This is a genomic window from Brenneria roseae subsp. americana (genome assembly GCF_003115815.1).
Classification (GTDB): Bacteria; Pseudomonadota; Gammaproteobacteria; order Enterobacterales; family Enterobacteriaceae; genus Brenneria; species Brenneria roseae.
In genome coordinates, this window is sequence record NZ_QDKJ01000005.1 from 114,762 (window position 1) to 323,743 (window position 208,982).

187 protein-coding genes, 2 tRNA genes, 1 other RNA gene, 3 pseudogenes and 1 CRISPR repeat array (1 of these 194 only partly in view) are annotated in these 208,982 nt (G+C 52.1%); of the genes and pseudogenes, 110 read left to right on the plus strand and 83 right to left on the minus strand.

Features of this window, described 5'->3' with window-relative positions; translation table 11 throughout:
* The 4 genes from metC to B4923_RS07995 form a co-directional block, all read right to left on the minus strand.
* Positions 1 to 802, minus strand: partial view of a cystathionine beta-lyase gene (metC, locus tag B4923_RS07980; RefSeq protein WP_109053825.1) — the 5' portion only. The gene continues 392 nt to the left of window position 1, outside the view; only the first 802 of its 1,194 coding nucleotides appear in the window; its start codon is at positions 800 to 802; its stop codon lies beyond the left edge, outside the window.
* Between the two features lie 311 nt (positions 803 to 1,113).
* Complete coding sequence (locus B4923_RS07985) at positions 1,114 to 2,406, minus strand: TRAP transporter large permease (RefSeq protein ID WP_109053826.1); 1,293 nt, start codon at positions 2,404 to 2,406, stop codon at positions 1,114 to 1,116.
* 15 nt (positions 2,407 to 2,421) lie between these two features.
* A complete protein-coding gene (locus tag B4923_RS07990) occupies positions 2,422 to 2,928 on the minus strand; it encodes a TRAP transporter small permease (protein WP_109053827.1) in 507 nt (168 codons plus the stop codon).
* A gap of 194 nt (positions 2,929 to 3,122) precedes the next feature.
* Positions 3,123 to 4,100, minus strand: a complete 978-nt coding sequence (locus tag B4923_RS07995; RefSeq protein ID WP_109053828.1) for a TRAP transporter substrate-binding protein — start codon at positions 4,098 to 4,100, stop codon at positions 3,123 to 3,125.
* A gap of 1,088 nt (positions 4,101 to 5,188) precedes the next feature.
* Here B4923_RS07995 and exbB point away from each other — a divergent pair.
* Together exbB and exbD are read left to right on the plus strand one after the other, a co-directional pair.
* The gene (gene exbB, locus B4923_RS08000) at positions 5,189 to 5,935 is read left to right on the plus strand and encodes a tol-pal system-associated acyl-CoA thioesterase (RefSeq protein ID WP_109053992.1); all 747 of its coding nucleotides are present in this window, start codon (positions 5,189 to 5,191) and stop codon (positions 5,933 to 5,935) included.
* Positions 5,936 to 5,938: 3 nt separating this feature from the next.
* Complete coding sequence (gene exbD / locus B4923_RS08005; RefSeq protein ID WP_109053829.1) at positions 5,939 to 6,361, plus strand: TonB system transport protein ExbD; 423 nt, start codon at positions 5,939 to 5,941, stop codon at positions 6,359 to 6,361.
* A 38-nt stretch (positions 6,362 to 6,399) separates the two neighbouring features.
* On the opposite strand, the gene B4923_RS08010 is transcribed toward exbD, so the two are convergent.
* The 5 genes from B4923_RS08010 to B4923_RS08030 all read right to left on the minus strand — a co-directional run bounded on the left by B4923_RS08010 (position 6,400) and on the right by B4923_RS08030 (position 12,991).
* Entirely contained in the window at positions 6,400 to 7,419 is a 1,020-nt protein-coding gene (locus B4923_RS08010) for a substrate-binding domain-containing protein (RefSeq protein ID WP_109053993.1), read from the minus strand.
* Positions 7,420 to 7,450: 31 nt separating this feature from the next.
* Entirely contained in the window at positions 7,451 to 8,860 is a 1,410-nt protein-coding gene (locus B4923_RS08015) for a glycoside hydrolase family 32 protein (RefSeq protein ID WP_109053830.1), read from the minus strand.
* Positions 8,860 to 10,230, minus strand: a complete 1,371-nt coding sequence (locus B4923_RS08020) for a sucrose-specific PTS transporter subunit IIBC (protein ID WP_109053831.1) — start codon at positions 10,228 to 10,230, stop codon at positions 8,860 to 8,862. The genes B4923_RS08015 and B4923_RS08020 overlap by 1 nt, the downstream gene beginning before the upstream one ends.
* A gap of 81 nt (positions 10,231 to 10,311) precedes the next feature.
* The gene (locus B4923_RS08025) at positions 10,312 to 11,871 is read right to left on the minus strand and encodes a carbohydrate porin (RefSeq protein ID WP_109053832.1); all 1,560 of its coding nucleotides are present in this window, start codon (positions 11,869 to 11,871) and stop codon (positions 10,312 to 10,314) included.
* Between the two features lie 184 nt (positions 11,872 to 12,055).
* The gene (locus B4923_RS08030) at positions 12,056 to 12,991 is read right to left on the minus strand and encodes an aminoimidazole riboside kinase (RefSeq protein WP_109053833.1); all 936 of its coding nucleotides are present in this window, start codon (positions 12,989 to 12,991) and stop codon (positions 12,056 to 12,058) included.
* Between the two features lie 265 nt (positions 12,992 to 13,256).
* On the opposite strand from B4923_RS08030, the gene B4923_RS20875 reads away from it, so the two are divergent.
* The 11 genes and pseudogenes from B4923_RS20875 (at position 13,257) to B4923_RS20775 (ending at position 23,911) form a co-directional block, all read left to right on the plus strand.
* Positions 13,257 to 13,403 carry a hypothetical protein gene (locus B4923_RS20875; RefSeq protein ID WP_170116033.1) on the plus strand — a complete coding sequence of 49 codons (147 nt, stop codon included), beginning with the start codon at positions 13,257 to 13,259 and terminating at the stop codon, positions 13,401 to 13,403.
* Positions 13,387 to 14,097, plus strand: a complete 711-nt coding sequence (locus tag B4923_RS08035) for a polymer-forming cytoskeletal protein (protein ID WP_245929509.1) — start codon at positions 13,387 to 13,389, stop codon at positions 14,095 to 14,097. The genes B4923_RS20875 and B4923_RS08035 overlap by 17 nt, the downstream gene beginning before the upstream one ends.
* A 38-nt stretch (positions 14,098 to 14,135) precedes the next feature.
* Positions 14,136 to 16,856, plus strand: a pseudogene (cas3, locus tag B4923_RS08040) (CRISPR-associated helicase Cas3').
* Positions 16,857 to 16,975: 119 nt separating this feature from the next.
* Positions 16,976 to 18,496, plus strand: a complete 1,521-nt coding sequence (gene casA, locus B4923_RS08045) for a type I-E CRISPR-associated protein Cse1/CasA (protein WP_109053834.1) — start codon at positions 16,976 to 16,978, stop codon at positions 18,494 to 18,496.
* Between the two features lie 16 nt (positions 18,497 to 18,512).
* The gene (gene casB, locus B4923_RS08050) at positions 18,513 to 19,148 is read left to right on the plus strand and encodes a type I-E CRISPR-associated protein Cse2/CasB (RefSeq protein ID WP_109053835.1); all 636 of its coding nucleotides are present in this window, start codon (positions 18,513 to 18,515) and stop codon (positions 19,146 to 19,148) included.
* 3 nt (positions 19,149 to 19,151) lie between these two features.
* Positions 19,152 to 20,213: a type I-E CRISPR-associated protein Cas7/Cse4/CasC gene (cas7e, locus tag B4923_RS08055; protein WP_109053836.1), complete on the plus strand. Its 1,062-nt coding sequence runs from the start codon at positions 19,152 to 19,154 to the stop codon at positions 20,211 to 20,213.
* A 9-nt stretch (positions 20,214 to 20,222) separates the two neighbouring features.
* A complete protein-coding gene (gene cas5e / locus B4923_RS08060; protein ID WP_109053837.1) occupies positions 20,223 to 20,957 on the plus strand; it encodes a type I-E CRISPR-associated protein Cas5/CasD in 735 nt (244 codons plus the stop codon).
* Complete coding sequence (cas6e, locus tag B4923_RS08065; RefSeq protein ID WP_109053838.1) at positions 20,957 to 21,607, plus strand: type I-E CRISPR-associated protein Cas6/Cse3/CasE; 651 nt, start codon at positions 20,957 to 20,959, stop codon at positions 21,605 to 21,607. The genes cas5e and cas6e overlap by 1 nt, the downstream gene beginning before the upstream one ends.
* A 27-nt stretch (positions 21,608 to 21,634) precedes the next feature.
* Positions 21,635 to 22,552 carry a type I-E CRISPR-associated endonuclease Cas1e gene (gene cas1e / locus B4923_RS08070; RefSeq protein ID WP_109053839.1) on the plus strand — a complete coding sequence of 306 codons (918 nt, stop codon included), beginning with the start codon at positions 21,635 to 21,637 and terminating at the stop codon, positions 22,550 to 22,552.
* Position 22,553: 1 nt separating this feature from the next.
* Positions 22,554 to 22,847: a type I-E CRISPR-associated endoribonuclease Cas2e gene (cas2e, locus tag B4923_RS08075; RefSeq protein ID WP_109053840.1), complete on the plus strand. Its 294-nt coding sequence runs from the start codon at positions 22,554 to 22,556 to the stop codon at positions 22,845 to 22,847.
* A gap of 84 nt (positions 22,848 to 22,931) precedes the next feature.
* Positions 22,932 to 23,631: a CRISPR direct-repeat array (repeat unit 29 nt; unit sequence GTGTTCCCCGCGCCCGCGGGGATAAACCG).
* An 88-nt stretch (positions 23,632 to 23,719) separates the two neighbouring features.
* Positions 23,720 to 23,911 (plus strand): hypothetical protein, encoded by a 192-nt coding sequence (locus B4923_RS20775; protein WP_146187253.1) that lies wholly within the window; start codon positions 23,720 to 23,722, stop codon positions 23,909 to 23,911.
* A gap of 16 nt (positions 23,912 to 23,927) precedes the next feature.
* Here the strand turns inward: B4923_RS20775 and B4923_RS08080 are convergent, their stop codons facing one another.
* Complete coding sequence (locus tag B4923_RS08080; protein WP_146187254.1) at positions 23,928 to 24,605, minus strand: hypothetical protein; 678 nt, start codon at positions 24,603 to 24,605, stop codon at positions 23,928 to 23,930.
* Positions 24,606 to 24,977: 372 nt separating this feature from the next.
* Here B4923_RS08080 and B4923_RS08090 point away from each other — a divergent pair, with 372 nt between their 5' ends.
* Complete coding sequence (locus B4923_RS08090; RefSeq protein ID WP_109053843.1) at positions 24,978 to 27,221, plus strand: YgiQ family radical SAM protein; 2,244 nt, start codon at positions 24,978 to 24,980, stop codon at positions 27,219 to 27,221.
* Here the strand turns inward: B4923_RS08090 and B4923_RS08095 are convergent.
* Complete coding sequence (locus B4923_RS08095; RefSeq protein ID WP_109053844.1) at positions 27,218 to 28,573, minus strand: pyridoxal phosphate-dependent decarboxylase family protein; 1,356 nt, start codon at positions 28,571 to 28,573, stop codon at positions 27,218 to 27,220. The genes B4923_RS08090 and B4923_RS08095 overlap by 4 nt on opposite strands.
* Positions 28,574 to 28,586: 13 nt before the next feature.
* Positions 28,587 to 29,839, minus strand: a pseudogene (locus B4923_RS08100) (MFS transporter).
* A 148-nt stretch (positions 29,840 to 29,987) separates the two neighbouring features.
* Between B4923_RS08100 and B4923_RS08105 the strand changes: the two are divergent.
* From B4923_RS08105 to B4923_RS08115, 3 genes are read left to right on the plus strand one after another with little or no spacing between them, the layout of a single operon-like run.
* Positions 29,988 to 30,434 (plus strand): winged helix-turn-helix transcriptional regulator, encoded by a 447-nt coding sequence (locus tag B4923_RS08105; protein ID WP_109053845.1) that lies wholly within the window; start codon positions 29,988 to 29,990, stop codon positions 30,432 to 30,434.
* A 10-nt stretch (positions 30,435 to 30,444) separates the two neighbouring features.
* Positions 30,445 to 30,900, plus strand: a complete 456-nt coding sequence (locus tag B4923_RS08110; protein WP_109053846.1) for a YhbP family protein — start codon at positions 30,445 to 30,447, stop codon at positions 30,898 to 30,900.
* Positions 30,901 to 30,939: 39 nt separating this feature from the next.
* Positions 30,940 to 31,593, plus strand: coding sequence for a Rossmann-fold NAD(P)-binding domain-containing protein (locus B4923_RS08115; protein WP_109053847.1), 654 nt, complete (start codon positions 30,940 to 30,942; stop codon positions 31,591 to 31,593).
* Positions 31,594 to 31,647: 54 nt separating this feature from the next.
* On the opposite strand, the gene nrdG is transcribed toward B4923_RS08115, so the two are convergent.
* Together nrdG and nrdD are read right to left on the minus strand one after the other, a co-directional pair.
* Positions 31,648 to 32,112: an anaerobic ribonucleoside-triphosphate reductase-activating protein gene (gene nrdG, locus B4923_RS08120; protein WP_109053848.1), complete on the minus strand. Its 465-nt coding sequence runs from the start codon at positions 32,110 to 32,112 to the stop codon at positions 31,648 to 31,650.
* Positions 32,113 to 32,166: 54 nt separating this feature from the next.
* Positions 32,167 to 34,305, minus strand: a complete 2,139-nt coding sequence (gene nrdD / locus B4923_RS08125) for an anaerobic ribonucleoside-triphosphate reductase (protein WP_109053849.1) — start codon at positions 34,303 to 34,305, stop codon at positions 32,167 to 32,169.
* Between the two features lie 538 nt (positions 34,306 to 34,843).
* Here nrdD and B4923_RS08130 point away from each other — a divergent pair.
* The 4 genes from B4923_RS08130 to B4923_RS08145 all read left to right on the plus strand — a co-directional run bounded on the left by B4923_RS08130 (position 34,844) and on the right by B4923_RS08145 (position 39,853).
* Positions 34,844 to 36,388: an ABC transporter substrate-binding protein gene (locus tag B4923_RS08130; RefSeq protein WP_109053850.1), complete on the plus strand. Its 1,545-nt coding sequence runs from the start codon at positions 34,844 to 34,846 to the stop codon at positions 36,386 to 36,388.
* A gap of 14 nt (positions 36,389 to 36,402) precedes the next feature.
* On the plus strand, positions 36,403 to 37,389 hold the full coding sequence (locus B4923_RS08135; protein ID WP_109053995.1) for an ABC transporter permease: 987 nt from the start codon (positions 36,403 to 36,405) through the stop codon (positions 37,387 to 37,389).
* 63 nt (positions 37,390 to 37,452) lie between these two features.
* Positions 37,453 to 38,274, plus strand: coding sequence for an ABC transporter permease (locus B4923_RS08140; RefSeq protein WP_109053851.1), 822 nt, complete (start codon positions 37,453 to 37,455; stop codon positions 38,272 to 38,274).
* Entirely contained in the window at positions 38,267 to 39,853 is a 1,587-nt protein-coding gene (locus B4923_RS08145; protein WP_109053852.1) for an ABC transporter ATP-binding protein, read from the plus strand. Before B4923_RS08140 ends, B4923_RS08145 begins: the two co-directional genes overlap by 8 nt.
* Before the next feature lie 22 nt (positions 39,854 to 39,875).
* On the opposite strand, the gene B4923_RS08150 is transcribed toward B4923_RS08145, so the two are convergent.
* The 7 genes from B4923_RS08150 to pyrB all read right to left on the minus strand — a co-directional run bounded on the left by B4923_RS08150 (position 39,876) and on the right by pyrB (position 46,083).
* Positions 39,876 to 40,613 (minus strand): proteasome-type protease, encoded by a 738-nt coding sequence (locus B4923_RS08150; protein ID WP_109053853.1) that lies wholly within the window; start codon positions 40,611 to 40,613, stop codon positions 39,876 to 39,878.
* A gap of 22 nt (positions 40,614 to 40,635) precedes the next feature.
* Entirely contained in the window at positions 40,636 to 41,460 is an 825-nt protein-coding gene (locus B4923_RS08155) for a transglutaminase family protein (protein WP_109053854.1), read from the minus strand.
* Positions 41,457 to 42,386 carry an alpha-E domain-containing protein gene (locus B4923_RS08160; protein ID WP_109053855.1) on the minus strand — a complete coding sequence of 310 codons (930 nt, stop codon included), beginning with the start codon at positions 42,384 to 42,386 and terminating at the stop codon, positions 41,457 to 41,459. Before B4923_RS08160 ends, B4923_RS08155 begins: the two co-directional genes overlap by 4 nt.
* Complete coding sequence (locus B4923_RS08165; protein WP_109053856.1) at positions 42,380 to 43,819, minus strand: circularly permuted type 2 ATP-grasp protein; 1,440 nt, start codon at positions 43,817 to 43,819, stop codon at positions 42,380 to 42,382. Before B4923_RS08165 ends, B4923_RS08160 begins: the two co-directional genes overlap by 7 nt.
* 311 nt (positions 43,820 to 44,130) lie before the next feature.
* The gene (gene ridA / locus B4923_RS08170; RefSeq protein WP_109053857.1) at positions 44,131 to 44,517 is read right to left on the minus strand and encodes a 2-iminobutanoate/2-iminopropanoate deaminase; all 387 of its coding nucleotides are present in this window, start codon (positions 44,515 to 44,517) and stop codon (positions 44,131 to 44,133) included.
* A gap of 148 nt (positions 44,518 to 44,665) precedes the next feature.
* Entirely contained in the window at positions 44,666 to 45,130 is a 465-nt protein-coding gene (gene pyrI, locus B4923_RS08175) for an aspartate carbamoyltransferase regulatory subunit (RefSeq protein ID WP_109053858.1), read from the minus strand.
* Between the two features lie 17 nt (positions 45,131 to 45,147).
* Positions 45,148 to 46,083 (minus strand): aspartate carbamoyltransferase, encoded by a 936-nt coding sequence (gene pyrB / locus B4923_RS08180; protein WP_109053859.1) that lies wholly within the window; start codon positions 46,081 to 46,083, stop codon positions 45,148 to 45,150.
* A gap of 431 nt (positions 46,084 to 46,514) precedes the next feature.
* Here pyrB and B4923_RS08185 point away from each other — a divergent pair, with 431 nt between their 5' ends.
* On the plus strand, positions 46,515 to 46,982 hold the full coding sequence (locus tag B4923_RS08185; RefSeq protein WP_109053860.1) for a NanQ anomerase/TabA/YiaL family protein: 468 nt from the start codon (positions 46,515 to 46,517) through the stop codon (positions 46,980 to 46,982).
* 59 nt (positions 46,983 to 47,041) lie between these two features.
* Here the strand turns inward: B4923_RS08185 and argF are convergent, their stop codons facing one another.
* Positions 47,042 to 48,049, minus strand: coding sequence for an ornithine carbamoyltransferase (gene argF / locus B4923_RS08190; protein ID WP_109053861.1), 1,008 nt, complete (start codon positions 48,047 to 48,049; stop codon positions 47,042 to 47,044).
* Complete coding sequence (gene argL / locus B4923_RS21305; RefSeq protein ID WP_425428605.1) at positions 48,033 to 48,119, minus strand: putative translational regulatory protein ArgL; 87 nt, start codon at positions 48,117 to 48,119, stop codon at positions 48,033 to 48,035. The genes argF and argL overlap by 17 nt, the downstream gene beginning before the upstream one ends.
* A 92-nt stretch (positions 48,120 to 48,211) precedes the next feature.
* Between argL and rraB the strand changes: the two genes are divergently transcribed.
* Positions 48,212 to 48,637, plus strand: coding sequence for a ribonuclease E inhibitor RraB (gene rraB / locus B4923_RS08195; RefSeq protein WP_109053862.1), 426 nt, complete (start codon positions 48,212 to 48,214; stop codon positions 48,635 to 48,637).
* Between the two features lie 78 nt (positions 48,638 to 48,715).
* Here the strand turns inward: rraB and B4923_RS08200 are convergent, their stop codons facing one another.
* Positions 48,716 to 49,219 (minus strand): GNAT family N-acetyltransferase, encoded by a 504-nt coding sequence (locus B4923_RS08200; protein ID WP_109053996.1) that lies wholly within the window; start codon positions 49,217 to 49,219, stop codon positions 48,716 to 48,718.
* Positions 49,220 to 49,448: 229 nt separating this feature from the next.
* Between B4923_RS08200 and B4923_RS08205 the strand changes: the two genes are divergently transcribed.
* Together B4923_RS08205 and B4923_RS08210 are read left to right on the plus strand one after the other, a co-directional pair.
* The gene (locus B4923_RS08205) at positions 49,449 to 50,630 is read left to right on the plus strand and encodes a YjgN family protein (RefSeq protein WP_109053863.1); all 1,182 of its coding nucleotides are present in this window, start codon (positions 49,449 to 49,451) and stop codon (positions 50,628 to 50,630) included.
* 9 nt (positions 50,631 to 50,639) lie between these two features.
* Complete coding sequence (locus tag B4923_RS08210) at positions 50,640 to 51,674, plus strand: M48 family metallopeptidase (protein WP_109053864.1); 1,035 nt, start codon at positions 50,640 to 50,642, stop codon at positions 51,672 to 51,674.
* A gap of 58 nt (positions 51,675 to 51,732) precedes the next feature.
* Here B4923_RS08210 and B4923_RS08215 read toward each other — a convergent pair whose 3' ends face one another.
* The 4 genes from B4923_RS08215 to pepA all read right to left on the minus strand — a co-directional run bounded on the left by B4923_RS08215 (position 51,733) and on the right by pepA (position 57,493).
* Positions 51,733 to 52,383, minus strand: a complete 651-nt coding sequence (locus tag B4923_RS08215; RefSeq protein ID WP_109053865.1) for a DUF421 domain-containing protein — start codon at positions 52,381 to 52,383, stop codon at positions 51,733 to 51,735.
* Positions 52,384 to 52,576: 193 nt separating this feature from the next.
* Positions 52,577 to 55,432: a valine--tRNA ligase gene (locus tag B4923_RS08220; RefSeq protein ID WP_109053866.1), complete on the minus strand. Its 2,856-nt coding sequence runs from the start codon at positions 55,430 to 55,432 to the stop codon at positions 52,577 to 52,579.
* A 12-nt stretch (positions 55,433 to 55,444) separates the two neighbouring features.
* The gene (locus B4923_RS08225) at positions 55,445 to 55,894 is read right to left on the minus strand and encodes a DNA polymerase III subunit chi (protein ID WP_109053867.1); all 450 of its coding nucleotides are present in this window, start codon (positions 55,892 to 55,894) and stop codon (positions 55,445 to 55,447) included.
* Between the two features lie 87 nt (positions 55,895 to 55,981).
* Positions 55,982 to 57,493, minus strand: coding sequence for a leucyl aminopeptidase (gene pepA, locus B4923_RS08230; protein ID WP_109053868.1), 1,512 nt, complete (start codon positions 57,491 to 57,493; stop codon positions 55,982 to 55,984).
* A 282-nt stretch (positions 57,494 to 57,775) separates the two neighbouring features.
* Here pepA and lptF point away from each other — a divergent pair, with 282 nt between their 5' ends.
* From lptF to B4923_RS08250, 4 genes are all read left to right on the plus strand, one after another.
* Positions 57,776 to 58,891, plus strand: a complete 1,116-nt coding sequence (gene lptF, locus B4923_RS08235; RefSeq protein WP_109053869.1) for an LPS export ABC transporter permease LptF — start codon at positions 57,776 to 57,778, stop codon at positions 58,889 to 58,891.
* On the plus strand, positions 58,891 to 59,961 hold the full coding sequence (lptG, locus tag B4923_RS08240) for an LPS export ABC transporter permease LptG (protein ID WP_109053870.1): 1,071 nt from the start codon (positions 58,891 to 58,893) through the stop codon (positions 59,959 to 59,961). The genes lptF and lptG overlap by 1 nt, the downstream gene beginning before the upstream one ends.
* 241 nt (positions 59,962 to 60,202) lie before the next feature.
* A tRNA-Leu gene (locus tag B4923_RS08245) sits at positions 60,203 to 60,287 on the plus strand.
* Positions 60,288 to 60,818: 531 nt separating this feature from the next.
* The gene (locus tag B4923_RS08250) at positions 60,819 to 64,091 is read left to right on the plus strand and encodes a DEAD/DEAH box helicase (RefSeq protein ID WP_109053871.1); all 3,273 of its coding nucleotides are present in this window, start codon (positions 60,819 to 60,821) and stop codon (positions 64,089 to 64,091) included.
* Positions 64,092 to 64,371: 280 nt separating this feature from the next.
* On the opposite strand, the gene B4923_RS08255 is transcribed toward B4923_RS08250, so the two are convergent.
* Positions 64,372 to 65,019, minus strand: coding sequence for a TetR/AcrR family transcriptional regulator (locus B4923_RS08255; protein WP_109053872.1), 648 nt, complete (start codon positions 65,017 to 65,019; stop codon positions 64,372 to 64,374).
* Positions 65,020 to 65,230: 211 nt separating this feature from the next.
* Here B4923_RS08255 and B4923_RS08260 point away from each other — a divergent pair, with 211 nt between their 5' ends.
* The 4 genes from B4923_RS08260 (at position 65,231) to B4923_RS08275 (ending at position 70,620) form a co-directional block, all read left to right on the plus strand.
* Entirely contained in the window at positions 65,231 to 66,013 is a 783-nt protein-coding gene (locus B4923_RS08260; RefSeq protein ID WP_109053873.1) for a 3-ketoacyl-ACP reductase, read from the plus strand.
* Positions 66,014 to 66,021: 8 nt separating this feature from the next.
* The gene (locus B4923_RS08265; RefSeq protein WP_109053874.1) at positions 66,022 to 66,867 is read left to right on the plus strand and encodes a sugar phosphate isomerase/epimerase family protein; all 846 of its coding nucleotides are present in this window, start codon (positions 66,022 to 66,024) and stop codon (positions 66,865 to 66,867) included.
* A gap of 107 nt (positions 66,868 to 66,974) precedes the next feature.
* Positions 66,975 to 69,050, plus strand: a complete 2,076-nt coding sequence (locus B4923_RS08270; RefSeq protein ID WP_109053875.1) for an FAD-dependent oxidoreductase — start codon at positions 66,975 to 66,977, stop codon at positions 69,048 to 69,050.
* A 172-nt stretch (positions 69,051 to 69,222) separates the two neighbouring features.
* Complete coding sequence (locus tag B4923_RS08275; RefSeq protein ID WP_109053876.1) at positions 69,223 to 70,620, plus strand: MFS transporter; 1,398 nt, start codon at positions 69,223 to 69,225, stop codon at positions 70,618 to 70,620.
* A gap of 189 nt (positions 70,621 to 70,809) precedes the next feature.
* Here B4923_RS08275 and B4923_RS08280 read toward each other — a convergent pair whose 3' ends face one another.
* From B4923_RS08280 to B4923_RS08295, 4 genes are all read right to left on the minus strand, one after another.
* The gene (locus B4923_RS08280) at positions 70,810 to 72,111 is read right to left on the minus strand and encodes an anaerobic C4-dicarboxylate transporter (RefSeq protein WP_109053877.1); all 1,302 of its coding nucleotides are present in this window, start codon (positions 72,109 to 72,111) and stop codon (positions 70,810 to 70,812) included.
* Positions 72,112 to 72,337: 226 nt separating this feature from the next.
* Positions 72,338 to 73,777: an aspartate ammonia-lyase gene (gene aspA, locus B4923_RS08285; RefSeq protein WP_109053878.1), complete on the minus strand. Its 1,440-nt coding sequence runs from the start codon at positions 73,775 to 73,777 to the stop codon at positions 72,338 to 72,340.
* Between the two features lie 246 nt (positions 73,778 to 74,023).
* On the minus strand, positions 74,024 to 75,019 hold the full coding sequence (locus B4923_RS08290) for a LysR family transcriptional regulator (protein ID WP_109053879.1): 996 nt from the start codon (positions 75,017 to 75,019) through the stop codon (positions 74,024 to 74,026).
* Positions 75,020 to 75,608: 589 nt separating this feature from the next.
* Positions 75,609 to 76,379, minus strand: coding sequence for an HNH endonuclease (locus B4923_RS08295; protein WP_109053880.1), 771 nt, complete (start codon positions 76,377 to 76,379; stop codon positions 75,609 to 75,611).
* A gap of 160 nt (positions 76,380 to 76,539) precedes the next feature.
* On the opposite strand from B4923_RS08295, the gene B4923_RS08300 reads away from it, so the two are divergent.
* The 3 genes from B4923_RS08300 to B4923_RS20880 all read left to right on the plus strand — a co-directional run bounded on the left by B4923_RS08300 (position 76,540) and on the right by B4923_RS20880 (position 78,224).
* Positions 76,540 to 77,640, plus strand: coding sequence for a DUF1615 domain-containing protein (locus tag B4923_RS08300; RefSeq protein ID WP_109053881.1), 1,101 nt, complete (start codon positions 76,540 to 76,542; stop codon positions 77,638 to 77,640).
* A gap of 163 nt (positions 77,641 to 77,803) precedes the next feature.
* Positions 77,804 to 78,052 carry a helix-turn-helix domain-containing protein gene (locus tag B4923_RS08305; protein ID WP_109053882.1) on the plus strand — a complete coding sequence of 83 codons (249 nt, stop codon included), beginning with the start codon at positions 77,804 to 77,806 and terminating at the stop codon, positions 78,050 to 78,052.
* A gap of 28 nt (positions 78,053 to 78,080) precedes the next feature.
* A complete protein-coding gene (locus tag B4923_RS20880) occupies positions 78,081 to 78,224 on the plus strand; it encodes a hypothetical protein (protein WP_170116034.1) in 144 nt (47 codons plus the stop codon).
* A gap of 23 nt (positions 78,225 to 78,247) precedes the next feature.
* Here B4923_RS20880 and mgtA read toward each other — a convergent pair whose 3' ends face one another.
* Positions 78,248 to 80,962 (minus strand): magnesium-translocating P-type ATPase, encoded by a 2,715-nt coding sequence (mgtA, locus tag B4923_RS08310; protein WP_109053883.1) that lies wholly within the window; start codon positions 80,960 to 80,962, stop codon positions 78,248 to 78,250.
* A gap of 670 nt (positions 80,963 to 81,632) precedes the next feature.
* Between mgtA and nikA the strand changes: the two genes are divergently transcribed.
* From nikA to B4923_RS08340, 6 genes are all read left to right on the plus strand, one after another.
* Positions 81,633 to 83,252: a nickel ABC transporter substrate-binding protein gene (gene nikA, locus B4923_RS08315; protein WP_245929510.1), complete on the plus strand. Its 1,620-nt coding sequence runs from the start codon at positions 81,633 to 81,635 to the stop codon at positions 83,250 to 83,252.
* A 200-nt stretch (positions 83,253 to 83,452) separates the two neighbouring features.
* Positions 83,453 to 84,385, plus strand: a complete 933-nt coding sequence (gene opp1B, locus B4923_RS08320) for a nickel/cobalt ABC transporter permease (protein WP_109053884.1) — start codon at positions 83,453 to 83,455, stop codon at positions 84,383 to 84,385.
* A 1-nt stretch (position 84,386) separates the two neighbouring features.
* Positions 84,387 to 85,214, plus strand: a complete 828-nt coding sequence (gene opp1C / locus B4923_RS08325; protein WP_109053885.1) for a nickel/cobalt ABC transporter permease — start codon at positions 84,387 to 84,389, stop codon at positions 85,212 to 85,214.
* Positions 85,214 to 86,074, plus strand: a complete 861-nt coding sequence (locus B4923_RS08330; RefSeq protein WP_109053886.1) for an ABC transporter ATP-binding protein — start codon at positions 85,214 to 85,216, stop codon at positions 86,072 to 86,074. The genes opp1C and B4923_RS08330 overlap by 1 nt, the downstream gene beginning before the upstream one ends.
* Positions 86,037 to 86,834, plus strand: coding sequence for an ABC transporter ATP-binding protein (locus B4923_RS08335; protein ID WP_245929511.1), 798 nt, complete (start codon positions 86,037 to 86,039; stop codon positions 86,832 to 86,834). Before B4923_RS08330 ends, B4923_RS08335 begins: the two co-directional genes overlap by 38 nt.
* A gap of 265 nt (positions 86,835 to 87,099) precedes the next feature.
* Positions 87,100 to 88,656 (plus strand): methyl-accepting chemotaxis protein, encoded by a 1,557-nt coding sequence (locus B4923_RS08340; protein ID WP_109053888.1) that lies wholly within the window; start codon positions 87,100 to 87,102, stop codon positions 88,654 to 88,656.
* An 81-nt stretch (positions 88,657 to 88,737) separates the two neighbouring features.
* Here B4923_RS08340 and rhaM read toward each other — a convergent pair whose 3' ends face one another.
* The 4 genes from rhaM to rhaB form a co-directional block, all read right to left on the minus strand.
* The gene (rhaM, locus tag B4923_RS08345) at positions 88,738 to 89,052 is read right to left on the minus strand and encodes an L-rhamnose mutarotase (RefSeq protein WP_109053889.1); all 315 of its coding nucleotides are present in this window, start codon (positions 89,050 to 89,052) and stop codon (positions 88,738 to 88,740) included.
* 73 nt (positions 89,053 to 89,125) lie between these two features.
* Entirely contained in the window at positions 89,126 to 89,950 is an 825-nt protein-coding gene (gene rhaD / locus B4923_RS08350) for a rhamnulose-1-phosphate aldolase (RefSeq protein ID WP_109053890.1), read from the minus strand.
* A gap of 4 nt (positions 89,951 to 89,954) precedes the next feature.
* A complete protein-coding gene (locus B4923_RS08355) occupies positions 89,955 to 91,217 on the minus strand; it encodes an L-rhamnose isomerase (protein ID WP_109053891.1) in 1,263 nt (420 codons plus the stop codon).
* A complete protein-coding gene (rhaB, locus tag B4923_RS08360) occupies positions 91,214 to 92,689 on the minus strand; it encodes a rhamnulokinase (protein ID WP_109053892.1) in 1,476 nt (491 codons plus the stop codon). Before rhaB ends, B4923_RS08355 begins: the two co-directional genes overlap by 4 nt.
* Positions 92,690 to 93,136: 447 nt before the next feature.
* On the opposite strand from rhaB, the gene rhaS reads away from it, so the two are divergent.
* Together rhaS and B4923_RS08370 are read left to right on the plus strand one after the other, a co-directional pair.
* The gene (rhaS, locus tag B4923_RS08365; protein WP_109053893.1) at positions 93,137 to 93,973 is read left to right on the plus strand and encodes an HTH-type transcriptional activator RhaS; all 837 of its coding nucleotides are present in this window, start codon (positions 93,137 to 93,139) and stop codon (positions 93,971 to 93,973) included.
* Between the two features lie 21 nt (positions 93,974 to 93,994).
* Positions 93,995 to 94,849 (plus strand): helix-turn-helix domain-containing protein, encoded by an 855-nt coding sequence (locus tag B4923_RS08370; protein WP_109053894.1) that lies wholly within the window; start codon positions 93,995 to 93,997, stop codon positions 94,847 to 94,849.
* A 6-nt stretch (positions 94,850 to 94,855) separates the two neighbouring features.
* Here the strand turns inward: B4923_RS08370 and B4923_RS08375 are convergent, their stop codons facing one another.
* From B4923_RS08375 to B4923_RS08395, 5 genes are all read right to left on the minus strand, one after another.
* Positions 94,856 to 96,520, minus strand: a complete 1,665-nt coding sequence (locus B4923_RS08375; RefSeq protein ID WP_109053895.1) for a dipeptide ABC transporter ATP-binding protein — start codon at positions 96,518 to 96,520, stop codon at positions 94,856 to 94,858.
* Positions 96,517 to 97,380, minus strand: a complete 864-nt coding sequence (locus tag B4923_RS08380; RefSeq protein ID WP_109053896.1) for an ABC transporter permease — start codon at positions 97,378 to 97,380, stop codon at positions 96,517 to 96,519. Before B4923_RS08380 ends, B4923_RS08375 begins: the two co-directional genes overlap by 4 nt.
* The gene (locus B4923_RS08385) at positions 97,370 to 98,332 is read right to left on the minus strand and encodes an ABC transporter permease (protein WP_109053897.1); all 963 of its coding nucleotides are present in this window, start codon (positions 98,330 to 98,332) and stop codon (positions 97,370 to 97,372) included. Before B4923_RS08385 ends, B4923_RS08380 begins: the two co-directional genes overlap by 11 nt.
* A complete protein-coding gene (locus tag B4923_RS08390; protein WP_425428599.1) occupies positions 98,310 to 99,698 on the minus strand; it encodes an ABC transporter substrate-binding protein in 1,389 nt (462 codons plus the stop codon). The genes B4923_RS08385 and B4923_RS08390 overlap by 23 nt, the downstream gene beginning before the upstream one ends.
* Before the next feature lie 392 nt (positions 99,699 to 100,090).
* Positions 100,091 to 100,633, minus strand: a complete 543-nt coding sequence (locus B4923_RS08395; RefSeq protein WP_109053898.1) for a YagU family protein — start codon at positions 100,631 to 100,633, stop codon at positions 100,091 to 100,093.
* An 849-nt stretch (positions 100,634 to 101,482) separates the two neighbouring features.
* Between B4923_RS08395 and B4923_RS08400 the strand changes: the two genes are divergently transcribed.
* The gene (locus B4923_RS08400) at positions 101,483 to 102,520 is read left to right on the plus strand and encodes an NADP-dependent oxidoreductase (protein WP_109053899.1); all 1,038 of its coding nucleotides are present in this window, start codon (positions 101,483 to 101,485) and stop codon (positions 102,518 to 102,520) included.
* Positions 102,521 to 102,567: 47 nt separating this feature from the next.
* Here the strand turns inward: B4923_RS08400 and ubiI are convergent, their stop codons facing one another.
* From ubiI to B4923_RS08420, 4 genes are all read right to left on the minus strand, one after another.
* A complete protein-coding gene (gene ubiI / locus B4923_RS08405) occupies positions 102,568 to 103,779 on the minus strand; it encodes an FAD-dependent 2-octaprenylphenol hydroxylase (RefSeq protein ID WP_109053900.1) in 1,212 nt (403 codons plus the stop codon).
* A 38-nt stretch (positions 103,780 to 103,817) separates the two neighbouring features.
* Positions 103,818 to 104,996 carry a 2-octaprenyl-6-methoxyphenyl hydroxylase gene (ubiH, locus tag B4923_RS08410; protein WP_109053901.1) on the minus strand — a complete coding sequence of 393 codons (1,179 nt, stop codon included), beginning with the start codon at positions 104,994 to 104,996 and terminating at the stop codon, positions 103,818 to 103,820.
* A 55-nt stretch (positions 104,997 to 105,051) separates the two neighbouring features.
* The gene (gene pepP, locus B4923_RS08415; RefSeq protein WP_109053902.1) at positions 105,052 to 106,371 is read right to left on the minus strand and encodes a Xaa-Pro aminopeptidase; all 1,320 of its coding nucleotides are present in this window, start codon (positions 106,369 to 106,371) and stop codon (positions 105,052 to 105,054) included.
* A 61-nt stretch (positions 106,372 to 106,432) separates the two neighbouring features.
* Positions 106,433 to 107,017: a YecA/YgfB family protein gene (locus B4923_RS08420; RefSeq protein ID WP_109053903.1), complete on the minus strand. Its 585-nt coding sequence runs from the start codon at positions 107,015 to 107,017 to the stop codon at positions 106,433 to 106,435.
* Positions 107,018 to 107,205: 188 nt separating this feature from the next.
* On the opposite strand from B4923_RS08420, the gene zapA reads away from it, so the two are divergent.
* From zapA to B4923_RS08435, 3 genes are all read left to right on the plus strand, one after another.
* Positions 107,206 to 107,535, plus strand: coding sequence for a cell division protein ZapA (zapA, locus tag B4923_RS08425; RefSeq protein ID WP_109053904.1), 330 nt, complete (start codon positions 107,206 to 107,208; stop codon positions 107,533 to 107,535).
* A gap of 74 nt (positions 107,536 to 107,609) precedes the next feature.
* Positions 107,610 to 107,793: non-coding RNA, 6S RNA (gene ssrS / locus B4923_RS08430), on the plus strand.
* 44 nt (positions 107,794 to 107,837) lie between these two features.
* Positions 107,838 to 108,452: a 5-formyltetrahydrofolate cyclo-ligase gene (locus B4923_RS08435; RefSeq protein ID WP_109053905.1), complete on the plus strand. Its 615-nt coding sequence runs from the start codon at positions 107,838 to 107,840 to the stop codon at positions 108,450 to 108,452.
* Here the strand turns inward: B4923_RS08435 and nadR are convergent.
* The 3 genes from nadR to serB form a co-directional block, all read right to left on the minus strand.
* Positions 108,424 to 109,680 (minus strand): multifunctional transcriptional regulator/nicotinamide-nucleotide adenylyltransferase/ribosylnicotinamide kinase NadR, encoded by a 1,257-nt coding sequence (gene nadR / locus B4923_RS08440; RefSeq protein WP_109053906.1) that lies wholly within the window; start codon positions 109,678 to 109,680, stop codon positions 108,424 to 108,426. The two genes, B4923_RS08435 and nadR, sit on opposite strands and share 29 nt — an antisense overlap.
* Before the next feature lie 111 nt (positions 109,681 to 109,791).
* Positions 109,792 to 111,177 carry a DNA repair protein RadA gene (gene radA, locus B4923_RS08445; protein ID WP_109053907.1) on the minus strand — a complete coding sequence of 462 codons (1,386 nt, stop codon included), beginning with the start codon at positions 111,175 to 111,177 and terminating at the stop codon, positions 109,792 to 109,794.
* Between the two features lie 19 nt (positions 111,178 to 111,196).
* Positions 111,197 to 112,174 (minus strand): phosphoserine phosphatase, encoded by a 978-nt coding sequence (gene serB / locus B4923_RS08450; protein WP_109053908.1) that lies wholly within the window; start codon positions 112,172 to 112,174, stop codon positions 111,197 to 111,199.
* A 175-nt stretch (positions 112,175 to 112,349) separates the two neighbouring features.
* Between serB and B4923_RS08455 the strand changes: the two genes are divergently transcribed.
* The 6 genes from B4923_RS08455 to B4923_RS08480 all read left to right on the plus strand — a co-directional run bounded on the left by B4923_RS08455 (position 112,350) and on the right by B4923_RS08480 (position 125,290).
* Complete coding sequence (locus tag B4923_RS08455) at positions 112,350 to 113,030, plus strand: YtjB family periplasmic protein (RefSeq protein WP_109053909.1); 681 nt, start codon at positions 112,350 to 112,352, stop codon at positions 113,028 to 113,030.
* An 83-nt stretch (positions 113,031 to 113,113) separates the two neighbouring features.
* On the plus strand, positions 113,114 to 113,926 hold the full coding sequence (locus B4923_RS08460) for an ABC transporter ATP-binding protein (protein WP_109053910.1): 813 nt from the start codon (positions 113,114 to 113,116) through the stop codon (positions 113,924 to 113,926).
* Positions 113,927 to 114,222: 296 nt separating this feature from the next.
* The gene (locus B4923_RS08465) at positions 114,223 to 116,367 is read left to right on the plus strand and encodes a TonB-dependent siderophore receptor (RefSeq protein WP_109053998.1); all 2,145 of its coding nucleotides are present in this window, start codon (positions 114,223 to 114,225) and stop codon (positions 116,365 to 116,367) included.
* Between the two features lie 154 nt (positions 116,368 to 116,521).
* On the plus strand, positions 116,522 to 117,868 hold the full coding sequence (fes, locus tag B4923_RS08470) for an enterochelin esterase (protein WP_109053911.1): 1,347 nt from the start codon (positions 116,522 to 116,524) through the stop codon (positions 117,866 to 117,868).
* A 1-nt stretch (position 117,869) separates the two neighbouring features.
* Positions 117,870 to 118,094 carry an MbtH family protein gene (locus tag B4923_RS08475; protein ID WP_211313930.1) on the plus strand — a complete coding sequence of 75 codons (225 nt, stop codon included), beginning with the start codon at positions 117,870 to 117,872 and terminating at the stop codon, positions 118,092 to 118,094.
* A 26-nt stretch (positions 118,095 to 118,120) separates the two neighbouring features.
* Positions 118,121 to 125,290, plus strand: coding sequence for a non-ribosomal peptide synthetase (locus tag B4923_RS08480; protein WP_109053912.1), 7,170 nt, complete (start codon positions 118,121 to 118,123; stop codon positions 125,288 to 125,290).
* Between the two features lie 90 nt (positions 125,291 to 125,380).
* On the opposite strand, the gene fepG is transcribed toward B4923_RS08480, so the two are convergent.
* The gene (gene fepG / locus B4923_RS08485; protein WP_109053913.1) at positions 125,381 to 126,382 is read right to left on the minus strand and encodes an iron-enterobactin ABC transporter permease; all 1,002 of its coding nucleotides are present in this window, start codon (positions 126,380 to 126,382) and stop codon (positions 125,381 to 125,383) included.
* Positions 126,379 to 127,443, minus strand: a complete 1,065-nt coding sequence (fepD, locus tag B4923_RS08490) for a Fe(3+)-siderophore ABC transporter permease (protein ID WP_109054000.1) — start codon at positions 127,441 to 127,443, stop codon at positions 126,379 to 126,381. Before fepD ends, fepG begins: the two co-directional genes overlap by 4 nt.
* A 136-nt stretch (positions 127,444 to 127,579) precedes the next feature.
* Between fepD and entS the strand changes: the two genes are divergently transcribed.
* Positions 127,580 to 128,836 (plus strand): enterobactin transporter EntS, encoded by a 1,257-nt coding sequence (entS, locus tag B4923_RS08495; protein ID WP_109053914.1) that lies wholly within the window; start codon positions 127,580 to 127,582, stop codon positions 128,834 to 128,836.
* Here the strand turns inward: entS and fepB are convergent.
* Complete coding sequence (gene fepB, locus B4923_RS08500) at positions 128,833 to 129,846, minus strand: Fe2+-enterobactin ABC transporter substrate-binding protein (protein ID WP_109053915.1); 1,014 nt, start codon at positions 129,844 to 129,846, stop codon at positions 128,833 to 128,835. The genes entS and fepB overlap by 4 nt on opposite strands.
* 177 nt (positions 129,847 to 130,023) lie before the next feature.
* Between fepB and B4923_RS08505 the strand changes: the two genes are divergently transcribed.
* The 11 genes from B4923_RS08505 to B4923_RS08555 all read left to right on the plus strand — a co-directional run bounded on the left by B4923_RS08505 (position 130,024) and on the right by B4923_RS08555 (position 141,525).
* The gene (locus B4923_RS08505; protein WP_425428606.1) at positions 130,024 to 131,214 is read left to right on the plus strand and encodes an isochorismate synthase; all 1,191 of its coding nucleotides are present in this window, start codon (positions 130,024 to 130,026) and stop codon (positions 131,212 to 131,214) included.
* On the plus strand, positions 131,211 to 132,836 hold the full coding sequence (locus B4923_RS08510) for a (2,3-dihydroxybenzoyl)adenylate synthase (protein ID WP_109053917.1): 1,626 nt from the start codon (positions 131,211 to 131,213) through the stop codon (positions 132,834 to 132,836). The genes B4923_RS08505 and B4923_RS08510 overlap by 4 nt, the downstream gene beginning before the upstream one ends.
* A complete protein-coding gene (locus B4923_RS08515) occupies positions 132,833 to 133,711 on the plus strand; it encodes an isochorismatase (protein WP_109053918.1) in 879 nt (292 codons plus the stop codon). The genes B4923_RS08510 and B4923_RS08515 overlap by 4 nt, the downstream gene beginning before the upstream one ends.
* Complete coding sequence (gene dhbA, locus B4923_RS08520; protein WP_109053919.1) at positions 133,708 to 134,466, plus strand: 2,3-dihydro-2,3-dihydroxybenzoate dehydrogenase; 759 nt, start codon at positions 133,708 to 133,710, stop codon at positions 134,464 to 134,466. The genes B4923_RS08515 and dhbA overlap by 4 nt, the downstream gene beginning before the upstream one ends.
* A 187-nt stretch (positions 134,467 to 134,653) precedes the next feature.
* Positions 134,654 to 136,243 carry a peptide chain release factor 3 gene (gene prfC / locus B4923_RS08525; RefSeq protein WP_109053920.1) on the plus strand — a complete coding sequence of 530 codons (1,590 nt, stop codon included), beginning with the start codon at positions 134,654 to 134,656 and terminating at the stop codon, positions 136,241 to 136,243.
* Between the two features lie 496 nt (positions 136,244 to 136,739).
* Positions 136,740 to 137,351, plus strand: a complete 612-nt coding sequence (gene osmY / locus B4923_RS08530) for a molecular chaperone OsmY (protein WP_109053921.1) — start codon at positions 136,740 to 136,742, stop codon at positions 137,349 to 137,351.
* A 145-nt stretch (positions 137,352 to 137,496) separates the two neighbouring features.
* Entirely contained in the window at positions 137,497 to 137,658 is a 162-nt protein-coding gene (locus B4923_RS08535; RefSeq protein WP_109053922.1) for a DUF1328 domain-containing protein, read from the plus strand.
* A 395-nt stretch (positions 137,659 to 138,053) separates the two neighbouring features.
* Positions 138,054 to 138,242: a CsbD family protein gene (locus B4923_RS08540; protein WP_109053923.1), complete on the plus strand. Its 189-nt coding sequence runs from the start codon at positions 138,054 to 138,056 to the stop codon at positions 138,240 to 138,242.
* A gap of 18 nt (positions 138,243 to 138,260) precedes the next feature.
* Positions 138,261 to 139,073 (plus strand): TatD family hydrolase, encoded by an 813-nt coding sequence (locus B4923_RS08545; protein WP_211313933.1) that lies wholly within the window; start codon positions 138,261 to 138,263, stop codon positions 139,071 to 139,073.
* A 352-nt stretch (positions 139,074 to 139,425) separates the two neighbouring features.
* A complete protein-coding gene (locus B4923_RS08550) occupies positions 139,426 to 140,703 on the plus strand; it encodes a NupC/NupG family nucleoside CNT transporter (RefSeq protein ID WP_109053924.1) in 1,278 nt (425 codons plus the stop codon).
* A 105-nt stretch (positions 140,704 to 140,808) separates the two neighbouring features.
* Positions 140,809 to 141,525, plus strand: coding sequence for a 4'-phosphopantetheinyl transferase family protein (locus B4923_RS08555; protein ID WP_109053925.1), 717 nt, complete (start codon positions 140,809 to 140,811; stop codon positions 141,523 to 141,525).
* A 110-nt stretch (positions 141,526 to 141,635) separates the two neighbouring features.
* Here the strand turns inward: B4923_RS08555 and B4923_RS08560 are convergent, their stop codons facing one another.
* On the minus strand, positions 141,636 to 142,334 hold the full coding sequence (locus B4923_RS08560) for a LexA family transcriptional regulator (RefSeq protein ID WP_109053926.1): 699 nt from the start codon (positions 142,332 to 142,334) through the stop codon (positions 141,636 to 141,638).
* A gap of 290 nt (positions 142,335 to 142,624) precedes the next feature.
* Between B4923_RS08560 and B4923_RS08565 the strand changes: the two genes are divergently transcribed.
* The 4 genes from B4923_RS08565 (at position 142,625) to B4923_RS08580 (ending at position 146,611) form a co-directional block, all read left to right on the plus strand.
* A complete protein-coding gene (locus B4923_RS08565) occupies positions 142,625 to 143,311 on the plus strand; it encodes an antitermination protein Q (protein ID WP_109053927.1) in 687 nt (228 codons plus the stop codon).
* 242 nt (positions 143,312 to 143,553) lie between these two features.
* Complete coding sequence (locus tag B4923_RS08570; RefSeq protein WP_109053928.1) at positions 143,554 to 143,892, plus strand: phage holin, lambda family; 339 nt, start codon at positions 143,554 to 143,556, stop codon at positions 143,890 to 143,892.
* A gap of 270 nt (positions 143,893 to 144,162) precedes the next feature.
* Positions 144,163 to 145,446 carry a glycoside hydrolase family 68 protein gene (locus tag B4923_RS08575; RefSeq protein ID WP_109054002.1) on the plus strand — a complete coding sequence of 428 codons (1,284 nt, stop codon included), beginning with the start codon at positions 144,163 to 144,165 and terminating at the stop codon, positions 145,444 to 145,446.
* 886 nt (positions 145,447 to 146,332) lie between these two features.
* Positions 146,333 to 146,611 carry a hypothetical protein gene (locus B4923_RS08580; RefSeq protein ID WP_109053929.1) on the plus strand — a complete coding sequence of 93 codons (279 nt, stop codon included), beginning with the start codon at positions 146,333 to 146,335 and terminating at the stop codon, positions 146,609 to 146,611.
* Positions 146,612 to 146,804: 193 nt separating this feature from the next.
* Here the strand turns inward: B4923_RS08580 and B4923_RS20885 are convergent, their stop codons facing one another.
* The gene (locus tag B4923_RS20885) at positions 146,805 to 146,945 is read right to left on the minus strand and encodes a hypothetical protein (RefSeq protein ID WP_170116035.1); all 141 of its coding nucleotides are present in this window, start codon (positions 146,943 to 146,945) and stop codon (positions 146,805 to 146,807) included.
* A gap of 177 nt (positions 146,946 to 147,122) precedes the next feature.
* Here B4923_RS20885 and B4923_RS08585 point away from each other — a divergent pair, with 177 nt between their 5' ends.
* A complete protein-coding gene (locus tag B4923_RS08585) occupies positions 147,123 to 148,265 on the plus strand; it encodes a Fic family protein (RefSeq protein WP_109053930.1) in 1,143 nt (380 codons plus the stop codon).
* A gap of 254 nt (positions 148,266 to 148,519) precedes the next feature.
* Here the strand turns inward: B4923_RS08585 and B4923_RS08590 are convergent, their stop codons facing one another.
* From B4923_RS08590 to B4923_RS08610, 5 genes are all read right to left on the minus strand, one after another.
* The gene (locus B4923_RS08590; RefSeq protein ID WP_109053931.1) at positions 148,520 to 149,194 is read right to left on the minus strand and encodes a hypothetical protein; all 675 of its coding nucleotides are present in this window, start codon (positions 149,192 to 149,194) and stop codon (positions 148,520 to 148,522) included.
* A gap of 280 nt (positions 149,195 to 149,474) precedes the next feature.
* Positions 149,475 to 150,773, minus strand: a complete 1,299-nt coding sequence (locus tag B4923_RS08595) for a DUF3644 domain-containing protein (protein WP_109053932.1) — start codon at positions 150,771 to 150,773, stop codon at positions 149,475 to 149,477.
* A gap of 103 nt (positions 150,774 to 150,876) precedes the next feature.
* Positions 150,877 to 151,464 (minus strand): hypothetical protein, encoded by a 588-nt coding sequence (locus B4923_RS08600; RefSeq protein WP_109053933.1) that lies wholly within the window; start codon positions 151,462 to 151,464, stop codon positions 150,877 to 150,879.
* Positions 151,465 to 151,519: 55 nt separating this feature from the next.
* Positions 151,520 to 151,780, minus strand: coding sequence for a helix-turn-helix domain-containing protein (locus tag B4923_RS08605; protein WP_033570618.1), 261 nt, complete (start codon positions 151,778 to 151,780; stop codon positions 151,520 to 151,522).
* Positions 151,781 to 151,883: 103 nt separating this feature from the next.
* Positions 151,884 to 152,144 (minus strand): helix-turn-helix domain-containing protein, encoded by a 261-nt coding sequence (locus B4923_RS08610; protein ID WP_109053934.1) that lies wholly within the window; start codon positions 152,142 to 152,144, stop codon positions 151,884 to 151,886.
* 120 nt (positions 152,145 to 152,264) lie between these two features.
* Between B4923_RS08610 and B4923_RS08615 the strand changes: the two genes are divergently transcribed.
* Complete coding sequence (locus B4923_RS08615; RefSeq protein ID WP_010301503.1) at positions 152,265 to 152,486, plus strand: helix-turn-helix domain-containing protein; 222 nt, start codon at positions 152,265 to 152,267, stop codon at positions 152,484 to 152,486.
* A gap of 893 nt (positions 152,487 to 153,379) precedes the next feature.
* On the opposite strand, the gene B4923_RS08625 is transcribed toward B4923_RS08615, so the two are convergent.
* From B4923_RS08625 to aspA (B4923_RS08655), 7 genes are all read right to left on the minus strand, one after another.
* Positions 153,380 to 154,639, minus strand: a complete 1,260-nt coding sequence (locus B4923_RS08625) for a tyrosine-type recombinase/integrase (protein ID WP_109053935.1) — start codon at positions 154,637 to 154,639, stop codon at positions 153,380 to 153,382.
* Positions 154,640 to 154,803: 164 nt separating this feature from the next.
* A tRNA-Phe gene (locus B4923_RS08630) sits at positions 154,804 to 154,879 on the minus strand.
* Positions 154,880 to 155,006: 127 nt separating this feature from the next.
* Entirely contained in the window at positions 155,007 to 155,582 is a 576-nt protein-coding gene (locus B4923_RS08635; protein ID WP_109053936.1) for a transcriptional regulator, read from the minus strand.
* 43 nt (positions 155,583 to 155,625) lie between these two features.
* Positions 155,626 to 157,344, minus strand: coding sequence for a protein-disulfide reductase DsbD (locus B4923_RS08640; RefSeq protein ID WP_109053937.1), 1,719 nt, complete (start codon positions 157,342 to 157,344; stop codon positions 155,626 to 155,628).
* Entirely contained in the window at positions 157,320 to 157,652 is a 333-nt protein-coding gene (cutA, locus tag B4923_RS08645; protein WP_109053938.1) for a divalent cation tolerance protein CutA, read from the minus strand. Before cutA ends, B4923_RS08640 begins: the two co-directional genes overlap by 25 nt.
* 132 nt (positions 157,653 to 157,784) lie before the next feature.
* On the minus strand, positions 157,785 to 159,086 hold the full coding sequence (locus tag B4923_RS08650; RefSeq protein WP_109053939.1) for an anaerobic C4-dicarboxylate transporter: 1,302 nt from the start codon (positions 159,084 to 159,086) through the stop codon (positions 157,785 to 157,787).
* Positions 159,087 to 159,210: 124 nt separating this feature from the next.
* Positions 159,211 to 160,650, minus strand: coding sequence for an aspartate ammonia-lyase (gene aspA / locus B4923_RS08655; RefSeq protein WP_109053940.1), 1,440 nt, complete (start codon positions 160,648 to 160,650; stop codon positions 159,211 to 159,213).
* A 402-nt stretch (positions 160,651 to 161,052) separates the two neighbouring features.
* Between aspA (B4923_RS08655) and B4923_RS08660 the strand changes: the two genes are divergently transcribed.
* From B4923_RS08660 to ubiA, 5 genes are all read left to right on the plus strand, one after another.
* Positions 161,053 to 161,523, plus strand: coding sequence for an FxsA family protein (locus B4923_RS08660; RefSeq protein ID WP_109053941.1), 471 nt, complete (start codon positions 161,053 to 161,055; stop codon positions 161,521 to 161,523).
* 220 nt (positions 161,524 to 161,743) lie between these two features.
* Complete coding sequence (locus tag B4923_RS08665; RefSeq protein ID WP_048636335.1) at positions 161,744 to 162,037, plus strand: co-chaperone GroES; 294 nt, start codon at positions 161,744 to 161,746, stop codon at positions 162,035 to 162,037.
* Positions 162,038 to 162,083: 46 nt separating this feature from the next.
* Positions 162,084 to 163,736, plus strand: coding sequence for a chaperonin GroEL (gene groL / locus B4923_RS08670; RefSeq protein WP_109053942.1), 1,653 nt, complete (start codon positions 162,084 to 162,086; stop codon positions 163,734 to 163,736).
* 413 nt (positions 163,737 to 164,149) lie between these two features.
* Positions 164,150 to 164,671 (plus strand): chorismate lyase, encoded by a 522-nt coding sequence (ubiC, locus tag B4923_RS08675; protein ID WP_109053943.1) that lies wholly within the window; start codon positions 164,150 to 164,152, stop codon positions 164,669 to 164,671.
* Between the two features lie 15 nt (positions 164,672 to 164,686).
* A complete protein-coding gene (gene ubiA, locus B4923_RS08680; RefSeq protein WP_425428602.1) occupies positions 164,687 to 165,559 on the plus strand; it encodes a 4-hydroxybenzoate octaprenyltransferase in 873 nt (290 codons plus the stop codon).
* Between the two features lie 78 nt (positions 165,560 to 165,637).
* Here ubiA and plsB read toward each other — a convergent pair whose 3' ends face one another.
* On the minus strand, positions 165,638 to 168,109 hold the full coding sequence (plsB, locus tag B4923_RS08685; RefSeq protein ID WP_109053944.1) for a glycerol-3-phosphate 1-O-acyltransferase PlsB: 2,472 nt from the start codon (positions 168,107 to 168,109) through the stop codon (positions 165,638 to 165,640).
* 140 nt (positions 168,110 to 168,249) lie between these two features.
* Here plsB and B4923_RS08690 point away from each other — a divergent pair, with 140 nt between their 5' ends.
* The 3 genes from B4923_RS08690 (at position 168,250) to B4923_RS08700 (ending at position 169,960) form a co-directional block, all read left to right on the plus strand.
* Entirely contained in the window at positions 168,250 to 168,615 is a 366-nt protein-coding gene (locus B4923_RS08690) for a diacylglycerol kinase (protein WP_109053945.1), read from the plus strand.
* Between the two features lie 109 nt (positions 168,616 to 168,724).
* Positions 168,725 to 169,333, plus strand: a complete 609-nt coding sequence (gene lexA, locus B4923_RS08695) for a transcriptional repressor LexA (RefSeq protein ID WP_109053946.1) — start codon at positions 168,725 to 168,727, stop codon at positions 169,331 to 169,333.
* 417 nt (positions 169,334 to 169,750) lie between these two features.
* Complete coding sequence (locus B4923_RS08700) at positions 169,751 to 169,960, plus strand: CsbD family protein (RefSeq protein WP_109053947.1); 210 nt, start codon at positions 169,751 to 169,753, stop codon at positions 169,958 to 169,960.
* A gap of 150 nt (positions 169,961 to 170,110) precedes the next feature.
* Here the strand turns inward: B4923_RS08700 and zur are convergent, their stop codons facing one another.
* Together zur and B4923_RS08710 are read right to left on the minus strand one after the other, a co-directional pair.
* Positions 170,111 to 170,620 (minus strand): zinc uptake transcriptional repressor Zur, encoded by a 510-nt coding sequence (gene zur, locus B4923_RS08705; RefSeq protein ID WP_109053948.1) that lies wholly within the window; start codon positions 170,618 to 170,620, stop codon positions 170,111 to 170,113.
* A 113-nt stretch (positions 170,621 to 170,733) separates the two neighbouring features.
* Complete coding sequence (locus B4923_RS08710; RefSeq protein WP_109053949.1) at positions 170,734 to 171,432, minus strand: pirin family protein; 699 nt, start codon at positions 171,430 to 171,432, stop codon at positions 170,734 to 170,736.
* Positions 171,433 to 171,542: 110 nt separating this feature from the next.
* On the opposite strand from B4923_RS08710, the gene B4923_RS08715 reads away from it, so the two are divergent.
* Positions 171,543 to 172,439 carry a LysR family transcriptional regulator gene (locus B4923_RS08715; protein ID WP_109053950.1) on the plus strand — a complete coding sequence of 299 codons (897 nt, stop codon included), beginning with the start codon at positions 171,543 to 171,545 and terminating at the stop codon, positions 172,437 to 172,439.
* 92 nt (positions 172,440 to 172,531) lie between these two features.
* Here the strand turns inward: B4923_RS08715 and B4923_RS08720 are convergent, their stop codons facing one another.
* The 9 genes from B4923_RS08720 to exuR form a co-directional block, all read right to left on the minus strand.
* Positions 172,532 to 173,521 carry a glutathione S-transferase family protein gene (locus B4923_RS08720; RefSeq protein ID WP_109053951.1) on the minus strand — a complete coding sequence of 330 codons (990 nt, stop codon included), beginning with the start codon at positions 173,519 to 173,521 and terminating at the stop codon, positions 172,532 to 172,534.
* Between the two features lie 101 nt (positions 173,522 to 173,622).
* Positions 173,623 to 174,018, minus strand: a complete 396-nt coding sequence (locus B4923_RS08725) for a DoxX family protein (RefSeq protein WP_109054004.1) — start codon at positions 174,016 to 174,018, stop codon at positions 173,623 to 173,625.
* Between the two features lie 306 nt (positions 174,019 to 174,324).
* Positions 174,325 to 174,609 (minus strand): YqjK-like family protein, encoded by a 285-nt coding sequence (locus B4923_RS08730; RefSeq protein WP_109053952.1) that lies wholly within the window; start codon positions 174,607 to 174,609, stop codon positions 174,325 to 174,327.
* On the minus strand, positions 174,606 to 175,001 hold the full coding sequence (locus B4923_RS08735) for a phage holin family protein (protein ID WP_109053953.1): 396 nt from the start codon (positions 174,999 to 175,001) through the stop codon (positions 174,606 to 174,608). Before B4923_RS08735 ends, B4923_RS08730 begins: the two co-directional genes overlap by 4 nt.
* Before the next feature lie 12 nt (positions 175,002 to 175,013).
* Positions 175,014 to 175,319 (minus strand): ElaB/YgaM/YqjD family protein, encoded by a 306-nt coding sequence (locus B4923_RS08740; RefSeq protein ID WP_109053954.1) that lies wholly within the window; start codon positions 175,317 to 175,319, stop codon positions 175,014 to 175,016.
* A 187-nt stretch (positions 175,320 to 175,506) separates the two neighbouring features.
* Positions 175,507 to 175,884: a DUF1090 domain-containing protein gene (locus tag B4923_RS08745; RefSeq protein ID WP_342752513.1), complete on the minus strand. Its 378-nt coding sequence runs from the start codon at positions 175,882 to 175,884 to the stop codon at positions 175,507 to 175,509.
* Between the two features lie 4 nt (positions 175,885 to 175,888).
* A complete protein-coding gene (mzrA, locus tag B4923_RS08750; RefSeq protein WP_109054005.1) occupies positions 175,889 to 176,215 on the minus strand; it encodes an EnvZ/OmpR regulon moderator MzrA in 327 nt (108 codons plus the stop codon).
* A gap of 122 nt (positions 176,216 to 176,337) precedes the next feature.
* Complete coding sequence (locus B4923_RS08755) at positions 176,338 to 177,012, minus strand: DedA family protein (protein WP_109053956.1); 675 nt, start codon at positions 177,010 to 177,012, stop codon at positions 176,338 to 176,340.
* Positions 177,013 to 177,630: 618 nt separating this feature from the next.
* The gene (gene exuR, locus B4923_RS08765) at positions 177,631 to 178,407 is read right to left on the minus strand and encodes a transcriptional regulator ExuR (protein WP_109053958.1); all 777 of its coding nucleotides are present in this window, start codon (positions 178,405 to 178,407) and stop codon (positions 177,631 to 177,633) included.
* 492 nt (positions 178,408 to 178,899) lie between these two features.
* On the opposite strand from exuR, the gene uxaC reads away from it, so the two are divergent.
* The 4 genes from uxaC (at position 178,900) to B4923_RS08785 (ending at position 184,024) form a co-directional block, all read left to right on the plus strand.
* Entirely contained in the window at positions 178,900 to 180,309 is a 1,410-nt protein-coding gene (gene uxaC / locus B4923_RS08770; RefSeq protein WP_109053959.1) for a glucuronate isomerase, read from the plus strand.
* 120 nt (positions 180,310 to 180,429) lie between these two features.
* Positions 180,430 to 181,881 carry a tagaturonate reductase gene (locus B4923_RS08775; protein ID WP_109053960.1) on the plus strand — a complete coding sequence of 484 codons (1,452 nt, stop codon included), beginning with the start codon at positions 180,430 to 180,432 and terminating at the stop codon, positions 181,879 to 181,881.
* Positions 181,882 to 181,899: 18 nt separating this feature from the next.
* Positions 181,900 to 183,390, plus strand: a complete 1,491-nt coding sequence (locus tag B4923_RS08780; protein WP_109053961.1) for a UxaA family hydrolase — start codon at positions 181,900 to 181,902, stop codon at positions 183,388 to 183,390.
* Positions 183,391 to 183,481: 91 nt separating this feature from the next.
* On the plus strand, positions 183,482 to 184,024 hold the full coding sequence (locus B4923_RS08785; protein ID WP_109053962.1) for a YgjV family protein: 543 nt from the start codon (positions 183,482 to 183,484) through the stop codon (positions 184,022 to 184,024).
* Between the two features lie 104 nt (positions 184,025 to 184,128).
* Here the strand turns inward: B4923_RS08785 and sstT are convergent, their stop codons facing one another.
* The 3 genes from sstT to B4923_RS08800 all read right to left on the minus strand — a co-directional run bounded on the left by sstT (position 184,129) and on the right by B4923_RS08800 (position 187,896).
* Positions 184,129 to 185,376: a serine/threonine transporter SstT gene (gene sstT, locus B4923_RS08790; protein ID WP_109053963.1), complete on the minus strand. Its 1,248-nt coding sequence runs from the start codon at positions 185,374 to 185,376 to the stop codon at positions 184,129 to 184,131.
* A gap of 312 nt (positions 185,377 to 185,688) precedes the next feature.
* Positions 185,689 to 186,642 (minus strand): TerC family protein, encoded by a 954-nt coding sequence (locus tag B4923_RS08795; protein WP_109054006.1) that lies wholly within the window; start codon positions 186,640 to 186,642, stop codon positions 185,689 to 185,691.
* A gap of 255 nt (positions 186,643 to 186,897) precedes the next feature.
* On the minus strand, positions 186,898 to 187,896 hold the full coding sequence (locus B4923_RS08800) for a Gfo/Idh/MocA family protein (protein WP_109053964.1): 999 nt from the start codon (positions 187,894 to 187,896) through the stop codon (positions 186,898 to 186,900).
* 181 nt (positions 187,897 to 188,077) lie between these two features.
* Here B4923_RS08800 and rlmG point away from each other — a divergent pair, with 181 nt between their 5' ends.
* Positions 188,078 to 189,217: a 23S rRNA (guanine(1835)-N(2))-methyltransferase RlmG gene (gene rlmG / locus B4923_RS08805; RefSeq protein WP_109053965.1), complete on the plus strand. Its 1,140-nt coding sequence runs from the start codon at positions 188,078 to 188,080 to the stop codon at positions 189,215 to 189,217.
* Between the two features lies 1 nt (position 189,218).
* On the opposite strand, the gene B4923_RS08810 is transcribed toward rlmG, so the two are convergent.
* A complete protein-coding gene (locus B4923_RS08810; protein ID WP_109053966.1) occupies positions 189,219 to 191,222 on the minus strand; it encodes an NADPH-dependent 2,4-dienoyl-CoA reductase in 2,004 nt (667 codons plus the stop codon).
* Positions 191,223 to 191,443: 221 nt separating this feature from the next.
* On the opposite strand from B4923_RS08810, the gene B4923_RS08815 reads away from it, so the two are divergent.
* From B4923_RS08815 to B4923_RS08925, 24 genes and pseudogenes are all read left to right on the plus strand, one after another.
* On the plus strand, positions 191,444 to 191,740 hold the full coding sequence (locus tag B4923_RS08815) for a hypothetical protein (protein ID WP_109053967.1): 297 nt from the start codon (positions 191,444 to 191,446) through the stop codon (positions 191,738 to 191,740).
* 229 nt (positions 191,741 to 191,969) lie between these two features.
* Positions 191,970 to 192,458 (plus strand): ATP-independent periplasmic protein-refolding chaperone Spy, encoded by a 489-nt coding sequence (spy, locus tag B4923_RS08820; RefSeq protein ID WP_109053968.1) that lies wholly within the window; start codon positions 191,970 to 191,972, stop codon positions 192,456 to 192,458.
* 245 nt (positions 192,459 to 192,703) lie between these two features.
* On the plus strand, positions 192,704 to 193,066 hold the full coding sequence (copM, locus tag B4923_RS08825) for a CopM family metallochaperone (protein WP_109053969.1): 363 nt from the start codon (positions 192,704 to 192,706) through the stop codon (positions 193,064 to 193,066).
* A 381-nt stretch (positions 193,067 to 193,447) separates the two neighbouring features.
* Positions 193,448 to 194,875 carry an integrase family protein gene (locus B4923_RS08830; protein WP_109053970.1) on the plus strand — a complete coding sequence of 476 codons (1,428 nt, stop codon included), beginning with the start codon at positions 193,448 to 193,450 and terminating at the stop codon, positions 194,873 to 194,875.
* Positions 194,872 to 195,507: a hypothetical protein gene (locus tag B4923_RS08835; RefSeq protein WP_109053971.1), complete on the plus strand. Its 636-nt coding sequence runs from the start codon at positions 194,872 to 194,874 to the stop codon at positions 195,505 to 195,507. The genes B4923_RS08830 and B4923_RS08835 overlap by 4 nt, the downstream gene beginning before the upstream one ends.
* Before the next feature lie 113 nt (positions 195,508 to 195,620).
* Entirely contained in the window at positions 195,621 to 195,821 is a 201-nt protein-coding gene (locus tag B4923_RS08840) for a helix-turn-helix domain-containing protein (RefSeq protein WP_109053972.1), read from the plus strand.
* A gap of 8 nt (positions 195,822 to 195,829) precedes the next feature.
* Positions 195,830 to 196,276 carry a hypothetical protein gene (locus tag B4923_RS08845; RefSeq protein WP_109053973.1) on the plus strand — a complete coding sequence of 149 codons (447 nt, stop codon included), beginning with the start codon at positions 195,830 to 195,832 and terminating at the stop codon, positions 196,274 to 196,276.
* A 12-nt stretch (positions 196,277 to 196,288) separates the two neighbouring features.
* A complete protein-coding gene (locus tag B4923_RS08850) occupies positions 196,289 to 196,894 on the plus strand; it encodes a BRO-N domain-containing protein (protein WP_109053974.1) in 606 nt (201 codons plus the stop codon).
* 79 nt (positions 196,895 to 196,973) lie between these two features.
* A pseudogene (locus B4923_RS08855) lies at positions 196,974 to 197,231 on the plus strand (ash family protein); the annotation flags it as partial.
* Positions 197,232 to 197,257: 26 nt separating this feature from the next.
* Entirely contained in the window at positions 197,258 to 197,458 is a 201-nt protein-coding gene (locus tag B4923_RS21075; RefSeq protein WP_205558028.1) for a host cell division inhibitor Icd-like protein, read from the plus strand.
* Entirely contained in the window at positions 197,448 to 197,636 is a 189-nt protein-coding gene (locus B4923_RS08860) for a hypothetical protein (RefSeq protein WP_109054007.1), read from the plus strand. The genes B4923_RS21075 and B4923_RS08860 overlap by 11 nt, the downstream gene beginning before the upstream one ends.
* On the plus strand, positions 197,629 to 197,835 hold the full coding sequence (locus B4923_RS08865; RefSeq protein WP_109053975.1) for a hypothetical protein: 207 nt from the start codon (positions 197,629 to 197,631) through the stop codon (positions 197,833 to 197,835). Before B4923_RS08860 ends, B4923_RS08865 begins: the two co-directional genes overlap by 8 nt.
* A complete protein-coding gene (locus B4923_RS08870) occupies positions 197,828 to 198,031 on the plus strand; it encodes a hypothetical protein (RefSeq protein WP_109053976.1) in 204 nt (67 codons plus the stop codon). Before B4923_RS08865 ends, B4923_RS08870 begins: the two co-directional genes overlap by 8 nt.
* Positions 198,028 to 198,660 carry a hypothetical protein gene (locus B4923_RS08875; protein WP_109053977.1) on the plus strand — a complete coding sequence of 211 codons (633 nt, stop codon included), beginning with the start codon at positions 198,028 to 198,030 and terminating at the stop codon, positions 198,658 to 198,660. Before B4923_RS08870 ends, B4923_RS08875 begins: the two co-directional genes overlap by 4 nt.
* A 10-nt stretch (positions 198,661 to 198,670) precedes the next feature.
* On the plus strand, positions 198,671 to 201,364 hold the full coding sequence (locus B4923_RS08880; protein ID WP_109053978.1) for a TOPRIM and DUF927 domain-containing protein: 2,694 nt from the start codon (positions 198,671 to 198,673) through the stop codon (positions 201,362 to 201,364).
* Positions 201,365 to 201,533: 169 nt separating this feature from the next.
* Positions 201,534 to 201,971 (plus strand): single-stranded DNA-binding protein, encoded by a 438-nt coding sequence (locus B4923_RS08885; RefSeq protein ID WP_109053979.1) that lies wholly within the window; start codon positions 201,534 to 201,536, stop codon positions 201,969 to 201,971.
* Positions 201,972 to 201,979: 8 nt separating this feature from the next.
* Positions 201,980 to 202,435, plus strand: coding sequence for a ProQ/FINO family protein (locus B4923_RS08890; protein ID WP_109053980.1), 456 nt, complete (start codon positions 201,980 to 201,982; stop codon positions 202,433 to 202,435).
* A complete protein-coding gene (locus B4923_RS08895) occupies positions 202,426 to 203,409 on the plus strand; it encodes a helix-turn-helix domain-containing protein (protein ID WP_109053981.1) in 984 nt (327 codons plus the stop codon). The genes B4923_RS08890 and B4923_RS08895 overlap by 10 nt, the downstream gene beginning before the upstream one ends.
* A gap of 159 nt (positions 203,410 to 203,568) precedes the next feature.
* Complete coding sequence (locus B4923_RS08900) at positions 203,569 to 203,748, plus strand: hypothetical protein (protein WP_109053982.1); 180 nt, start codon at positions 203,569 to 203,571, stop codon at positions 203,746 to 203,748.
* Positions 203,741 to 205,441 (plus strand): lytic transglycosylase domain-containing protein, encoded by a 1,701-nt coding sequence (locus B4923_RS08905; RefSeq protein WP_109053983.1) that lies wholly within the window; start codon positions 203,741 to 203,743, stop codon positions 205,439 to 205,441. Before B4923_RS08900 ends, B4923_RS08905 begins: the two co-directional genes overlap by 8 nt.
* Complete coding sequence (locus B4923_RS08910) at positions 205,428 to 206,339, plus strand: phage protein (RefSeq protein WP_109053984.1); 912 nt, start codon at positions 205,428 to 205,430, stop codon at positions 206,337 to 206,339. Before B4923_RS08905 ends, B4923_RS08910 begins: the two co-directional genes overlap by 14 nt.
* Positions 206,330 to 206,995, plus strand: coding sequence for a Gp138 family membrane-puncturing spike protein (locus B4923_RS08915; RefSeq protein ID WP_245929513.1), 666 nt, complete (start codon positions 206,330 to 206,332; stop codon positions 206,993 to 206,995). The genes B4923_RS08910 and B4923_RS08915 overlap by 10 nt, the downstream gene beginning before the upstream one ends.
* A 72-nt stretch (positions 206,996 to 207,067) precedes the next feature.
* The gene (locus B4923_RS08920; RefSeq protein ID WP_109053985.1) at positions 207,068 to 207,586 is read left to right on the plus strand and encodes a MerR family transcriptional regulator; all 519 of its coding nucleotides are present in this window, start codon (positions 207,068 to 207,070) and stop codon (positions 207,584 to 207,586) included.
* Positions 207,587 to 208,182: 596 nt separating this feature from the next.
* Positions 208,183 to 208,941 (plus strand): hypothetical protein, encoded by a 759-nt coding sequence (locus B4923_RS08925; protein WP_109053986.1) that lies wholly within the window; start codon positions 208,183 to 208,185, stop codon positions 208,939 to 208,941.
* The last annotated feature ends 41 nt before the right edge of the window (positions 208,942 to 208,982 follow it).

The window sequence follows — 208,982 nt, forward strand, 5'->3', positions numbered from 1 at the left end:
CCTGATGCTGTTTCAAACGAACGCCCAGAGTACGCAGGCCGCGGCCGGCAACGTAGGCGGTGTCGGCATCAACCATTTGCCCCATCAGGTAGGAGTGTTCGCGCAACTGCTCCAGACAGCGTGCGTTGGAAACGGCGGTGCCCAACATGGCATCGGAATGGCCCACAATGTACTTGGTGCCGGACTGCACTGAGATATCAATACCAAATTCCAACGCCTTGAACAGGATACCCGCAGCCCAGGTATTATCCATAATGATGACGATTTCCGGGTTGATACGGCGCACCGCCTGCACAATCGCTGGGACATCATGCACTTCCATGGTGATGGAACCCGGTGATTCCAGAAACACCACCTTGGTATTTTCCTGAATGAGTTCGCTGATACCTGCCCCGATCAAGGGATCGAAATAGGTGGTGCCAATATTCATCTTACTGAGAACGGTATTGCAGAAGCTTTGGGTCGGCTCGTAGGCGGAACCGGTTACCAGCACATGATCGCCTGTCGAAACGAAAGAAAGGATGGCATTGGCGATCGCTGCCGCGCCGCAGGGATAAAGTACGCAGCCGGCGCCGCCTTCCAGCTCAGCCATGGCTTCCTGAAAGGAAAAATGGGTCAGCGTACCGCGGCGGCCATAAAAAAGCGCGCCTTTTGCCCGGTTGATGGTGGCGTGTTTTTTATCCTGAACGGTATCAAACACCAGGGAGGAAGCGCGTTGGATAATCGGGTTTACGGAACCTTGCGTGAATTTTTTACTGCGTCCTGCGGCGACCAGTACCGTTGCCGTTTTTTTGCTTGTCATAACCAATATCACCTTTTCTCTGTTCAGGTCTCGCCGGGTTATTCAAAACGCCTGTATGACCGTGTGTTAGCGGGAGTCTCTCTGCAATAGGAGGCTTTCTACGTTATCACGCCTTGAGCGGCGCGTGGGCGCGCTTTTCTATATGAAAGGAAAAAATGGCAAGAGTGACTGTTATTACGCCGTGGGAAGGGGCTTCCTGCTGTGCGAAGATGAAAGTCTTTCAAGTATCCATGCGGTGAAGGCAAAAACGAGCGATGAAAAAAGCCCGCAGTAAAAAGCGGGCTTGATGCGTTGAGTCGGAATGGCGTTTATCAGCCGGTATGTACGCCAAACAGTTTGGGAAGCCAGAGAGAAATCGCCGGGATATAGGTCACCAGCATCAGTACGAAGAACAGCCCGCAATAAAACGGCAGCATGGCTTTTACCACCTGTTCGATTTTCTGTTTACTAACCGCGCTGGCCACAAACAGAACAGAGCCGACAGGCGGCGTGATCAGCCCGATCCCCAGGTTAACCAGCATGATCATGCCGAAGTGTACCGGATCAATGCCCAGAGAAATGGCGACCGGCAGCAGCACGGGGGTCAGGATTAAAATCAGCGGCGCCATATCCATCAGCGTACCGATCAGCAGCAGCATGATGTTAATCCACATCAGGATAACGTACTTGTTATCGGAGATGGAGGTGAAAAAATCCGTAATGCGGCTTGGCAACTGCATATAGGTCATGATCGCCCCAAACGCGGCGGCAAAACCAATCAGGATCATCACAATCGTCACCGTTTTCACGGTGCGATACATCAGCTTAGGCAGTTCGGACCATTTGTAATCCTTGTAGATAAACATGGTGACGAAAAACGACCACAGACAGGCGATGGCTGCGGACTCTGTTGCGGTAAAAATACCGGAAAGAATCCCACCCATAATGATGACAACGGTCATCAATCCCCAGAGCGTATCAACGAAGATTTTCAGCGCCTGGCGAAAGGGAACCCGCTCACCTTTGGGATAGCCGCGTTTGTGTGCGAATCCCACGCACATGATCATCATGGTCAGGCTGAGCAGCAGACCTGGCACGATCCCGGCAATAAACAGCGAGGCGATGGAAACCGTACCGCCGGTTGCCAGTGAGTAAATTACCGAGTTATGGCTTGGCGGCGTCAGGATCGCCTGAACGGAACCGCTGGCGGTGACGGCCGCGGCAAAATCGCGTGGGTAGCCCTTTTTTTCCATTTCAGGAATCATCACCGAACCGATCGAGGCGGTATCCGCGACAGAGGAGCCCGATATGGCGCCGAAAAAGGTGGAGGCGACAATGTTAACCAGCGACAGACCGCCACGAATGAAACCGACAAAGATATAGGCGAAGTTGACCAGACGGCGGGCGATACCGCCTTCAGCCATAATTGCGCCGGCCAGAATGAAGAAGGGAATCGCCAGCAGTGAAAACTTGTTCACGCCGTTGGTAATCTGGATCATGACCGCTTCAAGTGGCAAATCGATCCAAAGCGCGCCAACGATGGCGCTGAGCCCGACGGCGTAAGCGACGGGGACGCCGACCGCTAACAATATGGCCATTGCGGCAACTAAAATAAATGCATCCATGGTATTGGCTCCGAATTAAGAACTGCCAAGCATCACCACAGGGCGTTTATCCTGCGGGCCAAAACATATTCTTTCGATGATGAAGAGCAAGGTAATCAGCGATCCGATTGGCAGTGGTAAATAGCTTTCGCCTGCCGTCAATAAAGGAAACTCTGCAACGGGCTGATCCCATAGCTCCATACACAGCGTGGCGCTGTAGTAAAGAATGAACAGGCTGATCACCAGCATCAGAATATTGGCCAGATGTGAACAGATTTTCTTCCCTGCATCAGGAAGGCGATCGGTAAGCATGCTAACGGCAATATGTGAACAGGAACGATAGCTGACGGCTGCGCCGATAAAAGTAAAGGTCACCATGCAGATAATCGATATCGGTTCCGGCCAGGATAATGCGGCATTCAATGCATAGCGTGCGAATATGCCGATGGGAATGATAAGCGTCATGATTAATAACGCCAGACCTGAAATCCACATGGCAATAAAATAGAGAATATCCATGGTTGAAATATAAGTGCGTGCCATATTTTCACCTGTATACCATCAATGATGACGGGTAAATAAGCCCTGCTGTTTTACCCGTATATACCCGATATCGTTCAAGTTCAGCCGTGATATCCGTCCTCATCCACCCCGGCTGTTTAATGTTTTATACGGCCGGGGTGTCATTTTGGTTACTGTCTTTAGCTTTATGACGTCTATTGGGTATAGCGAATTTATTATTGTACGTCGGCGACGGCTTTAATCAGATCTTGATATTTGGCACCAAATTGATCGCGCACGGATTGAGTCGCTTTGAAATAGTAGTCATTATCTATTTCATGGAACTGAACGCCGCCGGCTTTCATTTTATCCAGCGATTGTTGAGTGTATTCATTCCAGAGTACCCGCTGTTCCTGCTGGGCTTCTTTGGCGAATTTCAGAATAAGATCCTGATCTTCTTTAGAAAGTTTATCCCATTTTGTTTTTGAGTAGAGGAATACTTCCGGAATAATAAAGTGTCTGCTCCAGGTAAAGTTTTTGGCAACCGGCATATAGTTATGTGCAATATAGGTTGGTGGATTATTCTCCGTGCCATCAATAACGCCGGTTTGCATACCGCTGAAAACTTCGCTGGTGCCCATTGCAATAGCGTTGGCGCCCATTGCTTTTAACGTCGCGAGTGCAACCTGACTGGTCTGTACGCGAATCTTCATGCCTTTAAGATCTTCCGGTTTGGCGACGGGCTGTTTGGTGATCAGATTACGGGTACCGGCATCCATCCAACCCAGAAACACCAGCTTGGATCTGCTGTTATTGGTAATTTTATCGCCAATTTCCTGTCCGATTTGTCCATCAAGCACTTTGTGCATATGGTCTTCATCGCGGAAGACATAGGGGAGGGTAAAGACTTCGATTTCAGGCAATATGGCGGCAACCGGTGTCATGGAAACACGAATAATATCAATGGCACCTAATTGCGCCTGCTCAATCATTTGTTTTTCATCACCAAGAACACCGCCGGGAAAGGTTTTGATTTCCAGTCGGCCATTGGTGGCGGCTTTCAGTTTCTCCCCCATCTTTTGTACTGCAACGACATTTGGATAACCTTCAGGGTGAACATCAGAGGCTTTAATTTGTTGCGCTTGAATGGCTTGAGTCATAAATAATGCCGCAGAACTCAGGCAAAGGCTTATCAATGTTTTCGACAGCTTCATTGAGTTATCTCCAGAGGTGATGGGTAAGGTAGAGTAAATTTATTCAAATGGTCTATTTAATAAGAATTAAGCCCATTAACGGGCTGGGGCCAGTTGTGAGAGCGGGGGCGGTGTTCCTTATCTGTTTTATTGTCCTGATGAAGTTCCCTTGAATTCTCAAGAGTAAGCTAACCTATTATACAACTTTGGAGAATGACCCATATCACAAAAGCCATATGTGATATGAAATGCTGTTTTATATGAGGGATTTTTCGAATCAGAAGACATGATGTGATGTAATTTGATGTTTTTATTTATTTTAATATTGAACAATATTTCCATTCCTGTCGGGCAACTTCCGGGGCTGCGGCAGAAAATGGTGTGATAACTTAATGTCGATCACATAACGGAAAACATTAATTCTTATCGTATCGCCGGCTATCGCTTGCGGAGTGCTGTCACCGACAGCGCGTTGATTCGCCGGTCGGGAAGGCGTGAAGGCCATAGCCATGCATGCCCAACTTGCAATAAGCGAGACACGGAATAAAAAGTATCGGTTGTTATTCCTTTATGTAAGTGGGCAAATCATTTTTATACCATATTTGCATTTTCTGCCTGTCACGACGCCATCCGCACAAAGTGCAGCGACAAAAAACGCCTGACAGAGTGTAAATAATAATGAGAACGACTATCAATTAACTCAGGGTCTGATATTATTTCAGGCTGATTTCTTGCGTCATGATACCCGTCATCTTTCGAGTCGCAGGTGTGTTGGTGCCAAGGTACAAGTATTGAATTAACGGTGGAGGCACAGCGTGAATACGGCTGTCAGTAACATTACTCAACAGGTGTCATCAGCCTGGCAAAAAAAACGTGGCGCATTCAGCGCATTTTCCCGTAGCGTACTGATTATTCTGCTGTTTAGCGCAGGGCTAAGCGGACATGTGTTTGCGGCTCCCGCGACAGCGCCGATTTCTGGCGATAATTCAGGCGCGACCGCCGCTCAGCCCACTCCTCCGCCTGAGGCTGAGGCGCCGACACTGGATACCGCAACGCCGGCTCCTGCGACGCCGGATGTATTGGCTCCAGCTTCTCCGCTTTCTCTTCCTATGAGCGCAGATCCGGACGCGAACAATCTTATGAGAACGGATTTATCGGTCTGGGGAATGTATCAACACGCTGATGTCGTCGTGAAGTCGGTCATGATCGGTCTGTTGCTGGCTTCCGTCGTCACCTGGGCGATTTTCTTCAGCAAAACCGTTGAGCTAATGGGAGCCAGGCGTCGCCTGCGCCGTGAATATCAGGCCCTGGAACAGGCCAGAACGCTGGATGACGCGTCAGAAACGGCGGAAACTTTCAACGCCGGCAGTGTAGCGCAGCTGCTTCTGGGTGATGCGCAGAATGAGCTGGAGCTGTCAGCGCGTTCTGACGACAACAGCGGTATTAAAGAACGTACCGCGTTCCGTCTGGAACGTCGCGTTGCGGCGACCGGGCGCCATATGGGACGTGGAAACGGCTATCTGGCGACGGTTGGCGCTGTGGCGCCGTTTGTCGGGTTGTTCGGCACCGTATGGGGCATCATGAATAGCTTCATTGGTATCGCACAGACACAGACCACCAATCTGGCCGTTGTGGCGCCGGGTATTGCGGAAGCCTTGCTGGCGACCGCCATTGGTTTGGTGGCGGCGATCCCTGCCGTTGTGATTTATAACGTGTTTGCCCGCTGGATTGCAGGCTATAAAGCGCAGGTAGGGGATGTTGCCGCGCAGGTGCTGTTGCTGTTGAGCCGCGATCTGGATGTTGCAGCCAGCAACGACAACCGGGCGTCATCGGCGCATAAACTGCGGGTGGGATAAGTCATGGCCATGCATTTGAACGACGATGTGAGTGACAATGGCGAGATGCATGATATCAACGTAACGCCGTTCATTGACGTCATGCTGGTTTTGCTGATCATCTTTATGGTGGCGGCCCCGCTGGCAACGGTGGATATTCGTGTAGATCTGCCCGCATCTTCTGCCGCGCCTCAGCCGCGTCCGGAAAAACCGGTTTATCTGACGGTGAAAGCGGACAAGCAGATTTATGTGGGCGACGATGCGATTAATGAGCAGTCACTGGCTCAGGTTCTTGACGCCGAAACCGGCGCCAATAAAGAAACGACTATCTTCTTTCAGGCAGACAAAAGCGTGGATTATGAAACCATGATGAGTGTCATGGATGCGCTACGTAAGGCCGGTTATCTCAAAGTCGGGTTAGTTGGCGCGGAGTCCGCCGCCAAATAGCCACATGTGAGAAGATGATATTCACGGCGGCTCCTGATTTACTGACGTGAATCAGGATGCCGCCAGTGTATACGGGTCGGTATATAGCGTTTGTCCTCGTCCAGCGGCTGCTGGTCAATCAAACGCGTAATCATTTCAAAGCTGTTTCTCGCCAGCGTTTCACAATCCTGCGCAATGGTGTCAATCTTTAGCGGTAAACAGTCAAACAGATAGTGATCGTCAAAGCTGCACAGACGGATATCGCTTTCCATCAGGTTGTGTTGATTCAGATAACGCAGTACCCCTTCCAGCAAACCGCAGGCGGCGACAAACAGCGCTTTGGGCGGGCGACCCAGCGTTGCGCACAGCTGTGCGAACATTTCATAGCCGGAGCTGGGATGGTAGCTGCCGTGAATAATCCATTCTGGCCGGCATTCCAGACCTGCACGCTGCAATCCTAACTGAAACCCTGCCAGACGGTCGCGGGTCGGGGAAATGCGGGATTGACCGCCAATGAAATAGAACTCTTCCCGATGCTGACGAGCGATGCGTTCCACCAGCTCTGCCGTTGATTCCACGGCTTCGGAAATCACCAGCGGTAATGTGGAGTCGCCAATTACCCGGTCGAATTGCACCACCGGCAATTGTTGATTGATTTTCTGGTATTCGGTATCGCTGAGCATGCTGGAAGCAACGATCAAACCATCAACCTGACGCTGTATCAGGCTGTTGACGGCCATCATTTCCTGGCTGGCATTTTCATCCGTACAGGCGATCAACAACTGTAATCCCGCTTCACGGCACAACATCTCCAGCTCGCGCGAGATAACCGCGAAGCCGTAGTTGGTCATTTCCGGCACCACCAGCCCCAGCGTATTACTGCGGGAAGAGCGCAGTGAGCGGGCATGAATACTGGGTTGATAGCGCTGCTCGTGGGCAACGGCCAGAATGCGATCGCGGGTTTCATCAGAAACGCGAAACTCTTTGCTGCGGCCATTCAGTACCAGACTGGCGGTGGATTTTGATACACCGGCCAGTGTGGCGATGTCACTGATTGTTACGCGTTTAGTTTGTTTCACCACGGAGTCTGCTGTCAGAAAAAAGGTGCGGTCATTCTATCACGCATGACGCCAACAGCCAGTGTTGCAGCGTCAGTCTTCCCGGTCCGCTGAAGGAAAGCGTCGCATCGCGATCCGGGAAATAGCGGGCAGAAATCACCGCGGCTCCTTCATTGATAAAAATTTCGACGCTGGAACGATCGCACAGGATCTGCAACTGATTAAGTTCCCCGCGCCAGTAGCGGTGTTCGGGCTCTCCTGTCCGCAGGTTACGGCGGCTTAAGGTCAGCCGTTCACCATCCCAGCAAAGCACCAGCAGAGAAGCGAAATTCAGCTGGAACTCTCCCTGTACCGTCATCAAAATCTCTGCGCTGTGGATGGGAAGGGAAGGCGCATAATCGGCAGTGCCGCGCCAGGCGCAATGCTGGGTACGCAACTGTTGCAGTTCTCGCACTGGCTGTTGATACAGCGCGTCGCCACGGAGCGTCAGCTCGCGTGGACAGGTCATGGTATGGATCCAGCCATGCGCGATCGTGGGTTCAAAAAATTCGTTTTCGTCGGGAATCGCCATCCAGGCAAACATCAAGCGTCGGCCATCTTCGCTTGCGGTAGTTTGCGGGGCATAAAATTCAAAGCCAAGATCCAGTTCGTGAAAACCCTGGTGTTGGTAATGGCCGTGCTGATAATCCAGAGCGCCAACGAAGTAACCTGACTGAAAGGTATTCAGATAACGTTCTTCTTCTGGCGGAAGCCCTTGTGGACAGCAAATGAGGATTTCCCGTCCGTCGAGAGAGAATAAATCCGGGCATTCCCACATGTAGCCAAAATCGCCGAGCCCACCGAGCCGGGAACCCGCGATTTCGGCTACTTGTTCCCAGCCGAGCAGATCGTTGGAGCGATACAGCAGTACTTTCCCTTGTAACGCCTTATCCTGCGTGCCTAACACCATGTACCAACTATCGTCGTGCTTCCAGACTTTCGGGTCGCGGACGTGGCCGGTATAGCCTTCGGGCAGCGTAAGTACCGGCCCCAGCTTGTCGTATTCGCCGTTGCTGTTTTCCCGGGCGATACACTGGAAAGCGGTACGCGAACCGTCTTCATACTTGACGTTGCCGGTATAAATCAGCGTGATCGCATCGTTATCCACTACGGCAGAGCCGGAATAGCAACCGTGAGTTTCGTAGCTTTCACTGGGAACCAGCGCGACAGGCTCGTGTTTCCAATGCACCAAATCAACGGAACTCCAGTGCCCCCAGAATTTGGCTCCGTGGGCACAGGCTAAAGGATTCCACTGATAAAACAGATGGTAACGCCCGTTGTGATGAATAAATCCATTTGGATCGTTAAGTAGCCCCACGTTCGGTGACAGATGCCAGGCCGGACGATAGGGATCATCATGAGTCTGGTTATGACCCGACATCAGGGCATGCGCCATGCGCTTTAATAAGTGGACTTCCTTCATTATTCGCTATCCGTTTTATATTTCAGCAGCAGTGAGATGATAAATGCCGCGCCAAAGGCGATCAGCATACCAATCAGATAGCTGAGCATAGAACCCGCTTGTACAATAGCCAGACCGGGAAAGCCCGTCAGCCCAACGGCCGTCATGTTGACATGATTGAAGACGACCCAGGCTCCGCCCAGTGCGCCGCCGGCCAGGGCCGCCAGAAACGGTTTGACGAATCGCAGATTGATACCAAATATCGCCGCCTCGGTGATGCCAAGCAGGGCGGAAAATGCCGAGGGAATGGCAATCGCCTTGATCTTCACATCTTTGGTTTTGAAATAGACGGCCAGACACGCGCCGCCTTGCGCCACGTTCGCCATGGCCCAAATCGGCAGCAGGAAATTCACGCCGATACCCGGATTTCCCAGCAAACCGGCTTCAATCGCATGGAAACTGTGGTGAACGCCGGTGATGACGATTGCGGAATAGAGTCCGCCAAACAGCAATCCGGCCAGCCATCCGGCGTGGGTGATCAGCGTGCTCAGGACGAAGGAAATACCATCGCCCAGCATACGGCCAGCCGGGCCGATGATCAGTAAGGCAATAAAGCCGGAAATGACCACGGTCAGGAATGGGGTGACAATGATATCTAACGCATCCGGTACGACTTTACGCAGCCGTTTTTCCACCAGGCTCATGAACCAGACGGCCAGCAGCACCGGGAATACGGTTCCCTGATAGCCCACCATGGCGATATCCAGACCGAACAGGCTCATGGTCTGGAACCCGCTGGCTACGCCCCAGGCGTTAGTCAGCGCTGGATGGGTAAGGATCCCGCCCAGCGTGGCGCCGAGATAGGGGTTTCCGCCAAATTCCCGTGCGGCGGTAAAGCCGATAAGGATGGGCAGGATGATAAAGGCGGCGGAGCTGAACATGTCCAGCATGATGAAAATCGCACTGTCGGCATCGGCCCAGCCGTAGGTTTTGATCAAGCCGAGCAGACCCATCAGCAGACCGGATGCCACGATAGCCGGAATGATGGGAACAAAGATGTTTGACAGCAGACGAGCCAGACGTTGCAGCGGGTTTAGTTTTTGTGCGGCTAATGAGGCTGCCTCAGACTTGCTGGATTCGCTGATGCCGGCGGCTTTGATGAATTCGGCATAAACTTTATTTACCAGTCCGGTGCCGAAAATGATCTGAATCTGCCCCGCGTTGTGGAAACAGCCTTTGACTCCTTCGACATTTTCAATCGCTTTTTTGTCGGCGAGACTATCATCGGTCAGTACCAGACGCAGACGGGTGGCGCAGTGGGCGGCACTGGCGATATTTTCTTTCCCGCCCAATAACGGAATGAGCGCTGTCGCTGTGGCGTTAATGTCCATTTTATTCCTCTTTTATCATTTGGATACGAGGTATCCTCAGCGCCGGCCATCGGTTGCGACGACCGGCGGTTGTGCTATCTGTTAGAACCAGGTTTCCATCTGGACGCCAAAGTTCCATTCGCCGCCGGCTTTAAATCCGGTGGAGCCAAAGGTGTCCTCACTGGAATAATTATCCAGTCGTTTATCCCAGTCCATGTAGGTTGCAAACAGACGTAATTCCGGGCGACTGAAGAAATTGCCGATATCACCCACTTTGAAGGTCGGCGCGAACGTGAGCTTATAGAAACCGCCGCTGACTTTATTGAGGCTCTGGTAGCCACGTGGATCGAGATCCATGTATTGATAGCTGCCTTCATAGGCCAGTGCAAAGTTTTCGGTGATTTCCTGAATCAGGCGCGCATTAAACGTCACCCATTCGTAGCTGTCGCCGCTGACGTAACGATCTTTACTGGTCTGGGCCAGAATAGAGGGCGCGAAGCTCCAGTTTTTGCTGATCGACGTCGTGCCGTAGGTGGCCAGACGCCAAGTGTTGGCATTATTGGTCAGGTTGCCATCCGAACCGACGTTTTTAACCTCTGCGCCCAGACCGTGACCGTAGAGGATCGCCGTTTTGGCGGTACCTTCACGTAACCCGTAGAAGCTGTCGCCGTGGTAAGCGACCATGGCGTGATAGCCTTTGTCGCCAGCATAGGGGTTACTGATCCAGGTGGAATAATCCTGATCGGTTTCCGCTCTTGCTATGTCACTGGCTCTCGCCGCATCAATATCGTTGTTTTTCGCTTTTAATCCGCTCAGCATAAATTGGAACGGCCCGGCATAGTTATTGGCGGTAAAGACGTAGTTTTTGATGTCGTTATCCAGTGCCGTGATTTCACCCAGACTACGGCCATAGAGGGAAAAGTTGCTTTTGAAGCTGTCCGTCCACTTCACGTCGTAGATCCCGCCGCCGGTCCCAGCCAGGAAAATCACATCGCTATCCAGCCAGTGGATATCGAAATTGTCACGGTCAAAGCGTTTACCCGCCCACAGCGTGGTGTCTTTCAGCGCCCCGGTGAAGGTGGGTAGTGAACCGAGTTCGACAAACGCTTCACGCACGTTGAGATCGCTGGTGCCTGCTGTCCAGTCGTTATAGCTGCGCTGGCCGTCCGCCATCATCACCTTGAACCGGGTAGTCGCGCCGTTGTCCAGTTTCTGTTTGTGCTCCAGTTTGATTTCGACATAGGTATCGTCTTCGTTGCCCAGTCGACCAACGTGGCCACCCGTTTGACCCGCGGGTGACATTCCCGGTCCAATGTCGGTTTTGGAACTGGTTGCCGAATCATTGATGGATAAGCCTGAACGAGCATAGCCGTGGAATTCGAAACCATCGGCAAATGATTTCTGGCTGGCCAGCTCGGTGGTGCGTTGTTCAACCTGCTGGGTTTTCTGTTCGGTTTGCTCTGTTCGGGTCGCGAGTTGCTGCGTTTTCTTCTCTGCCGCATCCGCACGGGCCTCGGCGGCGGATGCTCTGGCTTCGGCCTGTTGCAGTCGTTGTTCAAGAGCATTCAGGCGCGCCTCAACGCTGTCTGAACTGGCTGCGGAAACATACAAAGGAGACGAGAGTAATAACCCTATCGTTACGGCAAGATGATTTAGTTTCATGTTGAGTTCTCTTCTTGGGGGAGCTTTATTATGTGTCAGTGTTAGGTTTGCTAAATTGCTAAACCGGTTTTTCATGAAAATTAAAGTGAGAGAATCGGGTTAGCAAGGAATTTCACCAACCCGATTCTGTAACTGTGATCCTGACTGCAAATACAGGCCAATTGACCTTATTAAATGAGGCGGGCTAGTGGTTGGTGAGCGGTGTGGACTTAAGCTGTTGCGCAAACGGCAAGGCGGTCATGGCACCTTTTGCCGTGGTAGCAAGCGCGCCGCACAGTTGTGCCTGTTCGATCACGCTTTCCCATGAGCTTTGATGCGATAAATCGTTATATTCGGCGAGACCTTGCAGCAGTCCGGCAACAAAGGCGTCACCCGCACCGGTGGTGTCAACCGGGATGACATGAGGCGCGGCGAAGTGCCGCAATTTTTGGCGATCGTGCAGCCATACGCCTTCTCCGCCCAGCGTGACCAGTAGTAATTGGATGGGGAAGCGTTGCATCAACTGTGCGATGCCCTGTTCGGGATCGTTTGTGGCGGTGAGAAAACTCAGCTCTTCACGAGATAATTTCACTACATCGGCCAGCGACAACGCCTGGGAAAGCGTGTCCTGCAAGGCTTGTGTACTGTTCCACAAATCCTCGCGGATATTGGGATCGAAACTCACCCATCCCTGTGCGGATTTGATGCGTCGCATTGCCTCGAAAGCGGTACTGCGTGAGGGTTCCTGCGATAGGGCGATCGAACACAGATGCAACCATTCGCCTTGTCTGAAAGTGGGCAAATCTTCCGTTTGCAGGAACAGGTCGGCGCTCGGGCGTACCATGAACGTGAATGAACGCTCGCCAAAAGGATCCAGACTGACGACCACCGTCGAGGTGCGATGGCGGTTATCCCGAATCATTCGATGCGTGTCGACGCCTTCCCGGTGCAGCACTTCCTGTAGGAAATGACCAAAAACATCGTCGCCTACGCGGCCAATAAAAGCGCTGCTGCCTCCCAGTCTGGCAATGCCGACGGCAACGTTGGCAGGTGCTCCCCCTGGACATTTGAGATAACGCTCTGAACCTTCCGGGATGAGATCGATCACGGCATCGCCCATCACCCAAATTTTGTGTGCCATAAATTTACTCTTATCAAAGATGCTAAGCCTGATTGCTAAAATAGAAGAATCGGTTTAGCTAATCAACTTCATTCACGGAAGATGTTTGCGAGCGCACAGGAAATATATTTTTAGTGCATGACACAGGATGAAAATTTTTGCGAGCCAGCCCCATCATTGGTGACGTCAGGCTAAATTAAAAAGTGCTTTATCCGATACCTATAGAACGGTACTTGGTTAGAGTACTCTGTGACAGGATTTATGGCGCAAAGGAGAAGGGATAGATATGAGCCAAACCACCTCTTTCTGGGTTCGAAATGAATTCAGCATCATCACCGATCTTCCGCAACCGATCCGTATCGTCACCCCGCTGAGTAATCCGAGAAAACTCAAACTGTGGCAGTTGTCTGGGCGATATGATAACCGTGCGTAATTACAATCTGCTATGGGCCCTGTGGGCAGTCTGGGCATTATTGGTTGTCGTCTGGTTTATCGATATCTATCTGGATTTACCCACGCTGGATTACGGGCAGCTACTGGCTGCTATTCTGGGTGCCGGTATAGTTGTGCTGATGGTGTTTTTTTATAACCTTAAAAGGAGTAACCCGATGTTTTCATTTGATAAAAGAAAAAATAGCGTAGAAGAGCCGCAAGAGAGTAGTGAAATAAGCAACCCGCCGGAGTTGGTTAATTCAGTAAGCCCTGTGCGCGTTAAGAAAGATACGTTTATCGCCCAGGGGACGCAGCTGACGGGCAAGGTAGCGGCAGATGGCAATATTACCGTCGAAGGCCATATCGAAGGCGATGTGCAGTGTGAAAACACCATCCGGGTGGAGCACATTGGCAAGGTTAAAGGTGAAATGAAATCGCAGCAGATTGTGATCAATGGTTATGTGGAAGGACGTATTTATGCCCACACAATAACCATACTGGCGCAGGGAAAAATGGTCGGCGATATTTTTTCTGATGAACTGTCGATTGAAAAAGGCGGTATCTTTTTGGGGCAGTCAAATCAGTTGAAACAGGGACAGCACAGTCAGGAAGCGCTTGCTTACGCAGAAAAAGCGGACGACCTGATAGAAGGCGGGAATATCATGGCGCTGGTGGAGAATAATCCGTCAGCGTAAATTAATTGGGTGGGAATATCGTGACGGGGTGAATGCAGATGGCGAATGAAGACGTAGCCGATCAGCGTTATTTTCGTTATTGGGGAAAAGCCCGTAAATCGCCGGATAAGCTGGGCGGGGATGATTATCATCTGCTGCCTTACCATTGCCTTGATGTGGCCGCCTGCGGATATTTTTTATTAAAGAAAAATTATTTCTAGGCTGACAATATATTATCCGAACTTGAATTAGATAATGAAAACGGGGCACAGTGGTTTGCTTATTTTCTGGCGTGGCATGATATTGGAAAATTCGCCCGTGGATTTCAACGGAAATATAGTAATCCCGACTCGCCGTTAGTACAAAACGCAGGACAGGTCGATTCCGCCCGACATGATTCATTAGGTTTCTGGCTGTGGGAATATCGTGACGATATTCCGTCGATATTTCCTTTCGGCGATATATCTGGTTCCGTTCAGAAAACGCTGGATATCTGGCTGAACATCATGACCGGGCACCACGGCAAGCCTCCGGAACCGGGATGCAAGGGAAAATTGGCTTTTCACGCCGATGATTATCTGGCGATTAAGGATTATCTGTGCGATCTAACTTCCGTTTTTCCCGATCTTTCTTCCTTGCCCGCCTGTTTTGCCGACCGATGCTGGCAGGCAACGCTGAAACAACGGAGTTGGGCGCTTGCCGGGCTGACCGTTCTGGCTGACTGGCTGGGATCGCGTCAGCAGGATTTTCACTATTGCAGCGAGCCAATACCACTGAGCGATTACTGGCAGCGCTATGCGTTACCGACGGCGGAAAAAGTCGTCTCATGTTTACCGCGCACGCCGGCACTTTCGTCTTTTCAACATATCCAGCAGCTATTTCCGTTTATCCAGCAACCGACGCCGTTGCAACAGCAGGCGCTGGAGGCCGATATTTCCACCGACGGGCCGCAGCTTTTTATTCTGGAAGATGTCACCGGCGCGGGTAAAACGGAAGCTGCGATGATCTTGGCGCATCGGCTGATGACGCAGCAAAAAGGCGGGGGCATTTATGTCGGTTTGCCGACGATGGCGACGGCCAATGCCATGTATCAGCGGTTATCCGCGGCATACCGGGCACTCTATCGGCCTGATCACTCTCCGTCCCTGATCTTGGCGCACGGCGCGCGCCATATGTCGCATGCCTTCACGCAATCGCTGTGGGAGGGTGAAAGTCAGGGACAGACGCAGTACGACAACGGAGAGAATACCGCCAGCAAAGACTGCAATATCTGGTTTGCTGATTCGCGTAAGAAAGCGCTGCTGGCGGATGTCGGGGTGGGAACGCTCGATCAGGCATTGATGGCGGTGATGCCGTTCCGCCATCAGTCGCTGCGTGTGCTGGGATTACAGCACAAGATCCTCATTCTGGACGAAATCCATGCCTATGATGCCTACATGAGCAAGCTGATCGAACATTTACTCGGTTTCCATGCCCGGCAAGGAGGTAGCGCGATTGTGCTGACGGCAACCTTGCCGTTCAGCCTGCGTGAAAGGTTGACGCGGGCCTTTGCGCAGGGCTTGGCATATGAAACGGGATGGCAACCCGATCCTGATGCGCGTTATCCGTGGTTTACCCAGCTTAACCGGCAGGGATTGCGGGAAAATGCGCTGGAAACTCGACAGGAAGTGAAGCGTGAAGTCACCATCGGCTGGCTGACCGCCAGAGAACAAGGCATTGCGATTATCAAGGCGGCGATAGCGGCTGGACAATCTATATGCTGGATCAGAAACAGCGTGGATGACGCCATTGCGGTCTATCGCCAGCTTGTGGCAGAAGGCGTGGCGCAGGATGACATGTTGTTGTTCCATAGCCGTTTCGCCTTTTGCGATCGTTTGTCGATTGAAGAGCAGGCGCTGAGCTGGTTTGGTAAAGACAGCACGCCCGCACAGCGTTCGGGCAAAGTGCTGATTGCCACGCAGGTGGTTGAACAGTCGCTGGATATTGATGTGGATAACATGATTAGCGATTTAGCGCCGATTGATTTACTGATCCAACGAGTCGGGCGTTTACAGCGGCATATTCGCCGTCTTGATGGCCGCCGGAAAACGGCGCAGGACGAAGCGCCGCTGACCGATGAGCGCCCTGCTGCCGTGCTGCATGTCCTGGCGCCGGAATGGCAGCCTGAAGCCGACGCCGACTGGCTGGGCGGCGAACTGCGCAACAGCGGCTATGTGTATCCCGACCATGCGGCATTGTGGCGTACGCAGGCGATCCTGCGTGAACGCGGGGCGATCAGAATGCCGGAAGACGCCCGGCGCTTGATTAACAGCGTTTATGAAGAGCAGATTGCGGTGCCCGCCGCGTTGGAGGCGATCGCCAACATTGTGCTGGGGAAACAGTATAGTCAGCGGTCGATAGCCGGACAGTCATCGCTGGCGTTAGTGCATGGCTACTGCGCCAAATCCAGCGATTCGGGTTGGAGTGACGCCGTGGAAATTTCCATTCGGCTGGGGGACGCGACGCTGGATATTTATCTGGCACGCGTATCGGATGAAGAAGGCCATCTGCCGTTGCCTTACGCTTCGCCGGAAGAGTTTGCGTGGGAAAAAAGTCGTTTACAGGTACGGGAAAGCTGGTGGCAGAAACATAAAAAGTCATTGCCCGTGCTGGAAGGCGAAGCGCTGGAGCAGTTTCGCCAGCAGTTGCATCGGCCGCACGCTGAGGTGCTACTGTTGAGCAACGTGGAAAGTCACGCTTTTTACAGCAAAACGATGGGGTTGAGTATTCAGGATACGTGATATACCAACGGGTAAGGACAATTGCTAACAGAAAGATAACCGCAGGCAAGGGGAGCGTTTTTCTGGTAGCAGACTTTGCGAGCGATGCCGCATCCGTGCGACATACTCAGGAGGAATTGATGTTTTCATTGATTGAAACACAATGGTTGCCCGCCGTGCATGCGGATGGCCGGATTGACAAGATTTCCCCACAGCAACTCGCCGACAACGACATTATCGATCTAGCCTGGCCGCGCGCCGATTTTCAGGGAGCGGCCTATCAACTGCTTATTGGTTTGTTACAGACCGCTTATTCCCCCGCCGATGACGATGCGTGGGAAGCGATTTGGGAGGACGGCCTTGGTGCCGGCTGGCCGCAGGCGTTGGCTTCATTAGCGCCCGCAATGCGGTTTGGCGCGCAGAAACCCGCGTTTATGCAGGATTTCGACACGCTTGACAGCGAGGCGGCGTCGATATCCGGTTTACTGATCGAGGCACCCGGCGGTAATACGCTCAAATTGAATAAAGATCACTTTATCAAGCGCGGCACGGTAAAGGCCGTGTGTCCGCACTGCGCGGCAATGGCGCTGTTCACGCTGCAAACCAACGCCCCGTCAGGCGGGCAGGGGCACCGCACCGGCATGCGCGGCGGCGGGCCAATCACCACGCTGCTGATGCCGGAAGACGCCCATCTGCCGCTGTGGAAAAAACTCTGGATGAACGTCGTCACGCGGGAAGTGATCCCAGCCGGCGCCGTTGATGCGTCGGTTTTCCCCTGGCTGGCCGCCACGCCAACCAGCGATGGCGCGCATCCGCCAGTGACGCCGGAAAACGCGCATCTGTTACAGGCCTACTGGGGGATGCCGCGCCGCATCGAACTGGATTTCACTACCGTGCAACAGGGTGAGTGCGATCTGTGCGGAACAGTATCGACGTCTCTGTTCATGCACTATCGCAGCAAAAATTACGGTATTCAGTATGACTGCTGGCGGCATCCGTTGACGCCCTATCGGCGGGCGCTGAAAGATGACGCGGCGCCGTTTTTGTCGGTCAAAGGCCAGCCGGGCGGGCTGGCGTACCGCGACTGGCTCGGTCTTATCGTCAAAAGCGAGGACAAGCATAACCGAATGTTCCCGGCCACGGCGGTGCGACAAAATGCGCAACGGCGGCCGCTGCGCAAAGCCGGATTATGGTGCTTTGGTTATGACATGGACAATATGAAAGCGCGTTGCTGGTATGAGCATCGCGTCCCGCTGTTGCACGATAGTCTGCGTGAATATAAGGATTACCTGGAACTGGCGGTCGATCTGGCGCGGGACAGCGTAGGGTTGCTGCGGCAGTCGATTAAGGAAGCCTGGTTTTCGCGCCCGAAAGACGTCAAAGGGGATTTTAGCGCTATTGATCTCGCCTTCTGGCAGGAAACCCAACCGGGATTTGTCCGTTTTTGTCAGGCGCTGGGGCAGAACGTCAGCCCGGCTGCTGCACTCAAGACATGGCGGCGTTTGCTGTATCACTATTTGCTCTCCACCTACGACGCCCGCGTATTCACTAATCCGGATGAACACCGCGATCTGGCGGCCGTGGCCGCTACGCGTAAAAAAATGACCGCGTTTTTCGATAAGCAAAAAGCGGCACAGCTCATTACTCAGATGCAGGGATAAACGTAGGAGGCATTTTATGGCGAACACGGCCGATCTTCTGGTGATCAACAGCGATGAGGCAGACAGGATTAACCGCTGGTTTGATGGCCTACAACACCGTCGTAACCCGACGTATAACGGTCGCGCGCGGCGGGCTGAATTACGCCGGGCTAACGCGCCCTATGGCGTGCTGACCTGCGCCGGGTATCACGATCTGGCGGCATCGTTGAGCCAGCGATTGACCAGCGAAACGCGCATTATGGCGCTGTCCATTTTTGTTTCCGTCGCGGTTCATACGGCAAGAAACACCTTACCAAAAGATAAAAAAAGTTTTGCCGCGCAGCTCGGCGAGAAAATCAAAGGCAGCGACCGCGCTTACCTGTCTCCACTGCGTTTTGAACGTCTGCAACGAGCGGCGACGCCGGATGAGTTATATCGCCAGCTTTTTCGCGCCGTAAAAATACGCGGTGAAGACGGCGTGAACCTGCCGTCGCTGGCGGACGGCATTTTCCTGTGGGCGGATGAATGGCAGGCGCGCCGTAAAAATCTCATGCCGGATATTCATCCGCTGCGACGCAATGCGGTGCGCTGGGCGTGTGAATATGCGCAAGCTTCGCAGGATTCAGGCACAGAAGGCCAGACGAACACAGCCGAACCATCAGATAAGGAATAACCGATGACTACTTTTATTCAGCTCCATTTTTTAACCGCTTATCCGTCCTCCAACCTGAATCGTGACGATGCGGGCCGGCCGAAAACCGCGATTGTCGGCGGCGTTGAGCGCCTGCGTATTTCCTCGCAGAGCCTGAAACGCGCATGGCGTACGTCCGAGATATTCGAAGAAGCGCTCGATGGACACATTGGCACCCGGAGTCGCCGGCTGGGGCGCGAGGTATACGTCAAGCTCACGGCGGCGGGCCTGAATAAAAAACTGGCGGATAAAGCGGCACTGAGCATTGCCGCCCAGTTTGGCAAGCTGAAAAAAGAAGAGAAGGGCAGCGAAGACAAACTGGAGAAATATGACATTGAGCAGTTGGTGCATCTCAGCGTACAGGAAAAAGAACGGATCGACCAACTGATTGCCCGTCTGGCGGCCGAATCGCGTGAACCCAACGGCGATGAACTGGCGTTGCTGCGCAACGATACGACCAGCGTGGATATCGCGCTGTTTGGCCGGATGTTGGCCTCCAGTCCCGCATTTAATGTTGAAGCCGCCTGTCAGGTGGCGCATGCGCTGGGCGTCAGCGCGGTGACGATCGAAGATGATTTTTTTACCGCAGTGGATGACCTGAATACGGCGGAAGACAGCGGTTCGGCGCATATGGGTGAACAGGGCTTTGCCTCATCGCTGTTTTACCACTACCTCTGCATTAATCGCGATCTGTTACTGGAAAACCTGAATAACGATGAGGCGCTGATGGAACGCACATTGCGTGCCCTGGCGGAAACAGCGCTGACCGTTCCGCCGGGCGGTAAGCAGAACAGCTTCGCCAGCCGGGCGTATGCCTCCTATGCGTTAGCGGAAAAAGGCACGGCGCAGCCGCGTACGCTGTCCGTGGCGTTCTTTAAACCCGTTCGCAGTGAGGATCAGGTGCAGGACGCCATTGAGCTGCTGCGTAAGCAAAAGACCAGGTTTGATCGCGTTTATGCGTCGGAACAGGGCAGCCAGTCTTATGAACTGGACGTGGAAGCGGAAAACGGAACGCTGAAGGGATTGCTGGATTTTATCAGCCGGTAGGAGAACAACATGGACAACTATCTGGTTTTCCAGATCTACGCTCCGCTGGTGTCGTGGGGGGAAGCGGCGGTCGGCGAGGTGCGCCATACCGCGACGGTGCCCAGCCGGTCGGCGCTGTTGGGGATGCTGGCGGCGGCGCTGGGAATTCGACGTGACGATCATATCGCGTTGCACACTTTCAACCAACATTACCATGTGGCGGTGCGTCCATTGTCGGGGCGCGATACCTGGCTGAACGACTATCACACGGTACAGATGCCAAAGGAAAACCGCAAAGTACCACGCTATACCCGACGTGATGAACTGCGTCCCGAGGCCGGACAGTCGCTGGAAACCATGTTGACCTCACGCGAATACCGCTGCGACGCTTATTATCACATCGCGATTAGCGAAACACCGGGCGCGCCCTATTCGTTAGGCGCACTGCGCGAGGCGCTGCTGTCGCCGGTGTTTACGCTCTATTTCGGGCGTAAAAGCTGTCCGCCCGCGCTGCCGCTTGCGCCACACCTGTTTTCCGGCTCGCTGGCAGAGGTTTGGCGGCAGGCCAGCCGGGAGCCGGCGCTCAACGATCCGGCGCTGATAACCATTAATCACGCGGACGGATTGTGCTACTGGGAGCAGGAAAGCGATACCGGGCTGAGGTTATCGCATCAGGTATCGCGTAACGATCAGCCTGCCGACCGTCGGCGCTGGCAGTTCACGTACCGCGTACAATACGCCGGCGACTGGAAAGGAGAGAAATAATGTATTTTTCCAGAATAACGCTACGGCTTTCCGCCTTATCGCGCGTCATGGCGGAGAAGCGGCAGAATGCCGGCGGCTATGCCAGCCACCAGTGGCTCTGGCAGCTTTTCCCCGATCAACCGCAGCGCCAGTTTCTATTTAGAGAGGATGTGCGTGAAGCGGAAAGCGTGTTTTTCCTACTTTCCAGCCAGCCGCCGCAGGCTGAGCATAATCTGTTTCAGATAGAAACCAAACCTTATCAGCCGCAGTGGCGTAACGGCATGGCGCTGGTATTTTCGCTACGGGCCAACCCGGTAGTAACGCGTGACGGCAAGCGCAGCGACGTGCTGATGGATGCCCGACAGCAGGGAAAAGCCACCGGACTGCATGGTGTGGAACTCTGGCGGCACCAGCAGCAGCGCGCGTTCGACTGGTTACGGCGCCAGGGCGAAAAACGCGGTTTCTCCGTTGAGTCGCCATGTAGGGTGGATGGATATCAACGCCATCGTTTCAATAAGCCCGGTCAGTCCGCCGCGATTATGTTCAACAGCGTTGACTATGACGGATTGTTGCATATCACGGACGCCGAACGGTTTGCCGAGACGGTCCGGCAAGGGCTGGGAAAAAGTAAAGCGTTAGGATGCGGATTACTGTTACTGAAACGAGCGTAGCACAGGTTAGGACAAGGAGAGTTGGTCATGTATGTTCCCTTGAATCCGATTCCGCTGAAAGATCGCGTCTCATTGATTTTTCTGCAATACGGACAGATCGACGTCATTGATGGCGCGTTTGTGCTGGTGGATAAAACCGGTGTTCGCACACACATTCCCATCGGTTCGGTCGCTTGCATCATGCTGGAGCCGGGAACGCGGGTTTCTCATGCGGCAGTGCGACTGGCCGCGACGGTGGGAACGCTGCTCGTCTGGGTTGGCGAGGCGGGGGTGCGGCTGTACGCCTCCGGACAGCCCGGCGGCGCGCGGTCGGATAAGTTGCTCTATCAGGCCAAATTGGCGCTGGATGAGGAATTGCGCCTGAAAGTGGTGCGGAAGATGTTCGAACTGCGCTTTGGCGAACCGGCGCCAAGCCGACGCTCGGTCGATCAATTACGAGGTATTGAAGGTGCCAGAGTCCGGCAAACGTACACGTTATTGGCGCAGCAGTATGGCGTAAAGTGGAATGGGCGGCGTTATGATCCGAAGGATTGGGCGCGGGGCGACAAAGTTAATCAGTGCATTAGCGCCGCTACTGCCTGCTTGTACGGTATCACGGAAGCGGCGGTGCTGGCGGCGGGGTATGCCCCCGCTATCGGGTTTGTCCACAGCGGTAAACCGTTATCTTTTGTTTATGACATTGCCGATATCATCAAGTTTGACGGTGTGGTTCCCAAAGCCTTTGAAATTGCGGCGCGTAATCCAGCCGAGCCAGATCGTGAAGTGCGTCTCGCCTGCCGCGATATTTTCCGCAGCCAGAAAACGCTTGGCAGACTTATCCCTCTTATAGAAGACGTGCTTGCTGCCGGAGGTATCAACCCGCCGCTGCCGCCTGAAGATGCACAACCGCCAGCTATTCCTGAGCCCAAAACGCTTGGTGATATTGGACATCGGGGGCATCGCTGAAATGAGTATGTTAGTGGTTGTGGCAGAGAATGCACCGCCTCGCCTACGTGGGCGTTTGGCTATTTGGCTGTTGGAGGTGAGAGCGGGCGTCTATGTCGGCGATACGTCGCAGCGCATCAGGGAAATGATTTGGCAGCAAATTGTTGAGTTGGCTGAACAGGGAAACGTGGTGATGGCATGGGCAACGAACACCGAGTCCGGTTTTGAATTTCAAACCTGGGGAGAAAATCGGCGTATGCCGGTAGACCTAGACGGACTGCGGTTGGTCTCATTCTATCCATCTGAAAATCAATAAGTTACAGCTCTTTAAAAATAGGGGAAATTTGGTGAATTTTACTCTTTAAAATAAACCTTTATAAAACAATACACTACACTTAGTGTGTTCCCCGCGCCCGCGGGGATAAACCGTATATTTTGATAAATTTGAATGGGAACAAAGTGTGTTCCCCGCGCCCGCGGGGATAAACCGCCGAGGTTTCCGTTCCACTAATTCCTCATGGTGTGTTCCCCGCGCCCGCGGGGATAAACCGAGATTAGTATTCACTGAATAAAAATATTTCATGTGTTCCCCGCGCCCGCGGGGATAAACCGGCGTCTAAACAGATCCTGGACGATTTCGCACAGTGTTCCCCGCGCCCGCGGGGATAAACCGCTATCAAACCACTGGAAGGCGTATATCGGTGAGTGTTCCCCGCGCCCGCGGGGATAAACCGATATTTATCATTGATTTTCTGCATTTCAATGTGTGTTCCCCGCGCCCGCGGGGATAAACCGCGGACCAAAAGTCGCGTTAATGCCCCAGAACAGTGTTCCCCGCGCCCGCGGGGATAAACCGAGATCATGAACTACCGGGATGATACGTGGGAAGTGTTCCCCGCGCCCGCGGGGATAAACCGTTTCCATTCAGGGGAAATAACGGTTTTATTACGTGTTCCCCGCGCCCGCAGGGATAAACCGGCCGATATCGGTGATGTTCGATGCAGTCATATGTGTTCCCCGCGCCCGCGGGGATAAACCGAGCATTGGCTGACAGCACAGCAGCTCGGGGTAGTGTTCCCCGCGCCAGCGGGGATAAACCGTTGCCGATGACCTGGCCGGCTTTGGCGCGTTTGTATTCCCCGTGTCAACGGGGATAAAAATCGATTCCCGACTGGCAGTACCGGATTGATGCGAGCGGGTTCCCTGTATCCGTTGCCGAATCCGGCGTTGTGGCATGCTTTTATTGCGCTTGCGCTGGTCGTGAATTTTAGCCGTTTGGTTATGAATCTGAATCATGGCCGCATTCAACAATATGCCTGGGAAAGCGGTTGGCAAAACGCCAGCGAGGTATTTTGCCGAGTCTGGCGGCGTCTGGAATGAACGCGTAGTAGAGGGGCTATGCTTCGATTATGGTGTGGTACTCAACCCCGGCATCAGGGCACAGGGTCTGAAGCAGGTCGAGCAGGTGATCAAGCCCGGCTTCCATAACGACATGCTCGATGCCGGGAACGCCGTCAATGAAGAAAAGTACGTCACGGGTAGTGTCGGTAATGCGCGACTTGTCGTCCTGGCCGTAGATAATGCTCAGGATGATGCCATCCCGGTCTTTGAGGCAGATGTCATTGCGCTTCGGCTGAACATCACGGTCGCCGGCCGCCAAATAGTGCTCGTTACCCTGCGACACATCAATGGTCAGCGGCAATGTCAGATGTTGCAGGTCATGGCCGGCAATCAACAGTGACGTGGTGAGCTCGGCCAATAACAGCGCCTGTATGAGTCCCGGAGCGTCAGGCAGACTTTTCCCGTTCAGCGCTGATTCGATTTGCGGGAGAACGTGATAGGTTTTCTTGAACTTTTTATAATAGCGCACGTAGGCGGCAAGGGTATTGTCGGCATCGACCAGCGCTTTTCTGTCCCTATTGCCATGCGTCTGCCGGAGTTTCGTCAGTTCACTGTCCGCCCGCTCCCGAAAACGCTGTAATCCCCCGGCGCTTTCCTGATATCCCCGCAGCGCCAGAACGCCAAAAGGTGTGCGGCGGTATCGCTCTGTCATACCTGCTGTGATTGAAATCATCGTTTTTCCTTGTACCGGCAGCGGCATTAACGCTGCTGAGCCGCCGCCCTGAGTCCCGGAGTAATGAATATCATGCCAATCAGCTTTCCCTGCCGGCGAACGAACCACGCTAAACTAGCGCGTTGCCTTCTCTTGAGAACGATAAATGGTTGAGAAGCGCGGTTTAGTGGGGAGCATCACTGAAGTAATGAGTGCTTCCGCATAGTTAAGAGCAGTTCCGGGGCGAAAGTCTTGATCCGTCGCATATCCGCGTGACTCTGGCCAGCAGTTTTATTTTTGTCCACGTATAATTCCGCTCTCTGTCCCCTGGTTAATAAACTATCAAAGATTAACCGGGTTGACCTAACCCCATTTTTGACAACGAAGAATGCCATGCCAATCAGCCTGATCCAGCCCGAACGTACACTGTTCTCATACCCGCGCTATTGGGCCGAGTGTTACGGTACCGCCCCCTTTTTTCCGATGTCGCGGGAGGAAATGGATGAACTGGGGTGGGACAGTTGTGATGTGATAGTGGTGACCGGGGATGCGTATGTTGATCATCCGAGTTTTGGCATGGCGATTATCGGTCGAATGCTGGAGGCTCAGGGATTTCGCGTAGGTATTATCTCGCAGCCTGACTGGACGTCGAAAAACGATTTTATGCGTCTCGGTAAGCCCAATCTGTTTTTTGGCGTCACCGCCGGAAATATGGATTCGATGATCAACCGTTACACGGCGGATCGCAAATTACGTCATGACGATGCCTATACGCCCGACAATATCGGTGGGAAAAGGCCGGATCGCGCAACGCTGGTGTATAGCCAGCGCTGCAAGGAGGCTTATAACGACGTGCCGGTGATTCTGGGCGGTATTGAAGCCAGCCTGCGGCGTATCGCGCATTATGACTACTGGTCTGACACCGTGCGGCGCTCGGTGCTGGTGGATGCCAAGGCGGACATGCTGGTCTATGGTAATGGTGAACGCCCGTTGGTGGAGGTCGCGCATCGGTTGGCGGCGGGTGAAGCGATAAGCGATATTCAGGATGTGCGCAATACCGCCGTGATGCGTAAAACCGCGTTGATTGGCTGGAGTGGGGTTGACTCAACGCGACTCGACAAGCCCGGTCGCATTGAACCGATTATGAATCCTTACGGTGAAGATTTACCCTGCGTCGAAGGGGAACTCCCTGTACAGGATTCGGCTCAGCCAATCACCGTACGAGCAGCGAAGCCTAAGCCGTGGGAAAAAACCTACGTTCTCTTGCCATCATTTGAAAAAGTGAAAGGCGATAAAGTGATGTACGCCCATGCGTCGCGGATATTGCACCACGAAACCAATCCGGGGTGCGCCAGAGCATTGATGCAAAAGCATGGCGACCGTTACGTCTGGATTAATCCGCCGGCGATCCCTCTCTCGACTGAAGAGATGGATGCGGTGTTTGCCCTGCCGTTTCAGCGTGTCCCGCATCCTTCTTACGGTAATGCCGTCATTCCCGCCTACGATATGATCCGTTTTTCGATCAACATCATGCGCGGGTGTTATGGCGGCTGTTCCTTCTGTTCGATCACTGAGCATGAAGGGCGGATCATCCAGAGCCGATCGGAAGCGTCGATTGTTAAAGAGATCGAAGAGATCCGCGATCGCGTACCGGGATTTACCGGTGTTATTTCCGATTTGGGCGGCCCGACGGCAAATATGTATATGCTGCGCTGCCAGTCGCCGCGCGCCGAACAGACCTGTCGGCGGGCGTCCTGTCTTTACCCCGAAATCTGTTCGCACATGGATACCAACCATGAGCCGACCATTAAGCTTTATCGGCGCACCCGCAGCCTGAAAGGTATCAAAAAAATCCTCATCGCTTCCGGTGTCCGTTACGATCTGGCGGTGGAAGATCCGCGTTATATCAAGGAACTGGCCGAGCATCATGTGGGCGGATATCTTAAGATCGCGCCGGAACACACCGAAGCGGGGCCGCTGTCGAAAATGATGAAGCCCGGCATGGGCAGCTATCATCGCTTCAAACAGCTTTTTGACACCTATTCAAAACAGGCGGGAAAACAGCAGTATCTGATCCCTTACTTTATCTCCGCGCATCCGGGAACCCGGGATGAAGATATGGTCAATCTGGCGCTCTGGTTGAAAGAAAACCGTTTCCGATTGGATCAGGTACAAAACTTTTATCCTTCCCCGCTGGCGAATGCCACCACCATGTATTACAGCGGTAAGAATCCGCTGAGCAAAGTGGATTACAAGAGTGAAGATGTGGTGGTGCCTCGGGGCGAACGCCAGCGTCGCCTGCATAAAGCGCTGCTGCGCTATCACGATCCGGCGAACTGGCCGCTGATCCGCGACGCTCTGATCGCAATGGGGATGAAACGGCTGATTGGCAACCGGCCTGACTGCCTGATCCCGGCAGAAACGCCGGGGGAACGCGCCGCGCCGCGCGGTGGTTCAGGCACAAAAGGCGGCTTACCCAGTCGTCCTGCATTGACCCGTTTTACTGCGCCGCCGCTATCCCCTAAGTCATCAGCGAAAAAAGCCGTATCAGGCCGTCAGACGGTGGCTAAAAATGGCAAAGCGGGTAAAAAATCGGGCCAGACAAGATGCGTTATTCAAGGGAAAAAATCGTCTTAAGATCGTTTGATCTGTTCCCTGATCTTTACCAGCAACGCCACCAGCGCCCGCGCATCCTCATCCTGCGTGCGCCAGGACGACACGCTGATACGCAATGCCGTACGTCCCTGCCAGACTGTCGCGCCAAACCAGGCTTTGCCCGAGGCCTGAAGCGCTTCACGTATGGCGGTGGTCTGGCTGTCGGTCGCTCCGCGTACCAGTACCTGATTGAGCATTACCCGGTTTAGCACTTCAAAGTTTGCCGCACGCAGACCGTCGGCAATCAGACGCGCCTGTCGGCAGTGCCGTTCTACCATTTCAGCGATGCCGTCGCGTCCCAGCGTACGTAGGGCCGCCCATACCGGAATACCGCGCGGGCGGCGGGAAAATTCCAGCGTCAGGTTCTTTTGTGCATCCTGAGCGGCGCTGGAATAGGCGGCATCGCTGTTCATCGCTTCCGCCAGTAAGCCGGGCTCGCGGCAAATCGCCATTGCGCAATCATAAGGAGTGTTTAGCCATTTGTGGGCATCGGTAGTCCAGCTATCCGCCAATTCAATCCCTGCCGTCAGCGCCGCATGAGCTGACGCCCGCGCCCACAGGCCAAAGGCGCCATCGACATGTACCCAGGCGCCTGCGGCTTTCGCGGCGGGAATGATGTTTGCGAAGTCGTCGAACTCGCCGGTATTCACTTCTCCCGCCTGTAAACAGAGAATGGTGAGATCATCCAGCGGCGGCAGTTGTGCAATATCAACCTGCCCGTATTGATTGATCGGGGCGACGATAAGATGACGCAGCCCGAAGCCAAGCACACGCAGCGCTTTTTTTACCGTGATATGGGCCAGCTCGGAAATCACGACCTTGATTTGCGGTGCGCCGCTGAGCCCATCGTTATCAAAATCCCACTTTTGTTTAGCCAGTATCGCGCGACGAGCCGCGGCCAGGCAGGTAAGCGTACAGGCGGTGGCGCTGGTGCCGAAACCAACTGCGCTTGTTGAAGGGAGGTTCAGAGCATCCAGCACCCAGCGTCCGGCGAGCCGTTCCAGCGTGGCGGAGACGGGGGAGTTATCAAACGTTGAGGCGCATTGATCCCAGGCAATCATCAATCGTTCGGCTGCGGCGGCGACAGGCAGAGAAGCGCCGATGACGAAGCCGAAATAGTGTGGGCCATTGGATGATGAGGTGGCAGGAGACCCGGCTTCATCCAGTAATTGCAGCGTATCCTGCGCGGGTAGTCCCTGCCGAGGGAGCGCCTCGTCAAAACGAGACAGCGCCGCCAGCGCTTCCGCCTGCGGGAAAACTTGCCGCTGTCCATTTCCTGCGGTGTAACGTCTGCCGCGCTCATCGGCGTCGGCCAGTAAGGTCAGTTCGTCCATCGTGTTCCCCTTATCATGGTTGGCGAGCCACCGACATCCGCAGAGTCAGCGTCCAGAACAATAATGCCAGCAGGCTGACGCCCGCCCCAAGCAGACATACGCCAGACCAGCCCGCATGAGCGTAAGCGTGAGTGGTCATCATTGCGCCAAGCCCGCTGCCGACGCTGTAAAACAGCATATAGCAACCCACCAGACGGCTGTGAGCGTCAGGATGCGTCTTGAAAATCATACTTTGGTTAGTGACGTGAATCGCCTGGGCTCCGAGGTCCAGCGCGATGATGCCGATCGCCAACGCATACAACGAATAGCTGGTTAGCCATAGTGGCAACCACGCAGCCAGCAGCAATAGCAGAGCGCCTCCGCTGACCCACTGTTCGCGGCCGTTGTCCGCCAGCGAGCCCGCTTTTACCGCAGCCAATGCGCCTAATACTCCGACCAGACCAAATGCGCCAATGGCCGTATGAGAAAAGGCGTAGGGGCTGTGCTCAGTGGTAAAACCAACGCGCTCCAGAAAATACTCAAGGCGGCAAACATCAGTAATGCGATAGTGCCGCGAATTTGCAATATTCGCTCATCGCGCAGTAAGGTCAGCATGGACAGCAGCAATGTAGGGTAAGATGGTTGGGATGCGGCGGGTTGCTGATGGGGTAATGTGCGCCACAGCAGGATGCCGAGCAGCAGCATCAGCAGAGCGGAAAAACCGTACACGCTGCGCCACCCTGCCAAATCGGCAATGACTCCGGACAACACTCTGGCCAGCAATAGCCCGACCACGACGCCACCCTGTGCCGCGCCGACAATACGTCCGCGCTCCTGTGGCGCAGCGGCCGTCGCCGCGTAGGCGATCAGTCCTTGAGTCATGGCGGTGCCAAGCATGCCAACCATTAGCATGCCCGCCAGCAGGCCGGATGTCGAAGTCGAGATGCTGACGAAAAGAAGCGCCAACGTCAGCGCGATGAGTTGAACCAGCATCAGGGGGCGCCGATTGATGAGATCGCCCAACGGCACCAGCAGCAGTAATGACAGCGCACAGCCAATCTGCGTGGCGGTTATGACGCCGCCGATCGCTGCGGTGCCAATGCCGAAATCTGCTGACAGCGCATCCAGCAGCGGCTGGGCATAGTAAACATTCGCCACGCTCAGACCGCTGGCGCAGGCCAACAATAAGACGATCGGACGCGGCAACGCTCCGGCCGTCACCGGCGGGGGCGAAAGGGATGAGGTGTCGGATGCGGCAGACACCGTGATACGGTTTTCTGTTGTCATCATGCTATCTTGAATAAGATTGGTTTCAAAATGAAACTGATTGAAGCATAGCGATAGCAGTTTTAAAATGCAACCAAAATGGCGATATCAATATCGGGTCCGCTGATTGACGCTGGACCTGATGATGCAGAATCGGGATGAGATACCCATGGTGAAACGTAAGAGTATGAAAGAGGATGCCTGTCCGGTAGCACGTTCGCTGGATGTTATTGGCGATCGCTGGTCATTGCTGATCATTCGTGACGCTTTCGACGATCGCCGCCGTTTCAGCGATTTTCAGCGAAGTTTGCGCATTGCCCGCAATATACTGACCGATCGTCTGCGTATGCTGGTGGAAGAGGATATTTTGACCGTTCAACCTGCCTCGGATGGTTCGGCCTATCAGGAGTATGTACTGACGCCGAAAGGGGAACAGCTTTTTCCGCTGGTGGTTGCATTGCGCCAGTGGGGAGAACGGCATCTTTTTTCCCCCGGTGAGCCCCATTCCCAACTGCTGGACAGAGAAACCGGCAGGCCTCTGCAAGCCATGTCGCCCCACTCTGCGCAAGGGCGTTTATTGACCGCGCAGGATACGTTTGTACAGAAACTTGATTGAAGGAGCCGGCATGTCAGAAGAACCCAGGGGGACAGCGCTCGCGCTTGATGCTATTTCCCGTTATCTGAAGAAGCTGCACGTGCTCACCTTATGCGTGGGCGATAATTCGGATTTATGGTGTGCGAGTTGCTTCTATACTTATGACCAACAGCAGGTAGCCTTTTACCTGATGACGGAGTTACACACTCGTCATGGTGAACTGATGCGACGGCAACCGCGGGTTGCCGGGACGGTCAGCGGCCAGCCGAAAAGCGTCATGCTGATAAAGGGGGTTCAGTTTCAGGCGCACGCCGAGCTATTGCAAGGGGAGGATGAACAACAGGCAAGAGCGCATTATTACTCCCGTTTTCCCGTCGCCCGATCCGTCAAGGCGCCCGTGTGGCGCTTACAATTAACCGAACTGAAAATGACGGACAACACGTTGGGTTTTGGGAAGAAACGCCATTGGCAACGAACTGAGCAATGACGTCATGATGTTAAAAGATAGATAACCAGAGGAAAATGTATGAGCCGGGTATTGCTATTAGGTGCGACGGGGCTGGTAGGCAATGAACTGTTGCAGCTTTTAAAAGTCAATCACCGGGTTGAAACGATTTACGCGCCTACTCGTAAACCGTTGCCTCCTTCTGAAAAATTGGTGAATCCACACAACGTCGATCTTTCTGTGGCGCTTTCCCAGTTGATTTCCCCCATTGATATCGCTTTTTGTTGCCTCGGGTCCACGATCAAAACGGCGGGAAGCAAAAAAGCTTTTCGCTATGTGGATTACACGCTGGTGGTGGAAGGCGCAAAAGTGGCATTGGCGCTGGGAGCAAAACATCTGTTGGTTGTCAGCGCACTCAGCGCCAATGCGGCCTCGCCTTTCTTCTATTCCCGGGTGAAGGGAGAAACGGAGGAATCCTTACGTCAGCAGGGCTGGCAGCACCTGACGCTGGCGCAACCGTCGATGTTGCTGGGCGAAAGAAAAGACCGCCGTCTGCTGGAAAGTCTGGCTGCGCCGCTGTTTCGGTTGTTTCCGGCCAGGTGGCGCGCCATTGAAGGGAAGATCGTGGCTCAGGCGCTATTGAATCAGGCATTCTCTCCCGAGCCTAAAGCGCGTGTCACGGTGCTGGAGTCCGATCAGCTGCGTGCGCTGGGCGAGCAGAAATCACTGCAATAATAAGGCCGGTTGCTGGCAGCTGAGCACCGGGTAGAACAAGGGGGCGGAGCGGCGTCAGCGCAGGTGATGAATCACCTGATTGCTGCTGCCCCGCCAGATTAACGAAGGGTCTTTCAGATCCTGCACGAATTTGCCGTCAACCAGTACATTGATCAAATCCACCACCTGTTGCTGTTCCGCCGTCAGTTCCGCCAGCACGTAGCCCGTCCACACCCAGATATCTTTACCGGGGCACTCCGCGCGTATCCGTTTAACCAGTTTCAGGATCTCGGGAACATTTTGCGGGTGGAGCGGATCGCCGCCGGACAGGGAAATACCCTGCCGGGGGATCTCGGTGTCTTGCAGGTCGGCGATAATCCGGTCCTGAATTGCCTGGGTAAACGGCTGGCCGGAATTAATCCGCCAGGTGCTTTTGTTGTAACACCCGGGGCATTGGTGCACGCACCCGGCGACAAACAGAGTGCAGCGCGTACCGGGTCCGTTGACCACATCAACCGGGTAGTACTGGTGATAATTCATGTCGATAAAGCCATTTGATAAAGGTGAGGCCGCGCTCCCTGCGGCCTGAGATAATCACCCCAGTTGACCGTTAGCCAGGTGCTTGATCCGGCGTTTGACTTCTTCCTGCTTACCGGCGTTGAACGGGCGGGCATCCGGGCTGCCGAGGTAACCGCAAACGCGACGGGTGACAGAGACGCGGGATGAGTCATGATTTCCGCATTTCGGGCAGGTGAAGCCTTTGCTGGTACATTCGAATTCGCCGGTGAAGCCACATTCGTAGCACTCATCTATCGGCGTGTTGGTGCCGTAGTACGGTACGCGGGTATAGCTGTAATCCCAGACGTCTTCCAGCGCTTTCAGGTTATGTTGCAGGTTCGGATATTCGCCATAGCAAATGAATCCGCCGGTCGCCAGCGGCGGATAGGGCGCTTCAAAGTCGATCTTCTGGTAAGGATTGACCTTTTTCTCTACGTCCAGATGGAAACTGTTGGTGTAGTAACCTTTGTCGGTAACGCCCGGCACCACGCCGAATTCGGCCGTATCCAGACGGCAGAAACGGTCGCACAGGTTTTCGCTTGGCGTGCTGTATAGGCTGAAGCCGTAGCCGGTTTCCGCTTTCCACCGATCGGTGGCGGCTTTCAGATGAGCAACAATCGCCACGGCTTTCGCCCGCAGGGTTTCATTGTCGAAGACGTGGGCTTCGTTGCCAAACAGGGCGTTGATGGTTTCATGAATCCCGATGTAGCCCAGAGAAATGGAGGCGCGACCATTTTTGAAAATATCCGCCACACTGTCGTCCGCCTTCAGGCGCACACCGCAGGCGCCTTCCATATAAAGAATCGGCGCTACGCGCGCTTTCACATTTTCCAGTCTGGCGATGCGTGTCATCAGCGCTTTTTTCGCCAGCGCCAGACGCTGGTCTAGCAACGTCCAGAAGCGGACTTCGTCGCCGTTGGCTTCCAGCGCTATACGCGGCAGATTGAGGCTGATTACGCCCAGATTGTTGCGGCCGTCGTGAATTTGCTGACCATTCTCTTCATATACGCCGAGGAAGCTGCGGCAGCCCATCGGGGTTTTAAACGATCCGGTGACGTTGACGACCTGATCGTAGTTCAGGATATCGGGGTACATGCGCTTGCTGGCGCATTCCAGCGCCAGTTGCTTGATGTCGTAATTCGGATCGCCGGCCTTGTGGTTAAGGCCATCACGGATAGCAAAGACCAGCTTGGGGAAAACCGCCGTTTTGTGGTTTTTGCCCAGCCCGGCAATACGGTTACGCAGGATGGATTCCTGAATCAGACGAGATTCCCAACTGGTGCCCAGACCAAAGCCGAAGGTGACAAATGGCGTCTGGCCGTTGGCGGTGTGCAGCGTATTGACTTCATATTCCAGCGATTGGAAGGCGTCATAACACTCTTTTTCTGTGCGGGTCCGGGCATAGTCGTCGGCATTGGGGATCTGCCATTCGTCAGCAATTGCCTTATGTTTGGCATGGCTGGCGGTGACGAACGGCGCCAGAATCTCATCGATGCGGTTAATCGTGGTGCCGCCATAAATATGGCTGGCAACCTGAGCGATGATTTGCGCGGTCACCGCGGTGGCCGTTGAAATCGATTTCGGCGGCTCGATTTCCGCATTCCCCATTTTGAATCCCTTGGTCAACATACCGTCGAGATCGATCAGCATACAGTTGAACATCGGGAAGAAAGGCGAGTAGTCGAGATCGTGATAGTGAATCTCGCCGCGTTCATGAGCCAATACGACGTCACGCGGCAGAATATATTGTTTGGCGTAATGTTTGGCGACAATCCCGGCCAGCAGATCGCGCTGCGTCGGAATTACTTTACTGTCTTTGTTGGCGTTTTCGTTTAGCAGCGCCACGTTGCTTTGTTCAACCAGACCACGGATTTCCTGATTGAGACGTCCCTGACGCTCACGAGCCACATCACGGTCATGACGATATTCAATATAGGTACGGGCCAACTGTTTGTAGCTGCCGGACATGAGCAGGTTTTCGACTGCATTCTGAATTTCGTGAATATCGACACGCGATTTATCCTGCATTTGTTGAGCGACCGCACAGGCCACGGTTGCGCAGTAATCTGCATCATTAACACCGGCCGCATGCGCCGCGCGTTCAACCGCCTCTTTGATACGGACTTCATCAAAAGGCACCTGGCAACCGTCCCGTTTAATCACTACTGGTTTCACGTTTTCTTCCTCTGTCAATGTTATCCACAGGCAAAAACCGCAGCAGGCAAGGGCTGCGCTGGCTGTGGATGATATTGTGGATAAACACTACATATGGGTGATGTTTATAGGATAGACACTATATATTGAATTTGGTGCGCAGATATCATCATTTTATTGATGTAGAGCAAAGAAAATAGCATGTAGAAGACAATTCATACTTGAACAAAATGTAACCATAAAAGCAGAGCTGCCAGCAAAGGCTTGGTATACGCGGTGTTGCAATGGATTGCCGGTATTTAGCTATCAAGGCATCTAGACATCCAGAAGTGCTTTCAGTAATGTGTTCATAATTTTTTATTAATGCATCAGCGTAGTGACTATGGCGGAAAGCGTTCTGATTCCGGACAGAGGGTGAGACGTGAACGGGGCGCGCAGACGCGTCTTTTCGTCCGTCAGCGTGGTCACGCGGCGATGAAATCGTCATAAATGTATTTTTGATAACGATAATAACCATATCACTCCACGAAAGATGGAATAACGAAGGGAATATAACATCATGAATCGCCGTCATTTTATTAAGGGTGCCTGTGCTGTTTCCGTTGCCGCCGCGACAGCGGGCTGGCCGCTGGGTTATGCCTGGGGGGCACAAGCCGATGAGACGCCGAAAAAAGGCGGGCATCTGATTGTGGGGGTGGATAACGCTTCCAGTACCGACCGTCTGGACCCTGCGTTCTGGTTTGAAACCTACATGTATTTTGTCGGTTCCCAACTGTTCAATAATTTGGTGGAACTGGATGAACAAGGGGAGCTCATCCCATCGCTGGCTGAATCCTGGGACAGCTCGGAAGGCGGTCGCCTCTGGATTTTAAAAATTCGTTCCGGCGTCCAGTTCCACGATGGTCGTCCGTTGACGGCGAAAGATGTGGTTTACTCGCTTAATCACCATCGTGGCGAAACATCCAGCTCGGCGGTAAAAGGCTATCTGGACCCGGTCACGTCGCTGGAAGCGACGGGAGCGCTTGAAGTGACCATTCGCCTTAGCGAGCCGAACGTCGAATTTATTGCATTGCTGGGTGATGTGCATTTCGCCATTACGCCGGAAAATGAATCCTTTGATAAAGGGATCGGCACCGGCGCCTTTATTTTGGAAAGCTTCCAGCCGGGTGTGCGTACGCGGGTGAAACGTAATCCGAATCACTGGAACAGCGAACGCGGACATGTCGATTCGGTGGAAACGCTGGCGATGAACGATTCAACCGCACGCGTGGCGGCGCTGGTCAGTGGCTCCGCGCATATTATCAACCGCGTAAACCCGCGCATTGTCAGCCGCATTGAAAATATGCCGAATCTGCAACTGCTGCGTTCACGCGATGCGTTTATTTTCACGTTCCCCGGTCTGGGTAACGTCGCGCCTTTCACGTCGCAGGATGGGCGTCTGGCGTTGAAGTACGCCATCGATCGTCAGCAAATTGTCGATACCGTGTTGGGCGGTTACGCCAGCGTGGCGAACGACAACCCCATTTTCCCGTCGAATCGCTATTTCGCCAAAGACATTCCACAGCGTCCTTACGATCCGGAAAAAGCCAAATACCACTGGCAGAAAGCCGGATTCAGCGGTCCGCTGGTGTTGTCCGTCGCCGATGCCGGTTTCCCCGGCGCGGTGGATGCGGGTCAGCTCTATCAGGCATCAGCCCAGCGTGCCGGTATTCCGCTCACGGTGGAGCGTGTGCCGGACGATGCTTTCTGGGATAATGTCTGGATGAAGCAACCGTTTGTTTCTTCCAACTGGTCAATGCGCCCGACGGCTGATGCGCTGCTGTCGCTGGTATTTACCAGCAAAGCGCCGTGGAATGAGTCTTTCTGGCATGAACCTGCGTTTGACCAACTGGTGGAGTCGGCGCGTGGCGAACAGAATGAAGATAAACGGCGTCAAATCTACCACGATATCCAACTGATGTTGGTGGAACAGGGCAGCGAGATTATCCCGTTGTATGCTGATGCGCTGGATGCGTGCAGCACCAGGGTCAGAGGACTGAACGCGGTCCCTGGTTTCCCGCTGAGTGGCAACCGTGCTGCGGAGAAAGTGTGGCTGGCAAGCTGAATACAGGTAACCTGATGTCAGGTAATGGCGGGTTTTTTAGCGATCGTTTTCCACTGCTGGCGATGATTTTACGTCGCCTTGTGGTGGGTGTTCTGATGGTTGTCGTGGTGTCGGTGCTGATTTTTGCCGGCATTCAGCTGTTGCCGGGGAATCCGGCGACGGCCATTCTGGGGCAATCCGCCACGCCGGAAGCGGTGAAGGCGCTGAACCTGCAATTGGGACTCGATCAAAGCGCGCTATCTCGTTATCTCTCCTGGTTGGGCGGGGTATTGCGGGGGGATTTCGGGCAGAGCTTTACCAGCCGCCAGGATATCGCCCCCGTGCTACTCTCGCGCCTTGAAAATACGCTGTTTCTGGCAGGTGTCACCGCTGCGGTGGCGGTGCCGCTCGCCTTGTTGATGGGGTTTCTTTCCGTGCGCTATCAGGGAAGTTGGCTCGATCGGTTATTAAACCTGTTTACCCGTACGGCGGTGGCGTTGCCGGAGTTCTTCTCTGGTTATCTCCTGATCCTGATTTTCTCTATCACGCTGTTCTGGCTGCCCAGCAACAGCAGCGTGAGTGCAGGCATGCCGTTATCATCGCGGTTGACCGCGATAGCCTTGCCCTGCGTCACGCTGGTACTGGCGGTGTTGGGTCATATGAGTAATATGACCCGCGCGGCGCTCATCAGCGCGCAGAGCGCTGCCTATGTTGATACCGCCTTGCTGAAAGGCATCTCGCCTTCTGGTATTTTACTTCGCCATGTGCTGCCGAATGCCTGGGGGCCGATTATCAACGTCATCGTCCTGAATCTGGCTTATCTGATGGTCGGCGTGGTCATTGTAGAAAACGTCTTCGTTTATGCCGGACTGGGACAGTATATGGTCGATAGCATCAGCAAACGCGATATGCCGGTGATCCAGGGATGTGCGCTGGTGCTGGCGGCGATTTATATCTTGCTGAATCTCCTTGCGGATGTGGTCGCGCTGATCGCGAATCCTCGTTTGCGTCATGCTCGTTGATTCCTGGGGCGGCGTAAGCCATGTGGGAGAATGCAATATGTTAAGAGAAATGGATTCTACCGAATGCCTGCGATAAAACCTTCCGCGCTGCTCGGCCTGTCAGGGCTGAGCGTTTTTATTTTGGTGGCGTTGCTGGCGCCGTGGATTGCCCCGTATCCGGCTGAACAGGTGATCGGCGGCGCCTGGCTGGGGCCGATGGATAACGCCCTGCTGGGTACGGACAATCTGGGCAGAGATCTGTTTTCACGGTTGATCTGGGGAACGCGAACCTCGCTGGCGGTCACTGCTATGGCGGCGCTGCTGGCTTTTTTGCTTGGCACGCTGCTGGGATTTCTGGCGGGCGTGTGTGGCGGTTGGGTGGATCAGTTGGTTTCTCGTGTGAACGATGTGCTGATGGCGATCCCGACATTGATTCTGGCGCTGGTGGTGCTGGCGATGCTGCCGAAGAGTACGCTGACCATTATTCTGGTGCTGGGGGTGCTTGAGGCCACGCGGGTATTGCGTGTGGCCCGTGCGCTGGCGGTGGACATCGCCGCGCAGGAATTTATTGAAGTCGCACGGATGCGCGGCGAATCCATGCGCTGGATCCTGTGGCGGGAAATTTTACCTAACGCATTGACCACGCTGGCGGCGGAGTTCGCCATGCGGTTTATTTTCATTCTGCTGTTTCTTTCCGCACTGTCATTTCTTGGCATGGGGATCCAACCACCGACGGCAGACTGGGGGGGACTGGCGCGCGACAATAAAGACGGCATCCTGTTTGGCGTCTGGGCGGCGCTGGTGCCGGGGGCGGCGATCGCCCTGCTGGCGATTTCGCTGAATGCGGTGGCCGACTGGCTGCTGAGCCGCAACGAACGCAACTGGCAGGGAGGCCGACATGGGTGATTTATTGCGCGTTGAGCAGCTTTGCGTTGTGGCGGGCGACCAGACGCTGGTGCAGGACATCTCCTTCAGTCTGAAAAAAGGTGAAGTGCTGGGGTTGATTGGCGAATCCGGCGCCGGGAAATCGACCATCGGGCAGGCTATTCTCGGCCATTGTCGTCATGGCATGCGTATTCAGCACGGCAATATCTGGTTGCAGAATACCAATCTGGCCGCGCTTACGGCGCGGCAGTTGCGAAAAATCCGCGGTATGCGCATCGCCTACGTGGCGCAATCTGCCAGTGCGGCGTTTAATCCGGCGCAAACCATCGGCGAACAGGTGATTGAGGCCGCCGTGCGTCATCATGTGTTGTCCCGCAAGCAGGCGATTGAACGGGCGCTGACGCTGTTCGGTCTGCTTTCTCTGCCGGAACCCGCGGCGTTTTTCAAACGCTACCCGCATCAGGTATCCGGCGGACAGCTTCAACGAGCAATGATTGCCATGGCGATGTGCGCCGGGCCTGAGCTGATTATCTTTGATGAACCGACGACGGCGCTGGATGTCACCACGCAGTTGGGCGTACTGAAAGCCATTGACGACATTATTCGTTTAACCGGCGTCGCCGCGCTTTATATCAGTCACGATCTGGCCGTGGTTGCTCAGCTCAGCAACCGAATCATGGTGTTGCGCAACGGCCGTCAGGTTGAAACCGGAGAAACGGCGCAACTGCTGGCTCAGCCGAAAGAAGACTATACCCGCCAACTGTTGCAGGTAAGAGGCGAGCACCGGCAGCCTCTGCCGCCGCCGGATGCTACCCTGCTGGATATCCGCACGGTCAGTGTTCATTATGAGCGTCAGCGCGTACTGGCGTCGGTGTCCCTGCAACTTGGCCGCGGACGGACGCTGGCGGTCATTGGTGAGTCCGGCTCGGGAAAATCGACGTTGGGGCGCGCGGTCTGTGGGCTGATCTCTCCGGCAAGCGGTGACGTTTTGCTAAATGGCGAGCGCCTGCCAGCCCGATTGGCGAAGCGTACCCGTCAGCATTTGCAATCAATACAAATGATCCATCAGCATCCTGATACCGCGTTGAATCCACGTTTGACGGTAGGGATGCAGATTGAACGCACCATCGCCTGTCTGACGGATTTACCTGCCGTGCAGCGGCGTATACGCGTGCGTGATTTGCTGCATCAGGTTGGGTTGCCGGCGACGGTTGCCGAACGCTACCCGGCATCGCTTTCCGGCGGTCAAAAGCAGCGCGTTTGCATCGCCCGGGCACTGGCGGCCTCACCGGCGGTGATTGTCTGTGATGAACCGACATCTGCGCTGGATCCGCTGGTGGCGCGGGATGTACTGGCGCTATTGGCGCAGATTCAGCAGGAAACCGGCGTCTCTTATCTGTTTATCACCCACGATCTCCACGTTGTCCGGGAAATCGCGGACAACGTGGCGGTATTGAAAAACGGGCAGATTATTCGTCAGGGAGCGGTGGACGAAGCGCTATCGCCGCCGCTGGATGATTATACCCAACGGTTGTTGGATGCCGTACCGGAAATGCGCTGCGGCTGGCTGCGGGAAGTAATGGACGCCGCTGACGTATAGTCTTCCGGTGGTCGTGAAGCGGCTATTTTTGTCTCTCAGGGAAGGGAGGAAGCTGACGGAATGTGTTCAGCAATCCTTCCGCCCACGCCCTGCGGATGGTGGCAAAATAGTGGTTGTTCTCGGTGATTCGCTGTTGTTCGCTGACGTCAAAACTGTTATTGCGATAAATCATGACGTCCAGCGGCAGCCCGACGGACAAATTGCTGCGCAGGGTGGAATCGATGGAGATTAATGCGCAACACATAGCCTGTTCCAGCGGCGTATCCATACTCAGCACCCGATCGATAATCGGTTTACCGTACTTGCTTTCGCCGATTTGGAAATAAGGCGTATCGCGGGTGGCCTCGATGAAGTTGCCTTCGGGGTAAATATGGAATAATCGCGGTTCTTCATCGCCAATCTGGCCGCCCAGCAGCAGATTACAGCCGAAGTTGGTATTGCTGCCGCTCTGCTGGGACTGGCTATCGCGATAAATCACTTCACGCACGGTTTCTCCCAGCAGCGTGGCGGCGTCATACAGGGAACTGACCTGCATCAGGTTGGGCGTGTGCTGTGCCTCAATGCGGGCGGTGAGCAGGCTGATGATACTCTGCGTGGTGGCCAGATTACCTGCGCACTGAATCACCAGAACTCGTTCGCCTTCATGATGAAAAACATGAAGTTTTTTGAACGTTGCAATGTGATCGACACCGGCGTTGGTGCGGGAATCTGAAGCAAATACCAAACCGTCGGACAGACGCATGGCCACACAGTACGTCATAGATACCTTCTCGTTAAAAAATTTACTGTTGCTGCTGTACCTGTTGCTGTTGTTCAAACAAGCGTACTTCAGCCTCTGAAAACATCTCTTCACACCCGCCGCCAAGCCGTGTCCCGCGTACCGGACAGGCATCCAGATAATCCATGCCCACCGCTAGCCACAGGTGCTGATGGAGCTCCCGGGTGTTATTGGTAATATCAAATCCCTGCCAGCGACCGTCCAGCCAGACTTCGGCCCAGGCGTGCATCGCCACGTGCTGGGTATCCTGACTATACACATAGCCGCTTACATAGCGGGCTGGGATATGCAGGCTGCGACAGCAGGCCAGAAAGACGTGGGTGTGATCCTGACAGACGCCTTTCTGCATGGCAAACGCGACGGCGGCGGTATCCTGAACCTGCGTCGCGCCGGGAGTATACGGCATTTTCAACTGTAATTCCGCCATCAGCGTATTCAGGCTTTCTTCCGGTGCGTCGGGCCGATAATAGCGCATCGCAAACTCACGAATGCTGCTGTCGGCCTCGGTCAGCGGCGTGGTTCGCAGAAACACCAACGGTGACAAAGGATCAGTCTCATTACTGTGATAAACCTCTTCTGCGTTATCGGCGATTTCTACCACGCCTTGAGCGTGAATCGTGATGTCGTGATGCGGAATATCGAGGGTCAGCACGTGCAGGATATTACCGTAGGCGTCGGTGGTGGCAACGGCCGAGGCGGGCAGCGTCAGTTTCCATTCCCGAATCTGCTGGCGGGCCGAGTTCTGCGGCGTCAGGCGCAGGTACTGGGTGCTGAATTTCACTTCCTCATCATAGTGATAATGCGTCAGGTGATTGATGGTGAGTTTCATAGCGCCTCCAGATAGGTATGACGGATGCTGTCAGCCAGTTCATTGATTTTGCCGATAAAATTATTGAGATAAAGGTGCAGATCGTCGGCCAGAATGTCATCCAGCGTGCTGAAGCGCAGCTCGACGTGCAGCAGGTGGGCGAGACGATGGGGAACCTTGGCCCGCTGGCTACCGATGGCTTCCAGTTGCTGTACCAGATCGCCCACACAGGCGTGCAGCGAACGCGGAACATCCTCGCGTAATACCAGCAGTTCGGTCACGGTTTCACGGCTCATCGGTTGGCGATAGATGCTGTGGTAAGCTTCCCGCGCACTGACCGATCGCAACAGCGTATCCAGCCGATAATATTCTCGCACCGGATCGGGATCGCTATTCAACTGCTGGTCTTTCACGTTGAGCAACTGCGCGGTGGCGTAAGCTCGCTCTATCAACGTGCCGAGACGAATAAAGCACTGCGCATCGTTACGCAGCAGCGTACCGAACATGGCGCCCCGAAACAGATGAGAACGCTCTTTCACCCAGTCAAAGAACGCATCAATGCCAATTTTATCGACCCCTTGATGGCGCAGGTTGCGGATATCAATCCGGGTGGTGTTAATGCACTCCCAGACTTCGGAGGACAGACTGCCGCGCACGGCATGGGCGTTGTTCCACGCCATCTCGATGCAGTTGTAAATGCTGCTCGGATTCTGGCTGTCCAAGGCAAAGAAGTTCAGCAGGTTATTCATCGAAAAACGAACGTAACGCTGCTGAAACAGCTCGTGGGTGTAGGTCAGGTTCAGCGGCAGCGCCAGATCGTTCTGCTGCTGACTGTGGCGCGGCATCATGGAGAGTTTATAGGTTACATCCAGAACGCGGGCGAGACTTTCCGCCCGTTCCAGATAACGGGCCATCCAATAGAGTTCACTGGCTGTGCGGCTTAGCATGATTCATCCTCCTCCATGACCCAGGTGTCTTTCGTACCGCCGCCTTGCGACGAGTTGACCACCAGTGAACCTTCCGTGAGCGCCACGCGGGTCAGACCGCCCGGCACCAGACGGATCTCCTCGCCAAACAGCGCGAACGGGCGCAAATCAATGTGGCGGGGAGCCAAACCATCTTCGACAAAGGTGGGGCAGGTGGAGAGCGCCAGCGTTTCCTGCCCGATGTAATTATGCGGGTTTGCCAGCAGGCGCTGCCGGAAGTCGTCTATTTCCTGACGCGAGGCCCTCGGGCCGACCAGCATGCCGTAGCCGCCCGCGCCGTGGACTTCTTTCACCACCATACTGGCCAGATTGTCGAGCACGTAGCTCAATTCTTTGGGATCGCGGCACTGCCAGGTCGGAATATTGCCCAGAATCGGTTCTTCGGACAGGTAGAAGCGGATCATATCCGGCACATAGGGATAGATAGACTTATCGTCCGCCACCCCGGTGCCAATGGCATTGGCCAGTACCACTCCACCCGTGCGATAGACCGACAACAGGCCCGGCACGCCGAGCATCGAATCGGCGCGGAACGCCAGCGGATCGAGGAAGGCATCATCCACGCGGCGATAAATGACGTCCACCTGACAAGGGCCTTCCGTGGTGCGCATATAGACCGCGCCTTCCTTGACGAACAGGTCGGCGCTTTCCACCAGTTCGACCCCCATTTGCTGAGCCAGAAAGCTGTGTTCGAAATACGCACTGTTAAAGCGCCCCGGCGTCATCACCACAACGGTAGGATCATCGACGGGCGTGCTTTCACGCAGCGTTTGCAGCAGGTAGCTGGGGTAGCGTTCGACGGGGGCGATATGCTGTCTGGCAAACAGATCCGGGTAGAGCCGCATCATCATTTTGCGGTTTTCCAACATGTAAGAGACGCCGGAAGGGGTCCTCAGGTTGTCTTCCAGTACGTAATAATTGCCGTCGTTGTTACGCACCATATCGATGCCGGTGATATGGGCGTAGATATTGTTGTGCAGATTGACTCCCTGCATACAGGGCTGGTACTGATCGTTTGCCAGCACCTGCTCGCTGGGAATAATGCCTGCTTTGAGAATATGTTGTTGATGGTAGATATCGTACAGAAACGCGTTCAGCGCCTGTACCCGCTGACGGATGCCGCGATCGAGCTGTTGCCATTCATGGGCCGGAATAATGCGCGGCACGCTGTCGAAAGGAATTAAACGCTCGGTTCCTCCTTCTTCACCATAAACGTTAAAGGTTATCCCAACCCGATGAAACAACAGCTCGGCCTGTTCCTTTTTCTGACGGATTGCCTGCTGATCGGTCTGTTGTAACCATTGCCAATAGGAGTTGTAGTGCTGACGTTGTTTGCCTTCCACCGAGATCATCTCGTCGTAGTAAGGCGCAGTCGGAAGTTTCATTTTTATCATTGTCATCCCCAGGCATCACGCTTGATAGCGATAATAGGACAATGCATAAAATGCGCCATTTTGACAAAGTACGCGTCTGTCATTGTTTAGCGAAAAATTTTGCACACTGATGGGGCGTTTGGTGAATGGCTATGCACCATAGCCATTCATGTCAGGGACGATGCGGTGAGATAGAACGAAAAAATTACCGGGAAAAATTTTTTAACGTCACCCGGCGACGGCCCGCAGGGTGACGGGCAGGGACGGGATCGCCCGTCAAAAAAGACGCTGCCAAATGGTGCGTCTTTGGGGAGAATGATCAATAACGGGGCTTAGCGACGAACGGCAATCGCTTCAATCTCGATTTTGACGTCTTTCGGCAAACGAGCGACTTCAACACAAGAACGAGCCGGGAACGGCGCTTCGTGTTCGGTGAAGAAGGCTTCATAAGCGGTATTGACGAGAGTAAAGTCGTGCAGATCTTTAACGAACACGGTGGTTTTGACGATGTCGGAAACTTTCAGACCCGCGGCTTCCACAATGGCCTGAACGTTTTCCAGGGACTGACGCGTCTGAGCCGTAATATTGTCGGCAACCAGACCGCTTTTCGGATTTACCGGAATCTGTCCGGATGTGATGATCATGCTACCGAGATCGACACCTTGTACATAAGGGCCAATAGCGGTTGGAGCGTGTTCAGTGCTGATAGTGCGTGACATGGTATCTCCTGATTAGGGCGTAAAAGGAACGCTGAGAACCTACCGGGATAGGCTCTGACGCTGCCCATTATTCAAAAAAGCCCTGCATCAGGCAATGTCCGTGAGCAGGGCAATGAAAGAAAGTCGTCAGCCGCTACGCTGGTAATGCTTAGCGGTCCTGCAATACAGCCTGACGTTCGAACTCTTTCTCGCAGTATTTACACTTCAGATGTACTTCGCCTTCCCGTTGTTTGACGCTGAACGAGGACGACACCGGCTCGCTACGGCTGATGCAGTTGCTGTTGGGACAGGTGAGTACGTCGTCAATGTGTTCCGGCAGCGTCGGCACCAGTTTGCGAACCACATCATAGTTATCAATCTGGTTGACGGTGGCCTGCGGCGCATACATCGCCAGTTGATTTGCCTGCTGTTCAGTCAGAAAGATATTTTCAATTTTAATCAGATCTTTACGACCCAGTTGGTTCGACGGCAGATTCAAACCGATAGTAATGCGCTGGTCAGTGGCCGTCAGCTTGAACAGCGTCAGCAGCTTAAAGCCGACTTGAGCGGGAATGTGGTCGATTACCGTGCCACGTTTGATGGCTTCTACCTGTAGTTTATTATCGTGAGTCATGGCTATTCCTCTTTCTCTCACAAAACCAGTTCACTATTCAGTACCAGCGCCAGCAGAGCCTGACGTGCATAAATACCATTACCTGCCTGCTGGAAGTAGTAGGCGTAGGGCGTCGAATCCACATCGCGGGTGATTTCGTCCACGCGCGGCAGGGGATGCAGCACCTTCAGATTTGAGCGGGCATTTTGCAGGTCGGCGGCCCGCAGAACGAACTGAGACTTGATATTGATGTATTCGGATGGGTCCAGGCGCTCTTTCTGCACGCGGGTCATATACAGAATATCCAGCTCGTCCACCACGTCTTCGATGCTGTTATGCAGGCTGTAAGATATGTTTTTCTCTTCCAGCATGGTCAGGATGTAGTCCGGCATGGCCAGCGCGTCCGGCGCGATAAAGTAGAAACGGTTGCCATCGAATTTCGCCAGCGCCTGCGTCAGCGAATGTACCGTACGGCCGTATTTCAGGTCGCCGACCATGGCGATATTGATATTGTTCAGACGGCCCTGCGTTTCCTGAATGGTGAACAGGTCGAGCAGCGTTTGCGTTGGATGCTGGTTGGCGCCGTCGCCGGCATTCAGGACGGGAATGCCGCCGGAGAATTTGGCCGCCAGGCGGGAAGCCCCTTCCTGTGGGTGACGCATGACGATGGCGTCAACGTACTGACTGATGACTGAAATGGTGTCGGCCAATGTCTCGCCTTTTTTGCCCAGCGAAGTGTTATTGCTGTCGGCAAACCCGACCACGGAGGCGCCCAGACGATGCATTGCCGTTTCAAAGGATAACCGTGTTCGGGTAGATGCCTCAAAAAAACAGCTGGCAATCACTTTGTGCTTTAACAATTCTGGCTGAGGCTTGGCTTTCAGACTGGCGGCAACCTGTAGTGCCAGCTCCAAATCCTCTCGACTGAGATCGTTAATCGAAATGATATGTTTTTGATAAAGCGGATTGACCATTGTTGTTTTTCTCCTAACGGTTAGTCCGGTAAACACTGGACTGGTAGACAGGCAAAAAAAAGCCCCTCAATTGAGGGGCTTTTTTAAACGATCGGTTGAGCAACGGAAAGGAAAACGCTGGCTGGCTGCCGGATGGCAGTCGTGGCTGGTAACCAGCATCAGCAGCGGCGATTTTATTTATGCAGCAGTGCATGACCCCTCCCGGCAAATTGTCGGAAATTATACGCGCCGAGGACGCTAATTCAAGCGAAAAACGTGATTTTTTACGCATGGCAATCGGTTGCGAAATGAATATTCCCGGCATTAAAAATGAATAGTGAAACTCAGTTCACTTTTTCGGGCCAAGGCGCTGGCGGGCATCACATTTGGGGAGTATAAAGTTCTCAGCTATAACTTTATAAAACAAGGGTTCATTTTAAAACGGGGAATATATGATCACTGGCAATATCCATCACCTTGAACTGGTTCCTTACCTGCCTGCCAAACTGCGCGATGCCATCGAATATGTTAAACAACACATCACGGCGGACACCCCGTTGGGCAAGCATGACATTGACGGTAATAATGAATTCGTTCTGATTTCCAACGACAGCACTGACCTGCTGGAAAAACGCCGCGCCGAGTATCACGCCAAATATCTGGATATCCAGATTGTACTCTCCGGTGTGGAGGGCATGACGTTCAGCAATCGGCCTGCGGGCGAACCGGATACCGACTGGCTGGCGGATAAAGACATCGCCTTTTTACCATTCGGCGAACAGGAAAAGCAGTTTGTGTTGCAGGAAGGGGATTTCGTGGTATTTTTCCCCGGCGAAGTACACAAACCGCTGTGTGCAGTGGGTGAACCTGCGCACGTGCGCAAAGCCGTAGTGAAGATTGACGCCTCATTGGTGCGTTGATCAGGCTGCTTTGCTCCGCGTCCTCCCCCGATCGGCGGGGGGACGCGAGGACTGGCGTTCTAATCCTGACTTAACGTTGCCACCATTACCGCTTTAATGGTGTGCATGCGGTTTTCCGCTTGATCGAACACGATACTGTGTGCGGATTCAAAGACCTCGTCCGTCACTTCCATCCCGCCGTGCAGACCGTATTGCTCCGCCATTTGCTTGCCAAGCGTCGTTTGGTCATCATGAAATGCAGGCAGGCAGTGCAGGAATTTCACCTGTGGATTGCCCGTCGCGGCAATCATTGCCATGTTTACCTGATAAGATTTCAGCAGCGTAATACGTTCCTGCCAGGTTTCTTTCGGCTCACCCATGGAAACCCATACGTCGGTGTAAATGAAATCAACGCCGGCGACACCAGCGGCAGTATCTTCTGTCAACGTAATCGTGCCGCCGGTCTGTTTGGCCGCCGCCTGGCATTCGGCAACCAGCCCTGCTTCCGGCCAACAGGCTTTGGGTGCGACCAGACGCAAATCCAGCCCGGTCAGCGCCGCCGCTTCCAGCATGGTGTTGCCCATGTTGTTGCGCGCATCGCCCACATAAGCCAGTTTTAATTGCGATAGTGGTTTGCCGGGCAGGTGTTCCTGCATGGTCAGCAGATCCGCCAGTAACTGAGTCGGGTGGAATTCATTCGTCAGTCCGTTCCAGACGGGAACGCCGGAATATTGCGCCAGTGTTTCAACAATTTGCTGGCCGTGGCCGCGGTACTGAATACCGTCGTAGATTCTTCCCAGTACGCGGGCCGTATCCTTGATCGATTCTTTATGGCCGATCTGGCTGCCGGCCGGGCTTAGATAGGTCACCTGTGCGCCCTGATCGTATGCAGCAACTTCGAAAGAGCAACGGGTTCGGGTCGAATCTTTTTCGAAGATGAGTGCGATGTTTTTGCCTTGCAGGTGGCGGGTTTCATTGCCGCTTTTTTTATCGGCTTTCAGTTTGGTTGACAGGGCTAAAAGATTGGCGATTTCTACGGGGGTAAAATCCATTAATCTTAAAAAATTGCGTTTATAAAACGATTTCATGACGTACATCTCCATGCGGCTCAACACCAGTGGTTGAATTAAAATTCACTTTATATGTGTAATTATTCAATTTCAAGTGCTGATATCAAACTTTATAGTGGAGACCGTTGCAACGCTGTGGGACAATGACGAAATATTACGTCGATTAATGAGGACTGAGGCATGGCAAACCGCGAATTGCTGGAAGAACAACGTGAAGAGACACGCCTGATCATCGAAGAACTGCTGGAAGATGGCAGCGATCCCGATGCGCTTTATACCATTGAGCATCATTTTTCCGCGGAGAAGTTTGACGTGCTGGAAAAAGTCGCCGTGGAAGCGTTCAAGTTGGGCTATGAAGTAACGGATGCGGAAGAACTGGAAGTCGAAGACGGTGTTTTGCTGATGTGCTGTGATGCGATCAGCGAAGTGGCGTTGAACGCCGAATTGATCGACGCACAGGTGGAACAACTGTTGTCGCTGGCTGAACGTCATGGTGTGAACTACGACGGCTGGGGCACGTACTTTGAAGATCCTGATGGCGAAGACGGCGAGGATGGAGAAGACGAAGATTTTTATGACGAGGACGATGACGGAAAGCGTCATTAAGTTTTAAAACCTGCCTCGTTCAAGGCCGCAGATGTGAAAGCATCTGCGGTTTTTTACTTTTCCGTTCAGGGTCTTCGGTTACAGCGTCTTCAACATGGTCACTTCACAGTCGGTATGACCGGTATTGCCCATGGAATGCGGGATATGCTCGAATCCAAGCGATTGATAGAGCCGGATGGCGCTGGTCAAATGTCCGGTGGTTTCCAGATAGCAGCGGCGAAAACCACGCAGACGGGCAAATTCCAGCGCCTGCAAAGCAAGCTGTCTTGCCAGCCCTCTGCCGCGTACGACGGGTAAAAAATACATCTTTTGTAATTCGCACACGTCATCATCGCTCGCTATCAGCGGAGCGATACCGCCGCCGCCAACCACTTTGCCGTCATATTCCACGATCCAATAGGCGCTGTCTGGCTGACTGTACAGTGCGAACAGATTATCCAGATTCGGATCGGACACCGTGTAGCCTTTGTCCGCTGTCAAACCGAATTCAGCCGACACGCAGCGGATAACGTGGGCGATGGCAGCGTTGTCTTGTGCTGTAATCGGGCGTACCCGAAGGCTGACGGGAATTGCGGTTGTCATCATGCTCGCTCTGTCCTGCATCTCAACAGTTCCTGGATAGATGCAGAGTGTAATACCATTTAACCCCATTTTAATGCAATAACCGATTTTGGTTACTGTATTTTTATTTTTGTCAGCGGTGATTGTCGTGCGTGGCAGGCCGTGATTTAATAAACCGCTATTTTTACATGCTAAATGACCCTTAACGAATAAGGGTTTATGATTTACTTCTTTTAGGATGAAAGGATTTATGGATATCAATACTTCGGAAAATAAAACACTTCACCAAGTAAAATTTCATGGCAAAGGTGGGGAGTATTTCTCTATTTGGTTAGTAAATGCGTTATTAACAGCGATTACTTTAGGGATATATTCTGCCTGGGCGACCGTACGCCGCCGTCGTTATTTCTATGGGAATACGGAAATTAATGGCGACCGTTTTGACTACCATGCGCAACCCATGCAGATTCTTAAAGGCCGCCTGCTGGTAATTGGCGGCATTATTATATTTTACGTGCTGTTGGCGCTGTCACCGATTATGGGAACGCTGGTGTTAATCGCTTTTATGGGGTTGGTGCCATGGATCATTATCCGCAGCTGGCGCTATAACGCCATTATGTCAAGCTACCGTGGTGTGCGTTTTAATTATCACTGCAAAACCGGCAAGGCATATTGGGTATTGTTGTTTTTCCCGATCATTTTGGTATTAGGACTCTATCTCACGCTGCTGGCGATTGGAATGCTGGCTGGGCTGACAAATAGTCCGATGTTTACCGGTTTGTTGGCCATTGCCATTTTTATTCCAGGGTTTGCCGCTGTTAACGGCATGATTGCGATGATGCAGAGCGATCTGTATATCAATAATATGTTCTTCGGAAAGGTGGCGTTCAAAGCCGATCTGAATAAAGCGCCCTTTATTAAATTTTCTCTGATTAGCCTGCTAATCTTTATTCCTTTCCTGATCGCGGGATTGTCACTCATCAGTTCATTCATTCTCACCATGTTCCAGGCGGGAATGATGGGAGAAAGAACGGACGAGATGGTTGGTATGATGTTGCTGAGCAACATGTTTAATCTGATTATGATGTTTATTGTGATGGGCTTTGGGATGCTGGTTTCCAGCAGCTACCTGGTCGTCGCCCAGCGAAACTATCTGTTTAATCAGACGGTGTTAAACGGTGATATCAAATTACGTTCCACCATGCAGACCCTGTCGTACACGGGGTTACTGATAACGAACAGTTTGATCACCGTATTTTCATTGGGATTGGCTGCGCCGGTTGCCGAAGTCCGTCACGCGCGTTATATAGCGAATTCGACGGCTATCGAAGGCGATCTGTCTCTGCTGAATGTACAGGCGCATCAGGATAGCGCAAACACGGCAGTGGCAGAGGAGGCGGTCAATGCGCTCGATCTGAATATTGGCATCTAAGGCCACATCATGATCATTGAGGGGCATTACCAGTACCCTGGACAGGCAGCCCGTGAGGCTGCCTGTCTCGATTTAAGCGATAACGGTTCACTGCTGGTCTTGAAAACGCAGAAAGCGACCGTCACCCACTCATTGGAGCAGGTCGCGGTGTCCGATGCATTGGGTTCTATTCCTTTGACGCTTTCGTTTTCAGACGGTGGACGTTTCGTGCCCGATAATGATCCGGCTTTTCGCGAATGGTACGAAAAACGCCGTCCGGCTGGACTGGTACATCGGCTGGAGCGTTATAAACGCGGGGTGGCATTGACTCTGCTGGTCACGATTCTGGTTGCGTTCAGCTATGTTTATGTCGTACTGCCCTGGGCCAGCTCGGCCATTGCGTTACGCATCCCGACCATCGTCGAGCTGCAACTCGGCAAACATACGCGAACGTTACTGCAACATAGTGATTTCAAACCTTCCGCATTACCGCCGGCCCGTCAGCAGGAAATGCAGCGGCTATTCCTGCAAGTGATGCCGCCGGAAATGCGCGACGAGAGAACGCCGCTGCGTCTTGAACTGATGTCCGCCCCGATCGGCCCCAATGCATTCATGCTGGTAGATGGTTCGCTGATTATCAGCGATGATCTGGCCAAACTGGCAAAAGACGACGATGAGCTGGCCGCCGTGATGCTGCATGAGATGGGACATCATGCCCATCGACACCCGATGCGGATGCTGGTGCGTTCTTCGCTGGTGTCATTGACGTTTATGTGGATGACGGGGGATGTCAGCGGGATTGGCGATACGCTGCTGCAATCGGCTGCATTCATGAATGAACTACAGTTTTCACGGGGTATGGAGCGGGAAGCGGATGCCTGGGCGATAGCGGAAATGCAGCGTCAGGGACGATCGCTTCAAGCGATGCAGGCGATGTATCAGGCATTGATGAACCATGCGCACCACGATAATGAATCACTGGAACTGCCCGGCTGGCTGAGCACGCATCCCAACATGCAGGAACGGCTGGATGCCATCAACGCACAAAACGCCGAGTCACAATAATTCATGTCGGTGGCGCTAAACCACCGACCTGTTGACTCAGCGAGTTGCCATTCTTGAGTTATTTCACTACCGAACCATCTTTTAAGATAAACATCAGATTTCCCCGCCAGAACTCGGCCAGAAAAATGTTTTCCAGTTCAATGCCATGTCGTGATATCTCAGTGGAAAGCCAGTCTTCGTCTTTTTCTATTTCACCCAGTTCGTATTTTCTGGGTTTACCGTCTTTAACGACGATCACGGATGGCATATCCATGTCCTCGCAGACAACGGTTAGCTGTCCGTTTGGCTCAATCTGGGCGTAATTGATTTTTTGAAAAGAGTAGATGCCCTGTGTATGAAGTTGTGAGGCGACGTTGATAATATCGATTTTATTTCTTTTCTTCAGAATATTGTCCATCAGAAAATGCCCTTTCTTGATGATTGGAATAGGATCACCAATGCTGACGGAGCGAAAAAAATAAATATGTTTGCTGACGGCATTGAGCAGCGAGATTAAGCCAACGCCAATAAATAGTACGATAATGTATTGATAGAGCGGGATGCTGTCGCTATAGATAACGCCACCAATTACGCCGCCCAGTACAAAGTTGCCAATAAAGTCTACAGGCGTCATTTGCGACAGTTGAGTTTTACCTGAAAAATTTAAATGAGCGATAACAATAATAAATCCTATTATGAATTTTAATAATACAAATCCGTAGTACTCCATTTTATTCTCCCTTACTCACTTGCTTACCTTTCATACTGTAGGTTTGTCTACTGCGGTATAGTGAATATAGCAATATTGAACGAGATGAGTCGGCGATCTTCATGATTTACCTGAAAATGAGATTGAAACCAGATGGACAAAGCCCCGACGTTATCGTCAGGGCTTGTTTACAAGGATAAAAAGGGGACGCGAGTTATAGTGCGGCGATAACCGATTGCTGTTCCAGCAGTTTCGCTTTGGCGACGGCATAGCCATCCAGTTTTTCGCGCTCTTTGGCGACAACCGCTTCAGGTGCGCGAGCAACGAAACCTTCGTTGGATAGTTTGCTCTCGATACGACCGATTTCAACTTCGATTTTGGCGACTTCTTTAGCCAAACGATCCAGCTCAGCGGCTTTATCGATCAACCCCGCCATCGGAATCAGCAGTTCTGCGCCTTCGATCAGTTTGGTCACAGAAACCGGGCCTTTATCACCCGCGGGCAGCAGCGTAATGCTTTCCAGACGCGCCAGCGTTTGAATAAAGCTGCGGTTTTCGTCTACCCGGCGTTGGGCGTCGGCACTGGCATTGCGCAGCAATACATCCAGCGGTTTACTCGGCGCAATATTCATTTCCGCCCGGATATTACGCACGGCAATAATCGCTTGCTTGATCCATTCCAGATCGTTCAGCGCCAGCGTATCTTCCTGTGCGTCGTTAAATGCCGGGAAAGGCTGCAACATAATCGTGTCGCCGGCAATCTCTTTCAGCACTTTCACCCGCTGCCAGATGGTTTCGGTGATGAACGGAATGATCGGATGAGCCAGACGCAGCAATGCTTCCAGCACGTTCACCAGCGTGTTGCGCGTACCGCGCAGTTCCGCTTCCGTTCCGCCGTTCATCACCGGCTTCGCCAGCTCCAGATACCAGTCGCAGAACTGGTTCCAGGTGAACTCGTACAGGATATTGGCGGCGATATCAAAGCGGTAGCTGTCCAGCGCTTCACGGTAGGCTTTTACGGTGCGGTTAAATTCCGTCAGGATCCAGCGGTCGGCCAGCGACAGCACCTTCTCTCCGCCATTGAAGCCGCAATCCTGATCTTCGGTATTCATCAACACAAAACGGCTGGCGTTCCACAGCTTGTTGCAGAAGTTGCGGTAACCTTCCAGACGTTTCATATCCCAGTTGATATCGCGTCCGGTGGAGGCCAGCGCGGCCAGCGTAAAGCGCAGCGCGTCCGTTCCGTGCGGCTCGATACCGTTCGGGAACTGTTTCTCGGTACGCTTGCGGATTTTTTCCGCCAACTGCGGTTGCATCATGTTGCCGGTACGTTTTTCCAGCAATGCTTCCAGCGAAATACCGTCCACCATGTCCAACGGGTCAATCACGTTCCCTTTGGATTTCGACATTTTCTGGCCTTCTTCGTCACGAATCAGGCCAGTCATATACACGGTATGGAACGGCACCTGTGGCTTGCCGTTTTCATCTTTGATGAAGTGCATGGTCAGCATGATCATACGGGCAATCCAGAAGAAAATAATGTCGAAGCCGCTGACCATCACGCTGCTGGGATGGAAGGCTTTCAGCTCCGGCGTCTGTTCCGGCCAGCCCAGTGTAGAGAAGGTCCACAGTCCGGAAGAGAACCAGGTATCCAGCACGTCTTCGTCCTGATTTAAGGCGATATCGTCAGACAGATTGTTTTCACGACGAACTTCTGCCTCATCGCGGCCAACGTATACTTTGCCTTGCGCATCGTACCAGGCCGGAATACGGTGACCCCACCACAGCTGACGGGAAATACACCAGTCCTGAATGTCGCGCATCCAACTGAAGTACATGTTTTCGTACTGCTTAGGCACAAACTGGATTTCACCCTGCTCGACGGCTTCAACCGCAACGTTGGCCAGTGGCGCGGTGCGGACATACCACTGGTCGGTCAGCATGGGTTCAATCACCACGCCACCGCGATCGCCGTAAGGAACAGTCAGGTCGTGCGCTTTGATTTCTTCCAGCAGGCCGAGTTGATCAAAGGCCGCAACGATGGCCTTACGCGCAGCAAAACGTTCCAGACCACGGAGGGATTCAGGAATAGCGCTGCTGTAGGCGGTACTGGCTTCGCCATTGGTATCGAACACTTCGGCTTCCTGGCGGATATCGCCATCAAACGTCAGAATGTTGATCATCGGAAGCTGGTGACGTTTGCCGACCTCGTAGTCGTTGAAATCGTGGGCCGGCGTGATCTTCACGCAGCCGGTGCCTTTTTCCATATCGGCGTGTTCGTCACCGACGATCTTGATGCGGCGGCCCACCAGCGGCAGGATCACTTCTTTACCGATAAGGCTCTGGTAACGCGGATCTTCCGGGTTGACCGCGACACCGGTATCGCCCAGCATGGTTTCCGGACGTGTGGTGGCAACCACCAGATAATCTTTGCCTTCAGCGGTTTTGACGCCGTCGGCCAGCGGATAACGCAGGTGCCACATGGAGCCTTTAACGTCACGGTTTTCGACTTCCAGATCGGAAATCGCGGTGCGCAGTTTCGGATCCCAGTTCACCAGGCGTTTGCCGCGATAAATCAGATCTTCTTTATAAAGACGAACGAATACCTCTTTCACCGCATTGGACAAACCTTCGTCCATGGTGAAACGTTCACGTTCCCAATCGACGGAGTTACCCAGACGGCGCATCTGGCGGGTGATCGTGCCGCCAGACTCGGCTTTCCACTGCCAGATTTTATCGATAAACGCGTCACGGCCGTAATCATGGCGCGTTTTACCTTCTTCGGCCGCGATCTTGCGCTCAACCACCATCTGGGTGGCGATACCCGCATGGTCGGTGCCCGCCTGCCATAGCGTATTTTTACCCTGCATACGCTGATAGCGGATCAGCGTATCCATAATGGTTTGCTGGAAAGCATGGCCCATATGCAAGCTGCCGGTGACGTTGGGCGGCGGGATCATGATACTGAAGCTTTCTTTACTCGTATCGCCGTTCGGCTTGAAATAGCCTTGTTCTTCCCAGCGCTCGTAGAGCGGCTGCTCGATATCTTGCGGGTTATATTTCGTTTCCATTATGCTCAAAATTCAGTGAGTTGGCGGCTTAGCCGTAGTCAATTGAAAGCCGACGCTGCGATAGGCTTTATAGCGGTCGCGCGCCAACTGTTTCAGGGATTCTTCGTAAGGGACAAAGTCTATCACTTCATGGAAAGCGGTGGCAAAATCTGCGAAGTGAGGCAGCAGGCTGATTAGCAGATCCCGCGGGGCATTTCCGCGTCGCTCCGGCCACGCCAGTTCGACGGGCGCCCCCTGACGCGGCCCTTCTCCCGCCAGATTGTGCGGAACAAAGCTGTGGGGATCGCGTTGCCACAACGCTTCATCCAATCGCATGGCCTGCTGCTCATTTTCACAGGCAATCAATACTCGCTTTCCCGCGCGCCAACGTTCCGCCGCCAGTGTGCACGCCAGCACCTCGAAGGCGCGGAGATCGCCGCTTTTACTGTCGTGTTCAAGAAGATAGAACGTTGCGTTTTTCATTATCTACACTATTGATAAAGGCCGGAAAGTCCGGCCCGGTATTGCTGATTGAGTCAGGCGCAGATGGTGGCGCCTGACAGACTGCCGTCATTCTACGTCGTTCAGTCCGGCGCGGTTAAGCAGGAATTGCGACAGCAGCGCCACCGGACGACCGGTGGCGCCTTTGGCCTTGCCTGAGCGCCATGCCGTTCCGGCGATGTCCAGATGCGCCCAGCTGTACTTGCGCGTGAAGCGTGACAGGAAGCAGCCGGCGGTAATCGCCCCGCCGGGACGACCGCCGATGTTTGCCATATCGGCAAAATTGGATTCCAACTGCTCCTGGAACTCATCGGTTAGCGGCAAACGCCAGGCGCGGTCGCCCGATTGCTCGGACGCGCCCAGCAACTCATGCGCCAGTGGGTTGTGGTTCGCCATCAGGCCCGTGATGTGATGACCAAGGGCAATCACACAGGCACCGGTCAGCGTCGCAACGTCAATGACGACATCCGGCTCATAGCGCTCAACGTAGGTCAGGGCGTCACACAGCACCAGACGGCCTTCCGCGTCGGTATTCAGCACTTCGACGGTCTGACCTGACATGGTGGTCAGCACGTCGCCCGGACGATAAGAACGCCCGTCGACCATATTTTCACAACCGGCCAGCACGCCGATGATATTTAGCGGCAGCGCCAGTTCGGCGGCCATGCGCATTACCCCGTAAACGGTGGCGGCACCGCACATGTCATATTTCATTTCGTCCATGCTGTCGGCAGGTTTGATGGAGACGCCGCCGGAATCGAACGTCAGGCCTTTGCCGACCAGCACAATCGGGCGGCTATCCGCAGACGGATCGCCTTTGTATTCGATGACGGACATCAGTGATTCATTCTGCGAGCCCTGGCCGACAGCCAGATAAGCGTTCATGCCCAGCTCTTTCATCTGCTGCTCGCCAATGACGCGGGTGGTGATGTTCTGGCTGTAAGTATCCGCCAGTTGACGAGCCTGCGACGCCAGATAAGCGGCATTACAGATATTTGGCGGCATGTTGCCGAGGTCTTTGGCGGCTTTAATGCCGGCGGCAATCGCCAGACCGTGTTGAATAGCCCGCTCGCCGCTGGTCAGTTCACGGCGCGTCGGCACGTTGAATACCATTTTACGCAACGGACGGCGCAGCTCGATTTTGTTGCTCTTGAGCTGGTCAAAGGTGTAGAGCGACTCTTTGGCGGTTTCGACGGCCTGACGCACTTTCCAATAGGTGTTACGGCCTTTGACGTGCAGTTCAGTAAGAAAACAGACCGCTTCCATCGAACCCGTTTCATTCAGCGCGTTGATGGTTTTCTGAATGACCTGTTTGTACTGACGCTCATCAAGCTCGCGCTCTTTGCCACAGCCAATCAGCAAAATACGCTCTGAAAGAATGTTGGGTACATGGTGCAATAGCAATGATTGCCCCACTTTGCCTTCCAGTTCACCGCGGCGAAGCAACGCGCTGATATAGCCGTCGCTGATTTTATCGAGCTGTTCGGCAATTGGGGACAGGCGACGCGGTTCAAACACGCCGACGACAATGCATGCACTGCGTTGTTTTTCCGGGCTACCGCTTTTTACGCTGAACTCCATGTACTCTCCTGAATCTTAAAGACAAAGGCGGGATCAACGGCTAGAATGTGACACTCCGTAATATTTTCCCGCCGTTGCGTTAACATAACCTGTGTTAATCTTAACGACGTAACGAATCTGTTTTGGTGACTATAAGCAGGTTCTGATACAACAGCTCAAACGCAGTATGTTGTAATACAGTTTTAGCTACGAAGGTTGCCACAAATGAGTATAAATGGCGAGTTAGCGAAGAAACTATCGACTTTCCTGCAAAAAGACAAGTTTTCACAGGCGTAATTAAGCGTGATCATCATTCGATATCTGGTAAGGGAAACATTTAAAAGCCAAGTGGCCATCCTTTTCATTCTGTTACTGATTTTCTTTTGTCAGAAATTAGTGCGGATACTGGGCGCCGCGGTTGATGGCGAAATCCCGACAAATTTGGTTATCTCTCTGCTGGGACTGGGTGTGCCAGAGATGGTGCAGCTTATTCTGCCATTAAGCCTGTTTCTTGGATTATTGATGTCGCTTGGCCGCCTGTATGCAGAAAGCGAGATTACGGTCATGCATGCCTGTGGGCTGGGTAAAAGCGTGCTGTTAAAAGCGGCGCTGGTACTGGCGGTGCTGACGGCGGTGATGGCTACCATCAATGTGCTGTGGCTTAGCCCGTGGTCTTCCCGGCATCAGGAAGTGGTACTGGCGGAAGCGAAAGCCAATCCCGGCATGGCTGCGTTGGTCGAAGGACAGTTTAAGTCCGCGCAGGGCGGTAATGCAGTGCTGTTTGTCGGTAATGTAAAAGGTCAGGAGTTTGAACACGTCTTTCTGGCGCAGCTGCGGACGAGTGGCAATGCCCGTCCTTCCGTTGTGGTGGCCGATCGTGGTCATATCACGCAGAATAGCGAAGGCTCTCAGGTGGTGACGCTGGATAACGGCTCCCGCTATGAAGGAACGGCATTACTGCGTGATTTTCGTATTACCGACTTCACCAACTATCAGGCGGTGATCGGTCATCAAACGGTCACGCTGAACAACAAAGACGTACAGCAAATGGATATGCAGACCTTGTGGCATTCAAGCGAGAATGATGCACGGGCCGAATTTCACTGGCGATTGACGCTGATTGTTTCGGTGCTCATCATGGCGCTCATGGTGGTGCCGCTCAGTGCGGTCAATCCACGGCAAGGACGGGTACTCAGTATGCTGCCGGCCATGCTGCTCTACCTGATTTTCTTCCTGCTGCAAAGTTCGCTGCGTTCCAATGCGAGTAAAGGGAAAATCGATCCCATGTTCTGGGTCTGGCTGACCAATCTGATGTATTTCGGTATCGCGGTGGTTCTCAACCTCTGGGACAGCATTCCAATGCGCAAAGCGCGTTCTCGTTTTAAAGCTCGTTCTTTTAAAACACAAGGGGCGGCCTGATGTTTGGTGTATTAGACCGCTATATCGGCAGAACCATTTTCAATACCATCATGACGACGCTGTTCCTGCTGGTATCGCTATCCGGCATTATCAAGTTTGTCGACCAGCTGCGCAGGGTTGGGCAGGGAAGTTATTCGGCGTTGGGGGCCGGACTTTATACTTTGCTCAGCGTGCCAAAAGATATCGAAATCTTCTTTCCGATGGCCGCGCTGCTCGGCGCCTTGCTGGGTTTGGGGACGCTGGCAACCCGCAGTGAGTTGGTTGTGATGCAGGCTTCAGGCTTCACCCGATTGCAGATTGCCGGAGCCGTAATGAAAACCGCGATTCCGCTGGTGTTGCTCACCATGGCGATTGGCGAGTGGGTTTCCCCTCAGGGTGAACAGATGGCGCGCAACTACCGTTCTCAGATGATCTCGGGTGGTTCGATGATCTCCACACAAGGCGGGCTGTGGGCAAAAGATGGCAATGATTTTATCTATATTGAACGGGTCGTCGGCGACGGTGAACTTTCCGGCGTCAATATTTATCATTTCGACCAGCAAAACAAACTGTTGTCTGTACGCTATGCGGCATCGGCGACCTTCGATAACGGCGTCTGGAAACTGTCACAGGTTGATGAATCCGACCTGAGCGACGGCAAGCAGATTGGTGGAAGCCAGACGCTTAGCGGGGAATGGAAAACCAACCTGACGCCAGACAAACTGGGCGTGGTGGCGCTGGAGCCTGATTCGCTCTCGATTCGCGGACTGCACGATTACGCCAACTACCTGAAACAGAGCGGCCAGGAAGCGAGTCGTTACCAGCTCAACATGTGGAGCAAGATCTTTTCACCGGTCTCCGTTGCCGTAATGATGCTGATGGCGGTTTCCTTCATCTTTGGACCGTTGCGTAGCGTATCCGCTGGTGCGCGTATCGTAATTGGTATCAGCTTTGGTTTCTTGTTCTATCTGCTTAATGAAATCTTCCGGCCGCTGAGCCTGGTATATGGCATTCCTCCGATTCTGGGGGCTATCTTGCCCAGCGCAGTGTTCCTGATTATCAGCGTGTCGTTGCTATTGAAACGTCGCTAGCCTTGCCTTAAATCTTGTAAAAAGGCGTTGCCGGGAAACCGCAACGCCTTTTTTATGCCGAGAGGTAACCAAAGATTAGGGGTTAGCAGTCGCGGGGCTAATGCGCATTGGCCCTCTAAAATGATGTTAACACCTTGCCAAAGATGATTTTTTCAGCACTTAACCCGACGCAGGGCGGAATAGAGTTGCGCACCAGTCGGCAAACGGTATAATGCACCCGTTTTCCGCATACTACTTCAGTGCCGAAGTGGCGAAATCGGTAGACGCAGTTGATTCAAAATCAACCGCCGCAAGGTGTGCCGGTTCGAGTCCGGCCTTCGGCACCATCGTATGAAAATCAAGTCACCTTAGGGTGGCTTTTTTTGTGTCCATAATCGTCCAATAACGTCCATATCTACCTGTTAAATAACATTTTTAATCCTATTTTATTCCTCCCGGTGTCGTCTGTTTTATCCACACTAATCTTTTCCCGTCTAGTGACAGACATTGTAGCGCGTGCCGCCAAACCTCGCGGAAGGGTCTACAAACTCGCGGATGCGAATGCTCTGTACCTTTCTAACGGCTCAAACGCTGGTATCTGAAGGCAAGAAAGCCGAATTGCTTTCGCTATCTGCTGATCTCACTGGTGAAAGCCAAAGAGAAACGTGATGAGGTGCGGTTGTTGTTAGCTGATGGCATCAATCCGGCGCAAAGATGCGAGCTGAACATCTGGTACCTTTGACATCATGTGTATCCACGTTAATAACTGTTTTTTAAAGAAGCGCGTTAGCAACTTTAGCGGTCATTGAATACTCGCCATGCTAAGGAGTAGTATGTTTTTAGTTACTGAATTTACTACATAAGGACATTGGCATCTCATGGACGATAACAAGAACAACAGTCTCTCAACCATTCAGGCACTTAAAATTCTCGATTATTGGCACAAGATTGAATTTTTCGAGTCCACTGATATTAAAAGTCTGGAGGATAACGCTGATGGCGTTCTGAGACTGACAGTGGAGGCACTGCAAGTTCCTTCAGCGCTTCCCTGGATCGATCCCCAACAGATCAGGCTGGCGGGAAGAGATTATTTTCCCTCAAAGAAATATCACTATGAGCTTTTTTTTGGCATTTTCGATCGCAAGGAAATATTTACCCGCGCAAAACAAACCTGGCCTGATATTGCAGATGTTAAGGATGAACAACTTCAGGATGAAGGTCGGACTTGTTCGGTAAAATGTCTCGTCGATCAGGATGGATATATTGATGGCGAAAGTTTTGAGTTCTCTACCGTCACATGGGCGCTAGGACAATTGGAAACTGGCGGATTGCAGGACATCAGTCTGGAGTCTTACCAAATTGCGACCGGGAAGTTACAAAAGCGCTTTCAGGAAATTATTGCGGTAGCTAACAATCTAAAAAAAGAGCATGGATTACCGCCCGTCCTGACGACTTACGAAATTATTGAATTTTTGAAGGCAATGGCAGAATGGACGCATTTCAGCCCGGAAGTTCCGGCGCCAGCGCTTTTTATTAAGCTAAAAGAGATCAGAACGAAAAAAAACGCTCCCTGTAAGGATCAGCAACAGCAAACGTTTTATCCGGACAGGCTTTCTGAACTCTCTCGCCTTTCTCAAATATCGGTTAACCCGGCTCTCACCGAAGTATCTGTATCTTCGCCAGATACCGCGGGCGAAATCACTATTCTGAACAGCTTTTACCTTCGCGATATTGAAAAAGCGATTAACGGGATAAAAGAAAGAGGGCTGCTCGCTGATTCTCCATTGGGACGTTACCTTATCGGCAGCAGGGATAGAAAACCGGACCTGTTGACGCCGGATGGCCGTTCGCTGCTGCTGGATAAACTGAGGTTAAGTCAATTGCCTGCCGGGCGCTGGCCGTCTGATTCTGCGCACAATATGAGTCTGATGCAGCAGTTCGCGATTAACACACTTGAGCAAGAACTGGCCCTGTCAGGGCTTTACTCGGTCAATGGCCCACCCGGTACGGGTAAGACCACGATGTTGCGGGATCTGGTTGCCAGCAATTTGGTTAAACGAGCATCCATTCTGGCAAGCCTTGGGCGTGCTTCTGAGGCATTCGGGGAAACCATCTGTCTGACGTTGGCTGGCAAACATTTCACTATTCCCTGTCTGTCCCCCCGGCTCGCGGGTTATGAAATGGTGGTGGCATCCAGTAATAACGCGGCGGTGGAGAATATTTCTCGGGAATTGCCCCAGCAAAAAAGTCTGGGCAAAGTCTGGCGGCAGATTGGTTACCTGAAACCTGTTGCGCAAAAGCTGGCGGCACAAACTCGTATTTTCGAGCTCCATGAGCAGAAAAACGATAAGTCATATGAAATCAAACCATTAACCGCCGACACGGATTGTTGGGGACTGATTGCCGCGGCGCTGGGAAAACAGGAGAACCGTGAAATATTTGGACAGCGTGTTTTCTATTTGAAGTCGGAAAAAGGCGTTGCTTCGGCACCTGCCGATGGTTATCGCACCCTGGTAGAGTCGATTAAGCAATTACCTGATAACGCATTCGCAGAAGCGAAGAACGCTTTCAATACAGCGCAGGAAGGATTCCAGGGCATTCTTTATGAGCTGAAACAGCTGGAAGCGTTGCGGGATCAGCAGGAGGCTTGCCAACAACAAAAGTTAAAAGTGGAGAAATGTCGTACTCGCCTGCTTAGGCTGAACGCGTGGCTGGCAAAACTTCGAGCCCGCAGAATGGCATGGTGGACGTTGCAGGTCGGGGCCTGGTGTCGTGAAAGGGCGATTATCGGCGGTCTGGAACGGAGGCGTGTCGCTGTTGACGCCAGTTATCAACTTGAAAAAAACCGGTTCGAGCAATTAGCTAATGCCTTGAGAGAGGAACAGCAGCGGTGTGCCTTGCTTGAAGAAAAATACTCCGATGCGGTTTTTGCCACGTCGGAGACGGATATCGAAGCGCCGGCATTCCAGCGCACCACTTTCGGCCATTGTCAGGCGCTGAATGAAGCTCGTAGCCTTCTGACTGTCAAAGCCCTTGAGCTGCATCAGGCATGGTTGGCGGCGGCCTACAAAGAGAACAATCTTCATCAGGCATTCTATATATTAATGCAAGCGATCAATGGTGGCATTCAACATAAACAGGCGTGCATGGTGCTATGGCGGCTGTTGTTTATGATCGTGCCTGTTGTCTCATCAACCTTTGCCTCCGTGGCGCGCCAGTTCAGCTCTTTCGGAGAAGGTGATATCGGTTGGCTGTTTATTGATGAAGCAGGGCAGGCAACGCCGCAGCAGGCCGTAGGCGCGCTTTGGAGAGCGAAACGGGCCGTTGTCGTTGGCGATCCGTTGCAGATTGAACCCGTATTTACCATCCCACCGGCGTTTGTTGAAGCCATCGCCCGACGAGAGTTCGGTGAGGCATGGCGGGACTGGTCTCCCACGGTGCAGTCAGTGCAAAATCTGGCAGATCGGGTAAACCCATACGGGACAATGCAGATATCGAAAGAGAGCTGGCTTGGCAGCCCGCTGCGTGTGCATCGCCGCTGTGATGAGCCGATGTTCAGCATCGCCAATGTGATTGCATACAACAATAAGATGCTGCATGGACGGGATGATCTCTGGCCGCAGGATGATTTCCTCTGGGGAGATAGTTGCTGGTTTGATGTGTGTGGTGAAGTCGATGGTAAGCACTTTGTCCCTGAACAGGGGCGGTATGTGCTTTCTATGCTGCGGGCGTGGCTGGAACAGTCTCCAACATTGCCTGACGTCTACATTATCTCTCCGTTTAAGCGGGTGAAAAACCGGCTGGAAATGTATCTGCGCAAGGAGTTGCGTGGCGTCAACGGCAGTGGTGCGTGGATCAACGAACGTGTCGGCACCGTACATACGTTTCAGGGTAAAGAAGAGAAAAACGTGATTATTGTGTTGGGCCTGTCAGAGGAAAACCGCGGCGCAGCAAAATGGGCGTCTGCGAAACCTAATCTGTTGAATGTCGCGGTTACACGTGCACAGAAACGTGTTTATATTGTCGGCAGTAAGAATATCTGGTCGGGGTGTCAGTATTTTAATGTTGCGCATGAGAAGCTGGAAGCGCGGCAGAAATCAGCGCAGAGCATGAATGCTAAGGAAAGCGCCGGCAAATTAATACCGAACTGATTACATTCACAGAACTGAGTATTTGCCGAAGAGGAAACTGACGGTGCCGTGGTACATTTAACCTGACGCAAAATTCTGTACGCTCATTTCAAATGATGACTGGTATTATTGATTATATTGAATCAATTTATAATCAATAATACAGTCACTACAAACTGGAAAATGCTTTATCTGTTGAATATGATCAAGAGCGGGTACGTGATTCTCCAGTTCCTGCTGTTCGCTGCCGTTTTCATTTTGAGTTAAAATAAAGCCGGATGAGGTTATTATTATGTTGAACTCATTTTTTAGAACGAGGACAAATCCAGCAGGCTATTGTATCTTTCATAACATCTAATCTTTCTTTTAACGTGTTTTCATTCATGAGATCTTTTTTATAAATAATGGATAGCGTGGATTGATTGATCAGATAAAAGAAACCAAGGGCGGATATGTTGATATTGAGCTGCATGGCATCAATATCAGGTCGGATAGTCCCTTCTTTTATTCCTTTATCAATAATGCGTTGCGAAAGACTTAGCCATGGTTGGTTAATTTGAACCGCAGTCGGCGAGCTTGCCATATGGCGTGCCTTCATCTGGTTTTCACTGTTTAGTAAACAAATAAACTCAGGATGTTTCAGATAATAATTCCAGGTAAACTCAACTAACGCCAAAATGGCCTGATCGGCAGGAAGATTATCTAGTTTTAGTTCTGACTCATGTGTTCTAATTTGTTGGTAAGCCAGTTCGAGCGTACGTGTAAATAGTTCATCTTTATTGACGAAATAGTAATAGATTAGCTGTTTGTTAACATTGGCTCTTTGAGCTATTTGATCCACTCTGGCGCCGTCAAACCCTTTTTCTGCAAATTCGCTTGTCGCAGCATCCAATATAAGTGTCTGTGTTAAAACAGGGTCGTTTTTGCGTTTAATATTGCTTTTTGTCATATAGATTCTCAAAATCAACTAGTTAGTAAAATCCATTGTATATGTAACAGTATCAGGCCATCAATGCAAACGGCGGGTTTTTATTGTGTGATGTTAATCACAGATAACCAACCGTTTGGTTGAAAGTGAAAAATCAGGAGAATATATTCAATTTCAGGCTGGATAAGATGATTTAACATTTATTATTCATATACGAACAAAGGAAACGAAAATGAGTTCTAAACCAGTAGCAATTATCACAGGCGCGGCCAGAGGCATTGGTAAAGGTTGTGCTATGGCATTGGCAAAAGCCGGTTTTAATCTTCTGATAAATGACAGAACAGATGATGAAAGTGTTGAAAAGTTAAAACAAGCACAAAAAGAATTTCAGGAGTTAGGGGCGGAAGTTGAATGTTTTCATGCGGATATATCCGATCTCTCTCTTCATGAAACAATGCTGGATACCGCAGAAAACAAGTGGGGAAGAATGGATTGTCTGGTGAATAATGCAGGCATTTCCGTACAAAAAAGGGGAGACCTACTGGATGTCACTCCAGAAAGTTTCGACCAAAATTTACTGGTAAATACAAGAGCGCCTTTCTTTTTAACTCAGGCATTTAGCAAGCGGCTGATGAAGAATCCGGATGCTCAGGAAAATCATCGGTCAATCATATTTATTACTTCAATTAATGCTGTGATGTTAGCCATGAACCGTGGGGAATATACCGTTGCCAAGACAGCGTCATCAGCAACGGTTAAGCTATTTGCCATGCGCCTGAGTCAATTAGGTATTGGCGTATATGAAATTAGACCGGGCCTTATTAAAACGGATATGACTATCCCCGCTACACAATATTATGATGAATTAATTGCGAAAGGGCTCGTTCCTCAGGGACGTTGGGGATATCCGGAAGATATTGCATCAACGGTGAGAGCTATGGCTGAAGGGAAATTAGTGTATACCTGTGGTGTTCCTGTCGCTATTGACGGTGGCCTTAGCATGCCGCGTTTTTAGGGGGAGTAATGAGAAGTATATCGCAGCGCCCGGATTTATACTGTATTAATACGGCGACACTTGGATTTAAAACATCACTTTCAGAAATTATTGATGAATGTGCTAAAAGGGGTATTGCCGCTATTAGCCCGTGGAGAAAAGAACTTGAGGAAAGCCGTCCCCAGGATATTTTGAGGAAGCTTAAAGATTGTAATATGTCTATCTCTGGTTTATGCCGTAGCACATATTATACCGCTCCCAATCAAACGGAGAGAGAGGCTGCTATTAATGACAATCGCAAGGCTTTAGATTTGGCGGCAGAATTGGAATGTTCTTGTTATGTGCAGGTTGTCGGCGGTCTTTCGGGCTATTCAAAAGATTTAGAAGATGCACGATCGCAGGTTAAAAAAGGAATTCAACAGCTATTAGAACATTCCCGTCAGGTTGGTGTTCGTATTGCGTTGGAACCGCTTCATCCGATGACTACAGCCGATCGTTCTTGCCTGAGCTCTTTACGTCAGGCGTTGGATTGGTGTGATGAACTCGATCCGGATGGTTATTATGGATTAGGGGTTGCCGTTGACGTTTATCATGTATGGTGGGATCCCGATTTATATAGCCAAATTAAACGGGCAGGAAAACGTATCCTTGCTTTTCATGCATCGGACTGGTTAGTTCCCACTACGGACTTAGTGAACGATCGTGGCATGCCTGGTGATGGGGTAATCGATATTCCTTTAATCCGAAGTTGGGTAGAAGAAGCGGGATTTAATGGTCTAATTGAGTTAGAGATTTTTTCTCATAATAATTGGTGGAATAAGAAAATAGCATCCACACTGGATGTCAGTATCGAACGTATGTCTAAATTTTGTTAAGTATGAAAAATGCATTGTTTTAATTATTTTTTAAATATAATCATTTTTATACAAATCCATTAACAATCGATTTGGAAATATATTTGTTAGCATGTAAGGGGCACCAGATGAGTGGAGTGAGCAAGGAGATTTTAGATAATTTAACTCATGTTAAACTGCCAAAAGGATTTATTGCGCCAGAAGAAAATGATATAGAAAACATCAATAACATGTCTATCCCGGTATATAAATATGATGCCGTGGTTGTTGGTACTGGCGCGGCTGGGTTGCGGGCGGCGGTGGAGCTGAAACGCAGAAATGTTAATGTACTGCTTGCAACATCTGGTCTTTATAAAGGCACGTCAGCATGTTCTGGCTCTGATAAGCAAACCTTATTTACCGCGTCAACATCAAAAAATGGCGACAACTTTTTCAAACTTGCTGAAGATTTAAGTTCAGGCGGCGGAATGGACAAAGATGTCGCCTATGTTGAATCTGTCGGCTCCATTAATACCATCGCAGGGCTTCAATTTCTGGGGTTAAATCTCCCGGAAGATAAGTATGGTTCTATATTACGTTATCAGACCGATCACGATGAGGCGGGAAGGGCGACAAGCTGCGGCCCGAGGACATCGAGATTGATGGTAAAAGTATTATTGGAAGAAGTGAAGCGTCTTGGTATTCCCATTTTAGAAAATACCACAGCATTAAAGTTATTAAAAAATACAGATAAGGAGGGTAAGGAGTCCTGTTCGGGCCTTATTGTAAGTATCAATTTGCCTCATTATCATAATGAGCTAAAGTTAGGCATAATCTCTTCTCCCCATATTGTGTTAGCGACTGGCGGACCAGGAAGTATGTACCGGGATAGTGTTTATCCCAGAGGATGTTACGGCTCATTAGGTCTGGCTTTAGAAGCTGGAATAACACTGACTAATATTATTGAAAGTCAGTTCGGGATTAGTACGGCAAGTACCACGTTCCCCTGGAATTTATCAGGGACATATGTACAGGTTATCCCTTATATTTATTCCCTTGATTCGGATGGGAATGAAATAAATTTCCTTGCTGATTATTATCGAACAACGCAAGAGTTGGTCTCAAATGTTTTTAGAAAAGGATATCAATGGCCTTTCCATTCAACCCGCACTTTGGAATATGGTTCGAGTTTAATTGATATGGCTATTGCCGATGAAACCAGAAAAGGACACCGGGTGTACATGGATTTTAATCGCAATCCAGAACCCGTCCCTGGCGACATTCCCTTTTCTTTAGAAAATCTTGACAAGGATGTAAAAGAATATCTTAGTAATAATCAATGCGATCAGGCGCTACCGATTCAAAGATTAAAGCATATGAATCCTCTGTCCATTGAACTGTATAGAATGCACGGACACGACATTACAACGACGCCTCTGGAGTTTTCGGTAAATAATCAACATATGAATGGCGGGATTGATGTTGATATTTGGGGAGAAAGCAGTTTAAAAGGTTGTTTTGCTGTCGGCGAGGTTGCCGGCACCCACGGGGTTACCAGACCTGGGGGCGCGGCTTTAAATTCGGGACAGGTGTTTGGTGTTCGGGTTGCGCAAAAAATATCACATGACCTGATATCAGATTCTCAACAGATTAATTTATCCAATGCATCGGTGTCTGCTGCAATTGATGAAATCGTTTCTTATATTAAGGGGTGTTTGTCTTCTGCAAAACTGTCTATACACGAGATAAAAGCGCAAATCAGGAACCGGATGTCTGACAAAGCGGGTTTTATTGTGTCGACTAAAGACGTTCAGGATGAGTTATCTTTATCGTTAAAACTTTTTTCAGATATCAGCTCACATGGCATAAAAGTTGATAGTGAAACGCAGCTTGCAAATGTTATTTTATGGAAACATTTCTCGCTCACTTCCGCTGCGGTATTAAGCATGTTGAATGAGTATATTTCATCCGGCGGTGGAAGTCGGGGAGCCCGCATCATTCTGGATGAACAGGGAGATGCGATACCCTCTGATCGTCATGGCGTTATTGATAAATGGCGTTTTAGAAGTGAGAGAAAACAAGATAGAGAGAAAAAATATCTTATTAAATGGACAGGGAAGGAATTTTATAATCAAACGCGATTAGTAAATAATTCTGTAAATTTAGATGATATTTTCTTTGAGAAAAACTGGCCTGATTTTTTGATGGGGAAAATTTATTTATAATTATTTTGTTTATTAACAAGTTATATCCATCATCTTCCAAGTTGCAGGGGCGTTGGCCGTACTCGTTTATCTCAATCACTAACCTGGGTAAGTGATTCGGGGTTCTCTCGTTTTTCGCCTTCCTGCAACTTGAAATCTATTAGGTATATATCTTTTAATTTGAGGGGAAAAAATGAAAATTTCTGATGAAGCGAGTCTTCGGGAATATCTCGAGTCTCAGCCGTTAAAAAAATTCCATGTTGTATTAACTTTAATCTGTTTATTGATTTTAACATTAGACGGATTTGATATGACGATCATGGGGTTTGTTGCGCCATCACTGATGGATGAGTGGAAAGTTAGCCATGACGTGCTTGGCGTCGCAATGAGCGCGGGGTTAATGGGGCTTGCCTGCGGTGCTTTAATGGGCGGAACCATAGCCGATCGTTTTGGAAGAAAGAATGTCATATTTTTTGCTGTATTAGTTTTTGGCTTACTGTCAATCGCCTCTGCTTATTCTCCCAACATAGAAATATTGATTATCCTGAGATTTTTGACTGGGCTCGGGCTGGGTGCGGCACAACCTAATGTGGCAACACTGATTGCGGAATATGCGCCGGTAAAATATAAATCAACGCTGATTTGTATCATTTATTGTGGCATAACATTGGGAAGCGCTCTGGTCGGTTTTGTTGCAAAAGAAATTATTCCAATATTTGGATGGGAAGGCGTTTTCATCGTTGGTGGATTATTGCCTATCTTATCACTAATTCTTATCGTTTTTTATCTTCCTGAGTCTATTCTATATCTTTTAGAAAATAATAAAAGAATAGACTATGTCTATAAAGTAATGAAAAAGGTTACCGGCGGCCATGATGATGGCGTAGAATTAGACACGATTAAGATAAATAAATCTCATTCTGTGTCGGCGCCGAAATTTACCCTGTTAGAAATATTGAAGAAGCCATACTTACTCTGTACTCTTAGCCTGTGGCTGGGGTTATTTATGAATTTAATGTGTGTTAACTTCTTAAGTAACTGGATGCCCTTATTAATCAGAGAAAGTGGATTCACATTGACTGATGCCGCTTTAATCGGCGCAATAGTTCAGGTGGGGGGAACATTAGGTAATATTTCTATTGGTTTGATTATGGACCGATGGGGTTATCATCGGACAATGTTCCTGGGAATGTCCGGCGGTGTCGTCTTCTCACTGTTATTGACTCAATTTCATTATGATCTGACAATTATTGGTTTCCTGGCATTCTTCCTGGGGATTACAGTAAACTCGGTTAATACCGGCTGGACATCATTATCATCGAGTTATTACCCAACCAAAATACGCGCTACGGGAACCAGTACAATGACTGCTGTTGGTCGTACGGGGGCAATTCTTGGGGCCTTTATCGGCGGATTGATATTATCGACAGGTATCCAGGCTATTAATATGTTTTATTTTCTTGCCATTCCGATCTTTATTTGTGCGCTGGCGGTGCTTATCAATAAAAAAATCATTGGAAACGCTAAACAAGAGACTATGCTAAAAACGAATCAGGAATCTGATATGATAAAAGTATCAAAGACGCAATAACAGCTGAAGTTTTCATAGAACCGTATGCTATGACAAAGATACGGTTTTATAAAATATGTTATTTCTGTTTTTAAATAGCTTTTCTGGTGTCGGTGTCTGACAACTTATTCTGCGGGCATGAAAAAAGCCAGTATTCCTGGCTTTTTTCATATGACTTATTTAGTGATTCAGGTGTTCGTCTTTAGTGATTTACAGCAGAATATTACCAAGAATAAACCCGAATATTACTGACAGCGTAATAGTCAGCACGCCCGGTATCAGGAACGAGTGGTTGAACACATATTTCCCGATGCGGGTTGAACCTGTGTCATCCATTTCCACGGCGGCCAGCAAGGTCGGATAGGTCGGCAAGACGAACAGGGCGGATACCGCCGCGAAGGATGCCACCGCCGTCACGGGAGAAACGCCGAGCATCAGCGCCGCAGGCATCAATGCCTTGGCTGTCGCAGCCTGTGAATAGAGCAGCATGGCGGCAAAGAACAGGACGATAGCCAGCATCCACGGGTAGCTTTGCAGGAGCGAGCCTGCTGTTTCCTGAATATCGGTAATATGCGCTTTGACGAAAGTATCACCCAACCAGGCAACCCCCATCACACAGACGCACGCGCTCATCCCTGATTTGAATGTACTGGCTGCGATCACTTTCCCTGTATCGATTTTACAGGTAACGCAGATCAGCGTTGCAATCGTCAGCATAAACACCACGATCGCTTCATTGCGCGGTAAAACCGGGTCAGCAATCAATTTGACAGTATCGCTGATCGCGGTGGCATAAAACATGACGGCAATGATACCGAGCAAAAACAGCAGTACGGAAAGTTTTGCTCCGGGTTTTATTTCGTACGCATTTGTATTGCGTAAAGCAACTTCACCTTTTTTCAAACGTTCCTGATAAATTTCATCATCTTTCAGTTCTTTACCCAGGAAATTGGTGATGATGGCGGTCAGCAATACGGCAGCCAGCGTAGTAGGGATACAAATCCCCAGCAACATCAGATAGCTAACGCCGTGCGGTTCCAGAATACCGGCGACAAACACGACGGCGGCAGAAATCGGCGACGCGGTAATCGCTACCTGAGAGGCCACGACGGCAATCGACAGCGGACGCGAAGGTCTTATTCCCTGTTCCTTGGCCACTTCCGCAATGACCGGCAGCGTAGAGAAGGCGGTGTGCCCCGTACCGGCCAACAGCGTCATGAAATAGGTAACGAGAGGAGCGAGGAAGGTGACGTATTTAGGATGACGGCGGAGCAGTTTTTCCGCCAGACTGACAAGATAATCCATGCCGCCCGCCACTTGCATGGCGGCGATAGCGGCGATAACCGCCATGATGATTTCGATAACATCAAAAGGGATCGCGCCCGGATTTATATGGAATCCCAGAGTAAGAATCAAGACTCCCAGACCACCGGCAAAGCCAATACCGATACCGCCAAGCCGCGCCCCCAGATAGATGGCGAACAGCACGATAATGAGTTCCAGGACCAGCATACAATGCTCCTTAAAACAATTTGATATACCCCCGTCCTTCATATTGCAGAGACATTGACTGGCGATTTGCTTCCTTTCCATGTTTCACCCCTTTGGGGCTGCCTTCCCGTCTTTTGATATCAGTTGGGTATAAATATCGTTTTGATTTTTATGATTTTTTATTTTTTTAATGAAGGCACAGGATACGGATACCCTGTGCCTGGCCGTTGTTATTCAGAGAAGGTGATTAAACGGATTCTTTTTCGTCGGTATAGCGTTTTGCTTTATAGGCCGGATGCATCAGATTCTGGATAGAGAAGATGTCGTCCAGCTGCGCTTCGGTGAGCAGACCGCGCTCCAGTACCACTTCACGCACGCTCTTGCCGGTTTCGGCGCAGATTTTCCCGACGATATCGCCATTATGGTGACCGATGAACGGGTTCAGGTAGGTCACGATACCGATGGAGTTAAAGACGTACGCTTCGCACACGTCTTTATTGGCGGTAATGCCATCGACGCATTTTTCCAGCAGGTTGTAACAGGCATTAGACAGAATCTGGATGGACTCAAACATGGCTTGCCCGATAACCGGTTCCATGACGTTTAACTGTAACTGGCCTGCTTCGGCAGCCATCGTCACGCAGGTGTCATTACCGATAACCTTGAAACAAACCTGATTCACCACTTCCGGCACCACCGGGTTAACCTTCGCCGGCATGATGGACGATCCTGCCTGTAGCTCCGGCAGGTTGATTTCGTTCAGGCCGGTACGCGGGCCGGAAGAAAGCAGGCGCAGGTCGTTACAGATCTTGGATAGCTTCACAGCCAGACGCTTGAGAGCACTGTGCACCATCACATAGGCGCCGCAGTCGGACGTCGCTTCGATCAGATCCTCCGCGGGGACACAGGGTAAGCCGCTGACTTTCGCCAGATACTGTACGGCCAGATGCTGATATTCATCAGGGGTGTTCAGACGAGTACCGATCGCGGTTGCCCCCAGATTCACTTCCAACAGCAGTTCCGCGGTACGCAGCAGGTTTTTGTTTTCTTCTTTCAGCAGGATGTTGAAGGCATGGAACTCCTGACCCAGAGTCATCGGAACCGCGTCCTGCAACTGGGTACGGCCCATTTTCAGGATAGATTCAAACTCTTTGGCTTTACGCTCAAACCCCTGGCTCAGTTGAGTCGTTGCATCCACCAGTTTCAGGATTGAACTGTACACCGCCAGGCGAAAGCCGGTCGGATAGGCATCGTTGGTGGATTGACATTTGTTCAGATGGTCGTTCGGGTTGAGATATTGATATTCGCCTTTTTGATGACCCATCAGCTCCAGACCAATATTCGCCAGCACCTCGTTGGTGTTCATATTAACCGACGTGCCCGCGCCCCCTTGATAAACATCGATGGGAAACTGATCCAGGCATTTGCCATTATTCAGCACTTCATCACAGGCCTGGATAATCGTATCGGCAATTTTACGTGGGATGGTCTGCAATTCCCGGTTTGCTAATGCCGCCGCTTTTTTCACCATGACCATGGCGCGTACAAATTCCGGAATATCGCTAATCGTATTCTCGCTAATATAAAAGTTTTCGATAGCCCGAAGTGTATGAATACCATAATACGCATTAGCAGGGACTTCACGTGTACCTAGCAGATCTTCTTCTATACGAATGTTATTTGACATATTCATTATTCCTTTCTCTTGCTCGATGGCATTTGATGGTATTTAAAATATTGGGCTGTTAGTTGACGCTATTCAGAAAAACGGCCCACTTATTAATAAGACGATATCTGGCTATCACGATTTTTATTCAATCATGATTGAATGATTATTTTTTAGGGATGATAAATCCCGGATAAATACGTCATCGCGTATTTATCTATTTACATCGGCGGCGAATCCGCAATAACGGAAAACGTTATAGGTTCGCTATTCCGTGTTATCTGAATTAATAGAAACCAGTTTTTCTATTCCTCGATTAAGATTCTCCAGTTTTGGAATAAAGACGGTTTTGATTATTTCATGTGTCACATCGCAGGCTTCGTCAAAGAAAGCGCTATATTCATCACGATGTCCGACAATATAAAGTGAACGTTTAATATTCAATTGTTCTGGCATATGTGTCAGAACCTGCCGGGAATAGGTTTCTGATTGTAGGAAACTGATGGGGCTGGTAACGCCCCAGCCGATTCCTGCCGCGACCATAGACGTTAAGGTATCCGCATTATCAAACTCGAGCATGTTGGGGACACGAATATCTATTCTGCGCAGATAGCGTTCAATCTGCATGCCGATCTGTGAGTTGCGGTTGAACCTGACCAGCGGTAACGCGGCGGACAGTTCGCGAATATCTTCAATTGTCTTGATGCGTTTGCGGTATTCCGGCGGCGTGATAATGAAGTAACCTTCGGAAAACAGGCGGTAGCGCACCACGCTATCGGTATCGATCAACGGATCGCTGGTAACGATGAGATCCAGTTCGCGCCGCATCAGCGCTTCGCCCTGCTGTGGGCTTAATCCCGTGCGAATCAACAACTGTGATGAGCTTTTCAACAGGCGTTTCGTGAATACTGAGCCACAGGTGATGGCAAAAGAGTCGACCAGACCGATCCGCAGATCGGGTTTTATGCCGCGTCCTGCTTCCAGAACCTGCGCTTTCAGGTTCGCGATCTCTTCGGTAAGCACTTCTCCCCGGTTTTTTAACGCAATGCCATAAGGCGTCAATACAAAAGGGCGTCTCGCCCGATTGACCAACATGACGCCGAAATCGTCTTCCAACAGCCTGATCGTTTGCGAAACCGCCGACGGCGTCAGGCCCAGCCGCGCCGCTGCTGCGGTCATGCTTCCTGCCTCAGCCATCGTCACAAAAACGTGGACTGCATACATGTCGATCGATTTATTGGCGGACATTGTTCGTTTAACCATGTGTTATTGCCTGCGATGCAAGGGTACATGCTTATTGAAGCACTGGGATAGACGGTAGTTTACCTCATATTATCCTGCCGGCAGACGTTGTAACTGATGCAAGCTTAGTGAGCACAACTCGGAAAAAATACGGGGCGCGTCACTGATTAATTTTTTCTTATAACTAGGTGTAGTTAATCTGAATGTAGCGGGTACGGAAAGCAGCATGGTGCACGGTGAAAATATTAACAATAGATTAACTTAATGATTATTAATAAGATTGGTGCTATTCCTGCTGTTTATTTCGCGCTGGTTTTTGCAACCGATGTTTTCTGTCGGTAGCGGTCGCTCGTTGTTGTACGACTTATTTAATGCAATACATGGGCATATTGTTGTGAACACGAGTGAAGAATAAGAGAGAAATAATGAATATCAGGTGAGGTAGCGTATCATTTTGTGTTGGCGGATCTCTTTACCGGGATGCGTTAATCTTTAATTACGGTATTTACGTTTGAGCAACATGGTTAGCAATTTGACTGTCTCGATCCTATCGCGATGGGTTTGTCATCAATCTCATTTCCCCATTTTTCAAGCCGTGTCATTATCTCCCTCATCCTCTCCCCAGAAAAATATGCTCACGGTGATAGGCCATCTGTGACATATCAGGCGGGTATTGATCGGGGAGGCGTATCGGTTGGCCTTCGTATTGGACGAAGTTGAGTTCGCTGATGGTGCTTTTCAGCTTTTTGATTCTGGGAGAAAGCAGCATTTCCAGATAATCGTTAAAGGTAATCAGTCCCATATCAAAAGCTTTATCGTGCAGGTTGGACAAACAGAGCCCGTTGCTGGGATTTAAACGGTGTTCCGCTGCCGTTTTCCACGGGCGAATATGGCTGGCTACCAGTAACGCGGGTTCTTCCAGACCTGTGACGCAGCAGCGTTCGCCGTAGGCGCTGAGAACGCGCTTGCGAAACAGCTGCTGGCCGATACGCGTTTTGACCTGCGCGATCCTCTCGCCGCCCCGATAGTCTTCTTCGACATCGCTGGCCTGCAATGATATGGGGCGGTTTACGTCAATACGCGCCATCGCCTGCTGACATTGCAGCTCAAACCGAGTGGGGTCGTTGTCCATCTCTTGCCACAATTCACGGTCCGCTTTGGATACGCCGCGCAGGCCGGTTCGGCCGGAATCAGTAATAAACGGATCGAGGCTGGCGATATTAACCAGCTTCATGGCGAGTGCCGAGGGCGTGCGGTTAATCAACGCCGCATAGTGAATAATATCAGGATTGCGCGAGTGCAACTTGCCGAACGGTAATTGGCTGTAGAGCGTGAAGGCGATCAGCAGTTGGTCCCGTGTCCAGTGATTGGTGGCTGCCATGCGTTTTCCGTCAGGTAGTTAGCGTGTTCGGTTAGCGATATCGCTAACTATGCCAGGTAAGACGATAAAATGCATGCAGACTTCCAGATCGTCAGACTGGACCATCCTCTTCGGCTGAGATAACGTCTTGGCTGCCTGTATAAGAATAATCAGAGGTAAGATGCCACATTATCGTATCCCCCTTTTTCGACCACTGTGTCTGGTTGTCCTGCTGTTGTTGGCCGGCTGTTCCAGCAAAATCCCGCCGACGCCAGCGCCGCGTCCGGCGGATGTCAAAGCCCGGCTTATGCAACTGTTGCCTGCCAGTGTCAGCGATCGTCAGGGATGGGCAACCGATATTGCCGCCGCCTTTACCGCGCAGGGTATCGAGCCCAGCAATGAGAATTTATGTTCGGTCCGGGCGGTGACGGAACAGGAATCCACGTTCAATGCCAATCCGCAGGTGCCGGGCTTATCGAAAATCGCCTGGCAAGAGATTGACCGTCGTGCCGAGCAAGTACATGTGCCCGCCTTTCTGGTGCGCACCGCGCTGTTGATTAAATCCCCCGACGGCAAGAGCTACAGTGAACGGCTGGACAAGGTGCGCAGCGAAAAAGAACTGAGCGCCATTTTTGATGATTTCATTGATATGGTGCCGATGGGGCAGAAACTGTTTGGCCGCTTGAATCCGGTGCGTACCGGCGGGCCGATGCAGGTGAGCATTGCCTTCGCCGAGGCTAACGCCAAAGGCTATCCGTACACGGTAGATGGCACCATTCGCCGTGAAGTATTCACCCGCCGCGGCGGAATGTACTTCGGCATTATGCATTTACTGGGCTATCCCGCGAATTACACGCAGTCCCTCTATCGGTTTGCCGATTTTAATGCCGGCTGGTATGCCAGCCGCAATGCGGCATTCCAGCGTGCGGTCAGTCGATTGAGCGGTATTTCGTTGGCGCTGGATGGCGATTTGATCAATTACGGTTCCAATAAACCGGGTTCGACGGAACTGGCCGTGCGTTCGCTGGGTAAACGTCTGGATATGAGCGATTCAGCGATCCGGCGCGCGCTGGAAAAAGGCAACAGTCTGGGTTTTGAAAAAACCGGGTTGTATGAACGGATCTATGCGTTAGCCGATAAATCGGCGGGGGGCAGGGCTCCCCGTGAAGTTTTGCCGGGCATTACGCTGGAAAGCCCGAAGATCACCCGTAAATTAACGACGGCGTGGTTCGCCAAACGGGTTGATGAGCGTCGCCAGCGCTGTATGACCAGGGTGAAATAATCAGCGTCGAGGTCATGAGTCCGCCATGGTTTTTGCTGAGGCATTGGCAGGGTATATTTATCCTCCATAGCGGATAAATAATGGATATCCCCTACAAGGGATATTTCTTGATTTATCCTTTATAGGGGATATTATTAATTTTATCCCTTCAGGAGGATAAAAAATGAAGATCACCTCTGCCAGTATGTTGGCCCATGCCATGCGTGATGAACGTAAAAAGCGCAAACTGAATCAAAGCCACGTTGCTGAGAGCATGGGCATGAAGCAATCCACCGTGTCTGATTTCGAGAATCACCCGGAGGGGACCCGGCTTGAAACCTTGTTCAAGCTGCTGGCGGCATTGGATCTGGAACTTCACCTTGCCGAACGGGGGAGCCAGCAACCGAGTCAGGGATGGAGTAAGGAGTGGTAAACGATGAATATCCTTACTGTTGCGCTTAATGGCATTGCCGTCGGCGCGCGCCAGTTCTCTCTCGTTGCCGGTCATTGCGGAAGTTGAAACGCGGCTTCCTGATGATTTTCCGGAACGTATCCGTGCCGCTATTTTTGCCGGGCTGCGCTCACAGGCTGCCCGGCTGCCCTGACTACGCCCGCCGTGCGACGGTGGTCAGAACCACTGGCCGAAGCGGCGGATATACGCGCGTTTTACCAGTTGGGCCACGGTGCAGTAGCCAATCAGCGTGGCGGCCAGCCACGGGAAGTATTCCCACGGTAAAGGCTGCAAGCCGACCAACGGACCCAGCGGTGAAAACGGCAAATAAATTCCCAATGCCATCACCAGTCCGGTCATCAGCATCACGGGCAGGGCCGCGGTGCTCTGGATGAAAGGAATTTTCTGGGTACGCAGCATGTGTACGACCAGCGTTTGCGATAACAGCCCTTCAATAAACCAGCCCGACTGGAACAGCGCCTGATGTTCAACGCTGTTGGCGGCAAACACAAACCACATCAGCGCATAGGTGGTGATGTCGAAAATGGAAGACGTTGGCCCAATCCACAGCATGAAACGGCCAATGTTCCTGGCATCCCATTTGCGCGGCTTACGTAAAAACTCTTTATCCATTTTGTCCCACGGCAGGGAAAGCTGTGAGATGTCGTACATCAGGTTCTGAATCAGCAGGTGGATCGCCAGCATGGGCAGGAAAGGGATGAACGCACTGGCGACCAGTACCGAAAACACGTTGCCAAAATTCGAACTGGCCGTCATGTTCAGGTACTTGATGATGTTGCCGAATGTCTCACGCCCTTTGATAATGCCTTCTTCCAGCACCATCAGGTTTTTTTCCAGCAGAATGATATCCGCCGATTCTTTGGCAATATCGGTGCCGGTATCCACGGAAATACCGATGTCGGCATCACGCAGCGCCGGGGCGTCGTTGATGCCATCACCGAGAAAGCCAACCGTATGGTTGTTGCCCTGCAACGCTTTCAGTACGCGGGATTTCTGTAGTGGCGTCAGCCGGGAAAAGATGGTGTGCCGTTCCGCCGCCGCGGCCAGTTGCCGATCGCTCAGCATATCGATTTCATTGCCGATCAGCGGTTCTCCAGCTTCCAGTCCGACATCACGGCAGATTTTACGGGTGATGATCGGGTTGTCCCCGGTCAACACTTTGACCGTGACGCCATTTTCATGCAGCGCGCGAATGGCCGCCGCGGCACTTTCCTTCGGTGGATCGAGAAAGGTTAGCAGGCCATGGATCACCAGATCTCGCTCATCATCCGCGCTGATCGGCAGCTGACAACCGGCGGGTCCCAACTCGCGTACGCCAATCATCAGCACGCGGAATCCCTGCTGGTTGTAATTTTCCGCCAGCGTTTGCAACGTGGTTCGGCGGGCCTCATCCAACGCGAACAACTGTCCGTTTTCATTGACGTGTGTCGCAATGGCCAGCATCTCTTCCACCGCGCCTTTACAAATCAGGCGCGGGTGATTGTGTTCGTCTGCAACCACGATAGACAGGCGGCGGCGGACAAAATCAAACGGCAGTTCATCGATTTTGCGATAGCGGCTGAGTCCGGCGGTCTCCGGTTTGTCGCGACCGAAATGGATAATGGCTTTATCCATCAGATTTTTCATGCCGCTCTGGTGATAGCTGTTGAGCCAGGCGAGCTGTAGCACCGTTTCATCATTCTGACCGTTGGTATTGAGATGATGCTCGAGGATGATGCGATCCTGCGTCAGGGTGCCGGTTTTATCGGTGCAGAGTACGTCCATGGCGCCGAAATTCTGAATCGCGTTCAGCCGTTTCACCACCACTTTACGCCGCGCCATGGCAATCGCGCCCTTGGCCAGATTGGAGGAAACAATCATCGGCAGCATTTCCGGCGTTAACCCCACGGCAACGGCCAACGCAAACAGGCTGGCTTCCATCCAGTCGCCTTTGGTAAAGCCGTTAATCAGCAGCACGACGGGTACCATCACCACCATAAAGCGGATCAGCAGCCAGCTCACGCTGTTTACGCCGCGATCGAACGCCGTCTGGGCGCGCGTACCGACGATTGATTTTGCCAGCGATCCAAAATAGGTCTGGTTGCCTGTCGCCACGACGACAGCGGTTGCCGTGCCGCTGGAGACATTGGTTCCCATCAGACAAATGCCGGATAATGACAGCAGATCGCTTTCACTGCCTTGCGGCGCCTGAGCGCCTTTGGCGCTGATGTTGCTCAGCACGTCATATTTCTCTATCGGCAGCGATTCGCCGGTCAGAACAGCCTGACTGACGAACAAATCCCGAGACTCAATCAAACGGACATCGGCTGGCACCATATCACCCGCGGACAGGTAGAGAATATCGCCGGGCACCAGTGCCTGAAGCGGAATTTCCTGACGAACGGGCGCGGTGTTATAGCTGGAACGGCGCAGGACGGTAGCCGTGGTGCGTACCAGCGATTTCAGCGCTTCGGCGGCTTTGTTGGTGCGGAATTCCTGCCAGAAACGCAGCAGGCCGCTCAGGCTGACCATCACGACGATGATCAGCACGCCGGTGAGTGAGGTCTCTTCGTGCTGGCGGGCGGGCAGCCAGTAATCGGTGATAAAACTGATCGCCGCCAGCGCCATCAGCACATAAATAAACGGATTATTAAAGGCGGCGATCAGCTGTACCAACGCATGAGGCGCTTTCTCATGGGCGACCCGGTTTTCACCATAAACCTGCTGACGATCGGCGACGTCTTCATCGGTCAACCCATGTAAATGGGTGTTCAGGTTAGCCAGTGTCTGATCGAGGCTGTTCTGCGCTTCCTGAGCAATAACGAACTTGAGGGCCTCTTTTTTACGTTCATGTGCAGCGTGTTGTTCATGTTGGTTAATCATGTCGGTCATGATGTTTTCTCCCTTTTTGCCATCCGTAAGGCATGGCGATCCCGCCCCGCAATTTAAGGCGGGATAAACAGATAGAATTGAGATGGACGGTATGGCGGAAGAGAGGACGGTGGACGGGCAAAACCGAATCCTTTCCCTATTCCGCGTTAACGGTTAACGTGCGCGGCCCGGAGGGAATAAAGCGTGGCTATTTAAAAAAATGATAACTGTACGCATGGTCATTTCTCTATCGTGGACGATGCCGCGAAAATGATGTTATTTACATGGGTATGCAACAGTTCGGAAAAAACAGAAGTGATGCTGCCCGCCGTTATCGGCAAGCAACGCATCAAATGAAAGATAACGTTAGCTTGCCAGTGGTGAATGGTTAAAACGCTGACTGTCCAATATTGCTATCCCCACTAGAAAAGATGGCTGAACTATAGCCATGTCGTATTTACCTGTAAACCCGGTTTCCTAAACCTAATCTCAACGCGTGCGTATTTCTATGGCGAGTCGCGGGAGAAGCGATGCGGTGCGCAAACAAATAAAATTTTTTGTTTTCTCTGCGCTAGGTCATGGTTTCATAAACGATAATAATTCTCATCTAAAATCTTGTTTGTTAAAATAGCAACCGACTTCAGGTCATGTTTTCTACATCACTGTGCTTTTTGGTAAATGGAATATTACTATGGCTATATTAAATAGAACCGCTGAATTACAGGAAATGGCGCCGCGCCGGACAAAAAAAACCAACTCCCTCCTTACCGCTCTGCTGCTTTGCCTCTCCCCGTTATTGACCGATCCTGCGATGGCGCAACCGCCTGAGTCGCTGACGTTTGCCAACTTCCGCGACACGCGCGATCTGAATCCGCATATCTATTCGGGTGAGATCTGGGCGCAGAATATGCTGTACGAATCGCTGGTGAAAGTAACGCCGCTGGGGATTGAACCCTGGCTGGCGGAAAAGTGGGAAGCCTCCGCTGACGGCAAGGTGTACACCTTTACGCTACGCGACGGGGTGAAATTCAGTGATGGCGTGCCGTTTAACGCCGATGCGGCGAAACAGAACATTGATGCCGTACTGGCAAACCGTGAACGTCACGGCTGGCTGGAAATGGTGCGCATCATCGAGAAGGTGGAAGCGCTGAACGAGCATCAGTTACGCTTTACCCTGAAAGAGCCCTATTACCCTTTCCTGATTGAGCTGGCGGTCACCAGGCCGATGCGCTTTATTTCTCCGGCGGCAATGAAAGAAGGGGGAACGAAGCAGGGGGTAAGCGCCTACATCGGTACCGGCCCGTACGTGATGAGTGAGCATAAAACGGATGAGTACGCGGTATTTACGCTCAACCCGCACTACTGGGGCGAAAAACCCAAACTGGAACGCGTGGTGATGAAGGTGATACCGGATAATCAGACGCGTTTGCTGGCGTTGCAGAAAGGCGAAATCGAGCTGATTTACGGCAAAAACATGATTGATGCCGATTCCTTTGCGCAACTGAATAAGGATAAGAAGTTCACAACACAGCTTTCCGAGCCGGTATCGACCCGCATGTTGCTGATCAATACCACGTCGGAAAATTTGCAGGACGTTCGCGTTCGGCAGGCGTTACAGCATGCGGTGAATAAAATCGATATAGCGGAAGGTATTTTCAACGGTAGTGAAGTCCCGGCGGATACGCTGCTGGCTAAAAATGTGCCGTACAGCAATGTTGATCTGAAGCCTTATGCGTACGATCTGGATCAGGCGGCAAAACTGCTGGACGCGGCGGGTTGGGTACGGAAAGACGGCCAGGAGTGGCGTCAAAAAGACGGAAAGCCCCTCTCCATCGGCATTTATTATGATAGCAACACCGCCTCACAGAAGGTGATCGCCGAATATTTGCAGAATGAACTGGCCGGACTGGGGATTGAACTCAGGCTGAATGGCGAAGAAGAGCAGGCATACCGCGATCGGCAAAAAGCGGGCAAATTCGACATCGTATTCAATATCTCCTGGGGCACGCCTTACGATCCTCAATCCTTCTTGTCGGGGATGAAATTGCCGGTTTACGGCGATTACGCCGCGCAGCAAGGGTTGGCGGAGAAAAAACAGATCGATGACAGTATTTCACATGCACTGATTACCACGGACGAAAAAGAGCGGCAGGAATTATACCGCTATGTCCTGACTACGTTACATAATGAAGCGGTCTATATCCCGCTGACCTATGAACGCAATCGGGCGGTCTATGTGAAGAGCCTGAAAGGCGTGGATTTTAACCCGTCACAGTTTGAGATCCCGTTTGATCGCATGTATCGCGAGTAATGCATTGCCGTTCGTCAGGCAATCAGGATGCCGGTGGCGTTAGCCCGGACGGTTGACAAATATAGCCTCTTATCATGTTGTCCGGATTAGGCGTTGGTAAGGGGCTATCGTCCACTCTGGTTATCGCTGAAGCGTGTGCTTTGTTATCCGTTCCATGCTTTCCGCGTCGCGGATGGATCTGCGAAATTACAGGTTGTTATGTGAAAAAATATCTCTGCCGACGTCTGTTGCTGACGATACCGATTCTGATTGGTATCTCATTCCTTTCTTTTTTGCTGCTGAATCTGGTGCCTGCCGATCCGGCGGAAGTCGCCCTTCGGGTCAATGAGATCATCCCCACCCCGGAATCTGTCGCCGCCATGCGGCAACAGCTGGGACTGGATCGCCCCTTTCTGGTGCGCTATGTCTACTGGCTGTTCGATGCCATGCGTCTGGATTTTGGCTACTCGTATATAAACAACCGGCTGGTTCTGGATGAAATTTCCCGCTGTTTGCCAGCCACGCTGGCACTGGCCGGACTGGCTCTGGTGATGATCCTGTGTATCAGCATCCCGCTGGGCGTGTTAAGCGCGGTGTATAAGGACAGCCTGTTCGATCGCCTGATCCGTACACTGGTCTTTCTGGGAACCGCCATGCCCAGCTACTGGCTTGGTTTACTGCTTATCTGGTGGTTTGCGCTGGCGTGGGACTGGCTGCCGACCAGCGGCAGCGGTACGTTCGCGCATATCATTCTGCCTGCCGTGACGCTGTCGATGGTCTATATCTCCATCTATATCCGATTGATTCGTAATAACATGCTGGAAAATATGCAGCAGTATTATGTCTATTACGCCCGCGCCCGGGGGTTGACGGAGAAAAGCATTATTGTGCGCCATGTGCTGAAGAATTCGTTGCACAGCAGCATTACCGCACTGGGCATGAGTATTCCTCAGTTACTGGCCGGAACGGTGATTATCGAGAACATCTTTGCCTGGCCGGGCGTAGGGCGGCTCTGCATTTCGGCGATTTTCAGTCGTGACTATCCGGTGATTCAGGCTTATATCCTGATGATGGCGGTGCTGTTTGTGTTCTGTAATCTGCTGGTGGATATCATTCAGCGCTGGATGGACCCGGCTTTGCGGCAAGAGGGATAATATGCTGTTTTCGCAAAAACTGTTGCGCGATAAGGTCGCATTGCTTTGCCTGCTGGTGCTTATTGTGGTGGTTGCCGTCGGCATCCTCGCCCCGTGGCTGGCGCCCAACGATCCGAACAAAATTAATATCGCCCGTAAATACGCCGATTTCAGTGCCCGATTCCCGCTGGGTTCTGATCATCTTGGCCGCTGTGTGCTGTCGCGCCTGATGTTCGGCGTGAGAACCACGCTGTTTCTGGCGCTACTGACGATGGCCGCCACGATTATGATTGGCTGCCTGTTTGGCTTCCTGTCCGGCTATTTTCGCGGTCGGCTGGACGAAATCATGATGCGCTGTTGTGATGTCATGCTGTCTTTTCCCAGCCAGATTATGATTCTGGCGATTGTCGGGATTTTGGGCGTGGGCATCGTGAACGTGATCCTGGCGAATATTCTGGTGAAGTGGGCGTGGTATACCCGCATGATCCGCAGCATTGTGATCAGACACAGTCAGAAAAATTACATCCTGTTTTCACGCGCCAGCGGTACGCCGCTGTGGTTTATTTTGCGGCGTCATTTGCTGCCGAATACGCTGTCCGAGATCGTTGTGCTGGCAACGCTGGACACCGGCTGGGTCATTCTGAATATTTCCGCGTTGTCATTTCTCGGCCTTGGGGTGCAGGCTCCCACGGCAGAGTGGGGAACCATGTTAAGCGAGGCGCAGAAAGTGATGATGAGCCATCCGACGCAAATGCTGGCGCCGGGGCTGGCTATTCTGGTGGTGGTGGCCGCCTTCAATTTGCTGGGTGACTGTCTGCGCGATGCGCTGGACCCACGGGAGTCTCACTGATGAGCGATTTATTACGCGTTGAGCAGTTGCAGGTTGTGCTGAAAGCCGGGGGACAGACGTTGCTGAACGATATCGCCTTTTCGCTGCCTCGCCACGCCTGCCTTGGCGTGGTCGGCGAAAGCGGCAGCGGAAAAAGCCTGACCTGTCGTGCGTTGATGGGGCTGCTGGGCGAGTCGTTTACCTGTACGGGACAAGCCTGGTTGAACGGGACGGATTTGCTGGTGCAAACGCCGGAGGCGATGCGGCGGCTGCGCGGGAAAACGATCGGCATGATTCTGCAACACCCGATGAATGCGTTCGACCCGTTGCAATCGGTCGGCAAGCAGATGGTGGAAACGTTTGGCGCCCATCTGACGTTGAATCGCCGCGAAGCGCGCGAACGGGCGCTGGAGATGATGCAACTGGTCCGGCTGCGGGACGTGACGGCATTGTTTGATAAATACCCCAGTCAGATCAGCGGCGGCATGCTACAGCGCATCATGATCGCGATTGCGCTGGCGCTGGAGCCGCAGCTGTTGATTGCCGATGAGCCGACCACCGCGCTGGATTCGGTTACCCAACATGACATCATGCAGGAGTTCCGCGCTATCCGCGAGCGCCTGGGCACCACGATGATTTTTATTTCTCACGATTTTGGCGTGGTGAACCGCATCGCCGATCGCGTGCTGGTGATACATCAGGGACGTGCGGTTGAACAGGGTGATGTGCGGCAGGTGCTGTGCCACCCCCGGCACGAACATACGCGCTATCTGGTGGCATCCCGTCAGGCATTGCAGCGACGTTATCAGGCGCTGGTGGGCGCCCCGGCGGATGAGCGTGACGATGAATACCGCGAGGTGGCGTATGGACGTGTTGGTTGACGTCGAACGGGTGAGCCATGGCTATCGCGCTGAGCATGGCGGAAAGTGGTTGCCGGTGCTGCATGATGTTTCGTTCAGCGTGCGTAAGGGCGAGTGTCTGGGCATTATCGGCGAGAGCGGCAGTGGGAAAAGTACGCTGGGGCGTATTCTGCTGGGGCTGGAAGCGCCGAAAAGCGGGCAGATCCATCTGGCGGGACAGCCGCTCTATACGCCGCTGCGTTTCTGGCAGCGCAGGCGGGAAAAGCAGACGCGAGTCAGCGCGGTATTTCAGGACTATACGTCATCCGCCAATCCTTCAATGAATGTGTTGAATATTGTTGCAGAACCGCTGTGGGCGCGGGGAGCGACGCCGCGTCAGGAAGTTCGGCAGCAGGTGGCGGCGTTACTGGATCAGGTCGGTTTGACGGCGGATCTGGGCGAGCGTTTCCCGCACCAGTTGAGCGGCGGGCAGATGCAACGCGTCTGTATCGCCAGAGCGATCGCCAGCCAGCCGCAGTTTATCGTGCTGGATGAAGCGGTCAGCGCACTGGATGTGTCCGTACAGGTGCAGGTGCTGGATTTGCTGGCAGAACTGCGTGAGCGTCTGGGGTTGACCTATCTGTTTATCAGCCACGATTTAGGCGCGGTCGCCTACCTGTGTCAGCGGGTGATATTTTTGCAAGCAGGCCGCGTGATTGAGCAGGTGGATGAGATGTCTTTACTGGGGCGCGTTGAGCATCCCTACGCTCAGCAACTGTTGCAGTCGGTGATGACGTTTTAAGCGCGCTGACCGATGTGCGGATAAAAAATCGCGTACTTTCGCGAAAAAATAAACGTTGCCTTAACCAATATTTTCTGGTGTTTGGCGATTGGTTCGCTATTTTTCAGACGTTAATTCTATTTTTCGTATAAAAAACGGAAATATCTTTGACATGAATGCTACCTGCCAGCGGATGCTATAAGCGCACAAAATATAGCTTATAGCGTGAATGTCGTGTAATTTCAAAATAAGAATTATCCTAATCATTGTCAGGGAAATGAATACGATGAAATTAAGAACAAGAATAATGTTGCTGTGCGGCACTACGCTGTTGGGACTGCTTATTCTCGCCGCGGTGGCGCTAAACACGCTGTATAAATCAATGATGCACGAGCGAACCAGCCAGCTTTCTACGCTGGTGGAACTCGCCCATGCCGCGGCGCAGAAATCCTACGATCTTGAAAAATCAGGCCAGTTATCGCGCGAAGAGGCAGAAAATGAAGCCAAACGCGCCATCGGCAGCTTCCATCTGAACGATCGCTATTTCTTCGTGCGGGGATTCACCAACGACGTCAACTATGTGCATCCCAACCCTAAACGGGTCGGGATCGTCGATGCGAAAGGCGGCAAAGAGGCCGGAGAGCGTTATCGCGCCGCGTTGCAGGATCATACCATCGGTACGGTGATCGCCAAGGGAACGCGTCCGGGAACTACGGACGAGGTTGAGAAGCTGTATGCCATCGTCAAATTCGAGCCCTGGGACTGGATCATCGGCTATGGCGATTATATTGACGATATCCAGCAGGCGTTCTGGCGCGATGCGATTATTCTGCTGTCCATCAGCGTCGTGTTGTTGCTGATTATTTCAGTGCTGGCATGGAACATGTTGCGCACGCTGCTGCGGCAGCTGGGAGGGGAACCGCAGTACGCGGTCGATGTGGTGAAACAAATCGCGGATGGTAATCTGGTGGTGGATGTGCAGACGCGTCCCGGTGACGATACCAGCATATTGTTTGCCATCCGCGCGATGCGCGATAACCTCTCGCAGCTGGTTAGCCAGGTGCGGGAAAGTACCCATTCGATCGCCTCGGCGTCGGCGCAGATCGCTTCTGGCAATGAAGATCTGTCGTCCCGCACCGAGTCTCAGGCCAGCGCGCTGGAACAGACGGCTTCCGCGATGGAAGAATTGACCTCGACCGTTCAGCAGAACGCCGAAAATGCGCGACATGCCAATGAATTGGCAATGTCAGCCTCGGATGTCGCGGTGCGGGGCGGCACGGTCGTCAAGCAGGTGGTGGATACCATGAATTCTATTGATGTGTCCTCACGCAAAATCGTGGATATCACCGGGGTCATCAACAGTATTGCGTTTCAAACCAACATCCTGGCGTTGAACGCCGCGGTGGAAGCGGCTCGCGCCGGTGAACAGGGGAGAGGTTTCGCCGTGGTGGCGAGCGAAGTCCGCACTCTGGCGCAGCGTTCCGCTTCCGCAGCCAAGGAGATCAAAAACCTTATCGACGATTCGGTATCTAAAGTCGGTGAGGGCACCGAATTCGTGAAGCGCGCCGGAGAGACCATGAGCGAGATTGTTGAAAGCGTACAGCGCGTGACGACCATGGTGGGGGAAATCAGCGTGGCGAGCCGAGAACAGAGTTCGGGGATTGAGCAGGTGAATCTGGCGGTATCCCAGATGGATCAGAGCACCGAACAGAATGCGGCGCTGGTGCAGGAGGCGCTGGCCGCGGCGAAATCGTTGAGCGATCAGGCGCAGGATCTGTCGCATACGGTCGATCAGTTTCGCGTAAGCGAATCTGCCGGGTATCTGTCCGTCGCGGTACGATAGGGCATATCGGTTTACCGCCGGGAGTTTTCCCGGCGTAGCATGACGGGCGGTTCAATAATTAGCCTTTTTTCAACCTCGGTGTCAGTCCAGATAGAAAACCGGTTGCAGCTCGTCGCTGACCGGGCTGTTGTCCGGATTGGCCGGCATGACGTCCGTCATATGCTGCCACCAGCGCTGACAGACTTCCGTTTGCGCCACGGCGTTCCACCGTTCTTCGGATTCAATTTCGACATACCCAAACAGCAAATTGCGTTGTTTATCCAGAAAAATACTGTAGTGATGAGCGCCGTGCGCTTTCAGCACCTCGGCCAGTTCCGGCCAGATGGGATGATGCCGATGTTCATATTCGGCGTGACACTCAGGAAAAACGGACATCACAAAGGCTTTACGCAGCATGGTGGTTCTCCCGATCGGGCGCCACAGGCGAAAATCCTGTGACGCCTTTTAACAAAAGGGTGAAAGTGAGAGGCTATACGCGCAGCGCCGCTTCCATCGGCGTGACGCCAAAGCGTTGGCCCAGGGCGATCAGCTCTTCGGTCGAGATGGTTTGTTTCTTACCGCCCATCGATCTGACTTTCACCATCACTTCTGCGGATTTCTCCGCGGTGTCGATCAGGCCGAAAGCCTCATCGAGCGTTGGGCCGCTGCCGAAAATGCCGTGGAACGGCCAGAGCACCAGCGAATGACGCTGCATCTGATCTGACGTTGCCGTGCCGATGGCATCGGTTCCCGGCACCATCCACGGAACGATGCCGACGCCATCCGGGAACACCACCAGGCATTCGGTACTGCCCTCCCAGAGTTCGCGGGTGAACGCCGCGGTATCCAGTTCCAGTACGTAGCTGAGCGCGATCAGGTTGGTGGCATGGCAGTGCATGATGACCCGGTCGCGTCCGTTCGTCACGCCCATCCGCACAATGTGTGACTGAAAGTGCGAGGCCAACTCTGAAGTCGGCAGGCCGCCGTTGGTTAACCCCCAGAATATGCGATAGCCTTTGCCGTCATGATCCACCTGCAACAACACCAGCGAGTCGGCCGGGTCCAGCTGTACGTTACGGAAAAACTTGCCGGAACCGGTGACGATAAACCAGCATCCTGCCAGTTCGGGCATGGCCTGACTTAACGCCTCATGGCGAGGTTGCGGGTAGAAATCGCTTTCATAGGGTGTAACATCCTCCGCCGTCAGCCGCAGGCTGACATTGCCGCCGTTACGCTCGTCCCAGCCTTTGAGCCACATATCGCTGGTGGCTTTAATCATTCCCTGTACGAACCAGGAAGAAAGAATCGCTTGCATAGTCTTACCCTTGACGTTGAGTGAGGATGGTTTGTTCATACTGGCGCACATGTTGCAGCCATTCGCTGCCCGGCATGACGTCATGACGCTGGCAGTAGTGTTCCCAGACCGCCTGCCACGGCAGGGATTTTTGTTCTTCCAGCAGGGCCAGACGCGCGGTGTAGTCTCCCTGCTGTTCGTATTGGCGCAGCGTATCGGTGGGTTCCAGCAGCGCACGCAGCAGCGCTTTCTTCATGTTGCGGGTGCCGATAACCCAGGCGGCGATGCGGTTGATGGAGGCATCAAAGAAATCGAGTCCGATATGTACGCGGTTTAACAGTTTGTGACGCACAATTTCGTGGGCAATGGCCTGCGTTTCATCATCCAGCAGTACGACGTGATCGCTGTCCCAGCGTACCGGGCGGCTAACGTGCAGTAGCAGCCGCGGCACATACAGAATGGCGCTGGAGATCTTGTCGGAAATGACTTCGGTTGGATGGAAATGGCCGGCATCCAGACACAGCGCCGTTCCGCGGCTGGAGGCATAGCCCAGATAGAATTCGTTGGAGCCCACGGTAAAACTTTCCGCGCCCAGCCCGAATAGCTTACTTTCTACCGCATCAATGTGGTGTGACGGGTCGAGCGGTTCCGCAATGACTTCATCCAGCGCGCTGAGCAGGCGCTGGCGGAATGCCAGACGATCGACCGTCAGGTCTTTCATGCCGTCCGGTACCCAGATATTCATGACGGATGGCGTACCCAGCTCACGACCGAAATAGGCGGAGATACGGCGGCTGGCCTGACAGTGTTCAATCCAGAACCGGCGGATCTTGTCATCCGGATGAGAAAGGGTGAAACCATCGCTGCTCAGCGGATGAGAGAAACAGGTGGGGTTAAAATCCAATCCCAGCTGATGACGTTTGGCCCAGTCTACCCAGTTGCTGAAATGCTCCGGTGCGATTTCGTTGCGGGCGACGGGGTGCGCGGATTCCAGATAAATGGCGTGCAGATTCAATCGTTTTGGCCCCGGGATCAGCGTAAATGCCTGCTCAAGATCGGCGCGCAGCTCATCGGCGGTGCGCGCTTTGCCGGGATAGTTGCCCGTGGCCTGAATGCCGCCGGTCAATGCGCCACCGGTATTCTCAAATCCGGCCACGTCATCACCTTGCCAGCAGTGCATGGAAACAGGGATTTGATCCAACTGTTCCAGCACCGCGTCTACATCAATATTCATACTGGCGTAACGATCCTTCGCCAGCTGCCAGGCGGTTTCAAGCGCGTTATTCATACAGTGGTTTCCTCTTTTTTAGCATGGCAAAGGGCCTCGAAGCGGCGCCAGTGCCTGGCGAAATCAATATCCGCACGCGGGGTATAGCGGTGCAGGGGGAAGTTATGGGTTAACAGACGACGAAATTCAGTCAGGTCGGAAACGGCATTGAGCGCCATCAATTGACAGCCGATATTACCGAGCGTGGATGCCTCCACGGGACCAGCCAATACGGGAAGCTGACACATATCGGCGCACAGCTGGTTGAGCAGTTCGTTCTGGCAGCCGCCGCCGACAATGTGCAACTGGCGCAGCGGGGTTTGCCGCAGTTCACCCAGCTCCTGAACGACCTGACGGTAAAGCATGGCGAGGCTGTCAAAGATGCAGCGGGCCAGTTCGGCGTCGCTCTGTGGCACCGGTTGCTGATGTTCGGCGCAAAATTCGCGGATCGCTTTACACATGGACGGCGGGTTAATAAAGCGTTCGTCATTGGGGTTAATCAGGCTGACACAGGCCGGCAGGCGTGACGTTTCCTGAATCAGCTCATTCAGATTCTGGATCTGCCGTTCCTGACAGACCCGTTGCAGCAGCCATAGCCCCATAATGTTTTTCAATACGCGGTATGTGCCGTTAATCCCGCCTTCATTGGTGACATTGGCGGTCAGTGCCTGCGCGCTGTTGTACGGGGTGTCGCTTTCGATGCCGATTAATGACCAGGTGCCGGAACTGAGATAGGCGCTATCTTTGTCATGCAGGGGCGTAGCCACGATGGCGCTGGCAGTATCATGGGTCGCGACGGCCAGCACGGGAATTTGCCGTCCACTGGGTGCAGACCATTCGCCAACGCGGTGACCGGGTTGTACCGGCTGACTCAGCAAACGTTTGGGGAATCCCAGATAGTTCAGCAGCGATGCATCCCAGGTTTTATCCGCCAGATTGAGTAACTGTGTCGTACTGGCGTTGGTGTATTCACAGGTAATGGCGCCCGTCAGGCGATAGTGGAAATAATCCGGGATCATCAACAGATGTTCAGCCTGTTGCAGGTATTCTGGATGCCGATCGCACAATGCCTTGAGCTGGTACAGGGTGTTGAAGGGCAGAAATTGAATGCCGGTTCGTTGATAAATGTTTTCACGCCCCAGCGCGTCGATCACCAGCGGCATCACTCCATCAGTACGATGATCGCGGTAAGCGTAGGGCAGGCCGACAAGTTCACCCGCTTTATCCAGCAGCACATAGTCCACCCCCCAGCTATCAATACCGATGCTGTCAGGGTAAATTCCCATGCTGTCTATCTGATGCAACCCGGTGAGAATCGCGTGTTCCAGCGCTTGCAGGTCCCACACATGGTGGTTATCCCGGGACACCAGATGATTGCTAAAGCGGTGGACTTCTTTCAGCGCCAGATGCTGTGTCGTTGTCTGTAGCGTCGCCAGCATGACCCGGCCGCTGGAAGCGCCAAGATCGACCGCCACGATATTCTTCACCGCCATAGCCATTCCTCTTTACCTGTTTGATGCTGTGCAGTGTAAGGATTCGTTGGCGTAGCGACCTTCCGGTGAGTGCCATGTGACATCGGCGACTGGCAAAATAGTCAAGCTGACTGTGAAATGGTTCACAGTTGGGAGGATTCATCGGGTGCTTTACGGCATTTGTACGAGGTGGTGACGTGTAAAAAAACGCCGTCTGCGACGGCCCGCAGGGATGGTTCGCCATAAAAAGCGGGTGTGATCCTATCCACACTTCAGTGAATTGGTCGCAGGATCTTGAAAAAATGACACCACAATGCCATCGCAGACGACGGTATTTGAAGGTCATTCCACGCGCTTATGGCTACCATGCTATCCAGACCCTCATTTCCCCGGCGGGCAGCGTGTGGTGTATTGCGCACCTGACCGCCGCGATAACCGCTCCGCGAGCGGGTTAAGTGGAGAATCAAAATGACGTTGCTTCGTGGTGATGACTTTTTTGCTTCACGGGCGGTGACGGTGGCAGTGGAGCCCCGTACGCCGCAGGTGGCGTTTCCCGAACACTATCACGATTTCTGGGAGATCGTGCTGGTGGAGCAGGGCGCTGGCGTACATGTCTTTAACGATCAGCCTTATGCCCTGAGCAGTGGTACGGTGTTTTTCGTGCGTGATAACGATCGGCACCTGTTTGAAAACGTGGAAGGATTATGCCTGACCAACGTGCTGTATCGTTCGCCGCGTGGCTTTCGCTTTCTCTCTGATATTGCGACCTTTTTGCCCTACGGCCCGAATGGTGAATGGCAAGGGCAATGGCAGGTTAACACGGCGGGGATGCAGCAGTTAAAGCAAAGCCTCGGTCATCTGGCCGATCTGGCGCAAAGCGCGACGCCGGAAGATATCGCCGCCAGCGAAAGCCTGTTTTTACAAATACTGGTGCTGCTGCGTCAACGGTGTTTCCAGACGCAGGGCAGCGACTGTCAGCGTCAGGGCATACAGGCCCTGCTGGGCTGGTTACAGAACAACTACAGTGAAGAGATCAACTGGGGGGCGTTGGCCGAACAGTTCTCGTTACCGCTGAGAACGCTGCATCGTCAGTTGAAACAACATACCGGTATGACACCACAACGTTATCTGAATCGGTTAAGATTACTGGAGGCGCGTCGGCGGTTGCAGCAAAGTGATGATTCGATCACCACCATTGCGCATGCCTGTGGATTCAGCGACAGTAATCATTTCTCGACGCAATTCCGCAAGGCATTTTCCCTGGCTCCTAAATCGTTACGCCATCAGGCGTGTTATGAGGAATAGTTAACGGCAGGCGGGTGGGGGATGGTGACAAATCGACGTGGTTTGAAGTTACAGACTGAAGACTATTTCCTTACCGACAAAAATAGTGTGATGGTTGCTGAACGGCATCCGCAGCCCGTGTTTCCTCTGCATCATCATGATTTCGATGAGCTGGTCATCGTCTGGCGCGGAAATGGTCTGCATCTCTGGAATGATGTGCCCTATCGCATCACGCGCGGCGATATGTTTTATGTCTCTGCCAGCGATCGGCACAGCTACGAGTCTGTGCACGATCTGGCGCTGGATAACATTATCTATATCCGCGAGCGGTTGACGTTATCGGCGGACTGGTCGGCATTATTGCCCGGAGGCGATGAGCCGCAGAGTGAGCGCTACTGGTGTCTGGGTTCTCAGGGGATGGACACCATTCGAGATAAGGTCGATGCGCTGTCGCAGGAGTGTATGAAATCGGATGCGTTGTCGCTGCAATTGAGTGAGGTTTTGTTATTGCAGATTGCCCTGCTGGCGATGCGCTACCGTCACTTGCCGAACAATCCGCAGCTGGCTGATGCTCACCAGTTGGATTTACTGATGAATGCCCTGCGCGCCAGTATCGCCACCCCTTTTCGTTTTGACGCTTTCTGCGAACAGAATGGGGTCAGCGTGCGCGGTTTGCGGGCGCGCTTTAAAGAACAGACCGGGATGAGCGTACCACAATATCTGCGTCAGTTGCGGTTGTGCAAAGCGATGGAACTTCTGCGCTATAACCAGCACACCATCGGCGAAGTGGCCGCCCAGTGCGGCTTTGACGACAGCAACTATTTTTCCGTGGTCTTCCATCAGGCATTTGGCGTCTCGCCCAGCACCTATCGGCAGCGTTTTCAGCAGGTTGACTGAGCGCCTTTATTTTACCACCGTCGAGAGCAGCAGCTGCGTATAGGGATGTTGTGGCTGACTGAAGATTTGCTCCACCGGGCCGGTTTCTACGATTTCCCCTTCTTTCATCACCGCAATTCGGTGGCTCATATGCTGAACCACGCCCAAATCATGGGAAATGAACAGCATGGTCAGCCGCAGTTGACGCTGCAACGCGACCAGCAGATCCAGCACCTGTGCCTGCGTGGTGACATCCAGCGCGGAAACGGGTTCGTCACAGATGATAATGTCAGGCTCAGAGGCCAGCGCCTGGGCAATCGAGATGCGCTGACGCTGACCGCCGGATAGCGTATGCGGACGGCGCGACAGCAGGTCTGGCGTCAGGCCGACTTGTTCCAGCAGGGTCAAAATGCGCTGCTGCTGTTGCGCCGCGCTGAGATCGCGGCGCAGACGCAATGGCTGGCGGAGAATTTGCTCAATGGTAAACTGCGGATCAAATGAACCCAGCGGATCCTGCGTGATGGTCTGAATCCGGGCGCGTAGTGGACGACGTTCACGTTCTTCGAGTGCGCTCCAGGGATGCTCGGCCAGCCATACCGCGCCGCTGTCGGGTTTTTGCAAGGCAAGAATGACTTTTCCCAACGTCGTTTTACCAGAGCCTGATTCACCCACGATGCCAAGCGTTTCGCCGCGCCTGACCTGAAGGGAAACCTGATTGACCGCGTTCATTGCGCTGCCGTCGGGACGGGTAAACGCAACGGAAACCCGATCGACCTGTAGCGCAATATCGTCGGTGGCGGTGGAGGCAATCAATGACGCGGTATGGGTGTTGAGTGGGTTCTCGCCGGACAGCCAGTTGCCGCGTGTGGCAGCGGTGGGAATGGCGGCCAGCAGACGCCGGGTATAGGGATGTTCGGGGGCGTTCAGCACTTGGCGGGCGCTACCGCTTTCCACCAGACGGCCTTTTTGCATCACGATAACGCGATCCGCCACCTCCGCCACCACTCCCAGATCGTGAGTGATCAGCAGTACCCCGTGCCCTGCCTGCGCCAGTTCGGTAAACACCTTCAGTACCTGTTTTTGCACCGTGGCGTCCAGCGCGGTGGTGGGCTCATCGGCAATCAGCAGACGTGGGCCAGCAGCCAGTGCCGAGGCAATCAGGACTCGCTGGCGCAACCCGCCGGATAGCTCATGCGGATATTGGGCGGCACGATTGGCCGGATCGGGAATGCCCGCCTGTTGCAGCAGTGCCGCCACGCGGTCAGGAACCTGAGTGCGCGGGAGTAGCTGATGAGTAAGAATCGGCTCCGCCACTTCCTGACCGATTTTGCGTAACGGATCGAGAGAGACCAGCGCGTCCTGTAAAATAAAACCGATTTCCCTGCCGCGAATGTGCCGCCAGTCGCGATAGGTCAGAAAACGGAGATCGCAGTGACTGCCATCGTGGCGCGTCAGCGAGATGGCATTGGCCGTGACGTTCGCCCGTTCTCCGGCCAAACCAACCAGCGCGCGCGCCGTCACCGACTTGCCCGAGCCTGATTCACCGACCAGCGCCAGAATCTCACCGGCATTGACCTGAAAAGAAAGGTTTTTTACCGACTCAATCGGTCCCTGTTCACTGGGAAAGCTGACGCTTAATCCTTCCACATTCAGCAGCGACGAGTGGGTTGCGTGGGACACTTGCTGCGTCATGAGGCGTTGCCTTTTGCCAGAATGGTTTGTAAACGCCGCCCCAGCAACGTAATTGAAATAACGGAGAGGGCGACGACGGTAGCCGGAAACAGACTGATCCACGGCGCGATATCGAGAAAATTACGTCCATCGGCCAGCAGCGCTCCCCACTCCGCGATGGGCGGTACGACGCCCAATCCGAGAAAGCTCAGCGCGGAGGCCGACAGGATGGCGTGTCCAACGCCGATAGTGGCGACGATCAGCAGCGGACGCAGCGTGTTGGGGATAATATGCCGCACGATGATGTACAGCGGGTGCTCACCCAGCGCGATGGCATGGGTCACATAGCCGGAAAGCCTGACCTGTAAGACCTGTGAACGCACCAACCGGGCATAGCTGGCGATCCCCGCCAGCCCGACGGCAAGCAAGGTATTTTCCGGGCCGCGTCCCAATACGGCAATGACCAGCAGCGCCAGCAGCAGATCGGGAAAGGCCAGCATGATATCCAGCAGACGCACCAGTATCTGACGTATCGGCGCCGGCGCCAGCACGGAAAGCGTGCCGAATAGCACGCCTCCGAGACAGGCAATCAGCATGGCGCCTGCGCCAATACTCAGCGATAGCGAGGTGCCGTGGATCACCCGGGCATAGATATCGCGTCCCAGCGTATCGGTACCGAACCAGTGCTCGCCGCTCGGCGGTTGCAGGATCGCGCCAAGATCCATTTCATCAATCGTGCGGCTGGTAAACAGGGACGGAAAAAAGACGGCCAGCACCAGCAGGAAGACGATCGCTGCGGGTAACAGCGTCGAGGCGGCCAGCCAGGGATTTCGATAGCCAGAACGCGGGGCGCGGGGAAGTATCATAGGTTCACTGCTCATGGGCGTTCGCCTTCTTGCGCAAACGGGGATCGACAATCAGATACAAAGCATCCACCAACAGGTTGATCACCACAAACAGCAGAGCCGACAGCATGACGACGCCGAGCACCAGTGGCATATCGCGGGTTTCTATCGCGTGCAGTGTGATTTGTCCAATACCGGCGCGGCCAAAGACCGTTTCAGTTAACACGGAACCGGCCAGCACGCCGGCCAGCAGCGTCCCGGTCAGCGTTGACGCCGCCAGCGCGGCATGGCGCAGACCGTGGCGAATCCGCAGTATCGTTTCGCTGACGCCGCGGGTACGTACCGTCAGAGCGAACGGCTGGGATAAGGCTTCCTCCAGCCCGTCGCGCAGTACCTGACTGAGCAGCGCGGCTATCGGCAGGCTGAGGGTAATGATGGGCAGCACCAGTGAGATAGGGCCGTCATTGCCGGTGACGGGAAACCACTGTAGTTGAAAACTGAATATGCTCAGCAGAACAATCCCGATCCAGTACACCGGCGTGCTGAGCAGCGTCAACTCCAGCCAGGAGATCAGCCGCCGCAGCCGGTGGTAGCGCCCGGCGGTGATGAGCGCGCTGGATATGGCCAGCACCAGCGCCAGCGTCAGTCCGCCGAGCGCCAGCGGCAGCGTTTCGCGCATGGCATCGGCAATGACTGACAGCACCGGCTGCCGATACTGGTAGCTGATGCCGAAATCCCCCTGCAATGCCTGAGCACAATAACGCAGATACTGCATCCACAGCGGTTGATCGAGGCCGAATTGCCGGGTCAGTACGGCGCGGTAAGCGTCGTCAACCACGTTGTCGCCGCCGCTGAGAATGGCGATAGGATCGCCGGGGATGAGTTTGACGGCAATAAACGTCAACGTGGCTGCGCCCCAGAGCACAGCCAGAATGGTTAACAGACGTTTAGCGTATCCCGCCAGATTAACGTTTAATCCAGACATCATAGAAATTCGGTTTAGCGTTGGTCGCCCAGCTTATGCCCTGCACCTGTTTCGACAAACCAAGCTGATAAGCCGGAATATAGACGGGGAGGACATAGGCCTGATCGATAATTTCATGCTGAATATCGGTATACAGCTGTTTACGTTCGGCATCGCTGGCGCCTACCGCCTTTCTCAACTTCTCATCCAGCACGCTGATCCGCGTGAAGTTGTTGCCGTTGGGCGGAGCATAGGCGGAATCGAACACCGTGCGCAGGATATCCGGTTCGGCGCGGACGAAGAAGTTGGACGCTATATCGTATTCATTGCCGTTGGTGCGGCTGGTAAACCCGCCTGCATCCGTTGGATCGAGCTTCAGATCAATCCCGGCCTGTTTGACCTGATACTGAATCGCCTGGAACAACGTGACGTCAGCGGCTTCCACGTTCGTTGTGGCGTAGACAAAAGTCACGGTCAGACGCTTACCGTCTTTGGTCCGGTAGCCTTCGCCGTCCTTATTGTTCCAGCCTGCGGTGTCCAGTAGCTGATTGGCTTTTTGCAGATCAAATCCCCAGTGGGACTTCACCGTGGGGTCGTAATAAAGGGTGGCCGGACCGACGACGTTATCCGCCGCTTTCAGCGTGCCGAAATAGGACACTTTCACCGCCGTCGCGGTATCCGCGGCGCTCTGGAACGCCTGACGAACCTTGACGTCCTGGAACGGTCCTTTGGTGGTGTTGAAGTACAACACGCGGTTGACGCCAGGGTTTTCATAGGTGAGCACATCCAGACGCGGATTCTTTTTCACCGAGGGATAATTAGCGGGTGGCACGGCGTCAATGGCCTGAACCTGGTTGCTGGTCAGCGCGCCCAGCCTGACGGAGGCCTCCGGCAGATATTTAAAGGTAATCCCGTCCAGATAAGCCGGACCGGTATGTTTCGCGTAACCGGGCCCCCAGTTGTAATCTGCGCGTTTGCTCAGTCTGCTGCCGCTGCCTTTGACAAAGGAATCCAGAATAAATGGCCCGGAACCGACCACGGTGTTGCTGGTATTCGGCGTGTTTTTCAGATAGGTCGGCGACTGGATGCCGAGATAAGGCAGGCTCAACCCTTGTAACAACGGTGCAAACGATGAGGAATAGTGAATCACGACCGTGTACGCATCGGGCGTGGTGATGGCGTCGATCGGCCCTAACAGCGATTTGGCGTAGCTGGAGGTGGTTTTCGGATCGAGAATGCGTTCAAGATTGAATTTTACCGCTTCGGCATCCAGTTTGGTGCCGTCGCTGAAGGTGACGTCCTTGCGCAGATGGAAGGTATAGGACGTATTGTCGTCGTTGATTTCCCAGCGTTCCGCCAGCCACCGGTTTTTCCGTGTTTTCCGCGCCATGCGCAAGTGGATTCAGTGTAAAAAGCAGCGAGAGTAATCCGACAGTCAGTAATTCAGGCCGTGATAACGGCCGTGCGGGTGATTTTTTTTCCATTCTCTGATTCCTTAGAGGGCGGCGGGGTTGTCCTGTCAATATCGTTGCCACTGTAGTGAGCAGAGAGGAGGGTGTAAAAGTATAAAAAGTTATTTTTAATGCCAGAAAATATATAAAAACATCATCGGTCAATGACAGAGAGGAGGGAAAAGAGATATCCGCCGTACCGTCGGAGGGCTAACGTAGATAACGTCATATCGAATGAGGGGGAAACACAGCCTGAAAAAAAGGGAAGAGGTGTCCCTCATTCCCTGTTTCTATGTGTCACACAAGGCTTCGTGCGATCGTCTGGCGTTATTTAGCGGGTCGCTTCCGAAAGGGGCACTTCCGCATCTGGCGCATGAGTAATGCGGTTGCGCAAGTCACGGCGGGCAATTTCAACCAGCCAGAAGCAGAACATGTGTCCGAAAAGCTCGGAGAAGTGCTCTGCAAACGGTTGATCCCACGGAGCTGGCACGGTGCCAAACAGCGGAAGCAGGATAATGTGGAAGACGACATGGAGAACCAGACCGTAAAATGCCCCCTGCCAGAGTTTGATTTTGGGGTAAAACTCGGCCACCACGCAGTACAGTACGGCAAAGGTAATGGAAAAACCAAAGTGCATGATAAAGCTCATGATAGGTCTTGGGTTGCCATTAAATAAATACGTAATATGGGACATTTCAAACGACATGCCCAGCTGTTGCAGTAATTCTTGCGGCGGATTGGTGAGGTCGCGGGCTGGAGTTCGGGGCGGGAATGGAATTTCCCAGCCAAACTTGGCGAGCGCACAAATAATACCGGCAATTATCCCAACTAATATTGCTATCTGGATTTTTTCCTTCGTCGTACGTAACTGCATGTTATTTTCTCCTAAATAAACCCATCACCTTTCATGATGCTGAATCGTTGGTTTTCTGCGCATGTTTCCCTGTCGAAACGACATTCAGTTATCAACTTTCAGGATCCTGAAATCAGTCAGGTATAGAACATTCCAATTTTTGAGGAATAAAATTCGGCATTATGCTAATGCGCGAATAAAAGGTACCTCTATGGCGAATACAAGGCTTACATAAAATATGTACTCAGTCGCACCAACAGACAAGCCGCGGATGTGACAGGGAATTGACAGCTTGGTTACGAAAAAAATATCGAAAAATAATCATTAACCAATCAGGTTAAACCTTGATTCGAAAAGGATGATACACCCATTGGTCATCACAATCGATTTTTATATTGAGGGCTCTCCCTTCATCTTTCAGATTACAGGCTGTTGACTACGTTAACATTGCCCCGGAGGTTTATTTTAGTCAGCAACGGAGGGTTCATGCATTGCTGTTTTCTATAACTGGAAATTTATTGGATATACCCTGTTAACGTTAGGGTAAATATCGTGATATCAGTTGGCGTTGTAATCGTTATTAAATATTTCCAATTGTATATTTATGTAAATTCACTTTTTAAGTGAAGCGATGAATCGCTATTTTTTAATATGATAACTGAAGAAAACAATTATTAAGCTAATAGAATTAAATTGATGTCACCATTATCTTTCAGGTCGCCGACGTATTGGCCGTGATATTTCTTGGCCATTGCCGAATCCGATTGGGCTCTGACGCTATTGTCGCACGGAGAGCGGCTTCATCTGCCTGCCCATGAACTATGATGATATTCTGAATAGTAGTCGAGGCAGCCCTAAAAGGAGAATTTTATGTCACAGACCGATCGGTACAATCGTCGCATCGTGTTAGCGCAGCGTCCGCACGGTGCGCCTACGCAAGATAATTTCCGTCTGGAGCAGCAGGCTATTCCCGAGGTTAAGGAAGGCGGCGTGCTGCTGCGCTCGGTGTTTCTTTCTCTTGATCCTTATATGCGTGGTCGCATGAGCGATGCGCCATCTTATGCCAAACCGGTGGAGCTGGATGAGGTGATGGTCGGAACGACCGTCAGCAGAGTCGTGGAGTCAAAACACCCGGATTATCAGGTTGGTGACTGGGTCCTGGCCTATAGCGGCTGGCAGGATTATGCCGTTTCCGACGGCAAGGGGTTAAAAAATCTGGGGCAATCCCCGTCTAATCCGTCCTATGCGTTGGGGGTTCTGGGTATGCCTGGGTTCACCGCCTATATGGGACTGATGGATATCGGGCAGCCTAAAGCGGGTGAAACGCTGGTGGTGGCGGCGGCAACGGGGCCGGTAGGCGCCACGGTCGGGCAGATTGGCAAACTGAAGGGGTGTCATGTCGTTGGCGTCGCGGGGGGCGCGGAGAAATGCCGCCATGCGGTCGAGGTCCTGGGATTTGATATCTGCCTCGATCATCACGCGACGGATTTTGCTGAGCAGTTGCAGCAAGCCTGCCCGAAAGGGATTGATATTTATTTTGAAAACGTCGGTGGAAAGGTATTCGATGCGGTATTGCCGTTATTGAATACGTCCGCGCGTATTCCGGTCTGTGGACTGATCTCCAACTACAATGCGACTGGATTACCCGATGGCCCCGACCGTCTGCCATTGTTGACCGGGACCATTTTGAAAAAGCGCATTCGGATGCAGGGATTCATCATTTTTGATGATTACGGCCATCGTTTTGATGAGTTCCAGCAGGCGGTTTCCCCGTGGGTGGCAGAAGGGAAAATCAAATATCGGGAACATCTTGTCGATGGTCTGGAAAACGCGCCGGAGGCGTTTATCGGCCTGTTGCAAGGACACAATTTTGGCAAGCTGCTGGTGAGAGTCGGGGATGATTCGTAACGCTCAGCTCTCGCCGCATGTGCGGCGAACTCATATTGAGTGACGGCTTACTTACCGTCACTCAGCCACGCCGGCAAATCATGCAACCCCATTGCCTGACGCACCAGCGTCGGTTTAATGCCGGGCAGCTTGTCCGCCAGCATCAGGCCCACATCGCGCAGCAGCTTTTTGGCCGGATTGTCGCCATCGAACAGTTCGCGGAACCCTTGCATGCTGGCGAGCATGACGGCGGCGCGGTGTTTGCGCTTGCGTTCATAGCGTCTGAGATACAGATGCTGGCCGATGTCTTTGCCCTGCGTCTGAAGCCGTTTCAGTTCCGCAATCAGGTCCGCCACGTCCATAAAGCCAAGATTCACGCCCTGACCGGCCAGAGGATGAATGGTGTGAGCCGCGTCGCCGACCAGCACCAGACGGTGCGCCGCGAAACTGCGGGCATAACGTCCCATCAGGGGGAACGTTTGCCGTTCACTTTCGAGCTTGCATAATCCCAGACGCATATCGAAGGCTATCGACAACTGCTGGTTAAACTCGTCTTCAGGTAATGCCTGCACGGCCTGAGCCTGTTGCGGCGAGAGCGACCAGACAATCGAACTGAGATGCGGATCGCTCAGCGGCAAAAACGCCAGAATGCCGTCGCCGTGAAACACCTGACGCGCTACGGCGTGGTGCGGGGATTCGGTGCGAATGCTGGCGACCAGCGCGTGATGGCCGTAATCCCAGAAGGTCAGCGGAATATCTGCGTGCTGGCGTAGCCAGGAGTGTGCGCCGTCAGCGCCGACAACCAGACGCGCGGTCAGCATGCTGTCATCCTGCAACGTGATAAAGGCTTCGTTTTCGCCCCAGGCGACCTGTTTCAACACCGCCGGCGCCAGCAGCGTAATGTCGCCGGATTGACTGGCCTTCTGCCACAGCGTCTGCTGAATGACCGGATTTTCGATAATATGGCCGAGGTGTGAAAAACCGAACTCTTCGCCGTTGAAGCTGATGTGACCAAAGCTGTCTTTATCCCAGACTTCCATGGCGTTATAGGGACTGACGCGTTGTGCAACGAGGCTTTCCCAGACGCCAAGATGACGAAGCAGGCTCTCGCTGGCCGCGTTGATGGCGGAGACACGCAATGCATGCGCGTTTTCGGGCGATCGTACTTCAACCGGCTGTTTTTCAAGGATGGCAATGCGCAGGCCGCTGCCTTGCAAACCGCAGGCGAGCGCCAGACCAACCATGCCGCCACCGGCAATAACCACGTCGAATGATTGCATACACGTATTTTCCTGTTATGTCCTGCCGGAGAACGTGATTAACGCTCAACCCAGCCAAGTGTGCGGCGGGCCAGCGCATCACGCATCAACGGCAGATTATTCATGGCCATGAGCCCCAGATTACGGCCAATTTCCAATGCGGTATAGCGGTTGGCAAACAGCCTGACCAGTCCGTCGGTAATCGCCACTGTCGTTTGCTGATCGGGTTGGCGACGCTGCTGGTAGCGGCTGAGTACGCGGTAATGGCCCGGGTCCAGATGATGTTGCATGGCTTCAACCACGGTTTCCGCCAGCGACATCACATCCCGCAGGCCCAGATTAAATCCTTGCCCGGCGATCGGATGCAATGTCTGAGCCGCATTGCCCACCAGCGCCAGCCGATGGCCGATATGCTGGCTGGCGGTCAGTAATCGTAAAGGATAGCTGTGGCGTTCTCCGATGTGGGCGATCGCGCCCAGACGCCAGCCAAACGCCCGCTGTAACTGCTGACGGAATTCGTCTTCACGCCAGTTATCAACCAGCGTCTGCTGGCTGCGGGCATGACACCAGACCAGCGAACTGCGGCCATTGCTCATGGGTAACATCGCCAACGGTCCGTGTGGCGTAAAGCGCTCAAACGCACGGCCTTGATGCGCCTCGGCCGTCGTCACGTTGGCGATAACGGCGATTTGATCATAGTCCCGCTGTTGCCACTGCACACCGCAGGCTTCAGCCAGCATCGAGTGGGAGCCGTCGGCCGCCACCATCAGCTGTCCGGCCAGTACCGTACCGTTATCCAGCGTCAGCGTCGCCTCGCTTTGCGTACGGGCAACGGCGACGACTTTTGCCGGACAATGCAGACGCACGCCGGGCACCTGTTTCAACAAGGAGAACAGCCGCTGTCCCGCTTCGTGCAGTTCGACAACGTGGCCCAGCGCCGGCACGTGATAGTCCGAGGCTTTCAGGTTAACAAAGCAGGCATGTCCGCGATCGCTGACGTGAATGTCGGTTATCGCGGTAGCGCAGCCCGCCAGCGTCTGCCAGATGCCGATGGTTTCCAGTTGCTGGCTGGTGCCTTCCGACAGGGCAATCGCTCTGGCATCAAATCCCGGGTGCTGCCGTTCGAGCGGAGATTTTGCTTCGATCAGATCAACGGGAACTTTCCCTTGTGAAAGCGTGGATATTGCCAGCGCCAGTGTTGCGCCCGCCATGCCTCCGCCGACAATCATTACCGTCATGTTTTTATCCCGATGCTCAGAGCCTGTTGGGATAGGCTCGTATTTCTGGCGACTGCTATGCAGAAGGCTCTTGTGCCATGAGCGCTTCAATTTCGTCGGCGTCTTTCACCACGCTGGACGTCAGGTTTTCGTTGCCGGTCTCGGTGATCAGGATGTCATCTTCAATACGAACCCCGATTCCCCGATATTGCTGAGGCACTTTGGCATTCGGCGCGATATACAGGCCGGGTTCCACCGTTAGCACCATGCCGGGTTCGAGCGGGCGGCCGCGATCGGTGGAACCGTAATCACCGACATCGTGTACGTCCAGCCCCAGCCAGTGGCTGAGCCCGTGCATAAAGAACTGACGGTGCGCCTGTTCGGCGATTAACACATCGACCTCACCTTTCAGGATACCCAGCTTGACCAGCCCGCTCACCATAATGCGCACCACTTCATCATTGACGTCCCGGATGCTGCGGCCGGGGGCGAACAGCTCCAGCGCCTTGAGTTGCGAGCGCAGCACAATGTCGTAAATCGCGCGTTGCGGTTCGGTAAACTTGCCGTTGACCGGGAAGGTGCGGGTAATATCCCCGGCATAGCTGCGGTATTCGCATCCGGCGTCGATCAGCACCAAATCGCCATCGCGCATTTGAGATTCGTTTTCGGTGTAGTGCAGGATGCAGGCGTTGTCGCCGCTGCCGACAATGGTGTTGTAAGAGGGGTAGCGTGCGCCGTGGCGGGTAAATTCATGATGAATTTCGCCCTCAAGCTGGTATTCAAACATGCCGGGACGGCATTGCTGCATGGCGCGTGCGTGGGCCAGCGCGGTGATTTCACCCGCGCGGCGCATCACGTCAATTTCCGCCTGTGATTTGAACAGCCGCATTTCATGTACCCACGGACGCCAGTCGGTGATTGTCGGCGGGGCGACAAAGCCCTTGCGGGCGCCGCTGCGCAACGTTTCCAATGCGGAAAAGAGCAGTTTGTCGGCGTAGTCGTATTGCCCCTGCGCGTGATAAATCACATCCAGACCGTTGAGCAGCAGGTGCAGCTGTGCGTCAATTTCATTAAACGGCAGCGCCCGATCGACGCCCAGTTTGGCGGGAGCGGCTTCCTGGCCCAGACGACGGCCAAACCAGATTTCAGCCGTCAGATCGCGCACGCGATTGAATAACACGCTATGGTGATGTTTTTCGTCGCTTTTAACCAACAACAGCGCTGCTTCCGGCTCGTTAAATCCGGTGAAATACCAAAAATCGCTGTTCTGACGATAAGGATAATCACTGTCTGCATTGCGCGCCGTCTCGGGCGCCGCAAAAAAGATTGCGGCGCTGGCCGGCGCCATTTTCTCCAGCAGTGTCTGACGACGACGAAGGAACTCTTGTGGGTTCATCACCTGCTCCTGAAAAATATTCCGTACAGCTCTGCGCTACCGGTTCCGGTATTGCAGCGGATTAATGCAGCGTCGGTTTTTTCTGCTCCGGCGCAACAATCTGTGGGCTGGTAAATTCGTTATGACACAAAATGGCCGATACCCGAACATATTCAATCACTTCTTCAAGTGATTGTTCCAGTTCTTCCTGATCTTCATCTTCGTCATAGCCCAGTTGAGCGATGTTGCGTAAATCGTTAATCGCTTCTTTCAACTCACCATCGGCTTTGTTCAGGCGGGGTTGAACCACGCCCAATCCCAGCAAAAAATGGTTTACCCAGCCGGCCAGCGCATCGGCCCGGTCGAATACCGTGACCGATTCGTTGTTCTCGTCAGGCAGGAACAGCTGGAACATGAAACCTTCATCTTCGAGCGTTTCACGCGTTACCTGATACAGATGCTGGAGCGGCTGAGACAGCGTTTGCGGAAAGGCCATCCCTTCGTTTGTCAGTTCAAAAACCAACGTTCGCCAGCTGTCATCATGGTTGCCGCCACACAGCATACCGCTGATGAGGCCATGCATTTCCGCGGCGGTCAGGGCGATTTGCTGCTGGTGGAGCAATTGGTCAAGGGCTTCGTAGCCTGGAAACGTATTCTCTATAGACATGTGGATTCGTCATCGTTGGCAGGATTAGTTCGTGTTATGCTACCACCAAGCCCGGTGGGGATACCAGAAAGGGCTTGTATCTTATATTCGGGATATATATAGTGACGCCCGCTTTAACTGGCCCGATGTCAGGCAGCGCAGGATTTATTCCATGCGGGCGCGAAAACGAAACAAGGCAGGAAGGTGGCATGTCTGCACAACCCGTAGATATTCAGATTTTTGGCCGTTCGTTAAGAGTCAATTGTCCGCCAGAACAACAGGATGCGTTGAATCAGGCTGCGGAAGATCTTAACCAGCGGTTGCAAGATCTTAAAGTTCGCACTAGAGTCACAAACACCGAGCAACTGGTGTTTATCGCCGCGCTTAACGTGTGCCATGAACTGGCGCAGGAACGGGGTAAAACCCGTGATTACGCGGCCAATATGGAACAGCGTATCCGTATGCTGCAACAGACCATCGAACAGGCGCTGTTGGAGCAGGGACGTATTACGGAACGTCAGGGACCACAGTTTGAATAACATCGACTTTTGACAAAAGTCAGGTGTTTTTACGCGATAAGACGTGATAAGGTCTTTACCGAGTAACGGATAAAATTTCTCTGAGATGTTTGTCAGCGGGTCAGTCCCCTGAGCCGATATTTCAAACCAACAGAATGTAATGCTCCGTGGTTGGTGAGCATGCTCGGTTCGCCCGAGAAGCCTTAAGACTGCGACATTATGTTCACCTTGAACCAAGGGTTCAAGGGTTACAGCCTGCGGCGGCATCTCGGAGATTCCCTTTCTTTCACGTATAATCATTGCGGCCATCATTTCGTTTCCGTATGCAGCCTACACCATCATCCATACCGCCACTCTCTTCTGCTCAGCGTCGTCAGCAAATCCGTCAGGATGTGCGCCAGCGTCGTCGTCAGCTCACCGCTGCACAGCAGGCCCACTTTGCTGAACAGGCGGTGGATCAGGTTTGTCTTCATCCCAAAATACAGCAGGCGGACAATATCGCGGCGTTTCTTTCCTTCGATGGTGAACTGAATACGCAGCCGCTGATTCAACAGCTGTGGCTACAGGGGAAGCAGGTTTATCTGCCGGTCTTACACCCATTCAGCGCCGGGAATTTGCTGTTCCTGCGCTATGCACCGGATACCGAGCTGGTCTTAAACCGCCTGAAAATTCTGGAACCTAGTCTGGACGTACGCCAGGTCTTGCCGCTGCCACAGTTGGATGTGCTGCTGACGCCGCTGGTGGCGTTTGACAGTCAGGGACAGCGGCTGGGAATGGGCGGCGGTTTTTATGACCGCACGTTACAGAACTGGTCGCAGCAGGGGCCTTATCCGATAGGTCTGGCCCATGATTGTCAGCAGGTTGAGCGTTTGCCGACCGAGCATTGGGATATCCCGCTGCCGGAAATTATTACCCCTTCCCGCCGCTGGCAGTGGTGAGATCGTGCCCCAGCATTTGCTGCACCAGCTCCACACAACGCAGAAAACGCGTGTCATAGTCTGATTCTTTAACGTGCACATACTGAATATTGTTCTCTGCCAGCATGGTTTTCAGCAGATTCTGGAATTCCTGACGCGCAGACGAACTGCCCAGGCTGCGTAGTCCATCGGCAACCCAGGGCGTATTGTTTTCCAGCAGGATGACCAGATCGAAGCGATATTCGTCCACCAGCGCCTGAACAAACGGGTGTTCACGCCCCTCATACTTTTTACAGAATGCCTGTGTGGTGACGAAATCGGTATCGATAAAAGCCACTTTATTGGCGTACTTAACGGCAAAATCGATATATTGCGCCTGACCTAATGCGATTTTATCGTAGTCAGAATATTGCAGCGCCATTTCATCACCGCCCAGGTGGGAAAACACGTAATCACGGCCATATTCCCAGGCGCTGGTGGTGTTAAAGATATTGGCCAGCTTGTTCACCAGCGTAGATTTCCCGCTGGATTCCCCGCCCAGAATCGCCACCGTGCGCACGAAGAACGGTTTGACTTCCGTGGGAATATATTCCCAGTAGCGGAAAGGATCGTGGCGGATTTGCGAGCCGCTGATACTCATGAATGAGCGCTGCGGATCAATCAGGATCGTTTCTATACCCAGATGTTTACGGTATTGCGGCGCGTCCTGTTCTTCACTGGTATAAACGAAATTAGGCTCAATGCTTTTTCCCTGCATAAAAGCCTGAATGCCCTTGCTCCATACGTCCCAGCCGTGCGGATACGGCTCCATCCCTTGTTCATTAAACGCATGGATACGAATATTTTTCTGATATTTAAAGGTTTGCAACAGCCAGCGCAGGCGATCGCTGACGGTCGGCTGCTGTGACATGGAGCTGTTTTCAAACAGCAGGCGGTCGCGCGGTTCGTCATAACCCAGAATGACATGCAGCTCATCCACCTGGCTGCACGCTCGCTGGATCAGATAAATATGGCCGGTATGCAGGGGATAAAATTTGCCGAAGACGACGCCAATCTTCTTTTCATGCCGGGGAAATTCCAGACCGAGAAAGCGGTGCAGCGCTTCCAGTTTCTGGGCGCTGGGGCTTTTGATCTTGGCATTGAGCAACTGGCTGAGGTAGCCCTTGGTCATATCCGTCGCATCGGCGACCTGTTGTAGGGTACATCCCTTTTGCCGGATGGCGGATTTTAAATACTCAAATGGCGACATAGTCCGACACTCCTGTTTAGTGTACTAAACAAGATAACACAGCGTGCCGGATGAATCGCTGTCTGTGTCATTTTTTATGATGGGCCGTTGAAAATCGCTTCCGGCGATTTTTTACAGGTCGTTGAGAATATCCAGTGCGTCGGCCAGCTTCTTGACGCCGAAAACCTGCATGTTGGATAGGGGCTTTTTCGGCATATTGGCGTGGGGGACAATCGCGCGCTTGAAACCGTGCTTGGCGGCTTCCGCAATGCGTTCCTGACCGCTGGGTACCGGACGGATTTCACCCGCCAGTCCGACTTCGCCAAACACCACCAGATCCTGCGGCAGTGGACGATCGCGCAGGCTGGAAACCAGTGACAGCAGCAGCGCCAGATCGGCGCTGGTTTCCGTCACTTTAACGCCGCCTACGACGTTGACGAACACATCCTGATCCGACATCTGCAAACCGCCATGACGATGCAGAACAGCCAGCAGGATCGCCAGACGGTTCTGTTCCAGCCCGACCGCGACTCGGCGAGGGTTCGCCATCATTGACTGATCCACCAGCGCCTGAATTTCCACCAGCAGCGGACGCGTGCCTTCCCAGACCACCATCACCGAACTGCCGGAGGTGATTTCATCACCGCGGCTGAGGAAAATCGCCGAAGGATTGCTGATTTCACGCAGACCCTGTTCGGTCATGGCGAACACGCCCAGTTCATTGACGGCGCCGAAGCGGTTTTTATGGCTGCGCAGAGTACGAAAACGTGAATCGGCGTCGCCGTCCAGCAGTACCGAACAATCGATACAGTGTTCCAGCACTTTCGGCCCCGCCAGCGAGCCGTCTTTGGTGACGTGACCGACCATGATAATGGCAACGCCGCGGGTTTTGGCAAAGCGGGTCAGGTAGGCGGCGGTTTCACGCACCTGTGCAACACTGCCGGGGGAGGATTGAATATCGGCCAGATGCATGACCTGAATAGAGTCAATCACCATTAACTTTGGTTGTTCCTGCTCGGCAATCAGGCAAATCTGTTCGATGCTGGTTTCGGACAGCATATTCAGGTTATGGGCGGGCAACCCGAGGCGATGAGCCCGCATTGCCACCTGCTGCAACGATTCTTCCCCGGTGACGTACAGGGTTTTCATCTGTTCGGACAATTTGCACAGCGTTTGCAATAGCAGGGTACTTTTCCCCGCCCCCGGGTTACCGCCGATCAGAATCGCGCTGCCTGGCACGACCCCGCCGCCCAGCACCCGGTCAAATTCCTGAAAGCCGGTAGAAAAACGGGGCAGGGCCTCAAGGCTGATTTCCGAGAGTTTTTGTACCCGGCTGACGCCGGCGCTTTCACCGGCATAGCCGGTCAAGCGATCGGATCGTGAAGAGGAGGCAACCGCGGCCAGACGGACTTCGGTAATGGTATTCCAGGCGTGACAGGCACTGCACTGCCCCTGCCAGCGTGGATAGTCTGCCCCACATTCATTACATACAAAGGCGCGTTTGACGGCTTTTGCCACGGGTTACCTCTGAATCTGATTAACGTTCTTCGTGTCTCATGCTGCCGCTGAGAATACAGAGTACTCCAGTCAGGTCAGCATTCCGGATCGTCACCGCGGACTGCTCGTTGACTTTGGGTTTGGCGTGATAGGCAATACCCAGACCGGAAGCCTTGATCATCAGCAGATCGTTGGCGCCATCGCCGATGGCAACCGTCTGCTGCGGGGGGATCTCCAGTTTTTCCGCCAGCTCACGCAGCGTGTTGGCTTTGTATTTCGCATCGATAATCGGGCCGATGACTTCGCCGGTCAGTTTACCATCTTTCATCCCCATTTCATTGGCGACGGCGGCAACCAGACCCAGCTCTTCACGCAGATAATCGGCGAAATAGGTAAACCCGCCCGAGGCAATGGCCACATGCCAGCCAGCTTCCTGAAGTTGGCTGACCATGTTGGTCAGTCCCGGCATCAGCGGCAGGTTTTTACGTACTTCGCGCAGAATATTGGCATCGGCGCCTTTTAAGGTTCCCACGCGCTGACGCAGACTGGCGGAGAAATCCAGCTCCCCGCGCATCGCCCGCTCGGTGACTTCGGCAACCAATTCGCCCGTTCCCGCCAGTTTGGCGATTTCGTCAATGCATTCAATCTGAATCGCGGTGGAATCCATATCCATCACCAGCAGGCCGGGGGCGCGCAGGGTGGGGGCGTTGCGCATCGGCGATACGTCCATGCCCAGTTCGTGCGCCAGCTTGGTGGCTCTCGCCGTCAGCGATCCCGCCAGACGGACCACCTGATAATCTCCCACGATCCAGGCGCTGACAATGACCATCGCCGCGCCCAGTTTGCGTTGATAGCGGGAAATCAAATTCTTGTCGAGTACGTCGCTGTATAGCAGCCAGCCGGTGTCCCCGGCGCGATAATCGAGCGGCATCACTTCATCACCGCTCAGTGATAGCGGCAGTCCCGGCCAACAGTTAATCTCATTCGGGAGATCACGATAGGTCAGACTATTCGACATGGGGCAAATCCTCTACTGGCGGTAATTACGTGGCATTGGATGGGGCAGCTATTTGGGTGCGCTTCCTGATTCAGGGGCGCGATCACAAACATATCCATCGGAAAACAGGGCAACAAGCTATCCTATCGTCGGCGCTTCTGGCAACATAAAGTATCCAAATCGCGTAAGGATTATCATGGTTCGGGCCCGGGTAAAATTCCGCCTACATCGCACAGCCATTGTGCTGATTTGCTTAGCTCTGCTGGTGATACTGATGCAGGGCGCTTCCTATTTCAGTTTAAGCCACCAAATGGCCCGTTCGGAACAGGTTGAGGATTTGGCGCGTACTTTGACTCGGCAGGTGGCTTACAGCATCGCACCGCTAATGGATAGTACGGATGATAACAGCCAAAAGATTAACAATATACTTCAGCAGCTTACTGAACACAGCCGGATTCTGGATGCCGGTATTTATCAGCAGGATGGTTCGCTGGTCGCCAAAGCGGGAGAGCAGGTTCAACTGCGGGATCGACTGGCGCTGGACGGCAATCGGGTCGGCAGCTATTTCAATCATCAGCTGGTGCAACCCATCGAGGGAAAAGATGGGCCGATAGGGTTCCTGCGCGTTACCCTTGATACGCACGTTTTGGCGACAGAGGCCAAACAGGTGGATAACACCACGAATATTCTGCGCTTAATGATATTACTGTCGCTGGCGATCGGCATCATTTTGACCCGAACGCTGTTGCAGAACCGTCGCACCCGTTGGCAGCAGTCGCCTTATTTACTTACGGCCAGTACGCCGGTTAAAGAAGAAGATGACGGCGTGGAGAACGACGCCGGCGCGGATAACGAAGAGCAAAAAAAAGCTAATTAACACTCTTTTTTCAATCGCTTACCGTTAAGCCCGCAGGCGCGGCTCACTTATCTGATGTCCATTTTGGGAGGAACCATCCGGTTATGTTTGGTACGTTGAACGCCATCAACCTTACGCTTGCATACGATAAAAAAATTATCGCCGAAGCGCTGAACGTCACGATCCCGGATAATCAATTCAGTGTGATTATCGGTCCAAATGCCTGTGGCAAATCCACTTTGCTACGGGCGCTGTGCCGGTTGTTGAAACCACTGGCGGGAGAAGTGTTGCTGGATGGTAAAAACATTCACCAACTCCCCACTAAAGCGCTGGCCCGGAAAATCGGTCTGTTGCCGCAGCATGCCATCGTGCCGGATAACATCACGGTGGCTGATCTGGTGGCGCGTGGACGCTATCCTCACCAAAGTCTGCTGCGACAGTGGAGTGCGGCGGATCAGGAAGCAGTGGAGCAGGCGATGATTGCCACCGATGTCAGTGCGTTGTCGGAACGCAGCGTGGATGAACTGTCCGGCGGACAGCGGCAGCGCGTATGGATAGCCATGGTGTTGGCACAACAGACACAGTTGTTGCTGCTGGATGAACCCACAACCTGGCTGGATATGGCTCATCAGATTGATCTGCTCGATCTGTTTTGCGATCTTCACCAACAACATGGTCGCACGCTGGTGGCGGTGCTACATGACCTGAATCAGGCCTGTCGTTATGCCGATCATCTGATCGTCATGCAAGCCGGAAAGATTAAGGCGCAAGGAAAACCAGCCGAGATCGTCAGCGCCGAACTGATCAGACAGGTGTTCGGCATGCCCTGCGTGATTATTCAAGACCCGGTATCTCACACGCCACTGATTGTGCCGTGCGGACGCTATCATCCGGTTCCGCATGTGACGACACCCTAACCGTCGCTTTTCAGCGCCAACCGCGACGTTCCAGAGACGCCGCGCCGAACCTGCTCGTTTATTAAGCGATAAGCCGGATATTTCATATAGCTACCTATGCGGATGCATTAAAAACCAAAGGTGTGAAATTAACACAAACGCTAATGATAATAAATATCATTAGCGTTTTGTATTTTTATTGTGCTAAGGTTTTTTCGGCAGTAAAACAGGGTTACATGGGATGATGTTAACATTGTTGCGCAAGGGTTAATTATATGAAAATAAAACATAAAAAATGTTTTTGCGCCTCCATGCATATGGGATTACTTCTGACAGTAATACATCCAGTGCAAAGTGTGGCGGCTGCTGATACACAACACAACACAACACAACGCAATGACACCATCACGGTGGTTGCCGGAACAGAAAATGAATCACCCACCGCGCCGCTGAAGGGAATGGTGGCAACCACCAGTCAGGCGGGCAGTAAAACCGCCACGCCATTGATAAAAACGCCGCAATCTATTTCAGTCGTTACCCGCGACCAGATGGATGCGCAGGATGTATCCTCCGTTCCGCAGGCATTGCGCTACACCGCCGGGGTGGTAGCGGAATACCGGGGCAGTTCCAACCGTTACGATGAGGTGTTTATTCGTGGGCTTTCCTATGTGCCACGATTTTTGGATGGTTTGAGCTTTGGCGCTTCGGCTGGATCGCAAACCGGCGTGATCGACCCCTGGTTGCTGGAGCGGGTGGAAGTGGTCAAAGGCCCGGCATCCGTACTTTACGGTCAGGTGAATCCTGGTGGCTTGGTCAGTATGACCAGCAAACGTCCGACAGCCACCCCGATACATAAAATTCAATTGAAAGGCGGCAATAATGATCTTGCGCAGGGCGCATTTGACTTTGGCGGCGCGTTGAATGATGACAACACCCTGCTGTATCGACTCAACGGTCTGGCGCGTACCCAGCATAATCAGGTCGATGATTATAAGGAAACTCGTTACGCCATTGCTCCGTCGCTGACCTGGTATCCCAATATCGATACCCGCTTTACGTTGCTGACCAGTTTCCAGAAAGATCCTGATGCCGGCTACCGTAATTTCCTGCCGTCGGTGGGTACGGTGTTCGGCACCGAGCGGGGCTATATTCCCTTTGACTTTAATGTCAGTGATCCGTCCTTTAATCTGTCAAAGCGCGAGCAAGCCGCCATTGGTTATGAATTCGAACATAATTTCAATGAAATATTTACCTTCAGGCAGAATGCGCGCTATGCCAATATCAGTCAAAAATACAAATACTTTGTCTATACGAACTCCGCCAGCACCTATGTGTTGAACAGACGCGCCCAGCGAGAGGAGCGCGATACCGATGAGTTTGCGCTGGATAATCAGTTACAGGCTCAGTTTGCTACCGGTATAGTGGATCATGTGGTATTGACCGGGCTGGATTACCGGTGGAACAAGGATCGGCAGAAACTGTGGCGGGGCAGTAGTACGAGTTACCAAATCGATTGGTCCTCTCCTGTCTATGGCGTACCGGTTGATGAGAGTTCGCTAATCAAGAGTACGGATCAGCGACAGACGTTGGATCAGCTTGGCGTCTATGTACAGGATCAGATGGAATGGAACAATTGGAATCTACTGCTTTCGGGACGCTATGACTGGACCGAAGTGCGAACCGACGATTATCTCGACAGCAGTCAGGTACAGCAAAACGATAGTAAGTTCACCGGCCGTGCGGCGTTGCTGTATGCCTTCGATAATGGCGTTTCGCCGTATGTGAGCTATAGCACCTCTTTTGAACCCAACCTGCAAACCAATCGTGCGCCGGGAACGCCGCCTTTTTCGCCAACCACAGGCAAACAGGTTGAAGTCGGGATTAAATACCAGCCGCCGGGCTGGAACACCTTAATGAGTCTGTCGCTTTACGATCTGCGCCAGCAAAACGTTTCTACCTATAACAGCAGCCTGGGATGGTTTGAACCGGTCGGTGAAATTCGCAACCAGGGGCTGGAAGTGGAAGTGCATTCGGCATTGACCGAATCAATCAATCTCATCGCCTCCTACAGCTATATCGATTCTGAAACCACCAAAACCACCGTGGCTGGCACGCAGGGTAAAACGCCGGCGCGCATTCCTTCTCATATGGCTTCATTGTGGGGGGAGTACAATTTCCATTCCGGCGTGGCGAATGGTCTCGGTGTCGGTCTGGGCGCCAGATATATCGGCACCAGTTATGGTAATGCTCAGAATACCTTTAAAGTTCCGTCTGTCGATTTATACGATGCGAAAGTCAGCTATGAACTGGGTAGCCTGACGCCATCGCTGAAAGGCGTGTCGGCGCAAGTCAATCTTAATAATATGTTTGATAAAAAATATGTCGCCACCTGTGCTTCCGCCACCGCCTGCTTCTATGGCATTGGGCGGACGGTCACTGCGACAATCAATTATGAGTGGTAGCGTCTCTCATCACTGAGTAAACCGTGGCGCTCGATGCGGATCGCCACGGTGGTCAACTCTCTTTTACATCGGTGTTCCGGGTTATTACATCCAGCATGCGGAGCTACCGGACAGAGCACGGTTAAATAGGCTCACAGCAGAGGAAAGTATTCCTATGAATCACTATGCTGAGCAACCGCCGATTCAATTGATGCTGCGTCGACATGATGCCGGCAGTGAGGAATGGTGGCGTGAATTGAGCGCGGGGGATATTCCTCGGTTAGAAAAACTTGCCACGGGCGATTACCGGGCTACCTTCTTTTGGCGTGATCCGCAGGGCAGCGAGCAGATATCCGACACTCGCTATGTCTGGATAGATGTCAATTGCGTGACAGACCATCACAAAATGTCGCCGGAGTCGATGGCGCGATTGCAAGGCACCGATGTCTGGCACTGGAGCACTATTCTGGCAGGGGACTGGCGAGGCGGTTATTCTTTTATACCCGCTACCGACCATCAGCGTTTTAATCCGCCCGCAGGGGATATCCGCACCCAGCGTCTGGCACAAAGAAAATGGTGGTGTGAAACGTTAAGCCGGGCGACGCACGATCCGCTTAATCGGCGCAGTTTCTGGCACGGCAGCCGAGGGCAGTCCTTGTCCGGGTTGCATTTACCTGATGCGCCGCCGCAACCGGCCTGGCGCGATTTTGATCTTGGCCTCCGCTGCCAGCCTGCTCCGGCACGTTTACAGTCCTATTGCTGGCACAGTCAGCGCCTTAACAACCGCCGTACCGTCTGGATTTTCAGTACCGGAGAGACGCAGCCCGCTAAGCGACCATTGGCGATCCTGCTGGACGGCCAGTTCTGGGCATCAGGCATGCCCGTATGGTCGGCGTTGATGAAGCAGACGCAGTCCGGGCAATTACCGCAAGCGGTTTATCTGCTGATCGATGTGATAGATAGCGCGCATCGCAGCAGCGAATTGGCCTGTAATGATCAATTCTGGTTGGCGGTTCAGGAGGAATTATTGCCGCAGATCGCGGGTATTTGCGCTTATCAGGACGATGCTGCCACCACCGTGGTCGCCGGACAAAGCTATGGCGGATTGGCGGCGCTATTCGCCGGGCTGCACTGGCCGCAACGTTTCGGCTGTGTGCTGAGTCAGTCCGGCTCCTTCTGGTGGCCGCGTCAGGATCTGATACAGGCCACCGAAGCGGCGGACGGTGAATGCCAGTTAATTGAGCGCATTAAACAAGGTCTGGGTAGTTACGGAAGACTGAAAATTTTTATGGAAGCCGGCGTGCGCGAGACGTTGATCCATCGGGTTAATCAACGCTTATTCAATGTATTGCGCCATACCCACCATACCCTATGTTACCGGGAGTTTAATGGCGGTCACGATGCCTTGTGCTGGCGGGGCGGACTGATTGACGGCCTGACGGCGCTGTGGTCATCCGATTTCCCGATGATCCAGACGCACTCCCCCGCGGGGAAGGCCACCTCTATCAGACAGGAGCCATAACATGGAACAGCAAATGCAAAATCCGTTCGATGATGAACGTTATCTCTTTCTGGTGCTAATTAATGACGAGGAGCAGTACAGCTTATGGCCGGATTTCAAGGGAACGCCTCCGGGGTGGCGAACGGTAATAGGCCCTTTGCCGCGTGCGGAGTGCGTCGCGTGGTTGGAAACCAACTGGACTGATATGCGGCCAGCTAGTCTGCGTAATGCGCAAAATGCTTCATAACCCCACCAGCCAGGAGATTTTAGTCCATGACCGATACATCCCTCTCCCCTGATACCAGCACCTCGTTGCAGGTGTTGCCGTTGGTGGCCGCCCAGCCGGGCATTTGGTTTGCCGATCAACTTTCGCCCTGGTCGAATACTTTCGCGGTGGCCCATTATGTAGAAATCAGGGGTGAATTGAAGCCGGACCTCATGCTTGAGGCGATCCGTCAAGGATTGATGGAAGCTGATACTGTCAGAGCGCGTTTTGAAGAACGTGATGGTGAGGTGGTTCAGATCCTGCCGGGAGCAGAGGACGACAGTAATTTACCCCGCCCCGAATTCATTGATCTTAGCCATGAGGCAGATGCGCCTACTGCGGCGCTCGCAATAATGCGTGAAGATTTGTCAGGCAATCTGCGAGCTGGCGGCGAAGCGATTCTGTACCGCCATATCCTGTTCCGCCTCAGTACTGCCCCGGCGCGTTGGTTCTGGTATCAGCGTTATCATCATCTAATGGTCGATGGTTTCAGTTTTACCGCCCTGACCCGCAGAATTGCCCATATCTACCACGCTCGCTGTGATGGCCGAACCGCCGGCCCGTCGCCGTTTACGCCTTTTTCCGCCGTCGTGCGGGAGTATCTTGACGAGTCGCATACCGCTACCTGCACGCGCGACAGGCTGTTTTGGTTGGACAAATGTCAACAATTGCCGCCGCCTGTCAGTCTCGCGGCGCGGCCAATGTCTGATAGTCATCCCTCGCCGCATATCTTACGTCATTCGCTGCGCCTGGATGCCGATGATTTTACGCGGCTGACGGTTCCCTCGCTGACAACGCGATTAAGCGCCACGGAAATCGGATTGGCGCTGATCGCGGTCTGGGTAGGGCGTCTGAGCGGCAGAATGGCCTACACTGCGGGGTTTACCTTTATGCGCCGTATGGGATCGCAGGCATTAAATGCCATCGGCCCGGTGGTGAATGTCCTGCCCGTGCCGATTCATGCCGATCCCGACGCGACATTACATGATGTGGCGCGTACCGTGGCTGCGGAGCTTAAGGCGATACGGCGTCATCAGGCCTATGATGGCGAGCAACTCTTGCGCGATCTTGGCCGCATCGGTGAAAGCCAGGGATTGATGGGGCCAACCTTTAATATCAAATTATTCGATTATCAACTTGAGTTCCACGGTGCTAAGGCCATGACGCACCAATTAGCGTCGGGGCCGGTCAGCGATCTTGAGATCGATCTTTATATTGATGAGTCCGGCGCGCTGAGCGTGGAACTATTGGCAAACCAGGCACGTTACCAGCCGGAACAGTTGGCGCATTATGCCGCCTGTTTGCCGCTGTTGCTTCGTCAGTTCGCCAGCAATGTCTCGCTGCCGATCGGGGAGGCCGGTCTGCTGGATGAAACGGCGCTAGACAAGCTGTCTCACTGGAGCGATGGCGGCGCAGCCCAGCGCATTGAGCACGAAACCACGGTGCTGGATGCTTTTATGCGGCAATGCGCGCAGCAGCCTGAAGCCGTCGCGTTGCGCTGGAAAGATGAGAGCATCAGCTATCTAGAGTTGCGTCAACGGGCATCCCAGTTGGCGCGTCTGTTGCTTGATGGAACGCCTCAATCGCCGGTGGCTATTCTGCTGCCGCGCGGGCCTGACTGCGTGGTGGCGATGCTGGCTGTGATGATGGCCGGTCAGGTGATCATGGTATTGGATGCGGACTCTCCGCCGGAGCGACTGGCGATGATGATTGGCGAGAGTCAGCCTGATCGGTTGATTACTCTTGAAGCGTTACGTCCGCGCTTTGCCGCTTTTACGTCGATACCCGCTGTGTGTCTGGACAGCGTGTGTCTGACGACATTCAGCGATCTGCCGCCGGACGATGCTGAGCGTGGGTTCCCGCTCCTCAGCGAGCATCTGGCTTACATTATCTATACGTCAGGTTCCACCGGACGGCCAAAAGGGGTGATGAACACCCATGGCGCGTTGCTCAATCTGCTAAATGTCCACCGGGCCGGCGCATTTTCCTCGGCGGCGAGGATATTGTCAGACAAAGGGGAGCGCCGACGGTTACATACCGGACACAGTGCCGCCTGGGTATTTGACGCCAGTTGGGATCCGCTGTTGGGGATGATGGATGGTCAGATAATGGATCTGTTTGATGACGATACTCGCCGTGATGCGCTGGCGCTGGTAACGGCCATCCAACGCCAGCGCACCGACATTATTGAAGTGACGCCGTTGATGCTGACGCAACTGCTGGCCACCGGTTTACTGACATCGGACAAGCATCGGCCATTGATGATCCTGCTGGGCGGCGAGGCGGTATCCTCTGCGCTCTGGCAGCAGTTGAAGCAGTATCCACAGGTGGCGGCGCGCAATTATTACGGCCCGACGGAATGTACGGTTGACAGTGTGATTGGCGATCCGGCGGACTCGTTGGAGTCTGTTATTGGCCGTCCGGTGCCAGGCATGTGCGTCTGGGTTCTGGATGGCCGATTGCAGCCGCTGCCGATAGGGGCGGTCGGCGAACTCTATCTGGGCGGAGCAGGGCTGGCGCGCGGTTATCTTGGCAAAGCGGGATTGACTGCCTCCCGGTTCATCGCTTCGCCATTCGGCAAGGGCGAGCGGCTTTACCGCACCGGGGATCTGGTTCGCTGGCGCGCTGACGGCCAGCTTGATTTCGTTGGCCGCATCGACGATCAGGTTAAGGTTCGTGGTTATCGAATCGAACTGGGCGAGGTGGAAAACGCGCTATCGGCATTATCGGAGGTGGAAAGCTCAGCGATAGTGGTTCGTGAAACGGAAGGCCGTAATCAACTGGTGGCATATTGCGCGGTGAAGGCGGCGTTGGCAGAGGAACCTGAGTGGATCAGCGAACGACTTTATGCCCGACTGCGAGAACGTATTCCAGAATACATGCTACCCAGTCAACTTGTGGTGCTGCCGCAGTTGCCGGTCAACAGCAGCGGGAAAATCGATCGTCGCGCGTTGCCGCAGCCTAAAGCGAAACTATTACAACCGCAACAGCCGCAAAATGCCCGTGAGCGACTGTTGTGCGATGCCATCGCCACAGTATTGCGTCTTGAGGCTTTTGGCGCGGATGACGATTTCTTTCTGCAAGGCGGCGACAGTATTTCAGCCATGATGCTGGCCAACAATCTAAGACAGGCGGGTTACCAGTTGTCAGCAAGGGATATTTTTTCCCTGCGTACACCGCTGGCGATGGCGCCCGTCATGACCGTCTGGCAGGATGGCGATAATTCTTCGACATTGCCGCTGCTGGCGGATGATAAGGCGCTGATGGCGCACGTCAACGCTAAATACGGCCCCGTCCATTGGGTATTACCGACCTTGCCGTTACAGCAGGGATTATTGTTCCATGCCCAACTGCGAGACGGAACCGGCAATTACAATGCATTAAGCCGCTTTGATTTCGAAGGCGCGCTGACGGTCTCGCGCATAAAGGCGGCGCTGAACAGCATGATGCAACGTCATCCGCAGCTTAACGCCTGTTTTGATAACACGCTGTGTGACGCGCCATTGCAAGTTTTGCCCCGGCGGTCAATGGGACGCAGTTGGCCATGGCGTCAGTACGATCTGAGCGGTATGAGCGCACAGGAACAGCAGCAGAGCCTGCAACGTATCGAACAAGAGGAACTGGCGTGTGATTTGCTGATTGACGGAAGCGATGCTCCGTTGGTGCGTGCCGTGCTGGTGCAATTATCCTCCCGGCGGTCAACACTGCTGATTGTCGCTCATCATCTGGTGGCTGATGGTTGGTCTTCAGCCATTATGTTGCGTGAACTACTATTTGTGCTTGGCGACATGGCGGCCTCTCTGCCGACGCCGCAGGCGGATTATCCCACGGTGATAACCCGATTGGCGGCGCGGAACAAAGACGCCGCGCAATCCGCCTGGCGCGAGTCGCTGACGGACGTGACGCCTTGCGTGCTGTTCGGTGATGTTCCGTCAACGCAAGAAACCATGCATCGTCTGCCGATAACGTTGACGCCCGAATTGCAACACGGTCTGGAATCATTGCGGCTGAAGTGGGGGCTGACCCTGAACACGCTGTTGCAGGGCGTGTGGGCGACACTGCTGAGCGCTATCAGCGGGCGTGATGATATCGTGTTCGGCACGCCGGTATCCGGGCGTTTTACCGGACCGGCAGGCACTGGCGATCATATTGGTTTATTCAGTAATACCGTACCGGTTCGGATTCGGTTGCAGCCCCAGCGCGCCTTGTTGGAACAGTTGGCGCAAATACAACCAGGGCAAGTCGATTTGCTGGCTCATGACAATTTGGGGCTAGGCGAGATCCAACAACTGGCGGGAGGCGAAGCGCTGTTTGATACCTTGCTGGTGGTGGAGAACTACCCGGATGAAAGCGAGTTACTCAATCGTCCTTTCGGCGAGGTACGTTGCACCAGTGTATGTAATCACGGATATACGCATTACCCGTTGACGCTGATGGCTGTTCCCGGCGATATATTATCGCTGCACCTGGAATACCGCCCAGGTCAGGTGGATGCCGAGGCGGTGGCGTTGCGCCTGCAACTGCTGCTTCAACAACTGGTCGTCACACCGGAGCGGCCTCTGGCCGCGCTGTCGCTGCTGAGCGAGTCAGAGCAAGGACTCGTGCGACGCGCCAATCAAACTGAGCATGAGGTCAGGCCGGATACCCTGAGCGGACTGTTGGCGCGCCAGGCGTCCCGCTCGCCGCAAGCCGTTGCGTTGGTGGATGAAACTCAATCTTTGAGCTATGCCGAGGTGCGCGAACAGGTAATGCTGCTCGCGCAGCATCTGGCTGCGGCGGGCGTTATTCCCGGGGACACCGTGGCGGTAGCATTGCCGCGTTCGGTATTTCTGTCGCTGGCGTTAATGGCAGTGGTTGAAGTTGGGGCGGCATATCTTCCGCTGGATACCGGCTATCCTGATGAGCGCCTGCAACTGATGCTCGATGATGCGCAACCTCGGTTGATCATCACCGATCCCTCGCAACGCGAACGCTTCGATGGTGCGGGGCCTATTTTTTCTTATGATAGCCGACTGGCGGTTAATCACGATCTCCCTGCGTGCCGTCAGACGCCTTCCCCCCATCATCCCGCCTACATTATCTACACCTCTGGTTCCACCAGTCGGCCAAAAGGCGTGGTGATTGCGCATAACGCCATCGTCAATCGGTTGTTGTGGATGCAACATCAGTATCCGCTGGGCGCAGATGACGTGGTGTTGCAAAAAACGCCGTGTAGTTTCGATGTATCGGTATGGGAATTTTTCTGGCCGTTGATGGTCGGGGCCTCGTTGGTAATGGCGCCGCCGGAAGCGCACCGCGACCCGTCGGCGTTGATGGCGTTGACGAAAAAGCACCGCGTCACCACCATGCATTTCGTTCCCTCAATGCTGGCTGCTTTTGTTGACGCGCTGGACGACGAAAAAGCCGTGCGCAATTGCGCAACCCTGCGACGGGTTTTCTGTAGCGGTGAAGCGCTTTCAACCGAACTCTCCCGCTCCTGGGAAAGGGTGACCGGCATACCGTTGTATAATCTTTACGGCCCGACCGAAGCGGCGGTCGATGTCAGTTGGCATAATGCTTGCGGTCAGGCGCTGGCGGCGGTGACTGGCGTCAGCGTACCTATTGGCCGCCCGGTATGGAATACCGGGCTGAGAATCCTGGATCCCTGGTTGCGGCCAGTACCGCCGGGCATCGCTGGCGAACTTTACCTCACCGGGGAACAACTGGCGCAGGGCTATCTGCATCGGCGCGAACTGACCGCCAGTCGTTTTGTTGCGGATCCAGAGACAGTTGGAAAACGCATGTACTGTACTGGCGATGTGGCGCGTTGGCTGCCGGACGGCGTGGTGGAATATCTCGGTCGCCGTGACGACCAGTTGAAAATACGTGGACAGCGCATTGAGCCGGGTGAAATTGAATCTGCGTTGCTTGCACTGCCGGGCGTCCATCAGTCCGCGGTGCAGGCATGTGTATTGGGTCGGAGCGGGTCCAGGGCCGGGGCGGATGCTCGCCAGTTGATCGGTTATGTCGTACCCGAACCTTCGGCACAACTGGATGGCGAGGCCCTGCGCGTTGCGCTGACCTCGCGTTTGCCGGCACATATGGTGCCGGTCGCGGTGGTGATACTTCCCTCTCTGCCCCTTAGCGCCAACGGCAAGCTTGATCGCAAGGCGTTGCCTTTACCAGAGGAGAGCGGTCAGCGAGGACGTCTGCCCCGTCCGGGGCTGGAAACGCAACTGGCCGGACTATTTTCCCGTTTGCTGGAGCGGGACAATGTGAATGCCACCGATGACTTTTTCGCGTTGGGCGGTCATTCCCTACTGGCGATGCGGCTGGCTGCGGAACTGCGACGCGCGCTGGATAAACCCGTTTCCGTCGGACAACTGATGGTTGCGTCTACCGTGGAAAAACTGGCGCAGTTGCTTGACGGCGAACGTGCCGACGAAGAAATGCGGCGTGCCGGATTCGATCAGGTTTTGCCGCTGCGAACCGGGGAAGGGAACCCGCTGTTCTGCATTCATCCCGCTTCCGGGTTTGCCTGGCAGTTTAGCGTGTTCCCTCGTTATCTGGCGTCGCGTTGGCCGGTTATCGGCTTGCAGTCGCCGCGTCCTGATGGACCTATTGCCCGCTGCGCCACGATGGATGAAGTCTGTGAACACCATCTGGTCAATCTGCGACGGGTGCAACCGCACGGCCCCTATCATCTGATGGGTTATTCACTTGGCGGCACCGTCGCTCAGGGGATCGCCGGGCGCTTACAGGCGCAGGGAGAAACGGTGGCTTTTCTCGGTCTGTTGGATACTTATCCCCCGGAAACTCAGGATTGGACCGCATCCATGGACGAAAAAGCCAGACAGGAGGTGGACAATGAGCGCGACTTGTTTATGGCCGCTGCGGAGGAGACGGTGGATATCGCCCTTCAACAGCAAAAGCGGGATATGTTTGATGATATTGAGGCCAATTACGCTGACTCGGTGCGTTTGTTGTCGCAGACCCGTACCGCTCGCTATCAAGGGGAGGCGACGTTGTTTATCGCTAAAGGTTCTCTTCCTGAAGGTATGGATGTACAGGCGGCCTGGGCGCCGTATGTGGATCGATTACAGGTATTTGAACTGGATTGTTGCCATATTGATATTATCTCGCCAGCTTCGCTGGCTAAGTTGGGGCCGCTGATCGACAAGGTACTGTCCAGATTGTAAATTGCCTGGCTATTTGTCGGGTGGCGCAAGGCGCGTCGCCCGACACAGACTATCTGCCGGAATAAGGTTGCATGAGTTTTGTCGGGAGCCTCAGCGGGATTCCCGTGTCAGCAACACCAGCAGATAGAGACCGCCAATACAAACCGTTACGACGCCGACCGGCAACTGATTAGGTGAAAATAATCGCTGCGCCAGAAAATCGGCCGCCAATAATAAAAAGGCGCCGGTTAACGCGGCCGCCGGCAAGGAGGGGATATCAGCGCCGCTTAAGCGGCGAGCAATCTGCGGCGCGCACAAGGATATAAAAGAGATAGGCCCGGCGGCGGCCGTCGCTGAGGCCGTCAGCGCAACGCCGATGACCATCAACAGCAACCGCGAGCGCTCTACCGGTACGCCCAGCGCCCTGGCGGTATCATCACCCATTTCCATTAGCGTCATTCGTCGCGTCAGCAATAACGACAAGATAAAGGCAATGGCAATAAAAAGCAGAGCGGGAAGCGCCTTACTCCAGGTAATGCCATTAAGCGAGCCTGCGCCCCACAGCGCGGCTGACATAGCTGATTCCAGCGACGCTGAGATAATAAGCCAGGTATTTATGGCATAGAGTAACGCGCTGATGGCAATGCCGATGATAATCAGCCTAAAGCCCTGAATTCCCTGATGCCAGGTCAACAGCCACACCAGCGCCGAGGAGAGAATGCCGCCGGCCAGAGCGCCGCCCGCAATACTGAATTCGTTGCCGTTAAACAGAATAATCGACATTATCGCCCCGGTATATGCACCCGAGTTAAACCCGATAATGTCTGGGCTGCCAAGTGAATTGCGCAGCAGTGACTGAAAAATAGCCCCACTGACGCCAAGCGCCGCGCCGAGGATCAACGCCATTACCACGCGAGGCAAACGCCACTGGGTCACAATGGTGACGATGTTGGCGGGCGCGTCGCCCCATAACGCCCGCAGCACCAGATCTATGCTGAGCGGCATTGCGCCTGAAATCAGTGCGAGTACCGCCAGCATCAAGCAAAGCATCACCATGATGCCGCAATATCCGCGCCGCCGCAGAGCGCTTTGAGTCAGGCCGTGCCGCATCATCCGCTTTTGCCTCCATGTCGGCGTACCAGAGCAATTAATACCGGGGAGCCGATAAAGGCGGTGACAATGGAAACGCGTAATTCTCCGGGTACAATAACCCGTCCGATCATATCGGAAATCAACAACAGACAGGGCGTCAGGAGCAGTATCCAGGGCAGTATTTTTTTCTGATCCGGCCCGACCAGACGACGGGCGATATGCGGTACCATCAGACCGATAAACGCGATAGGGCCTACTGCGGCAGTGGCTGAGCCGCATAATAACGTGATGGCGATCAGACCGAGTATCTGGATCGTGGTTGTTCGTGTGCCTAACGCCTGTGCGATATCGTTTCCCATGTCCAGAACATTAAGGGCGCGAGCCAGCAATAACGCCAGCGTCAGCCCTGCCAACACCGGCGCCGCGATCACTTTTATAATGTGCATGCTGCGGATATCCAGAGTACCGGCTTCCCAGAAACGAACATGGTCATAGACCAGTGGGTCGAGCAGAGAGATGCCGGAGGTCATACCTGCCAGCACTGCGCCGAGCGCGACTCCTGCCAACGTTAAACGAACGGGACTGGGTTTTCCGCGCGTCTGGAACGCGATTAGCCACACTCCCAGGCTGGATAGTAATGCGCCGCCAAAGGCGAACCACAGATACTGTTCGGGCAGCGTGGCGCCAAAAAAAGCGATACCGATGACCACCGCGAAACTGGCGCCGGCATTAATGCCTAAAATGCCGGGGTCGGCCAATGGGTTGCGTGTCAGTGCCTGGATAAGCGCCCCGGATACGCCGAGCGCGGCGCCTGCCAGCAATCCGGCCAGCGTGCGCGGTAAACGGGCATCAAGGATAATCGTGCCGTCGGGATGGGAATTATCACCGCTCAATATGTTGATGATGTCGGTAAAGGGAATATTTTTGGCGCCGACGAATAAACTGAGCAGACAGCACAACATCAATAGCAGACTGACGATAGATAAACCGTAGCGCGAATTGCCCGCTATCGTTCCCTTTAAAGAGGCGCGGATCCGGTCTGCGTTATCCCTCTGCGGAAAATGAGTCTTATTGGAATGCATATGCAAATGATTATAATTATCAATATAATTTGATATTGATAATATTAACATGTCTTCATCAGGAACAAAACGCTGGGGTCGATGTCGTTAATTTTTCATTGACGCAATCGGAATGTACAACCGCCGGGGAAAAGCTATGGACAGACCTTCCATTTTGCTTAATTTCAGTTTGCTAAAAAATAACCGTGATTTTCGGGCGCTGTTTTGCGCGCGTTTTATCTCAGTGCTGGCGTTGGGGATGTTGACTGTGGCGGTGCCGGTGCAGATCCAGCAAATGACCGGTTCGACCCTTCAGATCGGGCTGGCGGTGGTGCTGGCTGGCGGCGGTATGTTTATCGGCCTGTTGCTGGGCGGCGTGATGGCGGATCGATATAATCGTCGTCATCTTATCCTGTTCGCCCGCGGCACCTGCGGTGTGGGATTCGCCGGTTTATTCCTGAATACGCTGGCGCCGGAACCTTCGCTACTCCTGCTATGGCTGCTTGCTATATGGGATGGCTTTTTCGGCGCGGTTGGGATGACGGCATTGATGGCCGCGACGCCGGCGCTGGTTGGGCGGGAAAACCTTGGTTCGGCAGGAGCCATCAGTATGCTGACAGTACGATTCGGCGCGGTGGTGTCTCCGGCCATTGCGGGGATGACTATCGCCTGGGGCGATGTGGGATGGAATTACGCGTTAGCCGCCGCCGGAACCTGGTTAACGCTGATCCCGCTAATACGTCTGCCTTCGATGCCCCCTCCGCCGCAGCCCAAGGAGCATCCAGGCCGCGCACTGCTGGCGGGAATGATTTTTTTAAAACAGAATCGGGTTATCGGCGCCGTTGTGTTGATGGGAATGCTGATCAGCCTGACCAGCGCCGTTCGGGTGTTGTTTCCGGCACTGGCTGTCCGCTGGCAGATTGATGCGTTGCATCTGGGCGTGATGTATTCGGCAATACCGTTGGGCGCGGCGTTGGGGGCTTTTACCAGCGGGCGGGTAGCTCAAACTCCGCGGCCCGGTAGATTAATGATCTTCACCGCGGTGGCGGGATTTTTAATCCTCAGTCTGTTCAGTTTGATGCCGTATTTTGTGTTATCGCTGTGCTGTCTGGCAATTTATGGTTATCTCAGCGCGATCAATTCGTTGTTGCAGTTCACTCTGGTGCAAAGTTTGACGCCAAATGCATTGTTGGGTCGTGTTAACGGGCTATGGACAGCGCAGGCCGTAACGGGAGATGCATTTGGCGCTTTGTTGCTTGGCGTCATGGGGACGCAATTGTCGCTACAAACCTCCGGTTTGTTGTTCGGTCTGAGCGCAGCCCTGGCTGGCATCACGCTGGCTACCTTGTCCGGGTCATTGCGGCGGCTTGAACATCCCACTCCGTCGCAACGGGCATCATCGGCGGGTGGTTAATGCGCGGCAAAATACTTTTCCAGCCGATCTAACATATTACTGGCGCTGTAATAGTCCAGACGAAAGGTATCGTTACCCATGGCGTAAACCTGTTTGTTTCTGACTGCCGGTAAATGGGCAACGAACGGGTTGGCGAGCAGTTGCCCGACGCTCTCCTCTTCCGTGGAAAACAGCAGATAGGTGTTACCGTTCAGCCCGTCGGCCAACTTCTCGCCGGATAATTGCACCAGATCCTTGCGCTTGCCCATACTGTAGTTGCCACGCACCTCGTCAGGTATCGCCGCAAGTTCGAAACCCAACTGTTGCAACAACTGGCCTTGCGCAGAGTCGGCGGTCCATAAATTGGCGCCTTTGCCGTCTTCCCGCCAGACAAAGGCGCTGACAGGTTGCGGAGGTAAATTCAAACGTTGCTTCACGGCGTTCAACTGGTTATCGAATTTCGCGATCACCGCCTCAGCCTGCTCTTCGTGTCCGGTCGCATAGCCCAACTGAAGAGCCAATTCCTGCCAGCTTTTATCATCATAATTGATCACCAATACCGGCGCGATAGCGCTAAGCTGCTGACGCAGCGTCAGGGCGGAGTCGCCTCCCGTGGCGGCGACCACAATCAGGTCCGGCGCTTCATTGGCGATCGCTTCGGCATTGGGTTTGGTTTCATAGATTTTTTTTACTTTACGCTCAAGGGCGATAGCGCTCCACTGTCGCAGGAATCCCTGACTATCCGAAATACGGCTGCCTGGGCTGGTGGCGGAACTGGCAATGACCGGCGCGTCAATCGCCAACAAGGTGCCGGTGACGGTGACGCTGGTGGAAACAATACGCTGCGGCTGTTCCTTAAGCGTGACGGTGCTGTCAAGGGTCTGAATCTGCCGCGGCCAGCCTTTGGATGTTATGTTGCCCTGTTCCGCCGCCACGCCGCTGTCGGTTTGTCCGTCGCAGGCGCTCAGTATCAATGCGAACAAGGGCAGCAACACACCGCGCCATGCCGGTAAATAAAATGCCGTTCTCATCACTTAAACCTCATTATCTATTAAACATAAAATGCGGGAACGTGAAGCGAGCTTTCCTATATTGACAATTATTGACAATGCAGAAACATCGTTCTAAGTTGTTACTTAAATTAATAATGATAATGGTTATCAAAATCATTATCATTCTTATAATATGGGAGGTTGCGAGTGTACCGTTTGATTAGGGACAATTTTACGCAAGAGGAGAGGGGCGTTTGGAAGCCAGATTCAGGATTCTTTTTCAGTTCGCTCTCCCGCAGCCTGTATACACAGGGTTGCTTTATGTCACTGGCGACCCCCGCCAGAGATGGCTTTAATACTTCTGGCGAATTTCAGCGAACCCTGCAACAAGCATTTGCGCGTGCCAGAGCGGAAGGTATTGCCGAACCTGTACTTGTCGGCGCCATCCCCTTTGATACCTCGCGTCCTTCGGCGCTGTTTATTCCCCAGCAAAGTCACTGGTTTTGCCGCGACGATTTTACCATGCCATCGCTCAATGATTGTCCTCCATTGGCGGATATTGTTACAACCCAACCACGGCCAGACAAGGATGTTTTTATCGATTTAGTGAGTCAGGCTGTGAATGCGACGCGAGAGGACAACATCACCAAAGTCGTGCTATCCCGCCTGCTGGATATCGAACTCAGCGCGCCGGTCGATCATCGGGTGCTGTTAGCGCGCTTGCTCGCTCGTGAACCTGACGCCTATCACTTTTATGTTCCGCTGGATGATGGCGCGTTGCTGGGCGCCAGTCCTGAGTTGTTGTTACGTAAGTCGGGCCGCCAGTTATATTCCAAACCGCTGGCAGGATCCGCCGCTCGGGCTATCGATTCGCAAGCGGATCGGCGCGTGGGGCAACAATTGCTGGATTCGGTAAAAGATAGTTATGAGCATCAGGTGGTGATTAACGAGATGCGCCGGGTACTGACGCCTTGCTGTCGCCAATTGCATGTACCTGAAACGCCGGAACTGCTTTCTACCGCCACATTGTGGCATTTGGCGAGCGCCATCAGCGGTGAAGCGGTTGCTGAAACTGACAGCGCATTGTCGTTGGCCTGTTTGCTTCATCCTACGCCGGCATTATGCGGTTACCCGACCGATACGGCTCGGCAACTCATCGCCAGCCTTGAACCCTTCGAACGCGGATTATTCGGCGGCATTGTCGGCTGGAGCGACGCGCAGGGCAACGGCGAATGGGTGGTGACGATTCGTTGCGGCGAGGTGCGTGGAAATAGCGTAACGCTGTTCGCCGGTGCCGGCATCGTGCCGGATTCTCAGCCGCTTTGCGAATGGAATGAAACCGGCGTGAAGCTGAGCACCATGCTGCGCGCCTTTGGCATGACGAATGATCAGGAGTGTGTCGCATGATCGTTGAGTTCAATCGCTGGCCTGCCGAGCAGGAGCAGCGCTACCGCGCATGCGGCTATTGGATCGATCGTCCGTTGTGCGACATTTTCCTGCGGCATAAAGACAGTGACGCGCTGGCGTTGATCGACGGCGAACGTCACTTCAGTTATCGCGAGTTAAACCAAAGCGTTAATCGGCTGGCTGGGGCGCTGGCGCGACAGGGTGTGCGACGCGGACAAACGGCTCTGGTGCAGCTAGGCAACATCGCCGAGTTTTACCTGACCTATTTCGCGTTGCTGCGTATTGGGGTGCTGCCGGTAAATGCCTTATTCAATCATCAGCGCAGTGAACTGAGCGCTTATGTGGAACAGATAACGCCAGCGCTGCTGATTGTCGATCGCAGTCATAATCTGTTTCATGACGACGCGTTCATTGATGAGTTACGGCGCATCAGCCCTGATTTACAGCATGTAATCCTGCGCGGTGAGGAAAATCCTGAATACGATTTGCAACAACTGCTACAGCAAACGGACAGCGATGACGCATGCTCGCCGACGCCGCCGGATGAGGTCGCTTTTTTCCAACTCTCCGGCGGCAGTACCGGCACGCCGAAGCTGATCCCGCGTACGCACAATGATTATTACTACAGCATCCGCGCCAGCGTGGATATCTGTCGTTTTGATGCGAATACCCGCTATCTGTGCGCTTTACCCGCCGCGCATAATTATCCGTTAAGTTCTCCGGGCGCGCTGGGGGTATTTTACGCGGGGGGAACGGTGGTGATGGCGACCGATCCCAGCGCCACCCACTGTTTTCCGTTGATCGAACGGCATCAGGTGAATGTGACTGCGCTGGTTCCGCCTGCGGTAACGCTATGGCTGGAAGCAGTTGCTCTGGCGGGACAACGTCATGCATTGCGGAGCCTGAAGCTTTTGCAGGTTGGCGGCGCACGGCTGAATGAAGCGTTGGCGCGACGCATTCCCCGCGAACTGGGGTGCCAGCTACAGCAGGTTTTCGGCATGGCGGAAGGGCTGGTGAACTACACCCGGCTGGACGACGACGATGAGCGTATTTTCACCACCCAGGGGTGCCCCATCAGCGTGGATGACGAAGTCTGGGTGGCCGATGCCGCCGGCAACCCCCAACCGCACGGACAGGCTGGGCGCCTGATGACCCGCGGCCCCTACACCTTTCGTGGCTATTACCGCAGTCCGCAGCATAACCGGCAGGTATTTGATGAACAGGGCTTCTACTGCTCCGGCGATGTGGTGATCCAGCGCGAGGACGGCTACCTGCAGGTGGTGGGGCGGGAGAAAGATCAGATTAATCGCGGCGGCGAAAAGATTGCCGCCGAGGAGATTGAAAACCTGCTTTTACGTCATCCGCTGGTGATCAACGCCGCGCTGGTGGCGATCCCCGACCCGCTGATGGGGGAAAAAAGCTGCGCTTTCGTCGTTTGCCGGGAAGCGATCAAATCCGTGGCGCTGCGCCGCCATCTGCGCGAGCAGGGCATTGCCGATTACAAATTGCCGGATCGTTTTGCCAGTCTGCCGGCGTTACCGGAAACGCCGGTGGGTAAAGTTGATAAACAGCGTTTACGCGAGATGGCGCAGCAGCTTATCCCGCAGGAGAGTCATCCATGAGTATTCCCAAACTGAATAGCTACCCTCTGCCGTCGGCGGAGGCGTTGCCCGATAACAAGGTGAGCTGGCCGCTGGAAACGGCGCGGGCGGCGTTGCTGATCCATGATATGCAGCACTACTTTCTTAATTTCTGGGGGGAGAACAGCCCGCTGATCTCCCGGCTTATCGACAATATTGCGCGCCTGAAAAACTTTTGCCGTCAGCGCGGCATTCCGGTGTTCTACACCGCCCAGCCGAATAATCAGAGCGCCGCCGACCGGGCGTTGTTGAACGATATGTGGGGGCCGGGGCTGAATAACTATCCCGAACAGCAGAAAATCACCGACGCCTTGACGCCGGAGGACGCGGACACCGTGCTGGTGAAATGGCGCTATAGCGCTTTTGTGCGCACCGACCTGGAACAACAGCTGCGCGACGCTAGCCGCGATCAGCTGATTATCTGCGGCGTTTATGCCCATATCGGCTGCCTCACCACGGCGAACGACGCGTTTATGCGCGATATCAAACCCTTTATGGTGGCGGACGCGCTGGCCGATTTCTCCCTGGAGGAGCATATGATGGCCCTGCGCTATAGCGCCGGCCGCTGCGCCCGGGTGGTCACCACCGACCAACTGGTAGCGGATGAGTCCGCCGCGCGAGGGTACGGTAAGTCCCGTCTGCGGGCGGAGCTGTTGCCGCTTCTCAATGATGACTGCGGCGAGGTGGACGATGACGAAAACCTGCTGGATTACGGGCTGGATTCCGTGCGCATCATGTCGCTGGCGGCCCGCTGGCGTCAGCAGGGCCACGATGTGGATTTCGTGGCCCTGGTAAAAGCCCCGACCGTCAACCACTGGCTGGCGTTGTTGTCGCAGCCGCAGCGGGAGGAAGCATGAGCGCCCGGTTTGATTTCAGCGGCAAACAGATATGGGTTACCGGTGCCGGTCGCGGCATCGGCTATGAAACGGCGTGCCGCTTCGCAGAGGCGGGGGCTGCGGTGGTGGGGTTTGATCTGGCATTCCCGGATACGGCATTGCCTTTTACCCCCTGCCTGCTGGATATTCGCGATGCCGCCGCTGTGGCCGGTCGCTGCGCCGCGCTGCTGTCGCAAACGCCGCGGCTGGATGTGCTGGTCAACGGCGCCGGCGTTCTGCGTATGGGCGCGACGGAAAAGCTCACTCAGCAGGACTGGCAGGATTGTCTGGCGGTCAACGCGGGCGGCGTATTCAATCTGTTGCAGGCGGCGATCCCGCAGTTTCAGCGCCAGCGCGGCGGGGCCATTGTGACGGTGGCGTCCAACGCCGCGCACGTTCCCCGCGTAGGCATGGCCGCCTACTGCGCGTCCAAGGCGGCGGTGCGCAGCCTATGTCTGACCGCGGGGCTTGAACTGGCGCCGTACGGCGTGCGCTGTAACCTGATCTCGCCGGGCTCGACGGACACCCCCATGCTGCGCGGCATGTGGGCGTCGCCGGCGGGGGAGCAGTCCACCATCGACGGTTTTCCCGACCAGTTCAAACTGGGCATTCCGCTGGGGAAAATCGCCCGTCCGCAGGATATCGCCGACGCCATTTTGTTTATGGCGTCCGATGTCGCCGGTCATATCACGCTACAGGATATCGTTATTGACGGCGGCGCCACGCTGGGCGCCTAACCCGACGCCGACGCGCATTGCGCGCGGGGCGCGATTTCCGCCGCTTGCAGTCACCGATTGTGTCTCGCCGTTAAATCAGGGAAAATAGCCGGCTTACGATTTAATTCCCGCTTCGCCTGACGCTGACATCGGTGTGTTGTTGACTTGATGCTGACGCCGGGTGGCTAACAGAAGAAACCTGAAAATCATGTCTCCAAGTGAATACGCCCGCGAAGTCTCAAAAAGAAGAACTTTCGCCATCATATCCCACCCCGACGCCGGTAAAACGACCATTACGGAAAAGGTATTGCTGTTCGGACAGGCAATCCAGACGGCTGGTACGGTAAAAGGGCGTGGTTCAAGTCAACATGCAAAATCCGACTGGATGGAGATGGAGAAGCAGCGTGGTATCTCTATTACCACCTCGGTGATGCAGTTCCCCTATCACGAATGTCTGATTAACCTGCTGGATACTCCGGGACACGAAGATTTCTCTGAAGATACCTACCGCACGCTGACGGCAGTGGACTGCTGTTTGATGGTTATTGATGCGGCCAAAGGGGTTGAAGACCGGACGCGTAAACTGATGGAAGTGACGCGTCTGCGCGATACGCCGATCCTGACGTTCATGAACAAACTGGACCGCGATATCCGCGATCCGATGGAAGTGCTGGATGAGGTGGAAGGCGAACTGAAAATCGCCTGTGCGCCCATCACCTGGCCGATTGGCTGCGGTAAGCTGTTCAAAGGGGTTTATCACCTTTATAAAGATGAAACCTACCTTTATCAGAGTGGTAAAGGGCACACGATTCAGGAAGTTCGTATTGTTAAAGGCCTGGATAACCCGGAGCTGGACGTTGCCGTCGGTGAAGAGCTGGCAATGCAGCTGCGCGAAGAGCTTGAGCTGGTGAAAGGTGCGTCTCACGAGTTTGAACTGGATGCGTTTCTGTCTGGCGACCTGACGCCGGTATTCTTTGGTACGGCGCTGGGTAACTTCGGTGTTGATCATATGCTGGATGGGCTGGTTGCCTGGGCGCCAGCGCCGATGCCGCGTAAAACCGATACGCGTGAAGTGGTCGCGGCCGAAGAGAAATTCACCGGTTTCGTCTTTAAAATTCAGGCCAACATGGATCCGAAGCACCGCGACCGCGTGGCGTTTATGCGCGTGGTTTCCGGCAAGTATGAGAAAGGGATGAAGCTGCGTCAGGTGCGTACCGGCAAGGATGTGGTGATTTCCGATGCGCTGACCTTTATGGCGGGTGATCGCTCTCACGTCGAGGAAGCCTGGCCCGGCGACATTATTGGTTTGCACAACCACGGTACGATCCAAATCGGGGATACGTTTACTCAGGGTGAAGACATGAAATTCACCGGTATTCCGAACTTCGCGCCTGAACTGTTCCGCCGTATCCGCCTGCGCGATCCGTTGAAACAGAAACAATTGCTGAAAGGGCTGGTGCAGCTTTCTGAAGAGGGCGCGGTTCAGGTTTTCCGGCCGCTGACCAATAACGACCTGATCGTGGGCGCCGTTGGTGTGTTGCAGTTTGATGTTGTTGTCGCGCGATTGAAGACGGAATATAACGTGGAAGCTATCTACGAGTCCGTTAATGTATCCACCGCTCGCTGGGTCGAATGCCGCGATGTGAAGAAGTTGGAGGAGTTCAAACGTAAGAATGAACAGCATCTGGCATTAGACGGCGGCGATAATCTGACCTATGTGGCGCCGACGCTGGTAAACCTGAATCTGACGCGCGAACGTTATCCTGAGGTAGAGTTCCATAAGACACGCGAGCATTAATTGGCGCTGTTTAAATAAACCGTCTCGTATTCTCTTGTTTTGAAATTCTGTTTTGAAATTCGGTTAAGCGAATCGATACGCTTTTACAGCGCATTGGTTCGCATATTTTTATTGTATATCAATAAATTATACCTTATCGTCTCAAAAGCCGCGTTGTTCTGCACGTCACAGACAAATCTGAATTCCTGCCTGTTTCGCCCCTTTCCTTCCAATCCGCCGGTGATTTTTCATTTAGTGGTCTATAGTTAACAACGTATTGAGTGTTTTAGTTTGTTTAACTATTAACGCGATTACGGGTGGTTTGTTATTTTAACTTATTTATTTTTTATGAAATAAATATCTAGTTATTGCGTTGTTTTTGCGACGTTATCAAACGCTTCATGGCGCTGATTTCAGACCTGAATCACCTGCGTAATTATCCTGCGTTAATGCGGCCCGATGTGCAGCGTTTTGGCATAAACGGGCGTAATAGAGAAAAACATAAAGGAAGAAATCGATGAGAAAAACCAAACTTACACAATCGCTGATCGCTGTCGTTCTGGGGTCAATGTTGGTCGGTGGCACTGCTCTGGCTGAAGAGACCGCGGGACAGAAAATACAACGTATTGCTGATACTACTGGTGAGAAAGTCGATAGTTCCGCGAATAAAGCTTCAGGCTACATGAGCGACAGTGCAACAACAGCAAAAGTAAAAAGCGCCTTACTGGAAGATAAAGCCATTACCAGCGGCGACATTTCTGTTGAGACCACCCATGGGGTGGTAACGCTAAGCGGTTTTGTCGGCAGTCAGGAGACAGCGTCCCGTGCCGTGAGCATCGCCGCCGGGACCGAGGGAGTTACGTCCGTCAGTGACAAACTACAGGTTAAAGACACCGCATCGCAATCGGTTGGTGCTTATGCGGGTGATGCCATGACCACCAGTACCATCAAGGCTAAACTACTGGCTGATGATATTGTTCCTTCACGTAAAGTGGCAGTGGAAACGCAGGACGGCGTTGTCTTGCTGAGTGGCGACGTGGACAACCAGGCACAGTCTGCGCGAGCTGAAAGTATCGCCAAGTCTGTTGACGGTGTTAAAAGCGTAAAAAACAGTTTAACCGTCAAATAATCCCATTTTTTACAGCGGGTACCGTTTAACGGTGGCCTGCCACCATCAACACAACATGGCACTACCACGCTGGATACGCAATCTGGATGCATTACTCGCGTTAGGATGACCGTCATGATTGTTAATTTTCTGGTAAGGAGAGCGTATGTTTCATTGGGGTATTATCTTTTTAGTTATTGCATTGATCGCTGCCGCCTTGGGTTTTGGTGGTCTGGCGGGAACCGCAGCAGGTGCGGCTAAGATTGTCTTTGTTGTCGGGATTATCGTGTTCCTGGTGAGCCTGTTTACCAACCGCAAACGGCCTTAGGCTTTTCATCTTGCCTTTCCGCTTTACATACTCTGACGGGGCAATACCCGTCACGCTTTTATTCCGCTAGCAAAACAGGTACGTGAGGCTTGTAACGCCTCATCGGGCCTGCCCCTTTTGGGGTCGTGTCGAACAGCATTCAAATTCTACTTCCGGCAGATTCCTATCGCTCCCAAACGTCTGGTTGGTGCCTTTCTGCATCTTGAAAAAACGCCGGGAGTGTTTTTTAACAACGCATGGCGTTGGCTCTCGTGGACGGGCAGGCGCGCGTTATAAATCTATTGGATAATCGCGGCATTTTCTGAAAGACAGAACTGCCATGCCGCTGTAACATAAAACTATCACACTGTTCGTGGTGGTTTGCTGAATCTCGATCTTTTATCAGGAGGACTATGATGAATAGCGATATCGTTGTAGGCAAATGGAAACAGTGGAAAGGGAACTTCTGGACGCTGTGGGCTGAATGGTTTGACAGTGATTGCGCCTGGCTGGAAGGAAATAATGGTTATCTATCCGGCGTGGTGCAAGAGGGTTACGGAAAGGACAATGAACAGGTATCCTCAGAGGAGAGAGTACTACACTGAGGATAAAGACGCGTGTCGATGCTACCTTCTGTCGGAAGCCCTGTGCTTGCGACTCGCACCCCTTTTATCGATACCCATTGCCATTTCGATTTTCCGTTGTTTTACGACAACTGTTTGGTCAGCCTTCAATTGGCTGCCGCAGCAGGTGTTGAACGTATTATTATTCCTGCCGTGGCGTCTCGCCACTTTGAACGTGTACTGACTCTGGCGCGTTCGCATTCCCCTCTTTATTCCGCTCTTGGGTTGCACCCGTTATATATTTCCCGGCATGCCGACGCCGATCTGACACAGTTAGCAGCGAACTTGCAGCAGAAACCGGAGAAGCTGGTGGCGGTGGGGGAAATAGGGTTGGATCTTTATATGCAGGAACCGCAGTTTGAGCGCCAATGTATGATGCTTGAGGCGCAGCTGAAACTGGCGAAACAGTACGATCTCCCGGTCATCCTCCATTCGCGCCGTACCCACGATCGGCTGGCGCAACTGTTACGCCGCGTTGATGTGCCGCGTACTGGCGTCGTCCACGGATTTGCCGGTAGCCTGGAACAGGCTCAGGCGTTTATCCGGCTGGGCTATTTTATTGGCGTTGGCGGAACGATTACCTATTCCAGAGCCAATAAAACACGTCAGGCGATTGCTCGTCTCCCTCTCGATCGCTTGCTGCTGGAAACTGACGCGCCGGATATGCCGGTCAGTGGTTATCAGGGCCAACCTAATCGCCCCGAACGGGTCATCGACGTATTCCGGTCTCTCTGCCAGTTACGGCCAGAGCCCGCTGAGGAACTGGCGGCGGCGATCTATCAAAATACACTCCGGCTCTTTGATCTCAGATGAAAACGCGCTCGCGTTTTGCCTCGGCAGATGCGTGACTTAGTGCGATCTTTGTGTAGAAATTCGCGAATCAGCCATCGTTTTTTCATATAATTACAATAAAAATGTGATGCATGTCGCTTTTTTGTGTTTTGGCTTATTCGATGTTGTATGTATTTATGACATAAGTTGGCTGCTGCCCGGAGCCCGTCTCTATAACCAGCTCAACCGATAGTTTCTGGTTTCCTGCCTTGTCGGGCGATCGACGTCCTGCTGCGACCATGAATCGTTGTTATCAAAACGGTTGTTATCAAATGTTAAGAATGATCGTTTTCAAGAAATGATCGTTATCACAACGTACTAAAGGGAATGACACATGCAACTCATCATGAGTCTTATTGGCATGATTGTATTGATATTGTTTGCGGTTATGCTTTCCAGTAATCGTAAGGCGATCAGATTACGTACCGTATTGGGTGCTTTCATTATTCAGATTGGTATTGGGGCGTTGGTGCTGTATGTGCCATTGGGACGCCGGGTTTTAGGTGGTATGACGGAAGGCGTGGCCAATATCATTTCATATGGTAATCAGGGCGTTTCCTTTATGTTCGGTGGCCTGACTTCCGACAAGATGTTTGAAGTCTTTGGTGGCGGCGGCTTTGTTTTTGCGCTTCGTGTGCTGCCTATCATTGTTTTCTTCTCGTCACTTATTGCCGTGCTCTACTACATGGGCATTATGCAATGGGTCATTCGCTTGCTTGGCGGGGGATTACAGAAACTGCTGGGTACATCGCGCACGGAATCGCTTTCCGCCACTGCGAATATTTTCGTGGGGCAGACGGAAGCACCGCTGGTGGTCCGTCCGTATATCGCCAATATGACACAGTCCGAATTGTTTGCCGTGATGTGTGGCGGGCTGGCTTCCATTGCAGGTTCGGTTATGGCCGGCTATGCCCAGATGGGCGTGCCGCTGGAGTATCTGATTGCCGCCTCCTTTATGGCCGCTCCCGGTGGTTTGCTGTTTGCCAAGCTGATGGTGCCTGAAACGGAAAACACCCATGACCGTGATGAAATTAGCGGATTTGTCGATCCGGAAGACAAACCGGCCAACGTGATTGATGCCGCGGCCAGCGGTGCGGCTTCCGGCATGCAGCTGGCGCTGAATGTGGGCGCTATGCTGCTGGCATTTATCGCGCTGATTGCTTTGCTTAATGGTATTCTCGGCGGGGTCGGTGGTTGGTTTAACTATCCTCAGTTGTCGATGGAGCTGATTTTAGGCTGGCTTTTCTCGCCGGTGGCGTTTTTGATAGGCGTTCCCTGGGATGAGGCAACCATCGCCGGATCGTTTATTGGTCAAAAGCTGATCGTCAATGAGTTCGTTGCCTACATGAATTTTAGCGAGTACCTGAAAGCTGACGATGCTGTCGCCGCCGCTGGTTTGCAGGTGTTGTCCGATCATACCAAGGCGATTATCTCGTTCGCACTTTGTGGATTTGCTAACCTGTCATCGATAGCTATCCTTATTGGAGGACTGGGCAGTATGGCGCCGAATCGGCGTCAGGATATTGCCCGGTTTGGTTTGAAAGCAGTGACCGCGGGGACGCTTTCCAACCTGATGAGCGCCAGCATCGCAGGGTTCTTTTTAGCGTTGTAATGGTTCTTGATTGAGTGATGATGGGCGGGGAGTCGCCCATCATTCATTGAAGGTTGAGGTGCTGGATTGCCCTGAGTGTGATTTCCCCTTCAAGAGTAACGTGACATGCTTTCTGCTTTTATTGATGATGTTGAATGGATAACTTTCCCACAGGCAATGGATGGCGTCATATACCCCGGTATTGTTGCTCGCTGTCATTTTCGTTTGTCTGCTTATTCCGATGCCTTGTTTTCTCAAGCCGGTATCCCTTTTTCAGAGGCGCTTGAGCGTTCTGTACCCAAACGTCGCGCCGAGTATCTGGCTGGACGGTGTTTGGCCAGACAGGTCCTGTGTGAACTGGGGTATGCGAATTTCGTCCTGAATAGCGGTGACGATCGTTCTCCGCAGTGGCCTGAGAATATTACCGGCTCTTTGAGCCACCATGCGGAAAGCGTCTTGTGTGCTGCGCATATCCGAAGTGATGCGCTCTCCTGCGTCGGGGTGGATATTGAGGCCTATATGTCCGAGGCGCGGGCGCAATCTCTTTGGCCGGGCATTGTTGATGAAGAAGAATATCAATGGCTTCACGAACGGGAGGAAGCATTCCGCTGTCTGTTGACGCTGAGTTTTTCTGCCAAAGAGAGCCTGTTCAAGGCGCTGTACCCACAGGTCAAACGCTACTTTGATTTTCTTGATGCCAGGATGGTGGCATTAGACTGCGCCAAACAGACTTTTGAACTGGAATTGCTGGCCGATCTGACGCCGCAGTTTTGCGCCGGTCGTCGGTTCAAAGGGGGCTATCTGCTCAGATCGCATGATGTCACCACGTTTCTGTATTGTTGAAAAATTCATCGGCTTTTTTACGCTACTGGCTATCCGCATTGGACTGTCGATGAGGATTTACAACCGTTCGGCGACGCCACTCGGCCAGCGTTTCTTTATGGCCGCGTGGCTTATACCAGCGCGGATACCCACCATACGCGCCCAATCACGGCCAGATCACCGTTGATGATTTGTTCTTTGGTGACAATCTCATCGCCATACGTCGGGTTGTAAGATCGCACAATGATACTGCCGTCAGGACGTTTGATGAGTGCTTTGACGCGCTGCAATTCTCCCATGCGAATGGCGTACATTTTGCCGTCCCGGATTTGGCGATCCGATAGATTGACGGCAACTTTATCGCCATCCGACAGTTTGGGTTCCATGCTATCGCCCATCACCGTCACAACCCGGGTATCTTCAACCCGAATGCCCAGTCGTCGCAGAGTGTGAGCGCGAAAAGGCAGGGCATAGACTTCATCTTCATCAATATCATACGCGCCGCCGCCAGCGGATAGCCGGACGCCCAGTAACGATACTTCCACAAATTCGTCGTCATCGTTATCGGTACTTTCCCATTCGGTCACATGCAGGCGGGAAGCCTTGAAATTACTGCTTCCCGGTTTCGGCTGACCAACACCATTAAGCAACCAGTCCAGTGAATAACCGGTTTTTTCATTGATGGCCTGTGCGGATTCGCGGCTCAGCGTGCCGCGTTTCAACCAGTTATTCACCGTCTGCGGCGAGGTGCCAATCATTTCCGCCAAATCCTTTTGCTTCATTTTTTCTTCGCGCATCAGGTAGCGCAGGCGTTCGCTAAGCTCAGTCATTTTCACCAACTTAAAAAAATAAACACTATGTTGATTTATTCGTTGTATTGTTGATTTTCGTTGTCTATAGTCTGCTTTATGGAGGATAAAATCAACAAAAAAATGACCTGATCTTTGACGCAATGACAGTAGCGTTACCTAAGCAGAATCGTTGCCTGCGCCGGTTCTGGCGGTGCGTATCCGGGAGTACGGTAAACCTGGCTGGATGTGGCAATGCGGTTGGGCTTATTCCCAGCGTTCGGGTCGCTTATCGGAGATAACAATGTTAGGTGGTATAGGAGGTTCCCATAATGAATATTGAACATGCGCTTAGCCTGTGCGGCCCCAAATCGGCCTCGGCAATGTTTACCTGCCGAGAAGCCATACCGTCGTATGGCTACCGGCCGAGTGGTGGCGACAGACCCGTTAGCCGGGTCGCGTCAACGCCTGTGGCGAAGAACCGCGACAGCGATATTCTGCTGGCGTTGGGGATGGTGCAAGCGCGCGAGGCGTTGGGCCTGAGTCTGATTCTGGCCCGTTACGACAAGGATCCTAAAGAACGGAACAGGGCGATAGAAGGCATTGCCCGGTTTGCGCTCAAGCGGGCGCCGGCTTTGGTGGGGAAAGCGGCGGGCCGTCAGAAGGCACATTGCATGGTCTTGCTGGCAAAAATGGCGGTTGAGCAATATTGCAGAACTGCGGACGATCCGCTGTATCGTTGCCGCTGTGGCGGCAGAGGAAAGATTACCGACCTGATGGCGTCAAAAGCCAGTGGGAAAACGATAGAAAAAATTTGTCCCCGATGTAGTGGTTCTGGATTGAAACCACCGACGTCGGCGGCAGTGTATAAAGTAATAAAAACGCTGGTGCCTGATTTAACCCAGCGGACATGGTCGCGGAATTGGAAGGTATTTTATGACTCTCTGGTCGCGCATTGTCATCAGGAGGTTGGTGCGGCGGAACAGTTATTTTCAGTGATCACTTCATCGTCACGATAACATATAAAAATAAGATCAATTTTTTTAAATTAAGGCTTGCATTCGTGTCTGAAAATGGTTAAATTTATTCCCATGATGGAGATGTATTGATTCGGTTCTCTCTGATGGAGAACAACAAAAACCTGCCGATGGCAGGTTTTTTTATTTAAGCCCCGAAATTTTTTCGGGGCTTTTTTTATGGCTTAAATAACGTCTTGGATAAGACTTGTCTTATTTTATTACTCGCTTTTCGGAAGGTAAGTATGCAAATGAATATCTTCAGCTGGGCAGGCGCTTATGAATTAATACAGTCCTGGTGGCGCGGAGATGTCCCCACCGGTGGCGTATTATTGGCTGTTTTCATCGCGATACTCCGTGTTGCATACACCGGTGGCAGTTGGCAGAGGATGTTGCTGGAAGCCGCGCTGTGTGGGGCGTTGACGCTGACTGCGGTTGCATCGCTTGAGTATTACTCCTTGCCAAAAACGCTGACGCCCGCGTTGGGAGGAATAATTGGCTTTATCGGCGTAAAACAGATTCGTTACGGTATATTGAGGTTTATTAACGGCCGTGATGAAAATGATAAGAAAATAAATAAATGATTTTAAAGGCGTCTGGCGCCTTTTTTATTGTGAATTTATATCGTCTTTAACCTGTTTATTAAGGAGGTCATGCAAGAGATAGCGTCGTGAAATATCGTTTATTGCAGTTTTATGTTGTTCGCTATTCTGCGGATTGCATCTGTTTGTTTTATTTTTAAATCCGGTGTTGCGTCTGTTTTTTATAAACGTAATGCCTCCCAACAGCCCGCAGCTGAGCAAATATCATTATTTGTTCGGGCGGGTTTTATTTTTTATAGAGCGAGAAATATTATGAATACTATTAATCAAGGTAAAAAAACTTCCCTTAAATCTGCTCAGCCGAATAAACCCACGATTTGGTCGCGTGCTGATGCGTTAAAGGTCAACGAAAATGACCCGACCACCACTCAGCCGCTGGTCCGTGGTGATTTTCCGGTCATGAGCGATGAGGTATTTATCTGGGATACCATGCCGTTACGCGATATGGACGGTAATATCGCCTCGGTTAACGGCTGGTCCGTGATTTTCACCCTGACCGCCGATCGCAACCCAACCGATCCCGAATACCTGGACGAAGAGGGTAATTATGACATTACCCGCGACTGGAACGATCGCCATGGACGGGCAAAAATGTACTTCTGGTTCTCCCGTACCGGTAAAGACTGGATCATGGGCGGACGCGTAATGGAAGAGGGGGTTTCGCCCACCACGCGTGAATGGGCGGGAACGCCGATCCTGTTGAACGAGCGTGGCGACGTGGATCTTTACTACACGGCGGTGACGCCGGGTGCGACCATCGTAAAAGTACGTGGACGCGTGGTGACCACAGAAAATGGCGTGGAAATGGTGGGATTCAAGAAAGTCAAATCGCTGTTCGAGGCGGACGGGAAAATGTATCAGACCGAAAGCCAGAACCCGTACTGGGCCTTCCGCGATCCGTGCCCGTTCCGCGATCCGAAAAGCGGCCAGCTGTATATGCTGTTTGAAGGTAATGTTGCCGGTGTGCGTGGTACGCACGTCGTCGGCCCGGATGAGCTGGGCGATGTTCCGCCGGGTTATGAAGACGCTGGTAACTCGCGTTTCCAGACCGGTTGCGTCGGTATTGCCATTTGCCGGGATGAGGATGGCGACGACTGGGAATTGCTGCCGCCGCTGGTGACGGCGGTTGGTGTCAACGATCAAACCGAGCGTCCGCACTTTGTTTTCCAGGATGGGAAATATTATCTATTCACTATCAGTCATAAATATACCTATGGCGACGGGCTGACCGGGCCTGACGGCGTGTACGGTTTTGTAAGTGAGGATCTGTTCGGACCGTATGTGCCGCTGAATGGTTCCGGTCTGGTGCTGGGTAACCCGCCTTCTCAGCCTTACCAGACTTATTCGCACTACGTCATGCCTAACGGTCTGGTGACCTCTTTCATTGATTCCGTTCCTACGGGCGAAGAAACCTATCGCATCGGTGGTACGGAAGCCCCGACGGTGCAGATCAAACTGAAAGGCGTACAGACCTTCGTGCTTGAAGAGTATGACTACGGTTATATTCCTCCCATGATTGATGTTGAAGTGAAGTAATCACCATTTGGGGCGGTTGACGCCGCCCCAGTCTAATCACCCGTACTGGCTGCTATGCACCGTGCGTTCAACGGTGTGAGTCGTTCCAGAAGTGGTTCAATCCGAGAGGGAGCCGCAACATGACAGTCTCAACATAATGAGCTCGTGAATTCCAGGTGCGTCACCTATATAATGAGCGTATGGAAATTAACCTTCCCGGCTTCATTCCTGCACAGCTTTCTTCACTAAAATCCGCAATAAAAATAGAGCGTTTCCTTTTCATTCATCTCCTGCCGACCGCCAGTGGCGGAAAAACCAATTCCACCCAATAGAGCATTCTCCGCACCGATAGCCCTGCTTCTTATTGATATTTATTTATGAGTCAATTCGATAATTGAAAGACGTCATTAAAATGAATAAATGAATTCTTCCACCTAATGACATTGAGCCGTTGGTATCGTTCTGGGCTGGGGCCAAGACTGGCATCGGGTGGTATCTGGTCTCCATTGGACTCTACTCCAGCAGGTATTGTTGACCATATAAAATATCCCTCAAGCTGTTGGTTAATCATTACAAATGAAAGTGGAAACCTCGCCGGGGGATTGTTTAATCCTCCTTACATTGATGGTTATGATTGCACCGTTTTCTATCGCTAGATAGGATCAGGCCTGGCGGCGCCCAGGGTTTACTTACTGATGAGGTGTAATATGCTGGTTTCTGATGTTAGTGGGATAAATACAATTTCACCTGAATTCACGAAAAAAGATAGCAGTAATACTATTTTATTTAGTGAGATTTTAAAAGAACAGAAAATAAAATAGAAAGTGAAGTTAAGTCATTAAGCGATGATAATAATTTTAATCCGAAATATTCCACGGGAGTATTTGCATCCGGTCAGTCCTATGTGATGTATAATACAGATGAATGCCTGACGGAAAATGATAAAGCTTTCCTTAAGACAATGGGATATCCAACTGATAATTTCAGCGATATAAATCAGCTTGCACGTTTGATTGCAATGGATCGTGTGGACGGGTATTTAAAAGGACCGATTACAAAGGAATATCTTTTCGGAGATAAAAGTCAAGGTATCCCAGGTCTTGCCGACAGATTCAGCGATGAAACCGAACAACGTCGAATCTCAGATTTATGTTCGTCGCTGGTGAAGTCGCTGGATAATGCCTGATAAGCCGGGAGCGTTTTTGCATGGCGCGTAAGCGCCAGCCCCAGCGGGGCGAGCCTTATGGATGAGGCGAGTAATCGAACGCAGTTCGATGGAGAGTACGTATCCCGGAAAGCAAAAAACCAGCCGTTAGACTGGTTTCTTTGAATTAGTGGTGCCGGACTCGGGATCATGCTCACGATTAACTTACTGTTAATTATCTATTTTGTTGATTTTTATTGTAAACAGCGCCCCCACGAAAGCCCCCATAAAAAATCGCTTTGTTTTTGTGATGGTTGTCACGATGAATCGGTGTTTTAGCAGTTAACGGCGCTAAAAACGTGGTTTCATCTCCCATGCTGGCAATGGCCTGTTCCTCTCTGCATTGAACATCTTTCAAACGTAGACTTGATATGTCGGATTCGTTATTTTTGAGATAATCATAAAAAGTCTTATTTATAATTTATGGATTATATTAGTATTTTTGCTATTATTTTGAGATGTCGTCATGCTCCATTTGAGATAACTACGTATCATGGCTCAATTTAATCACTTTGAACTCTCGCTCCTGAACCCCAGTTTTGACTCCCCTTTGGTCGATGCGCTGACGGAACTGGAGATCCTTCGGCATCTGAGGTTGGAAACGGATGTTCACCCTATTCTGTTTGCGCAGTTGAAAGCCGTTTTCCACATGCTGGAGAGTCTTGGCTCTGCAAGGATTGAAGGAAACCACACGACGCTTGCCGACTATGTTGAAAGCAAAGTTGAAGGAACACAGAGTTCAACGGATCAGCTCAAAGAAATCAACAATATTGAAGCTGCGATGGAATTCATCGACGGGCATCTAAATAATGGTGATGAGATAACGGAATATTTTATCCGCGAGCTACATAGTCTGGCAGTTGTCGGGTTGCAACAGGAAGGTGACAGAACGCCCGGTGCCTATCGACAACATAACGTCAGCATCGCTCAGTCTAACCATTTACCGCCGGATTACATCCGTGTTTCTGATTATATGGCAGAGCTGACCGCCTTTATTAACCGTGCTGATAAACCAAAATATGACCTGATGAAGATTGCGTTGGTGCATCACCGTTTTGGCTGGATACACCCATTCGGCAACGGTAATGGCAGAACGGTCAGGCTGCTGACCTATGCGTTATTGATCAAGTATGGTTTTAATGTTCAAGCAGGTGGCCGGGTTCTTAATCCGACAGCGGTATTTTGTAACGATCGCGAGCGTTATTACGCCATGCTGTCGTTAGCGGATAAAGGAACTGAGCAGGGCTTAGAAGAATGGTGTTTATATGTACTTTCGGGAATTTCATCTGAGTTGAAGAAAGTCGATCAACTGACAAATCATGCTTTTTTGAGTATAAAAATACTGTATCCGGCGATCGACTTTTCATCTGAAAGAGGGCTGATAAACCCGCTGGAATCTAAAGTACTGAAACGCGCTGTCGAGCTAGGGACGATAAAAGCGGGTGACCTCCGTACTGCTTTACCTGACCTGAAACCAGCGCAGGTGACTTATCAGCTTGGTAAGCTGATTGAGCGGGGGCTGCTTCAGCCAGTAGAAGAAGGGGCGCGTACCTATACGGCGAAGTTTTCTAACTCGTATCTGATTCGTGGGGTGATTAAGGTTCTGCGGGAAGAAGGGTTTATTCCTGATTTGTAAAATAAAAATCAATTGTAGAATAATTACTCTAAGGTATATTACATATATAGATTTGTGATATGCCACATAGTAACAAAGTGATATATCACAATTTCTCATTTTTTAATGTGTATTAGGTCCGACTTGAAATAGCAGTGTTCTCCGTATTATAACCTTACTAAAGATTGATAATCTGCAACGAGCGAAGTGTGGATTTAGCAGTGTAGTATTTTAATAAATGGGAATATGTTAAATAAGTAAATTCATTCGTCTTTTCATGCGCTTAGATCAAGCCAGACGTGTTTGTTATCATTACTTTTTAACTTAATGTCGGGATTTTTTAAAATTAGATCATCTAAGCCACTTTCAATATTAATGATGTAAGGGGTTGTCTCAATAACAGAGCATTCACCAAAGACAAAACGATATTCTCTTTGGTAAGAGTACTCAAGGGATTTACAAGTATTTCCCCATAAAGAACTATCTCCAGTATATTTAACTTCAGAAGATGAAAACGGTAATTTACTATGTTTTTTTAATCGATCAAGCAACTCCTTTAAATTTAGCGGAGGAATAAATGCATAATGCCCTCCGAATTGATATTTCATTTTTTCTATATCTTGGATTAGCTGGCTTAGTGAGTTTTCATCTTTAGGTAACCTTAATGTAAACCAACAGTGCATCCATGCATCTCTTTGTTGAGCATTATGCACGGTAACTCCATGTACGTCTGTCAATTCTATATCATTGATTTTTAATTTAATATCATCGTCGCCCCTTGATTTTCTATAGGAGAAGGAGCAACTCTCAAATTTATCAGACACACCTTCTTGTTTAGCTAATCTGTAAACTTCGGGAGGTATACAATAAAAACATCCTTCTATTAATTTTTCTAAAAAATCCTCGTTTCTAAAAAACTTTATTAATCCTAAAAATTGATTTTCTTTCATTTCACTATATCCTTATCACAATGAAAATCATTCTTTAAAGTTATATTTTTATATGTAATAACCAAATTCATGGAATATATAAATAATGTGAGAACACAGAAATAATTTATGTAATATACCGTAACAGCATAATGATCTATTAGAATATATAGATCAAAAACTATTGACCTGCCCCTCATAGATCAACGCCATCTTTTTTTGAGGATAGCGTTACATCGACTAGTTGGAGTCACAGATAAAATATTCTCCAGCACACTTCTGATATTTATCTTAATGTTTTTTATTTTCTTCTATTATATGATTCTTTTGTCTTCGCCAGATATCCTTCATGTTCCATGATCTTTTTTATAAATATTTCAATTAAATCAATGGAGTAGTAATGATATTCTGGATTTTCATTTTTATGATGATATTTATTATTACTATTTTTCCATGAGTTTTTGCATATAACCGCATCGAAACAATTTCTATTTATTACATACCTACCTTCTCTATTTTTCGAAGTAAGACATTTTGACAACTTATCTTCACTATATCTGGAATGCAATCTATCATTGATTTCTTTTATAGCATTTTTTTGCAGAAATGGATGCGTTTGAGAGCGATCAACAGCTTGTTTGATAACAAGTGCTTTCTTTAGCCCCTCCATACCTTCTTCTGCTTTAGCAAGAATGATGGAATTCCCATCCTCTGAGTCTTTCACGAAGACAAGTTTTACATTTAGGGGAATTGCGAATTCAATATCATCATTATTTTCCATAACATTATATAAAGATGATGTTAAGTTAAGTATGTCATCAGCAATATTTCCATATGTTGATTTCATCATTGCAACTGGAGGGGATTTAAATTCTCCAACTAATGAAATCATCCCCACATGGGAGTTTTTTAAAAATGATATCTCAGTAAATTCTTCAAAATGAGAGGTGAAATTTAAAACGCCTGACTGAAATATTCTCGATATAATACCTTGAACTTCTGGCATTAACAAATGAACAGCTTGATCCCTGAAATAAGCTATTTGCTCAATGTTCTTTCTGACTTTTGATTCGACAGGATAAATCCTGTCCAAACATTCTCTTAAAGAAATTGTTTCTTTAATTCTTTTTTTGTTGGTTTGTTTAAAGATTGTTTTTTCGCCATCCTTCTCAATTATTTTTGCTTTGAGAAATTGTTCCCATGCTGTACAAAAACACATAACAAACGCATCCATTTTATTTTCTAATGATGGTCTGTTATATAACTCTAATGCTAATATCATATTATCTCTTGACTTTTTCAATAACGCCTTTGCTAACTTTGATTTGCAGTTATGTCCTAAAGCTATTATATGTTTACTCTGAGATAATTGTTTGGCAAACTCTATCAGAGAAATACTTAGTGTATTTGAAGACTCAAATGAACTATTCCCGCTTTCACTGATAAATTCAGAAAGTTGACCTTTTCCATAATAAGTTTTAAATGTTGCTGGCTTCCAGCCTGTAGCTCTTAGAATATCAAACTCATCAAATATCTTATGGTTTTTTTCTGCATCTTGTAAAAAAATATAAAGTGCAGAAATGCTCTTGTTAATTTTCATACTATAATGCCTTATCTTGAATTTATTATTTTTGAATAAATATATTTTCCAATTATTATAATTACCTGAAATTTTATTTATGTTGTTTTTTATTTGTCAATAATTATCTTTCTCGAAAATATGTTATTAGTTTTTTAAAACTAAACCCAATACCAGATATATTAGGTTCTAGTATTATTGAATCTACGATTGCAGAACCAACTCCTTTTTTTATTTCTTTTGCTATTGCAAAGTCAGAAAGATCTTTTTCTGACTCAATATCTGAAAATATTCTTCCAATGAGAGATATAACTTCAGTCGTGTTTGTGCAAAACTTTTTTATAGGAATTAATACTAGTTTAAGGCCACCTGAATTGGATTCTTTATATAATCCCTTGTTCTTGTTATATCCGTAATTGTTTTCCTTGAAATAGGATGGGTGAGCATTGGTTATTAAAATAGCTGGGAGAATATTATCTCCTTTTTCATTATTTATCTGATGCCATGAAAACACTTCATTTTCAAAATGAGAAAGTTCGGTTCCTTTTATCACAATAGCCCTATTTTTTGCAGCTATGCTTGCCATCTTATCAAAATTCTCATTTATAGCTTTTGCTAATGGTTCATGCCATCCGTAATCGAGCAAATATATTAGATAATCTCTGTTTTCACTTTTAGGGATATTATTAAGTGAGTGAACATAAAGCCCCATGTTTTCCCTCCAAATATATCATCTGTGCACACTATGATTTCTATATTTAAATATATTAAAGGTTATTTGACCATTGATTATGTGCTTTCAGTACAACTTCCGCAAAATCATCATCAACCGTATAAAAATAACACTCTGGCACATTAAGCACCTTAGCAAACGCGCACATCATCTCAAATGTTGGACGATGTATACCGCTTTCATATTGGGATATGCGTGAGCGTGCAGTGGCTTCTTCAATGCCAGCCAGTACGCCTAGCTTTTCTTGAGTGAGATTGGCTTGTAAACGAGCTGTTTTAAGGCGAATGGGCAACATGATGGCACCATCAATAAGGATATTGATAGCATGTTTAGCACTACTTTACATGTAGGTTGCTTAGACTTCCTGAACAATAGAGGAGGGGATTTATTTGCATTCGTTAAGAATGACTCTGATGTTTAAGGTAAAGCTCCAGAACCATATCAGCAAAATCATCGTTAACGGTGTAAAAGTAGCATTCCGGCACATTAAGTACCTTTGCAAATGCGCACATCATTTCAAATGTTGGACGATGTATCCCACCTTCATATTGAGACACTCGGGAACGCGCAGTTTCTTCCTCAATGCCAGCAAGAACTCCCAATTTTTCCTGAGTTAGATTAGCCCGTAGTCGGGCGGCTTTGAGACGAGTAGGCAGCATTCATTACACCATCAATGATCATACATTGACTTAGTGTTTAGCATTACTTAACATCGTAGTTGTTTAGACTATCTGAACAAATGATGTTTAATGTGAGGCCACAAAATAAGGATCATGGAGATGATTGATAAGGATTGGCACCCGGCAGATATCATCGCCGGGTTAAGAAAGAAGGGAACAACACTGGCAGCCGTTTCCCGAGAAGCGGGGTTAGCGTCTTCCACGCTGGCAAACGCGTTAACAAAACACTGGCCGAAAGGGGAAAAGCTGATTGCGGAAGCGCTGGGGGTTTCACCTGCGGAAATCTGGCCTTCCCGTTACCGCAAATCAGAAGATCGTTAAAGTAAAACAGGATCTCCCGAACCGTTATCGAACTAGATCGGTAACGGTTCGGGAGAAGGCAAGCGAAGCGCGACAGTTTACTTTTGTTGTTCGCCCCATGCTCTCACCCCATGACTTCGCCCCATGGTATGGCGCGAATGTATGCGGCGGGCGCGTGGGGCGAATGCGGTGGCAGCAATGCAGTAATGTACCGGAAAATACATTTCCCAGCACAAAACGGCGTGCGCCAGTTCATGCGGGCTGGACGCCCTTATTACCTGGCACATGGGGGTAATGTCGCGGCTGGACGCCACGCCAAAACCCCCAAGTTCAACGGCGGCACACCGTCGCGCGCTACGCGCGACCAACCCCTTTAAGACGCGCGTTTTAGCCTGTTATTTCTCTTTCTCGCAAGCTCGGTGCGAAATAACGGGAAACGCTGCTTTAAATGGGTTGGTCGCGCCTCGCTACCGGCTTTTGGCCGGAGACTTAGCTGCGACGGTGTGCGGGGCAAGCCCCCCAAATAAACCGACGCGTGGGCGCGTCTTTTTGCTCGCTGGGGCGGCAAAATTTATTCGGCTCCCCCCGGCCTGCTCGGTTTCCCTTGGGGGAAACGCTCGCGGGTGGGTTCGGGCGACGCAAATTAGCCATTTCTGCGAAATGGAATTTACTCGCCTTACGCCACTTTTTAATTTCTGCTTTTCGCATCCATTAAAAAGCCATACAAGCGCGGCCTGTCATATCGTTTGTCCCTGTAAACACGGGTAATTGCGATGGTGAAAAATCCGCTGTTGTATCAGGGATGTTCGGTGCTCGCTCTGCTGCGCTCCGCCTCAGCCCTGATGCAACAGCGGCGTAGAGAAACAAGATAAGCCTCCTCTGTTCGATCAGAAGTGGCTTATTCCAAGTCTGGCTCAGGCAACCTTAATCGACTTCTCAAAGCGATAAGCCGGGATGAACTGATGCAGGCAGGCATCGAGATAATCTGACCACCATTGCATCATCTGCGTACGTTCGTCGAGGTGTTCCGCTTTGTGAATATAGGCGGCACGAACGTGATTGCGCTCCTGATGGCTCATCTGCCGCTCCACGGCATCTTTTGACCAGCGACCTGATTCAATCAACGCGCTACATGCTATCGTGCGAAAGCCGTGTCCGCAGATATCCACCTGTGTGTCATAGCCCATCGTGCGCAGTGCCTTGTTGATGGTGTTCTCACTCATTGGCTTACGGGCATCGTGATCGCCGGGGAAAAGTAAATCCCCGTTGCCGGACAACAGTTTTAGCTGTTTCAGCACCGTTACCGCCTGTTTTGACAGCGGTACAAGATGCGGTGTTTTCATTTTTGCGCCACGCTCTGAGTGGCGCACGCCAGCTATGGGCTCCCGCTGTGCGGGAAGTGTCCACATGGCGTTATCCAGATCGATCTCTACCCAACGGGCAAAACGCAATTCACTGGAGCGGATAAAGATCAGCAAATTAAGCTGTACCGCCAGTCGGGTTAATACTCTGCCTGAATAACCTTCGATTCTTTCCAGCAGTTCCGGCAGTTTTTCCAGCGGCAGGGAAGGGTAATGGTTTTTCGGCGGTGGGGTGATAGCGCCACAGAGATCATTGGCCGGATTGCTGGCAATCAGTCCTTCCTGTACGGCGTAACGCATGATGACTGTCGTGCGTTGCTGTATCCGTGCAGCCGTTTCCAGACAACCCTTTTTCTCAGCTACCCGCATCGGGATCAGCAGGTTGGCGGTTTTCAGGTCGGTGACAAGGACATTGCCGATGAGCGGGAAAACGTGCAGTTCCAGTGAACGCAGGACTTTGGCGGCGTGTGCCTCACTCCAGCGTATGTTCGCGGCCACCCACTGACGAGCAATGGCTTCAAAGGTATTGCCGTTTTTCTTCGCCTGCTTGTCCTGCTGTTTCTTCACACCGGGATCGTCCCCTGCGCTGAGAATAGTCCGGGCTTCTTCACGTAGTTTACGGGCCGTTGCCAGCGTGACGGTAGGGTAAGCGCCAAACGCCAGCTTCTTCTCCTTGCCGCCGAAGCGGTACTTAAGATGCCAGAGCTTGGAACCGTTAGGTTTAATCAGCAGGTACAGACCCTGCGCGTCGCTGAGTTTGTAAGGTTTATCGAGCGGCTTGGCGTTGCGGATGGCGGTATCAGTCAGAGGCATGGTGGGGGCTCCGTAGTTTATCGAACCGACAGGCCCCCAATTAAGCCCCCAAAAACTACGGATGTCAAAAAATCTGGTAGTACCTATTGGTACTACCAGATTCTTATCAACTTACTGATTTTTCAACGTTCCCGGACGCATAAGGACATCCTGAAACTAAATAATGGTGCCCGGACTCGGAATCGAACCAAGGACACGAGGATTTTCAATCCTCTGCTCTACCGACTGAGCTATCCGGGCAACGGGGCGCATTAAACCGTATTGGCCGCGTGTCGTCAACGGGTTTATCAGCGAAAGCGCACAAAACCCTGCTGACTGCTGCCTTTTCAGCCAAAGTATCAGTATACGCCCGATGTTGTGCCTGACATCAGGTTAATGCACCGTTCTTACGGCATAACGCAAAACGTAAAACATCCTCCGCCAACCGTTGGGCGGTGGCAATACTGGAAGACTGATGTTTGACCAACAGGTTGCTCAGGCACCCTTCCAGAATCAATTCCATCTGCTGTGCCACCATTTCTGGATCGTCGGTTTCCAGCGCTTCAAGCAAGTCGCGGGTGTAGCGATAGGATTCCTGCTTTTGCTGCTCGGCAATCTGATGAATAGGATGATTAATGTCCGGAAAAAAACTGCAGGCTGCAATAAACAGGCAGCCGGGATAACGCTGTTTGGCTACCGCTTCATGCAGCACCTGATAGCGAGCGAGCAGTTTTTGTTTAATGCTTTTGGTGTCATCCAGTAATAGCTGGCGCCGCCAGATGTCTACCTGTTGACTATGATAGCGCAGGCTATCGTAAAGCAGCGCTTCGCGGTTTGGCCAGAATGGTTGCAATTCCTCTACCGGAACATCCAGTTTTTTCGCCAGCATGTCTAATGTCGTCATGGCGAAACCTTGCTGCTCTAGCAGAGTGAGTGCATGTTCAAGAACATCTTCCCGTTGCATTGGATCTCCTCCAGAAGAGCGATTAACAGATAAGAAGTGTCGTTTAAGGAACAAATTTCTGCAAATGCGTCTGAAATTTCTCCGCATCCATAAACCCGGTTACGCGTGAGCCAGGGATCTCTTTTCCCTGCGCGTCAAAAAACAGAATGGTCGGCAATCCCAATATCTGCAATCTTTTCAGCATGGCATTCTGCTCTGCCCGATTGGCCGTCACATCTGCCTGCAATAATGTTATGCGGGACAGGCGTCCCTGTACCTGACGGTCAGTAAAGGTATATTTTTCAAATTCCTTACAGGCGACACACCAGTCAGCGTAAAGATCGAGCATGACGGGTTGATGACTTTTCGCCAGTGCGCCATTCAACTCAGTCATGGTGGCGACGGGGGTAAACGTTAGCGCGGATGCATTCTGTTTTTGCGGTGCATCAACAGGGGAAAATGCCCAATCCTGTAGTGGTTTTGCCGCGATCAGCGCACCCGCCAGCAGCAATAGCTGAATGACGCGCATACTTCCTTTATGGCTGCGCAGGCTCAGGATAAAAGCCCAACCCAAGAACGCGACGCCAAGCAGGCTCCACAGCCTGATACCCCAGTTCTCACCCAGTATACGTTCGAGTAAAAAGACAGGCAGGGCGAGGATGATGAACCCAAAACCCTCTTTGACATGCTGCATCCACGGTCCGCTGCGCGGCAACAGTCGATTGCCGAACAAGGTCACCAGAATCAAGGGTAACCCCATGCCTAACGCATACAGGTAAAGCGAAGCTCCACCTGCTAACAGGTCACCACTCTGGGCGATATAGAGCAGGATCGCGCTGAGTGGTGCCGTAGTGCAGGGCGAGCAGATTAACCCGGCCAGTGCGCCCATGCTGAATACGCCCGTCAGCGATCCCCCCTGCCGGCGATTACTCCACTCTGCCAGCCGCGTTTGCAGGGAGGAGGGCAGTTGCAATGTGTACAGGCCGAACATGGAAAGCGCCAGCGCAACGAACATGACCGACAGGCCGATCAGCACAAACGGGTGTTGGAGCGCGGCCTGAAAACGTAATCCCGCCGCCGCCACGATCAATCCAAGTAAAGTATAGGTTAACGCCATCCCCTGAACGTAAGTCATGGCGAGCAGAAAAGTCCGGCGCAGCGTCAGTTGCGTCTTTCTACCGAGAACCAGACTCGATATCAGCGGATACATCGGTAGCACGCAGGGCGTAAATGCAACGCCAATACCAATTAACAGCGCCCACCAGGGAGAGAACGGTAACGGTGTTTCCGATGGCGGCTGATGGGAGGACGTGTTGTCGTCAGAGGCGGGTAAAATCTGGCTTATCGGGATCGTTCGCGTTTCTGGTGGGTAGCAGAAGCCCGCGTCGGCACATCCCTGATAGGTCACTTGAACAGTCGCGGCGCTATCCGCCTGAACAAGCGGAATATTCAGCGCCAGCGGTTGCCTGAAGATAAATACTTCACCGAAAAACTCGTCCCGGTGGCTTAGGCCTGCCGGAATATCGAACGGACCGATAACGGCTCCGTTTCCTTCAACTTTAATCTGCTGCCGGTATAGATAGTAACCCGGTTGTATTTCCCAGCGAACGGTTAGCTGGTTTTCACGTTGCTGAAAATCAAACGCGAAAGCCCGATCAACCGGTAGAAACTGTGAATCCTGGCCGTTGCCAAACAGCTTTTGGCCAAATGGCGTGGCTACAGCGGTATGGGGGCTGAAGGTGGTCCATAACAGGAAAATCAGCGTAAAGATGCGTTGAGCCATGTCAGATAATCGCTATCGCCCCCCACTACCGGTAACACCAGCAGTTCAGGCGTTTCATAAGGGTGGTGGTGTTTCAGATGAGCCAGCAACGCCTGCTGATGTGAGATGTCGCTTTTGATCAGCATCTGTACTTCAGTTTGCTGCTCAAGCCGGCCTTCCCAATAGTAAAGCGATTGGGCTCCAGGCAAAAGTGTCACACAGGCCGCAAGCTGCATTTCCAGTAACAGCTTGGCAAGCCGTTGTGCGCAAGATTCGTCAGGCGCGGTACACAGTATGACGACGACATCGCAAACAGGGCGGTCAGACATCGAATCCTCAGTGTCAGATGAACAAAATCTCGAACGTACAGAGGGACACTATACCTTGCTTTGCGGCGAGAGGGGAATGATACGGACCGACCCGGTTGGTCGGTCCGTAACGGGTTTCCACGGAGACAATGCTTACAGCAGAATGTTGCCGAGGAGAAAACCGAAGATGACTGACAGTGTGATCGCCAGAACGCCGGGGATCAGGAATGAATGGTTAAACACAAATTTGCCAATACGGGTTGACCCCGTGTCATCCATTTCTACCGCAGCCAACAGCGTCGGATAGGTTGGCAGGACGAACAATGCGGAAACGGCAGCAAATGAGGCCACCGCCGTCACGGGAGAAACGCCAAGCAGCAGTGCCGCTGGCATCAGGGCTTTCGCTGTGGCGGCCTGAGAGTAAAGCAGGGTCGCGGCAAAAAACAAGACGACAGCGAGCATCCACGGGTAGCTTTGCAATAACGCGCCTGCGGTATCCTGAATATCGGCGATGTGCGCTTTAACGAACGTATCCCCCAGCCAGGCGACGCCCATGACGCAGATACAGGCGCTCATACCGGATTTAAACGTACTGGCAGAGAGAATCCGTGCGGTGTCTAGTTTGCAACTGATGCAGATTAGCGTGGCGATTGTCAGCATAAAGACCACAATGGCTTCATTACGCGGCAGCACCGGGTTTTGAATGAGCCCGACGGTGTCGCTGATGGCGGTGGCATACAATACAACAGCAACGATACCAGTCAGAAACAGCATAACTGAGCGTTTGGCTCCTGGTTTGATTTCCAGTTTGCTGTTGCCGCGCAGCAGCGTTTCACCTTTTCTCAGCCGTTCCTGATAAACATCGTCATTTTTCAAGTCTTTTCCCAGGAAGTTGGTCACAATGGCGGTGAGTAACACGGCTGTCAGCGTGGTGGGAATACAGATCCCCAGCAACATCAGGTAGCTGACGCCATGGGGTTCGAGAATACCGGCCACGAACACAACGGCAGCAGAAATCGGGGAGGCAGTGATCGCAATTTGCGAGGCCACCACGGCGATTGACAGCGGTCGGGAGGGGCGAATACCTTGTTCTTTCGCGACTTCGGCAATTACGGGCAGCGTAGAGAAGGCGGTGTGTCCCGTACCGGCCAGCAGCGTCATGAAATAGGTGACCAGCGGGGCGAGAAAGGTGACGTATTTAGGCTGCCGGCGCAGTAGTTTCTCCGCCAGACTAACCAGATAATCCATCCCTCCTGCTACCTGCATGGCGGCAATGGCGGCAATAACCGCCATGATGATCTCAATGACATCAAAGGGGATGACGCCAGGCTTTATCTGAAATCCCAGCGTCAGAACCAGCACGCCCAGGCCACCGGCAAAGCCAATGCCGATGCCTCCCAGTCGTGCACCCAGATAAATGGCGAGCAGAACGATCATTAATTCCAGGACAAGCATGACAATGCTCCTTCTTATTATTAAAAAATAAGGTATCAGTTTTTCTTATGTCTAAGCGCGGCATAAAATAAAGGCACGCTGTTCTTTGGGAACGGGCGTGCCTGATATGAATTAGACCGCGGGCTTAGGGAAGCTCGTTCTCGTCGGTATAACGTTTGGCTTTGTATGCCGGATACATCAGGTTCTGAATGGAGAAAATATCGTCCAGTTCAGCTTCCGTCAGCAAGCCACGCTCCAGTACCACGTCACGTACGCTCTTACCGGTTTCCGCACAGATTCTGCCGACGATATCGCCGTTGTGGTGGCCGATAAACGGGTTCAGATAGGTGACGATACCGATAGAGTTAAAGACGTAGGCCTCACACACTTCTTTGTTCGCCGTGATGCCGTTAACGCATTTTTCCAGCAGGTTGTAGCACGCGTTGGTCAGGATATGAGTGGACTCGAACATGGCCTGGCCGATGACCGGTTCCATCACGTTCAACTGTAGCTGTCCTGCCTCTGCCGCCATGGTGACGCAGGTGTCATTACCGATGACTTTAAAGCACACCTGATTCACCACCTCCGGCACAACCGGATTGACCTTGGCTGGCATGATTGAAGAACCCGCCTGCAGCTCCGGCAGGTTGATTTCGTTCAGGCCGGCACGCGGTCCGGAAGAGAGCAGACGCAGGTCATTACAGATCTTCGATAATTTCACCGCCAGACGTTTCAGCGAGGAGTGCACCATCACATAAGCGCCGCAGTCCGACGTTGCTTCAATCAGATCTTCCGCCGGAACGCAAGGCAGACCGCTGACCTCCGCTAACCGCTGTACCGCCAGTTGCTGATAGCCGTCCGGCGTATTCAGCCGGGTGCCGATGGCGGTTGCGCCCAGATTGACTTCCAGCAGTAGTTCAGCGGTACGCAGCAGGTTTTTGTTTTCTTCTTTCAACAGCACGTTGAAAGCATGGAACTCCTGACCCAGCGTCATGGGAACGGCATCCTGCAACTGGGTACGGCCCATTTTCAACACGAGTTCAAATTCTTTGGCTTTGCGCTCAAATCCATTGCCCAGCTGTGTCAGTGCATCGATCAACTTCAGGATTGATGCGTATACCGCGATACGGAACCCCGTGGGGTAGGCATCGTTGGTAGACTGACATTTGTTCAGATGGTCGTTCGGGTTCAGATACTGATATTCACCTTTTGAGTGCCCCATCAGTTCCAGACCGATATTGGCTAATACTTCGTTGGTGTTCATGTTTACCGAGGTTCCCGCGCCGCCCTGATAAACATCAATCGGAAATTGATCCATACATTTGCCGTTGTTCAGGACTTCATCACAGGCCTGGATGATGACATCGGCAATTTTACGGGGGATGGTTTGCAGTTCTTTGTTCGCCAGCGCCGCGGCCTTCTTGACCATGACCATGCCGCGCACAAATTCAGGAATATCGCTTATCTTGTTGTTGCTGATATAGAAATTTTCGACAGCCCGGAGGGTATGAATACCATAATAAGCGTCGGAGGGAACTTCCCGGGTACCTAACAGGTCTTCTTCAATACGAATATTATCTGACATGAGAGCCTTCTCTTGTTCTGCTGCTGACTGGAACGGGTGTGAACTGATTATATTACCACGGGCAACAGCGACAGAATGTTTAACCATAACTGAATCTGTTTTCCGTGAGGATATTCTGTTTGAAAAACAAAAAATAGTAGTCTGGATCACTATCTTATCGTTCCATAACGGACAGATAAATGAACTGTGATAATCATCACGCGTGACTATCTTAGAACAACAAATCGTACTGTCGTAGCTTGAAAATGCGCAACTGCGCTACCATTTCAGTAAATTATCACGTGTCGTCGCGTGGTCCTCAGTCGGGTATTTTATTAACGTATTGGGTTTAAATAACATATTGAATTTTTATCGCTGAGTCTGTTTCCAACAGAATGCGCTTTCAACACACAGGAGGACCGGGTGCGCTGGTTACCGTTATTATTAATCTTTCTTTTTGCCTACATAGAGATCTCGCTGTTCATTCAGGTGGCAGAGGTGTTCGGTGTCGCGATAACGCTGCTGCTGGTGGTGTTTACTTCTTGTGTCGGCGTATCGTTGGTGCGTAATCAGGGAATGAAAACCATTATTCAAATGCAGCAGAAAATGGCGGCGGGAGAGAGCCCGGCTGCGGAAATGGTGAAAAGTGTTTCACTGGTATTGGCGGGGTTTCTGCTGTTGATTCCGGGATTTTTTACCGATTTTCTCGGGCTGTTGCTGTTATTGCCGCCGGTACAAAAACGTCTGACGTTAAAGCTGATGCCTCATCTGCACATTTGGCGTTCCGGTCCCGGTTCGGCCTCCTCCGGTGGGAATACCTTTGAAGGCGAATATCAGCGTAAAGATGACGGTAGCGGAAATATTGAGCACCGGGATGAACGGGACGATCGTTGACAGCGAGATCGGCTGAATATTATACAAGGATTATCTAATTGATAATCCTTGTTTTTTATTATCGTGTGTATAAAAAAAGAGGCTTAACGCAAAAAAAATGTATTTCCTCCCTTGAAGGGATTGGAAACGTCCCCATTTAGAACACCACAAGGTCGGATATGATTGCATGTCCGGCGTTCATCCTAAAACTGATATGGACTTTCTCAAAGGAGAGCTATCAATGAAAATTCGTCCATTGCATGACCGCGTGATCGTCAAGCGCAAAGAAGTTGAGTCCAAATCTGCTGGCGGTATCGTTCTGACCGGCTCCGCTGCAGGTAAGTCTACCCGTGGTGAAGTTCTGGCCATCGGCCATGGCCGCATCCTGGAAAACGGCGAAGTGAAGCCGCTGGATGTGAAAGTAGGCGATATCGTTATTTTCAATGATGGCTATGGCGTGAAGGCAGAGAAGATCGATAACGAAGAAGTTCTGATCATGTCTGAAAGCGACATTCTGGCAATTGTTGAAGCGTAATTGCGCGTAATCATTTGAACTGAACGAATTTAAGGGAAATACACCAATGGCAGCTAAAGACGTAAAATTCGGTAATGACGCCCGCGTAAAAATGCTGCGCGGCGTGAATGTACTGGCTGATGCAGTGAAGGTTACCCTGGGCCCGAAAGGCCGTAACGTAGTATTGGATAAATCCTTCGGTGCCCCCACGATTACTAAAGACGGTGTTTCTGTTGCACGTGAAATCGAGCTGGAAGACAAATTCGAGAACATGGGCGCGCAGATGGTAAAAGAAGTTGCCTCTAAAGCGAACGATGCTGCGGGCGACGGTACCACAACGGCAACGGTACTGGCTCAGTCCATCATCACTGAAGGTCTGAAAGCCGTTGCTGCGGGCATGAACCCGATGGATTTAAAGCGCGGTATCGATAAAGCGGTTATCGCCGCTGTTGAAGAATTGAAAAAACAATCCGTACCTTGCTCTGATTTCAAAGCCATCGCACAGGTTGGCACCATCTCTGCAAACTCCGACGAGACCGTGGGTAAACTGATTGCAGAAGCCATGGAAAAAGTAGGCAAAGAAGGCGTTATCACCGTTGAAGAAGGCACCGGCCTGCAAGACGAACTGGACGTTGTTGAAGGTATGCAGTTCGATCGCGGCTACCTGTCCCCTTACTTCATCAACAAGCCGGAAACCGGTTCTGTTGAACTGGAAAGCCCGTTCATCCTGCTGGCTGACAAAAAGATCTCCAACATTCGCGAAATGCTGCCAGTGCTGGAAGCCGTTGCTAAAGCCGGTAAACCACTGCTGATCATTGCAGAAGACGTTGAAGGCGAAGCACTGGCTACGCTGGTGGTGAACACCATGCGCGGCATCGTGAAAGTGGCTGCGGTTAAAGCGCCGGGCTTCGGCGACCGCCGTAAAGCCATGTTGCAGGATATCGCTACCCTGACGGCAGGTACGGTGATTTCTGAAGAAATCGGTCTGGAACTGGAAAAAGCGACGCTGGAAGATCTGGGTCAGGCCAAACGCGTTGTTATCAATAAAGACACCACCATCATCATTGATGGCGTGGGTGACGAAGGCGCAATCCAGGGGCGTGTTACCCAGATTCGTCAGCAGATCGAAGATGCGACTTCAGACTACGATAAAGAAAAACTGCAGGAGCGTGTGGCTAAACTGGCTGGCGGTGTAGCCGTTATCAAAGTTGGCGCAGCGACTGAAGTTGAAATGAAAGAGAAGAAAGCACGCGTTGAAGATGCCCTGCACGCAACCCGCGCAGCGGTAGAAGAAGGCGTGGTTGCGGGTGGCGGTGTTGCACTGATTCGTGCCGCTTCCTCTATCTCTGCTTCTGGTCTGAAAGGTGATAACGAAGATCAGAACGTCGGCATCAAAGTTGCGCTGCGCGCAATGGAAGCACCGCTGCGTCAGATCGTGGTTAATGCCGGTGAAGAAGCCTCCGTTATCGCCAACACCGTGAAAGCGGGTGAAGGTAACTACGGTTACAACGCTGCAACTGAAGAATACGGCAACATGCTGGACTACGGTATCCTGGATCCGACCAAGGTGACCCGTTCTGCTCTGCAGTACGCGGCGTCTATCGCTGGTCTGATGATCACCACCGAATGTATGGTTACCGAACTGCCGAAAGATGATAAGGCGGATTTAGGTGCCGCAGGTGGTATGGGCGGCATGGGTGGAATGGGCGGTATGATGTAATAAGGTGTCGTTGTCATCGGGCACCGCGTTCCGATGACAATCTGATCCCTGATTACTTTCGTTTGCATCCACGCTTTGCAAAAAAGCACTATCTCAGGCTATGCCGGATAGTGCTTTTTTTATGGCTGCCGTCTTTTACTTTCAGGCCGTTGCTTTGCAATGTTGGAGACGCGCCAGGCGTTTTTTTATGCCTGAGCGTTTCTTTTCCGCTTTATCTGCACGTTGTCCTGCCTTACGTGTTATGACGTGACTTTCCCTTTGAAATCAGTAAGTCTTCCCGGTGCGAAAAGATTGCCGAAATCGTGTTTCATCCGTGATCAATCGGTTCATTACATGTCATAGAGAGGCCATTCTGCGCTACAATATGAGACGTTTATTTTATTTACGAAACAGCCCAAGGCGGAGTGGGGACAATGTCTGATGATGCGCCGGCTCTTCTGCGCGCCATTGAGTGGTGTACTGAGCCATCTCCGGTTCTGCCCGGATATATTGCGAGCTGGTTGATGGAAACGGGCTCAATGACGCAGCGGCTCGAGACGTATTGCACCCAACTGACGGTTGAACTCTGCAATGAACGTTTTGTCATTTCTTCAGAACTGTGCGATGAGCGGGAACATTTGCCGGCCAGTGAGCGTTATTGGCTGCGTGAGGTCGTGCTTTATGGCGATGAACGGCCATGGCTGTTTGGCCGTACACTGATCCCTCTGCAAACGTTGGAAGGGGCCGGCTCGGGCTTGAAAGCGATCGGTGATGAGCCGTTGGGTCGTTATCTGTTTCAGCAAGAGACGCTGACGCGTGATTATATTCATACCGGATGCTGTGCCGGTTTGTGGGCGCGGCGTTCGCGTTTGTGTCTTTCTGGCAGTCCGTTTCTGCTGACTGAACTGTTTCTGCCAGAAGCACCGCTTTATTTTACGGATAGCTGTGAAGGCTAGCCGGCAATTGAGGAGATGAGTCCGTTGGAAAGAAGTATAACGGCGGGAAAATGGCTGGCTTACTGTCGTTTGATGCGTATTGATAAGCCGATTGGTTCCCTGCTGCTGCTGTGGCCAACGCTATGGGCCTTATGGATGGCAGGTCGCGGCATACCTGAACCCTGGGTCCTGTTTGTTTTCGTCGCCGGGGTTTTTTTAATGCGTGCAGCAGGCTGCGTTATCAATGATTATGCCGATCGTCATTTTGACGGCCATGTGAAACGTACCGCTTCGCGTCCTCTGCCCAGCGGCATGGTCAGTGAACAGGCGGCAAAAGTTCTGTTTGTGATGCTGGTTCTGCTGGCGTTCAGTCTGGTGCTGACGTTGAATCGGATGACCATCTGGCTTTCCGTTGCCGGATTGGCGTTGGCCTGGGTATATCCATTTATGAAACGCGTCAGCCATTTACCGCAGTTTGTTCTGGGAGCGGCGTTTGGTTGGTCAATTCCGATGGCCTATGCCGCAGTCAGTGAAACGCTGCCGTTAACCTGCTGGCTGATGTTTCTGGCTTATATCTGCTGGACGGTTGCTTATGATACGCAATATGCGATGGTTGATCGGGATGATGATCTCAAGATCGGTATCAAATCCACAGCGATCCTGTTTGGCCGTTTTGATACGTTGATCATTGGTTTACTGCAATTGGGCACTTTGTTACTGATGGCGGCGCTGGGCTACCTTACATCGCTGGGCCCTGTCTTTTATGCCTCGCTACTGGTGGCCACCGGGCTGTTTGTTTATCAGCAACGCTTGATCGCCGGGCGGGAACGTGATGCCTGTTTCAAGGCCTTTAAAAACAATAATTATGTCGGTATGGCGTTGTTTGCCGGTGTGATATTGGGTTTGTAACGCGGGATGTTGCTGATAGATGTTGCTGATAAAACGGCGGCGATATACTTCGCCGCCGTTTTTGTCTGGCGTAAGGTGTTATTCCTGTGAATGGTTTTCCACTGCCGGCAGTGTGTCATTTTCCGTTTCCGCCGGTGAACTGGCGCTTTCAATCGTCAACCTGACTTCCGGGGTGATTAAATCGGCCAGAATATTGTAGATTGTCAAAATATCACCCTGAGCCGCTTCAAGGCTGTCGGTGATGTAGCCTTCACTGCGCAACGTCGCAACCAGCGTTGAGAAAACGGCCTTATCGAAGAATTCAGGCGCGTTGATGCCGTGCAACACGGACAGGCGTTGTGCCATGTTGCGGCTCTCTTTCTCCAGCGTTCCGCGATTGATCTCAGGATTCGCTCCCAGCAGTGACAACGTGATGGCATAGCGTTGCAGCGTTTCACGTACACCGGCCGCTAAAAGTTGCAGCGTGCGGATACGGGCCGGATTGATGAGCAAGTCGCCTTCTTTGCTGCACAACAACTGCTGACGGGTTAACTCGGCTACCAGTGTGGATATCACTTCCGGTAGCTGCTCCTTTGAATAATGCAGAAACAGTTCGGCCTTCAGCAGCGGATAAATCAGCGTCACCTGACGAACCACTTCAGCGAGCGTAATGCGGCGGTGATGAATCGCCATGCTGGCAATGAGCGACGGCAATATCAGCAGGTGCTGAATGTTATTGCGGTAATACGTCATCAACACGGCCTGTTCCCGCGGCAGAATAATAATGTCGCCGATACTGTCTTTCTCGACTTCAAATTTATCCATGCCCAGCGCGTGTTCCAGTAGCTCCTCCGCCGCCTTTTTCGGTGCGGTGATGTCTTTATGGTAAGGAACGTTACGCAGCAGTTGCAGATAACAATCCAGCTGTTCCTGCATTTGTTCTCTGGTCAGAGATCGCTGACGCGAAGCCAGCAAAGCCGTTGAGCAGAGATTCATGGCATTTGCCGCAGCGGAATTGTTGATGCGTACCATGATATCCGTAGCGATATCCTGCACGGTCGGTGTCAGCCAGCTCGGGCGCTGTGCTTCAATCGGGTCAATGGCGTCACGCCACTGCGGTACATGTTGATTCAGGTAGGTGGTTAACGGCAGCGGTTCGCCGAAGTTCACGTAACCTTGTCCGAGATTGCGTAATTTACGCAAGCCGCGAACCATCTGCATAAAGCCTTCTTTCTCTTTTGTTGCGCCGCGCAGTTCTTTCGCGTAGGTGCCGACCTCCATGACGTGCTCATAGCCGACATAGATAGGCACCAGCGTAATGGGGCGCGTACCGCCGCGCAACATGGCCTGAATAGTCATGGCCAGCGTACCGGTCTTTGGCTCCAGCAGGCGCCCTGTACGTGAACGGCCACCTTCAACAAAATATTCGACCGAGTAACCCCGGGCAAAAAGCTCGCCCAGATATTCACGGAAAATGGTGGAATACAGTTTATTGCCTTTGAAGGTACGGCGAATAAAGAACGCGCCTAAGCGACGGAAAATCGGGCCGGCGGGCCAGAAGTTCAGGTTAATGCCCGCCGCGATATGCGGGGGCACCAGCCCCTGATGATAGAGCACATAGGACAGCAGTAAATAGTCCATGTGGCTACGGTGACAGGGGACATAGACGATTTCATGTCCATCCTGTGCCAGTTGGCGTACGCGCTCGGCGTTGTGGACGTTGATGCCCTGATAGAGGCGGTTCCACGTCCAGCTTAATACACGATCCGACAGACGAACCGCTTCATAAGAGAAGTCGGCGGCAATTTCCTCCATCAGGGCAATCGCGTTTTGCTGTGCTTTCTCATGGGAGATTTTTTTGCTGCGCGCTTCGTCATCTACGGCCTTTTTGATCGCCTTGGAATCAAGCAGCTTATTAAACAGCTCCTGACGTACCGGCAGACGCGGCCCTACCGCCGCCAATCGCTGACGGGAGAAGTGCATGCGGGCGACCCGCGCCAGCTTGTGGGCGATGGTTTTGTCAGTACCGTGCTCGGTTGCCATGTAACGTAATGACACCGGGCTGGAAAAACGGACAAAGCTGTCGCGGCCCAGCCACAGTACGGCAAAGAATTTCTCGATACCGTTCAGCAACCGCAAATGCGGGGTAGCCTGATTTTGTCCTTCACGGCCGGGCGAACGACCAAACATGACGGAAACCGGCACCATTTGCACATCCAGATCGGGATTGGCGCGGTGCAAATCCAGATAGTCGTGAAACAGTTTTACCGATTTCTGTTTTGGAACGTAGTATCGGAAAAGACGGGGACCGTCATTGATAAAGACATGACTGGGCAGTTCCACTCCGCCAATGTCCACGGGCAGCAGGGGATCAGGCAAACCAAGCGTCTGACATTTTGTCCGCAGTGTCATTAAATCTGCCTGAGAATTGTAAGGCAACACATAGAGGATAGGGCGTGACGGGTCTAAACCCAGCTCAGTCACGGGATCTATGGGTATGACTTTACTTTTCACTAACAGCCCGAGTGGGAAACTCAATAATTTATAGTAAATTTTACGCCAACCTGACATAACAACTTGAAGCCTCTTGTTAGCAATGCGTCGCAAGGATACCAGAAACTGCGCTGGAGATCTGTGGTTATGAGACAACGGTTAAGTGTTAAAATGCGGGCGATCTCTTATAAGCTATTTTTATAAAAAACGGAGGATAAATGAATAAAGCAACGGGAATGACCCGGATTATCAAAGCAACCGGCTATTCCCTTAAGGGACTGAAACAGGCATGGCGGCACGAAGCGGCTTTTCGTCAGGAAACGGTGCTGACGATCGTCGGGGTGGTTATCGCCTGTCTGCTGCCCGTCACGCTGGTCGAGACGCTGTTGCTTATCGGAGCGGTCGTGTTGATCATGCTTTTTGAACTGGTGAACAGTGCGATTGAAGCCGTCGTGGATCGCGTGGGCACTGAGCATCATGAATTATCCGGCCGGGCGAAGGACATCGGATCGGCTGCCGTTTTTGTGGCTATTCTGCTCGCGGCTGTCGTCTGGGGCAGTATTCTGTGGCGGCATTTTGCATGAAGGTTGGCAGAAATTAATAAAAAACCGAGGTTTACTCACATCCCGGTTCCCAATTGGGTATGACCTGTATATACTCACAGCAAGACTGTATAAACAACCAGGGGGCGGAATGAAAGTATTAACAGCCAGACAGCAACAGGTTTATGACCTGATCCGCGATCATATTGCGCAGACCGGTATGCCGCCTACGCGTGCAGAAATTGCCCAACAACTGGGATTTCGTTCGCCTAATGCCGCTGAAGAGCATTTGAAAGCATTAGCGCGCAAGGGGGTGATTGAAATCGTATCTGGCGCATCTCGTGGTATTCGGTTGCTGATGGAAGAAGAGGCTGGCATTCCGTTGATTGGCCGTGTTGCTGCGGGTGAGCCGCTTCTGGCGCAAGAGCATATTGAATGTCATTATCAGGTCGATCCCGGCATGTTCAAACCCAGAGCGGATTTCTTACTGCGGGTAAACGGCATGTCGATGAAAGATATCGGTATTATGGATGGTGATCTGCTGGCCGTACATAAAACGCAGGATGTGCATAACGGTCAGGTCGTCGTTGCCCGTATTGAAGATGAGGTGACGGTAAAACGACTAAAAAAACAAGGGAATACGGTTCAGTTGCTGGCTGAAAACGAAGAGTTTTCTCCTATCGTCGTCGATCTGCGCGAGCAGAGTTTCTCTATCGAAGGTCTGGCCGTTGGCGTAATTCGTAACGGTGACTGGAGCTGACTTTAGGCACCCTACGCCAGGCGATAGGTTTGCCGTCCCGACATTGATTCATGCATCGCCCCGTTCCGGGGCGATGTTGTTTATCCCCTCATTCATCACTCCTTGATACCTTGCCTGCCGACGCGGTGCTCCGATCTTTTTGGGTTATACCGTTGATATATTTATTTACATTTGATGGGAGTAAATAAATATATGCGTTACTTCCTGTTTTTATGTGGTTTTTAAATTATTTCATCATTATAAAAATCATTTATTCAGACTTAGGGTCTGGTTTACATAAAATAACCAGAATTATTTACTATAATTATTTTCAAGATAAGCATTTTTATCTTATTTGATGATGAATGCTGAAATTAACGATATGGGTATAAGTAACTATTTACTTATGCCATTTTAACCTAAGTTATGGAGATTACTATGAATAAGGACCAAACCAGCGGTAACTGGAAACAGCTTAAAGGTAAAGCGAAAGAACAGTGGGGTAAACTGACTGACGATGATTTGAAGATTATCGAAGGTAAACGTGACCAATTGGTTGGCAAGATCCAGGAACGCTATGGTTACGAGCAGGAAGCTGCCGAGAAAGAAGTAAAAGACTGGGAAAGTCGTAACAAATACTTCTGGTAAGGAAAACCATCATCCCTGGCGGCATGGCAATCTTGCTGGCTGAGTCAGGATAAACTGGCATAACAAGGAACGATACCGCGGGTCTACGCGGATGCGCCAGATACACAGGGAGGTGTCTGCTGAATTAGCCCTTGCGAGTAATCGTGAGGGCTAACGCTTTTTGATCGGTATGCTGTGGTCGTGATCGCAATGATCCGTTTGTTTACATGTCGCGACTTCCTGACAGCTTTCACATAGCCCATGCGCTTCAATCACGCTGTGGCGCAAAGTAAAACCCGCCTGTTGCGCCAAATTACGGAGTGTTTCTTCCACCCCTTCAGTCTGACGTTCGGTAACCTGACTGCATCGGTCGCAGATAAAGAGTGCGGAGGTGTGACTATGATCCTCAATATGGTGACAGAGCACGTAGCTGTTGTTTGACTCGACCCGATGAATAAAACCCTGCTCCAGTAAGAAATCAAGAGCACGATAAACTGTCGGCGGTTTAGCCTGCGGTTCTGATATCCGTAAGAGATCGAGCAGATCGTAGGCGCTGATGGCACCAGACTGTTGCGCCATCAGACGTAACACTTCCAGTCGCTGTGGCGTCAGACGAACGCCGCGCTGCTGACAAATCTGTTCAGCCTGGGCAAGTAATTTGTCCTGTGTGGTTGAATCCATTGCCATATCACCCTGACGGATAGAGAAACGAAGTGCATATCTTATCACGGCTGGAGAAAAACACCGAGCCAGTGACGCCGGCTTATCAGGTGCGTTAGCGAAGACGGCGTGTGTCAGGCAACCAGGTCGATTAACAAGGCCCGCAGTGATGTTTCAGCCGTTAGAGTCAACGCCGATTCATGTTGGATAAACGCACCGTCACCACAGTGCAGCACCTGGGGGCCTGACTGTTCATGGATGCTCATGGAGCCATGAATCAACTGCAAATAAGCCCGATTGCCTTGCAGCATAATGGTCTGTTGCTCATTTTCTTGCCATTCCAGATGATGGATCCACACTTGTTGGCGGAGTTGCAAACTGCCTTGCTCGCCCTCTGGTGAGGCCAATAAACGATGGCCGGTTTTGTTCAGCGATAAGCGCTGTAGCGCATCGTTTTCTCGCGTTGGGCAAGCATCCAGCCACAGTTGCATGCGCGTCAGCGGCTTACAACTGCTGGCATTGTGCTCGCTATAGCTGATATGCGGCTGAGTCGCGAGCAGTAAAACCTCCCCCTCTTTGGCATAGATATGATGGCCGTTACTGTCGCGGTATTCCGCTTCTCCCTGGAGGACGATATTTAAAATGTCCACGGGCGGATAAGTGCGCGGCTGGAAGGAAGCGCCTGGTGTCAGCACTTCCTGATTTAGCACGCGCAGCGATGCATAGCCCAGTAATTGAGGGTCGAAGTAGTGGCCGAATGAGAAAGTATAACGTGCTTGCAACCAGCCATAGTCAGCTTGACCGCATTGCTCCGCCGCTCTTCTTATGATCATGGTGATTGCCCTGACTATTTATTTCTTAAACAAATAGTAATTGTGTGGACGCTGGATTGTTAGCTAGTTAATCTGGTCGGTATATTCAAAATTCCTGAATGAGTACGAAAATGGCTAAAGAACGGGCATTGACGCTGGAAGCCTTGAGGGTCATGGACGCGATTGATCGTCGGGGAAGCTTTGCCGCAGCGGCGGATGAGTTAGGGCGAGTGCCTTCTGCGCTGAGCTACACCATGCAAAAGCTGGAGGAAGAGTTGGATGTGGTGCTGTTTGACCGTTCCGGACACCGCACCAAATTCACGAACGTTGGCCGTATGTTGCTGGAGCGTGGACGTATTCTGCTGGAAGCGGCGGACAAGCTTACGACGGATGCGGAAGCGTTGGCCCGCGGTTGGGAAACTCACCTGACGATTGTGACCGAGGCATTGATCCCCAGTCAGCGGCTTTTTCCATTGCTCGATAAGTTATCCCTGAAGGCCAATACCCAGGTTTCCATCCTGACTGAAGTGTTAGCCGGGGCGTGGGAGCGTCTGGAACAAGGACGAGCAGATATTGTTATTGCGCCGGATATGCATTTCCGCGCGTCTTCCGAAATCAATACACGCAAACTCTATACGCTGAAGAGTGTCTATGTGGCCAGCCCGGACCATCCTATTCATCAGGAGCCGGAACCGCTATCGGATGTCACCCGGATAAAATACCGTGGGATTGCTGTTGCCGATACCGCGCGTGAACGTCCGGTGTTAACGGTACAGTTATTGGATAAACAGCAGCGCCTGACGTTGAGCTCTCTGGACGATAAACGCCGCGCTTTGCTGGCAGGATTGGGGGTGGCGACGATGCCTTATCCCATGGTGGCCCAGGATATTGCCGCAGGTCGGTTACGTGTCGTTAGCCCCGAATACTCAATGGAGAGCCAGATCATCATGGCCTGGCGACGAGATAGTATGGGCGAAGCGAAATCCTGGTGTTTGCGGGAAATTCCCAAATTGCTCAATCAGGCTTGAGACTCTGCCGACGGCGGACAACTTCAGGACTTGGCCATCAATATCCTCTTCCCGGTAAAGGGGAGAGCCGAAGAACCTGACATCAACCAGAGTTAACCGGCAAACTCTCTGTCGCGCCCGTGGGGGCTGTTCAGATCCTGTTCCGGGCCCAGTGAAATCACGCCGTGTGGATTGATCGTGACGTGACTCCGGTAATAATGGTGGCGGATATGCGCCATGTTCACCGTATCAGCGATGCCAGGCATCTGATAGATGTCACGTAAAAAACCAAACAGATTCGGGTAATCGCTTAAGCGGTATTTATCGCACTTAAAATGGGTGTGATAGACCGGATCAAAACGTATCAGCGTTGTCCATAGCCGCAGGTCTGCCTCGGTCAACTGCGAACCCGTCAGATAACGTTGTTGCGCAAGGATGGATTCCAGCCGGGATAAGGCGGCAAAAACTTCCGAGGCTGCTTCGTCATACGCAGACTGACTAGTGGCAAAACCGGCCTTATAGACGCCGTTATTCACTTTGTCATAGATCCAGCCGTTCAATTCATCAATCTGCGGGCGCAGCGCGGCCGGGTAATAATCACCCGCTTTGGCGCCCGCTTGATCGAATGCGCTGTTGAACATGCGGATAATATCGGCGGATTCGTTACTGACGATGGTGTGCTGCTCCGTGTCCCACAACACGGGCACAGTGACCCGGCCACTGTAATCAGATTTGGCATGGAGATAGAGTTGATAGAGAAACTCGTGCTGATAAAGGGAGTCCCCCGTCGCATCTGGAAAATCGACATCAAAGGTCCAGCCGTGATCCAGCATCAGGGGATGAACCACAGAAACGGGAATCTGCGTTTCCAATCCTTTTAATTGGCGCATTAATAAAGTGCGGTGTGCCCAGGGGCAGGCCAGCGAAACGTAGAGGTGATAACGGCCTGATGCCGCCTGAAAACCGCCATGACCGGTGATGCCAGGCTGACCGTCAGGGGTGACCCAATTGCGAAAATGTGATTCCGAACGTTTGAAATGTCCGCCGGTAGATTTTGTTTCGTACCAGGTATTGTGCCATACGCCGTCAATCAGTTGCCCCATAAATCCTCCGCAAATTGAAGAATGGCAAAACGACGACACGTTTTGCGTTTGTCGTCGTTTATCTGGATATTAAGTGTAGTACAGGCGGAACACGCCTTGCCTTACCACTTTTTATTCAGAATACGGTCGATGCTGAATGCGCCCGGACCCGTTACCGCCAGCAGAATATAGCCACCTGCGATAGTCAGGTTTTTCATGAACATCAGTTGATTCACGCCTTCAGCGAAGTTGGTATGGAAAATCAGCGCCGTCAGGATCGTAAAGCCCGCAGTGAACAGCGCCACGGTGCGAGTCAGCAGACCAAACAGAACGGCCAGACCGCCGCCCAGTTCCAACAGAATGGTCAACGGCAGCAGGAAGGTTGGAACCCCCATCGCCTGCATATACTGTTGGGTGCCAGCATAGGCATCGCCCAGTTTTCCATATCCTGCCGAGATGAACAGAATCGGCATTAAAATACGGGCGATCAGCAGCGCGGTACTTTCTAAATTTTTCATCATGTCTCCAATCAATTTTTACAAGGCTTACTTACCTGTGATGTTCTGGTGACTGGCTGGCTGCAAACAAACATCCGCCCGGTCATCAACTTATGGACAGATGGTATAGTGGCGCGGTATGGCGCACCAGCGAGTATAATTGTTGGTTTTTTTCAGAAAAATTGATGTTCTTTTAAAAGGGATAATCTTGGCTGCCAACGAGGGGAGATTGCCATCGCCATAGCAAATTTTTTGACCAGAAAAGAGACAAACACAGAACGCCATACTCAGGCGGCAGCGTATTGTCAGGTTGAAAAAAGAGAGGGATCAGCGTTGAGGAAAGGTTTTACGGAGAAGCCGCAAGGTGCCCCAGAGACCCAAAGCCCGTCTGCCCCAACGAATCAATCGGCTTGGGTGACGAGCGCCATAAAGCGCGATGAGGCCGGAGCCCACAATCCAGTATCTGCGCCACTGCATCAGGCTGTGCCAGTAGCGATCGTAATGCGCGGTTGAATCCAGCCACTCATTCTTTCCTGCGGATAGATCCAGCCGCTGTTGCTGTATTGCGCGCAGCAGTTGTGCTTTTTCCCTGTTGCGCTGTTGCTGACTCATTTTGATTCGTCCTCCAGCAAGGCGCGGTCTGTTTCCAGCTCTTTGCGGGTGGCTTTAAGCAGTGTGGATTTGCGTACTTTTACCAATGTCCAGATCCCGATAATCAGCGCCAATCCCAGCAGCGTGGCGGTAATACACCCGAGAGCGAACAGGCGATCCTGGGGATCAATTCCCAAAATAATTAACGCAATTAACGTCATTAGGCCAAACGTGGCGAAAAGCAGCGTCAGCCCGGCCATCATCAATAATTGAATCAGATTGGTTTTTTCTTCTTCCAACTCAATGACGGCCAAACGAACCCGCGTTTCCACCATGCTGACCAGGATGGAAATAATACGTTGCGCAGACGCTATGGCCCCGCTTGCGGGGCCTTGTCGTTGTTTATCAGTCATAATTCAGATTAATTAACGGCGGGAGAGTAGAACACCGAGCACAACACCGATTGCTGCACCAATACCAACGCCTGTCCACGGATTTTCACGGACGTAATCGTCTGCGCATCCCACCGCTTCACGAGTCTGGCTGGCAATGCGCTCACCGGTATCGCTCAGGCGGGAACGGGTTTCTTTCAGGGCCGTTTCTGCTTTGCTACGCAGTTTATCCAATTCTGCTTTGGATTTATCGCTGGAGGTGCTTAATACTTCTTCAAGTGTGTCCGCCAGCGATTTTAATTCAGCGCGTAAAAATTCAGAATTTTGATCTTTAGCCATATTAAATAACCCTTAATGTTGTAATCCAGAGATTTAACTATAGCTGAAGTTTTGATTTATGCCTGTAAATCGAAGCACGGATAATTCTGATAACGTACTGTAAATTTTAGTAATTTATATTTAGGCTATAAATTAGACAATAATGATACCGAAGGGAAATTATATGTTCAGACGAAAACGGTAAATACTAATTCTCTTCTAACTCGCGTAATTCTTGTTCTGCTTCAGCCAGTTTCTTCTCCCGCACCAGGACTTTTTCGGCGTCGCCTTTTTGCCTGCTTTCGCTCAGCTCTTGCTTTCGCTCAGCCACTTTCTGTCGTTGCTCGGCGATTTTTTCCCGGCGCTCGGCGGCCAATCCTTCATCGGTACAGTGAGCCTTCACCTCCGCTAATGCTCTTTGCAACCCAGCGATTCGCGGGGCGTTTTCATATTGGCGTGCATGGTCGATCTGACGCTGGATTTCCTGCTCTTTTTGCAGGCAGCCTCCGGGGATGCTTTCCGCATTAGCCAGCGATATTCCAAAGGTTCCACATAATAAGGCGATGCCTAATACACGTATTTTCAAATCGTTACCCCAGTTTGGATTGTATCTGCGTAAGTTTTTGCTGCCAGAATGGTGTGGGTTTAGCCACTTGCAGCGTGGTGATGTTAACCTTGGATAATGACAGACGCAACACATCCCTGGCGGCGATGCTCTGCTCAGGAGAGGCGAGCCGGATAATCAGACTATCCTGCGCGGTCGTAATGCTTTTTATGGCAATGCCGCGTTCATTGAGTCGTTGATAAATATAAAATCCGTCCGGCAGCGCAGCTCCCTGATAAAGCGGCTTGATGTGCAGCATTGCATCGTTCTGATAGCGGTGCGGCGACTGGGTGATCGCGAGAATCGGTAGCATGACCAAGAGCAGCAGGCGCCATATTTTTTTATGGCGATGACCGCCGCCCTTCGGGCCGTCACTGCGTGACGTTGAAAAATGCTCCTGCGTTTTTTTATGATATAACCACCTGATCGACACAGTTAATTTCCTTTTTCTGCATTAGCGGTTCGTTTTTTACGCCAAAGCACAAATAACGAACCAAAGAGGCCGATAAACAGCAGAGCCAACGGCAGCATCATCAGGAAAAACATCAACTCGTCTTCGTATTTCAGGAATACGGGGGTTTTTCCCAAAGCAAAACCCAGTGAAACCAGAATCAATACCCATAGCAACGCACTCACCCAATTAAAGAACTGGAAACGCGCGTTGTTCAGACCCGATAAGCCGGCGATAGTTGGTAACAGTGTACGCACAAATGCCAGAAAGCGCCCGATCAACAAGGCGGAAAGGCCATGGCGATGGAAAAGCTGGTGCGCACGTTGATGATAGTGTGCCGGTAAGTGTGATAACCAACTTTGTACTATTCGTGTATTACCCAGCCATTTCCCCTGAATATAGCTGATCCAACACCCCAGACTGGCGGCAGTCGTCAACAATACGATGGTAAAGGGGAAGTTCATGGTGCCTTTGGCAACCAGCACACCAACCAGAATGAGCAGGCTATCTCCGGGTAAGAAGGCGGCGGGTAAGAGGCCGTTTTCTAAAAAGAGAATTAAAAACAGCAATATGTAGATAGTCCAGACCAGTTTGGGATCGGCTAAGATATCGAAATCCTGATGCCAGAGCGCGTGCAATAATTCTTTAATAATATCCATCCGGTATCCTAATACTGCTGCATTTCATTAAATCCGGCTCTATGAAAAGAGTCCGGTCATGATAAGGGTGACTGTGGTTCACCAGGCGGTCCGTTTCAACACGTTGTTATGGTTATGATACCCGTTATCTTTCACGTTGCAGGTGTGTTGGTTGCGTTACTCGGCCTCCTCCCTGGACCGCTCGCCCTTTCGGGCCGTGTTCAAATCACTGACTTGAAACTCACCGGTTTTTCCACTTGCCCCTTCCTGCAACCCGAAATCTATGTGGGTATGGATGCTCTCTGGTTCTGCGCCGCACCGATGATGATATTGAGTCTCTGGGCCGATTCCTTCCTGTGTCCGCGTCATCCGAACCGTGGGCGCGACCATCCAATGATGAATTGTCTGCCGTTAACGTATTTTGCACTCGAAGTCACGAATTAAGCGTAAGAAAAGCGCTCTAACTGTAACAAAATAGGTGTGGCTGAGACAGAAAAATATCACAGCAAGCAGGTGGATTTAAGGCGGTTTAGAAGGGATCATTGATATTTCTGCCATATTTTACACTCACTGACAGAAACCGACGCTTTTTGACTTTTTGCCCCCAATAAGGCGCCGGGGGCAATAGCGGGAAAAACGCTAGGATTTATTGGTATTTATCTGCTCCAGATGAACCACCGGGTTTTCGGAAAACATGTAGCGATCCACATTAAATTCAAAGTCATCCGTGGTGGCTCTGAACAGCATTTGCTTCGTATTTTCCAAATGTTGCCACATGGCCAGTTTGGCGGCATAAGGATCTTTGCGAATCAGCGCCTTGAGGATCTCATCGTGTTCTTCGTACCAGCTTTCGATTGATTTATCATCGATATGTTCGTGCAGCTTACGCCAGTATGGGTTGTGGATGCGCTGGCTCCACATTTTTTCAACGATGGTCGCCATCGCTGAGTTTTGCGTGGCGAGGGCCACCTGCACATGGAACTTCAGATCCCATTGCGAGTCGCGGAAGCGATCTTCCTGCCGGGCATGCTCCTGAATTTCCATCAAGAGCACAATATCTTGCCGGGTAACCTGGGTTGCCGCGAATTCAGCGATATTGCTTTCGATCAGTTGGCGGGCCTGAAGCAGTTCAAACGGGCCGGCGGTGACAAATTCAACGTCGCCATTATTGGGTAGCAGATTTTTCTGCTGGTTGGAAATGACATGAATACCCGACCCTTTACGAACCTCAACGTACCCTTCGACTTCCAGCATGATGATCGCTTCACGCACGACGGTGCGGCTGACATTCCATTCTTCAGAAATGTAGCGTTCTGCCGGCAATTTCTCGCCGACCTGATAAATACCGCTTTCGATACGCTGCTTTAATTCTGCGGCTAGCTGCCGGTATAAACGTCGTGGTTCTGTGAATTCCATAATGCCTGCTCTTAGATAGATGACGGTCCATGTGCGACGTCAGGGCCTGAAGTACTATCTTGTTAATTTTTGAGGAATGATTTGTTATACCACTTAATATTAACTGCAACTCATGCCGTTGTCACAGTTATCACCATCATCTTTTAAATTGCGGGTGAGTCGGCTGGCTTGTTTGTACTTCGCAGGAAAAACCACTCTATTTGTAAGAGAGAGATGGAATGCATTGCTTGATGTCGCGTTACAATAATTTGTCATACATCTTTGGATTGAGTGATACCAAAAAACCATCTTTTTAGGTGAAAATAAGCAAGTTTTTCCACAAAAACGCCTCTATTGGAGAGTTAATGGCAAAAATGCTGCAATGTTGTACCGTCTGTTAGATTTTTGCGATCATGGCCTCACTAATGCTGTGAGATATAGAACATAATTGGTGTGATATCTTTAAACGATCAACCAACGTGGTGTACAAGAAGCACGGAAAGGAAGAAAAACATGCCCCAGTTTCTTAATGAAGATTTTCTGTTAGATAGTGAATTTGCCCGTCGGCTGTATCATGAGTATGCCGTCGACCAGCCAATATTCGACTACCATTGCCATTTACCACCGGAACAGATTGCGGAAAATTATCGTTTCAAAAACTTGTATGATATCTGGTTGAAAGGCGATCACTATAAGTGGCGTGCAATGCGTACCAATGGTGTGCCTGAGCGTTTGTGTACGGGCGATGCCAGTGATAGGGAAAAATTCGAGGCATGGGCGGCAACGGTTCCTCACACTATCGGTAATCCGCTGTATCACTGGACTCACCTGGAATTGCGCCGCCCGTTCGGGATCGCTGGCACGCTGCTGTCGCCGTCAACGGCAAAAGATATTTGGGATCGCTGTAACGCGATGCTGGAGCGTGATGATTTCACTGCGCGCGGCATTATGCAGCAGATGAACGTGAAAATGGTGGGAACCACGGACGATCCGATTGACGATCTGCGCCATCACAAAACCATCGCGCAGGATGGGGATTTCCACATCAAAGTGCTGCCGAGCTGGCGCCCGGACAAGGCGTTCAATATTGAGCAGGCAACCTTCAACGATTACATGGCGAAGCTGGGCGAAGTGTCTGACACCGACATTCTCCGTTTCAGCGATCTGCAAGCCGCACTGACCAAACGGCTGGATCATTTCGCGGCCCACGGCTGTAAAGTCTCCGATCACGCGCTGGATGTGGTGCTTTTCGCCGAAGCGGACGAAGCCACTCTGGATAGTATTCTGGCTCGTCGACTGGCCGGGGAAGCGCTGAATGAACATGAAGTCGCCCAGTTTAAAACCGCTGTTCTGGTATGGCTGGGGGCGGAATATGCACGTCGCGGTTGGGTTCAGCAGTATCACATTGGTGCGCTGCGCAACAACAACCTGCGCCAGTTCAAACTGCTGGGGCCGGATGTCGGTTTTGATTCTATCAACGATCGTCCGCTGGCACAGGAGCTTTCGCGCCTGCTCAGCAAACAGAATGAAGAAAATCTGCTGCCGAAAACCATCCTTTATTGCCTGAATCCGCGCGATAACGAAGTCATCGCCACCATGACCGGCAACTTCCAGGGTGAAGGCATGCCGGGCAAGATGCAGTTCGGTTCCGGCTGGTGGTTCAACGATCAGAAAGACGGCATGCAGCGTCAGATGACCCAGCTGGCGCAGCTTGGTCTGCTGAGCCGCTTCGTCGGTATGCTGACTGACAGCCGCAGTTTCCTGTCCTACACCCGTCATGAGTATTTCCGCCGTATCCTGTGCCAGATGATTGGTCGCTGGGTGGAGGATGGCGAAGCGCCAGCCGATCTTCCGTTGCTGGGCGAAATGGTTAAAAACATCAGTTTTGATAATGCCAAAAACTATTTTGCCATTGAGCTGTAATACCGTTGGTGGGCCTCGTGTGGAGGCTCGCCGTTTAATGAGTTTTGGGCAAGGATGAAGGTGGTTTGAAATCAGCCGTGCCTGGAATGCGAGTGATCTCTGTCCTGAGGTAGCCTGTTAATGCAAACGTTAAATCGTCGTAATTTTCCCGGTCGTCAGCATCCGGATCGTGTCATTCAGTTTGGTGAAGGTAATTTTCTACGCGCTTTCGTCGACTGGCAGTTGGATTTGTTGAATGAGCATACCGATTTGGATGCCGGTATTGTTGTCGTTCGTCCAATCGATACGGATTTCCCGCCAGCGCTTGATACTCAGGACGGCCTGTATACCACTATTATCCGTGGCTTGAACGAACAGGGCGAAGCGGTACGCGAACCACGCCTGATTCGCTCCGTAAACCGCGAAATCAACGTCTATCGCCAGTTTGATGACTATCTGGCTTTGGCTCACGATCCGAACATCCGCTTTGTTTTTTCCAACACCACGGAAGCGGGGATCAGCTACAGCGCCGACGATAGCTTTAGCGATGCGCCTCCGACCAGCTTCCCGGCTAAGCTGACCCGTTTGCTGTATGAGCGTTTCCGTCATTTTGACGGCGCCGCGGACAAAGGCTGGGTACTGCTGCCTTGTGAACTGATTGACTATAACGGTGTTGCGCTGAAAGAACTGGTACTGCGTTATGCAAACCAGTGGGAACTGGCGCCCGCGTTTGTTACCTGGCTGAATGAGAGCAATACGTTCTGTTCAACGCTGGTGGACCGTATTGTCACGGGTTACCCGCGTGCAGAAGTCAATGAGCTACAGCAGGAACTGGGCTATCAGGATACCTTTCTGGATACCGCCGAATACTTCTATCTGTTTGTGATTCAGGGACCACAGTGGCTGGAAGAAGAATTACGCCTGAACAAGCTGAATCTGAATGTTCGCATCGTTGACGACATCAAGCCGTATAAAGAACGCAAAGTCGCTATTCTGAACGGCGCGCACACCGCACTGGTGCCGGTCGCGTTTCTGGCTGGTCTGGATACCGTTGGCGAATCGATGAATGATGCGCAGATTAGTCAATTTGTGGAAAAAACCATCGCGGAAGAGATCGTCCCGGTGCTTGACTTGCCTCATGATGAGCTGATGTCCTTTGCCCAGGCGGTGTTAAGCCGTTTCCGTAACCCCTTCATACAACATCAACTGCTGTCTATCGCGTTGAATGGCATGACCAAATTCCGTACCCGTATTTTGCCGCAACTGCTGGCTTATCGCGAACGTCAGGGTGAGCTGCCGCCGCGTCTGACATTCGCGCTTGCGGCACTGATTACGTTCTATCGTGGTGAGCGCAACGGCGAAAGCTATCCGTTGCAGGATGATGCGCATTGGCTGGAACGTTATTCCGCACTTTGGCGTGGAGTGAAAGACAACACCGTTAGTTTGAGTGAACTGGTGACTGTCGTATTAAGCGATGCCGGGCACTGGGAGCAGGATTTGACACAGGTTCCAGGACTGGCAGCGCAGGTAACACAACAGGTGCAAACGATCGTTGAGCGCGGTATGCGATCAGCGGTGGAAGATTATTGCTAACAGCAAAAAGGCGTATCCATGCAAAGCATCATAAAAATCCATTCTTTGGATAATGTGGCTGTCGCTCTGCGCGATTTGGAACAAGGTGAAACGGTGGCGGTGGAAGGGCATTCGGTCACTCTGCGGCAACCTGTGGTTCGCGGGCATAAGTTCGCGCTGGAAACCATTGCCCCAAGGGAGATGATAACCAAATACGGCCTGCCGATTGGTCATGCTCTGGTTTCGATTGCACCCGGTGAACATATTCATTCACAGAATGCCAAAACGAACCTGAGCGATCTGGATGAATATCAGTATCAGCCGGCGTTTATCGATCTGCCGCGGCAAATGCAGGATCGGCAGGTGCAGATTTACCGCCGCAAGAACGGCGATGTCGGTATTCGTAATGAACTGTGGATCCTGCCGACGGTCGGTTGTGTTAACGGTATTGCCCGTCAAATCCAGCAGCGTTTCCTGAAAGAAACGCAGGATGCGCAGGATATTGACGGTGTCTATCTGTTCAGCCACCCGTTCGGCTGTTCTCAACTGGGACAGGATCACGAGAACACGCGAACCATGTTGCAAAACATGGTCCGTCATCCGAATGCGGGTGCGGTACTGGTCATCGGTCTGGGATGCGAGAATAATCAGGTTGACGCCTTCCGCACTACGCTAGGTGAATATGATGCTGAGCGGGTCACCTTTATGATTTGCCAGCAGCAGGATGATGAAGTGGAAGCGGGTCTGGAACGACTGCACGCACTTTATCAGGCGATGCGTCATGACAAACGCGTACCCGGTAAACTCAGTGAACTGAAATTCGGTCTGGAATGCGGCGGGTCGGATGGTTTGTCTGGTATTACCGCCAACCCGCTGCTGGGGCGTTTCTCGGATTATCTGATCGCCAATGGCGGCACAACCGTTCTGACTGAAGTCCCGGAAATGTTTGGTGCTGAACGCATTCTGATGAGCCGCTGCCATGATGAAGTCACGTTTGAAAAAACGGTGCACATGGTCAATGATTTCAAACAGTATTTCATCGCCCACGATCAGCCGATTTATGAAAACCCGTCACCGGGTAACAAAGCGGGGGGGATTACGACATTGGAAGAGAAGTCTCTCGGTTGTACGCAAAAAGCCGGACAGAGCAAGGTGATGGATGTTCTGAAATATGGTGAGCGCTTACATACTCCCGGTCTTAACCTGCTTAGTGCGCCGGGTAATGATGCGGTTGCAACCAGTGCATTGGCGGGGGCGGGTTGCCATATGGTATTGTTTAGTACCGGGCGCGGCACGCCTTACGGCGGCTTCGTTCCAACCGTCAAGCTGGCGACCAACAGTGAACTGGCGAACAAAAAGCCGCACTGGATAGATTTTGACGCAGGCCGCCTGATTCACGGCATGCCGATGGATGAGTTGCTGGCGCAATTTATCGATCTGATTGTCGAGATTGCCGATGGGAAGCGGGCTAAGAATGAAATCAATGATTTCCGCGAGCTGGCGATATTTAAAAGCGGTGTGACATTGTAAAGCGACGATATTCTATTTAAAATAAAACGGCGTTTCATTTATTGACGCCGTTTTTCTTTTTTCCGCAGTAATTTTTTCAGAGGCAGGGATCATGACATCTTATTGGTTTGCCCAGTCTGTAGGCGTGTTTGCCTTTCTGGTCGGCATCACCATGTTTTTTAATCGTGACGATAAGAAATTCAAACTACAGCTTTCGGCTTACAGCGCCGTTATCGGGTTACACTTTTTTCTGATGGGCGCGAATGCGGCGGGAGCCAGTGCGGTACTCAATTCGGCCCGTACGTTGATCTCGCTAAAGACGCATAACATTGCCGTGATGTTTGTGTTCATTGCCCTGACGCTGGTGTTTGGCCTCTCCAACCTGAAACATGCCATGGAACTGTTGCCGATATTGGGTACGGTCGCCAGTACCTGGGCGTTGTTCCGTACTTCTGGTTTAACCACGCGCTGCGTCATGTGGTGCGCAACCGCCTGTTGGGTTGTGCACAATATCTGGCTGGGCTCGATAGGGGGGTCACTGATTGAAGGCAGTTTCCTGCTGATGAATGGTTTTAACATCATCCGTTTCCGGCGAATGCTGAAACGCGGTATCGATCCGTTCAAGATTGAGAAGAAAGAAACCGGAAAAGTTTGATAGTCTGTGGAACAAAAAACGTTTTTGTCATTCCCGCGAGGAAGCCTCTCCTCTCAGGTTACCGGTTAAAGCAAGTCCCTGCCTGAGCAGGGACGACAGATCGGTTACAGTATATTCAGACGCTCTTTTTCCGCCAGTTTTGCGTCTTCAGCTTCACAAACCGCCGCAATAAAGATCACGTCCGTTGAGGAGTTTACCGCGGTTTCAGCGGAATCCTGCAACACACCGATGATGAAACCAACGGCAACAACCTGCATGGCGATATCGTTTGAAATACCAAACATACTGCATGCCAGGGGGATAAGCAGCAGTGAGCCGCCCGCCACACCGGAAGCACCGCAGGCGCAGATTGAAGCAACCACACTCAGCAGCAGGGCTGTCGGTAAATCCACATGGATGCCCAGCGTGTTGGCTGCTGCCATCGTCAGCACGGTAATGGTGATGGCCGCGCCTGCCATGTTGATGGTCGCGCCCAGCGGAATGGCGACGGAGTAAGTATCCTCATTCAGATTCAATTTACGGCACAGTTCCATATTCACCGGAATATTGGCGGCGGAACTGCGGGTAAAGAAGGCGGTAACGCCACTTTCCCGCAGGCAACGGAGCACCAGCGGATAAGGGTTGTTGCGAGTTTTCCAGTATACAATCAATGGATTAACCCCTAGCGCAACCAACAGCATGCCGCCGATTAACACCATTAACAGATGCGCATAGCCCCACAGTACGCCGAACCCGGTTTCCGCCAGCGTTGAAGAGACCAGACCAAAGATGCCCAGCGGTGCGAAACGAATCACGACGCGGACAATGAAAGTAATGGCGTTGGAAGCATCGGTAATCATACTTTTGGTACTTTGGGAACCATGCCGGAAAGCGATCCCCAGTCCAATTGCCCAGACCAGAATGCCAATATAGTTTGCATTAAGCAGTGCATGAATCGGGTTGGCGATAATGCTCATCAAGAGTCCTTTAAGCACTTCGACAATCCCTGATGGCGGCGTGATATCCGCCGCCTGTGCATTGAGCGCCAACGTCGAAGGGAAGAGGGTGCTGAGCACCACGGCAACCAGCGCGGCTGAGAGGGTTCCGATCAGATAAAGCATCAGTATCGGACGAATATTGGTTTTTTGGCCTTGCTGGTGGTTGGCGATGGATGCCATTACCAACATCAGAACCAGTACAGGCGCAACGGCCTTCAGGGCGCCGACGAACAGCGTGCCTAACAACCCTGCTGCGATAGCAGCCTGTGTGGATACCGACGCCAAAATAATTCCGGCAATGAGCCCCAGAAGAATTTGTTGAACCAGACTACCTTGAGTTATGTACTGCAAAAAACGTGACTTATTCTTTTCCATAGTTTTGACGGTGTGACCGTTTCCGCTGAGTAGTTGTGTTTTACGGATGCATAACCTCTGGTGTCAATGATCACTGGGTTTTGTTCTATTACCCGTCATACTTCAAGTTGCATGTACGTTGGCTTGGTGACCCGGCAACTCGAATTATTCAGGGTATGTTCCGTAACGAAATGTGTTTGCGCGTATCAGTATATGAAAATTTGATAGCTGGAAAAGAGCAGATGCCGTTTTTTATGTCTTAAATCGGAATTTATTAATGCATCAGTCTCTCCATACTGCATGTATCTGGCACGGAGAGACCGAAAAGGCGAATTATTGTGCCGTGCGGCGGTTAACCCAAACGTTAATCAACAGGGTGAGGGTCAAAATTCCGGCGACCACGCCGAGCGAAATGGCAGTTGGAATATGGAAGAGATCAATCAACAGCATCTTGGTCCCGATAAAGACCAGAATCACGGCCAGCCCGTATTTCAGCAGCGAGAAACGTTCGGCTACGCCAGCCAGCAGGAAATACATGGCGCGCAATCCCAGGATCGCAAACAGGTTGGAAGTTAAAACAATAAAGGGGTCGGTTGTTACCGCAAAAATGGCCGGAATACTGTCGACGGCAAAAATCACATCGCTGATTTCCACCAGGATCAGCACCAGGAAAAGCGGCGTCGCGTACCAGAGTCCGTTGCGACGAATAAAAAACCTGTCGTTTTCGATAGTGTCGGTCAGACGCAGATGCCCGCGCAGCCAACGCACCACGGGCTTGTCGCCAATCGCGTTGCCATCCTCGCTGGCCAGCGCCATTTTGATACCGGTAAACAGCAGGAATGCACCGAAGACATACAGCAGCCACTGGAATTGGGTGACCAGCCAACTGCCGCCGAACACCATCAGCGTTCTCAGCACGATGGCGCCCAGCACGCCATAAATCAGAACGCGTCGCTGATATTGCGGTGGAATGGAGAAATAGCTGAAGAGCATCAGCCAGACGAAGACGTTATCGACGGCCAGCGCTTTTTCAATCAGATAACCCGTCAGGAAGGCCAGAGACTGGGCGTTGGCGACCTCGCGTCCCATCGTTCCATCCAGATGCCACCAGAAACCCGCATTGAACAGCAAAGAGAGCGCCACCCAAACAAGGGACCACGCGGCCGCCTGTTTGAATGTCATCACCGTAGACCCTTTTTTACCCTGATAGAGCAGGTCGATGAGCAGCATAACGATAACAATGGCAGCAAAGCTGCCCCATAACCACGGCGTGCCAATGGTGTGCATAGCGGTATCCTTTAATGAAAACAAAAACGGCCAACATCGGAAGACGCTGGCCGCTTTATCATCAAGCTGCAAATGAACCTCGCCTTCCGGCAAGGTCTCACTTACAACAGTAATGAAGTCGTTTCATTAAGTTGCCCGGTAACCGGGTGCGTTAGGCACCGTAATGACGATTAACCGGCAGGAAAGTTACTCCCCTTTGCTCGACAAACAATAGGTGAAAACTTGATCCGGGTCAAATAATTATCCCGGTGCCTTTTATGTCGAACGTTCCGCCGTCGCGGTATCGGCAGGAAAAATCACCCCGGTTTGTCGGCGGATTTCGGTTAATAACCCTGCCACAGCGCGTGAACGGGCGAGTTCCGCATGGTTCAGATGATTGACCGCCACCCGCGCGGCAAAGTTTTCCGCTTCATACAGCATGCTGTTGATGTGCTGCGGCTGGCTGAGATCGAGCGGTTTTCCATCACGGGGAATGAACATAATCCGCTGGCATTCCGACAGTTTCTCGATAACCAATGAGCCATCCTCACCCTGAATCTCACTGGCAATGGCAGAGTTGCTGACTTTTGAGTGAACAATGGTTACGTCAAAATCACCGTAATTCAAGATGATACTGCCATGCGCATCCACGCCGCTGTCCAACAACGTGGCGCTGGCCTGAACCGTGCCGGGTTCTCCCCACAGTGCGACGGCAAAAGACAGACAGTAATAGCCAATGTCCATAACGGAGCCGTTAGAGAACGCCGGGTTAAAGGTATTCGGGTTCTCGCCTGCCAGATATTTCGGATAGCGCGAAGAGTACTGGCAGTAGTTCAGCAGAACTTTGCGCAATCTGCCTACTTTCGGCAGCGCCTGCTGTACCACACCGAAATTCGGCAGGCTGGCGGTCTTGAATGCCTCGAACAGCACCACCTGATTTTCTCTGGCACAGGCGATCATCTGTTCCGCTTCATATCGGTTGGAAGCCAGCGGCTTTTCACAGATAACGTGTTTGCCATGGCGCAAAAAGAGCAGTGATTGTTCACAATGCAGTGAATTGGGGCTGGCGATGTAAACGGCGTCGATCAGATCGGATTCAGCCATTTCCTCCAGCGAGCCGAATAGCGCGTCAACCAGATAGTCTGCCTGATATTGCTGCGATTTCTCCGGGGTTCGTGAGTAGATTGCAGTCAGCTTCATTTTACCGGTTTCATGGGCGGCATCGACAAACTGACGAGTGATCCAACTTGTTCCTATAATAGCAAAGCGAATCATAAGCGTTTGGTATCCTGCTGACATCCGTGCGGAGTATCAGATTACCATGGTGAAATAACAAGACAATGTTACTGTTAATACAGCGGACGGCGTGCATTTTTCCGGCCAATCGAGAAAAGCATTTACTGGCGTGCGGTTTTAAGGGATAAACAGCGCAAATTTTATGACTCAGGAGAGGCGAATGAGCCAACTCGAACTGGAAACGCGTAGTCTGACCCTGGTGCGTTATCCTCAAGTGGCGGATAACTCGGCGCTACAGGCGTGGGAAGCGGCAGATGAATTCTTGCTGCGCGAGCTTTCTGCGATGGAAATCGCCCCTGGGCCCCGTCTGATTTTTAACGATGCTTTTGGTGCGCTGGCCTGTGGTTTACAGGCGCAGTCGCCCGTCAGCATCAGTGATTCTTACCTGAGTCAACTGGCGACGCGGCACAATCTGGCGTTGAACGATTTTGAAGAAGACTCGGTAGAGCTGTTGAATAGTCTGGATTTGTTACCTGCCGCGCCGGCTCTGGCGGTGATCAAAATTCCAAAAACCATGGCGCTGTTAGAACATCAGCTGCGTATGCTGCGCCAGGTGGTTACTCCGCAAACGCGGATCATCGCCGGGGCAAAAGCCCGCGATATCCATACGTCGACATTACAGCTGTTCGAACGCATTCTGGGGCCGACCAAAACCTCGCTGGCCTGGAAAAAGGCGCGTTTGATTCACTGTGAATTCGCTGAGCCAAACGTCAGTGAGCAATCACCAACTTATATTTGGGATTTGGAAGAATACGGATACCGTATCCATAACTATGCGAATGTCTTTTCGCGCAGCGGGTTGGATATCGGCGCGCGTTTTTTCATGCAACATCTACCACAACAGTTGCAAGGCAAAATTGTTGATTTAGGCTGCGGCAATGGCGTTATCGGGCTGGCGGCTTTGTCGGCCAATCCCGATGCGTTTGTCAGCTTTTTTGATGAATCCTATATGGCGGTTGCGTCCAGCAAAATGAATGTTGAGGTTAACTGTCCGCAAGACAACGAGCGTTGTGGTTTTGCCGTTAATCACGGGTTGGCCGGTGTGGGGCGCGATACGTTACAGGCTGTACTGTGTAATCCCCCGTTTCATCAACAGCAGGCGGTAACAGACCAAATTGCCTGGCAGATGTTTCTTGATGCGCGTCGTTGTCTCCAGGTCGGGGGGGAATTACGCATTGTGGGTAATCGCCATCTGGATTATTTCCATAAGCTGAAACGCCTGTTTGGCAACTGCGAGGTGATCGCCAGCAACGCCAAGTTTGTGGTACTACGGGCGGTGAAAACGGCGGCGTCTCGTTAAATCATATCGTCAATGCCAGTCGGGTGGCCTGTTCGATCGCCCGGCGCGCATCCAGTTCCTGGGCGATGTCGGCACCGCCAATCAGATGAACCCGACGTCCCGCGTCCTGTAGCGGTTGGTACAGGTCGCGACAGGGTTCCTGACCTGCACAGATAATGATGTTGTCTACGGGCAGGCACGTTGCCATCTGTTGGTGCACAATGTGCAATCCTTCATCGTCAATGTGTTCATAACTCACGCCGCCGAGCAGGGTGACGCCATGCCGGAGCAGATTGGCCCGATGGATCCAACCTGTGGTTTTTCCCAGACCTTCTCCTGGCTTACCGGCTTTGCGCTGTAATAACGTAATGTCTCTGTGCCCGCTGGGCGTCTGCGGTTTATGGCCCAACAGACCGCCACGTTGTTCAAGTCGGCGATCGATCCCCCATTCTTCGTAAAAATCGGCATGTTTGGGCTGACTGAGGTAGTGCGCGGTATCGAATCCAATGCCGCCTGCACCGATAATGGCAATTCGCTGCCCGACTGGTTTCTTATCCCGCAGTACGTCCAGATAACTTAATACCTTCGGATGTTCGATGCCCTCAATCACCGGAGTACGCGGCACAATGCCGCAGGCAAGGATCACGTCATCGAAATCCGTCAGGTCTGCCGCCGTCGCCCGGATACTCAATCGCACCGTAACGCCATGCAATGATAACTGGCGGCGGTAATAACGCAGCGTTTCATTAAATTCGTCTTTACCGGGGATCTGGCGGGCAATGTTGAATTGCCCGCCGATTTGTTCCGCAGATTCAAATAGCGTGACCTGATGACCGCGTCCGGCGGCGTTAACGGCAAACGCCATGCCCGCAGGACCCGCGCCGACCACGGCAAGCCGTTTTATGGTCTTCGCCGGCGTAACGGGCATGACGGTTTCATGGCAGGCCCGCGGATTCACCAGACAGGAGGTTAACTTGCCGACAAAAATCTGATCCAGACAGGCCTGATTACAGCCGATGCAGGTATTGATTTCATCAGCCCGCCCCTCAGCCGCTTTTTGCAACAGGGCCGCGTCAGCCAGAAATGGACGCGCCATCGAAATCATATCGGCACAGCCTTCGGCCAGTAGCCGTTCCGCGATCGCCGGATCGTTGATACGGTTGGTGGCGATTAATGGGATGCCCACTTTGCCCATCAGCTGTTTGGTTACCCAGCCAAAAGCGCCGCGCGGCACCAGCGTGGCGATGGTCGGAATACGGGCTTCATGCCAGCCGATACCGGTATTGATGAGCGTTGCCCCAGCCTGTTCTATGGCCCGGGCGAGTTGTTCAATTTCCTGCCAGCTCGATCCGCCCTCAACCAGATCGAGCATGGAAAGGCGATAAATGATGATGAACTCGCCACCCGTCACGTTCCTGACCGCCCGGACAATCTCCAGGGCAAAGCGGCTACGGCGCTGAAAATCGCCGCCCCATGCGTCATCCCGATGATTGGTTCGGGCGGTGAGAAACTGGTTAATCAGGTAACCTTCCGAACCCATGATCTCCACCCCATCATAGCCTGCCTGCTGTGCCAGAAAGGCGCAGTGTGCAAAATCGTCAACCGTCTGCTTTATCTCCGCGGGAGTCATCGCCAGCGGCATAAACGGATTGATGGGGGCTTGTAGCGCAGAGGGGGCAACCGGGTCAGGCTGGTAGCTATAGCGTCCGGCATGAAGGATTTGTAAAGCGATCTTGCCACCGGCTGCGTGAACCGCCTGTGTTACCGCACGATGGTGGGGTAACTGCGATGCGTTGTGCAACGTAGCGCCACCTTTTACAACCGCCCCTTTGGCGTTAGGCGCAATCCCCCCTGTTACGATCAGGCTTACGCCGCCAGAGACTCTTTCACGATAGAACGCCGCCAGTCTTCTTGTACCGTCGGGATGCTCTTCCAGACCCGTATGCATGGAACCCATCACCACTCGGTTTTTTAATGTGGTGAACCCCAGATCGAGTGGTGAAAACAGATGAGGGTAGGCAGTCATTGCAATCTCCGGCAGGTAATAAGCACAACTGGTCTGATGAGTTATTGCAATAAATCTAGCGGCAATTAGCTAAGTTGTGAAATTTTTGTTTTATTATTGTGATAAATATCATTCCGAACGATGTGGAAAAAGGCGGGCGCAGATAAGGATTCATCAGATTGTTTGTTGTCAGGGTCATGTGTCATTATAATTCGCCCGATAATCAATCGAAGGTACCTTTCATGTGGCTCGAAGAGTTGGAAACGCAGCTGGAAGAAGCATTGCAGGCGCTGGAGAGAAGCGTTCAACAGCAGCAATACCAGTGGCAACGTGACTGCCAACAGTTGCAGCAGCAACTGTTGTTGGCGAAGCAGCGTGAAGCGCAGCTTTCCTCACAGATTGAGCAACTGCTGACGCGACTGAACACGATGGATAGCTCACCGGAACGTAATCCGCTGCTACAGAAAGTAAAAATTATCAGCGCCCATCTCGATGCTTTGGCCAGGGATGCCTCCGAGTTCAGTCGTTCGCTTCCATAACTGGAACTGGCGGCGTGGTTGATGTGAAGTCAGTCATAATCGATTTAACGCAATTCTCCTTCTTCCTTACACAATTCCATCGTACTCTCCACAATTGATGCAAATGTGAAGTCATTACTTGCAGAGATTTACCCTTGCTCTAATTAACTGAAACTGTCAGGCCTATACTTCACCTCGATAGCGCGACAACCGTCGCCAAATAAGTTAAACCTGAGTGAGGGATATAATAATGCGTAAATTAGCAGCGATGCTGGTAGCTTCTTCTCTGGCGTTGAGCGCGGTGGGTATTGCCCATGCGAATGAAGCACCTAAAGGCCCGATGCCAGAATCCAGAATGATGAAAGACGGAAGGGCACATCATGGCATGGAGATGATGTTCAACGGACTGAATCTGACCGATGCGCAGAAACAGCAGATTAAAGAAATCAAAGATGCGTCTCGCGAAAATATGCGTAAGACCATGCAGGATGAACGCCGCGAAATGCATAGCCTGATCACATCCGATACCTTTGATGCGGCAAAAGCACAGGCGCAATTGGATAAAGCGGATGCAACGCGTAAAGCCAGGATCCTGAACGCGCTGGAAACGCAGAATAAGATTTATAACATTCTGACGCCTGAACAGAAGAAACAATACAGTGAGAATTTTGAAAAACGGCTGACTCAACCTCAACAGCCGAGACATGCTGGCAGGACCGCGCCCGCACCTGCCCAGTAAGTTTTTTATAGCTCAATAAACGTTTAAGACCGCCGGATTTCTCCATTGCTTGGCACTATTTTGCGATGGAGAGAGGTTCGGCGGTTTTTTATTTTTGGGAAACCATGCGAGCATATGTTCTGTTGCCGCGCTGGCCTACCTGCGGTTCAGATTCGCCAGCGCGGCTCTGCCCGATTTTTCACCCATTTCTTGACCTTCCTCTCACTGGAACGTCTATCCTTAGAAAGAATGAATGAGGGGGTGCGATGAAAAAATTGAATCTGTTAATTATGGCGGCCTTATTGGCGCCGCTCTGTACGTTTGCTGCGGATAGTGCCCACCTCGGGCATGGTTCTGAAGATAAAACGGAATCATCTCAGCAGGCTTATATGAAAGGGATGGATGAGATGCATGCCCGGATGATGGAAGGTATGCAGTCCAGCGATCCTGATATTGCTTTTGCCAAAGGCATGATTGCTCACCATCAGGGGGCAATTGACATGGCAAGGACAGAGCTAAAATACGGCAAAGATCCCGAGTTACGTCAGCTGGCGGAAGAGATAATCAAAGCTCAGCAGCCAGAAATCGATCAGATGCAGGCCTGGCTGGAAAAGCATGAAAAGCCATAATCATGCGTAATTTATGCGCATCGTTTCCGGGGGCAGGGTACGGATGGACAGCGGTAACATCGTACCGGGATACGGCCATTGATGACGATTCTAGGAGGTTATCAATATCCCAGACGATCGGGATATGCTGATGGCGTGAATAGCTCAGAAAAAACAAAGGAGCCACGCGGTTAACGTAACTCCTTGAAATTCTGGTGGCCCCTGTTGGGTTTGAACCAACGACCACTCGATTATGAGTTTTGAGTCACTTAAATCACTGTTTTTACTTGATATAGAAAAATCAGTAATTTATCGCTTTCTCACCCCCTCCAATATGCCCTAATATTACCCATAATTACCTATGTAAAATATCCCCGGCATATCCCCGGGGTTGGGGAGTAGATGGAAACCTTAAGGTTCACCAAAGCCGCTCTTATTGCGATCGAACCCGACCAGAACAAGCGTTTGGAATTCGCTGACAGTGTTGTGCAGGGTTTGCGCTTACGGGTTACGCCAACGGGCGTAAAGTCTTTCTGTGTGGCGCGGTACCGAGATAATAAATTCATCCGGGTGACGCTGGGACGCTTTCCCGATCTGACCGTCGATAGTGCCAGAACCAAAGCGCTGGAATTACTTGGCGAGGTGGCGGCGAACGGCAAGAACCCAAATGTTTTAAAGCGTGCAAAGAACAAAAGCACGGTAACACTGGAAGAAGCAATTAATACCTATATTCATAACCGCGGCCACCGCCTCAAAGCAGCAACAGAACATCAATATAGGGCAACGCTCAATAACTTCTCTGGTGACTGGATGAAACAGCCGATGACTAATATCAGCCGTGAGCGAGTAGAGAACCGACATAAAGCCATTACAGCAGGCACCGTGTGGTTTGGGGTTGATAAAAGCACTCTGCGTTCTGGTGTGGGTTCTGGCAGTAAAGCACAGGCAGATTTATGGGCGAGGGCTTTACGCGCTGTTTACCGCTTCTCTTACGATCATTACCGGGATGATGAAGGGAAAACATTGCTTCCTGAGCCGCCTACAATGGTGTTGAGCACTAAACGCCAGTGGCATGGAGCGGTCAGAAAAACGGAGCGTATCCGTACCCATGATTTAGGGCGATGGTTGAAAGCCGTTGATACCGTCAGAGCGAGAGCCACAGAAACCCGGGATGATATTGCGGTGGCTATGTGTGACGCGATTGATACAGCCTTATTTACCGGCCTGCGCCGCTCGGAGGTTTTCGGGCTGACGTGGGACAAGGTAAATATGGGCGGGCGGTATTTCTGGATTGATACCACTAAAAACGGCGATCCTTTGGAATTGCCCATTACCGGAACCTTACTAAAGATATTCCGGCGCCGTCTCCAACTGAAAGGAGAAAGGGATATGCAGGTTTTCCCTGGTCGGAACGGTGGGGTTATTCAGGAGCCGCGCAGGGTGATTGCGCGTATTGTTGCTGCCACTGTTCCAGAGCCTAATCCTGATGGCCTGCCGGCGATTGAATTCAAATGTCACGATGCCCGTAGGACATTTGGGACAGTGGCGGAACTGGCTGGAGTTGGCTCTTATATCCTTAAACGCCTCATGAACCATAGAACGCTGCGTAGTGCTGATGTAACGCAAGGGTATCTTCATTTCGGCGCTGACGAATTGCAGGAACCAGCCAGAAAGATAGAACAGGCCATTCTTGAATATGCCGGGCTGGTGGAAAAGGCCGCTAATCTTGATGCCCAGCTATTGGCTGTAATAGGAGCTATGGCGGATGAAGATAAGCGAAAGATGTTGTTTCAATTCCTTAATAATCCAGCAGATGGCAAGAAAACATGAAAACTTATTCAGAACGTCAGTTAACTTCAACCACATATGAATTTATTGATGCTTGTTGCTACTGGGTTGATTTTGATAACAACACGAAGAATAGAGCAGAAGAAAGGGCCAAATCTCATGAGTTTACCTTTGTAAGCAACATCACGCGCGAGCCATTATCTAAGGAAAGAGCACTTGAATGTATGTTAGATGGTCGGTTTGTATTTGAGTATGAAAAAATTAACTCGGTATGCCCGGACGCTAATGAAATTTTTAAAGCAGCATGTGTGCTTCACCTTTATGGGCACGATGAATTGAGTAATAAACTACTTATTCAGGCGTATCAGAAATTAATTGATAACCAATCAGATCATGTGAAACTGAGTGGCATTGAAGAGGTTATTAAGTCATCGAGGCAAAAAACGATATCGTCTAAGCCCCGTAAACCTTATTACCGAGAAGAGGCGCTACGTATAGCTAAGTTAACGTGGGAAAAACATCCCGGAGCTAGCAAAAAACGTATGTGTGAAAAGTTACGGGATCATTTTGACGGTAAGGTGAGCATTAAAAGTATCGATAATTGGATAAAGAAAGAAAAAATCCAACCCCCCCAACCGAAAAAATACACAAGTTTTAACTTAATATTATCGTAGCTATGAGTAATAGCCGGTTATTGCTTACCCAATAGCCGGATGCTGGGCTACCTAACACACCGAGTAACGCCCATAGTTTCACCGTTGTTACCTAACTGACACGGTGAAGCGTTATGAATGTTATTGAAACAAAAACCACTAAATTTACCCGACCAGAAGCCGCCGATTATATTGGCGTGAGTCCGAGAACGTTGGCGAACTGGCATAGTTCTGGGCGTGTAAAAATTCCCTTCTATAAAGTCGGTCGCAAGAAAACGATCTATCTGAAATCGGATTTAGATGACTATCTGGCGTCGGTTCGGCAGTGTGCGTGAGGTGGCGAATGGATGAAATGAAAAACGCCCGTGCTACCGAGCGTCAACTTGAACAAATAAAACCTGCTGCGCAAACTAATATTGCTGGTGGATATGATAGCCAGCCAGAGCGGATAAGACCAGTCCCCAAGAAGCATAAGGCGAGGCTGATGATCCTTTATTCCGGTGATGCTGGTATTACCGAGAATGAAATTCTGCGCCAGTGTCGTTTATCATCTGGCCGAAATTATCTTACTGATCTTGAGCGCCGCCTTAATATTCAATTTGAACGTATTGATGAGCCTAATACGGATGGTATCGGTAGCCATTATCGCTATCGCTTCACAAAACGCGCTGATGTTCAGCAAGTTATTACCCTGGTGAACGCTTGCGCGGTGACGAACGGACACCAGCCACTTACCCAGCAGGAAATTAACCATATCCTGAGCCTATACCCGGATTACGCCGCCAGCTAACGGAGCCTGATAATGACATCAAAAAATAATGACCTTAACGGTCAGGGATTCGCTCACCCTGAAAACAGCCAGAGCGATATTTTCAAAACCAGTGAACAGGATATTTCTGTTATCAATTTTGAGGGTATGAAGGTGCGGATCGTGAACATTCATGGTGAGCCGTGGTTTATTGCAAAAGATGTTTGCGACGCACTGGAGGTAGTCAACTCACGGGATGCTTTGACAGCGTTAGACCCTGATGAAAAGAATACTGTAGCTTTAACCTACGGTATTCGAGGCAACCCTAACCACGGGGCTGTTTCCGAGTCCGGCTTCTACAAACTGATTGCCCGCAGTCGGAAAGCCACCACACCCGGCACGCTCGCCCATCGCGTTAGTACTTGGGTATTCCGTGAGGTTATACCGTCCATTCGTAAAACCGGCTCTGACGGTGTGCCGTGGGCATTCCTGCATGACTTCACGCGCCGTAAGCAATCCTATCTAAAGCAAGCCAGTAAGAAAGGCCGCGATCTGCAAGCCTGCAAACAGCAGAAACGGCACTTAAGCACGGAAGAAGAACAATTATGGCGTGAGTATCAACCAGCCTTACCACTGGCGGGAGGTAACGCTCATGATTAATTACCTTCATATCATCAACACTGCGCACACTGTACGCAAAAACCGCTTGCCGTTTGCTGCGAACATGGGCTATGGTCATATGGCACCAGCAAAATCTGGTGTCGGGATTGGCGTCCTGAGCATTCTACTGGCGACACATGACGCGCCAAGCGTCTTTTTTTGTGCCGTTAGCCTGACACACCCTTTTTCTGGGCGTTGGTATATAATCCGACGCCTTTCAAGAGTAATGGTGGCTCAGGCGGGGGAACCGCAAGGTTCGCCGGTATCCAGTAGAGCCGGTTACGCCAACCCCGTCTGGGCTACCACCAGCGAAATTGGCGTTTCCGGTGGTAGCGTTACCCGCTATCTACTGGAGGCTGATACATGTCGGCTACTACCCCTACCCAAAAACCGCAATTTGTTTGGCTTATTGCCGCCGTTCGTCGTGACGGTGCGACGATCACCCCTGTTATCCACCATATCCCTGCTGTTTCTGAGCGTGAAGCCCGCCGCGTGTTGGTTCGTGATTATGTCTGCTTTTTCGCTGGTCGCCTGCCCGTTCAGGAGGTGCGCTATGTTCGATAACACCCCGTTAGCGCTCGAAGAAATTATCGACCAATGCCGTGCGCTGGCCTACGCCGCTGTTAATACCGATGAGCCACAGGCGCGTGAAATCCTGCTGTTTGTCCTGCAAGAGCGTATCGATCAGCTGTACCGCACCAGCCAGGAAGAACCAGCACAAGCGGAGGTGTCCCATGCCTAATAATGCGCAAAACGCAGCCGCTAACCCGTTCAAAGGCATGGCGATGAATGCCGAGGATGCGATCACCAATATTGCCGGATTGTTGAACGCGGGCATGTTCCTGATGAACACAGAACGCCACCGTAGCGTGGGTATTGAGTTAAGCGACATCGCCCATGATTACGCCAGTGAGGTTTCTAAAGGGGGTTGCGATGCCTAACCAGACCCCAACCATTACTGCGACATTAAATGTCGCCCCTGATTTCACTGGCCGTGTGCTGGTGTATGTGAAGAACGGGGAAGTGGAGCGTGATATGCCGCTTTCTGATGACCAAATCGCATTAACCGTAGATGGTTTTATCGATCTCGCAAAGCGTGCGGGCTGGCATGTGGCGCTAGCAGGAGAAACAAAGTGAACAAGATCCTTCCCTTTCCCACACTGGCGGAGCAATCCGCCCCCCATCGTGTTGATGCGCTGCCAGAGGGGATACGCATCATTCATCAAGGCGCTGCCAGTCAAGGTGGTGAGGCATTGCTGATAATGTTTGATGAAGCTGTTTCCCGTCTGGATAGTGATTTTTACGATAGCGAATGGCTGGCCGGTATTCAGGTTCTCAGGGCGCTGACTGATGCCGTTATTCATGGTTATTTCAAGCCCAGTGACAGGCAGCAGCTGATTTTATGGCGCTGGTTCGTGTCCGTGAAATTTGTGCTCGACCAGGAGCAGCTTAACGGCCATATCACCGTGTCAGACGGCAAAGGTGGTGAAGTCGCCGCCACGCTGTATCGCGGAAAATACGGCTCTATCCCTATTTATCCCTGGTCGGAGCGTTCCGCGATCGCCAGTGTTGTGGAAGGTGGGCTGATGGAGTGTTACGGCACCGAAGAGGGGATACGCAACGCGTTGACGTTTTACGTCGCCATGATCGACTTCAGAACCGGTGAACTTACCGATATCGGGCGCGGAGTGATGGCGACCTTACACGACAGAACGATACAGGCAATCAAGATGAATGAGTTTCCGCCGACACCCACGGCGCACTGAGGGCGATTGAATGCGTAATATCGATTTTATCCGCAACGTGACCGCCGCCGCTGCTGGTCGCTGGCCTGATGTGCTTTCTCAGTTGGGGATCGAGGTTCCCCGTCATCCGACAATGCTTACCCCTTGCCCGGCCTGCGGCGGTACCGATCGCTTTCAGTTCGATAATCTGAAAGGGCGCGGGACATGGCATTGCCGACACTGCGAGCCGGAAGCCGGTGACGGGCTGGCGCTGGTGATGAACGTTCGCCAATGCGCCGCAATGGACGCCGCGCAAATGGTTACGGAGGTATTGGGTATGGATGCCCGAACGCTGGAGCAGGTCACCGGCCAGGACAAAACCCGACAACTACCAACGGAAAATAATTCCCGTTCTCCTTCCGTTGGAGTGAAAGCCCAACGCTTTGCCGATCGTCTGGCGAAACTAACCGCGCAGGCACAGCCGGGAGAGTCGGCGTATCTGGTCGGAAAAGGGTTAACCGGCTTTTCGTATCCGTTGCTGTCTGATGGCACCCTGCTACTGGCGTTACAGGACGCGAACGGCACTACCACAGCCGCACAGACTATAAAGCCCGATGGCAGCAAGCGACTGGTGACGGATTCCACCAAACGCGGAGCCTATCATGCGGTTAACGCCCCCGCGCAGCACGACACGGTGATTATCGCCGAAGGGCTGGCAACCGCGTTAAGTGTTCACCTGATACGCCCGGATGCGCTGACCATCGCCGCTATCGACGCGGGCAATATGGTGCCGGTGGCAAAGACGATGCACACCCTGTATGCCAATGCGCAAATCATCCTTGCCGCGGATAACGATATTTCCCCCGATAAGCCGAACGCGGGGAAAGACTGGGCCGAGAAAGCCGCCCGTGAGGTGAACGGCTGGGTAACACTGCCGCCCACCAGCGAAAAGGCCGACTGGGATGATTACCGCCAGCAACATGGACTGACCACCGCGAAACAAGCGTTTGCCGATTCGCTCTATGCTCTATCAGACGGCGGTAAACCTGCGCATGACGACCCGTTAAGGCCGCGTGTAGAGAGCCGTAGCGATGGCGTTTTCTGGCTTACCCCAAAAGTGGATAAAGACAGTGGCGAGGTGATCAACAACGAAAGCTGGCTATGTTCCGCGCTGAACGTGGTGGGCATTGGGCGGGATGAAAAAGACCAGTACCTGATTATGCGCTGGCGGGCAATCGGCGCGAACGCGGATACCACGCAGGCTATTCCCCTGGCTGATATCGGTGAGCGCGAGGGCTGGCGAACGCTGAAAAACGGCGGCGTGAACGTCACCACCAAAAACAGCCTAAGGGCGATACTGGCCGACTGGATTCAGCGCAGCGCGATGCATGAGATTTGGCATATCGCCCATGCGACGGGCTGGCAGTGCGGCGCCTACATCATGCCGGACGGTGAAGTTATCGGGAATCCTGACAAGCCGGTACTGTTCAACGGTCGCAGTTCTGCCGCGGCGGGGTACACCGTCAAAGGCACAGCCGAAAGCTGGCGCAGCAGCATTGCGCGGCTGGTAGACGGCAACTACTCCATGATGACCGGCATAGCGGCGGCGCTGGCCGCTCCCCTGATTGGCCTGAGCGGTGCGGATGGGTTCGGTATCCATTTCTATGAGCAATCCAGCGCCGGCAAGACCACGGCGGCGAATGTCTCCGCCAGTCTGTACGGCAACCCCGATTTATTGCGTCTGACGTGGTACGGCACCGCGCTGGGGCTGGCGAACGAAGCCGCCGCCCACAATGACGGCCTGATGCCGCTGGATGAGGTCGGGCAAGGCGCTGAACCGGTAAGCGTGGCGCAAGCCGCCTATGCGCTGTTTAATGGCGTCGGCAAGCTACAGGGGGCCAAAGAAGGAGGCAACCGGGATTTAAAACGCTGGCGCACGGTGGCGATCAGCACCGGCGAAATGGATTTGGAAACTTTCATCGCCAGTGTGGGCAGAAAGACCAAAGCCGGCCAACTGGTGCGCCTGCTGAATATCCCGTTAAGCAAAGCGATATGCTTTCATGAGCACAGCAACGGCAAACAGCATGCCGATGCGCTGAAAGACGCTTATCAGCAGCACTACGGCGCCGCCGGGCGGGAATGGATTAAGTACCTTGCCGACCACCAGCAACAGGCTATCGAGGCCGTGAGAGCCGCCGAAATGCGATGGCGTGGGCTGATCCCCGCTGATTATGGCGAACAGGTTCACCGCGTGGCCGGGCGCTTTGCCGTGATGGAGGCGGCGCTTTCGCTGGGCAAGGTTATCACTGGCTGGGATGAGCAAACGAGCCGGGACGCGATACAGCACAGCTTTAATGCCTGGGTACGTGAATTCGGTACCGGCAACAAAGAGCACCAGCAGATTATCGAGCAGTGCGAGGCGTTTCTTAATGCGTGTGGGCTAAGCCGGTTTGCGCCGTTGCCTTATGATCCCGCCAGCCTGCCTATTCGGGATTTGGCCGGATACCGCGACAGAGGGAAGCATGACGAAGCCCCGATGATTTTCTACACCTTCCCCGCCACCTTTGAAGGCGAAATCGCCAAAGGGTTTAACGCCAAGCAGTTTGCCGAAATCCTGCGCAGTGCGGGGATGTTGACCCCGCCCACCAGCGGGCGCGGCTATCAGCGCAAGTCTCCGCGTATCGATGGGCGGCAGATAAATGTCTATGTGCTTCAGTATCGCCCGGAGGACGGCCAGCCAGAATAGGATTTACTCACATACGTAGAAAGTGTGTTGGTTCAGTCAGTTCAGTTGGTTCAATGTGTAAAGATGCTTGTTATGTAAGGAAAATATTTTCCATTTTGAACCGACACTGAACCAACAAAGGGGCATTTTGAACCAACAGCGATAAACGGCTGAGGGGAGTAAAACAACCATGACAGCACAAATTTCCGCTTATGGCCGTCTGGTGGTGGATGTACAGAGCCGCACCACCAGCAACGGTAACACCATGAGTTTCACCCGTATGGCGGTACCGTTGCCCTGTCAGAAGGCAGAGAACGGCGAAGCTACTTTCTGGCTGGCGGTGACGGCCTTTGGCAAACAGGCGGACGCGCTGGCGAAACACCAGAAAGGCGACATGATGAGCGTATCGGGCAACATGCAAATCACCCAATGGACAGACGGCCACGGTAACGTACAAACCGGCTACCAGGTGATTGCTGACAGTGTAGTGAGCGCCCGAACGGTACGACCCGGAGGCCGCAAGGGTGCCGCAGGCCAACCCACTGACGCATTGCGTCGCGCACACGAACAGAGCGCACAAGGTAATAGCCACAACGCACCCGATTTTAGCGATGACGCGCCATTTTGAGGAACGCCATGATGACCGAGAACACACGCACGGTATTACGTCTGAAACGCGCCACCGTGAGCACGGCGACGACGTCGGGACATGTCACAGCCGACACCTCACGGGCGACGGAAAAAACAAGCAATAAGCAAAACCGTAAGAACCGGAAAAAACTCGAACGGCTAGTTTCACTCTGGCCGGATGCGTTCAATCTGGAAAATCCCCGCCCGCTGGCTATCGGGATCGATAAGGCGATGGCGGCTGATATCGAACGTCGCCAATTATCCGGCGCGGGTTCGCTGCGTTTTTCCCTGGGGCTGTATGTCCATCGTTCTGCTTATATCAAAGCGCTGGCGGCTGGTGGACAACGCTACGACCTGAACGGCAATCCTCAGGGCGACGTTACCGCCGAACAGCAGGAGCGTGCCAGAGCACAGCGCAAGCAGAAAAAAGCCCTGCGTACAGAGGATGCAAAATGCGACTGACGCCAGAACAGAAAGCCGAGATTATCCGCCTTAAACGTGGCGGGATGGGCTACCGCACGATAGCCACGCATATGGGCATGAAGCACCCGACCGTGCGCAGTGTCTGCCAGCGAAGCGGATTGTTTGCGGACAATCCGGCGCATAGGGCGATGTTCTCCATCCCTGCGCCGCGCTACAGTACCGAACTGGCGACCGTTAAACCGTTACCCCCGCAGCGGGTAATTACCGGTCATCGCCAGACTGATGCGTATCTGTGGGTACTGGAGGTTATCAAGCTGAATGAACCTGCCCACCTGCCGGCGGCGGAAATCGCTCTGCAAAAACTCACCATCACCCCGCCGGAGGCCGAAAATCGCTACCGCAACTGGATGGTGTCGCAGGGGCAAGAATTGTTTATTGCGGCGTTCAGTACCATCGGGATGGACAATCCTCAGCGCTGTATTGAGAACGCGAGGAAAGCGATTGATACCGCCAGCCAGGTACGGGCGTATTACGGAGGCTATGAAGCTGCGATGGAGCCAACCGAGCCGGAGCACCTGATTGAACAATCCGGCTTGCTGGTGGATGAGAACTACGGCATGACGCCGGACGAGATCGAGAGCGGCGAATTGGAAGGACTGCGATCCGTCGAAGTGCAAGATGCCCGTTCAGCCGCGCATCAGGGCTTTTGTGACGTTCTGCCTGAGCCACATACGCTTTCTGATGTGGTGCGCGAATTTGAATTCTGGCGCTGGCTCTATGCGATGCGCAGCGCCGCCAGCAAAGAGTTGGGGGATACATTTTATGAACATGATCAATGTGTCTGTGACCGGGAAGATTGGCTGGATGGCAAACTATCCACTATCAGCCCGATCCACCGGCAAGAAGCGCTTGCCGTGCTGAAATGGTTTCTGAAAAATGACCGGCACCAGGACTGTGGCGGGGATAACGATGCGGTGTATCTCAATCTGCTGGGCGGCGGGTTGGATGGGTAGGCATTTGGAGGCAACCCCCTGCAAATTTTGCAGGCGTTCGATTAACCGGAGCAATCCGGTTTTTTTACGCCTTAATATCCCATTTATTGCAACGTTAATTGATATCATTTTAATTTATGCAATAATCAACACTGTATAATATCATGTATGGGGTGTTGTATGACCGCACGCGGGAAAGTGGTACCGGTATTACTCAGTAAAGAGCAGGTAGGCGCAATTCGCCGTCTTCAGGAGCAGGAGCGCAGCAAGTCACCGCTGGGTGTTGCGCCCACTATCCATGTGATTGCACGTAGCCTGATGGATAAGGCGCTAAAAGATATCGAGGTAGCACATGGCTGAAACCATTGATTCGCTACTGGTATCGCTGGGGCTGGATGTCGATCAAAAATCTTTCAAGGAAGCCAACGATGCCCTAAAGGGCGTCAAGGATACTGCCCTGCTGCTGTTCTCTGCTGCCGGGGGTATCACTGGCCTGAATGCGATGACGGCAGGCTTTTCCCGCATGGTGACGGACTTAGAGGCATTCAGTAAGCACGCCAACATTGCCCGTAACGATGTGCTGCGGCTGGGTTATGCGATGGAGCAAGCCGGGGGGAAACGCACCAGCGCCAACAGCCTTATCGATAAGGCCAACTCATGGGCGCTCACCGCCACCTATGGCACATTCAGCGATAAAGCCTTTATGAATAATGCAGGCGTTAACCCTCATGACCTGCAAGGCAAGGACAGCGTGGAAGTGATCAAGACGATGGCCGATTACTATAACCAGGCGGCGGCGTCCGGCTTTGATGGCCTGCAAAACTTCCGGGCAGGGATGAACATCAATGAAGATGATGAAAAGCTCTTTCGCATGGGGCGTGCGGGCATTGATCGATACTTTGCTGAATTCAACAAGCGCAGTAATGGCGTTAGTGACGATGACGTAAAAATCGGTACCGAATACCGGACGGCGGTCACTGACCTTGCCACCAACATGATGGATCTGAATAACTCGATTGGTGCGCTACTGACGCCGGAAATCACCAGACTTATTCAGAAAACCGATGAATGGCTGCTGGCGAACAAAACCGATATTGTTTCTTCTATCCGTGAAAGCCTGCCCTATATCAAGGGTATCGCGGCGGGCGTGGCTGTTCTGGCGGCGGCAAAGACAACTAAGGCGCTGGGTATTCCGGGCTTGCACAAACTGGGCTTGCCCGTTGCGGCGGCAGTGACTTCCGAACCCTTTATTGATGGTGCGCTGAACGGCATTTTTGGCGAATCTGAATACTTCCAGAATATCCGCACGGCGCAGGGCTGGGGCGATTTCGGACAGGCACTACTCGGCAATGGCAAAGGCCATTATGAAAATGGCCGCTGGATTTCCCCTTACGATAAACCCGCTTCCAGCGCAGCGATGCCACGCAGCGGTGAGCAATCACTGTTTTCCTCCTTAGAAGGCAAGTACGGCTTACCGCCCGGCGTACTCAATGGGCTTTACCAAACTGAATCATCGGGTGGCAAAAATCTGATATCCCCAAAAGGTGCCCTGGGGCCATTCCAGTTTATGCCCGGCACAGCCAAAGATATGGGGCTGTACGGCTCTGATGTTTTCAATCTGGAGAAATCCGCTGATGCGGCCGCACGCTATATGCGCCAGTTGATGGACAGGCACAACGGCAATCTGCCCAAAGCGCTGGCGTCGTATAACTGGGGCATGGGGAACGTGGACGAGTACGGCATGAACGCCCTACCAACGGAAACGAGGAAATACATCGGTAAGGTGACAGGTCACATGCCCACCAGCCCTACGTTTAATGAACTGATGGCGCCCTATAACACGCGGCCATCATACCCCCACCCACGCGGCAGCTATTACGATGACGAGGGCGAATATGGCAGCAATTCCCGCTCATCGCGTCCGGTAACGATTTCCAACCAGATCACCATTAGCGGCGTAGCAGGCGTAGAAGAAACCGAACGCGCCGTTCGTCGAGTGATGGATGAGCAGTCGCGTGAATATGTGGAGCTGACAAAAGATGATGGCCGATAACTCAAAGCGGTTTGGTCGGGATTACCTGATCACCATCTCAAGCAGCAGCGGCAGGGGAACCCTTACTTTCGCCCCACCGATGCAGGTTGTTTTTAACGTGTCCCATACGCCGGGCAACATGACCGGCAAGGCAAAAATCACGATCTATGGCACATCGAAAGACACGCGGCGGGATATTTTTTATAAATACGACACGGTAGAGATTAAAGCCGGTTATCAGGGCAATTGCGGGCTGATTTATCGGGGGCAGATATTTAACCGCTCAACACAACGCGACGGCGTGGCCACCAGCCTGACGCTTTACTGCTTTTGTGATGGTAAAAAAATGTCCAGCGCCTTTGTGACACAAACATGGGGGGAGAATACGCCAGCGATTGAGATTATCCGGGACACCGCTGCCACCTTTGGCCTGCCAATGGACATCATCGGCGATTTCTCTGATTTGCCTCCTGCTATTCAGGGTAAAACGCTGATGGCAATGACCAAGGACGCAATGAATGCCCTGAAACGTATTTACGACTTTGACTGGTGGCTGAAAACGGACGGCGTAGCCATCATCCGTAATGGCGCAGAAAAAAGCGGCAAGCCGAGAGTGATCGACATAAACCACGGCATGGAAGGTATACCGCGTATCTATATGGATTATGTCGAGGTCGATGTCAGATTGGATCATGTCATTAGCCCCGGCGATGTCATCCTGGTGTACTCCGAGCATGAACAATTGGGCTTTAGTGATATGTACCACGTCAATATGCAGGAATATTCACAAGCATTCCGAAACAAAAGCCGGCTGGTGGTGAAAAGTGTCGATCACATCGGTAACTTCTGGCGCGATGACTGGACAACCACGATTACCGCTTATATACGCAGCAACAAGGTGACACAACCATGGCAATGAGTAATTCACAGGAAAACCCGCTATACCGCGCTATGGAGGCGGTGAAAACCTCCGCAATCCGGGATGTAATGACCACAATCCCCGGTCATATCATGGCCTACAACTCGGTGAAGCAACGCGCACAAGTACAGTGTGGTATCCAGCGCAAGTTAGGCGGTCGCTATGTCAATGTGCCAATTATTATCAACGTGCCTGTGCGCTTTTCCGGTACGGCTGATTGGGTAATGTTCCATGAACTGCCGGCGGGAACGGAAGGGCTTGTTCATTTCGCGAAACAGTCTATCGATGCGTGGATCGATCAGGGCGGCATTGTGGCGCCAACTGATGAACGCCACTTCTCCGCTGATGATGCCTTTTTCTCCCCTGGTTATCGATCACTGAAAACCGCGATTCCCGATCTGCCCACGTCCGGTATGGGCATGAGCAACCGCGACGGTTCGGTGCGTATCCACCTGACGGATAGCGGGATAGTCCTGACATGTGGCGGCGTTTCGTTGACGGTTTCGCCAGATGGCGTGACACACAGCGGCAAAACGACATTAAACGGTCGAACTGAGGTCACCGCTGGCGGCCTATCAGTGGGGGAAATCGAATTTGGCGATCACGTTCATGATGGAGTGGAAACAGGTTCAGGCAGCACACAGGGGCCGCGATAATCCCTTATCAAACAAGGTGCCGGATTGATACCGGACGACTGCCGGCCGCCAGCAGAACGCGGAGATATGACCATGTTAATGAGTAAAGCCGAATATGCACGGCATTGTGGCGTAAGCCGTCAGACGGTATATGACTGGGTGAAAAAGGGTGAGGTGGTTCTTTCTGGCGCGAAAATCGATGTTACAGCGACCGAACAGAAACGCGCCGGCGGAAACCAGGCCAGTGATTCGCCGTGGCCGCATCGCACGATGGAAATGACATGGAAACAGGCCGCTGACTGGGTGAGCCAACACGATGGCGAAAAGCCTGATGAGGATAGTCATATCGATCGCTTAACTCGCCTGGTGGCTGCTGCTGAGGAATTGGGCTATGACGTTGATAGCAGCGAATACGACGAACAGGAATCCGTAATTGCTCTGTACATGGGCGGTAGTGTACGCCACGAATTCTACGATAAAGGATGCGTGGATGTGGCGATCACTTTTTTGCGGGCAGAGCTTTTCTATGTCGCGTGGCATGTTGATGATGAGGCTGATTGGAGTCCTCAGGGGTTATCAGCGCTGTGCTTACGGCAAGGCAACAAAATATAAACCACCAGCCAGGTGAAAGGCAGAAATCTTGACAGGCCTTGACGTTTTTGTACCGAGTGTAAAGCTGTGAGGTACAGACATGCTAAGGTTTGCCGTAAACCTTATCGTGGTAACGTCAAGAATCACCCCAACGTGTAAAGCGTCCATATATAGATTTATATAGGTTATCGGCAGTATATCAGGCGCAGAGCAACGCATTCCTCAATTCTGACCGTTCGTTAGCACTACGTTTTATCAGTGAGTTACCAGGCACATCTTACCCCGGTGATAGCGTCGAACACCTGTAAAGCGCCCGACCATTAATGTGTAAAGTGTCCGACCAAAAAACGGTCGGAAAGCTGGACGGTCGGACAAGGCCGCTATGCCAAAAATCAATTCTTCAAATTGAAAATCAAATTGCCCGCCAATTGAAATCAATTTGCCGATATTGCCGAAAAACTGCGTGAATACTGGCGTTTTGCTTTGTTAGGAGTTTTCTACTGGCTGGCTCTGGGGTAGTCGGAACAGATCAACGGATTGGATCCGCGTCCATAAAAGTAAGCTCATCCCATACAATGTATGCAAATGTTAACGCTACGAGCGTTACATACCGGAAAATGGCTGCTGGTGGTTTGATGCCACCAGCGGACACAAACAGTACAGACTCTGCCATAAATGCCGATATCATTCCTGAACATCTGATTATGAGAGGTAAATTTATGCGATGGAACGTGGCACTACTGGCAGCATTACTACCGTTTTTTATTGCTGGCTGTTCATCGAGTATTTCCAATCAAAAAATTGAACAAGCCAGAAAATGGAATACCACGATGGCAGAAAAAAACAGAAAAATGCAGGAAGATTGGGAGCGAACAAAGAGAGAGGATATTGCAAAACAAGAGAGGGAAGAGGCGCGCATAGCCTCAATACCCCGCCAAAGATGCTACCTGCAAGCACCGGGCGGCGATCAAGTGGTTAAGAAGTTGCTCGATATTATCAACCGGGAAAATGTCACATGCCGACTGGATCGAGTCCCCGTTAAGGTCACGCCGCTACAGCCGTCTGGTTTTAGAGAGGATAAATATGATGTGCTCGTTAATGGACGGGATTTCTTTTATTTAGGTAAGAATGGTTTTATCGACCACATAGACTACCAAGCAACCGAATGTCAGCCCCATGACGTGCCGTGGAATACGCAAGGGATGGTATATAACAATTGTGTGGCTTACCTGGCTAAAGGGCTGCGTATGTGGGCAGCGATGACACGCGACAAATCAATCTCAGACGAGACATTTCGCTCCTATTTACTTTATGCGAATCGGGTAGATTTTGGTGAATGGGCGCTTTTCCTTTGGCAGTATAAGCGTGCTCAATAGGGCTAACCGCTATATGAACCGGCTACGAAGCCGGTTTTTTT

Coding starts and splice junctions, on each gene's coding strand:
- B4923_RS07985 (WP_109053826.1), bottom strand. CDS start 2,406: ATGGATGCATTTATTTTAGTTGCCGCAATGGCCATATTGTTAGCGGTC.
- B4923_RS07990 (WP_109053827.1), bottom strand. CDS start 2,928: ATGGCACGCACTTATATTTCAACCATGGATATTCTCTATTTTATTGCC.
- B4923_RS07995 (WP_109053828.1), bottom strand. CDS start 4,100: ATGAAGCTGTCGAAAACATTGATAAGCCTTTGCCTGAGTTCTGCGGCA.
- exbB (WP_109053992.1), top strand. CDS start 5,189: ATGAGCGCAGATCCGGACGCGAACAATCTTATGAGAACGGATTTATCG.
- exbD (WP_109053829.1), top strand. CDS start 5,939: ATGGCCATGCATTTGAACGACGATGTGAGTGACAATGGCGAGATGCAT.
- B4923_RS08015 (WP_109053830.1), bottom strand. CDS start 8,860: ATGAAGGAAGTCCACTTATTAAAGCGCATGGCGCATGCCCTGATGTCG.
- B4923_RS08020 (WP_109053831.1), bottom strand. CDS start 10,230: ATGGACATTAACGCCACAGCGACAGCGCTCATTCCGTTATTGGGCGGG.
- B4923_RS08025 (WP_109053832.1), bottom strand. CDS start 11,871: ATGAAACTAAATCATCTTGCCGTAACGATAGGGTTATTACTCTCGTCT.
- B4923_RS08030 (WP_109053833.1), bottom strand. CDS start 12,991: ATGGCACACAAAATTTGGGTGATGGGCGATGCCGTGATCGATCTCATC.
- B4923_RS20875 (WP_170116033.1), top strand. CDS start 13,257: ATGAGCCAAACCACCTCTTTCTGGGTTCGAAATGAATTCAGCATCATC.
- B4923_RS08035 (WP_245929509.1), top strand. CDS start 13,387: ATGATAACCGTGCGTAATTACAATCTGCTATGGGCCCTGTGGGCAGTC.
- casA (WP_109053834.1), top strand. CDS start 16,976: ATGTTTTCATTGATTGAAACACAATGGTTGCCCGCCGTGCATGCGGAT.
- casB (WP_109053835.1), top strand. CDS start 18,513: ATGGCGAACACGGCCGATCTTCTGGTGATCAACAGCGATGAGGCAGAC.
- cas7e (WP_109053836.1), top strand. CDS start 19,152: ATGACTACTTTTATTCAGCTCCATTTTTTAACCGCTTATCCGTCCTCC.
- cas5e (WP_109053837.1), top strand. CDS start 20,223: ATGGACAACTATCTGGTTTTCCAGATCTACGCTCCGCTGGTGTCGTGG.
- cas6e (WP_109053838.1), top strand. CDS start 20,957: ATGTATTTTTCCAGAATAACGCTACGGCTTTCCGCCTTATCGCGCGTC.
- cas1e (WP_109053839.1), top strand. CDS start 21,635: ATGTATGTTCCCTTGAATCCGATTCCGCTGAAAGATCGCGTCTCATTG.
- cas2e (WP_109053840.1), top strand. CDS start 22,554: ATGAGTATGTTAGTGGTTGTGGCAGAGAATGCACCGCCTCGCCTACGT.
- B4923_RS20775 (WP_146187253.1), top strand. CDS start 23,720: ATGCGAGCGGGTTCCCTGTATCCGTTGCCGAATCCGGCGTTGTGGCAT.
- B4923_RS08080 (WP_146187254.1), bottom strand. CDS start 24,605: ATGATTTCAATCACAGCAGGTATGACAGAGCGATACCGCCGCACACCT.
- B4923_RS08090 (WP_109053843.1), top strand. CDS start 24,978: ATGCCAATCAGCCTGATCCAGCCCGAACGTACACTGTTCTCATACCCG.
- B4923_RS08095 (WP_109053844.1), bottom strand. CDS start 28,573: ATGGACGAACTGACCTTACTGGCCGACGCCGATGAGCGCGGCAGACGT.
- B4923_RS08105 (WP_109053845.1), top strand. CDS start 29,988: ATGGTGAAACGTAAGAGTATGAAAGAGGATGCCTGTCCGGTAGCACGT.
- B4923_RS08110 (WP_109053846.1), top strand. CDS start 30,445: ATGTCAGAAGAACCCAGGGGGACAGCGCTCGCGCTTGATGCTATTTCC.
- B4923_RS08115 (WP_109053847.1), top strand. CDS start 30,940: ATGAGCCGGGTATTGCTATTAGGTGCGACGGGGCTGGTAGGCAATGAA.
- nrdG (WP_109053848.1), bottom strand. CDS start 32,112: ATGAATTATCACCAGTACTACCCGGTTGATGTGGTCAACGGACCCGGT.
- B4923_RS08130 (WP_109053850.1), top strand. CDS start 34,844: ATGAATCGCCGTCATTTTATTAAGGGTGCCTGTGCTGTTTCCGTTGCC.
- B4923_RS08135 (WP_109053995.1), top strand. CDS start 36,403: ATGTCAGGTAATGGCGGGTTTTTTAGCGATCGTTTTCCACTGCTGGCG.
- B4923_RS08140 (WP_109053851.1), top strand. CDS start 37,453: ATGCCTGCGATAAAACCTTCCGCGCTGCTCGGCCTGTCAGGGCTGAGC.
- B4923_RS08145 (WP_109053852.1), top strand. CDS start 38,267: ATGGGTGATTTATTGCGCGTTGAGCAGCTTTGCGTTGTGGCGGGCGAC.
- B4923_RS08150 (WP_109053853.1), bottom strand. CDS start 40,613: ATGACGTACTGTGTGGCCATGCGTCTGTCCGACGGTTTGGTATTTGCT.
- B4923_RS08155 (WP_109053854.1), bottom strand. CDS start 41,460: ATGAAACTCACCATCAATCACCTGACGCATTATCACTATGATGAGGAA.
- B4923_RS08160 (WP_109053855.1), bottom strand. CDS start 42,386: ATGCTAAGCCGCACAGCCAGTGAACTCTATTGGATGGCCCGTTATCTG.
- B4923_RS08165 (WP_109053856.1), bottom strand. CDS start 43,819: ATGATAAAAATGAAACTTCCGACTGCGCCTTACTACGACGAGATGATC.
- ridA (WP_109053857.1), bottom strand. CDS start 44,517: ATGTCACGCACTATCAGCACTGAACACGCTCCAACCGCTATTGGCCCT.
- pyrI (WP_109053858.1), bottom strand. CDS start 45,130: ATGACTCACGATAATAAACTACAGGTAGAAGCCATCAAACGTGGCACG.
- pyrB (WP_109053859.1), bottom strand. CDS start 46,083: ATGGTCAATCCGCTTTATCAAAAACATATCATTTCGATTAACGATCTC.
- B4923_RS08185 (WP_109053860.1), top strand. CDS start 46,515: ATGATCACTGGCAATATCCATCACCTTGAACTGGTTCCTTACCTGCCT.
- argF (WP_109053861.1), bottom strand. CDS start 48,049: ATGAAATCGTTTTATAAACGCAATTTTTTAAGATTAATGGATTTTACC.
- rraB (WP_109053862.1), top strand. CDS start 48,212: ATGGCAAACCGCGAATTGCTGGAAGAACAACGTGAAGAGACACGCCTG.
- B4923_RS08200 (WP_109053996.1), bottom strand. CDS start 49,219: ATGACAACCGCAATTCCCGTCAGCCTTCGGGTACGCCCGATTACAGCA.
- B4923_RS08205 (WP_109053863.1), top strand. CDS start 49,449: ATGGATATCAATACTTCGGAAAATAAAACACTTCACCAAGTAAAATTT.
- B4923_RS08210 (WP_109053864.1), top strand. CDS start 50,640: ATGATCATTGAGGGGCATTACCAGTACCCTGGACAGGCAGCCCGTGAG.
- B4923_RS08215 (WP_109053865.1), bottom strand. CDS start 52,383: ATGGAGTACTACGGATTTGTATTATTAAAATTCATAATAGGATTTATT.
- B4923_RS08220 (WP_109053866.1), bottom strand. CDS start 55,432: ATGGAAACGAAATATAACCCGCAAGATATCGAGCAGCCGCTCTACGAG.
- B4923_RS08225 (WP_109053867.1), bottom strand. CDS start 55,894: ATGAAAAACGCAACGTTCTATCTTCTTGAACACGACAGTAAAAGCGGC.
- pepA (WP_109053868.1), bottom strand. CDS start 57,493: ATGGAGTTCAGCGTAAAAAGCGGTAGCCCGGAAAAACAACGCAGTGCA.
- lptG (WP_109053870.1), top strand. CDS start 58,891: ATGTTTGGTGTATTAGACCGCTATATCGGCAGAACCATTTTCAATACC.
- B4923_RS08250 (WP_109053871.1), top strand. CDS start 60,819: ATGGACGATAACAAGAACAACAGTCTCTCAACCATTCAGGCACTTAAA.
- B4923_RS08255 (WP_109053872.1), bottom strand. CDS start 65,019: ATGACAAAAAGCAATATTAAACGCAAAAACGACCCTGTTTTAACACAG.
- B4923_RS08260 (WP_109053873.1), top strand. CDS start 65,231: ATGAGTTCTAAACCAGTAGCAATTATCACAGGCGCGGCCAGAGGCATT.
- B4923_RS08265 (WP_109053874.1), top strand. CDS start 66,022: ATGAGAAGTATATCGCAGCGCCCGGATTTATACTGTATTAATACGGCG.
- B4923_RS08270 (WP_109053875.1), top strand. CDS start 66,975: ATGAGTGGAGTGAGCAAGGAGATTTTAGATAATTTAACTCATGTTAAA.
- B4923_RS08275 (WP_109053876.1), top strand. CDS start 69,223: ATGAAAATTTCTGATGAAGCGAGTCTTCGGGAATATCTCGAGTCTCAG.
- B4923_RS08280 (WP_109053877.1), bottom strand. CDS start 72,111: ATGCTGGTCCTGGAACTCATTATCGTGCTGTTCGCCATCTATCTGGGG.
- aspA (WP_109053878.1), bottom strand. CDS start 73,777: ATGTCAAATAACATTCGTATAGAAGAAGATCTGCTAGGTACACGTGAA.
- B4923_RS08290 (WP_109053879.1), bottom strand. CDS start 75,019: ATGGTTAAACGAACAATGTCCGCCAATAAATCGATCGACATGTATGCA.
- B4923_RS08295 (WP_109053880.1), bottom strand. CDS start 76,379: ATGGCAGCCACCAATCACTGGACACGGGACCAACTGCTGATCGCCTTC.
- B4923_RS08300 (WP_109053881.1), top strand. CDS start 76,540: ATGCCACATTATCGTATCCCCCTTTTTCGACCACTGTGTCTGGTTGTC.
- B4923_RS08305 (WP_109053882.1), top strand. CDS start 77,804: ATGAAGATCACCTCTGCCAGTATGTTGGCCCATGCCATGCGTGATGAA.
- B4923_RS20880 (WP_170116034.1), top strand. CDS start 78,081: ATGGCATTGCCGTCGGCGCGCGCCAGTTCTCTCTCGTTGCCGGTCATT.
- mgtA (WP_109053883.1), bottom strand. CDS start 80,962: ATGACCGACATGATTAACCAACATGAACAACACGCTGCACATGAACGT.
- nikA (WP_245929510.1), top strand. CDS start 81,633: ATGGCTATATTAAATAGAACCGCTGAATTACAGGAAATGGCGCCGCGC.
- opp1C (WP_109053885.1), top strand. CDS start 84,387: ATGCTGTTTTCGCAAAAACTGTTGCGCGATAAGGTCGCATTGCTTTGC.
- B4923_RS08330 (WP_109053886.1), top strand. CDS start 85,214: ATGAGCGATTTATTACGCGTTGAGCAGTTGCAGGTTGTGCTGAAAGCC.
- B4923_RS08335 (WP_245929511.1), top strand. CDS start 86,037: ATGAATACCGCGAGGTGGCGTATGGACGTGTTGGTTGACGTCGAACGG.
- B4923_RS08340 (WP_109053888.1), top strand. CDS start 87,100: ATGAAATTAAGAACAAGAATAATGTTGCTGTGCGGCACTACGCTGTTG.
- rhaM (WP_109053889.1), bottom strand. CDS start 89,052: ATGCTGCGTAAAGCCTTTGTGATGTCCGTTTTTCCTGAGTGTCACGCC.
- rhaD (WP_109053890.1), bottom strand. CDS start 89,950: ATGCAAGCGATTCTTTCTTCCTGGTTCGTACAGGGAATGATTAAAGCC.
- B4923_RS08355 (WP_109053891.1), bottom strand. CDS start 91,217: ATGAATAACGCGCTTGAAACCGCCTGGCAGCTGGCGAAGGATCGTTAC.
- rhaB (WP_109053892.1), bottom strand. CDS start 92,689: ATGGCGGTGAAGAATATCGTGGCGGTCGATCTTGGCGCTTCCAGCGGC.
- rhaS (WP_109053893.1), top strand. CDS start 93,137: ATGACGTTGCTTCGTGGTGATGACTTTTTTGCTTCACGGGCGGTGACG.
- B4923_RS08370 (WP_109053894.1), top strand. CDS start 93,995: ATGGTGACAAATCGACGTGGTTTGAAGTTACAGACTGAAGACTATTTC.
- B4923_RS08375 (WP_109053895.1), bottom strand. CDS start 96,520: ATGACGCAGCAAGTGTCCCACGCAACCCACTCGTCGCTGCTGAATGTG.
- B4923_RS08380 (WP_109053896.1), bottom strand. CDS start 97,380: ATGAGCAGTGAACCTATGATACTTCCCCGCGCCCCGCGTTCTGGCTAT.
- B4923_RS08385 (WP_109053897.1), bottom strand. CDS start 98,332: ATGATGTCTGGATTAAACGTTAATCTGGCGGGATACGCTAAACGTCTG.
- B4923_RS08390 (WP_425428599.1), bottom strand. CDS start 99,698: ATGGCGCGGAAAACACGGAAAAACCGGTGGCTGGCGGAACGCTGGGAA.
- B4923_RS08395 (WP_109053898.1), bottom strand. CDS start 100,633: ATGCAGTTACGTACGACGAAGGAAAAAATCCAGATAGCAATATTAGTT.
- B4923_RS08400 (WP_109053899.1), top strand. CDS start 101,483: ATGTCACAGACCGATCGGTACAATCGTCGCATCGTGTTAGCGCAGCGT.
- ubiI (WP_109053900.1), bottom strand. CDS start 103,779: ATGCAATCATTCGACGTGGTTATTGCCGGTGGCGGCATGGTTGGTCTG.
- ubiH (WP_109053901.1), bottom strand. CDS start 104,996: ATGACGGTAATGATTGTCGGCGGAGGCATGGCGGGCGCAACACTGGCG.
- pepP (WP_109053902.1), bottom strand. CDS start 106,371: ATGAACCCACAAGAGTTCCTTCGTCGTCGTCAGACACTGCTGGAGAAA.
- B4923_RS08420 (WP_109053903.1), bottom strand. CDS start 107,017: ATGTCTATAGAGAATACGTTTCCAGGCTACGAAGCCCTTGACCAATTG.
- zapA (WP_109053904.1), top strand. CDS start 107,206: ATGTCTGCACAACCCGTAGATATTCAGATTTTTGGCCGTTCGTTAAGA.
- B4923_RS08435 (WP_109053905.1), top strand. CDS start 107,838: ATGCAGCCTACACCATCATCCATACCGCCACTCTCTTCTGCTCAGCGT.
- nadR (WP_109053906.1), bottom strand. CDS start 109,680: ATGTCGCCATTTGAGTATTTAAAATCCGCCATCCGGCAAAAGGGATGT.
- serB (WP_109053908.1), bottom strand. CDS start 112,174: ATGTCGAATAGTCTGACCTATCGTGATCTCCCGAATGAGATTAACTGT.
- B4923_RS08455 (WP_109053909.1), top strand. CDS start 112,350: ATGGTTCGGGCCCGGGTAAAATTCCGCCTACATCGCACAGCCATTGTG.
- B4923_RS08460 (WP_109053910.1), top strand. CDS start 113,114: ATGTTTGGTACGTTGAACGCCATCAACCTTACGCTTGCATACGATAAA.
- B4923_RS08465 (WP_109053998.1), top strand. CDS start 114,223: ATGGGATTACTTCTGACAGTAATACATCCAGTGCAAAGTGTGGCGGCT.
- fes (WP_109053911.1), top strand. CDS start 116,522: ATGAATCACTATGCTGAGCAACCGCCGATTCAATTGATGCTGCGTCGA.
- B4923_RS08475 (WP_211313930.1), top strand. CDS start 117,870: ATGGAACAGCAAATGCAAAATCCGTTCGATGATGAACGTTATCTCTTT.
- B4923_RS08480 (WP_109053912.1), top strand. CDS start 118,121: ATGACCGATACATCCCTCTCCCCTGATACCAGCACCTCGTTGCAGGTG.
- fepG (WP_109053913.1), bottom strand. CDS start 126,382: ATGATGCGGCACGGCCTGACTCAAAGCGCTCTGCGGCGGCGCGGATAT.
- fepD (WP_109054000.1), bottom strand. CDS start 127,443: ATGCATTCCAATAAGACTCATTTTCCGCAGAGGGATAACGCAGACCGG.
- entS (WP_109053914.1), top strand. CDS start 127,580: ATGGACAGACCTTCCATTTTGCTTAATTTCAGTTTGCTAAAAAATAAC.
- fepB (WP_109053915.1), bottom strand. CDS start 129,846: ATGAGAACGGCATTTTATTTACCGGCATGGCGCGGTGTGTTGCTGCCC.
- B4923_RS08510 (WP_109053917.1), top strand. CDS start 131,211: ATGATCGTTGAGTTCAATCGCTGGCCTGCCGAGCAGGAGCAGCGCTAC.
- B4923_RS08515 (WP_109053918.1), top strand. CDS start 132,833: ATGAGTATTCCCAAACTGAATAGCTACCCTCTGCCGTCGGCGGAGGCG.
- dhbA (WP_109053919.1), top strand. CDS start 133,708: ATGAGCGCCCGGTTTGATTTCAGCGGCAAACAGATATGGGTTACCGGT.
- prfC (WP_109053920.1), top strand. CDS start 134,654: ATGTCTCCAAGTGAATACGCCCGCGAAGTCTCAAAAAGAAGAACTTTC.
- osmY (WP_109053921.1), top strand. CDS start 136,740: ATGAGAAAAACCAAACTTACACAATCGCTGATCGCTGTCGTTCTGGGG.
- B4923_RS08535 (WP_109053922.1), top strand. CDS start 137,497: ATGTTTCATTGGGGTATTATCTTTTTAGTTATTGCATTGATCGCTGCC.
- B4923_RS08540 (WP_109053923.1), top strand. CDS start 138,054: ATGAATAGCGATATCGTTGTAGGCAAATGGAAACAGTGGAAAGGGAAC.
- B4923_RS08545 (WP_211313933.1), top strand. CDS start 138,261: ATGCTACCTTCTGTCGGAAGCCCTGTGCTTGCGACTCGCACCCCTTTT.
- B4923_RS08550 (WP_109053924.1), top strand. CDS start 139,426: ATGCAACTCATCATGAGTCTTATTGGCATGATTGTATTGATATTGTTT.
- B4923_RS08555 (WP_109053925.1), top strand. CDS start 140,809: ATGCTTTCTGCTTTTATTGATGATGTTGAATGGATAACTTTCCCACAG.
- B4923_RS08560 (WP_109053926.1), bottom strand. CDS start 142,334: ATGACTGAGCTTAGCGAACGCCTGCGCTACCTGATGCGCGAAGAAAAA.
- B4923_RS08565 (WP_109053927.1), top strand. CDS start 142,625: ATGAATATTGAACATGCGCTTAGCCTGTGCGGCCCCAAATCGGCCTCG.
- B4923_RS08570 (WP_109053928.1), top strand. CDS start 143,554: ATGCAAATGAATATCTTCAGCTGGGCAGGCGCTTATGAATTAATACAG.
- B4923_RS08575 (WP_109054002.1), top strand. CDS start 144,163: ATGAATACTATTAATCAAGGTAAAAAAACTTCCCTTAAATCTGCTCAG.
- B4923_RS08580 (WP_109053929.1), top strand. CDS start 146,333: ATGTATAATACAGATGAATGCCTGACGGAAAATGATAAAGCTTTCCTT.
- B4923_RS20885 (WP_170116035.1), bottom strand. CDS start 146,945: ATGGGAGATGAAACCACGTTTTTAGCGCCGTTAACTGCTAAAACACCG.
- B4923_RS08585 (WP_109053930.1), top strand. CDS start 147,123: ATGGCTCAATTTAATCACTTTGAACTCTCGCTCCTGAACCCCAGTTTT.
- B4923_RS08590 (WP_109053931.1), bottom strand. CDS start 149,194: ATGAAAGAAAATCAATTTTTAGGATTAATAAAGTTTTTTAGAAACGAG.
- B4923_RS08595 (WP_109053932.1), bottom strand. CDS start 150,773: ATGAAAATTAACAAGAGCATTTCTGCACTTTATATTTTTTTACAAGAT.
- B4923_RS08600 (WP_109053933.1), bottom strand. CDS start 151,464: ATGGGGCTTTATGTTCACTCACTTAATAATATCCCTAAAAGTGAAAAC.
- B4923_RS08605 (WP_033570618.1), bottom strand. CDS start 151,780: ATGTTGCCCATTCGCCTTAAAACAGCTCGTTTACAAGCCAATCTCACT.
- B4923_RS08610 (WP_109053934.1), bottom strand. CDS start 152,144: ATGCTGCCTACTCGTCTCAAAGCCGCCCGACTACGGGCTAATCTAACT.
- B4923_RS08615 (WP_010301503.1), top strand. CDS start 152,265: ATGATTGATAAGGATTGGCACCCGGCAGATATCATCGCCGGGTTAAGA.
- B4923_RS08625 (WP_109053935.1), bottom strand. CDS start 154,639: ATGCCTCTGACTGATACCGCCATCCGCAACGCCAAGCCGCTCGATAAA.
- B4923_RS08635 (WP_109053936.1), bottom strand. CDS start 155,582: ATGCAACGGGAAGATGTTCTTGAACATGCACTCACTCTGCTAGAGCAG.
- B4923_RS08640 (WP_109053937.1), bottom strand. CDS start 157,344: ATGGCTCAACGCATCTTTACGCTGATTTTCCTGTTATGGACCACCTTC.
- cutA (WP_109053938.1), bottom strand. CDS start 157,652: ATGTCTGACCGCCCTGTTTGCGATGTCGTCGTCATACTGTGTACCGCG.
- B4923_RS08650 (WP_109053939.1), bottom strand. CDS start 159,086: ATGCTTGTCCTGGAATTAATGATCGTTCTGCTCGCCATTTATCTGGGT.
- aspA (WP_109053940.1), bottom strand. CDS start 160,650: ATGTCAGATAATATTCGTATTGAAGAAGACCTGTTAGGTACCCGGGAA.
- B4923_RS08665 (WP_048636335.1), top strand. CDS start 161,744: ATGAAAATTCGTCCATTGCATGACCGCGTGATCGTCAAGCGCAAAGAA.
- groL (WP_109053942.1), top strand. CDS start 162,084: ATGGCAGCTAAAGACGTAAAATTCGGTAATGACGCCCGCGTAAAAATG.
- ubiC (WP_109053943.1), top strand. CDS start 164,150: ATGTCTGATGATGCGCCGGCTCTTCTGCGCGCCATTGAGTGGTGTACT.
- ubiA (WP_425428602.1), top strand. CDS start 164,687: ATGAGTCCGTTGGAAAGAAGTATAACGGCGGGAAAATGGCTGGCTTAC.
- plsB (WP_109053944.1), bottom strand. CDS start 168,109: ATGTCAGGTTGGCGTAAAATTTACTATAAATTATTGAGTTTCCCACTC.
- B4923_RS08690 (WP_109053945.1), top strand. CDS start 168,250: ATGAATAAAGCAACGGGAATGACCCGGATTATCAAAGCAACCGGCTAT.
- lexA (WP_109053946.1), top strand. CDS start 168,725: ATGAAAGTATTAACAGCCAGACAGCAACAGGTTTATGACCTGATCCGC.
- B4923_RS08700 (WP_109053947.1), top strand. CDS start 169,751: ATGAATAAGGACCAAACCAGCGGTAACTGGAAACAGCTTAAAGGTAAA.
- zur (WP_109053948.1), bottom strand. CDS start 170,620: ATGGATTCAACCACACAGGACAAATTACTTGCCCAGGCTGAACAGATT.
- B4923_RS08710 (WP_109053949.1), bottom strand. CDS start 171,432: ATGATCATAAGAAGAGCGGCGGAGCAATGCGGTCAAGCTGACTATGGC.
- B4923_RS08715 (WP_109053950.1), top strand. CDS start 171,543: ATGGCTAAAGAACGGGCATTGACGCTGGAAGCCTTGAGGGTCATGGAC.
- B4923_RS08720 (WP_109053951.1), bottom strand. CDS start 173,521: ATGGGGCAACTGATTGACGGCGTATGGCACAATACCTGGTACGAAACA.
- B4923_RS08725 (WP_109054004.1), bottom strand. CDS start 174,018: ATGAAAAATTTAGAAAGTACCGCGCTGCTGATCGCCCGTATTTTAATG.
- B4923_RS08730 (WP_109053952.1), bottom strand. CDS start 174,609: ATGAGTCAGCAACAGCGCAACAGGGAAAAAGCACAACTGCTGCGCGCA.
- B4923_RS08735 (WP_109053953.1), bottom strand. CDS start 175,001: ATGACTGATAAACAACGACAAGGCCCCGCAAGCGGGGCCATAGCGTCT.
- B4923_RS08740 (WP_109053954.1), bottom strand. CDS start 175,319: ATGGCTAAAGATCAAAATTCTGAATTTTTACGCGCTGAATTAAAATCG.
- mzrA (WP_109054005.1), bottom strand. CDS start 176,215: ATGCTACCGATTCTCGCGATCACCCAGTCGCCGCACCGCTATCAGAAC.
- B4923_RS08755 (WP_109053956.1), bottom strand. CDS start 177,012: ATGGATATTATTAAAGAATTATTGCACGCGCTCTGGCATCAGGATTTC.
- exuR (WP_109053958.1), bottom strand. CDS start 178,407: ATGGAATTCACAGAACCACGACGTTTATACCGGCAGCTAGCCGCAGAA.
- uxaC (WP_109053959.1), top strand. CDS start 178,900: ATGCCCCAGTTTCTTAATGAAGATTTTCTGTTAGATAGTGAATTTGCC.
- B4923_RS08775 (WP_109053960.1), top strand. CDS start 180,430: ATGCAAACGTTAAATCGTCGTAATTTTCCCGGTCGTCAGCATCCGGAT.
- B4923_RS08780 (WP_109053961.1), top strand. CDS start 181,900: ATGCAAAGCATCATAAAAATCCATTCTTTGGATAATGTGGCTGTCGCT.
- B4923_RS08785 (WP_109053962.1), top strand. CDS start 183,482: ATGACATCTTATTGGTTTGCCCAGTCTGTAGGCGTGTTTGCCTTTCTG.
- sstT (WP_109053963.1), bottom strand. CDS start 185,376: ATGGAAAAGAATAAGTCACGTTTTTTGCAGTACATAACTCAAGGTAGT.
- B4923_RS08795 (WP_109054006.1), bottom strand. CDS start 186,642: ATGCACACCATTGGCACGCCGTGGTTATGGGGCAGCTTTGCTGCCATT.
- B4923_RS08800 (WP_109053964.1), bottom strand. CDS start 187,896: ATGATTCGCTTTGCTATTATAGGAACAAGTTGGATCACTCGTCAGTTT.
- rlmG (WP_109053965.1), top strand. CDS start 188,078: ATGAGCCAACTCGAACTGGAAACGCGTAGTCTGACCCTGGTGCGTTAT.
- B4923_RS08810 (WP_109053966.1), bottom strand. CDS start 191,222: ATGACTGCCTACCCTCATCTGTTTTCACCACTCGATCTGGGGTTCACC.
- B4923_RS08815 (WP_109053967.1), top strand. CDS start 191,444: ATGTGGCTCGAAGAGTTGGAAACGCAGCTGGAAGAAGCATTGCAGGCG.
- spy (WP_109053968.1), top strand. CDS start 191,970: ATGCGTAAATTAGCAGCGATGCTGGTAGCTTCTTCTCTGGCGTTGAGC.
- copM (WP_109053969.1), top strand. CDS start 192,704: ATGAAAAAATTGAATCTGTTAATTATGGCGGCCTTATTGGCGCCGCTC.
- B4923_RS08830 (WP_109053970.1), top strand. CDS start 193,448: ATGGAAACCTTAAGGTTCACCAAAGCCGCTCTTATTGCGATCGAACCC.
- B4923_RS08835 (WP_109053971.1), top strand. CDS start 194,872: ATGAAAACTTATTCAGAACGTCAGTTAACTTCAACCACATATGAATTT.
- B4923_RS08840 (WP_109053972.1), top strand. CDS start 195,621: ATGAATGTTATTGAAACAAAAACCACTAAATTTACCCGACCAGAAGCC.
- B4923_RS08845 (WP_109053973.1), top strand. CDS start 195,830: ATGGATGAAATGAAAAACGCCCGTGCTACCGAGCGTCAACTTGAACAA.
- B4923_RS08850 (WP_109053974.1), top strand. CDS start 196,289: ATGACATCAAAAAATAATGACCTTAACGGTCAGGGATTCGCTCACCCT.
- B4923_RS21075 (WP_205558028.1), top strand. CDS start 197,258: ATGTCGGCTACTACCCCTACCCAAAAACCGCAATTTGTTTGGCTTATT.
- B4923_RS08860 (WP_109054007.1), top strand. CDS start 197,448: ATGTTCGATAACACCCCGTTAGCGCTCGAAGAAATTATCGACCAATGC.
- B4923_RS08865 (WP_109053975.1), top strand. CDS start 197,629: ATGCCTAATAATGCGCAAAACGCAGCCGCTAACCCGTTCAAAGGCATG.
- B4923_RS08870 (WP_109053976.1), top strand. CDS start 197,828: ATGCCTAACCAGACCCCAACCATTACTGCGACATTAAATGTCGCCCCT.
- B4923_RS08880 (WP_109053978.1), top strand. CDS start 198,671: ATGCGTAATATCGATTTTATCCGCAACGTGACCGCCGCCGCTGCTGGT.
- B4923_RS08885 (WP_109053979.1), top strand. CDS start 201,534: ATGACAGCACAAATTTCCGCTTATGGCCGTCTGGTGGTGGATGTACAG.
- B4923_RS08890 (WP_109053980.1), top strand. CDS start 201,980: ATGATGACCGAGAACACACGCACGGTATTACGTCTGAAACGCGCCACC.
- B4923_RS08895 (WP_109053981.1), top strand. CDS start 202,426: ATGCGACTGACGCCAGAACAGAAAGCCGAGATTATCCGCCTTAAACGT.
- B4923_RS08900 (WP_109053982.1), top strand. CDS start 203,569: ATGACCGCACGCGGGAAAGTGGTACCGGTATTACTCAGTAAAGAGCAG.
- B4923_RS08905 (WP_109053983.1), top strand. CDS start 203,741: ATGGCTGAAACCATTGATTCGCTACTGGTATCGCTGGGGCTGGATGTC.
- B4923_RS08910 (WP_109053984.1), top strand. CDS start 205,428: ATGATGGCCGATAACTCAAAGCGGTTTGGTCGGGATTACCTGATCACC.
- B4923_RS08915 (WP_245929513.1), top strand. CDS start 206,330: ATGGCAATGAGTAATTCACAGGAAAACCCGCTATACCGCGCTATGGAG.
- B4923_RS08920 (WP_109053985.1), top strand. CDS start 207,068: ATGTTAATGAGTAAAGCCGAATATGCACGGCATTGTGGCGTAAGCCGT.
- B4923_RS08925 (WP_109053986.1), top strand. CDS start 208,183: ATGGCTGCTGGTGGTTTGATGCCACCAGCGGACACAAACAGTACAGAC.